Here is a 194,966-nt window from a genome sequence, read left to right as displayed (position 1 = left end):
GCATCGGCGTCAGAGTCTGCATCAGCATCAGCATCGGCGTCAGAGTCTGCATCAGCATCAGCATCGGCGTCAGAGTCTGCATCAGCATCAGCATCGGCGTCAGAGTCTGCATCAGCATCAGCATCGGCGTCAGAGTCTGCATCGGCATCTGCGTCTGAGTCGGCATCTGCGTCCGCATCTGCATCGGCATCTGCGTCGGCATCGGAATCAGCGTCAGCATCGGCATCGGCGTCAGAATCTGCGTCTGCATCTGAGTCGGAATCGGCATCAGCGTCGGCATCCGCATCCGCATCGGCATCAGCGTCGGCGTCCGCATCTGAGTCGGAATCAGCATCAGCATCTGCATCAGCGTCGGCGTCCGCATCTGCGTCAGCATCCGCATCGGCATCTGCGTCTGAATCTGCGTCTGCGTCTGCGTCCGCATCGGCGTCGGAATCAGCATCCGCATCAGAATCGGCATCAGCATCTGCGTCCGCATCAGAATCCGCGTCAGCATCGGAATCCGCGTCCGCGTCGGAATCTGCGTCGGCATCGGCATCGGCATCGGCATCTGCGTCAGAATCAGCATCAGCATCAGCATCTGCGTCGGAATCAGCATCCGCATCGGCGTCCGCGTCAGCATCTGAGTCGGAATCTGCATCGGCATCCGCGTCCGCATCTGCGTCGGCATCAGCATCAGAGTCGGCATCGGCATCAGCGTCCGCATCCGCATCCGCGTCTGCGTCGGCATCTGAATCGGCATCGGCATCAGCGTCCGCGTCGGCGTCAGAGTCTGCATCCGCGTCTGAATCTGCGTCAGAATCAGCATCTGCGTCGGCGTCCGCATCAGAATCAGCATCAGCGTCCGCATCTGAGTCGGAATCTGCATCTGCATCTGCGTCTGAATCTGAGTCCGCGTCGGCATCCGCATCGGCGTCGGAATCCGCGTCCGCATCGGCGTCAGAATCTGCGTCTGCGTCGGAATCTGCGTCAGAATCGGCATCGGCATCCGCGTCTGAATCAGCATCTGAATCGGCGTCCGCGTCTGAATCTGCGTCTGCGTCCGCGTCGGCGTCAGAATCAGCATCTGTGTCCGCATCAGAATCCGCATCTGCATCGGCGTCGGAATCAGCATCGGCATCCGCATCTGAGTCGGCATCTGAATCGGAATCTGCGTCAGCGTCGGCATCAGAGTCTGCATCGGCGTCAGAATCAGCATCTGCGTCTGCATCAGCGTCAGAGTCAGCATCAGTGTCGGCATCGGCATCGGCATCTGCGTCGGCATCCGCGTCAGAATCAGCGTCTGCATCTGAATCGGCATCTGAATCGGCATCGGCATCAGCATCCGCGTCCGCGTCGGAATCTGCATCAGCATCAGCATCGGCGTCAGAGTCTGCATCGGCATCTGCGTCTGAGTCGGCATCTGCGTCCGCATCTGCATCGGCATCTGCGTCGGCATCGGAATCAGCGTCAGCATCGGCATCGGCGTCAGAATCTGCGTCTGCATCTGAGTCGGAATCGGCATCAGCGTCGGCATCCGCATCCGCATCGGCATCAGCGTCGGCGTCCGCATCTGAGTCGGAATCAGCATCAGCATCTGCATCCGCGTCAGAATCAGCGTCTGCATCTGAATCGGCATCGGCATCAGCATCCGCGTCCGCGTCGGAATCTGCGTCGGCATCGGCATCAGAATCTGCATCCGCGTCCGCATCAGCGTCGGCGTCCGCATCAGAATCCGCGTCAGAATCAGCATCCGCGTCGGCGTCTGCATCGGCATCAGCGTCTGAATCTGCGTCAGAATCGGCATCCGCGTCAGAATCAGCATCTGAGTCGGCATCCGCATCAGCGTCGGCGTCGGAATCTGCGTCAGCATCGGCGTCAGAATCTGCATCTGCGTCAGAATCTGCGTCTGCGTCAGAATCTGCGTCTGCGTCTGCGTCTGCGTCCGCGTCTGCATCTGCATCTGCGTCCGCGTCTGCATCTGCATCTGCGTCTGCGTCCGCGTCTGCATCTGCATCGGCGTCGGCGTCCGCATCGGCATCTGCGTCTGAATCAGCGTCCGCGTCCGCATCTGCGTCGGCATCCGCGTCGGCGTCTGCATCGGCATCCGCGTCAGCATCGGCATCCGCGTCAGAATCAGCATCTGCGTCTGAATCTGCGTCTGCGTCCGCGTCTGCATCGGCATCGGAATCAGCATCCCCATCCCCATCATCCAGCAGCGTTAGATCTTCTGGCGGCGTACCATCAGGAAAATCAAGGCCGACGGTGGGGTAACCGGCGGAGGGATCGATGATCTCAGCGGTAAGATCGAGGACGACATGCGTATGGGATCCGCCGCCGCTTCCGCCGGTGAGGGGAGTATTATTATCTGTTTGTGGACCTGCGGCAGGGGCGTCGAGTGTTTGTGTCGGGTCCTGACCGTCGGCAATGGCCTGCTGGAGAGCGGCGATGTCTGTTTGCTGATCGGTGACAGAGTGGGTGGAAACGGCTTGACCATCCCAGGTGGTGTCGCGACCGAGATCGAGGGTTTTGCCTCCGTCCAGAGTAATGCTGACGGCACCAGATACGCCTGTTTGTACCTGTTCACCCTCAATAAGGCGATCGCCTTCGACCAGTAAACGTCTGCTCCCGTCGGGAGCAACTGCGAATACTTGTCCGATTACGGATTTGATGATCCCCGCCACACCGCTCATGTCACTTTCCTCTATAACTTGCCGTTCACCAATCATTCCGTTTGGATTTTGAGCATACAATACCAAAAGGTCACTAATTAAGCATGGCTAATATCTTATGTTATTCAAAAAAAGTAACACTTCTATAACGTGATTTTTTTGATTCAGGTAAAGTTTTTGTTAAGTTGTTAACTTGATGGGGTAAATCAGGAGTTGTAGACTGAGGGTATTGTAAATTTTTGTTGGCAGGCTAAGAAAGCGCTGATGAGAAATACGCCTTTTTAACCTGCTAAAGATAATAAGAATGTAGTAGTGCTAAATTAATCCTTCATCGTCATCGGCGATCAATCCTTCGAGACCGCTTAATGTTCGACGCGCCTGCGCCCGGCTTATGAGCTTCGTTTGTGCGGCTGGTGGCAGGTCGGTAATGCTGATGACGCCTTTACTCATCAGCACTTCGATCAGGTCTTCCAGTACGCGGACCATCTCAAGATCGCTTTGCTGCAACTGTAATAACGTCGCCGCTCTGGCTTCCTGCTTTTTGTACCACTGGCCGAGCTCAGAGGTGAGATCGGCGCTCTGTTCAGTCATCCCGGTAAATGGTTCATCCTCAACCCGGATAACACGACCTCCGGTGTCACGCTCGATATAGTGCATGATCAATCTCCTTGATTAGCGGGTTAAGGTGCTGACATCGGCAAAGTAGCGGCCCATAGCACCGTAGAGACCTATTTTCTCCAGCACAGCGAGTTCGCCCTCCGTCTCAACCCGCTCGGCAATCAGCGGCAGGTTAATTTGCCGGGTGGCCCAATAAATAGCTTCAATAAAAAGCTTTTTATCCGCTTCGGTATCTATATTACGGATATAGCTGCCGTCCACTTTGATCCACGCCAGTCCCCATTGCGGCAGGTTGCCGACAAGGTGAAAGCGTCCACCAAAGTGCTGAAGACCCAGGCGACAGCCGGTCTCGCGCAGCTTTTTCATCAGGATGCTGACGCGCTCGGGATCCGGCAGTTCGTTCTCATCCAGCTCGAGCGTCAGGCGAGCGGCGAGATGCGGTGCCTGTTTGAGAGGGTGTAGCAGGGCGTTCAGGCTCGCGTCGTCCGCCACGCTTTCACCGCTGATGCTCAGCGCCAGACGATCGTCGTTTTTCTCCATCACACGCAGCGTCTGCTTCAGCATAACCAGATCCATGCGACGGCCCAGCGCTAAACGGTGGATCCACGGCATAAACCGGCCCGCTGCGATTATCTCGCCATCCGGCGTTTTGATGCGGGCGAGGATCTTGTGATGGATAGCGATGTGCTGATGGTTGCACTCATAAACCGGCTGGGCAAACAGTTCGAACGACTCGTTTTGCAGCACCGATGTCAGACGGGTGTGCCAGACATGGTGATCGTCTTCCGGCTCCGCGTCGGCTTTCGCCAGCGGATTGCCACTGTGGGTGGCAAAGTAACGCATCTCGGTCTCGGCCATCGCCAGCGCCTGATCGGCCTGAGAAAGCACGGCCTGCGGGGTATCGCCATAGTGAAAAGGCACCTGGGCAAAATGCGCAACAGGTGTGACGTCACTCATTCCCGTTTCATGCAGCGCCTTAAGCTGGGTGCTAAGCATGTTGACCAGCGTCTCCATCTCCTGCGGCAAAATACCCGGCACGATAAGGGCGAATTCACCGCCCCGCACGCGGGCCAGCAGGCTGCCAGCGTGGAAAAAACGCTGCTGGATCTCCATCAGGAGATGGGCAATAGCCTGTAAAAGCGCATCGGTCCTGGCACCGCCTGTTCGCTGGTTGAGACCCGCCAGATCCTGAACACGCAGCAGGATCAGGTGCCCGGAGGCTTTCTCCTCATCGCTCAACCGTGACTGTAAGTGGATGTCAAAGGCCCGGCGGTTGCTGACGCCGGTGAGCGGATCGTGGTACGCCTCCTGGCGCAGGGTCTCCGTGCGCTGCGCCTGCTCGCGGAAAAGCGCCTGAAGCTGAGTGACCATCATGTTCATGGCGTCGACCACCCGACGCAGCTCGGGCGTTTTGGGCAGTGCCGACAGGTTGAGAAACTCCCGGCGGCTGATGGCAATCGCCTGTTCGACGATGTAGTTCAGCGGGCGCAGGCGACGACGCAGCAACAGGATCATGCCCAGTACGCACAGCGTGCTACAGCCGACCAGCCACAGAAAGCTGGCGATGGTGCTGTTCCACAGGCGCGCCAGCGCAAACATCGGGTGGCTGACCACTTCAACGCGTGCCGCCTGGGTCCAGCCGCGCATCACAATGGCGTCGCCCATTCCCGGATTCAGCGCCACCAGCTTCACAAACCACTGGGGTACGCTGGCGCTCTGCGGTGTGTCGCTGCGCTCGATAATCGCTTTGCCGGTTTTAACGTCGATGACCCGGATACTGTAAAAGTAGCCGCTGTCAAAAATAGAGTTGACCATCAGTTCGGTCATGGTCGGATCGTCGATATGCGTAGTTAACGACAATCCCAGCGCGGTGGCGGCATCCTGTGCATGTGCGCTGAGCTGGTTACGATATTGATCGCGCGAACTCTCCAGCGTCACCACAAAGTTGCCGCAGAAAAGAATAAACGTAAACAGACATATACCAATTAGTAGCTGTTTATAAAGGGACATGGCTACTTCCTATTCATTAAGTTCAAATCCTTCTGCACGCATTCTGGTGAGAAGATCCTGCCAGCGGGAAAGGCGTTTGCTGTCACCCACACGTTTATTTCCTCCGGCCTGCGGAAGCCATAATCCTTCACCGTTAAAAGCATATACGGGAAGCAGATCGGTTCGCTGAGTGGCGGGTAAAATAGCCGTTTTCAGGTTATCAAGAACAAGAGGGATCGCATCCGGCGTGGAATACCAGGTGACGACCATATGCGCCTGATTTAGCGTTAACGCTTTAACATAAGTAATACGTAGCTGGTTAGCAGGAACCCCCATTTCACGTAATGTGAAATACTTCGCGATCGCGTAGTCCTCGCAATCTCCTGCGCCTTTGCGTAAAAACTCAATGGGTGTGGCCCAATAATCCTGTTGATGCCAGACTACACTATCATCGCGAAAATCCATCCGCGAATTAAAGAACTGATTAACCAGCGTTAATTTCTGCTGCACGCTGGCAGGCGGCGGATTTTTTAGCAGCGCGGCCCATTCATTAATACGCTGCTGCGCCGCCGGAGACGCCGGGCCGTAAAGATCGCGAGTGCGAAGCGTAATAGCATTGAAATCCCATCCTGCGCCAAGCCCACACGAAACGACAAGCAGCGCCACTACCCAGAACGATAACCATCGTTGCCGGAAAGGGGCAGGCTGAATACCACGGCATCGGTTCATCGATCTTTTTCTGGGCAGGCGAGTCAGCGAGTATAGTCTGGCTCTGCCGCTTCGTTCAATGTCGGTGAACCGCTGCGGTGATAGTTGTGATACGCCACGTAGCCGGAAAGGTAATGTTCGACATCGTCTATTCTGACGCGATAGCTATGGTGACGAATAAAAAAACTGCCGACGATGCGTGACGGATTTTTAAAAAACATTGCCAGTTCCGGCCAGAAAAAACCGTTTGCCAGATAGCGCGCGCGTATTTCCAGTGCCTCATAAAACGCTGTTAACGGAAAACCCTTCAGTAAATGCTTATGCTCTGAATCCGCCAGACGCGTAAGCATCCGCGAGGCCGCCATCATTAATTCCAGCAAGGTGGGATAGGTGGTAATACGGTGGCGTACAAAATCGAGATGATCGCGGACGTTATCCAGGCCGAACTGGTAATAGCGTTCCAGCGGACGATAAAGCGTCAGTTCGTTAATGCAATAGCTCAGCCAGTGATCGTGCGCCTGCCAGTGCTTCTGCCCGATAAAATAATCCACCGCCCGCTCTACCATCGCCAACCAGCGAGGTTGCCGGGTCAATCCGTATAGGCGCATTAAGGCAAAGGCGGCTTCACCGTCGTAATAGATAATACGGTGTTCCGCTTTGACAGACAGATCGGCAGCATGCAGGACGTGAACAAAACCGCCGGTCTGGGAATTTTGCATCGCGGCAATGCCGTTTGCCAGCCGGTGCATCTGTGCCAGAAAACGGGTGTCGCCGGTTAAATCGGTATACTTGGTCATCGCCAGAATCGTTACCGCATTGCCGCCCAATTTAATTTCATCGCCGGTATCAATCAGAAATTCCGCCTCGCTGCCGTTTGGCAGGGTATATGTCTTAATAAGCTGTGTGGAGAGATCGTCCAGCGCCCGGATGATGGCGGCAAGATGCGCGGGATCGCGCGTTTCTTCCCAGCCTTCCAGCAGCGCATACGTCGAACTGGCATGGCGCAACGTGTTGTAGGTGGGAATGGGACGATCGAAGCAGGGAAACCAGCCGTAATCGTAGCGTCCTGATTGTTTAACCTGCCTTGCCAGATAGTCGGTGCTGCTGTGGATCATCTGCTCCAGCGCCTTCTCCTGCCAGTCGGGAAGCTGGCGATAGCCGGAGTTTTTACCTGATGATTCAATGGGATAGTTTTCCTGGCCGTCAGTGAATACCGCCCGGGTGGTAAAGCGCCAGAGTAGCTGGTCAGCTTCTACAGGCCAGTGCAGTTCGTGATTAAACCGACGACGTGAGAAGGAGGCCAGATTGACGGCGTTTGGCGTTGCGACGCCTTCTGTTCCCTGATACATCAGCGCCCCGGCGGCGATTTCCTGCTCAAGAATGGCGTGGGTAAAAGACGGATCAAAACTTAACCCAAAACGAAAGTAATTGCGTTTCGTTTTGCTGAGTTTGTATTGTAACGTCTCCCAACGCAGCGCCTCAATGCTATTAACGCAATCCACTCGCAGCCAGACAGGCTCGTTTGTCTGCCGTTGCTGCCAACGCTGAAGCGCCTGCGCGCCGTTCTGCCAGGCTAAATCAAAGTTTGCACCCTGCGCGATATGCGTATGCGCACGCGCTTTGCCATCGCTGACGCTGAAAAAAATAACCTGCGCCGGGTAAGGGGCGGACAGCGCCGCAACATCCAGTTTTTCAGCGGCTGGGCGAATGCGCGCCAATAAATCACTCAGTGACATTTTAACTCCTGGCATTCCGTGCAAGAACCTTTGATTTTGCCGGAAGTTATAACACAGATTAATATATTGAAATATGACTGCCCGCAATATCCGGCGATGTCAGGCTCTCGCCAGCGCAGAGGGAAGCGGTTATTCTGTCAGGTATTATTCATTATATTAATATATTAACGTTGCTACGCCGGGACGTGAGTAAAGAGGATTTGCCGTGGGCGAACACGCTATATCGGGTAAAGCAGCGATCGTTTCTGCATTCTGGACAGCCAATGAAGTTGCGCTGGCGACCTCAGGGACCTGGGTACGTCATCCTCCCGAAGGCTGGGCGGCAACCGGAGTTTCTATTTTTGCACCCGCGATCCTGCCTGGTAATATGGCTATGGTCCGTTCAGCCACGGATAATTGCGGCATGCTGGCAAGCGTGGTCGCCAGGATGGCCACGCCACCATCCTGCATTATCACCACCGATCCGCAGTCCATTGCCATGGAAAATATCCCACTGCTTCAGGTTGCTGACGGTACGGAAGCCCTGCTGGCGATGGGCCGCTATGCGCGTAACAAGATGAGCGGTAATGTAATTGGCGTTACTGGCAGCGCGGGCAAAACGACCACGGTGGCCATGCTGGCCGCCGCGCTGTCGGCGTGGGGGGCGGTGGGGCAAAGTCGGCTTACGGCTAATCTCCCACGCGGCGTCGCCTGGAACCTGGCGTCTATTCCATGGGATACACCGAATGTGGTCATCGAGATGGCCATTGGCCGCATGGGCGTCAGCTCGCGTATGGCGCAGCCAAAAGTGGCGATCTTCACGAATATTCAGCCAGCGCACCTTGGAGAAAAACACACGTTGCGGGATGTGGCCCTAACCAAGAGCGCCATATTCCAGGGCATGACAGCAGGTGATATCGCCATTCTGAACCGCGATATGGCGGAGTGGGAAACGGTCCTTGAGAAGGCGTTAAGCCGCAAGCTTAGGGTGTTAACCTACGGTTATCATCCTGAGAGCGACAGCCGGTTACTTCATTATGATGCTGCGGGAAATCAGGTGGCGGCACAGATTAACGGACAAACGTTAAATTATTCATTGTCCGCAGCCGGACAGCATATGGCTATAAATAGCCTTGCAGCGCTCACCGCCGTTGCGGCACTGAATTATCCTCTGGAACCCGCGATTGAAAAAATAATCTCTTTTATGCCGCTGGCCGGACGGGGAAGGGAAGTTACAGCTGAAATCGGCGGTTGTGTTTTCACCATAATTGATGATGCCTATAATGCCAATCCCGGTTCAATGCAGGCCGCGCTGGAGAACTTGAGTGAAAAGCCGCTGGCAGGCCGCAGGATAGCGATACTGGGTGAGATGGCAGATCTGGGTATGAACGCGGTGAGTTATCATACCGGGCTTGCGGAGAGGGTTAACCACAGTAATATCGATCGTGTTTATCTCATCGGCGAACATTACGTGGAATGCTGGCAGGCGCTCGATGAAAATAAAAAAGGACGCTTTTTTTCGACTGTCGATGAAATAAAAGCGGCGTTATTAACTCTGATCCAGCCGGGTGATACCGTATTGTTTAAAGGTTCGCACAGTGCGAATACGCATCAATTAGTGGAATGGATGATGGCGAGAAATGAGAAATGCTGACCAATAATAAACCGGACGTATAGTCCGGTTTATTATGACGATTATTGTTTTGCGAAACCCGAAAACTCCTGCTTTGCCTTCTCAAGCTGTTGCTGGAACTGCGGATTAGAGTGAAGTGTCGCCACAATCGCCGAACCGACAATACGTGCCGCATCAACATCACTTTGCCAGTGATAACCGCAGATCACCCGGCTCTGCCCTAACTCATAACCGCGCTTCAAAATCTTGTCCTGATCGGGCGGATTAATTTCCGTCAACACCAGCGCCGTTGCCCAGCCAATCGACGTATGTCCGGAGGGATAAGAGCCGTTAGTTGACAATTTTTCCTGATCTTTAGTATTACAGGTCGGGACACCATAAAAAGCGAACGGCCTGATACGCATATATTTTTCTTTCGCGCCACGGGTCGCCAGATCGCCCGCATCTTCAATCATATTGGTTAATAGCTTATAGATCTCCGGTGAGTCTTTTTGGGTAATGGGATGCCCAAACGCTTCCGAAAACGCATTTGCCACGCCGCCGGCAGCAAGATCGGCATCCGCCGCTGCCTGCTTACCGCGCTCGGTATTACGCAGCAGACGACCTTTTTCATACATCGCCTGATCGTTCAGAAACTGAATACTGCCCGCTTCCGGCGGCGGCGGTAAAAGTGCCAGGCTATTAATCGCCTGATCGTTTTTCAAATAATATAAGTCAGGTTTGGTGGTAACATCGTCGCCCGGTGAGGATAATGCGAAAACGTTAAAAGATAATAACGAAAGTCCCAGTGGTAATAATAATTTTTTCATAATAGCCCTTTGCATTTTGTCGTTTTATCAGCTGGTCTAGTGTAGCTTTTTTGACAAAATGAGCTGTGACTATGGTCTCACTTGAAACAAAACTGTAACAATAAGGCAAAGATAGCAAGCTTATTATTTTATATTGATGAACTTGCGCCGGACCTTCGCCCTTATTTGCGATAAGAAATTAATTGAGGTAACCACGGGATATATTTGTGCTGCCTGAATAAGCATCTTCTTTTCTGCAAGAGGGATGCCGGGCGTTAGCGCCCGGCGAAAGGTTAACTCACGCCGCCACCCAGCGATTGCCAGAGGGTGATGCGGTTCTCCAGATCGGTCTGTTGCAGGGAGATAAGCGTTGTTTGCGCTGACCATAAAGTCCGCTGAGCAGTCAGTACCGAAAGATAATCGCCGACGCCAGCCTGATAGCTTTTCGTAGCGATATCCAGCGCTTTTTGTTCGGCGGCGACGTATTGCTCCTGCGCATCCAGTTCTTCGTCCAGGGTTTCCCGCCGGGCCAGCGCATCGGCCACATCCTTAAAGGCGCTCTGAACCGATTTCTCGTAGGTAGCAATTAGCCCTTTTTTCTCCGCTTCGGCATAGCGCAGCTGCGCCAGATTGCTGCCGCCGGTGAAGAGGGGCAGGCTCACCGAGGGTGCAAACGACCAGACCTGCATACCGTGGCTGAACAACGATGAAAGCGAATCGCTACCGACGCCCGCGCTGGCGGTAAGTGAGATTGTCGGGAAGAAATTTGCCCGCGCGGCACCGATATTGGCGTTAGCGCTTTTAAGATTATGTTCTGCTTCCTGGATGTCCGGACGGCGCAGCAGTACCGAGGAGGAGACGCCAGCCGGGACCAGATTTATGCTGTTGCTGCCGAGACTTTCCAGCGTGCCGGGCAGCAGGCTGTCAGGAACGGTATCGCCTGCCAGCAGGTTCAGGGCATTTTTATCCTGAGCCACTGCGGTGCGGTAGCTGGCGACGCTGGCGCGCGCCTGCTGGTAAACGCTCTCCGCACTGCTTAAATCGCCCGCCGAGGCGGTACCGACCGCCATCTGCCGGGCGACGATCTTACGTGAGTTATCCGCGCTGTTCATCGTCTCCTGCGCCAGCGCAAGATTGCTGTTGTCCGCCGCCAGGGCGACCCAGGCGGTGGTCAGATCGGCAATCATCGTCAGACGGGTATTCTGCGCGGTGTATTCGCTGGCAAGCCAGGTTTCCCGCGCAGCCCGCGACAGGCTCTGATTACGGCCAAACAGATCCAGCTCAAAGCTGGAAACCGCGCCATCGGCTTGCGCCGAAGACGTGATGCCGCTGGCGATGGTTTTACTGCGCGTATGGCTCAGCTCTGCATCAACCGTCGGAAATAACGACGCGCGGGTTTCGCCGTATTGCGCGCGTGCGGCTTCAATATCGGCAATGGCTTTTTGTACGTCGCGGTTGCTGGTCAGCGCGATGCTGACCACTTTTTTCAGGCGGGCATCATTTACCGCCTGTTGCCACTGGCTAATGACGGTCGTTGCCTCGCCGTGGGCTCCCGGCAACGAGGCGGGAACCGGTGCGGCCGGGCGTTCATAATGCGGATCGAGAGAGACACAACCCGCGGTCAGGAGCGCGACAAATAATACGGTAAAACGAAACATAATTTACTCCTGAGGAGGCCGCTGGCGGGTGAAGAGACGCCTCACCAGAACAAAAAACAGAGGAACAAAGAACACCGCCAGCAGCGTCGCCGTCAGGGTACCGCCGATAATCCCGGTACCGATAGCCACGCGGCTGTTCGCGCCAGCCCCGGTGGCGATCGCCAGCGGCAGTACCCCGGCGATAAATGCCAGTGAGGTCATCACAATAGGACGCAAACGGGTTTGCGCCGCCCGCAACGCGGCGCGTGAAAGCGAATAGCCCTCATCAACCGCCGCTTCGGCGAATTCGACGATCAGAATAGCGTTCTTCGAAGACAGGCCGATGGTGGTGAGCAACGCCACCTGGAAATAGACATCGTTACTCAGATCACGCATCCATGCGGCGACGGCCGCGCCGAGCAGCCCCAGCGGGATCACCATGATGACCGAGAACGGCACGGCCCAGCTCTCATAGAGCGCCGCGAGACACAGGAACACGACCAGTATGGAGATGGCGTACAGACTCATCGCCTGGCCGCTGGCCAGCTTCTCCTGTAACGACAAGCCGCTCCATGCCCAGGTGGAACCTGCGGGCAGACTGTCGGCCAGCGCCTCCATCTTATCCATTGCTGAGCCGGAACTGGCACCGCTGGCATTCTCCCCCTGGATTTCAAAGGCGGCGGAGCCGTTATAGCGGATCAGGCTTTCCGGACCGTATTCCCAGTGGGTAGTGGCGAAGGCGGAGAAGGGCGTCATACTGTCGTCGCTGCCGCGCACATACCATTTGCCCAGATCTGACGGTGCGGAGCGGGAATCACTGTCGCCCTGAATATAGACTTTTTTCACCCGTCCACGGTCGATGAAGTCGTTAACGTAGGTGCCGCCCCAGGCGCTGGAGAGGGTGTCGGTTACGTCGCTCAGCGATAGCCCCAGCGAAACCGCCTTGTTATTGTCGATATCCACCTGTAACTGCGGCATCTGCGGCAGATCGTTGGCGCGTACCGATTGCAGTTCCGAACTTTTGTTGGCGGCCTCAAGCAACTGGCTGCGTAATTTCATCAGGCTGTCACGGTCGGTCGCACCGCTGGCCATTAGCTCGAACGTGAAGCCGTTGCTTTGTCCGAGACCCTGTATGGCGGGCGGCGTCATGGCGTAAAGCGAGGCGTCGCGAATACTGCCCAGTTCGCTGGTGGCGCGTTGGGCAATCGCCTGAGCGGTATTCTCATCCCCTTCGCGTTGCGACCAGTTTTTCAGCACCACAAAGGCCATGCCCGCGTTTTGTCCGCTACCGCTGAAGCTGAAGCCGTTGACCGTAAAGATCACGTCGGTATTGGCTTTCTCTTTGGTCAGGAACCAGTCGGTGACCTGGCGGCTCACTTCCGCGGTACGTACCGCGGTGGCACCCGCCGGCAGGGTATACTGAACCATTACATCGCCCTGATCCTCTACCGGCAGGAAGCTGCCCGGCAGTTTCCACATCGCCAGCGCCATTGCGCCGCAGAGCAGAAGAAAGACCGCCATCATCGCCGCCGAACGACGCAGACCGCGCAGGACGCCATGTTGATAGCCATTTTCGGTCCGACCCCACAGGCGGTTAAACGCGCCGAAAAAGCCTTTAGTATGGGGACTCGAGTGGCTCAGCAGCGAGCCGCACAGCGCAGGCGTCAGAGTCAGCGCCACGACGACGGACAGCATCATGGCGGAGATAATCGTCACGGAGAACTGGCGATAAATCACCCCGGTTGATCCGCCGAAGAAGGCCATTGGCAGGAACACCGCCGACAGCACCAGCGCGATGGCGATCAGCGCGCCGGAGATTTCACCCATCGATTTCTCCGTGGCTTCGCGGGCAGGCAGCCCTTCGTCGCGCATAATACGCTCGACGTTTTCTACCACGACAATCGCGTCATCCACCAGCAGGCCGATCGCCAGCACCATCGCAAACAACGTCAGGGTATTGATGGAGTAGCCGAACAGGGCCAGCACGCCGAAAGTACCGAGCAGCACTACCGGTACCGCCACCGCCGGGATCAGCGTGGCCCGCAGGTTTTGCAGGAACAGATACATTACGCAAATCACCAGGATGATGGCTTCAAACAGCGTCTGAATGACATCTTCCACCGAGATTTTAATAAACTCGGTATTGTCCTTGGGATAGGCGACGGCATAGCCCTGCGGCATCTGCCGCTGGAACTCGGTAACCTTGTTTTTCACCAGCGTAGCGGTATCCAGCGCATTGGCACCGGGTGAAAGCATGACCGCCACGCCCGCTGACGGGTGACCGTTCAGTTTTGCGCTCGAACTGTAATCTTCACTGCCAACTTCAACACGCGCGACGTCTCTGAGGCGGACCACGGAACCGTCCGACTTGCTCTTGACGATGATGTTCCGGAACTCATCGGCATTTTGCAGGCGCGACTGCGCGCGAACGGTCGCAGTCAGTTGCTGAGAACTGGAGGAGGGTAGCGCGCCGATTTTACCGGCGGAGACCTGAACGTTCTGCGCCTCAAGCGCCGTTTCTATATCGGAGGGCATCAGCGCATAGGACGCCAGCCGGGTCGGGTCCATCCAGATACGCATTGCGTATTCCGAACCGAATACTTGCAGGCTGCCGACGCCTTCAACGCGCGCCAGCGGATCCTGCACGTTACTGACCAGCCAGTCAGCGATATCGGAACTGGTGGCTTTGTCGCTCTGGTCGTAGACCGCCGCAATCAGCAGGAAGTTGCTTTGCGATTTAACCACCGTGACGCCGGACTGCTGAACGGCGCTGGGCAGACGTGATTCCGCCTGCTGCACCTTATTCTGCACCTGGACCTGGGCAGTGTCCGGGTCGGTGCCCTGCTCGAAGGTAACGGTAATATCCACCGTCCCGTCGGAACTGCTGGTCGAATTGAAGTAGAGCAGGTTATCCAGCCCGGTAAGCTGTTGTTCGATCACCTGGGTGACGCTGCTTTCCAGGGTGTCAGCAGAAGCACCGGTATAGGTCGCGGAGATCTTTACCGCTGGCGGCGCGACGTCAGGATACTGGGCGACCGGCAAGGTATTTATCGCCAGAACCCCGGCGAGCATAATCAAAATCGCGATAACCCAGGCGAAGACCGGGCGTCGCACAAAGAAGCTGGAGAACATCAGGCTTTGCCTCCGCTGTTTTTCACTTCAACGGCGTTGACCTGCTGCCCGGCCGTGACTTTGCCGGTGCCTTCGACAATCAGTTTATCGCCGCTTTTCAGCCCGTTAATCACCAGCCACTTATCATCATACGTCTCACCGGTTTCCACCGTACGCTGTTCTACTTTATTGTCCGCGTTGACGACCAGAACGGTGGCATCGCCTTTCGCATCGCGGGTAATACCCTGCTGTGGTGCGAGGATGGCGTCGTTCATGATCCCTTCATCAATGCGGGCGCGAACGAACATGCCCGGCAACAGAACATGCTGCGGATTAGGGAAGACGGCGCGCAGCGTGACCGAACCGGTAGACTCATCCACCGCCACTTCGGTCAGCGCCAGGCGTCCCTTTTCGCTATAGGTGCTGCCGTCTTCCAGAATCAGCGAGGCGTTGAGGGTATCGCTGCTGCTGGCGAGACGTTGCTTGCGCAGATGCAGGAGATCGACGCTGGATCGGGTTAGATCGACATTCATGCTGTCAAGCCCGCGGATCGTGGCCAGCGCGGTGTCCTGATCGGCGGAAACCAGCGCGCCAGGAGTCACGGAGGAGATGCCGATGCGCCCGGCGATCGGCGCAGTGACGGTAGTCCAGTTGAGATTAATGCGTGCGCTCTCCAGCGCCGCCTTTTTCGACGCCACGCTGGCTTTGTCCTGCTCGCAGGTCGATTGCGCGTCGTCCGCATCCTGACGCGATACGCCGTTGTCTTTTACCAGCGCCGCGTAGCGCCGGGCTTTCTGGCAGTCGGACACGACCAGCGACTGAGCCTGCGTCAGGGCCGCGGCGGCTTCGTTGTAAGCCGCGCGATAGCTCGACGGATCAATCTGGTACAGTGGTTGTCCGGCCTTAACCTCGTCGCCTTCGGTGAATAACCGCTTCTGGATAATGCCGCCGACCTGCGGACGCACTTCGGCGCTAAGCGCGGCCGTGGTGCGCCCGGTCAGTTCGCTGACTACGTGAACGGCCTGACCCTTCAGGGTAACGATGCCGACTTCCGGGGTTGACGGCGTCTGGGCCGTTGTCTGGGCGTCATTACATCCGCTAAGAAGAAATAATGCCGCGACTGCGATGGGGGAGAAGGTAGACTTCATTCTGTATTCTCTGGATAAGCGACGTCAGCGTAGCGGCATCTGAGAGGAGAGGGCTTCTCCGTTCCGACGTCCGGCGTTGACAAAAAAAAGCGCATTTACGAAAGCGAAGGCGGGAAATACCCGTGATGCTATCCTGTCGCGTTTTTTTAAATCGTAATGACGCTACTCATAAAAGTTTCTGATTATTATTGCCGCTGCCTGGCGACGTAATTTCAAAAGTAAGTAGAATTTTTAAAGGATTATTTAGGTAAATTTTTAAGGAGTAAAAATGGAGGAATTAAGGATTTTTTATGAAGAGGGGGTATATATGAGGGGTTGAGCGTTGAATAGAATATTTCGATTGGAATAATCTTAAATTAAAAAATATTTAGCTTGTTGGCTGGTTGTCACGCCTGCTGTGGAGGGGCTTGTCAGGCGCGGCGCGGGGGCAAAGCGGCTAACAGCACGCTATGTTGTTAAGAATGGCATAAGCAAAATAATTGGGAAAACTATTTATTGCGGCAGTGTATTATAAAACAGTTCAATAGTTAACAGAGATAGTTATTCGGGGTTTTATATTAATGTCTACGTGGCAAGCGTTGTATGCTATCCAGCGTTTAGGCGTATCGGATTAATAGTGGAAAACGTCGCTGGCCGAAGAGAGAAAGGTTACTCGCTGAAGAGTCAGGTGTCGTGCCTGAAAAAATCTGGCCTTCGCGCTATGGTCTGTCAGAGAAGGAATAAACATCCGGATTGCCGTTTCCCCATAAGCAAAAAACTAGCCCGTAGGCTGGTTTTTCTGGAATAAGTGGTGCCGGACTCGGAATCATATCCACGATTAATATGCTGTTTGTTATTGGTTTTGTTGGTATTTCTCGTAAACAGCGCCCCACGAAGGCACCTGTAAAAAATCACTTTGGTTTTGTGAGGGTTATCACGAAGAATCGATGTTTAAGGGGAGGGGCTTCGTTATGTGTGGAGTAAGGTCCACACATAACGGTATGAGGTCCACATATAGCGGATAGAACTCCACACATAACGATTCGAGGTCCACATATAACGGCGTGAAAAACATACCCTCCTCGCTCGTAGAGTGTTGATCTGTCGCCCCTGCATTGAGCTTTAAGTTGATATGTCGGATTAGGTACTTTTGAGATAACGTTTTGCGCAATAATTCATTATTATATGAATTATAATGATATTTTAATAAATTCTTGAGATGTCGCCATGAGGTAGTTGAGATAACCAGATATCACGGCTCAATTCAATTACTTTGAACCCCCTGCTTTTACTCCCCTTAGGTCGATGTGCTGACGGAGCTGGAGTTACTCCAGCACTTGCGGCTGGCAACCGGTGTCCACTCTATCCTGTTTGCGCAGTCAAAGGCCGTTTTCCATACGACAGTACAATTTATGCCAGCATTTATCCAATTGCGGCGCTGGCATAACGGAGATAAGCCGAATAACGATCAGTTTGTGCCTGTAGTATCACTTCTGTGTGAATTATAGTAATCAACAAATGGGCGGGCGCTGGTTATTTCCCACCAACCGTAAATAGTCATTGACAGTAATAAGAAAGAAACCACGGCACCGATACCTAAACCGATAGCATCGCGCAACATGGAAAGTGTTATTTCAGAATTTCCAATGGCGTTATATATAACGTTTATATCGTTTGCTACCCACTTAGTGCAAAGTAGAAATGTAATAGTAAAAAATATATCAATAACGAGTAATGAAAGTTTTGCTACCCATCCGGTCTGAGAAGTCATTTCAGCCATCCCATCATCTTTAAACAGCACAACTGATTGAATACGATTAATGCTTTTGTACATCCAGATGGTTGCCAATGGATAGCGAGTATTCATCATTAAAAGAATTTCATGATATTTGGCATAACGGTGTCGTGTTGCAAGAGCAAAATAATATTCGACAAGCCGGGGATCGTGGTTTGGCTGAGAAAATGTGAGTAGAAATTTCTCCAGCGCTTCGTTTTCTGATTTTTTGTTAAAAAAGTTAGATGAAATTAATGATAGTAATGTATTGATGAACTCACCCATATAACCTCCATGTATGTATTAAACATCAAATGATGTTCTGGACCTGACGTACAATTTCAGTGCTACGGCTATATAGCCTGTAGTCAGGTTATGTTAACACAGCTTGGCTACCGGATAACCAGCAGATGCGGTATGATATAGCCGAACATTTTTCAGCCAGAGGAACCTCTATGCCTTTGCAAATAAAAGACATTATAGATCTGCAAACCCTTGTCGAGTCGGAACAGGTAGAGTTCAAGCTGGCAGGGGGGAAAGACGGCAAAGGCGAATTACCGAAAGACTTCTGGCCCACTTATTCCGCAATGGCGAATGGTCGGGGTGGTTGGGTAGTTCTCGGTGTAAAAGAACAGGCTGGAAAATTTACACCAGTTGGTATTGCTGATCCCGAAAAGATTAAGACCGATCTGTTTAATCAGTTAAACGATCGCGATCGGGTCAGTGCGAATGTGCTGAGATCAGAAAACGATGTGCAACAGGTCTCTTTGCAGGGAACGGACGTTCTGGCGATCCATATTCCACAGGCGATGCGCAAACAAAAGCCGGTTCACCTGAAAAAGTCCCCATTTGGTAACACCTATCAACGTTTGCACGAAGGCGATCGCGTTTGTGATGATATGACCGTCAAACGGATGCTTGCAGAGCAGATCTACGACAGCCGCGATAATGAAGTGCTTTCCGAACACTATACCTTTCAGGACGATATCGATCTGGACAGCCTGAAAGTCTATCGCAATCTGCTATCGGCAAATAACCCGCAGCATCCTTATCTGGCCTGTGAGCCGTTTGAACTATTTAAAATGCTTGGTGGATGGCGTAAAGACAGGGAAACCGGAAAAGAGGGCATAACGCTGGCTGGTGTTCTCATGTTTGGTAAATGGGATGCGATTATTGCCGCAGCGCCCAACTACATGGTGGACTATCAGGAACGCCCCGAGGCTAAAACGGAGCTGCGTTGGGTGGATCGGGTGTGTCCGGACGGGACATGGTCAGGGAACCTGTTTGATTTTTATCGCAAGGTATACCAAAAGCTGGTCGCCGACCTGAAAGTCCCGTTTACCCTTGAAGAGGGTCAGCGCAGAACGGATACGCCAGTACATATCGCGCTGCGTGAAGCGTTGGTTAATACGCTGGTCCACGCTGATTTTTCTGACCGTGTTTCTATTTTGATCGTCAAACGTCCCGATATGTTTGGCTTTCGCAATCCCGGCATGATGCGTCTGCCGCTGGAAGATGTGATTGCGGGTGGCGTCAGTGATTGCCGCAATAGGTTACTGCACCAGATGTTTTTGCTGATTGGTTTAGGTGAACGTGCAGGTTCAGGAATGCCGAAGATTTTTAGCGGCTGGCGAATGACCAACTGGCGTATGCCGAGACTGAGAGAAAATCCCTTCCCGGCGCAGACAATATTGGAGCTACCAACCGCTAGCCTGATCCCGCAGCATGTTCTGGATGACCTGCATCGGCGATTTGGTGAGACCTTCGATCTGCTTGATGATTTTGAACAGGTGATTGTTGCAACGGCGGCGATTGAAGGCTGGGTCAACCATGAACGCGCCTGCCAGTTAACAACACGGCACTCCCGCGAAGTCACGCTGACGCTTCCCCGACTGGAAAGTAAAGGTTTTCTGGTCGCAGGGGGGGAGCAGAAAAGCAAATATTACACCCTGCCCGGCGTATCGGTCATGACACCGGATGAGGTTTTCTCGTTAGGTGCGGTTGTGAGTTCCACACATAACGAAGGGGACTCCACATATAACGAGCAGAGGTCCACACATAACGAGGGGAGCTCCACATATAACGCGCAGGGGTCCACACATAACGAGAGGGACTCCACATATAACGAGCTAGGGTCCACACATAACGAAGAGAGCTCCACATATAACGCCGAGGATGATCAACCCGCATCCCGGGATGAGTATGGGCGTTTGCTTAACCGCTTTATCGATAGGCCCTATATTGATGATGTCGACAATCTCACCGAAGCTTTCCGGGATTCGTTGTTTACTTTAGCAGCAGTTCCGCGTGAAAGGCTGCGTCTGGGAGATAAAGAGCTGATGAAGAGTGTGATCCTGAATGTGTGTCAGGGGCAGTATATTTCTGTTGCTGCGCTGGGGCAGATCCTTAGTCGTAACCCTAATGCGCTGCGTCAGCAGTACTTGAAACCGCTGGTGGAGCAAGGGGAACTGAAGCTGGCGTTTCCGCAATATAAGAATGACCCGAAGCAGGGGTATAGTGCAGCTTGAATCTATATGCTCAAGCCTGATGGGTAAGGTGTGATGAAATGAGTGTTTATTTAAGACGTGATACTCTAGATTTGATTTTGAATTCGAAATTTGAGCTTCATTGCTTATCTGTGAAAATTTGGCAAGATCTTCCTGATGGAGTTGAACTTTCCGGACATGGTGTTATTAAGCAGAATAAGTACGGGACTTTATATCTGGAGTTTATTTGTATAAATACTAAATATACGATGAAAGGAGATTTAGTTACAAAATATCCCAGAGATCGCCTTGACCTTTCGCAGAAGCTATTAGGTGAATTTATTTCATTAAACGGAACAAGGTTTACCTCTGAAGGTTTCTCCATAGAAGTAAGTGCTTTTAATCGTGAATCGCCTCATATACTTCATACTCAACTACATTCCATTACATTTGTAGAAGACAGATTGGCTGATTCACGTGAAAATTATTTATATTATGAATTTGCAGAATCGTTGTATATACCTGCTAATGTATCAAATAGCAGAACATCAACTTCCACTAAATCTGAGAGCCATTGCTGGAATGAAACGCTTATCGAATTAAATGATTTTAAAATAAGGATCAACGATGAGAAAAATTATCGTATGGTTAGAGTAGATGGAAATTTTGAACCAGATGACCTATATGATTGTATAAATTTTTATATTGGCTTTTCGGGAGGGGTTTTACCGCAACCATATGTGGTGATAAAACATATAGATGATAAGATAATCTCAGTGATTAAGAGCATTAACAACCAAAATACATATAAACGTTCTTCAAATCCGATTCCAGAAAAAATTGTAATAAGTGGAGATAAAAAAGCAGAATCTAAGCATAGCTATGAGTTCTTTAGGAAAATATATGAAATCCATCAAGTGAAGCGTAACTATTTTATTAGTATTTATGGTCAATGGATACAGGTGTGGCATGGATTTCAAACGAAAAATTCAATAGCGGAACTAGTGCTTTCTGTCGCAATTGAAGGAATGCTAAATGACATTTATATTCCTGTATTTAAAAGAAACAGAATAGATCCTCTATTGATTTCTGATATTGATAAAATAAAATCCATTATTAAAGATATGAATATATCAGAAAGCCATAAACAACGATTAATAGGCAGTGCTTCATATTGGAAAAATATTACGGTATCTAAAGCTCTTGATATTTTAACCAACGAAGGAGTGATCGGTGAAAATGATAAGAAAATTTGGTCTGAGCTGCGAAATGAAGCTGCTCACCCTCAGGTGAAAAACATTGGTATATTCCAGCAGCAAACAAAACGGGATAAAATGCTGCAATGTCTTAATCTGTTTCATAAGCTAGTATTAAACGTAGTTGAATATACTGGGCCTGTTTATATATTTTCTATGGATAGAGATACGCCTGTAGAACTGATACAGTATCAAGATGTTTTATCTGATTAACGTAGTGGCAGGATGTCAGGATCCTGATTTTGCGAGGAGAGTTCCAGTTTTATACCCCGTCTTTTTTCGACATCTAAAACTCCTTGCTGCTGTTAATCAATCGCGGTATCTTTTACAGGCACCTGCAAATTCAGGTGCCGGGTTTAGCAGCCTGACAATCAGTGCGGACAGCCGCCGTTTTCCGTAGTGCGGTTTTTTTACGTCCGTAACCGCCCCGTATTATGGTGGGGCGTAACGGGGGAGCGTTCGCGCTCGCCGGTTTCACTGATGCCGGTCTGCTAACCCTGTTACGTCTCACCACCCCGTTTAGCAGCGGTCTGGTGAGGTTTGCAAAACCTAATCAGTGAGGCTGCCACTATGGCTACTACCCCAATCCAGACACACCCGTTACTTTCCGTTCCCTTCAACGCCGCTACGGACTTCACCGTCCTTGCCAGCCATTGCGAAAACTTCGCCGAAACCCTGATTGAAAACGACGACCCCACGCTGAAAATGGCGCTCTGCGGCAGACTCAACGCCGCTCTGACGCTGCTTCAGCCTACGCTGTTAGAACCTGTCCCACCCCATCTTGTTGAAAGCCTGACCGTCGATACCCTTCCGGCGAATTCCCCCGAGTTTGGGCCTGAATGCACCGAGCTTTGTCACTACTGCCTTGCCCTGACGCAGACGCTGGCGGGGCAGGGGTTTTCTTCCGAAACGGAGAAACAGCTTAGCTGGCTGCTGTACGACCTGATCAACTACTTCGCTGCGGAAATGAAAGCCCCGCGCTGGCTGCGTACCGCCGACGGCGTAAAGTTTATTGATGAGGTAGAGGTCAAAGCATGATGCGATCTGACTGGTATTCCGCCGACATTATTGCGGCGCTGAAAAAGCAGGGAGCATCGCTATCCGACGTTCCCCGCAACTCAGGGCGGGCGTCTTCTACATTGGCCGAAGGGAGAAAAGTTAATCGCTGGAAAGTCAGGTGTGGTACCTAAAAAAGTCTGGTCTTCACGCTAAGGTCTGTCAGAGAAGGCATAAACATCCGGATTGCCGTTTCCCCAAAAGCAAAAAACCAGCCCGCAGGCTGGTTTTTCTGGAATAGTGGTGCCCGGACTCGGAATCGAACCAAGGACACGGGGATTTTCAATCCCCTGCTCTACCGACTGAGCTATCCGGGCAACGGGGCGCATTAAACCGTAATCCCCGATTCGCGTCAATGAAATTTCGCTAAATCTCGTTTGTTTGCTTAACTTTGCGGCAAAAAGCCGCTTACGTCAGCGCACCACCCTGACGGCACTGGGCAAAACGCAGCACATCTTCTGCCAGACGCTGAGCGGTGTCGACATCGGTCTGGCTGCGATTCACCAGCATACGACTCAGGCAGCCTTCGAGAATCAGTTCCATTTGCTTCGCCACCATCGCCGGATCGTCCACTTCCAGCTGCGTTAATAGCTCGTGGCTGAAGTCATGCGCCGCCTGCTTTTGCTGATCGGCCAGTTGGTGAATCGGGTGACCCGGATCCGGGTAAAAGGTACAGGCGGCGATAAACAGGCAGCCTGGATAGCGATGATTGCTCACGCATTCGGTCAGCGCGCCGTAGCGGGCCAGCAGTTTTTGTTCGGTGGTTAGCTCATCATTATGCATAAGCTGCCTGCGCCAGGCGTCAACCTGCTGGCTGAGATAGCGTAATACGTCGTAGAGCAATGCTTCCCGGTCAGGCCAGAATCGCTGTAACTCTTCCAGTGGATAATCAAGGCGCTCGGCAACCATCTCAAGCGTGGTGCTGGCTATCCCTCTTATCTCAAGTAATTTAAGGGCTTCTCCCAGGACGTCTTCACGTTGCACGATGTTCTCCTCCATTTTGTCCCCTGAAGTGTCGTTTACCGGGGCAGATTCTGCAAATGCGTATAAAAGGCCGACGCGTCCATAAAACCGGTTACCCGACTTTCAGGATGCTCAGTACCTTCGGCGTCGAAAAACAAAATTGTCGGTAATCCCAGTACGTTAAGGCGTTTTAACAGGGCAATATCTGCGGCACTATTGGCCGTCACGTTAGCTTGTATTAATACGCTATGGCTTAACGCCTGGCGCACCTGCGGATCGTTAAAGGTGTATTTTTCGAACTCTTTACAGGCGACGCACCAGTCAGCATAGAGATCCAGCATCACTGGCTTGCCCTGTGCCTCTGCCAGCGCCCGGTCCAGCTCATCTACACTGGCGATACGGGTAAAGTTCAGATGCGCCTGCTCAGTCGCGGCGGGTGCGCCAAAGGCCCAGTCCTGTAGCGGGCGAGCGCAGATCAACGCTGCGCCGAGAAAAATAATTTGTATCACGCGCATCCATGAACGTTGCGCCTTCAGGCTGGTAATGAAGGCCCAGCCGAAGAAGGCCACGCCGAGCAGCGCCCACAGGCGTAATCCCCAGACATCGCCAATGATCCGCTCCAGCAAAAAGACGGGTAGTGCGAGGATAATAAAACCAAACGCGGTTTTAACCTGCTCCATCCACGGTCCGCTTTTCGGCAGCAGGCGGTTGCCGAAGACGGTTACTACGATCAGCGGTAGTCCCATACCCAGCGCGTACAGATACAGCGTGCCACCGCCGAGCCACAGGTTACCGCTCTGGGCGATGTAGAGCAGAATAGCGCTAAGCGGTGCGGTGGTGCAGGGGGAACAGATCAGTCCGGCAATCGCGCCCATGGCAAATACGCCGCCGGGAGAACCCCCTCGCTGACGGTTGCTCATCAGCGTCAGACGCGTCTGGAGCGAAGAGGGGAGTTGCAGGGTGAACAGGCCGAACATGGAGAGCGCGAGCAGAGTGAAGACGATCGACAGGCCGATCAGGACATACGGGTGCTGAAGTGCCGCCTGAAATTGCAGGCCCGCTGCCGCGACGACCAGGCCGAGCGCGGTATAGGTGAGCGCCATTCCCTGAACGTAAATAAAGGCCAGCAGCAGGGCGCGGGAGGTAGAAAGCCGTTGCTGACCGCCGAGGACGATGCCGGAGATCAGCGGGTACATTGGCAGAACGCAGGGGGTAAAGGCGATGCCGATGCCGATCAACAGTGCCCACAGGGCGGTGAAGGGGAGGTCAGTGCTTTTCTGCGGCGAGGAAGCGGCACCGGCGTCGTTGCTCCCCCTCACCCCGGCATCTGGAGTAATGGATCCTGACTGTCCTCTCTCCTCAGAGAGAGGACGCACCTCGCTCACCGGCACCACTCTGGTCTCCGGTGGATAGCAGAACCCCGCAGCGGCGCAGCCCTGGTACGTCACCGTCAGCGTCGCGCCTTTCCCGGCGGAACGAATCGTCACCGGGACCGACAGTTGTTGGCGGTAAATCTCACTTTTACCAAAAAACTCATCCTCATGACTTTCGCCTGAGGGAAGGGCGAGCGGTGCCACGTCCGCCTGCGCAGCGGTAACGTTAATCTGCTGGCGATAGAGGTAATAGCCCTCTTTCACCTGCCAGTTAAGCGTAAGTTTGTGCTGATGCTGCTGAAAATCAAAGGCAAAAGCCTGGTCAACCGGAACGAAGTTTGAACGCCCGGGGGCGTCAAAAAGACCGGCAAAAGCGGATGTGCTGCACAGCAGCAGGATCAGCGTAAGGATGCGTTGAGCCATGAGAGATAATCACTGTCTCCGTGAAGAACGGGTAAAACCAGAAGTTCGGGGGTCTGATACGGGTGATGCGCTTTCAGGCAATCCAGCAGCGCCTGTTGATGGGCCGGAGAGGTTTTGAGCACCATCTGTACCTCATACTCCTGCTCTAGCTTACCCTCCCAGTAATACAGCGACGTCGCGCCGGGAAGGAGCGTAACGCAGGCGGCGAGTTTATCGCCCAGTGCTTTTGCGGCTAAATCCTGGGCGGTGGCTTCATCCGGGGCGGTACAGAGTACGATAACGGCGTCGGGCGTGGTCATCATCAACCTCGTATCAGGGAAAAGAGGCACTATACCACGGCGGGAGAAAAGGGTTTATCGCGCGGGCCATCCGATGGCCCGCGTTTAACAACATTTACAACAGAATGCCGCCAATAATGAATCCCAGGATCACGCACAGCGTGATGGCGATAACGCCGGGGATTAAAAATGCGTGGTTAAAGACGTATTTGCCGATGCGCGTCGAGCCGGTATCGTCCATCTCTACCGCGGCCAGCAGAGTTGGATAGGTGGGCAGCACAAACAGGGCGGAGACCGCCGCAAACGAGGCAATAGCGGTCAGCGGGCTGACGCCGAGCAGCAGCGCAGCAGGCATCAGCGCTTTAGTGGTCGCCGCCTGCGAGTACAACAGCGTGGCGGCAAAAAACAGCACCACTGCCAGCAGCCACGGATAACTGTTCAGCAGATCGCCCGCAACCGCCTGGATATCGCTAATATGATGCTTAACGAAGGTGTCGCCCAGCCACGCCACGCCGAGCACGCAGATACAGGCACTCATGCCAGATTTAAAGGTCCCGGCGTTAAGGATCTCCCCGGTATCGACTTTGCAGCTCAGGCAAATCAGCGTCGCAATGGTCAGCATAAAGACCACAATCGCTTCGTTACGCGGCAGGATCGGATTGGCAATAAGCCCCACCGTCGGGCTGATGGCGGTGGCGTACAGCATCACCGCAATAATGCCGATCAAAAACAGCATCACGGAACGTTTGGCGTGCGGCTTGAGTGTGAAAACCTGGCTGCCGCGCAGTTTGATTTCGCCTTTCGCCAGCCGCTCCTGATACACCGGATCGTCTTTCAGCTCGGCACCGAGGAAGTTACATACGATGGCGGTGAGCATCACGGCGATTAGCGTGACCGGGATACAGATCGCCAGCAGCGTCAGGTAGCTGACGCCCAGCGGCTCCAGAATACCGGCGAAGAATACCACCGCGGCGGAGATAGGCGAGGCGGTAATGGCGATCTGCGAGGCGACGACGGCGATAGACAGCGGGCGCGAAGGGCGGATACCCTGTTCTTTCGCGACCTCGGTGATCACAGGTAATGTGGAGAACGCGGTATGCCCGGTCCCCGCCAGGATGGTCATAAACCACGTTACCAGTGGGGCAAGGAAGGTGATGTACTTCGGATGCCGCCGCAGCATACGCTCTGCCAGGCTAACCAGAAAATCCATCCCGCCAGCGACCTGCATCGCCGCAATCGCCGCGATCACCGCCATAATGATTTCAATCACATCGAACGGGATCGCGCCGGGGGTAATTTGAAAAAAAAGCGTCAGGACGAGGACGCCCAGTCCGCCAGCAAATCCAATGCCGATGCCGCCGAGGCGCGCACCGAGATAAATTGCCAGCAGGACGATAACGAGTTCTGCACCAAACATATATGCCTTCTCTGTTTTTAATAAGTTGATATTAAATTGTTGTAATTAGGTAAACGCAAGCAACAAAAAAGGCACGTCATCACTGACGTGCCTTCATGGTGAGCCAAAAACTGTTACTGTTCGCTTTCATCAGTATAACGTTTTGCTTTATAGGCCGGATGCATCAGGTTCTGAGCAGAGAAGATATCGTCCAGCTCAGCCTCAGTAAGCAGCCCGCGCTCCAGGACCACTTCACGCACGCTCTTACCCGTTTCAGCGCAAATTTTACCGACGATGTCGCCGTTATGGTGGCCGATGTACGGGTTCAGATAGGTGACAATCCCGATGGAGTTGTAGACATAGCTTTCGCAGACGGCTTTGTTGGCCGTAATACCGTTGATGCATTTTTCCAGCAGGTTGTAGCAGGCATTGGTGAGGACGTGAATGGATTCAAACATCGCCTGCCCAATCACCGGCTCCATCACGTTCAGCTGGAGCTGACCGGCTTCTGAGGCCATGGTCACGGTGGTGTCGTTGCCGATCACTTTAAAACAGACCTGGTTAACCACTTCCGGCACGACCGGGTTCACTTTTGCCGGCATGATGGACGAGCCAGCCTGCAACTCTGGCAGGTTGATTTCGTTCAGCCCGGCACGCGGACCGGAAGAGAGCAGGCGCAGGTCGTTACAGATTTTCGACATCTTCACGGCCAGGCGTTTCAGCGAGCTGTGAACCATCACGTAAGCACCACAGTCGGAGGTCGCTTCGATCAGGTCTTCGGCAGGGATCACCGGCAGGTTGCTGACTTCAGCCAGCTTCTGCACCGCCAGCGCCTGATAACCGTCCGGGGTGTTCAGACGCGTACCGATGGCGGTTGCGCCAAGATTCACTTCCAGCAGAAGTTCAGCGGTGCGCAGCAGGTTTTTCGTCTCTTCATTGAGCAGGACGTTAAAGGCATGGAATTCCTGGCCGAGGGTCATCGGCACCGCGTCCTGAAGCTGGGTACGGCCCATTTTCAGCACGTCCTGGAACTCAACGGCTTTCTTCTCAAAACCTTCACCAAGCTGATGAATGGCGTCGATCAGTTTGACGATAGAGGCATAAACCGCAATGCGAAAACCGGTCGGGTAAGCATCGTTAGTCGACTGGCATTTATTAACGTGGTCGTTAGGATTGAGGAATTGGTACTCACCTTTTTGATGGCCCATCAGCTCCAGGCCAATGTTCGCCAGCACCTCGTTAGTATTCATGTTGACGGAGGTTCCTGCACCGCCCTGATAGACGTCAACCGGGAACTGATCCATGCATTTGCCATTGTTAAGAACTTCATCACAGGCGGCGATAATGGCGTTTGCCACATTTTTCGGGATGGTCTGTAGCTCTTTATTGGCCAGAGCCGCTGCTTTCTTCACCATCACCATACCGCGTACAAATTCAGGGATATCGCTGATTTTGCTGTTACTGATGTAGAAGTTTTCAATCGCTCTCAGAGTGTGAACGCCATAGTAGGCATCCGCTGGTACTTCCCTGGTGCCCAACAGGTCTTCTTCGATACGAATGTTGTTTAACATGTAAGCCTTCTCTTTCAAGCTGCCAATGATTACACCAAATACGCAGTATTTATGTGGGTATGCGTATTTTCTGACCGACGATTATCTCCTGAATCGGCCCGGTGCCCACGATCATATGCTGATAATAGCGAATTGCAGTAATCTGGATCACTTAATATGCGCGAGATCGCAAGATAATTATTGATGTGTGAAATGTGTCACTCCCTGAAGGGAGGTGACAGAAAATAGCCGGGCAATTTGGTTGAACTTTGGTGATTCGCCTCCATCTCATAAGGATGCGTTTTGCAAACCCATTTTGGCAGAGGCTGACTTGCCGCTGCCCACCACAGGAGAAGCCAGTGCGCTGGATACCTTTACTTGCTGTTTTTCTTTACGTTTATATCGAGATTTCGATTTTCATTCAGGTCGCTCACGTCATGGGCGTGCTGTTAACATTGCTGCTGGTGATTTTCACCTCGTTTATTGGCATGTCGCTAGTGCGTAATCAGGGGTTCAAGAACTTCCTGCTGATGCAACAGAAGATGGCGGCGGGTGAAAGCCCGGCCAGTGAAATGATTAAAAGCGCTTCGCTGATCATCTCCGGCCTGCTGCTGGTGCTGCCGGGCTTCTTCACCGACCTGTTAGGGCTACTGCTGTTGTTACCGCCGGTGCAAAAGCATCTGACCCTGAAGCTGATGCCGCATCTGCGTTTTTCCCGCACGCCGGGTGGTGGTTTCAGCGCCGGAACCGGCGGGGGCAATACGTTTGACGGGGAATATCAGCGTAAAGATGACGAGCGCGATCGGATTGAGCATAAAGACGACCGCTAACGAAGTTAACAGGCCAGCGATATCGCTGGCCTGTTAAACGATTATGACGACACCACAATGGCGCGTTTTGGCAAAAACAACCATAGCGCGGCCAGCACGATAATGGCATACAGGCTTTTCCATCCCACCATCGTCAGTAGCAGCAGGCACAGCAGGCTGCCGATCACCGCCAGCGCCCGATAACGTCCTTTCAGCAAACGGCAACCCGCCAGCATGCACAGCAGATAAATGATGATAAAGATACCGTTGGCATAGACGATCAGCGCATCCAGATTAATCTCCAGCCCGTAAATTGCGATGGTGCAGATGACGCAGCACCCCAGCACGGCATTGAGCGCGTTGATCGGCAGCTGTTTTTTTGACAGACGGGCAAGCGGGCTTTGCGGTTTATACAGCGCCTGCGACCAGACCAGCCGCGCGAAGCTCTGAATGTAAATATTCAGGCTGGCGAAGCAGGCCAGATAGCCAATAATGCAGGCCACCCATTGTGCCTTAACGCCAAAAAGCTGTACTACGATGGCGGGCAGCGAGGCGGCGGCAGCGCGATCTTCGCCGTAAGCGTTAAAGTGCAGGACCACCACGGTACAGGCCCAGTAGACCGTCCCGGCCAGCAGTAATCCGATCATCAGCGCCCGCGGGAAATCGCGTTCCGGGTGTTTGAATTCTGAAGCCAGATGGGCAAAAGCTTCCAGCCCGACAAAGCACCAGAACATTACGGCCAGGGCAGAAAACAGCGCCGGAGCCTGAATGTCCTTCGGGGCAGGAAAGGGGATTTGTACCAGGGGAATGTCGCCAAACCACCAGATAGCCACTATCAGCGCGACGATCAGCAGCGCCACCAGGCTTTGCAAATTGGCGCTGGAGCCTGCGCCACGCGTGCCGATAAACCAGATGAGTGCGAGGGTGATCAGTTCGGCGATAAGCAATTGCCAGCCGTACCAGCCAAACATTGCCTGCCAGAACCCGGCGGCGATATGTAGCGCAGCGGGGAGTCCTACCGGAATAACCGACAAAAATAGCCAGCCGGTAACGCGTTCAAGACGCGGACCAAACGCCATGCCGACAAAATGTGCCACGCCGCCTGCGCTGGGGAAATGCCGCCCCAGAATGGCGAAGACGATGGCAATCGGAAAGACCAGCACAATCAGAACGGGCCAGGCCCATAAACTGTTATCTCCCGCGACCAGAGCCGCCAGCGCCGGAACGGCAAAAACGCCGGTTCCCAGCAATGATGTGGAAAGTAACCCCACGCCCTGAGCCAGCCCCAGCTCCTGTTTTAATCCAGACATCAACCTGTTCTCAATTAACAATTTACGCGTGACTGATGGTATCACACTCCGTCTGGCGCGCCCCGGCGTCGCAATACGAAGCGATTAATCGCCGGGAATAAATTTTTTTTTCGTCTTCCCCCTTGAAGGGGCAAAAAGCGACCCCCATCTCTCAGGCACCAGTCGGAGAAGCCTGTGGCTCTCTGACGTCATCCATAACTGATAAAGACTTTCTCAAAGGAGAGCTATCAATGAGTATTCGTCCGCTACATGATCGTGTGATCGTCAAACGCAAAGAAGTTGAATCCAAATCGGCTGGCGGTATCGTTCTGACCGGTTCTGCAGCAGGCAAATCAACTCGTGGCGAAATCATCGCTGTCGGTAAAGGCCGCATCCTGGAAAACGGTAATGTGCAGCCGCTGGACGTTAAAGTGGGCGACATCGTGATTTTTAACGATGGCTACGGTGTGAAATCCGAGAAGATCGACAATGAAGAAGTGTTGATCATGTCCGAAAGCGACATCCTGGCAATTGTTGAAGCGTAATTCGCGAACGACACTGAACATACGAATTTAAGGGAAAGAAAAAATGGCAGCTAAAGACGTAAAATTCGGTAACGACGCTCGTGTGAAAATGCTGCGCGGCGTAAACGTACTGGCAGATGCAGTGAAAGTTACCCTCGGTCCGAAAGGCCGTAACGTAGTTCTGGATAAATCTTTCGGTGCACCGACCATCACCAAAGATGGCGTGTCCGTAGCACGTGAAATCGAGCTGGAAGACAAGTTCGAAAACATGGGCGCGCAGATGGTGAAAGAAGTTGCCTCTAAAGCGAACGACGCTGCGGGCGACGGTACTACCACCGCGACCGTACTGGCGCAGTCCATCATCACTGAAGGTCTGAAAGCCGTGGCTGCGGGTATGAACCCGATGGATCTGAAACGTGGTATCGATAAAGCGGTCACTGCTGCGGTTGAAGAACTGAAAGCGCTGTCTGTACCGTGCTCTGACTCCCGAGCTATCGCGCAGGTAGGTACTATCTCCGCTAACTCCGACGAAACCGTTGGTAAGCTGATCGCGGAAGCGATGGACAAAGTCGGTAAAGAAGGCGTGATCACCGTTGAAGACGGTACCGGTCTGCAGGACGAACTGGACGTGGTTGAAGGTATGCAGTTTGACCGTGGCTACCTGTCTCCTTACTTCATCAACAAGCCGGAAACTGGCGCAGTAGAACTGGAAAGCCCGTTCATCCTGCTGGCTGATAAAAAAATCTCCAACATCCGCGAAATGCTGCCGGTTCTGGAAGCCGTGGCCAAAGCAGGCAAACCGCTGCTGATCATCGCTGAAGACGTTGAAGGCGAAGCGCTGGCGACCCTGGTGGTTAACACCATGCGCGGCATCGTGAAAGTGGCTGCGGTTAAAGCACCGGGCTTCGGCGACCGCCGTAAAGCGATGTTGCAGGATATTGCAACCCTGACCGGCGGTACCGTTATCTCTGAAGAGATCGGTATGGAGCTGGAAAAAGCCACCCTGGAAGACCTGGGCCAGGCGAAACGCGTTGTCATCAACAAAGACACCACCACCATCATCGATGGCGTGGGTGAAGAAGCGGCAATCCAGGGTCGTGTGACTCAGATCCGCCAGCAGATCGAAGAAGCGACTTCCGACTACGACCGTGAAAAATTGCAGGAGCGCGTAGCGAAACTGGCAGGCGGCGTGGCCGTGATCAAAGTCGGTGCTGCGACCGAAGTTGAAATGAAAGAGAAGAAAGCCCGCGTTGAAGATGCCCTGCACGCGACCCGTGCTGCGGTAGAAGAAGGCGTGGTTGCTGGTGGTGGTGTTGCGCTGATCCGCGTAGCCTCCAAACTGGGCGAACTGCGTGGTCAGAACGAAGATCAGAACGTGGGTATTAAAGTTGCGCTGCGCGCGATGGAATCCCCGCTGCGTCAGATCGTACTGAACTGCGGTGAAGAGCCGTCAGTGGTCGCTAACACCGTGAAAGCGGGCGACGGTAACTACGGTTACAACGCGGCGACCGAAGAATACGGCAACATGATCGACATGGGTATCCTGGATCCGACCAAAGTGACCCGTTCTGCTCTGCAATACGCGGCATCTGTGGCCGGTCTGATGATCACCACCGAGTGCATGGTAACCGACCTGCCGAAAAGCGATGCGCCTGACTTAGGTGCTGCTGGTGGTATGGGCGGCATGGGTGGTATGGGCGGCATGATGTAATTGCCCTGCACCTCGCAGAAATGAATAAACCCCCGGCCAGAAATGTCCGGGGGTTTTTCTTTTGGTCATCTTTTTAGTATAACATTTACACACGGACAGGTTTGTCCCGCTAATTGATAACGAGGAATAACATGCGCGTAAAAGTCTCAGCAGGGATCGTGGGTGTAGCGTTACTGCTGGCAGGTTGTAGCGCCAGCAACGATCTGACCGCCGGTGGGCAGAACGTTCGCTTTGTTGAAGATAAGCCGGGTGCGGAGTGCCAGCTGGTTGGTACCGCGACGGGCAAACAAAGTAACTGGCTGTCTGGTCAGCACGGCGAAGAGGGCGGTTCAATGCGCGGCGCGGCAAACGCACTGCGTAATGAAGCGGCACAGATGGGCGGCAACGTGATTTATGGGGTGAGCAGCCCAACGCAGGGAATGTTGTCGAGCTTTGTACCGACCGCCAGCGAAATGCAGGGCCAGGTCTATAAGTGCCCGCACTGATTGCCGTTATGCTATGCCCCCACGAGTGGGGGCATGTTACGGTATCAGGCGGAGACTTTCTGCTTAATGCTCATGCGTAGCTGATACAGCGCGCGCATACACTGCTCTTGTGAGAGCGGATGCGCGTTATTCGTCGTGATGGTTCTGACGAATACCTGGCAGGGTTTGTCTTTCAGCTTGCTCAGACGGCGGCTGTAAGCCAACAGGCGACGTGAGATGGCTTCGGCCTGTTTAGTTTCTGATTTACTGCGCGTTTTGACTACCGTGCCGCACTGCTGTTGTTTACCTTCTTCATCGGTATACTGATAAATCATTGCCAGGTAGTGATTGAAAAGCTGTAATTTCCATTCAGGCTGCTGATAGGTGTCATATTCCAGACTCCCATTCTCCAGGCAGTCGACATCATATAACGGCAGGAAGTCGAGCAGAGAGGACAGACGCAGCGACAGCTCGCGCATTTTTGCATTATTTATTGCATGAATAATTGCCTGCACGATTAAGGTAATTTGCAGCTCGTTAATTTCGACGTCCAGTATATCGCCGCCGTGCAGGCTCAATTTGAAAAGTAAATTTTCGCCTTTATTGTCGCAAAGCTCCAGGTTGTCCACGCGCTGCGAAACATCAGCATCGCGCAGCTCCTCTACGGTGAGCGTCGGAATACTGGCATGCATCTTTTTGATAACGGCATCACGGGCTTTAGCCATTGTCAGCCGCTGTTCTTCTGGCATCTGGCTGTGCTGCCAGAGGCGATGTTCCAGCGCGATAAGCAGATCTCTGAGCACCAGAGCGGGAAGAAAGAGCGTGGTTTCTTTATTTCTTGGCTGTTTAATTTTAAACGCCAGCGCCACAAAGGTATCACCCTGACGGATAACTCCGGTATTCATTCCTTTAATATTTATCGCCATTGCGGTTCTCCCTAACCATTTATATAGAAAATAGTTAAAAGTTATTAATAATTAAATTATATATTTAAGGTCAGTATTATGGGGTGTTATTTTAAAGCACTGAGACAAGAATACAATGACCAATTGTGCTCAGACTGACCCGATAGTCAGCCTGAATACATTGGTTATATAATTAAATAAAGAAGATTTATTTCTGTCGCAAATGTAAATCAATTGGCGTTTTGCTGGGCTCGCCGCCAATTTCACGCGCCAGTTTCGGTACCATATAACCGGAAACCAGCGTCAGCAGCTCACGCATGATCGTTCGTGCTTCCTCGTCGCTTACCAGAAAATGCGCCGCGCCCTGAACTTTATCCAGCACGTGAAGATAGTAGGGCATCACGCCAGCATCAAACAGCGCATTGCTTAACGCGGCGAGGGTCTTCGCATTGTCGTTGACATCGCGCAGCAGGACGCTCTGATTCAGCAGCGTGACGCCTGCCTGACGCAGCGTCGCCATTGCCGTGTGAAAATCCGCGTCAATCTCGTTAGCATGATTAATATGGTTAACCAGCAGGATTTGCAACGATGAACGGGCAAAACGTGCTGCCAGGGTATCGGTGATGCGAGCAGGGATCACAATGGGCAAACGGCTGTGGATGCGCAGACGTTTAATGTGCGGGATGGCCTCGAGGGCAGCAAGCAGCCAGTCCAGCTCGTGATCTTTCGCCATCAGCGGATCGCCGCCGGAGAAAATAATCTCGTCCAGCTCAGGATGCGCGGCAATGTAGTCCAGCGCGGTTTGCCAGTTGCGCTTGTTCCCCTGATTATCGGCATAAGGGAAGTGGCGACGGAAGCAGTAGCGACAATTAACCGCACAGCCACCTTTTACCAGCAGCAGCGCGCGATTCTGGTACTTGTGCAGCAATCCGGGCACGACGCTATGCTGCTCATCCAGCGGATCGGCGCTAAAACCAGGCGTGACGATAAACTCGTCCTGCGAGGTAAGTACTTGACGCAGCAACGGATCGTGCGGGGCGCCTTTCTGCATACGCGCCGCAAACGCGCGGGGCACGCGCAGGGCAAACAGGCGTTTCGCCTCGATTCCTGCGAGCAGGGCATCATCAGCGTCTATATTCAGAAGACGCAGAAGTTCATCGGGATTGGTAATAACATCGGCAAGTTGCGTTAACCAATCTTCTCGGGACGGGGTATTTAGGGTTACAATATGCGCCATTTTGTGGCTTAGCTACCATTTAACAATTTCAGAGGGCCTTATGGCGACTTACTATAGCAACGATTTTCGTGCTGGTCTTAAAATCATGTTGGACGGCGAACCTTATGCGGTCGAAGCCAGCGAATTCGTTAAACCAGGTAAAGGTCAGGCGTTCGCACGCGTTAAGATGCGTCGTCTGCTGACCGGTACCCGCGTAGAGAAAACTTTCAAGTCTACCGATTCTGCTGAAGGCGCTGACGTTATCGATATGAACCTGACTTACCTGTACAACGACGGTGAGTTCTGGCACTTCATGAATAACGAAACCTTCGAACAGCTTTCTGCTGACGCAAAAGCTATTGGCGACAGCGAAAAATGGCTGCTGGACCAGGCTGAATGCATCGTGACCCTGTGGAACGGCCAGCCGATCTCTGTAACCCCGCCGAATTTCGTTGAACTGGAAATCGTTGAAACCGATCCGGGTCTGAAAGGCGACACCGCCGGTACTGGCGGTAAACCCGCTAAACTGTCTACCGGTGCCGTGGTGAAAGTGCCGCTGTTCGTCCAGACGGGCGAAGTGATCAAAGTGGATACCCGCTCTGGTGAATACGTCTCCCGCGTAAAATAATGCGCGTTGTGCCTGCGGGCGTCGGAGGATTTTTGACGTAAGCAGGCATAGTTCTGGCGCGGCATCATGCTGCGTCAGCTTGTTTACCCGCCTCTTTTGCCTGTCTGTCGCTTCGCTTCTTCAAAGACTCTTAAAAATTTCTTTCTGGCCGCCATTTCTCAGGATTTTGTCTATGCTTAAGTTGCTATACACAAATAACACTGGTGAATAAAGGAAGAAACTATGTTTAAGAAAACAATTGCTGCGATCTTTTCAGTGCTGGTGCTTTCTTCAGTATTAACCGCCTGTAACACCACCCGTGGGGTAGGCGAAGATATTTCTGACGGTGGCAGCGCAATCTCTGGCGCAGCAACCAAAGCTCAGCAGTAAGGTTATTCAGCGATAAAACGCCATACGGTACGGCTTTTTAGTCGTACCGTTATGACGTGCTTTCAATTATTCTTTCGCCAGGCGATAAGAAAGGTGAAAATCGATTATCCATCCGCAGCTTAAGACGAATATTCCGTTTATAGGTATATACCGTTTTCCCACTAATACTGAGCATTCCGGCAATAAGCGGATTGCTGACGCCTTCCAGCCATAGCGACAACACCTTCTCTTCCTGACGCGTTAATAACGGACTGATGGTATGGGTGTAGTTCAGCCACGGCCGCGAGCTTAATGCCGACCCAATCATATTGGTAATGTGCTGCAACTGGGTTTTCTTCGACAGCGTTACCAGCACTGCCGCGTGATGGGTATAATTCCGTGTGGGCCGGTACTGGAGCAAGATCACCTGACTACGCTCTCCGCAGGCGGCGAAGATTGAGGTAATCAACTGGGTCTGCGAAGGATCGTCCTGAAAACCGCTTAAATCTGCGATAACAACACTGGGCTGCCAGTGTTCGATATGCTCTCTTGCTAAAAGAAGACTATTCAGACTGGTCACCATAACTGGCGAGGTAAACGTATGTCCCTGGGTCAGCCATTTCTCAAGCCCGTGGCGGCTAAACTGGCAGCGGTCAATGATCAGAATTTTATACATAGGGGTTTCATAATTAAAAGAGCACGACACCTGAGTATCGCAACGGCAATGACGTCATCATAATAAAGAGTAAAAAAGATAAAGGTGGGATTTACGCTGCGAAATAGACGTATTTCTGACAATAACGCGCCGAATAACACTTAAGTTAAATTATTGAGTTTTTATTCCGGGCAGGTAAAATAACCTCTTCAAACAGCCTGGCGGGACGACCCGTCAGCGCTTTCAACAATGGGGACGGCCCCGAACTGGAGCCAATATGTCCTGGTTAATTCTTGTTATTGCTGGTCTTCTTGAAGTGGTTTGGGCGATTGGGCTGAAATATACCCATGGTTTCAGCCGCCTTATGCCGAGCGTAATTACCCTTGTTGCCATGTTTTTCAGTTTTGCGCTTCTGGCATGGGCCATGAAAACGCTTCCGGTCGGTACCGCTTATGCGGTGTGGACGGGGATCGGCGCCGTCGGCGCGGCCATCACCGGTATCGTACTGTTTGGTGAGTCAGCAAACCCGGCGCGTATCTTAAGCCTTGCGCTGATTGTCGCCGGGATTATTGGTCTGAAACTCAGCACGCCTTAATGGGGCTGATCGACCCAGATTAGCTTCTCAACCGCAAAACCCTGCCGGGTCGCGGTGTCCAGCATCTGCTGTTTCATTTCTTTAGAGATGGTCGGTGTCCTGGAGAGGATCCACAGATAATCGCGATCCGGCCCGCATACCAGCGCGTGTTTGTACTCTTTATCCAGCGCGATAATATTGTAGCCGCCGTAGAACGGGCCGAAGAACGAGACCTTCAGCGCGGCCCGGCTCGGATCGCCCGTAAAATAGGCTTTCCCTACCGATTGCTGCCACATCCCCCGATCCGGATTATAACCGCGGTTAATGACCCGCAGACCGCCGTCGTCGCGCAGGCTGTACGTCGCCGTAACCCGCTCTAATCCGCGTTCAAAACGGTGATCGAAACGGGCGATTTCATACCAGGTGCCAAGATAGCGCTGGGTGTTGAAATTAGTAATGACGGTGACGCCCGCAGGAGGCGTTGGGGAACTACAGGCAACCAGCAAAAACGCAGCGGTAGCAGTGGCGACAACAGGCAGCAAACGCATGGTATTTTCCTTGCAGGTTTTTAAGCTAAGTGTAGAACCAGGCGGGAAAAATTGCTGTGCGGGAAAATAAAAATTGCCCTCTCATTTTTAATGAGAGGGCATACGGATCACATAAAAATGACGCCAACCAGCGTCACGATGGTCAGGATAGCGGCCAGACCATAAAAGACCCACTTGCCGTTAGGAACATGGATTTTCAGGTCGTGCATCATATGGTGAATACGATGCAGGCCACACCACAGCGGCAGAGCGATCATCAGAAAGATAAACGCCCGTCCGATCAGGCTGTGGGCAAAAGCCAGCACCCGGTCGTAGCCGAGAGCATCGTCAGGATAAAGGCCCAGCGGGAGCAGAAAGCCAACCAACAGTATGATGACGGGCGCGACGATGGCACACCACATACCGCCCGCGCCAAAGAGTCCCCAGAATACCGGTTCGTCAGAACGTTTTGGATTGGAATTAATCATCGGAGTCTCCTTACCAGAACAGGGCAACGGCTAAAATAACGACAGTGACAATCATCGTCACCACCCACAGTCCGGCGATCACCGGCGCTGGCCCTAATTTTTCATCTTTCACAATGATATTGGTGGCTTTCGGTGCCAGCTCAAACCAGGTTTTGGTATGAAGCAAGGCTGCTGCAAGTGCAATAACGTTAAGAATGATGATGACTGGATTTTGCAGAAACCCCACAAACCCGGCCCAGTGTTCCGGCCCGTGCTTCAGTGCAAACAGCCCGTAGATCAGCTCAATGCTGAACCAGACCGCCATGATCGCCGTTCCTTCACGCAGCATATAGAAGCGATAAAACGGCAGGCTTTTCCACCAGTTCGTCGGCATTGGCCGCACGTAGGCTTTGCGTTTAGTCGTCATAGTGCACTCCTTAGCGTGGTTTCAGGGTGGCGATAAGAAAGTCTTTCGAGCTTTCAACTTTACCCTGCTGAATGGCGGCAGCCGGATCGACATGTTTCGGGCAGACTTCCGAACAATAGCCCACAAACGTACAGGTCCAGACGCCGTTCTGGCCGTTAAGCTGCGCCATACGCTCTTTTTTACCGTGATCGCGACTGTCTGCGTTATAGCGATGCGCGAGGGTAATCGCTGCCGGGCCGATGAACTCCGGATTTAGCCCGAACTGCGGACAGGCGGCGTAGCACAGGCCACAGTTGATGCAGCCGGAGAACTGGTGATACTTCGCCATCTGCGCCGGGGTCTGTTTGTTGGGACCCTGATCCGGCGTGCGGGGGTTGCCGATAATATAGGGCTTGATAGCCTCCAGGCTTTCGATAAAGTGCGTCATATCGACCACCAGATCGCGCTCGATGGGGAAGTTGCCCAGCGCTTCCACTTTCAGGCCGTGGGTGTAATCGCGCATAAAGGTCTTACAGGCCAGCTTCGGCACCTTGTTGACCATCATGCCGCAGGAGCCGCAGATCGCCATTCGGCAGGACCAGCGGTAGCTCAGGTCGGGCGCAAGGTTATCTTTGATATAGCCCAATGCATCCAGCAATGAGGTCTGCTCATCATAAGGCACGTCGTAGAAAGCACTGTGGGGCGCAGTATCCGTTTCCGGGTTATAGCGCACCACCTCAACTTTCATTGTTTGCATCTCAGCCATGCGTGGTCTCCTTCTTCTCGGCGGCTTCCGCTTCTGCACCGTAAACCCGTTTTGCCGGCGGCAGAGTGGTGATCTTCACATCGCTATAGTCCAGGCGAGTGGTGCCGTCCGCGTCGCGGAAGGCGAGGGTATGCTTGAGGAAATTCACGTCATCACGCTCGGTACAGCCTTCATCCAAACGCTGATGCGCCCCGCGCGACTCTTTACGGGCAATGGCCGAGTGCGCCATACATTCCGCCACGTTCAGGCCGTGCCCCAGCTCAATGGTGTAGAGCAGGTCGGTATTGAACACGCTGGAGGTATCTGTAATGCGCACCCGTTTAAAGCGCTCCTGAAGTTCCGCCAGCTTGTCGACGGTTTTCTGCATCAGCTCCGGCGTGCGATAGATGCCGCAGCCTTCCTCCATCGACATTCCCATCTCATCGCGAATTTTCGCCCAGTTTTCCGTACCTTGCTGATTAACCAGATTTTTCAGACGCTGCTCAACATCGGCGGCCTGCGCATCAAGCGCACCATCACGGGCCGCACCGACTGACGCCGCACGCGCCATCGCCTGCTCGCCCGCCAGTTTGCCAAACACCACCAGCTCCGCCAGCGAGTTGGAGCCGAGGCGGTTAGCGCCGTGCAGACCGACAGAAGAACATTCACCGACGGCAAACAGGCCCTGAATGCGGGTTTCACAGTGCTGATCGGTTTCGATGCCACCCATGGTGTAATGCGCGGTAGGGCGTACCGGGATCGGGTCTTTCACCGGATCGACGCCAACATAGGCTTTTGCCAGTTCGCAGATAAACGGCAGACGTTCGAGAATTTTCTTCTCGCCGAGGTGGCGCAGGTCGAGATAGACCACGTCGCCGCGCGGCGTCGCGATAGTGTTACCTTTACGCCATTCGTGCCAGAACGCCTGGGAGACTTTGTCGCGCGGGCCCAGCTCCATATATTTGTTTTTCGGCTCGCCGAGCGGGGTTTCCGGCCCCATGCCGTAATCCTGAAGATAGCGATAGCCGTCTTTATTGACCAGAATACCCCCTTCGCCACGGCAACCTTCGGTCATTAAGATCCCGGAACCCGGCAGGCCGGTCGGGTGATACTGGACGAATTCCATATCCCGCAGCGGGACGCCGTGCGCCAGCGCCATGCCCATGCCGTCACCGGTCACGATCCCGCCGTTGGTGTTGTAGCGGTAGACGCGGCCCGCGCCGCCGGTCGCCATCACCACGGCGTTGGCACGAATTTGTACCAGTGAGCCTTCCATCATGTTCATCGCCACCAGGCCGCGTGCCTGTCCGTCGTCGACCAGAATGTCGAGGACGAAATGCTCATCAAAACGCTGGATTTGGGGGAATTGCAGGGAGGTCTGGAAGAGGGTATGCAGCATATGGAAGCCGGTTTTATCGGCGGCAAACCAGGTACGCTCAATTTTCATGCCGCCAAAGCGTCGGACGTTGACGCTACCGTCAGGCCGACGACTCCACGGGCAGCCCCACTGCTCAAGCTGGGTCATTTCCGTCGGGCAATGATGCACGAAGTAGTCCACCACATCCTGCTCGCACAGCCAGTCGCCACCGGCCACGGTGTCGTGGAAATGGTACTCAAAGCTGTCATGATCCTGTGTGACCGCAGCCGACCCCCCTTCGGCGGCAACGGTGTGGCTACGCATGGGATAGACTTTTGAGATCAGTGCGATTTTAGCGTCAGGCCTGGCCTGTGCTGCGGCGATAGCAGCACGTAATCCCGCACCGCCCGCGCCTACAATGGCAATATCGGCTTGAAAAGTATGCACGACGTTCCTCCAGATTATTGTTATTTCGCCGCGCGCCCGACGGGCGGCAGCAAAAACGTATCCACTGCTCCTTTATAGGTAAAGCAGTATACCCGTGGCGAAAGAGGGGAAATTTGACGCGTTCGATTTTTTTGCGGTTCTTTATGATGATTTATCACTATTCCTGATGAATTTATCGCTTTAGTTCTCTCTATGAATTATTCGTGTTGTTGGCCGGGCGATGCGCTGTACAAAATTTGTCTCCGGGGGGAGGAACGAGTAGACTTCGTGCCCTTAGCAAAAAACGGAGACAAAACCATGAGCGAGACGGCAACCTGGCAGCCGAGCGCATCCATTCCTAACCTGTTGAAACGTGCAAAAATTATGACCGAAATCCGTCGTTTTTTTGCCGACCGGGGCGTACTGGAGGTGGAAACGCCCTGCATGAGCCAGGCGACGGTAACAGACGTTCACCTGTTCCCGTTTGAAACCCGTTTCGTCGGTCCTGGCCACTCTCAGGGGATGAATCTGTATCTGATGACCAGCCCGGAATACCATATGAAGCGCCTGCTTGCCGCGGGCTGCGGGCCGGTATATCAGCTTTGTCGCAGTTTCCGTAATGAAGAGATGGGACGTCACCATAATCCTGAGTTCACCATGCTGGAATGGTATCGTCCGCACTATGATATGTACCGCCTGATGAATGAGGTCGATGACCTCCTGCAACAGGTGCTCGAGTGTCCGGCAGCAGAAACGCTCTCCTATCAGCAGGCGTTTCAGCGCCATCTGGAAATCGATCCGCTTTCCGCCGATAAAACGCAGCTGCGTCAGGTGGCGGCGAAACTCGATCTCAGCAATATCGCCGATACCGAAGAGGATCGCGACACGCTCCTGCAACTGCTTTTTGCAATGGGCGTTGAGCCGCATATCGGGAAAGAGCGTCCGGCGTTCGTGTATCACTTCCCTGCAAGCCAGGCGTCGCTGGCGCAAATCAGCACTGAAGATCACCGCGTGGCAGAGCGTTTTGAGGTCTATTTCAAAGGGCTTGAGCTGGCGAACGGCTTCCATGAACTGACCGATGCACGTGAGCAGCAGCAGCGTTTTGAGCAGGATAACCGTAAGCGCGCAGCGCGCGGTCTGCCGCAGCAGCCGATTGACGTCAATTTGCTGGAAGCGCTAAAAGCGGGATTACCCGACTGCTCCGGCGTGGCATTAGGTGTGGATCGCCTGGTGATGCTGGCGCTGGGCGCGGAGACCCTTGCCGACGTGCTGGCCTTCAGCGTTGACAGAGCCTGATCTCTCGCACTCGTATCTAGCATGGAAATAAAAATTTCCAGTGCTAAAAACTGCCATTATCCGTTTACATGGGGCATCTTTCTGGTTTGCCCCATAAAGTCACAATAATCGTCCGGTCTTCTGCTACCATCCGCCGCTGCTACACACCCTTATGGATGGTTTTATGACTCACACAATAAAAAAGATGAGCCTGATCGGGCTTATCCTGATGATATTTACGTCCGTTTTTGGCTTTGCTAATAGCCCGTCGGCCTTTTTCCTGATGGGTTATAGCGCGACGCCGTTTTATATCTTTTCCGCGCTGTTTTTCTTTATCCCGTTTGCGCTGATGATGGCCGAAATGGGATCGGCGTATCGCAAAGAAGAGGGCGGGATTTACTCCTGGATGAATAACAGCGTCGGACCGCGCTATGCGTTTATCGGCACCTTTATGTGGTTTTCATCCTACGTTGTCTGGATGGTCAGTACCGCCGCCAAAGTATGGGTGCCTTTTTCCACCTTTCTTTTTGGCGCGGACAGAACGCAGGTCTGGTCTTTTGCTGGCCTGAGTTCCACCCAGGTCGTGGGGCTGCTGGCGGTACTGTGGATGCTGGTGGTGACGCTGGTGGCCTCGAAAGGGATTAACAAAATAGCGCGTATTACGGCGGTGGGCGGCATTGCCGTGATGTGTCTTAATCTGGTGCTCCTGCTGGCGAGCCTCGCTATCCTTTGCTTAAACGGCGGCCAGTTCGCCCAGCCGGTCGATTTCGCTACCTCGCCGAATCCCGGCTATCAGTCGGGGCTGGCCATGCTCTCTTTCGTTGTTTTTGCCATCTTTGCGTTTGGCGGCATTGAGGCCGTCGGCGGGCTGGTCGATAAAACGGAAAAGCCGGAAAAGAACTTTGCCAGAGGCATTGTTTTTGCCGCCATCGTCATTTCTGTCGGCTACTCGCTGGCGATCTTCCTGTGGGGCGTTAGTACTAACTGGCAGCAGGTGCTCAGTGACGGCAGCACTAACCTCGGCAACATCACCTACGTTCTGATGAAAAGCCTCGGCGTGACGTTAGGCCAGGCGATGCACTTATCGGCGGAAAACGCGCTGGTTATGGGCACCTGGTTTGCCAGAATTACCGGCCTGTCGATGTTCCTGGCCTATACCGGCGCATTCTTTACGCTGAGCTATTCGCCGCTGAAAGCGATTATTCAGGGCACGCCAAAAGCGCTGTGGCCGGCATCAATGACGCGCCTCAATCAAAATGGCATGCCGACGGTTGCGATGTGGATGCAGTGCGCGCTGGTAAGTCTGTTCATCCTGCTGGTCTCTTTTGGCGGCGATACGGCCTCGGCGTTTTATAACAAGCTTACGCTGATGGCGAACGTTTCCATGACGCTGCCGTATCTGTTCCTCGCGCTGGCCTTTCCCTTCTTTAAGGCTCGCCGGGACCTGGATCGCCCGTTCGTAATTTTTAAGAACCGGATGAGTACCTTTCTGGCAACGTCTATTGTGGTGTTAACCGTCTCCTTCGCCAATATCTTTACTGTTGTTCAGCCGGTCATTGAGGCTAACGACTGGAGCAGCGCGCTGTGGATGGTCGGTGGGCCGATCTTCTTCTCGCTGCTGGCGATGGGGATTTATGAGAATTACCGTTGCCGTACAACCCCGCTTGCGGTGGAGCGCGGATAATTCATTCTCTTACAGGGAGGCTTTGCAAGCCTCCCTCCTGTAATTACACGCTCCCCGCCGGACGCGTCCCTTTACCCGCCGACGTCAGCGTGCGTCCGGTTTGTCGACCGGAAAGCGTCTCCAGCCGCATCTGGAACGGCGGGAACGGCATCTCAATCCCGTGCTCGCGGAAGCCCGCCAGAATCAACTGGTGGATTTCATGACGCAGCGGCATCCGGTGGCCCATTTCAGCGGCATAAATACGCAGCTCGAAGATTTGAATACCCTGCTGAAGATCGACCAGGAATATCTCAGGCGGTGGGGTATCCAATACCAGCGAACAGCGCTGTGCCGCGGTCAGCAGGATTTGCGTCACCTCTTCGCTATTTGCGTCTGACGGAGCCGGAATGGTCAGCACCACGCGGGTCACGGAGTCCGACAGCGACCAGTTGATAAACTGCTCGGTGATAAACGCCTTGTTTGGCACGATGATCTCCTTGCGGTCCCAGTCGCTGATCGTCGTTGCGCGGGTGTTGATTTTGGTCACGCTACCGGTCAGGTCGCGGATGGTCACCGTATCGCCGATGCGGATCGGCTTCTCGAACAGGATAATCAGGCCGGAAATAAAGTTGGCGAAAATCTCCTGTAAACCAAAACCGAGACCCAGACCTAACGCGGCAACCAGCCATTGCAGCTTCGACCACTCAATGCCGATCATTGAGAAGCCCACCAGACCACCCACCAGCATTAACAGATATTTGGTGATGGTAGTGATGGCATAGCCGGTTCCCGGCGCAAGTTCCAGATGCTGAAGCAGCGCCAGCTCCAGCAGGGCGGGCAGGTTGCGCACCAGTTGGGTGGTGATGATAAACACCAGAATGGCGATCAGCACCGCGCCGAGGGTGATAGGCTCAATGCTCTCCACGCCCTGAAGCGTGGAAGTGACGTCCCACAGCGTAATGTTTTCCAGGAAGCCAAACGCCGAGTGGATTTCTGACCACAGCACAATCACGGAGAGCAGCGCAATCAGCATCAGAATCGAGCGTACCAGACGCAGCGACTGGGTACTGATGGCATCCAGATCCAGCTCGCTTTCGTCGATCTCTACCGCGCCTTCCAGGCTGGTGGCGTGCGGCGTCTCCTCTTCACCACGCGCACGCTGCGCCAGGATCTCGGCGCGGCGATGGCGGGCGCGGTCGAAGGCCAGTCGGCGGCGCTGGATCAGCATCCAGCGGCGGATGATATGGTAAATCACCAGCAGCAGGAACCAGATGGCGACCGAGGTTTCCAGTCGCGCCAGCAGCGCCTGCGCCGTGGCGAGATAGCCCACCGCCGCCGCCAGAATGGCGATCAGCGGCGCACCCATCATCAGGTTCCACAGCATGCTGTTGACCATATTGTCGCCGTTGCCCTCTTTATCGAGGTACAGCGGAATCCCCGCGCGTTTCAGGCTAAGCGTGACAATCGCCAGCGCGCCACAGATCAGGATAAAGCACAGCCGTCCCAGCGAGGCGGAGAACTCCCGATCGTTGAGATTATCGAACATGATCAGCGCCATAATCAGCGGCACAATCAGCCCGATACTCATCAGGTAATAGCGCATCGCCCGCGCCACGCGGTTACGCGGCCAGCCAAAGTGCGCCACAAACAGACCGGTCGGACGGGCAAAGGTCGCGCAAATCATCACCACCCACAGCAGCGGCACCGTGGCGGTCACACCGTTACCGATGGCGACCGCCAGCGGATAAGGCCAGGCCTCGCGCAAGCCATAGCCCAGCGTTGCCCACAGCACCGGCAGCGGGGAGGCCACCAGTATCGACCAGAATACCGTGCGCAGGGTCAGCCAGAAGTGATCCTGCGTCACCTTGCCAACGCGTGAAGAGGAGCGTTCGAGGAAACGGGTAAAATGCCGCCGTGAGTAAATGCTGAAGCCGACGAGCACCAGCGCGCCAAACAGCGGCAGCAGCGTCTCTTTACTGGTCAACATCATGATGCTGGCTTTGCCCAACTGGCTGACCGTATCCAGCGAGATGAGGCGGCGCAAATCCTGCACGACCTCAATAGGCCAGGAGATGGTTAGAGGATTGACGTCTGAGGTCCAGAACAGATAGCGGTGGGTGGCTTCGTTGACCTCTTTCAGCGCATCTTCAAGCTGGCTATTGGTAACTTTCAGCTTGGTGAGCTCCAGAATCAGCGTATCGCCGCCCTGTAATAGCGAAGAGAGCAGTTCACGCTGGGTGCGCAACTGCGCCTCCAGGATCCGGTTTTGTTCGGCGCTCAGCGGCTGGCCGTCTGCCTGGTGCATCTGGCGAAGCTGGGCCTGCTTGTTCAGCAGATCCTCATAGCGCATCCGGTGGACGCGTAGCTGAGCCATTTCAGTATCAAGCTGCTGTGGTTTCGGCATCTCCGGCAGACGGGCGACCTGGGCGCGCAGGGCATCGCCCAGCATATTGGACATCCCCAGCCACTGCGCCTGCTCGCGCAAGGTATTCAGCGCCTGACGCACCTGAAGCGTCTGGTTAGTCGCCTGACGCTGCTGCGAGGCAACTAAATCCATTCGCTGTGCCTGCTGGTTCAGCGCCTGCGACAGCTCACGGTTGACGGCGAACTGCTTAACGATATCCGGCGGCAGGTTGGCGCTGTTTTCCGCCAGCAGTTCGGTACTTTCCAGCGCTTTTTCGGCCTCGCGCTGGCGCTGGCTATTTACCTGGTTGCGCAGCGTCTGCAAGTACGTATCTAACTGCTGGCTCTGTTTTTGCGCCAGCTCAGAGCGCAGACGCGAAAGCTCCTGGCGGTTATTGGCGGAAAGCTGGGCCAGTTCCAGTTCATCGACCAGCGCCTTGAGTCTGGCGGATTCCGCCTGCGCGGCGAGGCTTTGCGCCTGGGTTAGCGCGGCGTTGCCATTCTGCGTGCCAGCGCGGCGTTCGACCTCGTTTAACTGGCGACGGGCGTCGGTCTGCTGCTGAGGAAGCTGGTTCAGGGAGTCGGCGATTTCACGTGCGCGCTCCTGCTCCTGCTGTGCCTCGCGGCTTTTATCCAGAAGCTGACTACTGACCTGAAGAATTTCCTGATTCAGCGCGTCGGTGGACATCCCGGCGGGCACGTCGCGCGGTTCGTCACGCAGGCTGTTAAGCTGGGCGCGCAGGGTTTGTGAGAGTTTGGGGAAGTTATCAATAACCTGTTGATACTGCTGCGCGCGCTCAAGCGAGCCTTTCCGCTCTTCAAGCGCGTTAAGTGCGGACTGGAGCGCCTCAACGGCTTCAGGCTGGGCGGGTTTCGCCGCCTTTGCCTGCTCCAGCTCCTGGGTTATCTGTTTAGCGTCGGGGGCCGTCGCCGCGTACGCCCCCATACTGAGGCACCAGGCCATCAGAAAAGTGATAATCAGGCGCACGGAAAACCCTTTACGTTGAATTAAATATCGTCTCGCTTGTCGTCAACCAGCGGGCTGGCGTCCAGCTCGGCGTTGACTTCTTCTTCCGACAGCGGGGCAGGTTCAGGCTGGACCTGCGCTTCCGTAGAGACCGCCAGCGGTTGTCCGATTTTGGTCACTGACAGACTGTGCAATGTTTCAACCAGGTTAACTTTACCCGGCGCAAATAGGTTAATCACTGTTGAACCGAGCTTAAAGCGGCCCATCTCCTGACCTTTCAGCAGCGCCACGGAACCGTCGCTTTCACCCTCCGGCCAGGTCCAGCGCTTGATAATGCCTTCGCGTGGCGGCGTGATGGTCCCAGCCCAGACGGTTTCAATGCTACCAACAATAGTCGCGCCCACCAGAATTTGCACCATCGGGCCGAATTCGGTATCGAAAAGGCAGATAACGCGCTCATTTCGGGCAAAAAGGTTAGGCACGTTTTGCGCGGTAAGATGGTTAACGGAGAACAGATCGCCCGGCACGTAAATCATCTCCCGCAGGATACCGTTACACGGCATATGAACGCGGTGATAGTCGCGCGGCGAGAGATAGGTGGTGACGAACGAGCCGTTACGGAACTGGTCAGCCAATTGGTAATTGCCTGCCAGAAGGGCTTCCAGCGAATAGTTATGCCCTTTGGCCTGCAAGATTTTGTCGTTTTCGATGTTACCTAGCTGGCTGATCACGCCATCGGCTGGCATTACCAGCACGTTAGGATCGGTATTCAGCGGACGAACTTCATCGCGCAGCGGGCGCACGAAGAAATCATTAAACGAACGATAGCTGGCGGTATCGGGCTTCTGCGCCTCTTTCATATCGACTTTGTAATATTTGACGAACAGATCGATAACCAGTTTGGTCAGCCAGCCAGCGCGTTTACTCGCGCCCCAGCCCGCCAGGCGAGTGAGCCACAGTTTCGGCAGAATGTATTGCAGCGAAAGTTTAAGATCGTTTAACACGATAGCCTCCAGGCCTTTGTTTTGTCGTTCCTGTACCCGCAGGGTATGCGGGTCCATGAAAAAAGGGGACGATTTTAGCGATGCTAAGCATAAATGTCAGTTATCGGTTTCAGAAAAGTTTTTACGCGTCTTTACCTGCGACATGCTTTCCAGAATGCGGTGATAATTGTCAAAACGGCTCTGCGCAATTTCCCCTTTCTCTACCGCTTCGCGAATGGCGCAGCCGGGATCGGTATCATGTTTACAGTCGCGATATTTGCACAGGCCTAAATAGTCGTGGAATTCGACAAAACCCTGAGTGATTTGTTCTGGCTCCAGATGCCAGAGGCCGAACTCGCGCACGCCGGGAGAGTCGATTACATCGCCGCCGTGCGGGAAGTGGTACAGGCGCGCCGCCGTGGTGGTGTGCTGGCCCAGGCCGGAGTTGTCGGAAACGTCGTTAGTCAGGATCTCAACCGGTAACCCTAACAGCGCGTTCAACAGGCTGGATTTGCCCACGCCAGATTGCCCGGCAAAGATGCTGATACGATCGGTCAGCGCCTCTTCCAGCGGTTTCAGCCCGTCCTGGGTATAGCTGGAGACCATCAGCACGCGATAGCCAATATGGCGGTAGATATCCATCTGTTCGTTCACAAAACGCATGCCGTCGTCATCCAGCAAGTCGATTTTGTTGAGGACGATGATCGGCTCAACTTCCAGCGTTTCACAGGCGACAAGATAGCGATCGATAATGTTGACTGATAATTCCGGCAGGATCGCCGAGACGATAACAATCTGGTCAATGTTGGCGGCAATTGGTTTCACGCCATCGTAAAAGTCCGGGCGCGTCAGAACCGAGGTACGCTCATGCACCGCTTCCACGATGCCTTTGACGTTGACGCCTTCCGCCGCCGCTTTTCCCGGACGCCAGACGACGCGGTCTCCGGTCACCAGCGAGCGAATGGTGCGGCGAATATTGCAGCGGTGGGTTTCACCGTCGGCAGATTCAACATCTACGTGCATGCCAAAGCGGCTGATGACGATGCCTTCCGCAGGCTCGCCAAACAGATTGTCATCATAATCAGGCTTCTCCGCAGTCGTGGTAAGTCGGCGCTGATGATTCGCTTTTACGCGGCGCTGCTGACCTTTGGAGAGTTTATTTTTACTCAATCGTACTGACTCCTGGTCGCCCGTCAGGGGCAAAACCTCTATGATACATGCTATCGATTAAGATTGCCGACCCGTCATCCGTCATAACGTTAACGAGTCTCGAATATAAAATTATGGGTGGAAAATAGCATGAGTGCAGATGAAAACAACCTGATTTGGATCGATCTGGAAATGACCGGGCTGGATCCCGAGCGCGATCGCATCATTGAAATTGCCACCCTGGTGACCGATGCGAATTTAAACATCCTCGCGGAAGGCCCGACGATTGCGGTGCATCAGTCCGACGCACAGCTGGCATTGATGGATGACTGGAATGTGCGCACCCATACCGGCAGTGGGCTGGTTGAACGGGTCAAAGCCAGCCAGTTCGACGACCGCGCAGCAGAGCTTGCCACGATTGCATTTTTACAGCAGTGGGTTCCGGCAGGCAAATCGCCGATTTGCGGTAACAGCATCGGTCAGGATCGCCGTTTTCTGTTTAAGTATATGCCAGCGCTGGAGGCGTATTTCCACTACCGCTATCTGGATGTCAGCACCCTGAAAGAACTGGCCCGTCGCTGGAAGCCGGAAATTCTGCCGGGCTTTACCAAGCAGGGTACTCATCAGGCGATGGATGATATCCGCGAATCCGTGGCCGAACTGGCGTATTACCGCGAGCATTTTATTCAGTTATAAGCATTGAACGGCTCTGTATAGCCCGACGCGCTTGCGAAGGGCGAAATTTGACGCTAAATTGTACGCCTTGCTGATAAAAGCAGCACTCAGGCAGGAAAGTTGAAAAATTGCAGTTCGGGGGCTTGCAGCATAAAGGATTTCTCGTATAATGCGCCTCCCGTACCGATGCAGAATTTGCAACGTTACACAGAGCGGGAATAGCTCAGTTGGTAGAGCACGACCTTGCCAAGGTCGGGGTCGCGAGTTCGAGTCTCGTTTCCCGCTCCAAATTTGATACCATCCTAATCACAGGATCTCGAGTTGCAACAAGGCAGCAACTGAACGAATCCTTAGGAGCTTACAAAAGTAAGTGACTAAGGTGAGTGAAGGCAGCCAACGCAGTGGCAGCTTGAAAGACGAAGATTAAGCGGGAATAGCTCAGTTGGTAGAGCACGACCTTGCCAAGGTCGGGGTCGCGAGTTCGAGTCTCGTTTCCCGCTCCAAAATTTGAAGATTTACACCACCCAAGCGGGAATAGCTCAGTTGGTAGAGCACGACCTTGCCAAGGTCGGGGTCGCGAGTTCGAGTCTCGTTTCCCGCTCCAAATTTCACCTTAAGAACAAATTATCCACAGCGGCAAGGCCCGTTGAATGGGGTATTTGTCACTTCTGACAAACTTCTGTAAACAGACTTATCCACAGGTTACGACAGCCGTCGGTTTGCCGATAAATGTTCAAAATGTAAATTATTTCTTGATAACTCAATGAAATATATAAATAAAATAATATTTCAAAATGTTAATTAGATCGCTTGACGAATTTTTGCGTGTTGAATACCAATGGGTTTTTAATTTTATACACACGCTGTGAATGAATCAGGCGTCGCGCGGCAGTCCTTTTTCAACCACCCGTACCAGCCGCTGTTTTTTCGGCAACTGCACTTCCACTACGCCGGCATTTCGCTTCTCGATTTGCTGCGTAATCGCCCATTCTATGTGTTCGTCGAGAAGTGGGTGCTCACCCCGGCGCGATTCCAGTGCCTGAATATTGGCTTCATCCCACGGTGCGTTTCCCAGTGCGACGGCAATATTTCGCAGCCAGCGCAGATGGCCGATACGGCGAATTGCCGATCCTTCGGTGACTTTCAGAAACCACGCCTCGCTCCAGGCAAACAGTTCGATCAGCTCCGGCGCGTGCAGCGATTTGCGCGGGCTGAAATCCTCTTCTTCGGTAAGCTGCGAATAGCGGTTCCACGGACAGATCAGCTGACAGTCATCGCAGCCGTAGATCCGGTTGCCCATCAGCGGACGGAATTCTTCAGGAATAGCGCCTTCCAGTTCAATCGTCAGATAGGAGATACAGCGCCGGGCGTCTACGGTATAGGGTTCAACAATCGCCCCGGTAGGGCAGATCGTCATGCAGGCGACGCAGCGCCCGCAGCCTTCTTCAACAGGGCTATCGACAGGAAGCGGTAAGTCGATTAACAGTTCGCCGAGAAAGAAGAACGATCCGGCATCGCGGCTAAGGATAAGTGAGTGCTTACCTGTCCAGCCCAGCCCGGCTTTTTCCGCCAGCGGACGCTCAAGCAGAGGCGCAGAATCGACAAAAGGTCTAAAATTCAGCGACGCGCACTGTTCCTGAATTTTCTCCCCAAGCTTTTTTAAGCGATTGCGCAGCAGCTTATGGTAGTCGCGCCCCAGCGCGTAGCGGCTGACGTAGCCAAGAGAGGGATTTTTCAGCGTGCGGGCGAAAGCAGCGTTGGCGGGCAGATAGTTCATGCGCACGCTGATGACGCGAAGCGTACCGGGTAAAAGCTCATGCGGACGGGCGCGCATCATGCCGTGACGCGCCATCCACTCCATTTCGCCGTGGTACTGCTTATCGAGCCACGCCTGTAGTTTCGGCTCGCTGGCGCTCAGGTCGGTATCGGCAATACCTACCTGCTGGAACCCGAGTTCAGTGCCCCATTGTTTAATATTTTGCGCTAACTGATTGAGATCGAGGGGCTGAGACATGACGGACCATAAGATGAATACAAACCGCGCAAGTATACCACACACTGTCTGGCCTGCGCAGGCGTTGCCGCACCTTGAACAGGAGGCGGCGGACGCATTAGGGATTACGTTATACGAGTTGATGCAACGTGCGGGTCTGGCGGCCTTTACGCTGGCGCGGGAGACGTATCCGGCTTCCCGCCACTGGCTGATTCTTTGCGGTGCTGGCAATAACGGCGGCGATGGCTACGTGGTGGCGAGACTGGCGCAGGCGGCGGGCATTCAGGTCAGCCTGATTGCGCTGGAGAGCGAGAAGCCGCTGCCGGAAGAGGCGGAAAGCGCGCGTAATGCCTGGCTTAACGCCGCCGGTACGATCCATGCGCCGGATGTCGCCTGGCCGGAAGGCGTTGATGTCATCATCGATGGCCTGTTGGGAACCGGACTGCGCAGCGCGCCGCGCGAGGCGATTGCCGCGCTGATTGACCATGCCAATAACCATCCGGCACCCGTGGTGGCGCTGGATATTCCCTCCGGGCTGCTGGCCCAGACGGGCGCGACGCCGGGCGCGGTCATTAACGCGGCCCTCACCATCACTTTTATTGCGCTTAAGCCCGGTCTGCTGACCGGCAAAGCCCGCGATGTCGTAGGGTGTCTGCATCATCATGCGCTGGGCCTGGAAGGCTGGCTGGCCAGTCAGGAAGCGCCCTATAACCGCTTTGACGGCGCGCAGCTGGCCGACTGGCTCAAACCGCGCCGTCCGACCTCCAATAAAGGCGATCACGGCAAGCTGCTGATTGTCGGCGGCGACCACGGTACGGCAGGGGCGATCCGTATGACCGGCGAGGCGGCGCTAAGGGCCGGAGCCGGGCTGGTACGCATCTTAACCCGTAGCGATAACATTGTTCCCATCCTCGCCGCGCGGCCAGAGTTGATGGTCCAGGAACTGACGCCGGAAGCGCTTGACGATAATCTTGAATGGGCAGATGTCGTGGTCATTGGTCCGGGCCTCGGACAGCAAAAATGGGGCAAACAGGCGCTGCATAAAGTTGAGAATTTTCGCAAACCGATGCTGTGGGATGCGGATGCGTTGAACCTGCTGGCAATCAACCCCGATACACGTCACAATCGCCTGTTGACCCCGCATCCCGGCGAGGCTGCCCGCTTATTAAACACCAGCGTGGCAGAAATTGAGAGCGATCGCTTACTTTCTGCGCAGCGTCTGGTAAAACAGTATGGCGGCACGGTGGTTTTGAAAGGAGCGGGGACGGTGATCGCCAGCCATGAAGGTTCGCTGGGCATTGCGGATGCTGGCAACGCCGGCATGGCGAGCGGCGGAATGGGAGACGTGCTGTCCGGTATTATCGGCGCACTGCTAGCCCAACAATTGCCGCTGTATGAGGCCGCCTGCGCGGGGTGCGTGGCGCACGGTGTCGCGGCTGACAAACTGGCGGCGCGCCACGGTACGCGTGGCATGCTGGCTACCGATCTTTTTTCCACGCTTATGCGTGTTGTTAACCCGGATGTGATTGACCCTGAACATGATTAATCGAGTGATTCCTTTACCCGACGAACAAGCGACACTGGACCTTGGCGACCGTATTGCTAAGGCCTGCGATGGCGCAACGGTGATTTATTTGTACGGCGACCTGGGCGCGGGCAAAACGACCTTCAGCCGCGGTTTTTTACAGGCGCTGGGCCATCGCGGCAATGTGAAAAGCCCGACCTACACGCTGGTGGAACCGTATACGCTCGACGCATTGATGGTGTATCACTTCGATTTATATCGCCTTGCCGACCCGGAAGAGCTGGAGTTTATGGGCATCCGTGACTATTTTACCGACGAGGCAATTTGTCTGGTGGAGTGGCCGCAACAGGGAACGGGCGTTCTGCCTGAACCGGATATAGAAATACACCTGGAATATCAGGCGCAGGGTCGTGAGGCGCGTATTGTGGCGGTCTCCGCATCAGGTAATTCGCTGCTGGCGCGTGTAGCCGGTTAACCTTAAGGGTGACGGGATGATGTATCGTATGCATAAGTGGTTGGTAGCACTGTTGGTTGTGCTGTGCGCGCAGGCCGGAGCGGCAAGCTTGTCCGATATCCAGGTCTCTAATGGCGATAGCCAGGCCCGTATTACCTTTAGTTTTATCGGCGATCCCGAATACGCTTTTTCACAGCAGGGCAATCGCACGGTGGCGCTGGATATCAAGCAAACCGGGGTGATCCAGGGGCTTCCGCTTCAGTTCAGCGGCGACAATCTGGTGAAAGCGATCCGTTCCGGCACGCCGAAAGATAACCAGTCGCTGCGGCTGGTGGTCGATCTCACGCAAAACGGCAAAACGCGCGCGGTGAAGCAGCAAAACGGCGGTAATTATACCGTTGTCTTTACCATCAACGCCGATGCGCCGCCGCCCCCGCCGCCAGTCGTGACGCAACCACGCGTTGCGCCACCGGTCGTCGCGCAAACCCAACCAGTCCAAACCGCGCGGCCAGTGCAACCCACCCAGCCGGCGAAAAACCCGTTCAAAGCGGACAATGACCGCATCACCAGCGTCACTAACAGTAATACCGTGACGCGGCCTGCGATGCGCACGCGTACAGCCTCAGGCGATAAAGTGATTATTGCGATTGATGCCGGACACGGCGGCCAGGATCCGGGCGCGATTGGTCCTGGCGGTACGCGTGAGAAAAACGTCACCATCGCTATCGCGCGTAAACTGCGCACGCTGCTCAACAACGATCCGATGTTCAAAGCGGTGATGACCCGCGACGGCGATTACTTTATCTCGGTGATGGGCCGTTCAGACGTGGCGCGTCAGCAGAATGCTAACTTCCTGGTGTCGATTCACGCCGATGCCGCGCCAAACCGCGACGCCACCGGCGCATCGGTGTGGGTGCTGTCGAACCGTCGCGCCAATAGCGAAATGGCAAGCTGGCTGGAACAGCACGAGAAGCAGTCTGAACTGCTTGGCGGCGCGGGCGATGTACTTGCTAACAGCCAGTCCGATCCCTACCTGAGCCAGGCGGTGCTGGATTTACAATTCGGCCATTCGCAGCGCGTCGGGTATGATGTTGCCACCAATATGCTGAGCCAGCTCCAGCGCATCGGTTCGCTGCACAAGCGGCGACCTGAGCACGCCAGCCTTGGCGTATTGCGCTCGCCGGATATTCCTTCCGTGCTGGTGGAAACCGGATTTATCAGCAACAACGGTGAGGAACGGCTGCTCGGCAGCGATGATTATCAGCAGCAACTCGCCAATGCAATCTATGAAGGGCTGCGTAACTACTTCCAGGCGCATCCACTCCAGCCGGGTCCGCAGAGTGGCTCAGGCCAGGTGGCCAGCGCGTCATCCCCTGCCGGGATGCTGCTTAACTAAGGAGATTTCATGCCGATTCAGGTTCTGCCGCCGCAGCTTGCAAACCAGATTGCCGCCGGTGAGGTGGTTGAACGCCCTGCATCGGTGGTGAAAGAGCTGGTAGAGAACAGTATCGATGCGGGTGCCACCCGCATCGATATTGATATCGAGCGCGGCGGCGCAAAGTTAATCCGTATCCGTGATAACGGCTGCGGTATCAAAAAAGACGAACTGGCGCTGGCACTCGCCCGCCACGCCACCAGTAAGATCACCACCCTTGACGATCTGGAAGCGATTATCAGCCTCGGCTTTCGCGGCGAGGCGCTGGCGAGTATCAGTTCCGTTTCGCGTCTGACCCTGACCTCACGCACGGCGGAGCAGCAGGAAGCCTGGCAGGCCTACGCGGAAGGGCGGGATATGGAGGTGACGGTCAAGCCCGCCGCTCATCCAGTGGGGACGACGCTGGAAGTGCTGGATCTGTTCTATAACACGCCCGCCAGGCGCAAGTTCATGCGCACCGAGAAAACCGAATTTAACCATATTGATGAGATTATTCGCCGCATCGCGCTGGCGCGTTTTGACGTCACCATTAACCTCAATCACAACGGTAAATTGGTGCGCCAGTACCGGGCCGTACAGCCGAATACACCGAGAGAGCGGCGGATGGGCGCGATTTGCGGGACCGCATTTCTCGAACAGGCGCTGGCGATTGAGTGGCAGCACGGTGATCTGACGCTGCGCGGCTGGGTGGCAAATCCGCAGGGCACCACGGCGGCGCTGGCGGAGACGCAATACAGCTACGTTAACGGGCGTATGATGCGCGATCGTCTGATTAATCATGCGATTCGTCAGGCCTGCGAGGATAAGCTGGGTATCGATCAACAGCCCGCCTTTGTGCTGTATCTCGAAATCGATCCGCATCAGGTGGACGTTAACGTGCATCCTGCCAAGCATGAGGTGCGTTTCCACCAGTCACGGCTGGTCCACGATTTTATTTACCAGGGTGTGCTGAGCGTCTTACAGCAAAGCCACGATACTCCGCTGCCGCTGGCAGATGAAAATACCCCTGCGCCGCGTCACGTACCGGAAAACCGCATCGCTGCCGGTCGCAATCAATTTGCCGAGCCCGCTCCGGCGCGTGAAGCTCCCGTCGCGCGATCTTCTGCTCCTTCAGGCAATGGCGGCGGCGCAAGCTGGCCTAATGCACAGCCGGGATACCAGAAAAAGCAGGGGACGCTCTACCGGGAGCTGCTGCAAACGCCAGGTACTCCACGCGAGGTCCGCGAGCCGCAACCCGCCGCGCCAGTGCTGGAAGGCCATAGCCAAAGCTTCGGCCGGGTGTTAACCATCCTGCATACTGAATATGCCCTGATGGAGCGGGAAGGGAAGCTCTGTTTGCTCTCGCTGCCAGTGGCAGAGCGCTGGCTAAGGCAAGCGCAGTTAACGCCGGGCAAAAACGAGATTTGCGCCCAGCCGCTGCTGATCCCGCTGCGTCTGAAAGTATCTGCACCTGAGATGACGGCGCTGACGGCAGCGCAGCAGTCGCTGGCGACATTGGGTATTGAATTTCAATCGGATGCGCAATATGTGACAATTCGCGCCGTGCCTTTACCCTTACGGCAACAAAATTTACAAAACTTGATTTCTGAACTGATAGGCTACCTGGCGCAGCATACGACACACCATGTGGACGATATCGCCCTGTGGCTTGCGCGTAACCTGGCCAGCGAACATAGCCAGTGGAATATGGCGCAGGCTATCTCGGTGCTGGCAGACGTCGAACGTCTCTGCCCCCATTTGGTGATGTCGCCGCCGGGCGGATTATTACAACCTGTAGAGATAGATACGGCGATGAACGCCCTGAAAGATGAGTAACGTGAGACAAGCAGAACTGCCGCAGGCAATTTTTTTAATGGGGCCAACGGCTTCCGGTAAGACCGCACTAGCAATTGAGTTACGTAAAGTTTTGCCAGTAGAGTTGATAAGCGTCGACTCCGCCCTTATTTATCAGGGAATGGATATCGGGACGGCGAAACCGAGCGAAGAAGAGCGTCGCGCTGCGCCGCACCGTTTATTAGATATTCTCGATCCTGCCCAGGCGTACTCCGCAGCCGATTTTCGCCGCGATGCGCTAAAAGAGATGGCAGAGATCACCGCAGCGGGCCGTATTCCGCTACTGGTTGGTGGTACCATGTTGTATTTTAAGGCCTTACTGGAAGGGTTATCACCGCTGCCTTCAGCGGACCCGAGCGTCAGGGCAAAGATTGAACAGCAGGCCGCAGAGCAGGGATGGGACGCGTTACATCGGCAGCTCCAGACAATAGATCCGGTTTCGGCCACGCGTATTCATCCAAATGATCCGCAAAGACTTTCCCGGGCACTGGAAGTTTTTTTCATTTCGGGTAAAACTTTAACGGAACTGACGCAAACGTCAGGAGAGGCTCTGCCTTACAAAGTGCATCAGTTTGCCATCGCTCCGGCGAGCCGCGAACTGCTCCATCAGCGCATTGAGCAGCGTTTTCATCAGATGTTGGCTTCAGATTTTGAAGCAGAAGTGCGAGCGCTTTTTGCTCGTGGAGATTTGCATACGGACATGCCTTCCATTCGTTGTGTGGGATATCGCCAGATGTGGTCATACCTTGAAGGTGAAATATCATACGATGAAATGGTTTATCGAGGTGTTTGCGCCACGAGACAGTTAGCAAAACGCCAGGTCACCTGGCTGCGTGGCTGGGAAGGGGTTCACTGGCTGGATAGTGAAGAACCGGAACAGGCACGTAACAAGGTGTTGCAGGTTGTTGGTGCTAACGCTCATTGAATGTGTACAATTGAGTCTTATCGTGCGCAATTTGCAGAATCGTAAGGTTCTACGTACAAAACAAGCATACATATAAGGAAAAGAGAGAATGGCTAAGGGGCAATCTTTACAAGACCCGTTCCTGAACGCATTACGTCGCGAACGCGTTCCGGTTTCTATTTATTTGGTGAATGGTATTAAGCTGCAAGGTCAAATCGAATCTTTCGATCAGTTCGTGATTCTGCTGAAAAACACGGTTAGCCAGATGGTGTATAAGCACGCTATCTCTACCGTGGTTCCGTCCCGTCCGGTATCGCATCACAGCAACAATGCTGCGGGCGGCACTGGCAGCAACTATCATCACGGTAGTAACGCGCAGGGTTCTTCTGCGTCCCAGCAAGACGGCGACGATAACGAGTAAGTTATTCGCTGTTTTTCCAGGCAGGGGAGCTTGTTTTTTCAGGTTCCCCGCTGGTTATTAATGAGGGTTTACGCTTGTTTGACCGTTATGATGCCGGTGAGCAGGCGGTACTGGTACACATCTATTTTTCGCAAGACAAGGATATGGAAGACCTACAGGAGTTTGAATCTCTGGTCTCTTCCGCCGGTGTCGATGCAACTCAGGTGATTACCGGTAGCCGTAAAGCACCGCACCCCAAGTATTATGTTGGTGAAGGTAAAGCAGTTGAAATTGCGGAAGCCGTAAAAGCGACTGGCGCGTCAGTCGTGCTGTTTGATCACGCCTTGAGTCCGGCCCAGGAACGTAACCTGGAACGCTTATGCGAATGCCGGGTTATCGACCGTACCGGTCTTATCTTAGATATTTTTGCCCAGCGCGCCCGTACCCACGAGGGTAAATTACAGGTCGAGTTGGCACAGTTGCGTCATATGGCAACCCGCCTGGTGCGTGGCTGGACGCACCTTGAAAGACAAAAAGGCGGTATTGGTTTGCGTGGCCCGGGGGAAACCCAGCTCGAAACCGACCGCCGTTTACTGCGCGACCGGATTATCCAAATCCAGTCACGGCTTGGCAAAGTGGAAAAACAGCGTGAGCAAGGGCGTCAATCGCGCATTAAAGCCGATATTCCGACCGTTTCATTAGTAGGTTACACCAACGCCGGAAAATCGACGCTGTTTAATCAGATCACGGAATCACAGGTATACGCGGCAGATCAGCTCTTCGCCACCCTCGACCCAACGCTGCGCCGTATCGACGTCGTGGATGTTGGCGAAACCGTGCTGGCGGACACCGTTGGATTTATCCGCCACCTGCCACACGATCTGGTTGCGGCGTTTAAAGCGACGCTGCTGGAAACGCGTCAGGCGACGCTGCTGCTGCACATTATTGATGCCGCCGACGTTCGCGTGCAGGAAAACATAGACGCGGTGAATACCGTGCTCGATGAGATTGACGCGCATGAAATTCCCACCCTGCTGGTGATGAATAAAATCGATATGCTGGAAGATTTCGAGCCGCGTATCGATCGCGATGAAGAGAATAAACCGGTCCGGGTCTGGCTCTCTGCACAGACCGGAGCGGGTGTACCGCTGCTTTTCGAGGCTTTGACTGAACGGCTTTCCGGCGAAATAGCGCAGCATACGTTGCGTCTACCTCCGCAGGAAGGGCGTCTGAGAAGCCGGTTTTATCAGCTTCAGGCAATAGAAAAAGAGTGGCTTGAGGACGACGGCAGTATCAGTCTGCAAATTCGCCTGCCCATTGTTGACTGGCGTCGACTCTGTAAACAAGAACCTGCTCTGGTTGAATATATTATTTAACCCGGCCGAAGTTATTTTCCCTCTTTTAGAGGATGCCCGGAACGTGCAGCACAGATGCGACGGGTATATCACCGCATAACAAATATGGAGTACAGACATGGCGTGGAACCAGCCCGGTAATAACGGACAAGACCGCGATCCCTGGGGAAGTAATAAACCTGGCGGCAACCCCGGTGGAAATGGAAACAAAGGTGGTCGTGAACAGGGACCGCCCGATCTGGACGATATCTTTCGCAAGCTGAGTAAGAAACTCGGCGGCTTCGGCGGTGGCGGTAAAGGAACCGGCGGCAATGCGCCGCAGGGACCTCGCGCTCAAATGGGCGGCCGCATTGTCGGTATCGTTGTCGCGGCAGTGGTTATTATCTGGGCGGCCAGTGGTTTCTATACCATTAAAGAAGCGGAACGCGGCGTGGTAACGCGCTTTGGTAAATTCAGCCACCTGGTTGAACCGGGTCTGAACTGGAAGCCAACCTTTATTGACGACGTCACCGCCGTCAACGTAGAGGCCGTGCGTGAACTGGCGGCGTCCGGCGTCATGCTGACCTCAGACGAAAACGTGGTGCGCGTTGAGATGAACGTGCAGTACCGCATCACCGATCCGCGTCGTTATCTGTTCAGCGTCACCAGTGCTGATGACAGCCTGCGTCAGGCCACGGACAGTGCGTTACGCGGTGTGATCGGTAAATACACTATGGACCGTATTCTGACCGAAGGTCGTACCGTGATTCGTAGCGATACCCAGCGCGAGCTGGAGGAGACCATTCGTCCGTACAATATGGGTATTACTCTGCTGGACGTTAACTTCCAGGCCGCACGTCCGCCGGAAGCCGTTCAGGCGGCGTTTGACGATGCGATCTCCGCCCGTGAAAACGAGCAGCAGTCCATTCGTGAAGCAGAAGCGTACAGCAACGAAGTGCAGCCGCGTGCTAACGGGTCAGCACAGCGTATTCTGGAAGAAGCCCGCGCGTACAAAACGCGGACGGTGTTAGAAGCGCAGGGTGAAGTCGCACGCTTTGCCAAGATGCTGCCGGAATATAAAGCCGCGCCGGAAATCACCCGCGAGCGTCTGTATATCGAAACCATGGAAAAAGTCCTTAGCCATACCCGCAAAGTACTGGTTAACGACAAGGGCGGTAACCTGATGGTTCTGCCGCTGGATCAAATGCTCAAAGGCAACAGCGCGTCTTCCGCAAAGAGCGATCGCAGTGGCGCAGATAACGTTCTGCGTCTGCCACCTGCGGCCTCAGGCAGCAATAGCGGTGCCAATAAACCATCGTCTGCCGAACAGGACGATATCATGGATCAACGCCGCGTGAATGCGCAGCGTAATGACTACCAGCGTCAGGGGGAATAACGATGCGTAAGTCTGTTATTGCGATTATCATCATCGTGCTGGTAGTGCTTTATACCTCATTGTTTGTGGTGAAAGAAGGCGAGCGTGGGATCACCATGCGCTTCGGTAAAGTACTGCGTGACGACGATAACAAACCGCTGATCTTCGAACCGGGCCTGCACTTTAAGGTTCCGTTTATCGAATCAGTGAAAACACTCGATGCCCGAATTCAGACCATGGATAACCAGGCCGATCGCTTTGTTACCAAAGAGAAAAAAGACCTGATCGTTGACTCCTATATCAAATGGCGTATCAGCGACTTCAGCCGCTACTACCTGGCAACCGGTGGTGGCGACGTTTCTCAGGCCGAAGTGCTGCTGAAACGTAAGTTCTCTGACCGTCTGCGTTCTGAAATTGGTCGTCTGGATGTGAAAGACATCGTTACCGACTCCCGTGGTCGCCTGACGCTGGAAGTCCGCGAAGCCCTGAACTCAGGCTCTGCCGGTACGGAAGACGAAGTGGCTACGCCGGGCGCAGATAACGAAATCGCCAAGGCAGCCGAGCGCGTTGCGGCGGAAACCAACGGTAAAGTCCCGGTGGTGAATCCGAACAGTATGGCGGCGCTGGGTATTGAAGTGGTTGACGTGCGAATCAAGCAAATCAACCTGCCGACCGAAGTCTCCGAAGCGATTTACAACCGTATGCGCGCCGAGCGTGAAGCGGTCGCGCGTCGTCACCGTTCACAGGGTGAAGAAGAGAAAGAGAAAATCCAGGCCGCAGCGGATTACGAAGTCACCAAAACGCTGGCAGAAGCCGAGCGTCAGGGCCGCATTATGCGCGGTGAAGGCGATGCAGAAGCCGCTAAGCTGTTTGCTGATGCCTTCAGCCAGGACCCGGATTTCTACGCCTTTATTCGTAGCCTGCGCGCTTACGAGAAGAGCTTCGAAAGCAATCAGGACGTGATGGTGATGAGTCCGGACAGCGATTTCTTCCGCTATATGAAGACGCCGACTAACGCGACGCGTTAATGAGTAAAAAACGCTGACCCATCATCGGGGTCAGCGTTTCCCTTCTGTTTATCCGCAACGCTCACACACCGTCACCCTCTCCACCATTCGCAAACGCTTGATGACCGATCAAAAATGTAGTCCAAATGGGGCTGATAATGGCTAAAGCACTGACTAAAAAACAACAGGCGCTTTTTGAGCAACTGGATAAAGAGACGCTCCTCGACATTGTGCAGCAGATCGTTGCTACGGACGCGAAAACGAAAAGGTGGCTTGTTGATGGCTGGTTGTCCACTCCTGATGAGGTGATCAAACGGCTCAACGCGGCCTGGTCCCGACAGGTAAAGAGCAGCCGTTACTATGATTACTACGCTGCCGATACGTTTTTTACTGCCCTGATCCGCAATATTGCACAACCGCTGGCGCAACAAACGGCCCATGCGCCCGCGCAGGTAGAGGCGCTGGCGGCAAAAATACTGCTGGATTTTGAGCGCCTGACCGCCCGTATTGATACCTCCAGCGGTAGCTGGCAGGATTTTACTGCAATCGTGTTTGCGACCTGGATACAGGCGCTGGCGGCGCAAAAGCATCGGACGCCGGAAGATATTGCGCAGGCGATTTTCCTCGTCGCCGGGGAATCCGACTGGTTTGATATCAGTGAGTTACTCAAATGGCGTAGCGCGTTGGGCAGCGAGGTACTGCGCATTCTGGCGCAACGCTTTATGCTGGCGGACAATGCTAATAACGCCATGCGTTTACTGCTGGCCGTGCGCGATGTGGATGCCGCGCTGGCGCTCTTTTCATCAGTACCGACGCTTAACAACGATAACGCGCTGGAGCTTGCCCGCCTGTTAATTGATGAGTTGCGAGCGCCAGAAGCCATCACGTTATTGCGTAGCCTGGAGAAACAGATCCCTGCGAAGTCTGCATGGTTTGTGGGCTGGGGCGAGCAGATGATCGCCGCATTGCTGGAGGAAGGGCAGCGTGAGCAGGCCAGAGACATCGCCCTTAATGGATTTTCCCGCTCCGCTAAACCCACGTTCTGGCAATTGTATCTACAGGCTGGCGGCGATGAAGCGAATGACTTTCCTCTGTTTTTGAATATGGCGAGCAAAAACGGCAATGAAGAAGCCATCGTTTTTCTCGAGGCCGTGCAGAACTATGGGTTACTGAGCGATATCGTTACGGGGCAGTCTCCCGTGGGTATCACAATTTATCTGCCGGACGACATTGTTGGTTCTTTCTGGCGCACGCTCTCTTCCAAGTTATTCAAACATGGCTATGCACAGGCAGCGGTGGTGCTCCGTCGCCGTTTGGCGGAGAATGCCATTGATCGCGCCACCAGTCAGTACTATACCTATGCCGCCAGTGACGCCAAAAAGGCGATTGATTATTGTGCCGAACTGGAGTCGTTAACCGGTTTTATGAATTCCCGGAGCTGGCTACAGGCGTTATATAAAGCGCATTCTCGCAAATATTCATTGTGGGATAGTATGCAGGAAAAGATTGCCGGGCTGACGGTCAATAAACAAGGACTGTACTGGCAGCCAGTAGCGTAACGAGACATGGCATCACTAACGCCGCAGCAAATTGACCACCTTGATACATTGGATCACGACACGCTGCTGGCAGACCGCCGTGCTGCGCCTGATTGAGCCGCACGTTTATTTCTGGCGTCTTTATCTACAGGCTGGCGGCGATGCTGTGTTGTCACCTGGCTTCAGGCGATGTATATGAGATATCGACGTAAATATTCGTTGTGGAATATTATGCAGCAAAACGTGCCGGGCTTAAGTATCAGTAAAGGCGTCGGGCCAGTCTGGAAAAAACAAGGATAACGACAGTGAACTCCACCATCTTACTGGCCCTCGCGCTGGTTTTAGTCCTCGAAGGCCTGGGGCCGATGCTCTACCCGCGCGCCTGGCGCAAAATGATCGCCGCCATGACCCAGCTACCGGACACTATTTTACGACGTTTTGGCGGTGGACTTGTGGTTGCTGGCTTTGTGATCTACTACATGTTGACGAAAACGATTGGCTGATCAAAAAGTGGTCGGATTTGCCGTTTTTCGGTTGCAAAAAGTGCTGATCAACGCCAAAAGCGGTGGTAGAATCCATTTTTAAGCAATCGGTGATTTTAAAATGGGTAACAACGTCGTCGTACTGGGCACCCAATGGGGTGACGAAGGTAAAGGGAAGATCGTCGATCTTCTGACTGAACGGGCTAAATATGTGGTGCGCTATCAGGGCGGTCACAACGCAGGCCATACTCTCGTAATCAACGGTGAAAAAACCGTTCTCCATCTTATTCCATCAGGCATTCTCCGCGATAACGTCACCAGCATCATCGGTAACGGCGTTGTGCTGTCGCCTGCTGCACTGATGAAAGAGATGAAAGAACTGGAAGACCGTGGTATCCCGGTTCGTGAGCGTCTGTTGCTCTCTGAAGCCTGCCCGCTGATCCTCGATTATCACGTCGCGCTGGACGTGGCGCGTGAAAAAGCGCGCGGCGCGAAAGCCATCGGTACGACCGGTCGCGGCATCGGCCCGGCTTACGAAGATAAAGTAGCCCGTCGCGGCCTGCGCGTTGGCGACCTGTTCGACAAAGCGACCTTCGCCGACAAACTGAAAGAAGTGATGGAATATCATAACTTCCAGCTGGTGAACTTCTACAAAGTTGACGCCGTTGACTACCAGAAAGTGCTGGACGATGTGATGGCAATTGCCGACATCCTCACCGCGATGGTGGTTGATGTTTCCGATCTGCTGGATCAGGCTCGTCAGCGCGGCGACTTCGTCATGTTCGAAGGCGCGCAGGGTACGCTGCTGGATATCGACCACGGTACCTATCCGTATGTGACCTCGTCGAACACCACCGCGGGTGGCGTGGCGACCGGTTCCGGCCTGGGTCCGCGTTATGTTGATTACGTGCTCGGCATCATTAAGGCGTACTCCACTCGCGTGGGTGCCGGTCCGTTCCCGACCGAACTGTTTGATGATACCGGCGAGTTTCTGTGCAAACAGGGTAACGAATATGGTGCCACTACCGGCCGTCGTCGTCGTACCGGCTGGCTGGATGCGGTTGCGGTAAAACGTGCGGTGCAGATCAACTCCCTGTCCGGCTTCTGCCTGACCAAACTGGACGTGCTGGACGGCCTGAAAGAGGTGAAAATCTGCGTCGGATACCGTATGCCGGATGGACGTGAAGTCACCGTTACGCCGCTGGCTGCCGACAACTGGGAAGGTATCGAGCCGATTTACGAAACCCTGCCGGGCTGGTCTGAGTCTACTTTTGGCGTTAAAACCCGTGACGGCCTGCCGCAGACGGCGCTGGACTACATCAAGCGTATCGAAGAACTGACCGGCGTTCCGGTTGATATCATCTCTACCGGTCCGGATCGTACCGAGACCATGATCCTGCGCGATCCGTTCGACGCATAATCATTATTGATGACTGGCCTGCGACGAAACGCGCAGGCCAGATAAGCAAAGCCCGCCCTGAACTTCTGCTTTTTATCTCCCCGAACAAATAAATTAGCGGCCTGACGGTTGGCTGGTTTATCATCACTGTAATAAATATCCGCGTTTCCCCTGTTTTGAGGTTGATGTGCAGTTAACGAGTTTTACCGATTACGGATTGCGTGCGCTAATCTATATGGCATCGCTGCCAGCCGGGCGAATGACCAGTATCTCCGAGGTTACCGAGGTTTATGGCGTATCCCGTAATCATATGGTCAAAATAATCAATCAGCTTAGTCGTGCAGGCTATGTCGCCGCCGTGCGGGGAAAAAACGGCGGGATCCGGCTGGGGAAACCGGCCGAAACTATTCGTATTGGTGATGTCGTGCGTGAACTGGAGCCGCTGTCGCTGGTGAACTGTAACAGCGCATTTTGCCACATTACCCCAGCCTGTCGTCTGAAGCAGGCGCTTTCACAGGCCGTGCAGAGTTTCCTCAGGGAACTGGATAACCTCACGCTGGCCGATTTGGTTGAAGAAAATCAACCGCTTTATAAATTATTACTGGTGGAGTAACGATTATTACCATCAGCGCTGACAACGGAGGAACCGCTATGTCACAAGATCCTTTCCTGAACCGCGAAGCAGAAAAATACGCGAACCCTATCCCGAGCCGGGAATTTATCCTCGAACATTTAACCAAACGTGAAAAACCGGCCAACCGCGAAGAGCTGGCGGTTGAACTCAATATTGAAGGCGAAGAGCAGACCGAAGCCCTGCGTCGCCGCCTGCGCGCGATGGAGCGCGACGGACAACTGGTCTTTACTCGCCGTCAGTGCTACGCCCTGCCGGAACGTCTCGACCTGCTTAAAGGCGTGGTGATTGGTCATCGCGACGGCTTCGGCTTCCTGCGCGTTGAAGGGCGCAAAGACGATCTCTACCTCTCCAGCGAGCAGATGAAAACCTGCATCCACGGCGATCAGGTCCTGGCGCAGCCGCTGGGTGCTGACCGCAAAGGCCGCCGCGAAGCGCGTATTGTGCGCGTGCTGGTGCCGAAAACCAGCCAGATTGTCGGTCGCTACTTTACCGACGCGGGCGTCGGCTTTGTGGTGCCGGACGACAGCCGCCTGAGCTTCGATATCCTGATCCCGCCGGAAGAGGTGATGGGCGCACGCATGGGCTTCGTGGTGGTGGTCGAACTGACCCAGCGCCCGACCCGTCGCACCAAAGCCGTGGGTAAAATCGTCGAAGTCCTCGGCGATAACATGGGCACCGGTATGGCGGTCGATATGGCGCTGCGTACCCATGAAATCCCGTACATCTGGCCGCAGGCCGTTGAAGAGCAGATCGCTCACCTGAAAGAGCAGGTGCCGGAAGAGGCCAAAGTGGGCCGCGTCGATCTGCGCAACCTGCCGCTGGTGACTATTGATGGCGAAGACGCCCGCGACTTTGACGACGCGGTGTACTGCGAGAAAAAACGCGGCGGCGGCTGGCGTCTGTGGGTGGCGATTGCCGACGTAAGCTATTATGTTCGTCCGCCAACCCCGCTCGATCAGGAAGCGCGTAATCGCGGCACCTCCGTTTACTTCCCGTCGCAGGTCGTCCCGATGCTGCCGGAAGTGCTCTCTAACGGCCTGTGTTCGCTGAACCCGCAGGTTGACCGCCTGTGTATGGTCTGTGAGATGACCATCTCCTCGAAAGGTCGCCTGACCGGATTTAAATTCTACGAAGCGGTGATGAGCTCCCATGCGCGCCTGACTTACACCAAAGTCTGGCATATGTTGCAGGGCGACCAGGATCTGCGTGAGCAGTATGCGCCGCTGGTCAAACACATCGAAGAGTTGCACAACCTCTACAAAGTACTGGATGTCGCTCGCGAAGAGCGCGGTGGGATTTCGTTTGAAAGTGAAGAAGCGAAGTTTATCTTTAACGCCGAACGCCGTATTGAACGTATCGAGCAGACGCAGCGCAATGACGCGCACAAGCTGATCGAAGAGTGCATGATCCTGGCAAACATCTCGGCGGCGCGGTTCGTTGAGAAAGCCAAAGAGCCTGCGCTGTTCCGTATTCACGATAAGCCAACCAACGAGGCGATCACCTCTTTCCGTTCCGTGCTGGCGGAACTGGGGCTGGAACTGCCGGGCGGCAACAAGCCGGAGCCGCGCGATTATGCGGAGCTATTGACGTCAATTGCCGACCGTCCCGATGCAGAAATGCTGCAAACCATGCTGCTGCGCTCGATGAAACAGGCGATTTACGATCCGGAAAACCGTGGTCACTTTGGCCTGGCGTTATCGTCATATGCCCACTTTACCTCGCCAATTCGCCGTTACCCGGACCTGTCGCTGCACCGCGCCATTAAGTATCTGCTGGCGAAAGAGCAGGGCCACGAAGGGAACAGCACCGAGACCGGCGGCTACCACTATTCCATGGAAGAGATGCTGCAACTGGGCCAGCATTGCTCCCTGACCGAGCGCCGCGCCGATGAAGCGACTCGTGACGTCTCTGACTGGCTGAAGTGCGACTTTATGCTGGACCAGGTGGGTAACGTCTTCAAAGGCGTCATTGCCAGCGTCACCGGTTTTGGCTTCTTTGTCCGTCTTAGCGATCTGTTCATCGACGGCCTGGTTCACGTCTCCTCGCTGGATAACGACTACTACCGTTTCGACCAGGTCGGGCAGCGCCTGATTGGTGAATCCGGTGGCCAGACGTACCGTCTTGGCGACCGCGTGGAAGTGCGCGTCGAAGCGGTCAATATGGACGAACGTAAGATCGACTTCTCGCTGATCTCCAGCGAACGTGCGCCGCGTAATGAAGGCAAAACCGCACGCGAAAAAGCCAGAAAAGGCGCACCCGCTAAAAGTTCTGGCAAGCGTCGCCAGGCCGGCAAAAAAGTCAATTTCGAGCCGGACAGCGCGTTCCGTGGTGGGAAGAGTAAAACCAAACCGAAAGCGGAAAACGCAGGCGAAAGCAAAGGCGTGAAGAAGGCGAAAAAACCGTCGGCGAAGACGCAAAAAATCGCGGCGGCCACCAAAGCCAAACGTGCGGCGAAAAAGAAGGTCGCTGAGTAACCTGCTTAATAACCCTCTTCCAGTGAAGAGGGTTAAATCGTGTGCAATACAGGCTAACAGGGGAAACGGCGGGATTGGGTTCCCGGAGGGAGGCCCAACCCGGCGGTCGCCCCGATGACCACGGACGGTTTATCACCCACTTCACTCTCTTCCAGCAAAGCGGATTATTCTTTTTTGATTGAAGCTATTCCATTCCGCCATAAATAATCGCTTACTTCCCGCCGCCTCCGCCCTTATCTCAATTCCGGCAATCGATATTTTTAATTGTTGATTAGCCGCTGAAACCAGATGTGTATAGTGAATCTCACGTTATTCGTTGACCCGATGAAAAAGTGCGGGCGTTAAATAGAATGTGATTTACAAGGAGCTATTATGCATCTGGCCCGATTTCCGCGCCTTTCCCTCGGTCATTTCCCGACACCTTTAGAGCCTCTCGATAATTTAAGCAAATTATTGGGTGGCCCGAAAATATGGATTAAACGCGACGACGCGACTGGCCTTGCCACCGGCGGTAATAAAACCCGCAAACTGGAATTTTTGCTGGCGGATGCGCTGCAAAAAAAAGCCGACATTATTATTACCCAGGGTGCGACGCAATCTAACCACGTGCGCCAGACCATCGCCGGGGCGGCGAAGCTGGGGCTGAAGGCGAAAGTACTGCTGGAAAAACGCGTGACGGACTTTGGTGAGGATTATCAGCGCTCCGGCAACGTCCAGCTGGATCTTTTACTGGGCGGAGACATTGTCGCCCATCTGCCGGGCGGCACCGATATGCAGCAGGCGATGGAAGACTATGCCGCCGAACTGCGCGAGCAGGGGCACAACCCCTATGTCATTCCCGGCGGCGGTTCCAACGCCATCGGCGCACTCGGCTACGCCGCCTGCGCAGAAGAGCTGCTGTACCAATCCTCGCAGCTACGTCTGCGTATCGATCACGTGGTCCATGCGACCGGCAGTACCGGCACACAGGCCGGGCTGGTCGCGGGATTCACCGCCACCAACAGTCATATTCCGGTTCTCGGCATCAGCGTGCGTGCGCCGAAAGCGAAACAGGAAGAGAACGTCTGGAATCTGGCGTCGCGCACCCGCGAATTGTTGGGCGTGCAAGGCGATCTTTCCCGCGAAACGGTAGTGGCGAACAGCGATTACGTTGGCGACGGTTACGGCCTGCCAACCGAAAGCATGCTGGAAGCGCTGCGTCTGCTGGCGCAGCACGAAGGCATCCTGCTCGATCCGGTTTACTCCGGCAAAGGCATGGCGGGCCTGATTGACCTGATCCGCAAAGGCCATTTCCGCAAAGATGACAACGTCGTCTTTATCCATACCGGCGGTTCGGCAGGCCTGTTTGGCTATCGCCAGGTATTTGAACGATGAGTCAGCCGTTTCTGCTCGGCGTGCTGGGCGGCATGGGGCCGCTGGCCACCGTTGACTTTCTGTCTACGCTGCTGGCCGTAACGCCCGCCGCCAGTGACCAGCAGCAGATCCCGACGGTGGTCTGGAACGTGCCGCAAATCGCCGATCGACAGAAAGCGCTGGCAGGCAGCGGCCCATCGCCGTTGCCGCAGCTATTAACCGGAATCGCCAGGCTGAACCAGGCAGGCGCGACCCATATTGTCATCCCCTGCAATACCGCCCATCACTGGTATTCTGCGCTAAGCGACGTCAGCCGCGCGCCGTTGTTGCATATCGTGGAAGCGACTATCGCCGCCGTGGTGGAAGCCAGCCCTGCCTCGCAGCGAATCGGCATCATTGCTACCAAAGGTACGCTGGACGCCGGATGGTTTCAGCGCGGCCTGCAACAGCACGGCATCACGCCGATTGTGCCTGATGACGCTGAGCTGGAGACATGGTTTGTTCCCGGCTGCTATGCGGTCAAACGCGGCGATCTGGCTGAAGGCGGCGCGGCTTTTCTGCATCAGGCGAAAGCACTGTTTGAGCGCGGGGCGGAAAAGCTGATCCTCGCCTGCACTGAAGTGCCCGTGGCGCTACGGGCGGTGAATGCGCCTTTCTTACCGCTGACGTTCGATCCCGCTCAGGCGCTGGCAGAGCGATGTTCGAAAATATGGCAGGACTACCGCACCACTTATTTAACGTAACTGAATACATCTCAAAGGATAAAAAATGAAAAAAAGTCTCTGCTTATTAATTGCAGCGGGTGGATTATGGGCCAGCGCCAGCTTTGCACAAACCCCGCCGGAAGTTCGGGTGGCCTACAGCGGCGGCTCGCAGGTATTAATGCTGGCAAAAGCTGACGGCTCGCTGGATAAAGCGCTAAACAGCAAAGTGAAATGGGTACAATTTGCTTCCGGCGCGGACGCATTAAGTTATTTCGCCAGTAATGCCATTGATATTGCTAATTTCGGCTCCAGTCCGGCAACCGCTGGCATTGTGCGTAAATTGCCGGTGGAAATTATTGGGGTGTCCGGCGTGATTGCCAGTTACGAGCGGTTAATTGGCAAAGACGGCATCAATAATATTAAAGATATCGAAGGTAAACGCGTGGCTTATCCGCCAAATTCCACCGCGCAATATGCGCTGGAAGCGGCGATCAGCGTCAATAAACTCGACCGTAGTAAAATCACCCTGCTGCCGCTGCGTCCGGCGGAAATGGTTGCCGCCTGGAAGCGTGGCGATATTGATGCAGGTTACGTCTGGGCACCCTTTGCTCAGGAGCTGGAAACCTCCGGCGGCCATCAGGTCTTCGCCACCAAAGATCTGCAAAAAGACGGCTACCTGATTTACAACAACTACGTGGTGCGCAAAGCCTTTGCCGAGCAGTATCCGGAAACGGTCAGCGCCTTCCTGCGCGTCCATCAGCAAAAAGTGGACGAATTTAAAAAAGATCCTGAGCGTGCGGCAGCCGTTGTGGCGAAAGAAGTGGGCGCGCCGGTCACCACTGCCGCCAATACGCTGGGTGGGCTGGAGTACCCGACTCTGAGCGAGCAGGGCACCGCAGCCTGGCTGGGCAACGGCACGCAGACTACGGATAGCGGGATTGGCAAAGCGCTGACCAAAACCTCCAGCTTCCTCGCGGGCATCGGTGAAATTCGCAAACGCGATATCCCGGCCAACTGGGACACCGCCATCAACTCGCGTTACATCCGGGAAGCGGCAGCAAAATGAGATTAGGTCAGCATGTCGCTATCAGCGTGGTGTCGGTAGCGATCTTTTTTAGCCTCTGGCAGATAGCCGCGACCCGGCAGTGGGTTGACCCGCTGCTGCTGCCGTCGCTGACGGATATTGGCCTAACCGCTGAAGAACTGCTGGCGGACGGTTACCGTCAGGTACCGTTATGGGAGCACATTGCCGTCAGCCTGGCGCGCGCGCTCAGCGCCTTTGCGGTGGCGATTGTTATCGGCATTCCGCTGGGGCTGCTGATGGGAATGTCCGACGGCCTGTCCGCCGTCCTCAATCCCTTCGTGCAGTTCCTGCGTCCGCTGCCGAAAATCGCGCTGATCCCGCTGGCGGTGGTCTGGCTGGGTATCGGCGAAGCGTCGAAATTCTTCCTGATCTTCATCGCCACTTTCTTAAGCGTAGTGGTGGGTGCCAGCGCGGCGGTAGAACGTATTGGTCGTTCACGAATTCGGGTGGCACAAACGCTGGGCGCGACGCGGCGGCAGATCTTCCTGCGCGTGGTGCTGCCGGATGCGTTGCCGGAATTGTTCACTACCGTCCGGTTGTCGATCGGTATTGGCTGGACGTCATTGATTGCCGCTGAAATGGTCGCCGCCAGTTCCGGGCTGGGCTGGATGGTGATCAACGCCAGCTCTTATCTGCGTACCGATATTGTCATGCTCGGTATTTTGCTGCTCGGCGGTATTGGCTATCTGCTGGATTTATTGCTTCTGGGGCTGCAACGGTTGTTTGTACCCTGGGCGGGGAAAGAGTGATGACGAGTCAAATCGCGCTGGAAAAGGTGTCGCTGACCTTTGCGGCAAAGCCGCAGCCGCTGAACGTGCTGGAGGACGTCTCGCTGACGCTGACGAAAGGGGAATTTGTGGTGTTGCTGGGGCCGTCGGGCTGCGGGAAATCCACCATTCTCAACCTGGTCGCCGGGTTTACGCGCCCGGACAGTGGAAAGGTGCTGGCAGGAGGGAAGCCGGTACAGCGACCGGGGCCGAACCGGGGAATGATTTTCCAGCAGCCGAACCTGTTTCCGTGGCTGTCGGTGCTGGATAACGTCACCTTCGGCCCGCGGCTGGGTCGCTATAACAAAGATGAAGTGAATGCCCTGGCGCTGGACTGGCTGGCGCGCGTGGGACTGAAAGGCTTTGAAAACCATGCGCCGTGGCAGCTCTCCGGTGGCATGAAACAGCGGGTGGCGCTGGCCCGCGCCTGGCTTCCCGGACCGGAAGTGCTGCTGCTGGACGAGCCTTTCGGCGCACTGGATGCGCAAACGCGCCTGATGATGCAGGAGTTGCTGTACAAGGCGTGGCTTGATACCGACACCACGCTGCTGTTCGTCACGCATGACGTGGACGAGGCGCTATACCTCGCCGATCGCATTCTGATCATGTCAGCGCGTCCAGGCAAAATCGTCGAGGAGATTGCCCTGCCGTTTGGGCGCGAGCGCGATATTGAAACCTTTGCGGAGCACCCGCAGTACGGCGAGATCAAACATCACGTCCTGCACCGCGTCCGTCAGGAGGCAAAACGTCATCTGAGTTAATCCGTCAATCAACTGTTATACCTGAGGTGGAAGCAATGAGCACAAGCGAATTACAGGCCCGTCTGGACCAGAGTATTGATCAACACCGCGACGACTATATTGCGATTTCGAAAGATATCCATGCGCATCCGGAAACCGGGAATAACGAATATTACGCCAACGAGGTATTAACGGCGCTATTAAGGAAACACGGATTCACCGTCACCTCCAACGTCGCCGGGCACGAAACCGCTTTTTATGCTGTAAAAGAGAGTGCGAAACCGGGGCCGACCATCGCCTATCTGGCGGAGTATGACGCGCTGATCGACATCGGTCACGCCTGTGGTCATAACATTATCGGCGTTACCAGCATTGCTGCGGCGATTGCGCTGAGTGAGACGCTGGATCAGACCGGCGGCAAGGTAGTGGTGCTCGGCACGCCTGCCGAAGAGGGCGGGCTGCGCGGCAAGGGCGGTATTAACGGTAACGTCAAAGCGCGCTTTGTGGAGCATGGTTTTCTGGAGGATGTTGATGTGGCGCTGATGGTCCATCCGTCCGGAAAAACGCGGCTCACCGGCCCGTCGCTTGCCAATAACCACCTCTATTTTCATTTCTACGGCAAGCCCTCACACGCGGGCAGTTCGCCGCACAAAGGCGTTAACGCGCTGGATGCGCTGGTGCTGCTGTACAACGGCATTAGCGTGCTGCGCCAGCAACTTCCTGACGGTGTGCGGGTTCACGGCATTATCACTAACGGCGGACAGGCACCGAACGTGATCCCGGAATATGCCTCAGGACATTTTTACATTCGTGCCGCCACCCGCGAGCAGGTTATTGAACTGGAACCACGTATTCGCGCCATTGCCGAAGGTGCCGCGCTGGCGACCGGCACCACGGTAAAAATCGAACATCAGGTTGGCCCGCGCGATTTTCGTATTAACCATGCGCTTAACGCGGTGCTGCTGGACGAGTTCACCGCTGCCGGGGAGCACGTCGATCTGAAGGAGAAAGAGGGGCTGGGGTCGACCGACGCGGGCGATATCAGCCATGCGGTGCCGACCGGCCATCCTTACATCAAAATCGGTCCTGACGATTTGATTGGTCATACCGTGGCGTTTCGCGAGGCGGCCAACTCCGCCAAAGGCTATGAAGCGCTGATTACCGGCGCGCAGGTGCTGGCGCGAACCGGACTGCGTCTGCTGACCGAGCCTGCGCTATTGCAGGATGTGAAAGACGAATTTGCCGGACGTAAGACGGCAACGCAGGCTGCATAACCCCTGACCGGAGCACAATGATAATGAAAATGCTGTTTTCTGCCGCCGCGCTGATGCTGGCGGCGGCTTTACCCTGGGAAACCGCGCAGGCGGCAAATGTAGATCGCAATGCGACGCTGAATATCGCCTATGGCAACCGTCCCGGCACGCTGGACCCGTATCTCACCACCAATAATGCGACCTCGGATGTGGATCGGCATATTTTCGAAACCCTGTTCACCATCAATGCCAAATTTGAACCGGTGCCGGAGCTGGTGCAGAGCTACACCCTGAGTGACGATCGTAAAACCTATACTTTCGTGCTGCGCGACGGCATTCACTTCCACGACGGGCAGTTATTGACCGCAGACGACGTGGTGGCTTCCATGAATCGTTGGCTGGCGACCTCAACGCAGGGGAAAGCCAACTTGCCCGGCGTACAGTTTGTTAAAGTGGATGACAAAACGGTGAGTCTGACGCTGCCCGCCCCGTCGTTAATCACCCTGAACGTGCTGGCAGATGTGAAAAACATCGCTGCGATTATGCCGAAACGCATTATCGACGCGGCGAACAGCAGCAAGAAACCGGTAACGGAACTGATCGGCACCGGCCCTTATAAGCTGGCGGAGTTTAAGCAGGGCGATTACCTGCACCTGACCCGCTTTGACCAGTATGTCTCGCGCAGCGAACCGGCGAGCGGGCTTGCCGGACAGAAAAAAGCAGACGTTAAGGATATCTGGTTCCGCTATATCACCGACGAATCTACCCGTCTGGCGGGGGCGATGACCGGCGAATACGATCTCGTTTTTCAGTTGCCGAAAGACAACATTGAAACGCTGCAAAGCGCGCCGGATATTTCGCTCTTCCAGCCGCAGAGTGGCGGATCGCTGATCACCTATCTGTTCAATAAGCATCAGGGGCCATTCGCCAACGTTAAACTGCGTCAGGCGTTTAACCTCGCACTGGATGTGCATCAGACGCTGCTGGCGGGCTACAGCGATCCGCGCTTCTTCAAAGAAGATCCGTCGCTGGGCTTCCCTGATCAGGTGGACTGGTATAGCGAAGCGGGCAAGCCGTACTGGAATCAGCACAAGCTGGACGAGGCGCGCAAGCTGGTGCAGGAATCGGGCTACAAGGGCGAAGAGGTGGTGATTATCGCCACCAAAGAGTATGCCGAACTGTATAACCTGGCGATTGTTGCCCAACAGGTGCTGAAGCAGATTGGCGTCAAGTCGCGCCTCGACGTTTACGACTGGCCGACCGTGCTGCAACGCCGGCAGGACCCGAAAAACTTCGATCTCTGCGCGCTGGAGTTCTCCATGCGTCAGGTGCTGCATCAGTATCCGTTCCTCGACTCGCGCGCGAAATTCCCCGGTCTGAGCAACAGTCCGGAAATCGATGCCACCCTGGATGCCATCAAACAAGCTCCGTCGCTGAAAGAGGCGAAAGGGCTGGTGGATCAGCTTAACGTCCAGCTCTGGCAGTATCTGCCGGTGATTGTGCTGGGACGCACCGCCCCGGACGTCGTGGCAATTAAAAGCAACGTGAAGGGGTATCAGGATCTGATTGGTCCGGTACTGTGGAACGTTAGCGTCAGCAAGCCCTGACCGGAGCACACGATGAAAGGGTTCCTTTTTCACCGTCTGCTGGCGCTGCTGCCGGTGCTTTTTGTGGTCTCGGTAGTCGTTTTTTGCCTGGTGCATCTGGCACCGGGCGATCCGGTCATGGTGATCCTCGGCAACGATGCCAGCCCCGGCGATATTGCCGCGCTGCGTCAGCAGATGGGGCTGGATAAACCCATCATGGTGCAGTTTCTTCACTGGTTCGGCGCGGTGCTGCGGGGCGACCTCGGCCACTCGCTGTTTCTGGATACCAGCGTGATGGGATTATTTTTGCAGCATCTCACGCCAACCCTGGCACTGGCGCTTTACGCACAGCTTATTGCCCTGACGCTGGGGCTGACAGGCGGCGTGGTCAGCGCCTGGCAGCACGGCAGATTAACGGACAGAGTAATTCGCGCGCTGGCGACGCTCGGCATGTCGGTGCCGGGCTTCCTGCTGGGACTGTTTTTGATTTTTGGCTTCGCGGTACAGCTGCGCTGGTTTCCGGTGGTTGGCTATCGCTCCACCAATGACGATCTGTTGCTCAACCTCTGGTATCTCACGTTGCCTGCCATCGCACTGGGTTTTCGCATCGCCGCGCTGATCGCCCGGATGACGCGGGCGGTGATGCTGGATGTATTGCAGGAAAATTTTATTAATACCGCCCGTGCGAAAGGTGTCCCTGAACGGCTGGTGCTGTTGCGCCATACGCTGAAGAATGCGCTGATCCCGATCTTAACTATCTGCGGTGAGTCGTTCGCCGGGCTGGTCACCGGCACTATCGTTATCGAAAGCGTGTTTGGCATCCCCGGCGTTGGATCGCTGATTGTCGATTCGATCGAGCGGCGTGACGTCACCGTGATTCAGGGTGTGGTGCTGATGATTACCGTTTGCTATGTGCTGATTAATCTGGCGGTGGATCTGCTGAGTTATTTCGCCGATCCACGCCTGTCCGTTGAGGGGGAGGAACAGTGATGTCCTCACGTAATCATACGCTGTGGATCTGGCCGATCCTGCTGGCGGCAATTGTTATCCTGTCGTTTTTTGCCAGCGCGATAAGCTCATGGGACCCCTACGATATCGATCCGCTGAGCCGTCTGAAACCGCCGGATGCTACCCACTGGTTCGGCACCGATAATTTTGGTCGCGACCTCTTTGTGCGCGTGGCGCTGGCGGTGCGGGTTTCGCTCTCCGTTGGCGCGGCGGTGGCAGTTATTTCCGGCGTGGTGGGCATGGCTATTGGCCTGCTCTGCGCCTGGTATCGTCCGGTCGATCGCATTTTAATGCGGGTGTGTGACGGGTTGTTTGCCTTTCCTTCACTGCTGCTGGCGATCGCCATCGTCGGCGTGCTGGGGCCGAAAATCTCCAACGTGGTGCTGGCGCTGTCGCTGGTCTATGTGCCCTGCATCGCCAGGGTGATCCGCGGCGCGGCAATGGTGATCAAAGAGAAAAATTTTATTGAGGCGCTGCGGGCGCAGGGCGCATCGGCTTCGCGCATTATCTGGCTTCACCTGCTGCCGAATGTCATTTCACCGTTTATCGTCCAGGTGAGCTGGGTGTTCTCGGTGGCAATACTTACCGAGGCGGCGCTAAGCTTCCTCGGCTCCGGCGTGCCTGCGCCGATGCCAAGTCTGGGCAATCTGTTGCTGGAAGGGAAAGCGGTTATTTTCACCGCGTGGTGGATGACCTTTTTCCCCGGCATCGCCATTGTGCTGCTGATCCTGGCGCTCAATATCATCGGCGACGATCTGCGCGACAGCGCCGATCCGGGGCTAAAACCATTGCCACGCCGCATACTGCGCCGCTTAAAACGAGGAGAACAGCATGGCTGAGACGCTGCTCCAGGTTGAAGATTTACGGGTCAATTTCGCTACCCGGCACGGCGTAGTCGCGCCAGTGCGTGGGGTCTCATTTCAGGTGAATGCCCATGAAACGCTGGGTATTATCGGCGAATCCGGCTGCGGCAAAAGCGTCACCGCGCAGGCGCTGATGGGGCTGCTATCGCCGCGTACCAGTCGTGTCGATGGCGCGATTACCCTGGCGGGGCGACCGCTGCATTCACTGTCATTAAAAGCACGCAGACGACTGAGCGGGCAGGAGATGGCGATGATCTTCCAGGACCCGCTCTCCAGCCTGAATCCGGTGCTGACCATTGGTTTTCAGATCGATGAAAGCCTGCGGCTGCATACCGCGCTTAATCGCGCAGAGCGACGGGAGAAGATCCTCGCCCTGTTACAGCAGGTTGGCATAAACGATCCTGAACGCTGCGCCAGCGCCTGGCCGCATGAACTTTCTGGCGGGATGCGTCAGCGGGTGATGATCGCTATAGCGATCGCCAGCTCGCCCGCGTTATTGATCGCCGATGAACCAACGACGGCGCTGGATGCGACGATCCAGGCGCAAATTCTCGATCTGCTGGATGAGATCAAACGGCAAACCGGGATGGGGATCGTCTTTATCACCCACGATCTCAGCGTTGTTGCCCGGCTATGTCAGCGAGTCGTGGTGCTGTATGCCGGAGAAGTGGTTGAAGAAACCGATGTGCTGACGCTGTTTGCTAATCCACGGCATCCTTACACCCGTGCGCTGCTCGCCGCGCGTCCTTCGGCGGACAGCCAGCCGAAAACCGCGCTGCGGGAAATCCCCGGCCAGGTGCCCTCGCTGCATAAGCCGCCGTCAGGCTGCGCTTTTGCCGACCGCTGTCCGCTGGCGCAGCCGCGTTGCCGGGCGCAGGGTCCGGCGTTACGGCCATTCGATACCCCCGCTCATCAGGTACGCTGCTGGCGGGCCGATGAAACCGGAGCATTACTGTCATGAATACACCGCTATTAACCGTGCGCAATCTGTCAAAAACTTTTCAGCGCCGTGGACAGAAGGTGCTGGCGGTGGATGACGTCAGCTTTAGCCTCCAGCCGGGGGAAACCTGGGCGCTGGTGGGCGAGTCCGGCAGCGGGAAAAGCACGACCGGACGGCTGTTGCTTGGCCTGACGCCAGCTTCCGGCGGCGAGGTGATATTTGAAGGCGTCTCGCTGCTCTCGCAGCGCGCCGCGCAATGGCGCAGCGTGCGCAAAGATATGCAGATGATTTTTCAGGACCCGCTTTCCTCGCTCGATCCTAAACGGACCGTCGGCTACAGCCTGGAAGAGCCGCTGATTATCCACGGCATCAAAAACCGTCAGCGGGCGGTGGCGGAAATGTTGACGCAGGTCGGGCTGAATGCGGAGGATGCCAGGCGCTATCCGCATGAATTCTCCGGCGGCCAGCGGCAGCGTATCGGCATTGCACGGGCGCTGATCCTCAAGCCGAAGCTTATTGTTTGTGACGAACCGGTCTCCGCGCTCGATGTATCAATACAATCGCAGATCCTCAACTTACTGATGGCGTTGCAGCGGGAGTACGGACTGGCCTACCTGTTTATTTCTCACGATCTGAACGTGGTGCGCCACATCGCCGATCGCGTCGGCGTCATGCATCGCGGTAAAATCGTCGAGCAGGGCGACAGTGAGCAGATTTTCGCTCGTCCCACCCATCCCTATACACGTTATTTGCTCGATGCGATCCTGCCCGCGCATCCGCCGGGAATGGATGCCGCCCGCCTCGCCGTCAACGGTTAACACCCGGAGGGAGTCGACCTGCGGGCGATGTCGGTTATAATGGGCGAGTAATCACCCGATAACCCGGCGCAACCCGCCTAAAATGAGTACCTTTGATGAGTGAAATGATTTACGGCATCCACGCGGTGCAGGCACTGCTGGAGCGCGCACCGGAGCGTTTTCAGGACGTTTTTATTCTGAAAGGACGTGAAGATAAACGTCTGCTGCCGCTTATTCACGCGCTGGAAGCCCAGGGCGTAGTGATCCAACTGGCGAACCGTCAGTATCTGGATGAGAAAAGCGAAGGTGCGGTGCATCAGGGGATCATTGCGCGCGTGAAGCCGGGCCGTCAGTATCAGGAGAACGATCTGCCGGATCTGATCGCCTCGCTCGATCAGCCTTTCTTTTTGATCCTCGACGGCGTTACCGATCCGCACAATCTCGGAGCCTGCCTGCGCAGCGCCGATGCGGCGGGCGTTCACGCGGTGATCGTTCCGCGCGATCGCTCGGCCCAGCTTAACGCCACGGCGAAAAAAGTGGCCTGCGGTGCGGCAGAGAATGTGCCGTTGATCCGCGTGACCAACCTGGCGCGTACCATGCGTCTGTTGCAGGAAGAGAATATCTGGATCGTCGGCACCGCGGGCGAAGCAGACCATACGCTTTATCAAAGTAAAATGACCGGCCCGATGGCGCTGGTGATGGGCGCGGAAGGCGAAGGTATGCGCCGTTTGACCCGCGAGCATTGCGATGAGTTAATCAGCATCCCGATGGCGGGCAGCGTTTCATCGCTCAACGTATCGGTTGCAACCGGCATTTGCCTGTTCGAAGCGGTACGTCAGCGCGGTTAATGGCGGGGCGCTGGCGGGCGGTAACCTGCCCGGTGGCGCTGCGCTTACCGGGCCTACGATCGGGCTCCTGTTCTGCTCCCCGTACGCCGATTTACACGCACAAATCTTTCGCCCGTAGGCCGGGTAAGACGAAGCCGCCACCCGGCAGGTTTGCGCGTATGACGCTCCCGCGCAGCGCAACGGCTAACCACACCGTCATCCTTTTTCTGTGACCTTTCTCCCACGCCCGTCCTCCCTGGCTGTCCATAATTATCTCCATTATGTCTGAAGGAGGAGGATGTTATGTCCTGGCAAACGCATACCGTTTTTAATCAACCAGTTCCCCTTAATAACAGCAACTTATTCCTCTCCGATGCGGCGCTCCGTGAAGCCGTGGTGCGGGAGGGTGCTGGATGGGACTGCGACCTTCTTGCCAGCCTTGGCCAGCAGCTCGGTACTGCTGAATCGCTGGAGCTGGGACGTCTGGCGAACCATAACCCGCCGGAGCTATTGCGCTATGATCAGACCGGTGCGCGGCTGGATGACGTGCGTTTTCATCCGGCGTGGCATATCCTGATGCAGGGGCTGTGCGCCAATCGCACGCACAATTTGCCGTGGCAGCCCGAGGCGCGCAGCGGATCGTTCGTGGCGCGGTCAGCGCGATTTATGCTGCATGCGCAGGTGGAAGCGGGGACGCTGTGCCCCGTTACCATGACCTTCGCCGCCACGCCGTTGTTGCTACAAACCCTGCCACCGCTCTTTAAGGAGTGGTTATCGCCGCTGCTCAGCGATCGCTACGATCCGCACGTGCTGCCAGGCAGCCAGAAGCGCGGGCTGCTTATCGGCATGGGCATGACCGAAAAACAGGGCGGTTCCGATGTGCTCAGCAATACCACGCGAGCCGAGCCGCTGGATGACGGTTCCTGGCGGCTGGTGGGGCATAAATGGTTTTTCTCGGTGCCGCAAAGCGACGCACATCTGGTGCTGGCGCAGGCGAAAGGCGGCCTTTCCTGCTTTTTTGTCCCGCGTTTTCTCCCGGACGGCCAGCGTAACGCCATCCGCCTTGAGCGCCTGAAAGACAAACTTGGCAACCGCTCTAACGCCAGTAGCGAAGCGGAGTTTCTGGACGCCGCGGGCTGGTTGATTGGTGAAGAGGGCGAGGGCGTGCGGCAGATCCTGAAAATGGGTGGCCTGACGCGGTTTGACTGCGCGCTGGCAAGCCACGGCATGATGCGGCGCGCGCTCTCGGTAGCGCTGTATCACGCGCATCAGCGGCAGGCATTTGGTAAGAGTTTGATCGACCAGCCGATCATGCGTCAGGTACTGAGCCGGATGGCGCTACAGCTTGAAGGTCAGACTGCAATGATGTTTCGTCTGGCGCGCGCCTGGGACCATCGGCATAGCGCAGAAGAAACGCTGTGGGCGCGGCTGTTTACGCCGGCGGCCAAGTTTACAATCTGCAAAGCGGGGATCCCGTTTGTCGCGGAAGCGATGGAGGTGCTAGGTGGCGTCGGCTACTGCGAGGAGAGCGAATTACCCCGACTCTACCGCGAAATGCCGGTCAACAGCATCTGGGAAGGTTCCGGGAATATTATGTGCCTGGACGTCCTGCGCGTGCTGGCAAAACAGCCGGGCGCGATGGATCTGCTGGATGAGGAGTACGCGGCGGTAAAAGGGCAGGATCGGCATTTCGACCGCGCCTGGCGGCAGCTTCAGCAGCGGTTACGCAGGCCGCTGGAGGCGCAGGGGCGAGAAATCACGCAGCAGTTATCTTTACTGGCAACGGGAGCGCAGCTTCTGCAATATGCCTCGCCGCCGTTAGCGCAGGCGTGGTGCCAGATGATGCTGGACACCCGCGGTAGCGCCCTGCTTAGCGAACAGGTGCAGGACGACGTACTGCTGCGAGCGACGGGCGGCACGATTTAACGCCGGAGCAGGGCATCGAATTGCGCCTGGCTGCCCTGAAACACGTTCAGATCGACAACGGTATTAATGCCCTGAACATGGCCGCGATTAGCATACTGCCAGAAGGTCCATTGCCGGTCGTAAGGCAGCGACGGCTGTCGCCAGATATCGCGTATCCATAGCGGATGCGCCAGGAAATCCTGCTGCAAATAGTCGTCATAAAATTCGCGCGTCGCGTAGAGGATCGCTTTCTGCTGATAGACCTGCTCCAGTTTAGCGGTCATGACGCGTAGCGCGGCGCTGACCTGCTCGCGATCCTGCGGCGTGCAGTTTGCGCCATATTCAAGGTCGATCACGGGCGGCAGCGCGTTTTTAGCCACAGGAACCGTGGCAATAAAATTTTGCGCCTGCTGTTCGCCGGAGGTACAGAGGGAGAAAAAGTGATAAGCGCCGGTTACCAGACCGCTGGCGCGGGCGTTTTGCCAGTTTTGCTGAAAGGTGGGGTCGCGAAACGAGCTGCCTTCAGTCGCTTTAATAAAAACAAACTGAATCTCGCGCGGATTTATTTGTGCCCAGTCAATAAGGTTCTGATGATGCGAAACATCAATGCCCTGAACGGGCCACTGCTGGCGAGAGGGATAATTAAAACGCAGCCAGCCTTCGTAGAAAGCCGTTTTGATAAGCCATCCGCAGGCGATAAATAATAAAAGCGCTGCCAGCCCGCGTCCATAGCGGTTCATAAACTCTCACATCCATTGTGTTATTTTGCTTTTTATACTCTGTCATTCCTCAGGCGTAAAGAATCGCCTGCACGCGCCAGTTGTCCGGATTCTGCTCTTCATACATCTGGACAATGCGATACCATGATGCGCCCTGCTCGTCTGCTTTACGCGCGACCACGCGTTCGACATCCTGCGGGTTGCCGGTAATATTATTGACCGAAATCAGGCCAATTTCGTTGAGGCCGGTAACGCAATCCGCACTGGCAAATTCAGCCGACTGCGCCGACGCGCCCGCAAATTTCAATGAGGGCAAAGCAAACGTTCTTTTCATTCTTCGCTCCTTTTCACTACCCCAACGTTTAGCGATGCGCTCCGTCGCGGGTGTTTATCCTGTTATCCAGTGTGAACATCATTTTGCACAGGAATTCGTGAATGGACGCAAAGCAGTGTAAATATCAATAAAGAGTCATAACCCCTTATTTACGATAAAGAATTGCCTGCGAATACCACTGGGCCGGGAAGATAGTGTCATCGACCATAATAATCACGTAGTAATCCGCTTTGGCGGCAACCGCTTTAGCTCTTATCGCATCTTCTGCATCCATTGGCGAACCATAAATCATTACGCTAACCGTACCCATCCGCTGCAATCCTTGCGTCTGGTTACGCTGGATCTCCTGGGGAGAATCGGTCACCGGTGGCGGCGCTTTGGGAGTTCCTTCCAGCACGCTACAACCGCTCAACAACGTAATCAGTATTAACGGAGCAATACGGCGCATAATTTTCATAACTCTTCTCCTGATAGCCCTAGTGTAGTGGGAATTGCCCTTGCATTTAGGGGAATGTTCCCAATTTGTTACCCCTGCCGCTATTTTCGAATGAAAATAGTTGAAAAATGTAAGCCACTTCTCAACATTCTGGCGCAGGCGTTTGTTTCTGCGCCTTGCTTATCAGGCGGGTGCATGGCATACCAGCATAAAAGAGGAGTAAATCTATGATTGAACTCGACGTGCGCACGCTGGCCGATATTGAAATATTACATACTTTTCCTGCGGGTAAAGGAGATCAGCCTTTGCCCTGTATTGTGTTTTATCACGGCTTTACGTCGTCGAAACTGGTTTATAGCTATTTTGCCGTGGCGCTGGCGCAGGCCGGATTCCGGGTGGTAATGCCGGATGCCAGTGAACACGGGGCGCGTTATCACGGGGATGAGCAGGGGAGAATGACTCATTTCTGGCAAATTTTGCAGCAAAACTTCCATGAATTCAGCGCGCTTCGCGAAGCAATAGTGCAACAGGGCTGGGTCGACGGGCAGCGGCTGGCGGTGGCGGGCGCGTCAATGGGCGGGATGACGGCGCTGGGACTGATGACACAGCATCCGGATATTGCGTGCGTTGCCAGCCTGATGGGGTCTGGTTATTTTACCCAACTCTCCTGCACGCTGTTTCCGCCGCAGGAAGCCGATTTTGCAGCGCAGCAGGACACGCTGGCCCGCTGGGACGTGACGCAGCAACTGGCCACGCTTGCCGACCGGCCTTTGCTGCTCTGGCACGGCGATGCAGACGATGTTGTCCCGCCGATAGAAACGCGGCGTTTACAGCAGGCGCTGGTGGACGCCGGGCTGGATCAACATCTGACCTGTCAGTGGCAGGCCGGCGTGCGTCACCGGATCACGCCGGAAGCGCTGTCCTGTACGGTCGATTTTTTCCGGCGTCATCTTTAAACGCGGGTTACTTTGACGCCCTGAGCTTCCAGCTTTTTGAGGATCTCCGGGTCGGCATTTTTACCGGTGATCACCTGGTCAATTTGCGCGGCCTGGCTGAACAGCATCCCCGCGCGTTCACCCACTTTGCTGCTATCCACCACCACCACCAGTTTGCCCACCACGTTAAGCATCTTCTGCTCGGCCATCGCGGTCAGCATATCGGTCTTATACAGCCCTTCAGCCGTCAGACCTTTACCGCTGGTAAACATCCAGTGCCCGGCATACAGACTGTTTTCATTATCCTGCGGGCTGAGCGTAATCGAGTGGCTCTTATTGTACTGGCCGCCCATGATAATGACGCTCTCATGCTCCTGATCGATAAGATAGTTAGCCAGCGGCAGATAGTTGGTAATGATCTGCACCGGTTTACCGCACATTTCGTGCCCGAGCAAAAAGGCCGTCGACCCGCAGTTAATCACCACGCTTTCGCCAGGGTTCACCAGTTGCGCTGCCGCTCTGGCGATACGCACTTTTTCGTCGTGATTCTGCGCCTGGTGAATGTTTCTTGGCGACCAGCGTGGCCGCTGTTGGCTAATGGCTTCGGCACCGTTACGGACTTTTTTTAATTTGCCGCTCTCGTCGAGCTTGTTGATATCCCGCCGCGCGGTTGCCGGAGAGATCCCAAGCCGGGCGATGACCTGTTCTACCGTTACGAAGCCAGACTGCGCCAACTGATCCAGTAAAATTTGATGTCTTTGCGCTTCCGTCATGAGCTATTCCGATTAAAAATGATGGGTAAAGATAATATTTGAAATAGCCTGAAATTGCTAAGCATAAGTTGAGATGGAGATTTATAAAGACGCTGCACCCGGCAGCGTCTTTGCGGACCCTTTACAGGAATGATTTGAACGGTAAATCAGGCTCAATAGTAAAGCAGTCATCGAAGCCGCGCGGATAGTGATACTCAAAGTTGTCCTTATCCAGCGGCCAGGTAAATTTGCCGCCCACCTGCCAGATAAACGGTTTAAAGCCGTATTTCAGACGATCTTTTTTCATCTCCCACAGCACGCGCAGCTCCTGCGGATCGGCCTGGAAGTTTGACCAGATATCATGGTGGAACGGAATGACCACTTTGGCGTTCAGCGCTTCCGCCATACGCAACATATCGACGCTGGTCATTTTGTCGGTAATACCGCGCGGGTTCTCGCCGTAAGAGCCGAGCGCGACGTCGATCTGATGCTCGTTGCCGTGCTTCGCGTAGTAGTTGGAGTAGTGGGAATCCCCGCTATGGTACAGCGAGCCGCCCGACGTCTTGAACAGGTAGTTTACCGCGCGCTGATCCATGCCATCTGGCAGCACGCCCGCTGCGCTTTGATCGGCTGGCAGGGTGATTAACGCCGTGCGATCGAATGCATCAAGCGCATGGATCTCGGTATCTTTGATTTTCACCACGTCGCCGGGTTTCATCACAATGCAGCGCGCTTTCGGCACGCCCCAGCCGATCCACAGATCCACACATGTTTGCGGTCCAATGAACGGCACGTCATCCGCGCAGTTCTGCATCACAGCCGCCGCGACGTTCACATCAATGTGATCGTTATGATCGTGGGTGGACAGTACCGCGTCGATCTGGCGGATAGCGAATGGATCGAGCACGAACGGGGTGGTGCGCAGGTTCGGCTGAAGCTTCTGGACGCCCGCCATACGCTGCATCTGATGGCCTTTTTTCATCAGCGGATTGCCGTGACTCTGTTTGCCGGTGCCGCACCAGAAGTCGACGCAGATATTCGCGCCGCCTTCAGACTTCAGCCAGATACCGGTACAACCCAGCCACCACATAGCAAAGGTCCCCGGCGCAACCTGCTCCTGTTCAATTTCTTCGTTCAGCCAGCAGCCCCATTCCGGGAAGGTGCTGAGGATCCATGATTCACGGGTAATGGTTGTCACTTTACTCATTGTACCGCTCCTGTTTTCATATTAAATCATAATGTGATTAGTTTTGATTTATAATGACATCGTTAGATCACCTTTGCAATGCAAAAATTTCTCATGGCGGCGCATTTTTGCCGTGAAAGCACATTGTTAAAAGGATGTTTCATCTGTGGATTGATTTTATTTTATTGTTTAATTTATTGATTTTATTGCAATTTAAAATTGTCATCTATAAATCTTACAAAGAGAAAGGAAATAAAGTGCGGGATGCGTCACAAATAATCAAAGACAATCTTTTTGTGATTACTTTTGATTGTTAGAGTGGCTGCACATTATGCACCACGTCGACAACGCGTTGTGCCCGCACTTTTGGAGAGCGTTATGGAGATCCTCTACAACATCTTTACCGTCTTCTTTAATCAGGTGATGACCAATGCGCCGCTATTACTGGGTATTGTCACTTGCCTGGGTTACATCCTGCTGCGCAAAAGCGTCAGCGTGATTATTAAAGGCACCATCAAAACGATTATCGGTTTTATGCTGTTGCAGGCGGGGTCCGGCATCCTGACCAGCACTTTCAAGCCCGTTGTCGAGAAGATGTCTAAGGTTTACGGCATTAACGGTGCGATTTCTGATACCTACGCTTCAATGATGGCAACCATCGAACGCATGGGCGATGCCTATAGCTGGGTGGGGTATGCGGTGCTGCTGGCTCTGGCGCTGAATATTGGCTACGTGCTGTTGCGCCGGATCACTGGCATCCGCACCATCATGCTGACCGGGCACATCATGTTCCAGCAGGCCGGGCTGATTGCGGTGTTCTTCTATATTGCTGGCTACTCCATGTGGACCACCATCATCTGCACCGCGGTGCTGGTGTCGCTGTACTGGGGCATCACCTCCAATATGATGTACAAACCGACCCAGGACGTGACTGACGGCTGCGGTTTCTCCATCGGCCACCAGCAGCAGTTCGCCTCGTGGATTGCGTATAAAGTGGCTCCGTATCTGGGCAAAAAAGAGGAGAGCGTTGAGGATCTTAAGCTGCCTGGCTGGCTGAACATCTTTCACGACAACATTGTCTCTACTGCCATTGTGATGACAATTTTCTTCGGCGCAATTCTGCTCTCCTTTGGGATCGACGTTGTTCAGGCGATGGCGGGTAAAACCCACTGGACTATCTACATCCTGCAAACCGGTTTCTCCTTTGCGGTGGCGATATTCATCATCACCCAGGGCGTGCGTATGTTCGTCGCCGAACTGTCAGAAGCATTTAATGGTATTTCTCAGCGCCTGATCCCCGGCGCGGTGCTGGCGATTGATTGCGCCGCGATTTATAGCTTTGCGCCAAACGCGGTGGTGTGGGGCTTTATGTGGGGCACCATCGGCCAGCTGATTGCCGTGGGTATTCTGGTCGGCTGCGGTTCCTCAATCCTGATTATTCCCGGCTTTATCCCGATGTTCTTCTCTAACGCCACCATCGGTGTGTTCGCTAACCACTTTGGCGGCTGGCGCGCGGCACTCAAGATTTGCCTTGTCATGGGCATGATTGAAATCTTCGGCTGCGTGTGGGCAGTAAAACTGACCGGCATGAGCGCCTGGATGGGCATGGCGGACTGGTCGATTCTGGCACCGCCGATGATGCAGGGCTTCGCCTCTGTTGGCATCGTATTTATGGCCGTCATTATTGCGATTGCGCTGGCTTATATGGTCTTCGCAGGGCGCGAACTGCGCGCTGAAGAAGACGCTGAAAAACAACTGGCAGAAACCTCTGCTCAATAAGGAGTTTGATTATGACCGTACGTATCCTGGCTGTGTGTGGTAACGGGCAAGGCAGTTCTATGATCATGAAAATGAAGGTGGACCAGTTTCTGACCCAGTCGAAAATTGACCATACCGTCAACAGCTGCGCCGTCGGCGAATACAAAAGCGAATTGAACGGCGCGGACATCATCATCGCCTCCACGCATATCGCCGGGGAAATTACCGTCACGGGTAATAAATATGTGGTGGGGGTACGCAATATGCTGTCGCCTGCGGATTTCGGCCCGAAACTGCTGGAAGTGATCAAAGAGCATTTCCCGCAGGACGTGAAGTAAGGACGCGCCATGAAATTACGTGATTCGCTGGCAGAAAATAATTCCATCCTTCTCCAGGCCGAGGCCAGTACCTGGCAGGAGGCGGTGAAGCTCAGTGTCGATCTGCTGGTGAAGGCAGATGTGGTTGAGCCGCGTTATTACCAGGCCATTCTTGACGGCGTAGCGCAGCACGGCCCGTATTTCGTCATCGCGCCGGGGCTGGCCATGCCGCACGGCCGACCGGAGGAGGGCGTCAAAAAAACCGGCTTTGCGCTGGTGACGCTGAAAAAACCGCTGGTGTTTAACCACGAAGACAACGACCCGGTCGATATCCTGATCACCATGGCGGCGGTAGATGCCAACACGCATCAGGAGGTGGGGATTATGCAAATCGTTAATCTCTTTGAAGACGAAGCCAACTTCGACCGTTTACGCGCCTGCCGCACCGCGCAGGACGTCCTTGATTTAATCGACCGCACTAATGCGGTAACCGCTTAAGAGGGAATTGAAATGTCACTACCTATGTTGCAGGTTGCGCTGGATAACCAGACCATGTCTTCCGCCTATGAAACGACCCGCCTGATTGCGGAAGAGGTGGATATCATCGAAGTCGGCACCATTCTTTGCGTCGGTGAAGGTGTGCGCGCCGTTCGCGATCTGAAGGCGCTCTATCCGCATAAAATCGTGCTGGCGGATGCCAAAATCGCCGACGCGGGCAAGATCCTCTCCCGGATGTGTTTTGAAGCTAACGCCGACTGGGTAACGGTAATTTGCTGTGCCGATATCAATACCGCCAAAGGGGCGCTGGACGTGGCGAAAGAGTTCAACGGCGACGTGCAAATCGAACTGACCGGCTACTGGACCTGGGAACAGGCGCAGCAATGGCGCGACGCGGGCATTCAGCAGGTGGTCTATCATCGCAGCCGCGACGCGCAGGCCGCAGGCGTGGCGTGGGGCGAGGCGGATATCACCGCCATTAAACGTCTCTCTGAGATGGGCTTCAAAGTGACCGTTACCGGTGGCCTGGCGCTGGAAGATCTGCCGCTGTTTAAAGGCATCCCGATCCATGTCTTTATCGCCGGTCGCAGCATCCGCGACGCCGCCGATCCGGTAGAAGCGGCACGTCAGTTCAAACGTTCCATCGCCCAGCTATGGGGTTAAGGAGCGGCTATGCTGTCGAAACAGATCCCGCTTGGCATTTATGAAAAAGCGCTCCCCGCCGGAGAGTGCTGGCTGGAACGCTTGCGGCTGGCGAAAACGCTGGATTTCGATTTTGTTGAGATGTCCGTCGACGAAACCGACGAGCGCCTTTCTCGTCTCGACTGGACCCGCGAGCAGCGCCTGGCGCTGGTGAGTGCGATTGCGGAAACCGGCGTACGCGTTCCTTCCATGTGCCTGAGCGCTCATCGCCGCTTCCCGCTGGGCAGCGAAGATGATGCGGTGCGGACGCAGGGGCTGGAGATTATGCGTAAAGCCATTCAGTTTGCGCAGGATGTCGGCATTCGCGTCATTCAGCTTGCCGGATACGACGTCTACTATCAGGAGGCCAATGACGAAACGCGCCGCCGTTTTCGCGACGGCCTGAAAGAGAGCGTTGAGATGGCGAGTCGCGCGCAGGTGACGCTGGCGATGGAGATCATGGATTACCCGCTGATGAACTCGATCAGCAAGGCGCTGGGCTATGCGCACTATCTCAATAATCCGTGGTTCCAGCTTTATCCGGATATCGGCAATCTGTCGGCGTGGGATAACGACGTGCAGATGGAATTGCAGGCCGGGATGGGACATATCGTGGCGGTGCATGTGAAGGACACGAAACCTGGTGTGTTCAAGAACGTGCCGTTTGGTGAAGGCATTGTCGATTTCGAACGTTGCTTTGAGACGCTGAAAGAGACGGGCTATCGCGGGCCGTACCTGATTGAGATGTGGAGCGAAACCGCTGACGATCCGGCGCGGGAAGTGGCGAAAGCCCGCGACTGGGTGAAAGCGCGGATGGCCAGCGCCGGTTTAGTGGAGGCAGCCTGATGCAAACGCTAAAACAGCAGGTATTTGAAGCCAACATGGATCTGCCGCGCTACGGTCTGGTCACTTTTACCTGGGGTAACGTCAGCGCGATTGACCGTGACCGTGGCCTTATCGTCATTAAGCCCAGCGGCGTAGCGTATGAAACCATGAAGGCGGAAGACATGGTGGTGGTGGATCTCGACGGGAACGTGGTGGAGGGACACTGGCGTCCCTCCTCGGATACCGCGACCCATCTGGAACTGTACCGCCGTTATCCGTCGCTCGGCGGCGTCGTGCATACCCATTCGACGCACGCGACAGCATGGGCGCAGGCAGGGCTGGCGATCCCGGCGCTCGGCACCACGCACGCGGATTACTTCTTTGGCGATATCCCCTGTACGCGAGCCCTGAGTGAAGACGAGGTACAGGGTGAGTACGAACTCAATACCGGCAAAGTGATTGTGGAAACGCTGGGTACGCGCGAACCGCTGCATACGCCGGGAATAGTGGTCTATCAACACGGTCCGTTTGCCTGGGGTAAAGATGCGCACGATGCGGTGCATAACGCGGTCGTCATGGAAGAGGTGGCGCGGATGGCGTGGATTGCGCGGGGTATCAATCCGCAGCTTAACCCCATTGACAGCTACCTGATGAACAAACATTTCATGCGCAAGCATGGTCCGAACGCCTATTACGGGCAGAAGTAATCAAGCGCTCCGGAGTCGTTCACATTCCTGGAATGTAACTGGTCAGGCTCCGGAGCCTTCCTTTGTTTGATGTAAACTGCCCGTCCCTTCAGCGTTGTCGAATTAAAGTGCGTAATGCGCTTGAGTTTAGGCAGGGACGCAAGTACTATTACGCGTCATTTTTCAGCCGACCTTTAACACGTTCCTTGCCTCCATGGGCCTCGGCTGACCCAGACAGGAGGCTGAATAATCCGTAAGGAGCAATTCGATGCGTCATTACGAAATCGTTTTTATGGTCCATCCTGACCAGAGCGAACAGGTTCCGGGTATGATCGAACGCTACACTGGTGCAATCACTGCGGCAGAAGGCACGATTCATCGTCTGGAAGACTGGGGCCGCCGTCAGCTGGCTTACCCGATCAACAAACTGCACAAAGCACACTACGTTCTGCTGAACGTTGAAGCGCCGCAGGAAGTTATCGATGAGCTGGAAACAAACTTCCGCTTCAACGACGCCGTTATCCGTAGCATGGTAATGCGTACTAAGCACGCGGTTACCGAAGCATCTCCGATGGTTAAAGCGAAAGACGAGCGCCGTGAGCGTCGCGATGATTTCGCTAACGAAACCGCAGATGATGCAGATGCTGGGGATTCTGAAGAGTAATTTCTGATGACCAACCGTCTGGCGCTCTCCGGCACCGTGTGCAGGATGCCCCTTCGAAAGGTCAGCCCATCAGGAATTCCTCATTGCCAGTTCGTGCTTGAGCATCGTTCTGTGCAGGAGGAAGCCGGGTTTCACCGGCAGGCGTGGTGCCAAATGCCCGTTATTATTAGCGGACACGAAAACCAGGCCATTACTCACAGTATAACGGTCGGCAGTCGCATAACCGTTCAGGGGTTCATCTCTTGCCACAAGGCAAAGAACGGCCTGAGCAAAATGGTTTTGCATGCCGAGCAGATTGAATTGATAGATTCTGGAGACTAGCCATATGGCACGTTATTTCCGTCGTCGCAAGTTCTGCCGTTTCACCGCGGAAGGCGTTCAAGAGATCGACTATAAAGATATCGCTACGCTGAAAAACTACATCACCGAAAGCGGTAAAATTGTCCCGAGCCGTATCACCGGTACTCGTGCAAAATACCAGCGTCAGCTGGCTCGCTGCATCAAGCGCGCTCGCTACCTGTCCCTGCTGCCGTATACCGATCGTCATCAGTAATCGGCCGCTGTCTATTAACGACTTTAAGAGGATAAGGTAATGCAAGTTATTCTGCTTGATAAAGTAGCAAACCTGGGTAGCCTGGGTGATCAGGTTAACGTTAAAGCGGGCTATGCTCGTAACTTCCTGGTACCACAGGGTAAAGCTGTTCCTGCTACCAAGAAAAACGTTGAGTTTTTCGAAGGCCGTCGCGCTGAACTGGAAGCCAAACTGGCTGACGTTCTGGCTGCTGCCAATGCACGCGCTGAGAAAATCAACGCACTGGAAACCGTTACTATCGCGTCTAAATCTGGCGACGAAGGTAAACTGTTCGGTTCCATCGGTACTCGCGACATCGCTGACGCTGTAACCGCAGCTGGCGTTGACGTAGCTAAGAGCGAAGTTCGTCTGCCGAACGGCGTTCTGCGTACCACTGGCGAGCACGAAGTGAACTTCCAGGTTCACAGCGAAGTGTTTGCTAAGCTGACTGTAAACGTAGTTGCAGAATAAGTTTTTATTCTGAAACACGCGTAAAAACGCCGACCCCCGGGTCGGCGTTTTGCTTTTCTGATTACTGCGCGCGAATAAAATTGCCGTCTGGCTGGCGGGTAAACAGCGCCTGCTTCCCGTCCCCCATATCAATCGTCAGGCCGGTCACTACGCCGCTGGCATTCTGACGAATCTTCACCATCTGACCTGATTGCAGCGTGCTTAACGGCTTGCCTGCGCCTTCCACCCTTGCCATCGCATACACATCCGTTGCCGGAAGATTATGGTCGCGGAACACCTGCGCCAGCGTTTTACCCGATTCTACACGGTAAGCACGCCACTGCTGATCTATACCCGGCGTAGGTTGCTGCTGTTCAGGTGGCGGGGTCTGCACCTGCGCCTGGTCGTCCGGCTGCTCCTGCACTGGCTCTGGCGCGACGGGCGCAACCGCACCCGGATCGTTAGACGGCGTGACGAGTTGAGTTTGCATCGGTTGCTGCTGCTGGGGTGGCGGCTGGATATCCAGTTGAGCATCCCGTACCACGGGCTGCGTCGTGCTGTCGTCGCCAGACGGAAGCAGGAAGCCGATGACGACCAGCACGGCGGCAATAATAATCCCCCGACGGTGCATCGGCGGAAGCGGATCCATGAGGCGAAAGTGATCCGGTGCATGCCAGATCCTCGCCAGGGTAGATTTTACGTCAACGCGCCCGGGCATGGCTTTCCTCCTGCTCCGCATATTTTAGTCCTGTACCATCAGTATAGTTGGCTAACTGCCTGATGTACGCAGCAAAGAAGGATTATGCGACATCAGAATAGGAAAACGCTTACCCACACATTGTTTCTGTTTCGCGGCGATTTGTCATCATTCCTGCGACAAAGTTTTACCCGATGCGACGTGGCTGCTATGCTGCCCGCTACTTAAATTGTATGAAAAGGAAAGACGATGACGACCCCAACGTTTGACACCATCGAAGCGCAGGCAAGTTACGGTATCGGTTTGCAGGTAGGCCAGCAGCTGAGCGAATCCGGCCTGGAAGGACTGTTACCGGAAGCGCTGGTTGCGGGTATCGCAGATGCGCTGGAAGGTAAACACCCGGCCGTGCCGGTCGATGTTGTGCATCGTGCGCTGCGTGAAATTCATGAGCGTGCAGACGCGGTACGTCGCGAGCGTTTTCAGTCAATGGCGGCAGACGGCGTTAAGTACCTGGAAGAAAACGGCGCGCGCGAAGGCGTTAACAGCACCGAATCCGGCCTCCAGTTCCGCGTGATCACCCAGGGCGAAGGCGCGATCCCGGCGCGTACCGACCGTGTGCGCGTACACTACACCGGTAAACTGATCGACGGTTCCGTATTCGACAGCTCCGTCGCCCGTGGCGAACCGGCAGAATTTCCGGTTAACGGTGTGATCCCCGGCTGGATTGAAGCCCTGACCCTGATGCCGGTCGGCTCCAAATGGGAACTGACCATTCCGCAGAACCTGGCCTACGGCGAGCGCGGCGCTGGCGCATCCATTCCGCCATTCAGCACCCTGGTGTTTGAAGTCGAACTGCTGGAAATTCTGTAAGGTCGATTCGCCTCCTCTTTCAGTGAAGGGGGAGGCGCTAACAGCGCAAGATGCTTAAATCAGAAAGATACTGGTGTTTTATCTTGCAAATACATTCATCAGGTGTATTTTTGTGAGCTGTTTATCACTATCTCAGTGATATAACACTCACTTTAAACATAAATTTAACATTAACGCCATTTCCAGGTATTCATCCCTCCGATTCTTCCCTACTATCGATGGATCCCTTAGCGGGAACGTCAAATAAGACACATTAAAGGCCATCAGAGCCAGAACAACACAGACAGGTACACAGGAAGATAATCACATGGTAGATCAGATAAAAGCCGTGGCCGACGAACAGGCATCCGGCGAGCAGTCTCTGCGGCGTAATCTCACGAATCGACATATCCAGCTTATCGCCATCGGCGGCGCGATTGGTACCGGCCTGTTTATGGGGTCGGGGAAAACCATCAGTCTCGCCGGACCGTCGATCATTTTTGTTTATATGATCATCGGCTTTATGCTCTTTTTCGTTATGCGGGCAATGGGCGAGCTGCTGCTGTCGAATCTCGAATATAAATCCTTCAGCGACTTTGCGGCGGACCTGCTCGGCCCGTGGGCCGGCTATTTTACCGGCTGGACCTACTGGTTCTGCTGGGTCGTCACCGGGATGGCGGACGTCGTGGCGATCACCGCCTACGCCCAGTTCTGGTTCCCCGGACTGTCGGAGTGGGTAGCCTCGCTGGCCGTGGTTCTGCTGCTGCTGGGGCTGAACCTTGCCACCGTAAAAATGTTCGGCGAGATGGAGTTCTGGTTTGCGATGATTAAAATCGTCGCTATCGTGGCGCTGATTATTGTCGGTCTGGTAATGGTGCTGATGCACTTCCAGTCGCCGACCGGCGTTGAAGCGTCCTTTACCCATCTGTGGGATAACGGCGGCTGGTTCCCGAAAGGGATTAGCGGCTTCTTTGCCGGATTCCAGATTGCGGTCTTTGCCTTCGTCGGGATTGAACTGGTCGGCACCACGGCAGCGGAAACCAAAGATCCGGAGAAATCTCTGCCGCGCGCGATCAACTCGATTCCGCTGCGCATCATCATGTTCTACGTGCTGGCGCTGATTGTGATTATGTCCGTCACGCCGTGGAACTCGGTCGTACCGAATAAGAGTCCGTTCGTGGAACTGTTCGTGCTGGTGGGTCTGCCTGCGGCGGCGAGCATCATCAACTTTGTGGTGCTGACCTCGGCGGCCTCGTCGGCGAACAGCGGCGTGTTCTCCACCAGCCGTATGCTGTTCGGACTGGCGCAGGACGGCGTGGCACCGAAAAGCTTTGGTAAGCTGTCAAAACGCGCGGTTCCGGCCACCGGTCTGACCTTCTCCTGCATCTGCCTGCTGGGCGGGGTGGTGCTGATTTATGTGAAGCCGGATGTGATTACCGCCTTTACGCTGGTGACGACGGTGTCGGCAATCCTCTTTATGTTCGTCTGGACCATCATCATGTGCTCGTATCTGGTCTATCGCAAAAAGCGTCCGCATCTGCACGAGCAGTCGAAGTTTAAAATGCCGCTTGGCAAGCTGATGTGCTGGGTATGCATGGCCTTCTTTGTGTTTGTGCTGGTATTGCTGACGCTGGAAGCCGATACCCGTGAGGCGCTGCTGGTTACCCCGCTGTGGTTCGTGGTGCTGGGGGTATTCTGGCTGCTGATAGGCAAAAAGCGGCTGGCGAACTTGCGCAAGTAAGTACTCCTGACCCTTAATGCAATAAAAAAGGCCGCTTATCGGGCGGCCATTAATAAGGTGCTCTCGGGCACCTTTTTTATTCGCCCGCCAGCGCGCGCGGGAACAGCACGTTATTTTCGAGGCTGATGTGCTCCATCAGATCGTCGATCATTTCGTTAATGCCTTTATACATCGCCTTCCAGGTGGTGCAGGCTTCCGGCGGCGGCGTCACGTTCTGGGTGACATGTTTGATTACCTCAACCAGCTCACCCGCGTCATCATGCTCGCTTTCCATCACGTTAATCGGACCTGCGGCCTGGCGGCCCATACCCTGTTTGATCATCGGGAACAGGATCTGCTCTTCTTTCATCATATGGCTGGACAGCTCTTCATGCAGGGCGGTCAGGTATTTGGTCAGGCCGCGCGGCACGTTCGGTTTATCCGCATGAACGCGTTCCACTTTGGTGGCCTGAAGGATCAGTTCAGGAAGCTGCTCACGGTGTCTGTCGTGATAGCGCACGATAATGTGATCGATGATTTCCGCCAGCGGGACGACGCGCCAGTCTTTCTCAATGGGAAGTTCGGCCAGTTTTGCCAGTTCGGCTTCGATAACCGCGACATCCAGCTCCTTGCGTAATGCCGCGCGTGCCAGCGTCTGTTTACCGCCGCAGCAGTAGTCCATATCGTATTTGCGAAACAGCGCGGAGGCGCGCGGAATAGAGAGCGCCAGCTCACCTAAAGCCTGGTCACGGTAGGTCATAGCAGTTACCTCATCATCAAAAATATAAGATGCATTTTAAATGCATCTTTAAAGATAAGGAATACTCCTTTGGGATAGTGAGCTAGTTTATTTCGTCGCTCAGGCGCTGGAGGGAGGGTTTCTCTGGCTTTGCGCGCACCGCCAGCACCACGCCGATCGCCAGCAGAATGATACCGCTGAAGGTCAGGAGCGGCGGCAGACTCTGACGCAGCAGGAAGGTATAGAGCAGCCCCGCCAGCGTTTCGAAGACGATCAGCGGGCCGACAATCACCGTCGGCAGCCGCTGGCTGGCAACGTTCCAGCACAGCGCGCCGACCCATGAGCAGAGGATGGCGATGGCGATCATCAGCGTGATAAAGACCGCCGGACGCGGACCGAAGGGCAGGGCGAAGGCATCTGCCTGACCACTCAACCACAGGCAGGCAGCGATATAGCCGGCCAGTGAGACCGGCAGCGTCACCAGCGCTTGCGCGGTGGCCCACATCATCGGGTTTTTATCCGGGTTCTCCCGCAGCCAGCGCGCATTGCGCAGCGCGTACCATGCCCAGCAGACGACGGCGATCAGTGCGAGGCCGATACCCGAGGCATAACGTCCCCAGCTAAAACCGGGCAGGCCGTGACGCAGTTCAGCAATGTTGACGCACGTCAGGCCGACGGCGATGCACGCCAGCGCCGGAGCCAGTTTTATCCAGGGCAATTTCCCGTCGCGCTGGCTATAAAGCAGGTTGGCAAACACCGGGATCACCACCGGCAGCGTGCCAATGATCATTGTTGAAATCGGCGCGCCGGTGCGCTGGATCGCACTGGCAAGGCAGGCATAGTAGATCAGGTTGCCCATCAGGGTCAGCGCCAGCGCGGTGAGCCAGTCGCGACGGTTAAGCTGTTTTAACCTGGCGCGTCCCAGCCAGGCCAGCGGCAGAGCAATCAGCCCCAGCGCCAGATAGCGTCCCATCGACTGCAATACCGCTGGGTACTCCGGCACGATCAGCGGCCCGACAAAAATTAATCCCCACATCAGTCCTGCCAGTAAGGCATACAGCACGCCGCTAATCATCATCGCTCCTGTTTCTCAATGAAGGGCAAGTGTAGACGCCAGGCGCATTGGAATATTGTACGAGATTGCGCATCAGCGCCGGGCAACCTGTTTTTGGTAGCGTACCGGCGTGATGCCGTAGCGGTGGGTAAAGGCGCGAGTCAAATGCGACTGGTCGGTGAGTCCGGTCGCCGCCGCGACCTGCGCGGCGGGCATGCCGTGGGTAAGAAAGTTTTTAGCCCGCCACAGGCGGATCGCCATCAGCATCTGGTGCGGCGTCACGTGAAAGTGCGCTTTGAACTGGCGCTGAAAATGATATGGGCTAAGCGCCACGACGTGCGCCAGTTCATCCAGCGTTATCGTGCGCATATAGTTATCGTGCAGATATTCCCGCGCACGCTCAAAGCGGTGATTGCCTTCGTGGACTACGGGCGAATGACGGGCATAAGGGCGGAAGGTATCGATCAGATCCAGAAGCTGTCCTTTCTGCGCCAGCGGATCGTCGGTCTGCCATAGGCCGTGTATTAAGGCGCAGATCTGGCGGGAGCGTAATGGATCGAGGCGCGTCACCTCATCAAACCACCAGTGACGGATGCCGGTTACCTCTTCAAGCAGGTCAGGATCGAGATACACCATCCGGTAGCGCCAGCCGTCGGCGGTTTCCGCTTCGCCGGTATGCAGCTCATCCGGATTCATGGTGACGACGGCGTTCACGGGCGCAACGTGCTGCGTACCGCGATAGCGAAAACGCTCCGCGCCGGATTCAATCGCGCCGATACCAAAGGCTTCGTGAGTATGAGGTTCAAAGGCGTAGCGTGAGATATGGGCGTGATAAAGCTCGACGCCGGGCACTTGCGCCAGATGGCGAAAGCGGGCGCGGTCTTTTTCATCGCTGAACTGTTCGGGTACACCTTGCACGAGGTTACTCCACGCGGACCATTTCTCTATTATCGAAGATGGTCCGCGCGGTGGCTACAAAAATTAACCCGTTTGTAACATTTACAGGATCGCTTTGACGCTCTCTGCCAGCGGCGTGGTCGGACGGCCAATGAGCTTGCTCAGGGTATGGCTGTCATCAAACAGCCCGCCTTTTGATGCGCCCACATCAGAATCCGCCAGCATGTCCGCCAGCGCGGCAGGCAGGCCCACGCCTTTCAGCGCGGCGGCAAAATCCGCTTCGCTGAGGTTCTGATACGCCACCTTTTTACCGCTCTGCTTGCTCAGCTCTGCCGAAAGCTGGCTCAGAGTCCAGGCCTCATCGCCTGCCAGTTCATAAACCTTACCGGCATGACCATCTTCGCTGATGACACGGGCGGCAGCGGCGGCATAGTCAGCGCGGGTGGCAGCGGCAATTTTGCCTTCCCCTGCGGCACCGATAAACACGCCGTGCTCCAGCGCGGCCGGAGCGCTGGCCAGATAATTTTCGCTATACCAGCCGTTACGCAGCAGTGCATAAGGAATGCCGGACGCGGCCAGCGCTTTTTCGGTGGCGACGTGCTCAACGTGCAGCCCGAGCGGGGATTTGTCGGCATGCAGCAGGCTGGTGTAAGCAATAAATTTAACCCCGGCGGCAGCGGCGGCGTTAATCACGTTCTGATGCTGAGTGGCGCGCTGGCCCACTTCGCTGGAAGAGATTAACAGTAGTTTCTCAACGCCGCTCAGGGCGGCAGTAAGGGCGGCTTCATTGTTGTAATCCGCCTGGCGGACAACCACGCCCTGCTGCTGGAGCGCGTCGGCTTTTGCCGGATTACGCACAATCGCCACCAGCTGGCTGGCCGGGACGGTTTTCAACAGGTCGTTAATCACGAGCTGGCCAAGATGACCAGTAGCACCGGTAATTGCAATCATGAGATCTTCCTTCTGTTTTGCCTTGTGTTGGATCACGCTAACACTTAAACTTACTTTTAGTAAGTACGCACAAAAAGGTTAGTATGAAGATGGCAAATTTGACTCTCAGCGAACAACTGCGCAACGGCAATTTATTTGCGGAGCATTGTCCGTCCCGCGATGTGCTTAAACACGTCACCAGCCGCTGGGGCGTGTTGATTCTGGTGGCGCTGCGCGATGGCACCCATCGGTTCAGTGACCTGCGCCGTAAGATGGGCGGCGTCAGCGAAAAAATGCTGGCGCAGTCGTTACAGGCGCTGGAGATGGACGGCTTCGTGAACCGGGTGTCATACCCGGTTGTCCCGCCGCACGTTGAATATAGTCTGACGGCGTTGGGCGAACAGGTGAGTGAAAAGGTGGCGGCATTGGCGGACTGGATCGAACTGAACCTGCCGGAAGTGCTGGCTACACGTGATGAACGCGCGGCGTAACGACGTCAGGCGAAGCCGGCAACGGGCGGCAGACAGTGCGTTACCTGCCCGGTGGCGCTGCGCTTACCGGGCCTACGGGCGGAACGGCGTAGGGATTCCCACGCAGGGAATGGTGTGTGATGCTTCTGTAGGCTGGGTAAGGCGAAGCCGCCACCCGGCATGTAAGGCTCAGGAGCCGCGATAGACTCCTGAGTCCGCCCTCTACTTGCTTAAATCCAGCTGATAAATTGCGAAACCAATATCATCGGTCGCCACCTGATGCATTGGATACTGGGCCTTCTCTTTAATAAACGCCGCCGCTTTCTCTGATGGCGAGGTTTCAAAGCGAATATCCAGCGTTGTATCACTGTGGATCGGTGCCAGACGCCAGTTATTATCCGCTGCCGGGTGGATCTCTCCGGCACGTTTCGACTCCGCACCAATCCATGCCGCCAGCACCGCGCGGTTTTCATCCGGAGAGGCAAACGCGATATGCTCGTCGCCCGTACCGGCAAACTTGCCGCCGTAAGCGCGGTAATTGTTGGTCGCCACCAGGAAAGTGGCGTCTGGATCGATGGGCTTGCCGTTATAGGTCAGATCCTTGATACGTTCCGCCTGCGGGTTCACGCTCTGGCACTCGCCGTCGTAGCGGGCAGGCTGGGTTACATCAATCTGATAATTCACGCCGTCAATAACGTCGAAATTGTAGGTGCGGAAATCGTCCCAGTTAATCAGCGCCTGCGGCTTGCTGCTGTGCGGATCGATTTGATTAAACTGCCCGGCTGAACACTCCAGCCACTCCTTCACCTCTTTACCGCTGGCTTTGACCACCACCAGCGTGTTCGGATAGAGGTAAAGATCGGCCGCGTTACGGAAGGTCAACTGCCCCTTTTCCACTTCGACATAGCTCGCCGGATCGTTTTTACGTCCGCCCGCCTTAAACGGTGCGGCAGCAGAAAGCACCGGCAGCTTCGCCAGATCTGGATCGCCCTGAATAAAATGCTCAACGTAGGCTTTTTGCGCGTTGTTCACCACCTGAACGGTCGGGTCGTCCTGTACCAGCGACAAATAACTGTACATGTTGTCGGCGGATTTTCCGATCGGCTGGCTGACAAACTCGCGTGTGGCATCGTGATCGGCTTTCAACACCTCGACCAGTTTTGCATCTTCTGCGGCCAGCGATTTTTTCGCCGCCACGTCGTAAATCGGCCGCGCTTCCGCTTTCGCCTGGCTAACCTGCCATTTTCCGCTGTTGTTATTTACTACCAGATCCACTACCCCTAAGTGATCGCCCCACATGCCCGGCATTACCGCCGGAACGCCGTTAAGCGTGCCTTTTTGCAGATCGACGCCTTTAATCGCGGCAAAATCCTTCGACGGGAAGACCGCGTGGGCGTGGCCGAACATAATGGCATCCACGCCGGGCACCTCGCTGAGGTAATAGACGGAGTTCTCCGCCATCGCCTGATACGGGTCGGCGGACAAACCGGAGTGAGCAATCACTACCACAATATCAGCGCCTTTCTCACGCATTTCCGGCACGTATTTGCGTACGGTTTCAGTAATATCATTCACCGTCACCTTGCCGGACAGATTGGCTTTATCCCAGGTCATGATCTGTGGCGGCACCACACCGATGTAGCCAATGTGCAGCGCGTGCGTTTTGCCCTCCTGATCCTTAACCTGCGTCTCTTTAATCAGGTAGGGCGTAAACAGCGGCTGTTGCGTTTTAACGTCAATGACGTTGGCATTCACATAAGGGAATTTCGCCCCAGCCAGCGCGGTTTGCAGATAGTCGAGACCGTAATTAAATTCGTGATTGCCGAGGTTGCCCACCGCGTAATCCAGCGTGTTGAACGCTTTATAGACCGGGTGAATATCACCCTTTTTCAATCCTTTCGCTGCGGCATAGTCGCCCAGCGGGCTGCCCTGAATGATGTCGCCGTTGTCCACCAGCACGCTATTGGTCGCTTCGCTGCGGGCGGCATTTATCAGCGTCGCCGTGCGGACCAGTCCGAATTTTTCCGTCGGGGTATCTTTGTAGTAATCAAAGTCCATCATATTGCTATGCAAATCAGTGGTTTCCAGGATGCGGAGATCCACTGTTGCTGCATTCACGCTCGCCGCAATCAACGTAGCCAGGAGCGTTACACTAAACTTAATCATCAGAGCCATCCTTTTTGATCTGAGGCACAAAAGAAAATGTATATACATTTTGTTGCTGACAGAAGTGTGAATCTTGCCATGTATTTCGATAACAAAAATGTAACTGTTATCACAGATGGCGAATTATTTTCGGATAGGGTATAAATAAAACAATGAGTTAATACCACTATCGTATGAGAGAGGTGGAAAATGCTACAACAAATATGCGAGCTTGCCCGGCATGCAGGTGATGCCATCATGCAGGTTTATGACGGCGTTAAACCGATAGAAGTGACCAGCAAGCAGGATGATTCTCCGGTAACGGCGGCGGACATTGCGGCGCATAACGTAATTATTGAGGGGCTGAAAACGCTGACGCCGGATATCCCGGTCCTGTCGGAAGAAGATCCGCCTTCATGGGATGAGCGTCAGCACTGGCAGCGTTTCTGGCTGGTTGACCCGCTGGACGGCACCAAAGAGTTTATCAAGCGCAACGGTGAGTTTACCGTCAATATTGCGCTGATTGAGCAGGGCAAACCGGTTCTGGGCGTGGTGTATGCGCCGGTGCCTAAAGTGATGTACAGCGCCGCTGAAGGTAAAGCATGGAAAGAGGAGTGCGGCGTACGTAATCAAATCCAGGTGCGCGATGCGCGTCCGCCGCTGGTGGTGATCAGCCGCTCGCACTCTAACGATGCCGAATTACAGGAATATCTTCAGCAACTGGGTGAACATCAGACAACTTCAATCGGTTCCTCGCTGAAGTTTTGCCTGGTAGCTGAAGGGCAGGCGCAGCTTTATCCACGTTTCGGGCCAACCAATGCCTGGGATACCGCCGCAGGCCATGCGGTCGCGGTTGCCGCCGGGGCGCACGTTCACGACTGGCAGGGAAGGACTCTCGACTATACGCCGCGTGAATCCTTCCTCAATCCTGGTTTCCGCGTTTCTATTTACTGAGCAACTGACGCAGCAGGCTCACCACCTGCTGCACTTCCTGCTGGGTCAGTGCGCCATCTTTCGCCCAGCGAACGCGGCCTTCTTTATCCAGCACTACCACCGCAGATCCTTTCTCTTCCAGCTGCCAGGCCTGGCGAGCGGCTCCATCGCTGTCGACAATAAACTGCGACCACGGGTAGAGCTTTTTATTGCTCTCAATGCTGCTACGCACAAACATGGCCGAGCCGGGGATGGCATCATCGGTATTGATGATGGTGGTGGTCTGGTATTTATCATGCGGGAAATTCGCCGCTTTGATCGCTTCAACCAGATTGGCATTTTTCTCTTTCGCCGAGGTGCGGCCCGCGATGTGTTGCAGCAGCCGCACTTTTCCGGCGAGCTGCGAGCTATTCCAGTTTTTATAGCTAAACTTGTCGTTACTCAGGATGAGTTCGCCACGGTCGGCGATGCCAACGGGCGGTACGCGCTGGTTGTCTTTAAAGTTATGAGCAGATGCCATCATCGGCAGTATCAGGCATAAAGAGGCCATCAGCGTTCGTAAAGTCATGGTGCTTCCTTTTTTGTACAGGTGATCCGACCACTTGCGGCGGAATGTTAATAATATGTGCTATTTTTAACCTTTTCCCGCAAGCAGGGTGCCAATTTGCGGTAGAGCGCACATATTCGAAAAAAAATGAAGGCTTATACTGCCTTTGTCCGATGTCTGAAAAGAAAATTCTGATTAATTGTAATCAAACGGTAAATAAACTTATGCATGCTGGGTCTCCCGGTGGTTCTGGTCTATAGTCATAGGGCATTAAATTTGCGTCTTAACCAGTTGGGCCAAATGTGGCACCACAAGGGCGTAATCTTCAGCAGGAGTTAAAAGAATGAAAATTTTCCAACGCTACAACCCGCGTCAGGTGGCGAAGTACGTGAAGATCCTGTTCCGTGGACGGTTGTACATCAAGGACGTAGGCGCTTTTGAGTTTGATAAGGGTAAGATCCTTATCCCCAAAGTGAAGGACAAGCAGCATTTGTCTGTGATGTCTGAAGTCAATCGTCAGGTTTTGCATCTGCAAACTGAGATGGCGTAATCAACGTGCTATGCAGTAAAAAATATAAGCAGTAAATAAAAACGGCCCCAGAAGGGGCCGTTGATGTTTCTGAGAAACCTGTTTTGCTATTGTACGTGCCGTTTTGCCGGGTGGCGGCTTCGCCTTACCCGGCCTACAAAATCATCAATAACAGCAGGTTGCTCACAATTGTAGGCCTGTGCAAGCGAAGCGCCGCCAGGCATAATTCCACGGTATTACGCTGCGCCTTTCTCTTCGGCGTCCGGCAGTTTCGGGGTCAGGACCGTCGGCCTACTGTCGATGCGCGTCACCAGCAACTGATCGATACGGTAGTTGTCGATATCCACCACCTCAAACTTAAAGCCGGAGAATTTAACCGAGTCGGTGCGCTTGGGGATCTTACGCAGCATGTACATCATAAAACCGCCGATGGTTTCATAGTTGCCGGACTGCGGGAAATCGTCGATATCCAGCGCCCGCATCACGTCATCGATCGGCGTACCGCCGTCAATCAGCCACGAGTTTTCATCGCGAGCGACAATCTGCTCTTCCATCCCCTGACCGATCAGATCGCCCATTAACGTGGTCATCACATCATTCAGGGTGATGATACCTACCACCAGCGCGTATTCGTTCATGATGACCGCAAAGTCTTCACCCGCCGTTTTGAAACTTTCCAGCGCTTCGGAGAGCGTCAGGGTATCCGGCACAATCAGCGTATTGCGGATTTGTAAGCCGCTGCTCAGCGCCAGGCTTTGATTGGCCAGCACGCGGTTGAGCAGGTCTTTTGAATCGACATAGCCGATGATATGGTCAATATCTTCTTTACAGACCAGGAACTTAGAGTGTGGATGTTCCGAGACTTTCTTCTTCAGGCTCTCTTCATCTTCATGCAGATCGAACCACACAACATTTTCACGAGAGGTCATCGATGAGGGAACAGTACGTGACTCCAGTTCAAACACGTTCTCAATCAGTTCATGTTCCTGTTTACGCAGCACGCCCGCCAGCGCACCCGCCTCGACGACCGCATAGATGTCATCAGAGGTGATGTCATCTTTACGTACCATCGGCAGTTTGAACAGACGGAAAATGTTGTTTGCCATGCCGTTAAAGAACCACACCAGCGGCGTGAAGATAAACAGGCAGAAGCGCATCGGGTTGATGATGCGCAAAGCCACAGCTTCAGGCGAAATCATACCGATGCGTTTCGGGGTCAGGTCGGCGAACAGAATGAACATGCCGGTGACAAGGGAGAAGGAGATGATAAAGCTTAGCTGCTCGGCCATTTCCGGGGTGACAAAGCGGACCAGAACGTTGTAAAACGCCGGTGAAAACGCGGCATCGCCGACGATACCACCGAGAATGGCCACGGCGTTAAGGCCAATTTGTACCACGGTAAAGAAGGTGCCAGGGTTCTCCTGCATTTTCAAAATGCGTTGAGCGTTGATGTTGCCGTCATCGGCAAGGAGTTTGAGTTTTATCTTTCGTGAGGCGGCAAGCGAGATCTCAGACAACGAGAAGAATGCACTCACGGCTATCAGGCAAAGTATTACTAAAATACTGTTTAACATATCTTATCCAGCCATAGGCCAGATCCTCGGAAGGGAAGTTTGAATGACACGATAAGCCGATCCGAAGGCACTGGATCGGCAATTTCCCCGCTAGTATAGCGTAAGGGAGGGGAGGGCTGCCAGAGGGGGAAAACGCCCCGACATCGTTGTCAGGGCGGTTAACGTGGGGTTTTCCGTATTATTCGAGCGCGGACAGAGTCGTTTTTCCGCTAAACTGGCGGCTGGCTTCCCCGCCCCAGACCTTGTCGTACTCATAACCGGTAAGCAGTTTGATCACCTGCCGGGTCTCGCCGTCACAGTCGCGATAGTCACCGCCGAGCTTACGCCGGGCGATCTCTTTGATCAGCAGTTTGTGCGTTTCACGGGTGAGTTTGAATTTGTAAGTGGTATAAAAACTTACTGCCAGCAGCGCGGCGGTGGCAAAAATCATCAGACCAATAATCGCGTGCAGAGCGCTTTCCGGCTGCATACCGCTGCCTTTTACAAAACCGGCTTCCTGCAACACAATGCCGATAATAAGGATTGCCAGTGCCACCGTACTTTTTCGTGTCAACACCATCACGCCCGCGAAAATACCTTCCCGCCGCTGTTGGGTGACCATTTCATCAATATCCGGGATAAAGCTGTAAATATTCCATGGGATATAATAGAGCCCGGCTCTGGCGACACCCAGCACGATAAACACGCCGGAAAGCAGCAGGGTGGGAACGCTAATTTTGGTCAGATACACGGTAAATAAAAATGCCAGCACAAAGAAGATGCAGCCATAGGCAAGGCGCAGTGCACCGGACGGCGTGACATTAAAGCGGTTAAGTAATTGCATAAATCCGAAGGTGCCCGGTACTGAGGCGAAGGCGGCAATACTTAACCAGCCGGAAACGGCAGAGGCATCCTGGTTCAGACAGTACACCACATAATAGGTAAATACTGAGCCGAAAACGTCCATCGCGGTGAACGAGAAAATATAAATAATAATATGCAGGCGGAAGGCGCGGATGCGGAACGATGACAGTAGATCCAGTACCAGATATTTCAGGTGATTAAGCAGGCCGCTACTGCGGTTAACCTCCGGCTGAAAATGTCCCTCTTCCTGAACATCTTTGGCTTCCCAGGTACACCACCATGTAGAGAACACCGCCACGCAGAAGATGACAGAAAAGAGCAGGCCGGTCAGCGTATAGGTGAACGAGTTATCTTTGCCGGTAAACTGCATAATCAGGCCCGGCACCGATACCGCCAGAAAACCGCCCAGTTGCGAGCAGATCATGCGCACGCCGGAAAGACGGCTGCGCTCGTTATAGCGGTTGGTCATCTCTGCGGCCAGGGTTTCCCACGGCACAAGTACCATTGCTGATAACAGTTCGATAGAGAGATAGGTTCCCAGATAATACCAGTAACCCATATCCGTGACCCATAATAAGGCATAGAGGAACATTAACGGGGAGCTGAGCAGCAGAAAAAACCGACGTCTGCCGAATTTTCTGCCAAGCCAGGTATTGCCAAAGTTATCGGTAATATAGCCCATGATTGGGCTGAGTATCGCATCAATAACCCTGGCAATAGCGAATATCGACCCGGCTTCCAGAACCGATAATCCGCAATAGGTAGTGTAGAAAAACAGAAGCCATGTTCCAATAATAGCGAAGGCACCTCCGCCAAATAAATCCGTCACGCCGTAGCCGATAGCCACGCCATAACCGACTCTTCTTTCAGTTGGTTTAACCATTTTTTTATTTCCAGATTGATGTAGGGTTTATAGCGCCCGGCCAGAGACAGGGCACGCTTTAACACTGGAATTGATGATATTAATAATTAATGTTAATCCATTGCCTTAATTGTGAAGAGCGATATATTGCCTCCACGATATGTATGGATTTTGCTGCCTGATTAATATTGATATAGTCACTATCTCCTCCATGCTGAATAGCCTGATAAAAGTGTTCTATTGCTTTTTGATGGCCAATTCCCCAGTAATTTTTGCCGTTGCCCGTGGGCGGATTATCATTGGCAAGAGAGATTCGCTCATTGCCAGAAATCTGCCACAGCGTGTTATCGCGAAGCTGTAACAGACCTTTTTCACAATGAATTACCAGCAGCAACGGGGAATCCGTGGTGTGGTTATTGGTGGCCCAGAATAAACCGCGTGCGCCGTTATGCAGAACTAAGGTCGCCATCGCGCTGTCTTCGGTTTCGATAGTACCGGCCAGCGGACCGCTATCGACCACGCCCTTAACGCTATCAACGCCATCAGCAAACCACTGCATCAGATCCAGCGTATGAATCGCCTGATTGATCAGCAGACTCCCGCCTTCGGTGGCAAAGCGTCCGCGCCACGGGCTTTCGGTGTAGTAACCTCCCGAGCGCGACCAGGTCAGCGCCGCTTTGATGCTGAGCATTTTCCCCAGCACGTTTGATGCCAGCACAGCACGGATCGCCCGGCTGGTAGGGTTGTAACGGTTCTGATAGCACACGCCCAGCATGCCCGACGCGTGATTAGCTGCTTCGGCAATGTCAGCCACTTCCAGACTGTTCATTCCCACCGGCTTCTCGCTGAAAACGGCTTTTCCTGCGGCCAGCGCGTCGAGGATCATGGTTTTATGCAGATAATGCGGGGTACAGATATGCACTACCTCAATGCGTTGATCCTGCAACATCTCCCGGTAGTCATGATAAAAATCACAGCCATAGGCCGCCGCCAGGGCTTGCCCCTTCACGATATCGGTGTCCACGATGGCGTGCAGATGCGCGCCCGGCGTCTGCCGCAGTGCTTCAACGTGACAGATATGAATGGCACCACAGCCGATAATCGCCGCGTTTATCGCCCTCATGGTTGACTCCTTAGCGGCCCGCGTTGGCCAGCATCTGCGCTTTGACGCACAGTTCGGCGGCTTTAAAGGTGTGCGCCTGGCTCATGGCGTTTTCTGTACGGTTGAGGCAGTCCTTAATCAGTTCACCGAAGAACGGGAAGCCGACCTTACCCGCGACCGGATAGCGGAATTCGCCCTCTTTATTGACCAGATACACGACGTCCTGCTCACCGCGCGTGATGTCGACGTATTTGCGGATCTCAATGTAGCCTTCAGTACCCAGCAGCGTCAGACGCCCATCACCCCAGCTCGACAGTCCATCCGGCGTGAACCAGTCACAGCGAAAATAGCCCGTCGCGCCGTTGTCGCCCGCCAGCATTGCGTCGCCGAAATCCTCGAACTGCGGATACTGCAGATGGTTGATGTTGCGCACCTGGCTTGCCACTATTCGTGCGTCGCTATTGCCGGTATAAAACAGGAATTGCTCGATCTGGTGGCTGCCGATATCGCAGAGGATGCCGCCAAAAAAGGCTTTCTCGTAAAACCAGTCGGGGCGTCCCTGGCCTTCACGATGCGGACCGGTGCCAAGCGTCTGAATCACCTGGCCTATAGCACCCTCCTGCACCAGTTGCCCGGCAAAGACCGCGCTCTCAACGTGCAGACGTTCGCTGTAGTAAACCGCATATTTACGCCCGGTTTCGGCAACTTTACGTTTTGCTGCGTCCAGTTGAGCCAGCGTGGTCAGCGGGGCCTTATCGGTAAAATAATCTTTTCCGGCATCCATGACTTTCAGGCCCAGTGCACAGCGCTGCGACGGGATCGCCGCGCCAGCCACTAACTGCACGCTGCTGTCGTTAAGAATGGTATCCAGCGAGTCGGCAATGTTTACCTGCGGATACTGACGAACAAAGGCATCGACTTTGGCCGGGTCCGGATCGTAGACCCACTTCAGCGTCGCGCCCGCTTCGATAAGCCCGTTGCACATCCCGTAGATATGGCCGTGATCCAGCGCGGCGGCGGCAATAATAAACGCGCCTGCTTCTACCACCGGCTGTGGTTTACCCTTCGGGGCGTAATTCATTCCATCATTGAGGCTCATTTTCGTGCTCCTGTATCGAGGTCTTTACCCAGCGGAATAGCGCCGACTTCGCTGAAGTTTTCTACCGAGGCGGCTTTTTCATAAAAATGGGGTGCCAGCGAGAGGAGGCCGCCGGTCTGGTAATAGGGATCGTCAGTGCTAATGGGCAGCGACACGATCTGGCGCGTGATCGACGATTTATAAATAGCGGTAATGATTTCCAGCGAGCGCTTGCCCTGGACGCCATCAATCAGCGGGGGGATATCCTGGCTGATGGCGCTGAGCAGGTTATCGATTTGCCCGCTATGTAGCGTCCACGTCAGCGCTGGCGTGGTGTGAAACAGATCGTTGAGGCGGCCTTCACGCTGAACATCATGCTCAGGCTGTGGGAAACCGTTGTCGGCAGAAACGCTGGCCCAGACGTCCCACGGCGCTGAGATGCGGGCTTTGTCGCCCTGAATGACGATTTTCTGATCTTCACCGTGGTGCACCACCGAGGCGGTAAGTTGAGTCAGCGCGCCGCTGGGGTAGCGGAAAATGGCGGCGGAGAGATCTTCCACTTCAGCATTATCGTGCGCGACGTTAGTCATCATCGCCACCACTTCTGACGGGAAGCCCAGCATCCACTGAATCGCATCGATATGGTGAACGGCGTGATTCAGCGTACAGCCGCCGCCTTCTTTTTCCCACGTGCCGCGCCACCACAGATCGTAATAGCAGTGGCCACGCCACCAGAACGAATCTACCTGCGCATGGCAGATGTTGCCAATCTCACCGGAATCCACGGCTTTTTTCAGCCGCCAGAAGGCATCGGTAAACCGGTTTTGCGCGATGATGGAGAGAACTTTGCCGCTTCGTTGTTGTGCCGCGATCATCGCGTCGCACTCCTGAAGCGAGACCGCCATCGGCTTTTCACACAGCACATGTTTCCCGGCGTCCAGCGCGTGAATGGCGATCTCCGCATGGACGTAAGGGGGCGTGCAGACGTCAACAATATCTACCTGCGCTTCGACGTCCAGCATCGCTTCATGGCTGCTGTACACGGTCGCCTCGGTTAATCCGTAACGCTGCTTTTTCTCCTCGGCTTTTTCCGGGTAGATATCAACCAGCGCGACGATCCGGCAGCGGTCGGCAAACTGTAAATAGCTCTGGATATGGTTGTGGGAAATATTGCCGGTGCCCACAATGGCGACGTTCAACATGCGATTTTCTCCTGATTTACCAGCTGCCGGAGGCATCCAGCGTGCGATTTTCGGATGTTTTTTCAACGGACGTAGCGATACGCTCCTGCAACAGCGTCAGGTAGCGAGCTTCATCAATCGGCAGATCGACCCAGTCATCCAGCCAGGTGGAGAGATGCATGGCGTTAGAGAGCGTCAGGCCGTTGATCCCCTCCTGACCGGGCGCGATAAGCGGTGTTCCGCGCAGCACGGCGGCGGTAAAGTTGGCGGTAATGACATGATGTTCGCTGCATTCCGCTGCGGTTGGAATAGTGACTTCCCAGCACTCCGGCTCGCCAAAACCATTCTGCCAGCGGGCGTTAAAGTCGGTTTCAGACTCGCGCAGCCGCCAGAAACGCAGCCTGCCTTCTTCCACGACGATCTTGCCGCGATCGCCAGCGATCTCCAGACGATTAGTGCCCGGCGCTTCGGCGGTGGTGGTAATAAATACGCCCGTCGCGCCGTTGGCATATTCGGCGTAGGCGGTGACCTCATTTTCAACTTCGATCTGCCGGTGTTTGCCGAACTGGCAAAAAGCACGAATGCGAACCGGCATGCCGACCAGCCACTGCCATAAGTCGAGCTGATGCGGATCCTGATTGAGCAGCACGCCGCCGCCTTCACCCTTCCATGTCGCACGCCAGCCGCCGGAGTTGTAGTAGCTCTGTGAACGATACCAGTTGGTGATGATCCAGTTGGAGCGGCGGATCTCGCCGAGTTCGCCGCTATCAATCAGATCTTTCACTTTCTGATAAAGCGGATTGGGGCGCTGGTTGTACATGATGCCGAACACCACATCGCTGTGCCGGGCGAAGTCGTTCATCTCACGTACCTGCGCGGTATAGACGCCCGCCGGTTTTTCGCACAGCGTATGAATGCCGTGGCGCATCGCCAGCATGGAGAGTTCCGGGTGCGCGTAATGCGGGGTGGCGACGATAACGGCATCAATTAGCCCGCTTTTTAGCATTGATTCGGCATCGCTAAAAAGCGTGACGTTTTCACCCACTAACTGACGTATGGCCTCATGTTTTGTCGGATCGTTGTCACATACTGCGGTCAGGCGGGCTTCGGGCACCGTACCTGCCAGTAAGTAACGGGTATGGACGGTACCAATGTTGCCCACGCCGATAATACCGAAACGAACGCTTTTCATGTCACATCCTGCATCGCTGAAATTAACAATCTCTGGAAAATAGAAAAGTGCATCGGCGAGGACAATGACAATTTGTGAGAATGCTCGCAGGGATGAGACAAATTTGTCCTTTGCGTGGTGAAAGCGCTTTAAAATCATGCGATTGTTTCTGCGAAATTTTGCAGATATTGATTGCGAGCGAGGTCACATTATGGCTGGCAGGCTAAAAATGAATCAAATTGCGGCGGCAACCGGCTACTCCATCAGTACGGTTTCGCGGGTGTTAAATGGCAAATCATATACCAGCGATAGTGCGCGCGAAGCGATTGTTCAGTGTGCCCGTGACCTGGGCGTTCTGGATGAGCTGACAACCGGCCGGTTATATGTGAAAAGCATCGCCGTCTTCGCCCCGCAGCGAACGTTTAACGCGCGCGGCGATATTTTTTATCTTGAGGTGACGAAGGGGATTGCTGAGGCGACGGCCGCCCAGAATGTGCATTTGAGTTATTACGGACTGGAAGAGCAGCGCCCGGACCTGAAACTGTTTCTTGAACAAGCCAGTAATAAGGATATTGACGCCATTATTATTATTGGCACTGATGATACGACGATTTTCAAACTGGCGGCCACGTTGAACAAACCCTGCGTGCTGATTAACTCTATCGACCGCGAGATGGCGCTGGACTGTGTTTCTCCCGATCATCGGGCGATTGGTTTTAGCGCAGCACGCTATCTGTTTGAACGTGGCTATCGGCAGATCCTCTCGGTAACCTGCCTGCGCCGGGAAACATTGCATATGCGTCTGGAGGGGATTAAAGAGGCCTACCGTTATTTTCGTCAGGCGTTCGATCCGCAACGCGATTTAGCGATCACGGAGACGTTTGCGCCGCACGAAGCCGAAGAAGCAATAAATACCTGGCTGGATTCCCACCCCAGGGAGCACTGGCCGGAGGCTATCTTATGTGGCAGCGTGGAGATGGCAGGCGGCGTGACGCGTGCGCTGGAACGGCATAATTTACAGGTCCCGGAGCAGGTGTCGTTGATGCTGACGGACTTTGCCTGGCATCTGGAAAAAAAAATGGGCCGATCGTTGACGGGCATCGCCGTTCCCTGTCGCGAGCTGGGCATGGAAGCGGTTCATCTGTTACAAAATCGGCTCAATCGTCCTCAGGCCGCAGTATTTAATTTGTTGTTACAGGGGAAAGTAGCGGAATATGGCACCGTATTGAACGCGACCCGTTTTGCCGCACGGGCAGAGCAAGTTATGCCTTCTGATCACTGAGGCGTTTTTATAAGCGGGTTGGAGGAAGGTGTGGCAGCCTGTCCCGGTGGCCTTCCTCATTTTAAATCATATTTGTTCTCACTTTTATCATAATAATAAAATCAACTCTCATCGGATTAAATATAATTAAAGCCCAGTATTAATATTAAATCAAAGAAACTCATCTTGCTGATAATAGCAGTGCATTTTTCTTTCCTGTTGTTTATAAATGAAAGTGGCTGGATGCATAACGTATTCATTTCTTGACGTTAATTATTTTATAAAGGATAAAAAATGCAATTAGACGCTACACTTAATTTTAGTAATGATACCTGGTATCCTACGCTTGATATCAGCGGATTCAAGGCCGTTTCTGCTGAGGGTATCAATATAAAAGAAAAAATGGTTCTGACGTTTAGCGCGCCGGGGAAAATTACCGAGGGCGATATTAACGTTTCGACTAACCCGTGGATCGCATTAAAAACTCAGATTGAATCCAGCGAAATTTCCACTGGAATTTACGATATCAAATTAACCATTACGGCTGCCGATGGTAGCGCCATTGGCAATGCTATTTCGCAAATCCATATGGGCGTTAATGTCTCTTCCGATACCGCCCCGAAATGGGAAACGTTCCGCAATACTTTCACCTTCGCGGCGGATGAAGAACCCCAGGTGGATGGCGAACTGGTGGTTAACTGTGCCGCGTTTCCTGCCGGGCTTGAAGACACGGGGCTTCAACTGGTGCTGGTACGCGGTGAAAAAAGCGAAGTGCTGCATCCTGAAGCGGGTGCGACCTCTTTCGCCATCTCTGCCGGTACTTACAGCGCCTCGGTGGCCGAACTGCGCACAGCGGATGGCACGGTGCGGGCAGCGGTGGTATTAAGCGCCGCTGAACTGACCATTGCTAAAGGCCAGCGTACCCCGCTGGATATTACTTTCGCGCCGGCGCAGCGTAGCACCACGCTGGAAATTGCCGTGGATTTACCCGCGGCTCACGCCTTGCATAATGAAGATCTGAGCGTGGTTTATCTGGAAAATGGCGTCGAAAAACAGCGCTATATCATGCGAGCCGGGCAGAAACAGCGTCTGGAGCAATTGCCGATTAATGGCCATTACAGCGTGCGTATTGACGATGTGAAGCTGAACAATATCCACTATACCGTTGATGCCATGAACGGCGCGCTGGACAACCGGTTCCATGCGCTTACCGTCACCAGCGCGCAGATCCGCCAGAGTGATGACGCTCAGGCTGGCTCAGCAAAACTGACCATCAATGTTAACGCCGAGAAAACCGTTGCTGCCGCTTTTGATCTGCGTCTGGTCGACGCCGCACGTCAGTATCACTTTACCGACCTGCCGATGCAAACGGGCAGCCACGCGCCGTCCGCACTGCTGGCGCAGGGCGTTTATCAGATTGCTTCCGGCACCCTGATCCATGACGGCATTGTGCATTATATTGACGTCGCACCACAGGTACTGCGCGTCGAAAGTAACGCGTCGCAGACGTTAACCGTGACCATCACCGAAGGCGCAAACCTGCGCGTGAAAGGGTTCCCTGACTATCTGAGTTTTGGCGGCTGTGCCGATATGTCACCGTCCAACGTCGACGATCTGGCTGAAGCACGCATCGCCTCCGTATTCAAATATTCCGGCGATGATGGTATGGGCGATGCTTCTGGCTATCTGGATCCGGCCAAAGAACCCACGCCGAAAATCATTGAAATGGCGCGTAATGTTTCCGCTAAAACCGGGGAAAGCGTGCTGCCGGTGATGGTGTCCTACACCTGTAACCTGTCGCTGGGTGACGTTGAGACTATCATTGATGATCCGGTTCGCCACGAGTTCAGCTTCGCTAACTTCATTCAGGCGCTGAAAATGGCGCAGGCCATGAAAGATGACGAGCATCCGGTCCCGGCGGGCTTTATCGTCAACCCTGACTATCTCGGCGAATGCCAGAAGTACGGTTTCTCCCCGGATTATCCGATTCCGGTCCGTCAGCCGCTGTCTAAAGCGATGGCGCATCACGGCGTTAATGTTGCTATCCCGGCGGGCATTACCGATACGCTGAAAGGCTACATTAAAGGTGTGAACTGGCTGGTCCGCGTGGTCGCGCCGGATGTGGTACTCGGCTGGCAGATCAACCTGTGGAGCGTCGGTGGTTCGCAGTGGGTCTACAACGATTTCACTTACGATGATGTGTTTGATCCGATTGATGGCACTAAAAAGCGCATGACTATCAATCCTGCGCTGGCGGGCAAACTCTCCGCCGAGTATGCGCTGCTGGTCGGGATCTTTGAAGAAACCGAATATACCGGCGCTAATGGCGTCTCTGCTGTCGCTAAAGGCGCGGATTTTATGGCGGTTGACCGCTATGAAGCCGATGACTTTACCGCACGCGCTTACAAAAATGGCTACTGCTACTCTCCGTTCGAGTGGGATCGTACCTTTGATTACTGCGCGTCACTGAGCCGTCACTTACGTCAACCGGTCCTGCCGTGGCAGATGCCGGCAAGCCGTCTGGCCAGCGTGAGCGAAGACGTGGGCGAACTGGAAGAGCAGTTCTGGGGCACCGGCGGCAGCTATCTGATGGGCCATCCGGAAATCGGCAGTTCAGTGGCAGCAATTAACCCACGCCTGCTGAATATCGAATTCCTGGATGTTCATACCAGCATGATGGGCCGCAACCCGCAGGAGCTGTTCAGCCGCCATGAGTGGGATTTCTCCGCGCCGAAATATCAGGATTTCCCGTCGCGCGGTATTTTCCATGTCCAGGTCGGTGGTGGTGCTACCACTGGCGTCGTAAGCGCAGTCAACCGCAACAGCAGCCGCTGGATGCGCGCAAAGCTGAAAGCTTATCGTGATGCGCCAGTGAAGTTCGGGAAGTAATTTGTTTTGATGTATTGTTACCCGCCGGAGGGCGGGTAACGCTTTTCAGAATCTTATGCCTGCGGCGGCAAACACACCCCAATTCCACCAATCCCACAATACCCGTACGGATTCTTATGCAGATACTGCTGATGATCGTCTTCCGCGTAGTAGAACGGCGTGGCGGTTTTAATCTCGGTAGTCACATGGCGCTCGTCACCCGCGGCCTGCATTGCCGCCTGAAAACGCTCAAGGCTGGCGTGAGCGGCGGCATCCTGCTCCGGCGTTAACGGATAGATCGCGGAACGATACTGCGTGCCATGGTCGTTGCCCTGGCGCATCCCCTGGGCCGGGTCGTGATTTTCCCAGAACACCTGCAACAGCTGTTCATAGCTGATGACGTTCGGATCGTACACTACGCGCACCGCTTCAGCGTGGCCGGTCTCCCCGGAACACACTTCGCGATAGGTCGGGTTAGGTGTATAGCCGCCACAATAGCCCGCCGCCGTGCTGTAAACGCCGGGCAGCACCCAAAACAGGCGTTCAACGCCCCAGAAGCAGCCCATCGCAAAAATGGCGATCTCCATGCCGTCCGGCACGTTGGTCATTGAGTGTTGATTGACCGCGTGAAGCGTTGCAACCGGCATAGGCGTATTGCGTCCGGGCAGCGCATCGGCCTGAGAAACAAACTCTTTTTTGTCGAATAAACTCATGATGCTGTTCTCCCGAAACAGAAATTGTCGTTAGGGTTGTAACGAGGCGTGTCTTTTAACACAATAAATATGCTGAATCAGACTAGATTTAAACATAAGAAATATTTGGGGTGTTGTCTGTTTTTCAAGTCCTCTTGTTAGGACTTTGTTACGATATGGGCGGTAGTTCGTTTCCAGTAGGGGTGGAGACAAGGATATTCAGGAGAAAATGTGCCACAGATCCGCCAGTTATGTTGGACCAGTTTACTGCTGCTTAGCGGCGCGGCCAGCGCCGCTAATGTCCGTTTGCAGGTAGAAGGGCTGACAGGCCAGCTACAAAAAAACGTTCGTGCCCAGCTTTCCACTATCGAGAGTGATGAAGTGACGCCTGACCAGCGCTTTCGCGCACGCGTGGATGACGCCATCCGCGAAGGGTTAAAGGCACTGGGCTACTACGAACCGACCATTGATTTTGAATTGCGTCCGCCGCCGGAGAAAGGACGGCAGGTGCTGATTGCCCGCGTCTCGGCTGGCGAGCCGGTGCGCATTGGCGGCACGAATGTGATCCTGCGCGGCGGCGCGCGGACCGATCAGGATTATCTCGATCTCCTCAATAAGCGCCCGGCCACCGGGACCGTGCTCAATCACGGCGATTACGAACGTTTTAAAAAAGGGCTGACCAGCGTCTCGCTGCATAAAGGCTACTTCGACAGCGAGTTCAAAAAAAGCCAGCTGGGTGTTGCGCTCGACCGTCATCAGGCTTTCTGGGATATCGATTACGACAGCGGCGAACGCTACCGTTTTGGTGCGGTGACCTTTGAAAACTCGCAAATCCGCGATGAGTATTTACAGAATCTGGTGCCGTTTAAAGAGGGTGATTACTACCAGTCGAAGGATCTGGCGGAACTCAACCGGCGGCTCTCGGCAACCGGCTGGTTTAACTCGGTGATTGTCGCCCCGGAGTTCGATAAAGCGCGTAAAACGAAGGTGCTGCCGTTGCACGGCGTCGTCTCCCCGCGCGTGGAAAATACCATTGAAACCGGAGTCGGCTACTCCACCGACGTTGGGCCGCGGGTAAAAGCGACGTGGAAAAAGCCGTGGATGAACTCGTACGGTCACAGCCTGACCACCAGCGCCAGTATCTCCGCGCCGGAACAGGTGCTGGATTTCAGCTATAAAGTGCCGCTGCTGAAAAACCCGCTGGAGCAATATTATCTGGTACAGGGCGGGGTAAAGCGTACCGACCTGAACGATACCGAAGCCGATTCCACTACCCTGGCGCTGTCGCGCTACTGGGATCTGTCGAGCGGCTGGCAGCGCGCCATTAACCTGCGCTGGAGCCTCGACCACTTTACCCAGGGTAATGAAACCCATACCACCATGCTGCTCTATCCGGGCGTGATGATCAGCCGGACCCGCTCGCGCGGCGGCCTGATGCCGACGTGGGGCGATTCCCAGCGTTACTCCATCGACTACTCCAACACGGCGTGGGGATCGGATGTCGATTTCTCGGTCTTCCAGGCGCAGAACGTCTGGATCCGCTCGCTGTATGATAAGCATCGCTTTGTGGTGCGCGGCAATCTGGGTTGGATCGAAACCGGCGATTTCGATCGCGTGCCGCCGGATTTGCGCTTCTTCGCCGGGGGCGATCGCAGTATCCGTGGCTATAAGTACAAGTCAATCTCGCCGGAAGACAGCGACGGCAAACTGAAAGGTGCCTCAAAACTCGCCACCGGATCGCTGGAGTACCAGTACAACGTGACCGGCAAATGGTGGGGCGCGGTCTTCGTCGACAGCGGCGAGGCGGTGAGCGATATCCGCAAGAGCGACTTTAAAACCGGCTCCGGCGTCGGCGTGCGCTGGCAGTCGCCGGTCGGGCCGGTGAAGCTCGATTTTGCCGTGCCGGTGGGCGATAAAGATAAGCACGACTTACAGTTTTACATCGGTCTGGGGCCAGAATTATGAGTTTATGGAAGAAAATAAGCCTCGGCGTGTTGATTTTTATCCTGCTGCTGCTGGGGACCGTGGCGTTTCTGGTGGGGACGAAAAGTGGTCTGCATCTGGTTTTCAGCGCGGCTAACCGCTGGGTGCCGGGGCTGCAAATCGGCCAGGTCACAGGCGGCTGGCGCGATTTAACGCTGAAAAATATCCGCTATGACCAGCCCGGCGTGGCGGTGAATGCCGGGCAGGTGCATCTCTCTGTCAGTCTCGCCTGCCTGAAACAGAGCAGTCTGTGCGTAAACGATATTGCGCTTTCGGATATCAACGTGACGGTGGACACCAAAAAAATGCCGCCTGCCGCGCAGAAGGAAGAAGAGGACAACGGTCCGCTCGATCTCTCCACGCCGTATCCCATCTCGCTGAGCCGCATCGCCCTGAACAACGTCAATATTAAAATCGACGACACCACGGTCTCGGTGATGAGTTTCTCGTCAGGGCTGGAGTGGCAGGATAAAAATCTGACCGTGAAGCCAACCTCGTTGCAGGGAGTGCTGATTGCGCTGCCGAAAGTGGCAAAAGTCGCCCAGGAACAGGTAGTTGAACCGAAAATCGAACACCCTGACCCTGACGAAAAGCCGCTGGGCGAAACGCTGAAAGATCTCTTCTCGAAACCGGTGCTGCCGGAGATGACCGATGTTCATCTGCCGCTGAATCTGAATATCGAAGAGTTTCGCGGCGAACAGCTGCGTCTGACCGGCGATACCGACATTACCGTGCGCACAATGCTGCTCAAGGTCAGCAGTATCGACGGCAATACAAAGCTGGATGTGCTGGATATTGATTCTAACCAGGGCACGGTAAACGCGACCGGCACCGCGCGGCTGGCCGATAACTGGCCGCTCGATATTACCCTGAATAGCACGCTGAACGTCGACCCGCTGAAGGGCGAAAAGGTGAAGATTAAGGTCGGCGGCGCGCTGCGTGAACAGCTTGAGCTTGGCGTCAACCTCTCCGGCCCGGTCGATATGGTGCTGCGCGGGCAAACACGCCTGGCAGAGCCCGGCCTGCCGCTAAATCTTGATATTACCAGCCAGCAGCTTTATTACCCGTTTACCGGCGAGAAACAGTATCAGGCCGATAATCTGAAACTCAAACTAACCGGCAAAGCCACCGACTATACGCTATCGTTCCGCACGTCGGTGAAAGGTCAGGAGCTGCCCCCGGCTACGATCACCCTCGACGCGAAAGGCAACGAGCAGCAGATTAATCTCGACAAGCTCACCGTCGCCGCACTACAGGGCACAACCGAGCTGAAGGCGCTGCTTGACTGGCAGCAGGCGATCAGCTGGCGCGGCGAGCTGGCGCTGAAAGGGATTAACACCGCGAAGGAATTCCCGGACTGGCCGTCGAAGCTGGATGGTCTGATTAAAACGCGCGGCAGCCTGTACGGCGGCAGCTGGCAGATGGACGTGCCGGAGATGAAAATCACCGGCAACGTGAAGCAGAATAAGGTGCTGGTCGAAGGGGCAGTCAAAGGAAACAGCTATCTGCAATGGACGATCCCAAAACTGCATCTGGCGCTGGGCCGTAATAGCGCGGACGTTAAAGGTGAACTGGGCGTCAAAGATCTCAATCTGGATGCCACCATTGACGCGCCGGGACTGGATAACGCGCTGCCGGGTCTGGGCGGCACCGCTAAAGGCTTACTGAAAGTCCGCGGCACCGTTGAGGCCCCGCAGCTGCTGGCGGATATTACCGCGCGCGGCCTGCGCTGGCAGGAGCTTTCCGTGGCGCAGGCGCGTATCGAAGGGGATATCAAATCCACCGACCAGATCGCCGGGACCATGAACGTGCGCATTGAACGTATCGTCCAGGGCGATCTGAACGTTCGATTGCTGACGCTGGAGGCGAAGGGCAGTGAGAAACAGCACCAGCTTCAGCTACGCATGCAGGGCGATCCGGTATCCGGCCAGTTGGATCTGGCGGGCAGTTTCGATCGTCAGGCGCAGCGCTGGAAGGGCACGTTAAGCAATACACGCTTCCAGACGCCGGTCGGCCCGTGGGCGCAGAACCGCGCCATCGCGCTGGATTACCGTAATCAGGAGCAGAAAATCAGTATCGGGCCGCACTGCTGGACTAACCCGAACGCTGAGCTGTGCGTGCCACAAACCATTGATGCGGGGGCGGAAGGCCGCGCGGTCGTTAATCTCAACCGCTTCGATCTGGCGATGCTGAAGCCGTTTATGCCGGACACCACCCAGGCCAGCGGGATCTTTAGTGGGAAGGCCGACGTCAGTTGGGACACCACCAAAGAGGGATTGCCGCAGGGTCAGGTATCGCTGTCCGGGCGCAATGTGAAAGTGACGCAGATGGTCAACGACGCGCCGCTGCCGGTGGCCTTTAGCACGCTGAATCTTAACGCCGAACTGCGCAATAACCGCGCGCAGCTGGAGTGGCTGATGCGCCTGACCAATAACGGCCAGTTCGACGGGCAGGTGCAGATCAGCGACCCGCAGGGACAGCGTAATCTTGGCGGTAATGTGAATATTCGCAACTTCTCGCTGGCGATGGTGAATGCGATTTTCTCCCGCGGCGAGAAAGCGGCGGGGACGCTCAACGCCAACCTGCGGCTGGCAGGCAATGCGCAAAGCCCGCAACTCTTCGGTCAGATGCAGCTTAACGGCGCGGAACTTGACGCTAACTTTATGCCGTTCGATATGCAGCCGAGTCAGCTGGCGATGAACTTTAACGGCATGAGTTCGACGCTTCAGGGCGTGGTACGCACCCGCCAGGGCGAAATTGCCCTGAACGGCGACGCGGACTGGAGCCAGATCGACAACTGGCGCGCGCGTATTGCGGCCAAAGGCAGCCGCGTTCGCATCACTGTGCCGCCGATGGTGCGCCTGGACGTGTCGCCGGATATCGTCTTCACCGCCACGCCGCAGCTGTTTACCCTCGACGGCAGCGCCGACGTGCCGTGGGCGCGGATCGTAGTTCATGAGTTGCCGGAGAGTGCGGTAGGTGTCTCCAGCGATGAAGTGATGCTGAAAAACGATCTTCAACCGGAGGAGCCGAAAACGGCGGCCATCCCGATCAATAGCAACCTGGTGGTCCATGTAGGCAATAACGTTCGCCTGGATGCGTTTGGCCTGAAAGCCAGGCTGACCGGCGATTTGAAAGTCGCTCAGGATAAGCAGGGGCTGGGCCTGAACGGACAGATTAATATTCCGGAAGGGCGTTTCCACGCTTACGGGCAGGATCTGATTGTGCGTAAGGGGGAACTGCTGTTCTCCGGCCCGCCGGATCAGCCGCTGCTGAATATCGAGGCCATCCGTAACCCTGAATCGACGGAAAACGACGTAATTGCTGGCGTGCGCGTCACCGGCACCGCCGACGAACCGAAAGCCGAGGTGTTCTCGGATCCGGCGATGTCGCAGCAGGAAGCGCTCTCCTATCTGCTTCGTGGTCAGGGACTGGACAGCGAACAGAGCGACAGCGACGCGATGACCTCAATGTTAGTTGGGCTGGGGGTTGCACAAAGTGGGCAGGTTGTGGGTAAAATCGGGGAGACATTTGGCGTAAGCAATCTGGCGCTGGATACCCAGGGGGTAGGCGACTCCTCCCAGGTGGTGGTCAGCGGTTATGTGCTGCCGGGTCTACAGGTGAAATATGGTGTAGGTATTTTTGACTCGCTGGCGACTCTCACGTTACGCTATCGGTTGATGCCTAAGCTATATCTTGAAGCGGTGTCTGGCATAGATCAGGCACTGGACCTGCTCTATCAGTTTGAGTTTTAGCAATGCGAATATTTGTCTACGGCAGTTTACGAAGTAAGCAAGGCAACAGCCACTGGATGACCAACGCTCAGTGGCTGGGCGATCACAGCATCGATAATTACCAATTGTACAGCCTGGGCCACTATCCAGGCGCGGTGCCCGGCGAAGGCACGGTCCTTGGGGAAGTTTATCGTATCGATGCTGCAACGCTTGCCGAACTGGATGCGCTACGCACAAAGGGCGGCGAATACGCACGTCAGTTGATCCAGACGCCTTACGGGAGCGCATGGATGTATGTCTATCAGCGGCCTACGGAAGGCTTAACGCGGATAGACAGCGGTGACTGGTTAGACAGACACCAGGACTAACCCTCGCGCCGCCTTCGGGCGGCGTTATTTTTTACGCTTCTCTGCGATTCTCACCCACATTTTTTAACCAATCTTCAACCTGTTGCTCAAAATTCGGTATGATTGAGCCATGCTGGGGTGAAGGAACCTTTTATGAAACAAATCCGTTTACTGGCGCAGTATTACGTCGACCTGATGATGAAGTTAGGGCTGGTGCGATTCTCTCTGCTGCTGGCACTGGCGCTGGTGGTACTGGCTATCGCCGTGCAGATGGCGGTCACTATGGTGTTGCGCGGGCAGGTCGAGAGTATTGATGTCATCCGCTCTATCTTTTTTGGTCTGCTCATCACGCCGTGGGCGGTCTATTTTTTATCGGTGGTCGTTGAGCAACTGGAAGAGTCGCGGCAACGTCTCTCCCGGCTGGTGCAAAAACTGGAGGTGATGCGCGAGCGCGACCTCAAACTAAACGTCCAGATGAAAGACAACATCGCTCAGCTTAATCAGGAGATTGCCGATCGCGAAAAGGCGGAGGCCGAGCGCCATGCAACCTTTGAACAGCTTAAAATCGAAATGAAAGAGCGTGAAGCGACGCAAATTCAGCTTGAACAGCAGTCAAGTTTCCTGCGCTCCTTTCTCGATGCCTCCCCCGATCTGGTATTCTACCGTAATGAGGATAAAGAGTTTTCCGGCTGTAACCGCGCGATGGAGCTGTTAACCGGGAAAAGCGAAAAACAGCTCATCACGCTTAAGCCCCAGGATGTTTACCCGGCCGATACGGCGGAGAAAGTGCTTGAAACCGATGAAAAAGTTTTCCGTCATAACGTCTCGCTGACCTATGAGCAGTGGCTGAGCTATCCCGATGGTCGCCGGGCCTGTTTCGAGATCCGCAAAGTGCCCTATTACGATCGGGTCGGCAAACGGCATGGCCTGATGGGATTTGGCCGAGACATTACCGAGCGTAAGCGCTATCAGGATGCGCTGGAGCGCGCCAGTCGCGATAAGACCACCTTTATCTCCACCATCAGCCATGAACTGCGTACGCCGCTCAATGGCATTGTGGGGCTGAGCCGTATTCTGCTGGATACCGATCTGACCAGCGAACAGGAAAAATACCTCAAGACTATTCACGTTTCCGCGGTCACGTTGGGAAATATCTTCAACGATATTATCGACATGGACAAAATTGAGCGGCGCAACGTGAAGCTCGATATTCAGCCGGTGGACTTTACCGGTTTCCTTGCCGATCTGGAGAACCTCTCCGGCCTCCAGGCGCACCAGAAAGGGCTGCGCTTCGTGATGGAGCCAACCCTGCCGCTGCCGCATAAAGTGACCACCGACGGTACGCGGCTGCGCCAGATCCTGTGGAACCTGATCAGCAATGCGGTCAAATTTACTCAGCAGGGGCAGGTGACGGTGCGTGTGCGCTACGATGCGGGCTCCACGCTTCATTTCGAGGTCGAGGATTCCGGCATCGGTATTCCGCAGGAGGAGCTGGATAAGATTTTTGCCATGTATTATCAGGTGAAAGGCAGCAATGGCGGTAAACCGGCAACCGGCACCGGTATTGGTCTGGCGGTATCACGGCGGCTGGCGAAAAATATGGGCGGCGATATCACCGTCGCCAGCCAGCCGGGTAAAGGTTCGGTGTTTACCCTGACGGTGAACGCGCCAGCGGTAGCGGAAGAGGTCGAAGATGCGTTTGACGATGACGACCTGCCGCTGCCTGCCCTGCACGTGCTGTTGGTCGAAGACATTGAACTGAACGTCATCGTCGCGCGGTCGGTGCTGGAAAAACTCGGTAACAGCGTGGATGTCGCCATGACCGGGACGGCGGCGCTGGAGATGTTTAAACCGGATGAGTACGACCTGGTGCTGCTGGATATCCAGCTTCCGGATATGACCGGACTGGATATCTCACGTCAGCTTACCCAGCGCTATCATCGTGACGAACTGCCGCCGCTGGTGGCGTTAACCGCCAATGTCCTGAAAGATAAACAAGAATATTTTGATGCCGGGATGGACGATGTGCTGAGCAAACCGCTGGCAGTTCCGGCATTAACTGCCATGATTAAAAAGTTCTGGGACACCGCTGACCACGAGGAGAAAACAGTGACTTCCACGGATAATGGTAAAACGCAAAATCTGTTAGATACCGAGATGCTGGAGCAGTACATCGAGCTGGTCGGGCCGAAGCTCATCACCGACGGCCTCGCTGTTTTTGAAAAAATGATGCCGGGCTATCTTAGCGTGCTGGAGTCGAATCTGACCGCGCGCGACCAAAAAGGGATTGCGGAAGAAGGGCATAAAATTAAAGGCGCGGCGGGCTCCATCGGCCTGCGTCACCTGCAACAGCTGGGACAGCAGATCCAGTCTTCCGATCTTCCGGCGTGGTGGGATAACGTTGGGGAATGGATTGAAGAGATGAAGCAGGACTGGCAGCACGATGTCGGCGTCTTAAAGGCCTGGGTAGCCGAACGCGGATAAAAAATGACCCCGGCCTGGCCGGGGTGCGCTAATACTGCGCCAACACCAGGGAAATCGTGGCTGCGCCTGTTTAATTAGCGTTCTTACACCAGGCACAGCAGACAAACTTGGGCCGCACGCTCATTAAGATAGCAAATAATAAATTATTTGTTACATGAATCAGTTAAATATGTGAAGCACAGCGGTTAAATCATATCTTCTAATGAGATCTAATCGGTTGCAAAAAGGAATAGCACGATGAAAAAAATAGGCGTGGTTCTGAGTGGATGCGGCGTTTACGACGGAACAGAAATCCATGAAGCGGTGATTGCCCTGCTGGCGATCGCCCGTAACGGCGCGCAGGCGGTCTGCTTTGCGCCGGACAAAAACCAGTCTGAGGTGATCAATCATCTTACCGGCGAAGCGATGGCGGAAAGCCGCAACGTGTTAATTGAGGCGGCACGTATTGCCAGAGGCGATGTGCAGCCGCTGGCGCTGGCGCAGGCGGCGGAACTGGATGCGTTAATCGTCCCCGGTGGGTTTGGCGCAGCGAAAAATCTGAGCAATTTTGCCGCTCAGGGCGCGGCGTGCCAGGTTGATCACGACCTGCAAGCGCTGGCGCAGGAGATGCATCGTGCCGGTAAGCCACTGGGTTTTATCTGCATTGCGCCTGCCATGCTGCCGAAAATTCTCGCTATTCCGCTGCGCCTCACCATCGGTACCGACATTGATACCGCTGAAGTGCTGGAAGAGATGGGCGCGGAACATGTGCCGTGCCCGGTGGACGACATCGTGGTGGATGAAGAGAACAAAGTTGTCACTACGCCCGCTTACATGCTGGCGGAAAATATTGCCGAGGCGGCCGCGGGCATTGAAAAACTGGTCACGCGCGTGCTGGTTCTGACGGAATGAGAAAAGGGCGTTCCTCGCTGTTTGTGTGGCTTCGTCGTATTGTGATACGCACGATGCTGGCCCTCGCCCTTTTCTGGGGCGGGGGTATTGCCCTGTTCAGCATCGTCCCGGTGCCGTTTTCTGCCGTGATGGCTGAGCGCCAAATCGGTGCCTGGCTGACGGGCGATTTCGGCTATCTGGCTCACTCAGACTGGGTGGATATGGATGACATCTCGCCCTTTATGGGGCTGGCGGTGATTGCGGCGGAAGATCAGACCTTCCCCCGGCACTGGGGCTTTGATGTCGCCGCGATTGAAAAAGCGCTGAGCCACAATCAGCGACACGAAACGCGCATCCGCGGCGCATCAACGCTCTCGCAGCAGACGGCGAAAAATCTGTTTCTGTGGGATGGCCGAAGCTGGCTGCGTAAAGGACTGGAAGCGGGGCTGACGGTGGGCATTGAGACGGTGTGGAGTAAAAAAAGGATCCTGACGGTGTACCTCAACGTAGCTGAATTTGGCTCCGGGGTTTTTGGCGTGGAAGCCGCGGCGCAGCATTATTTCCACAAGCCCGCGAGCAAATTAACAATGTCCGAAGCCGCGCTGCTGGCAGCCGTTCTGCCTAACCCGATCCGCTTTAAAGCCGATGCGCCCTCAGGCTACGTGCGCAGCCGTCAGGCGTGGATTTTGCGCCAGATGCGCCAGCTGGGCGGCGAATCGTTTATGGTTCAAAACAGACTGCACTAAGCCTGACGCGAGGTTAGCGTAACAGGCATACTGCCTTTCTGGCTTTCATCACCGGACCCCAGTGCTGCGACCAGCGCGGGCTGCTGCATAAAACGCGCCCACAGCCGCGCCTGTTTGCGGTGGCAGAACCAGGCAGACCAGCTGGCCAGCGGAATCAACGTGCTTTCACCGATATTGTCACAGACCACCGGGACTATTTCCGACTCGCTGATCCGACGGCAGAGAATATTTTGCGGTTTCAGGGTCATGGTAACGATGTGATTATCATGCAGATAACGCTTTAGCGTTTTTAATGCTTCACGCAGCAGGGCTGCATCGTGCTGATAGCGGCACTGGTCGGCAAATTCTTTCAGCGTCACAGAGGGTTTGCCGTCGAAATCCGTGATGATGTCATAGACATATCCCGTACCCAGGTCGGTCTCTACCGTTCCGTAATACTGCGGAATGCCGCTCCAGTCCTTGAGATAGCGTGAAAGATGTGCGTAGTAGCGCAGCTCACGCTTAATTTCTTTAAGACCGCTCTGGTCAGCGTTATAGATAATTTTAATGCAGCGTTGAGCATTTTCCGGGTGCGTATAGCACTGGCGGTGCCGTCCGGTTCCCAGCGGGATTTGGTCAGATAAGTAAATCATAAAGCCGTCCTGAAAATATTTGCTCACTCCTCATTAGTATGAATGAGGGACTTAAATGGAACCTCAACGGGCAAGTTAAGGTTTTCTTAAGGTTCACTCCGAACGTAAAAAGAGCACGGAATGTACAAATTAGGGTTGATGTGGCTTAACGGTCTTTTAACACTGATCGGCGTTCATTTTGTCAATCAAACTTGACAAGTGGCTCATAAGGCTTTCAAAGTCGCTTTCCGCAGAGGATTCTGATAATTTTCTGTAAACTAGGGAGCTTGCTTTTAACTCATCCGAATAAGCATCGTTACTGGCGAGATAATGTTTTGCGTCGTCTCTCATTTTTTTTGTCATGCTACGAGACGAGGCGATAAAAAGAGTAATATCAGAGGTGCAGGTGTTACTGCTTACCGACTTAATTTTGTCATAGCCTTTCATTAAATCGGCCAGAGTATTGGTATTGGCATCAATTCGGGCGAGCGTGTCGTTGTCAACCTGATCGAGCTGGTCTCCCATATCATGAGAAATTATTTTCTCATAGTAGATAACGCCATTGCGGAAATAGGCGAGAGAATTTTTTTCAGCAGACTCAAATTGCGCTTTCACCAACTGATTATCATGCTGTGTCATTTCATCTTCAAATGCATTTTCTGCTTTAATAACCTCCTCTATTTGTGCAATAAGTCGCGGCCCTTTTTGTTTGAATAGATCACCTTTATCGATAAGGTATTCTTTAGTGTTTGCGTACAGCGACAGTTCATCATTAAGAGGTTGTAGCGTTTTCAACTGTTGTAAATACGTCGCAGCAGCGTTATCAAGCTTTGGCAGGCTGGCGTTAATGGCTACTGCTTTTTCCAGTCGTTCAATTTTTCCGGATATAGGATCTTCGCTGAGAGTAGAATAGTTATCTAATGGTTTATCTTTTTTGATGTAGTCTGCCATGAATTGTTTTTGCTTCAGTAATTGATTGGCAAAATCCTCACCATAAGGCAGGTTGGCATATGACTGATAATTAGAAACATCAACATAGGCGTTATATTTAAGGATTTCCTGTGCTTTATTATGCTCGGTCAGGTTAGCTGGCGTTTCAACGCTGTTCTCGCTCACGCCTTTTTTATCATCACAGCCCGCTATCAGCGTCATGCCTGATAAAATAGCGAAAAAGAAAATCTTTTTATAATCCATGTTTATACATCCCTGTATATTAATAAGCTTACTTTATAACTTAATTATTAATATAGTATGGGAATCGATAAACGATTGCTACAGGGGAGGGGAGGAAAGGGCGCGATAACTATGGAAAAGTCCGGAAAAAGAAACTCATAAATAGATATGGCGAGGAATAAAACGCGATTGATTAAATCTGGTAATATATTGCCGTCCCTGGTGGCGGGACAGGCAATTAATCTTCGTCAAAACCCGAATTAAACAGCGCGATAACTGCCGCCAGCGCTTCCACTTCCTGCGGACCGGTGGCTTCAATCTCGATCTGGCGACCTTTGGCGGAATCCAGCATCAGCAACGCAATGACGCTATTGGCCTCCGCCTCGGTACCCTCATCATTACGCAGCAGCACTTCCGCGTCAAAACCCTGCATCAGCTCAAAAAGCTTCATGGCCGGGCGGGCGTGCATACCCAGCTTGTTGGTGACTTCAACAATCTGTTTGACGGTCATTTGCGTTTTTCCAGCGTGCGGTGACGGGACTGTACGTTTTTGCCGCGTGAGCGGAAATAGTCGGCCAGCTGCTCGGCAATATAAACTGAACGATGTTTACCGCCGGTACAGCCAATCGCCACGGTCAGGTAGCTGCGATTGTTGGTTTCCAGCATCGGCAGCCACAGTTCAAGGTAGCTTCGCGTCTGGTAGATAAAGTTATGCACTTCGGTGTGTCGGTCGAGGAACGCCGCTACGGGTTTATCGAGGCCGGTCATCGGACGCAGCTTCGGGTCCCAGTGCGGGTTTGGCAGAAAACGCACGTCGAACACGTAGTCGGCATCAATCGGGATGCCGTGCTTGAAGCCGAAAGACTCAAACACCATCGTCAGTTCGCGTTCACGTTTGCCGAGCAGCCGGGTACGCAGCATTTCCGCCAGCTCGTGCACCGACATCTCTGAAGTGTCGACAATCAGATCGGCGCGCGAACGCAGCGGTTCCAGCAGATCGCTCTCCTGATCGATAGCGCTCTCCAGCGACAGGTTTTTGCTGGAAAGCGGATGCAGACGACGGGTGTCGCTGTAGCGACGGATCAGCGTGTTGCGATCGGCATCAAGGAACAGAAGCTGCGGTGAAAACGCCTCTGGCAGATTTTGCATTGCCTGCTCAAAAATTTCCGGCGATTCCGGCATATTACGCACGTCGATGCTGACGGCAGCGGACGTTTGACGGTCAACCAGACTTTTCGCCAGTTCAGGCAACAGCACCACGGGCAAGTTATCGACGCAGTAAAAGCCCATATCTTCCAGCGCCCGCAGGGCAACGGATTTTCCCGAGCCTGAGCGACCGCTGACGATCATCAGTACCATGTACCGTTTCTCCTCAGTACAGCAAAGGGTAAAGCAAGATCCCTGCTACACATCATCACTGTTTTCAGTTTCGGTGATGATTTGATACAGCTCTTCATCACTTTGCGCCGCGCGAAGGCGGCGGCAAATGGTTTTATCCGCCAGCCGTTTTGCCACCAGCGAGAGGGTATGCAAATGCGTCTTCGTCTGGTCGGCAGGCACCAGCAGAGCGAACAGCAGATCCACCGGCTGATTATCGATAGCGTCGAAGGCAATTGGCGTTTCCAGTTGTACGAAGACGCCCACCGCGCGCAGCGTGTCCTCTTCCAGCTTGCCGTGTGGGATCGCGAGGCCGTTACCGATGCCGGTACTCCCCATCTTTTCACGGGTGAGGATCGCCTCGAAGACCACCTGCGGTGGCAGGCTAAGCTGCTTTGCTGCCAGCTCACTGATAATTTCCAGCGCACGTTTTTTGCTCTGGCAATGAACGTTACTGCGGGTACATTCCTGGTTAAGGACAGTGCTTAGTTGTAGAGCTGAATCATTATTTATCATAATTTCACCTAAGCGTCGCCTGACGCACTACGTGACATCAGGCGAGCACCGGGACAATCAGTGTTGTTTCAGTTTATCTTTATGTTTGGTTAGCTGTCGCGCCAGTTTATCAATTAAACCGTCGATAGCCGCGTACATATCCTGCCCTTCCGCACTGGCATGAATTTCCCCCCCGTTGACATGCAGGGTGGCATCCGAAATGTGAGTCACTTTCTCCACTTTTAACACAATGTAGACCTGATTGATGCGGTCAAAATACTGCTCCAGCTTAGCAAATTTCGTGCTGACAAAATCGCGGAGTGCGTCAGTAATCTCGACATTGTGTCCAGTGATGTTGAGCTGCATAGTGTCTTCCTTATCGGTTGGGTCACACCAGCTGTTTACGCTGGTTAGACGGCGGAATGGATAAAGACTCTCGATACTTCGCAACGGTGCGGCGTGCCACCATAATCCCCTGATCCGACAGCATGGTCGTTAGCTTGCTGTCGCTCAGCGGTTTGGCGGGATTTTCCGCAGCGATCAACTTTTTCACCAGCGCGCGGATCGCCGTCGACGAGGCTTCGCCGCCGCCTTCGGTATTCACATGGCTGGAGAAAAAATATTTCAGTTCAAAAATGCCTCGCGGACTGTGCAGATACTTCTGGGTGGTCACGCGGGAAATAGTGGATTCATGCATCTCGACGGCCTGGGCGATATCGGCCAGCACCATCGGTTTCATATACTCTTCGCCCTGTTCAAAGAACGCCTGCTGCTGTTCGACGATACAGCGGCTGACGCGCAGCAGGGTGTCGTTGCGGCTCTCCAGGCTTTTAATCAGCCATTTCGCTTCCTGAAGATTGCTGCGAATGTACTGGTTATCCGCATCGTTACGAGTGCTGCCGCCCATCGCCGCGTAGTGCTGATTAATTTGCAAACGCGGAATGCTGTCGGAATTCAGTTCGACCACCCAGTGACCGCTGACTTTGCGCACCAGCACGTCCGGAATGACATATTCCGGCTCGCCGGTCTGGATCGACTGACCCGGACGCGGATCCAGCGACTGAATAAGATTCACCGCCTCTTTCAGCACCTCTTCCTTCAGGCGAGTGACGCGCATCAGGGTGCGAAAATCATGGTTGGCGAGCAGATCAAGATGGTTGCTGATAATCAGCTGCGCTTCGGCGATCCAGGGGGTCGTTTTGGCAAACTGCGAGAGCTGGATCAGCAGGCAGTCGCGCAGATCTTTCGCGGCAACGCCGACCGGATCGAACCGCTGCACACGCTTTAGCACGGCTTCCACTTCGTCCAGCCCGATATCGCCATCGCCCATGCTTTCGAGGATGTCTTCAACGGAGATGGTCAGATAACCGGTGTCGTCAACCGCATCGACAATCGAGGTCGCAATGGCGCGATCGGTGTCGGAGAACGGCGTCAGCTCGACCTGCCACATCAGATAGTCCTGAAGAGACTGGGTGGTTTCGCCCTGATAAACGGGCAGTTCGTCATCCTGATAGTCCACGCCATTACCGGAAGGGGTGCCGGCGGTGTAGATTTCGTCCCAGCTGGCGTCCAGAGGAAGCTCCTCCGGCATATCTTTTTGTTCCAGCGCGTCAACGCTGTCCAGCGATTCGTTGTCCGGGGATTCTTTGGCGTCTATCTCATCGTGAAGATCGGTTTGCTCAAGCAGTGGATTACTTTCCAGTGCCTGTTGGAGTTCTTGCTGTAATTCCAGCGTCGACAGTTGCAGCAGGCGGATGGCCTGTTGCAGCTGCGGCGTCATCGCAAGCTGTTGACTAAACCTTAATTGCAAACCTTGCTTCATATTCAGAGCGATTTTCTCCCGAGTTGAGATCACTGACTTTTTACACTCCACCCTTCAGGCCGCGCCGTGAATGATGAAGTGTCTACACCGTATCAGAGTCTGAAGTCTTCCCCAAGATATACGCGCTTAACTTGTTCGTCTTTAAGGATTTCGTCTGGCGTACCGTGGGCGATCAGATGGCCCTGACTCACGATATACGCTCGTTCACAGACGGCTAACGTTTCACGCACGTTGTGATCGGTGATTAGAACGCCGAGGCCGCTGTCGCGCAGATGCTCGATAATGCGTTTGATATCAATAACGGAAATCGGGTCAACGCCCGCAAAGGGTTCATCCAGCAGGATAAATTTAGGATTCGCTGCCAGCGCACGGGCGATTTCCACGCGGCGACGTTCACCACCGGAAAGGGCCTGGCCGAGGCTGTCACGCAGATGCTCGATATGAAACTCTTCCATCAGCTCGTTCGCGCGGTCTTCCCGCTGTTCTGAGGTCAGATCGTCGCGAATTTGCAGGACGGCCATCAGGTTATCAAACACGCTGAGGCGGCGGAAAATAGACGCTTCCTGCGGCAAATAACCGATGCCACGGCGCGCACGGGCATGAAGCGGCAGCAGGCTAATGTCTTCATCGTCGATAATGATATTGCCCGCATCGCGCGAGACAATGCCCACGACCATATAGAACGTGGTGGTTTTACCCGCACCGTTAGGGCCAAGTAACCCGACAATCTCGCCGGATTTCACGGTCAGACTAACGTCTTCCACTACCCGGCGGCCTTTATAGGCCTTCGCAAGGTTCTTTGCAGTTAATGTTGCCATATTGGATTAGTTACTCTTTTTCTGAGCCGGGGCCTGATTGTTGCTTTTATCTTGCAGTTGCGACGGTACCAGCACGGTGGTGACGCGTTTGCCTTTTTCGCTAAACGCCTGCATTTTCTGCTCTTTCACCAGATAGGTAATTTTGTCGCCTTTAATATTGCTGTCGACCTGCTCAAGGAACGCGTTGCCGGTGAGAACCACGAAATCATTTTGCAGCTCGTAGTGCATCTGCGACGCGCGGCCTTTAACCGGTTTGCCGTTGTCCTGCATTTGGTAGAAGGTTGCCGGATTACCGTAGCCGTCGATCACTTCTTTGCCTTTCTCGCCGCCAGGACGGGTGACAACCACTTTTTCGGCGTTAAGTTTGATCGTCCCCTGAGTAACGATGACGTTACCGGTGAAGGTGACGATATTGCCCTGCATATCCAGCGACTGCTGATCGGACTCAATATGAATGGGCTGATCGGTATCGCCCGTTTTCGCCAGCGCGGGAAGACTGGCGGCCAGAAGCGCACTGGTCAGTACAAGCTTAAGGCTGAGTTTGTGTGTTTTGAATTTCATATGAGGTTCTAACCTTTTCAATCAGCTCGGCGGTTTTGTTGCGTAAATTTCCGCGCATTTTCAGGCCGCTGGAATTAAATGTCGTACCGTATAACGTCACTAAATCATCAGAGGTCACGTCCTGCGTGATTAGGTTGATTTTAGCGTTATCCGTCGTAATTTTGCGCAGTTGAGCGTCCGGTGTCAGGGCGTTTACCTCAACGTGGCCGTAAAGATACAGCATCCGGTCATTAGTCAGCTTCGCTTTATCCGCTTTAATAGACCAGGTTTCGGTTTTGTTTGCGTCATACGTCGTCAGCAGCGGCTGCGTAAACCAGGTAATGGCCTGGTCGGAAAAATACTCCACGTGCTGCGCGATGAGATGATAATTAAGCGCGCCTTCCGGGCTGTATACCACGGTATCGGTATGCTCACTCCGGTAGGTTGGGTCATTTGACGACACCACGCTTTCTCCGGTGTCATCTTTGCTCACCAGATTCACGCCGATTAAAATCAGTGCGATCAGCGACAGCAGAATGATAACCCAACGTCTGGTTTTACTCATATCGATTGCCCTTTGGCTTCATCAAGCTTGCCCTGCGCCAATAGTAGCAAATCGCAGACCTCGCGTACCGCTCCGCGTCCACCGTTAATGCGCGTGATATAATCCGCCCGCGGGATCAACAACGGGTGGGCATCCGCCACGGCAACGCTCAGCCCAATTTCGGCCATCACTGGCCAGTCGATCAGATCGTCGCCCACATAGGCGACCTGATCCGGCGACAGCGCCAGTTTTTCCAGTAGTTCGCGATAGGCCAGTAGTTTATCCGACTGCCCCTGATAAAGATGCGTAATGCCGAGCGTGGCGCAACGGTCTTCTACCAGTTTAGCTTTTCGTCCGGTAATAATGGCAACATCGATACCGGAGGTGAGGGCGCAGCGTATGCCGTAGCCGTCACGCACGTTAAACGCCTTTAACTCTTCGCCATTATTGCCCATATAGATCAGCCCGTCGGAAAGCACGCCGTCCACATCAAGGATCAGCAGGCGGATTTTTTTCGCCTGCTCCAGCATCTGTGAACTCACCGGCCCATAGCAGGTTGCCACAGAGGCACCAGCATTACTCATTCTTTTATCCTTTATTACACTACGCCTGCGCGCAGCAGATCATGCATATGTATCACACCCAGCAACTGCTCGCCATCGGCAACCATGACGCAGGTGATGTGGCGGGACTGCATCAGGTTCAGCGCATCCACCGCCAGTGTGCCTGGGCGAATACGGATACCGCCCGGCGTCATCACATCGGTAATGTTCAGGCTACGTAAGTCTGCACCATTATCAAAAATACGGCGCAGGTCGCCATCGGTAAAGATGCCTTCGATTTTCATATCATCGCCGCAAATGACCGTCATGCCGAGGTTTTTACGCGTAATCTCCAGCAACGCATCGCGCAGGGAGGCGGATTTCGCCACGCGCGGGATCTCGTTGCCAGTGTGCATTATGTCGTTCACCCGCAGCAGCAGTTTGCGACCCAGCGCGCCGCCAGGATGGGAAAGCGCAAAGTCTTCGGCGGTAAAACCACGTGCTTTCAGTAACGCAACGGCCAGCGCATCGCCCATGACCAGTGCGGCGGTCGTGCTGCTGGTCGGCGCAAGACCCAGCGGGCAGGCCTCACGCGGTACTTTGACGCACAGATGGATATCCGCGGCACGACCCATGCTGCTTTCCGGACGGCTGGTCATGCAGATTAACGGCACGCGCAGACGTTTGAGCACCGGGATCAGCGCCAGGATCTCGTTCGACTCGCCGGAGTTTGACAGGGCAATGACGATATCCTGTGGTGTCACCATACCTAAATCACCGTGCGCCGCTTCCCCCGGATGAACAAAGAATGATGAGGTGCCGGTGCTGGCGAACGTTGCCGCCATCTTCCTGCCAATATGGCCGGATTTACCCATGCCCATCACCACGACTTTGCCCGTACAGTGAAAAATGCGCTCGCAGGCCCGACTGAAATCCTGATTAATGAAGCGATCAAGTTCGGTCAGGGCTTCGCGTTCAATCTCCAGCACCTCTTTACCGACCTGCTGAAAGTCAAATCCCGGCGGTAACGCTAATTGCGACATAGTACGTGTCCGTTTTAATCCATAAAAATCGGCGGCGGCCATACAGCAAGCTGACCATGGAGTAAAATCCGCCCGTTAAAAGGCTTTGCCTGTCTGTCATTTTCCCAGCAGACGGGCGATTTTAACAACGAATAGTAGAGTACAGCCAGCCCCGGCATAAAAATGCCGTCTATTCTGAAGGGATTGCTGCCATCATTTGCCGTCTTTGTCCGCAAACATACGATTAACAGTAGCGGCAATTTGTGTCGCAGGATATCAGAATGCACGGTAAATAGGTGGAGTAAAGCGCTGACAACGGGGCGGTTAATGACAAGGAGTAAACCGATTCTTAACGGCGGTGATGTGAAAAGCATCATATTGGTTTTCTTCAGGTATAATCTCCGGCTTGCTGCATTAAACCGAGGCGGCATGAAAAAATGGAAAGGTTTAGCGGTTTTGACGTTATGTGCCGTCAACGTAAAACGCATATCAGCTTTCACGCCTTCAGCAGGTAAGATTCTGTAAAAATGCTGGGGTTGCGGTTTTATTAAGCTTCATGCTTCCTCCGGGAGGTCTAATGAAAGGAACAATCGATGAGTCAGACTATGGCGAATCTGGTCGACATCAAGGGCGTGAGCTTTTCACGTAGCAACCGCCTGATTTTCGACAATATCTCGCTGTCGGTGCCTCGCGGGAAGATTACTGCGATCATGGGACCGTCAGGGATCGGCAAGACGACGCTGTTAAGGCTGATCGGCGGCCAGATCCCCCCTGATTCCGGGGAGATCCTCTTTGACGGCGAAAATGTGCCGGATATGTCACGTTCTCGTCTTTATACCGTGCGTAAGCGCATGAGTATGCTGTTTCAGTCTGGCGCACTGTTTACTGACATGAACGTATTCGATAATGTCGCCTATCCGCTGCGCGAACATACGCATTTGCCCGCATCCTTGCTGAAAAGCACGGTGATGATGAAGCTTGAGGCTGTGGGATTACGCGGAGCGGCTAAACTGATGCCATCAGAACTCTCGGGCGGTATGGCTCGCCGTGCGGCGCTGGCCCGTGCGATTGCGCTGGAGCCGGACCTGATCATGTTCGATGAGCCCTTTGTCGGCCAGGATCCTATTACCATGGGCGTACTGGTGGAGTTGATTTCTGAACTTAATAGCTCGCTTGGCATTACCTGCATCGTTGTCTCACACGATGTGCCGGAAGTGTTGAGCATTGCTGATGATGCCTGGATCGTGGCGGATAAAAAGATCGTTGCTCACGGTAGCCCGCAGGCGCTACAGGATAACGCTGACCCCAGAGTGCGACAATTTCTGGACGGTATCGCAGACGGCCCGGTGCCGTTCCGCTATCCCGCAGGCGACTATCACCACGATTTACTCGGCACAGGGAGTTAAGCTACTCATGCTGTTAAATGCACTGGCTGCGCTCGGACATCGCGGTATCAGGACGATATCCACCTTCGGGCGCGCCGGGTTAATGTTATTTAATGCTCTGGTTGGCAAGCCAGAGTTCCGCAAACATGCGCCGTTGTTGGTGCGCCAGCTTTATAACGTTGGCGTACTGTCGATGGTGATTATTCTGGTTTCTGGTGTCTTTATCGGTATGGTGCTGGGGCTTCAGGGGTATCTGGTGCTCACCACCTACGGCGCGGAAACCAGCCTTGGGATGCTGGTGGCGCTGTCGCTGCTACGCGAACTGGGGCCGGTGGTTGCTGCGCTGCTGTTTGCCGGTCGCGCAGGCTCCGCGCTGACGGCGGAAATTGGCCTGATGCGTGCTACCGAACAGCTCTCCAGCCTTGAGATGATGGCGGTCGATCCGCTGCGCCGGGTGATCTCGCCGCGCTTCTGGGCCGGGGTGATCTCGCTGCCGCTGCTGACCATTATTTTTGTCGCGGTGGGCATCTGGGGCGGATCGCTGGTCGGCGTAAGCTGGAAGGGCATTGACGCCGGGTTTTTCTGGTCAGCTATGCATGACGCCGTCGACCTGCGTCTCGATCTGATCAACTGCCTGATTAAAAGCGTCGTGTTCGCTATTACGGTTACATGGATTGCGTTATTTAACGGTTATGACGCCATCCCTACTTCCGCCGGGATAAGCCGGGCAACGACGCGTACTGTTGTTCATGCTTCGCTGGCCGTTCTTGGTCTGGATTTTGTGCTGACTGCACTGATGTTTGGGAATTGAGTTCATGCAAACGAAAAAGAGTGAAATCTGGGTTGGTATCTTTTTGCTGGTTGCGCTGCTGGCGGGGCTGTTTATTTGCCTGAAGGCGGCAAACGTCACCTCGCTGCGTACCGAACCCACTTATCGCGTATACGCTACCTTCGATAACATCGGTGGTCTGAAAGCCAGTTCGCCGGTACGTATCGGCGGCGTAGTGATTGGCCGCGTGGCGGACATCACCCTCGATCCAAAAACGTATCTGCCGCGCGTCGCGCTGGATATTGAAGATCGTTACAACGAGATCCCGGATACCAGCTCGCTGGCTATCCGCACTTCCGGCCTGTTGGGTGAGCAGTACCTGGCGCTGAACGTGGGTTTTGAAGACCCGGAGCTGGGAACGTCTATGCTTAAAGAAGGAAGCACGATTCAGGATACGAAGTCCGCGATGGTGCTGGAAGATCTGATCGGACAATTTCTTTACAACAGCAAAGGCAGTGACAATCAGAATACCACCGATGCACCGGCAGCAACTGACGGCCATACTGATGCCGCTGCCCCCGCAGGTACGACGAATTAATTTCAGGAGAAGCGAGACATGTTCAAACGTTTATTAATGGTCGCAATGCTGGTTATTGCGCCGCTTACGGCAGCCACCGCCGCCGATCAGTCGAATCCTTATAAATTGATGGGCCAGGCCGCGCAAAAAACTTTTGACCGCCTGAAAAATGAGCAGCCTAAAATCCGCTCGAACCCGGACTACCTGCGCGATGTCGTCGATCAGGAACTGCTGCCTTATGTGCAGGTAAAATATGCCGGTGCGCTGGTGCTGGGCCGCTACTACAAAGACGCGACGCCTGCGCAGCGCGAGGCCTATTTTGCCGCGTTCCGTGAGTATCTGAAGCAGGCTTACGGTCAGGCGCTGGCGATGTATCACGGCCAGTCTTATCAAATCGCGCCGGAACAGCCGCTGGGCGATGCGACGATCGTGCCAATCCGCGTGACCATTGTCGATCCGAACGGCCGTCCGCCGGTACGTCTGGATTTCCAGTGGCGTAAAAACTCCCAGACCGGAAACTGGCAGGCGTATGACATGATTGCTGAAGGCGTTAGCATGATCACCACCAAACAAAACGAGTGGAGCGATCTGCTGCGCACGAAAGGTATTGATGGTCTGACTGCCCAACTTCAGTCGATTTCTCGTCAGAAAATTACTCTGGATGAGAAGAAATAATGACGCAGGTACTCAGCTGGACACGGGACGGTGACAGGCTGGCGTTAGTGGGTGAACTGGATCAGGACGTGCTTAATCCGCTGTGGGATGCGCGCGAGGAGGCGATGCGCGGCGTTACGCGCATCGACCTGAGCCAGATTTCCCGCGTTGATACCGGTGGACTGGCGCTGCTCATCCACCTGGTTGCTCTGGCGAAACGGCAGGGCAACACTGTTTCACTCGACGGCGTTAACGAGAAGGTTTATACCCTGGCACAGCTTTATAATCTGCCGGATGATGTTCTGCCTCGTTAGCATTATCAGTCCGTTAAATCCGATAGCCTCGCCTGTTTTACCTGCGAGGCTTTTTGCTATTTAAGACAGCGCCACTTTGCTCTAAGATGTTGGGCTGTTTTACTACCAGATGATACTAGAGCCCATGGAAAATCATGAAATTCAGACCGTGCTGATGAACGCACTCTCTCTTACAGAAGTCCACGTTTCCGGCGATGGCAGCCACTTTCAGGTGATTGCCGTGGGTGAGCTTTTTGACGGCATGAGCCGGGTTAAGAAGCAACAAACGATTTACGCGCCGCTGATGGAATATATTGCGGATAACCGCATCCATGCGCTGTCGATCAAAGCGTATACGCCGCAAGAATGGGCGCGCGATCGCAAACTAAACGGTTTTTAAGCTGCGGGCGAAAGCCCGTAGTGACACAAATTGCTGACAGCGCTCCCTGCTGGCCGGTCACCGGGCTTACATCATCTTTGATATCCAGGCCGGGTAAGCGCAGCGCCAACCGGCAAAAAGCATAGCGGTGTTACCAGCCTTATCAACGAATTTAAAAGAGACACGATCAATGGATAAATTTCGAGTTCAGGGGCCTACCCGGCTTCAGGGCGAGGTCACCATTTCCGGTGCCAAAAATGCGGCTCTGCCGATCCTCTTCGCCGCACTGCTGGCAGAAGATCCGGTTGAGATCCAGAACGTACCGAAGCTGAAAGATGTCGATACCTCAATGAAGCTGCTCAGCCAGCTGGGGGCAAAAGTGGAGCGTAACGGCTCCGTGCATATTGATGCGGGTGACGTCAATGTTTTCTGTGCGCCTTACGATCTGGTGAAAACCATGCGTGCCTCCATCTGGGCGCTGGGTCCGCTGGTAGCACGTTTTGGTCAGGGCCAGGTGTCTTTGCCGGGTGGCTGCACCATCGGGGCTCGTCCGGTCGATTTGCACATTACCGGCCTGGAGCAACTGGGCGCGACCATCAAGCTGGAAGAGGGCTATGTGAAGGCTTCCGTTGAGGGTCGCCTGAAAGGCGCGCACATCGTTATGGACAAAGTGAGCGTCGGCGCGACCGTGACCATTATGTCGGCGGCTACGCTGGCAGAAGGCACGACGGTGATTGAAAACGCCGCGCGCGAGCCGGAAATTGTTGATACCGCCAACTTCCTTAACACCCTGGGCGCGAAAATTACCGGTCAGGGCACCGATCGTATCACCATTGAAGGGGTAGCACGCCTCGGTGGCGGCGTGTATCGCGTTCTGCCGGACCGTATCGAAACCGGGACCTTCCTGGTGGCGGCGGCGATTTCCGGCGGCAAAATCGTTTGTCGTGGCGCGCAACCAGCAACCCTTGATGCGGTGCTGGCGAAACTGCGTGAAGCGGGGGCGGATATCGAAACCGGCGAAGACTGGATTAGCCTGGATATGCACGGTCAGCGCCCGAAAGGGGTTAACGTGCGTACCGCGCCGCATCCGGGTTTCCCGACCGACATGCAGGCACAGTTTACGCTGCTGAACCTGGTGGCTGAAGGCACTGGCGTGATCACAGAAACGGTCTTCGAAAACCGCTTTATGCACATTCCGGAACTGATCCGTATGGGCGCGCGGGCGGAAATCGAGAGCAATACCGCCATTTGTCATGGCGTGGCGCAGCTTTCCGGTGCGCAGGTGATGGCGACCGATCTGCGTGCCTCCGCAAGCCTGGTACTGGCGGGGTGTATTGCTGAAGGCACAACGGTTGTCGATCGTATTTATCATATCGATCGTGGCTATGAGTGCATTGAAGACAAATTGCGCGCGCTGGGCGCGAAGATTGAACGAGTGAAGGGCGAGTAATTCGCGACATCCTGCGCAGCCCCTGCGGGGGCTGCGGCAAGATTACTTTTTGCGCCTTGGTCGACGCATCAGGGTGGTTCTGTCGATAAACGCGTGCGTAACGGGATCGTGATAGCGGGAAGGCCATACCACCCACGGCTCTGTGCCCAGCGCTTTAGCGATAAGCAGTTCTCCCTTCGGCCATGGCCTCGCCAGCGTATTGGCCAGCGTGGAAGAGCTCAGTCCGTTTTCACGCGATACCGCCGCCATTGATGTCCCTCTTTTGTGCAGTCCGGCGATGATGTCTGCCGGATGCCAGTCAATGAACTTCTCCATAATATCTCCCTGTGAATGTCGTCTAAGCATCAACACGATCAGCGACAGGGCTACTATAACTTCAGGTAAGGTAAAGTTCTAAAAAGTTCGAGTAAATAACTTTGAATTCAGAATATATTTAGATTTCAGGCAGGAATTGGGGGTTTTAAGACTTTACTGGAATTTTCCCGCGCTTTTGCGCGGGAGGGATTAATGGTCGCGTTGAACAGCCATGTGCGCGAGAGCAATCAGCGCTTCACGCCACGGATTATCAGGAATGACCTGGAGGGCCGTAATGGCTTTATCCGCTTCTTCTTCCGCACGCTGACGCGTCCACTCCAGCGATCCGCAGGCCGCCATCGTTTCCAGCACCGGCTCAAGCAGATGACGACCGTTACCCTGTTCAATGGCTGAACGGATCATCGCTGCCTGCTCAGCGTTACCATGTTGCATTGCATGTAGCAGTGGCAGCGTAGGTTTACCTTCGTTGAGATCGTCGCCAACATTTTTCCCCAGCGTCTCGCCATCGGCGCTGTAATCCAGCAGATCGTCAATCAACTGGAAGGCCGTGCCGAGATAGCGGCCATAATCCTGCAATGCACGCTCTTCTTCTGGCGTACAACCGGCCAGAATACCGGAGCATTGCGATGCTGCTTCAAACAGGCGAGCCGTTTTGCTGTAGATCACGCGCATATAATTTTCTTCGGTGATGTCCGGATCGTTGACGTTCATCAGTTGCAGGACTTCACCTTCGGCGATGACGTTAACCGCTTCGGACATGATATCCAGCACTTTCAGCGAGCCGAGGCGGGTCATCATCTGGAAGGCGCGGGTATAGATAAAATCGCCGACCAGCACGCTGGCAGCGTTACCGAACGCGGCGTTGGCTGTCGCTTTGCCACGGCGCATGTCGGATTCATCCACCACATCGTCATGAAGCAGGGTCGCGGTGTGGATAAACTCGATTAATGCCGCGACCGTGATGTGGGCATCGCCCTGATAGCCCACGGCGCGCGCGGCCAGGACAGCAATCATCGGACGGATACGTTTTCCGCCGCCGCTGACGATGTAATGTCCCAACTGGTTAATCAGCAGTACGTCTGAGGTGAGCTGCTCAAGAATGGTTGCATTGACACCCGCCATATCCTGCGCGGTTAACTCATTGATTTTATCTAAATTCATCGCAAAAGCCGGGCTTAATGTCCTGTTTACCACATGTCAAAATGGGATAACAAAGGTTTAATGATGGAATAGTAGTGTGGATTGTACTGTAAAAATGCGCCAGATAAACGTTGTCGTGATGGTTGTGTTTTTTTTCTGCATGGAGTGATGATCGTACTTGTCAAAGGCTCGCGTTTTGCGTAATATTCGCGCCCTATTGTGAATATTTATAGCGCACTCTGTATCACACAAAGAGGTGCGCGAAAGCGGAGTTTTTTATGTACGCGGTTTTCCAAAGTGGTGGTAAACAACACCGAGTAAGCGAAGGTCAAACCATTCGCCTGGAAAAGCTGGACATCGCAACTGGCGAAGCTGTTGAGTTCGCTGAAGTTCTGATGATCGCAAACGGTGAAGATGTCAAAATCGGCGTTCCTTTCGTTGATGGCGGCGTAATCAAAGCTGAAGTTGTTGCTCACGGTCGTGGCGAGAAAGTTAAAATCGTTAAGTTTCGTCGTCGTAAACACTATCGTAAGCAGCAGGGCCATCGTCAGTGGTTCACTGATGTGAAAATTACTGGCATCAGCGCCTAAGACCTGAGGAGAGATTTAAATGGCACATAAAAAGGCTGGCGGCTCGACTCGTAACGGTCGCGATTCAGAAGCTAAACGTCTGGGCGTAAAACGCTTTGGCGGCGAAGCAGTTCTGGCAGGTAGCATCATCGTTCGTCAACGTGGTACTAAATTCCACGCTGGCACCAACGTTGGTTGCGGCCGTGACCACACTCTGTTTGCTAAAGCAGACGGTAAAGTGAAATTTGAAGTTAAAGGCCCGAAAAACCGTAAGTACATCAGCATCGTTGCTGAGTAAGTTTCTCGTGGTCCGGTAACGGATTAAAGCCCCGCAACGTGTTGCGGGGCTTTTTACATTCGACGGCCGGTAAATATGCTCGTGAAGCCGCATCAGCGGAAAACGAGCCATTGCAGGGAAAACGGGCATGAAGCAACAGGCAGGCATTGGTATTGTTCTGGCGCTCACCACAGCCATGTGTTGGGGAGCGTTACCGATAGCAATGAAGCAGGTGCTGGAAGTGATGGAACCGCCCACCGTGGTGTTTTATCGCTTTTTGATGGCGGCGATTGGGCTGGGCATCATTCTGGCCTGTAAGGGACGATTGCCTTCTGTGCAGTTATTCCGTAAACCACGCTGGCTGCTACTGCTGATTATCGCGACCTGTGGGTTGGCGGGTAATTTCATCCTGTTCAGTTCTTCCCTGCAATATTTAAGTCCGACCGCCTCACAGGTGATCGGCCAGCTTTCTCCCGTCGGTATGATGGTCGCCAGCGTGGTGGTCCTGAAAGAGAAAATGCGTGGCACCCAGGTTTTTGGCGCAATTATGCTGCTAAGCGGGCTGGGCATGTTTTTTAATACCAGCCTGGTAGAAATCTTTACCCGTCTGACGGACTACACCTGGGGCGTCATTTTCGGCGTGGCGGCGGCCTCGGTATGGGTCACTTATGGCGTGGCACAGAAAGTGTTATTACGTCGCCTGGCATCACCGCAGATCCTGCTTTTATTGTACATTTTGTGTACAATGGTGCTATTGCCGTTGGCGAAGCCTGGGGTGATAACGCAATTAAGCCACTGGCAACTGCTGTGTCTGCTCTTTTGCGGGCTTAACACCCTGGTGGGCTATGGCGCGCTTGCAGAAGCCATGGCGCGCTGGCAGGCGGCACAGGTTAGCGCATTGATTACCCTGACGCCGTTATTTACCCTGTTATTTTCAGATTTATTATCACTGGCCTGGCCCGATTTCTTCGCCAGACCGATGTTAAACCTTTTAGGTTATCTCGGTGCGTTTGTCGTGGTTGCGGGCGCGATGTATTCCGCCATTGGTCATCGTCTGTGGGGGCGGTGGCGTAAGCGTGATTATCCCGCTCAGGCGAATGATTTACGGAGAGTAAAATGAAGTTTGTTGATGAAGCATCAATCCTGGTAGTTGCAGGTGACGGCGGCAATGGTTGCGTGAGCTTCCGCCGCGAAAAATATATTCCCAGAGGCGGCCCGGACGGCGGTGACGGCGGTGACGGCGGTGATGTCTGGCTGGAAGCGGACGAAAACCTTAACACGCTGATCGACTACCGTTTTGAAAAGTCTTTTCGCGCGGAGCGTGGCGAGAATGGTCAGAGCCGCGACTGTACCGGTAAACGGGGCAAAGACGTCTCGATTAAAGTGCCGGTAGGGACCCGTGTTATCGATCAGGGTACCGGCGAGACAATGGGCGATATGACCAAACATGGTCAGCGTCTGATGGTCGCCAAAGGCGGCTGGCACGGTCTCGGCAACACCCGTTTTAAATCCTCGGTCAACCGTACGCCACGTCAGAAAACCATGGGCACGCCGGGCGACAAGCGTGATTTACAGCTGGAATTGATGCTGCTGGCGGATGTCGGCATGCTGGGTATGCCGAACGCCGGTAAATCGACCTTTATTCGCGCGGTCTCCGCAGCGAAGCCGAAAGCCGCGGATTATCCGTTTACCACGCTGGTGCCAAGTCTCGGTGTGGTCCGTATGGACACGGAAAAGAGCTTTGTGGTTGCTGATATCCCAGGGCTTATCGAAGGCGCGGCGGAAGGTGCCGGTCTGGGTATTCGCTTCCTGAAGCACCTTGAGCGTTGCCGCGTGCTGTTACATCTCATCGATATCGATCCGATTGATGGTTCCGATCCGGTGGAGAACGCCCGCATCATTATCGGCGAGCTGGAAAAATACAGCGAAAGCCTGGCCTCTAAACCACGCTGGCTGGTGTTTAACAAAATTGACCTGCTGGATAAAGCGGAAGCCGAAGAGAAGGCGAAAGCGATCGCTGAGGCGCTGGGCTGGGAAGATAAATTCTATCTCATCTCCGCTGCCAGCCAGACCGGTGTGAAAGATCTCTGCTGGGATGTGATGACCTTCATCATCGAAAATCCGATTACGCAGGCGCAGGAAGAGAAGCAGCCGGAAAAAGTCGAGTTCATGTGGGACGACTACCACCGCCAGCAGCTTGAAGAAGCCGCCGTTGAGGACGATGACGAAGAGTGGGATGACGACTGGGACGAAGACGACGAAGAGGGCGTTGAGTTCATCTATAAGCGTTAAGACCGCTATCCCCGGTGGCGCTTCGCTTACCGGGGCTACAGTCTGACAACACCTTACCCATGCCTGATAAGCGCAGCGCCATCAGGCATGCTCCCACTTATCCGGCTTAGTTATTCTGGTAAATATCCTTATACAACCGGCTCTCAAACCGCACCAGCGGGATGCGACGATTGCGTTGATCTGAAGGCTCTACCGCATAGCCTGAAAGATACTGCACGAACGCCATACGCTGTCCGCTGGCCGTAGTAATAAAGCCCGCCAGGTTATACACCCCCTGCAACGATCCTGTCTTTGCCGAGACCTTACCATCGACGCCTGCCTGATGCAGACCGGCACGGTACTGAAGCGATCCGTCATAACCCGCCAGCGGAAGCATCGAAATATAATTCAGCTCGGTATCGTGCTGGGCGATGTATTGCAGCACCTGGATCATGGTGGCAGGAGCGAGCAGGTTATGACGCGACAGGCCAGATCCGTCGGCAATGATCGTGTTGCCAATATCGACGCCTACCTGCTGGCGCAGGATCTGCCGTACCGCATCGGATCCTGCACGCCATGTGCCCGGCACATTGAAGCGCGAATGACCAATCATGCGGAACACCGTATCCGCAATCATGTTGTCCGACTTTTTCAGCATAATCTTAAGCAGATCATGCAACGGTGCCGACTGTTTACTGGCAATCACCGTCCCTGGTTCATTGACCTGGGTCTGACGCAGCAAATTCCCGCTATAGGTGATCCCGGCCTGCTTCAGCTCGTCTCTGAGGATGGCACCGGCATAGCTTGCGCCGTCCTGAATCGCAAACGCCAGCGGTAGCGGCTCGGCACGCTGCGGCAGACAGCCGGTCAGCGTGAAGCGGTTTAATTCGCCTGGCACGACATCCAGCTCGCAATACTGGGCGTCAGCAGAGCCGCGCGCCAGAGTGCGTACCTGACTAAACATGGTCACCGGATAGAACGAGGCGACGCGAATAAATGCCATATCACCCGCTTTTTGGCCGCTATAAAGCGACACGGAGAAGCAGTTCCGATCAACGATAGCGGCGGCAGGCGGCGCGCTAAAGCACTGCGTCATATCGTTCCACGGCCAGCCTGGTGCTTTATCATGGCTGGCAAAAATTGAGGTGTCGATCAGGACATTGCCCTCAATTTTCTGCACGCCAGACTTTTTCAGAACGGCGACCATATTGCGCAGATCCTGACGCTTCAGGGTGGGATCTGCGCCGAAACGCGCGATCAGGTCACCTTTCAATACGCCGTTATCTACGTTACCCTTGCTCTCAAGCGTGGTGGTAAAACGAAAGTCTGGCCCCAGCTGTATCAGGGCTGCCAGAGCCGTAATCACCTTCTGGGTACTGGCTGGCAGCGCCATCTGTTGCCCGTGATAGTCGATCTCTGGCGTCGAGGCTCCGACTTTTTGTACCATAAGCGCCAGGTTAGCACCTGCCGGGAGCTGGTTTACATACTCCTCGACATTCGCCGCCTGAACGCAGAACGCTATACTGGTAGTCAATCCGATGATAAATCTGGAAAATCGCATAATCTCGCGCTAACAACCTGGAAACAAGCCGTCATACTACGGTGCAACACCCTGCAAAGTAAACGATGACCCATAGTGAACTTCAGGGTAAAATGACTATCAAATTGAAAATTGCTGCTGACCTGGGACTTTGCTTCCGGGTCAGTTTTCTTTTGCTTCTGTTCTGGTGCTTTATGGCCGGACAAGTGGGGGCGGCGGTTTGCGGTCTCCTGAAGGAACGATGAAGAGGTATAATAATGCAAGCTATTCCGATGACCTTACGAGGTGCAGAAAAACTGCGTGAAGAACTGGATTTTCTGAAATCTGTTCGCCGTCCTGAGATTATCGCGGCGATTGCCGACGCGCGTGAACACGGCGATTTGAAAGAGAACGCAGAATATCACGCCGCGCGCGAGCAGCAGGGCTTTTGCGAAGGCCGCATCAAAGATATCGAAGCTAAGCTGTCTAATGCGCAGATTATCGATATTACTAAAATTCCTAACAATGGCCGCGTGATCTTTGGGGCCACAGTGACGGTTCTGAACCTCGATAGCGATGAAGAACTGACTTACCGTATTGTGGGCGATGACGAAGCCGATTTTAAGCAAAATCTGATTTCTGTGAATTCGCCAATTGCCCGTGGTCTGGTGGGTAAAGAGCAGGATGATGTTGTGGTCATCCGCACGCCGGGTGGCGAAGTGGAATTCGAAATTCTCAAAGTAGAATATCTTTAAACGCGGCATAGCGTCTGGATGTTGACGTATTGTAAAGATAAGAAAAAGGCCGCATAGCGGCCTTTTATCAACGTGAAGAGCATGGCATTTTGCTCGTCTACCCGTTAAATCCCTCGTTTTACACAGAAATCGTGTCTAAATCAGGATACTATTAACGAGGCAGCGAGATTTTACGCTCTGCGGTCGGGCGATAGAGTACCAGCGTTTTACCGATGACCTGTACATTACAGGCACGGGTTTCGCGCACGATAGCGTCCACGATCAGGTTTTTCGTTTCGCGATCTTCCGATGCGATCTTCACCTTAATCAGTTCGTGGTGCTCTAACGCTTGTTCAATCTCGGCCAGTACCCCTTCGGTCAAACCATTGTTGCCAAGCTGAACGACGGGCTTGAGCGGATGCGCCAGACCTTTGAGGTGCTGTTTTTGTTTAGTACTAAGATTCATCGTATATTTTTACTTACGTTGGGATTGAAAACGGGTCATTCTACCGCCATCTCCCATATATCGCCAAATTGCAGCGTAGAAATTTACGCTTCAGGCTACGATGAGCTCTCCCAACGGGAATGTTAAATGACAGGTAAAAAGCGTTCTGCCAGTTCGAGTCGCTGGCTTCATGAACACTTTAGCGATAAATATGTTCAACAGGCACAGAAAAAGGGGTTACGTTCCCGTGCCTGGTTTAAACTTGATGAAATACAGCAAAGTGACAAACTTTTTAAGCCGGGAATGACGGTAGTCGATCTCGGTGCTGCCCCAGGTGGCTGGTCACAGTATGTGGTCACCCAGATTGGTGGCAAGGGCCGCATCATCGCGTGCGATCTTTTACCTATGGATCCTATCGTTGGTGTGGACTTCCTTCAGGGCGATTTTCGTGATGAACTCGTGGTGAAGGCGTTACTGGAACGTGTCGGTGACGAAAAGGTTCAGGTAGTCATGTCCGATATGGCACCAAACATGAGCGGGACACCTGCTGTAGATATTCCGCGCTCAATGTATCTGGTGGAACTGGCGTTACAGATGTGTCGTGACGTCTTAGCGCCGGGCGGTGGTTTTGTAGTGAAGGTATTTCAGGGCGAAGGTTTCGATGAGTATCTTCGGGAAATTCGTTCTCTGTTTACGAAAGTAAAAGTTCGTAAGCCGGACTCTTCGCGGGCACGTTCACGTGAAGTGTACATTGTAGCGACCGGGCGAAAGTGATAGCTGGTTGATTTCAGGCGAAAGTTTGAAAGACGCTGGATATAGAGTATCCTGACGCTGTTTTTAACACAGTTGTAATAAGAGGTTAATCCCTTGAGTGACATGGCGAAAAACCTAATTCTCTGGCTGGTCATTGCCGTTGTGCTGATGTCAGTATTCCAGAGCTTTGGGCCCAGCGAGTCTAACGGACATAAGGTGGATTACTCTACCTTCCTGCAAGAGGTCAACCAGGACCAGGTTCGCGAAGCTCGTATAAACGGACGTGAAATCAACGTTACCAAGAAAGATAGTAACCGTTATACGACCTACATTCCGGTTAACGATCCTAAACTGCTTGATAACCTGCTGACCAAAAACGTGAAAGTGGTTGGTGAACCGCCTGAAGAGCCGAGCCTGCTGGCTTCTATCTTCATCTCCTGGTTCCCGATGCTTCTGCTGATTGGGGTCTGGATCTTCTTCATGCGTCAGATGCAGGGCGGCGGTGGCAAAGGTGCCATGTCGTTCGGTAAGAGCAAAGCGCGCATGCTGACGGAAGATCAGATCAAAACCACTTTTGCTGACGTCGCAGGTTGTGATGAAGCGAAAGAAGAGGTGGCTGAGCTGGTTGAATACCTGCGCGAGCCGAGCCGCTTTCAGAAACTGGGCGGTAAAATCCCGAAAGGCGTCCTGATGGTCGGCCCTCCGGGTACCGGTAAAACCCTGCTGGCGAAAGCTATCGCGGGTGAAGCGAAGGTGCCGTTCTTTACCATTTCCGGTTCTGACTTCGTGGAAATGTTCGTCGGTGTTGGTGCATCTCGTGTGCGTGACATGTTCGAACAGGCCAAGAAAGCGGCACCGTGCATTATCTTCATCGATGAAATCGATGCCGTGGGTCGCCAGCGTGGTGCGGGCCTGGGTGGCGGTCACGATGAACGTGAACAGACGCTGAACCAGATGCTGGTTGAGATGGATGGTTTCGAAGGTAACGAAGGTATCATCGTTATCGCCGCGACTAACCGTCCGGACGTACTGGACCCTGCGCTGCTGCGTCCGGGTCGTTTCGACCGTCAGGTTGTAGTGGGTCTGCCGGATGTCCGTGGTCGTGAGCAGATCCTGAAAGTGCATATGCGTCGCGTGCCGCTGTCCCCGGACATCGATGCGGCAATCATTGCGCGCGGTACGCCGGGCTTCTCCGGTGCGGATCTGGCAAACCTGGTGAACGAAGCGGCACTGTTTGCTGCTCGCGGCAACAAGCGCGTCGTTTCCATGGTTGAGTTCGAAAAAGCGAAAGACAAAATCATGATGGGTGCGGAACGTCGCTCCATGGTGATGACGGAAGCGCAGAAAGAATCCACCGCGTATCACGAAGCGGGCCATGCGATTATCGGTCGCCTGGTGCCGGAACACGATCCGGTGCACAAAGTGACGATTATCCCGCGCGGCCGTGCGCTGGGCGTGACCTTCTTCCTGCCGGAAGGCGACGCGATTAGCGCCAGCCGTCAGAAGCTGGAAAGTCAGATCTCAACGTTGTACGGCGGTCGTCTGGCGGAAGAGATTATTTACGGCGTTGAACATGTTTCTACCGGTGCGTCGAACGATATTAAAGTCGCGACTAACCTGGCACGTAACATGGTTACCCAGTGGGGCTTCTCTGAGAAGCTGGGTCCGTTGTTATACGCAGAAGAAGAAGGTGAAGTCTTCCTTGGCCGTAGCGTTGCGAAAGCGAAGCATATGTCTGATGAAACCGCGCGTATTATCGATCAGGAAGTAAAACTGCTGATTGAACGTAATTACGACCGCGCTCGCCGGCTTCTGAATGACAACATGGACATCCTGCATTCGATGAAAGATGCGCTCATGAAATATGAGACCATCGATGCACCGCAGATTGACGACCTGATGGCGCGCCGCGATGTGCGTCCGCCAGCAGGCTGGGAAGATGCCGGTAGCTCCAGTAATTCTGATAACAATGGTACGCCTCGTGCGCCGCGTCCGGTGGATGAACCTCGCACACCGAACCCGGGTAACACCATGTAAGAATACCTGGGAGACAAATACGTCGCCCACTGTAGTACTCTAAAGCCCCGGAGCATCGCTCCGGGGCTTTTTCTTTTCAGCAAGCAGACAAACAATAACAGGAGTTTTCATGAAACTCGTTGCGCAAGGCTCGACGCTCGATCTGGCCTGGCCTCATGTGATGGGCATTCTTAACGTTACGCCTGACTCTTTCTCTGATGGCGGCACGCATAATTCGCTGATTGACGCGGTCAAACATGCCAATCTGATGATTAACGCCGGGGCCACGATCATTGATGTTGGCGGAGAGTCAACGCGACCCGGTGCGGCGGACGTGAGCGTCGAGGAAGAACTCACCCGGGTGATCCCGGTCGTGGAGGCGCTCGCGCAGCGTTTCGAAGTGTGGATTTCGGTAGATACCTCTAAACCGGAAGTGATCCGCGAAGCGGCGAGAGTGGGCGCTCACATCATTAACGACATCCGCTCCCTGAGCGAACCGGGGGCGCTGGAAGCGGCGGCGGAAACCGGTCTGCCGGTTTGTCTGATGCATATGCAGGGCCAACCAAAAACCATGCAGAATGCGCCGCATTACGAGGATGTTTTCGCTGAGGTCAATCGCTACTTTGTTGAGCATATCGCCCGCTGTGAAGCCGCCGGGATCGCAAAAGAGAAATTGTTGCTCGACCCGGGCTTCGGTTTCGGTAAAAATCTCACACACAATTACACTCTTCTTGCACGTTTATCTGAACTGCATCATTTTGGTCTGCCGCTGTTAGTCGGTATGTCGCGTAAATCGATGGTAGGCCAGCTCCTTAATGCTGGCCCTTCTGAGCGACTGAGCGGTAGTCTGGCCTGTGCAGTCATTGCTGCAATGCAAGGGGCACAAATTATCCGCGTACATGATGTAAAAGAGACCGTTGACGCGATGCGTGTAGTGGAAGCGACATTATCAGCTAAGGAAAACAGACGTTATGAGTGAACGTAAATATTTTGGTACCGATGGGATCCGTGGTCGTGTAGGCGACGCGCCAATCACGCCTGATTTTGTGCTTAAGCTGGGCTGGGCCGCGGGCAAAGTGCTGGCGCGCCACGGTTCGCGTAAAATCATCATCGGTAAAGATACCCGTATTTCTGGCTATATGCTGGAGTCGGCGCTGGAAGCGGGGCTTGCCGCCGCAGGACTTTCCGCCTCGTTCACCGGACCTATGCCAACGCCTGCTGTCGCCTACCTGACGCGCACCTTCCGTGCTGAAGCTGGTATCGTTATCTCTGCGTCCCATAACCCTTATTACGATAACGGGATCAAATTTTTCTCCATCGACGGCACCAAACTGCCGGATGAAGTCGAAGAAGCTATCGAAGCAGAAATGGAGAAAGAGATCACCTGTGTGGACTCGGCTGAACTGGGTAAAGCCAGCCGCATCGTGGATGCTGCCGGGCGCTATATCGAGTTTTGCAAAGGGACTTTCCCGAACGAACTGAGCCTCAATGAATTAAAAATTGTCGTCGACTGTGCCAACGGCGCAACCTATCACATTGCGCCGAACGTTTTCCGCGAGCTGGGCGCAAAAGTGATCGCCATGGGGTGTGAGCCGGATGGCGTGAACATCAATGAAAAAGTGGGTGCCACCGATGTTCGCTCGTTGCAGGCACGCGTGCTGGCCGAAAAGGCGCATCTCGGTATCGCCTTTGATGGCGACGGCGACCGCGTCATTATGGTTGACCATGAAGGTAATCGCGTTGATGGCGACCAGATTATGTACATCATCGCCCGTGAAGCGCTGCGTCAGGGCCAGCTTCGCGGCGGTGCCGTCGGGACACTGATGAGTAACATGGGCCTGGAACTGGCGCTTAAGCAGCTTGGCATTCCTTTCACCCGCGCGAAAGTGGGCGACCGCTATGTGCTGGAGAAAATGCAGGAAAAAGGCTGGCGTATTGGCGCGGAAAACTCCGGCCACGTTATTCTGCTGGATAAAACCACCACCGGCGACGGCATCGTGGCCGGGCTACAGGTCGTGGCGGCGATGGTCCGTAATCATATGAGCCTGCACGATTTGTGTAGCGGCATGAAAATGTTCCCGCAAATTCTGGTTAACGTCCGTTTTACCGCTGGTGCCAGCGATCCGCTTGAGCATGAGACGGTGAAGGCAGCGCTGGCTGAGGTCGAGGCGACGCTGGGCAATCGTGGACGCGTACTGCTGCGTAAATCGGGCACTGAACCTCTTATCCGCGTGATGGTGGAAGGGGAGAACGAAGCGCAGGTTACCGAGTTTGCCAATCGTATTGCGGATGCGGTTAAAGCGGTCTGACAGGTGTTAAGTACCTGAGAAGGCGGTGGTTGCCGCCTTTTTAGGCAAAGCAAAGCCACTTTTGCTGTTTTTTTCCGCATTCGATACAATGCGTTGAAATTGCCCTTGCGAAGGTCATTCGCTTTGGTTAGTATTCACACCCGCTTCAGTGGGAAAGCGTAACGCCTCCCGCGATATTGGTCGAAGCAATTGGTATGCGGCAACTCCGCAAGGAACAGGTTAATTATGTACGAAGCTCTTTTGGTAGTTTTCCTTATTGTGGCAATCGGCCTTGTGGGTCTGGTTATGCTACAGCAGGGTAAAGGCGCTGATATGGGAGCCTCCTTTGGAGCAGGCGCTTCTGGTACGCTGTTTGGTTCAGGTGGTTCTGGTAACTTCATGACCCGCATGACGGCTGTCCTGGCAACGTTGTTCTTCATCATTAGTCTGGTGCTTGGCAATATCAACAGCAACAAGGCCAATAAAGGAAGCGAGTGGGAAAACCTGAATGCGCCGGCGAAAACCGAGCAAACTCAGCCAGCTGCTCCGGCTCAGCCGACCAGCGATATCCCGCAGTAAGTATTTCAGTACCGAGGTGGTGGAATTGGTAGACACGCTACCTTGAGGTGGTAGTGCCCTAACGGGCTTGTGGGTTCGAGTCCCATCCTCGGTACCAAATTCCGAAAGAAAGACGCTGAAAAGCGTCTTTTTTTTCGTCTGAATCTGGAAAGATTGTGGCTGTTAGATAAGGCATGCAGACAGCCATAAAAAAAGCCGCTTTCGCGGCTTTTTCATTTTATCCGGGAGTTTACTTCCCTTTATTTTCCAGATTCTCCACCTGAGGTACGCCGCTGGTAGACGATGCGGAGAGCAACCCTGACTGGGCATAACCGAACAGCTTCTCACGAGTATCGGTGATGTCCAGGTTACGCATGGTCAACTGGCCAATACGGTCATCAGGTGAGAAGACGGAATCGCCTTTTTCCATGGTCAGACGCTCTGCTTTATAGGTCAGATTGTCCGAAACCGTGTTCAGAATGGAGTAGTCGTTACCGCGACGCAGTTCCAGGGTTACTTCACCAGTGATCTGGCTGGCAACCCAGCGTTGCAGGGCATCACGCAGCATCAGCGCCTGCGAGTCGAACCAGCGGCCCTGATACAGCAGACGACCCAACTGGCGACCATGCGCGTGGTACTGCTCGATGGTATCTTCGTTATGAATACCGGTCAGCAGACGCTCATAGGCGATATGCAGCAGCGCCATCCCCGGGGCTTCATAGATCCCACGGCTTTTTGCTTCAATGATACGGTTTTCAATCTGATCGCTCATGCCCAGACCGTGACGACCGCCGATGCGATTCGCTTCCATCATCAGTTCAACATCGTCAGTAAAGGTTTTGCCGTTCAGTGCCACCGGGTGACCATGTTCGAAACGTACCGTCACTTCTTCCGCCGGAATTTTGACGTTCTCATCCCAGAACTTCACGCCCATGATGGGGTTAACGATTTTCACGCTGGAGTTAAGGAATTCGAGGTCTTTCGCTTCGTGCGTCGCACCCAGCATATTGGAGTCAGTGGAATAGGCTTTTTCGACCGACATTTTATAGTCAAAGCCGCAGGCAATCATAAATTCAGACATCTCCTGACGTCCGCCCAGCTCATCAATGAAGTCGGTATCCAGCCACGGCTTATAGATTTTCAGCTCAGCGTTGGTCAGCAGGCCATAACGGTAAAAACGTTCGATGTCGTTACCTTTATAGGTGCTGCCGTCGCCCCAGATATTCACGCCATCCTCTTTCATTGCTGCAACCAGCATCGTACCGGTGACAGCCCGGCCCAGCGGGGTGGTATTGAAATAGGTCAGGCCGCCAGTCGTGTTATGAAATGCACCACACTGAATGGCGGCGATACCTTCGGCAACCAGCTGTTTACGGCAGTCGATCAGGCGAGCGTTTTCTGCACCATATTCTTTCGCGCGGCGAGGAATTGCATCATAATCCTCTTCGTCCGGCTGACCCAGGTTCGCCGTATAGGCATAAGGGACCGCCCCTTTTTGTCGCATCCACAGCAGTGCTGCGCTGGTGTCCAGACCGCCAGAAAAAGCGATACCAATACGTTGACCTGCCGGAAGATGTTTGAGAATCGTCGTCATAAAATAAACCCTGCCTGGTAGACTATGGAGAAATCATCTCTGATGCTGAATGCATGTTTATGCAAAATAAATGAGTTTTCATTTAAACACCTTTTGCCGCATATCGAAAGTGATTCATGAAGATTTCACTAAAAAATCCTGCACAAACATCTTTACTCTATGCATAGTCTGCGCGTTTTTATGCCAGGTAAAAAGCACGGGCAACGGACAGCGGGCGCGCCTTGACACAAACCGCTATTTTTCCCTATAATACAGACCGATTTTACGTCCCGTCTTCGGTACCAAATCCCAGCATTATTTGCATTTTCTACTCAAAACGCGTAGAATTTGCCACGTTTCAGGCGCGGGGTGGAGCAGCCTGGTAGCTCGTCGGGCTCATAACCCGAAGGTCGTCGGTTCAAATCCGGCCCCCGCAACCACTTTCCCTTAGAGTTCTTTTTCAAATAGTCTGTGAAGACGTTGGCCTTCGTAGCTGAATTTGAAAAAAATTCTTTCGGAAGGTTCTCCAGGCCGCAGTTGCGGCTATAGGGTTCAGTTATCTAAAGCCCCGATTTATCGGGGTTTTTTGTTATCTGACTACAGAATAACTGGGCTTTACGCCCTTTTTTTATGTCTTGGGGGTGGGCTTGTCCACATTAGAGCAAAAATTAACAGAGATGATTACAGCACCGGTTGAAGCATTGGGCTTTGAGCTGGTCGGCATCGAATTTATTCGCGGTCGCACATCGACACTGCGCATCTATATTGATAGTGAAGATGGCATCAATGTTGATGATTGTGCTGATGTGAGCCATCAAGTGAGCGCCGTAATGGACGTTGAAGATCCCATTACCGTGGCCTACAACCTGGAAGTCTCCTCACCTGGCCTCGATCGTCCTATGTTCACCGCTGAACACTATACGCGTTTCCTGGGTGACGAGGTGGCGCTGGTCCTGCGAATGGCGGTACAGAACCGTCGTAAGTGGCAGGGCATTATCAAAGCGGTAGACGGTGAGATGATCACGGTTACGGTTGACGGCAAAGATGAAGTGTTCGCGCTGAGTAACATCCAGAAGGCGAACCTGGTTCCCCACTTTTAACAGTCTGGATTGAGGTGAAAGGCCCCGATGAATAAAGAAATTTTGGCTGTTGTTGAAGCCGTTTCCAACGAAAAATCGCTGCCACGCGAGAAAATTTTCGAAGCGCTGGAGAGTGCACTGGCAACGGCAACAAAGAAAAAATATGAACAAGAGATCGATGTTCGTGTAGAAATCGATCGTAAAAGCGGTGATTTTGACACCTTCCGTCGTTGGGTTATCGTTGAAGAAGTGACCCAGCCGACCAAAGAAATCACCCTGGAAGCGGCGCGTTTTGAAGACGAAAGCCTGAACGTGGGGGAATACGTTGAAGATCAGATCGAATCTGTCACCTTTGACCGTATTACGACCCAGACCGCTAAACAGGTTATCGTGCAAAAAGTACGTGAAGCTGAACGCGCGATGGTTGTCGATCAGTTCCGCGAACACGAAGGTGAAATCATCACTGGCGTGGTGAAGAAAGTAAACCGCGACAACATCTCTTTAGATCTTGGTAGTAATGCTGAAGCCGTGATCATGCGTGAAGACATGCTGCCGCGTGAAAACTTCCGCCCCGGCGACCGTATTCGTGGCGTACTGTATTCCGTACGTCCGGAAGCGCGCGGCGCGCAGCTGTTTGTGACACGTTCTAAGCCGGAAATGCTGATTGAGCTCTTCCGCATCGAAGTGCCAGAAATTGGCGAAGAAGTTATCGAGATCAAAGCAGCGGCTCGCGATCCGGGTTCACGTGCGAAAATCGCGGTGAAAACCAATGATAAGCGTATCGACCCGGTCGGTGCCTGCGTAGGTATGCGCGGTGCCCGTGTTCAGGCGGTATCTACCGAGCTGGGCGGTGAGCGTATTGATATCGTCCTGTGGGATGATAATCCGGCGCAGTTCGTTATTAATGCCATGGCTCCGGCAGACGTGGCTTCTATCGTTGTGGATGAAGATAAACACACGATGGATATCGCGGTTGAAGCGGGTAATTTGGCGCAGGCGATTGGCCGTAACGGTCAGAACGTGCGTCTGGCCTCGCAGCTCAGCGGTTGGGAACTCAACGTGATGACCGTTGATGACCTCCAGGCGAAGCATCAGGCTGAAACCTATGCCGCGATTGAAACCTTTACCAGACACCTCGACATTGACGAAGAGTTTGCCACCGTTCTGGTTGAAGAAGGTTTCTCAACGCTGGAAGAACTGGCCTACGTGCCAATGAAAGAACTGCTGGAAATTGACGGCCTTGATGAATCGACCGTTGAAGCACTGCGTGAGCGTGCTAAAACCGCACTGGCCACTCTGGCACAGGCTCAGGAAGACAGCCTTGGTGATAACAAACCGGCTGACGACTTGCTGAATCTGGAAGGACTGGATCGCGCAATGGCCTTCAAACTGGCTGCCCGTGGTGTTTGTACGCTGGAAGATCTCGCCGATCAGGGCATTGATGATCTGGCTGATATCGAAGGTCTGTCCGACGAGAAAGCCGGTGAGCTGATTATGGCTGCCCGTAATATTTGCTGGTTCGGTGACGAAGCGTAATAAACTGTAGCAGGAAGGAACAGCATGACAGATGTAACTTTAAAAGCGCTGGCCGCAGATAAACAGATTTCCGTGGATCGCCTGGTACAGCAATTCGCTGATGCAGGCATCCGCAAATCTGTTGACGATTCTGTGTCCGCACAAGAAAGACAAACCTTACAGGCCCACCTGAACCGTGATCAGGGTGCAGGCCCGGACAAGTTGACATTACAGCGTAAAACGCGCAGTACTTTAAACATTCCCGGTACCGGTGGGAAAAGCAAATCGGTACAAATCGAAGTCCGCAAGAAGCGCACCTTTGTGAAACGTGACCCGCAAGAGGCAGAACGTCTCGCGGCGGAAGAGCAGGCGCAGCGTGAAGCGGAAGAGCAAGCCCGTCGTGAGGCTGAAGAAGCAGCCAAACGCGAGGCGCAATTGAAAGCTGAGCGCGAGGCCGCAGAACAAGCTAAGCGTGAAGCCGCTGACAAAGCGAAACGTGAAGCTGCGGAAAAAGACAAAGTGAGCAATCAACAAGACGATATGACTAAAACTGCCCAGGCTGAGAAAGCCCGCCGTGAGAACGAAGCTGCGGAACTGAAGCGTAAAGCTGAAGAAGAAGCGCGTCGTAAGCTGGAAGAGGAAGCGCGTCGCGTAGCTGAAGAAGCTCGTCGTATGGCTGAAGAAAACGAGAAAAACGGTGTTCAGGTAACTGAAGTTCCTGAGGACTCCAGCGACTATCACGTCACTACGTCTCAGCATGCTCGTCAGGCTGAAGATGACAATGACCGTGAAGTTGAAGGTGGCCGTAGCCGCACGCGTACGGCGAAAGCCGCGCGCCCGGCTAAAAAAGGCAACAAGCATGCCGAATCTAAAGCCGATCGTGAAGAAGCGCGTGCAGCGGTTCGTGGTGGTAAAGGCGGCAAGCGTAAAGGGTCTTCTTTACAGCAGGGCTTCCAGAAACCGGCTCAGGCTGTTAACCGTGACGTTGTGATTGGTGAAACCATCACCGTTGGCGATCTGGCAAACAAAATGGCGGTCAAAGGCTCTCAGGTCATCAAAGCGATGATGAAACTGGGTGCAATGGCAACCATTAACCAGGTCATCGACCAGGAGACCGCACAGCTGGTTGCCGAAGAGATGGGCCACAAAGTTATCCTGCGTCGTGAAAACGAGCTGGAAGAAGCAGTAATGAGCGACCGTGACACTGGCGCTGCGGCTGAACCGCGCGCACCGGTTGTGACCATCATGGGTCACGTTGACCACGGTAAAACCTCTCTGCTGGACTACATTCGTTCAACGAAAGTGGCTTCTGGCGAAGCGGGCGGCATTACCCAGCATATCGGTGCTTATCACGTTGAAACTGAAAACGGGATGATCACCTTCCTGGATACCCCGGGCCACGCCGCGTTTACCTCCATGCGTGCTCGTGGTGCGCAGGCGACGGATATCGTCGTTCTGGTGGTTGCAGCAGACGACGGCGTGATGCCGCAGACCATTGAAGCTATCCAGCATGCGAAAGCAGCGCAGGTGCCGCTGGTGGTTGCGGTGAACAAAATCGATAAGCCCGAAGCCGATATGGATCGCGTTAAGAACGAACTGTCTCAGTACGGCGTTATGCCGGAAGAGTGGGGCGGCGAAGCGCAGTTCATCCCTGTTTCTGCGAAAGCGGGTACCGGTATTGATGACCTGCTGAACGCTATCCTGCTTCAGGCTGAAGTTCTGGAACTGAAAGCCATTCGCAATGGTATGGCGAGCGGCGCGGTCATCGAATCCTTCCTGGATAAAGGACGTGGTCCGGTTGCGACCGTTCTGGTTCGCGAAGGCACCCTGAACAAGGGCGATATCGTGCTGTGTGGCTTCGAGTACGGTCGCGTTCGTGCGATGCGTAACGAGCTGGGTCAGGAAGTGCTGGAAGCGGGTCCGTCCATTCCGGTGGAAATCCTCGGTCTGTCCGGTGTTCCGGCAGCGGGTGATGAAGTAACGGTCGTTCGTGACGAGAAGAAAGCGCGTGAAGTGGCGCTGTATCGTCAGGGCAAATTCCGTGAAGTTAAACTGGCTCGTCAGCAGAAATCGAAACTGGAGAACATGTTCGCCAACATGACCGAAGGCGAAGTTCACGAAGTGAACATCGTGCTGAAGGCTGACGTACAGGGTTCTGTGGAAGCGATCTCCGACTCCTTACTGAAACTGTCCACCGACGAAGTGAAAGTAAGAATCATCGGTTCCGGCGTAGGTGGTATCACCGAAACCGACGCGACCCTGGCTGCGGCATCCAACGCCATCCTGGTTGGCTTCAACGTTCGTGCCGATGCTTCTGCACGTAAAGTGATTGAATCTGAAAGCCTGGATCTGCGTTACTACTCCGTCATCTATAATCTGATCGACGAAGTGAAAGCGGCAATGAGCGGTATGCTGTCTCCGGAACTGAAACAGCAGATCATCGGTCTGGCTGAAGTGCGCGATGTGTTCAAATCACCGAAATTCGGTGCAATCGCGGGCTGTATGGTTACCGAAGGTACTATCAAACGTCACAACCCGATCCGCGTTCTGCGCGACAACGTGGTTATCTATGAAGGCGAGCTGGAATCCCTGCGCCGCTTCAAAGATGACGTTAACGAAGTCCGTAACGGTATGGAATGTGGTATCGGCGTTAAGAACTACAACGACGTTCGCGTTGGCGATATGATCGAAGTGTTCGAGATTATCGAGATCCAACGTACCATCGCATAATCTTCGTTATGCCCGGTGGCACTGCGTTTACCGGGCCTACGATACTTAGAAGATTGTTTTGCGTAGGCCGGGTAAGCGAAGCGCCACCCGGCCATAATTTCAAAAGGGGCTGATAGCCCCTTTTTTGTCTGGAGAATTTATTATGGCGAAAGAATTCGGTCGCCCGCAGCGCGTATCTCAGGAGATGCAAAAAGAAATTGCCATCATCCTGCAACGCGAAATCAAAGACCCGCGTTTGGGCATGATGACCACCGTATCCGGCGTCGAAATGTCCCGTGACCTGGCCTATGCCAAAGTGTTTGTGACTTTCCTGAACGACAAAGATGAAGCCGCGATTAAAGCGGGCATCAAAGCGTTGCAGGAGGCCTCTGGTTTCATCCGTTCTCTGCTGGGTAAAGCGATGCGCCTGCGTATCGTGCCGGAACTGACCTTCTTCTACGATAACTCGCTGGTTGAAGGGATGCGCATGTCCAACCTGGTGACCAGCGTGGTGAAACATGACGATGAGCGTCGTGTGAACCCGGACGACAGCAAGGAGGACTAATGAGTCGTCCTCGTCGTCGTGGTCGTGATATCCACGGTGTACTGCTGCTCGATAAACCGCAGGGCATGTCCAGTAACGATGTGCTGCAAAAGGTAAAGCGGATTTATAACGCCAACCGGGCCGGGCATACCGGCGCGCTCGATCCGCTGGCCACTGGTATGCTGCCGATTTGCCTCGGCGAAGCGACCAAGTTTTCTCAGTACCTGCTCGACTCCGACAAGCGCTATCGCGTCATTGCTCGCCTGGGTCAGCGCACCGACACCTCTGACGCTGACGGTCAGATCGTGCAGGAGCGCCCGGTTACGTTTAGTGCGTCAGAGCTTGAAGCCGCGCTGGACACCTTTCGGGGTGATATCCAGCAGGTGCCGTCGATGTATTCGGCGCTGAAATATCAGGGGCGGAAACTGTACGAATATGCGCGTGAAGGTATTGAAGTTCCGCGTGAAGCGCGCCCAATCACGGTTTATGAGCTACAGTTCATTCGCCATGAAGGTAATGAGCTTGAACTGGAAGTTCACTGCTCAAAAGGGACGTACATCCGCACTATCATTGACGATCTCGGTGAAAAGCTGGGCTGCGGCGCGCACGTTATCTTCCTGCGTCGACTGGCGGTCAGCAAGTATCCGGTAGAACGGATGGTGACGCTCGAACACCTGCGTGAACTGGTCGAGCAGGCTGAACAGCAAGCCATCCCGGCGGCCGATCTGCTGGATCCGCTGTTGATGCCGATGGATAGTCCGGCTTCGGACTTTCCTTTGGTCAATATTCCTGCCGTTGTCGCAGGCTATTTTAAGCAGGGGCAACCCGTGCGCGCTTCTGGCGCACCGCTAAATGGTCTCGTACGCGTGACGGAAGGTGATGACGCCCGGTTTATCGGGATGGGCGAAATTGATGATGAAGGTCGCGTTGCGCCTCGTCGTCTGGTTGTAGAGTATCCGGCATAATGCCGCTCCGTCTTGCGATAACAAGGCGCTGCGAGTAGAATATTGCCGCTTAATGTCCGGTAAATTGTTTAACAAGATAGCGGGCATTGACTATGGGGTTGCTGAATTAGAGATTGGCACCCTTTCATTCTTTTTAAATCTGGAGTTCTATAATGTCTCTAAGCGTTGAAGCTAAAGCACAAATCGTTTCTGAGTTTGGTCGTGGTACTAACGACAGCGGTTCTACCGAAGTTCAGGTTGCCCTGCTGACTGCACAGATTAACCACCTGCAAGGTCACTTTGCAGAACACAAAAAAGATCACCACAGCCGTCGTGGTCTGCTGCGTATGGTTTCTCAGCGTCGTAAACTGCTCGACTACCTGAAACGTAAAGATGTTGCACGCTATACCGCGCTGATCGAGCGTCTGGGCCTGCGTCGCTAAGTCTTGCGAGTTTCAGAAAAGGGGCCTTCAGGGCCCCTTTTTTCAACCGGACCGCAGCAATTCGCTGGAAACTAATGTATTGTTGCTATGAATGATCTTCCGTCGCAGAGGTTCGCGCGGCTAATGAGAGGCTTTACCCGAAGAGCGGGTTAGGGTTGTCATTAGTCGCGAGGATGCGCAGAAGATCGGATGTTAACGACAGCATACCGTGGGTGTGCTGCCACTTATTAAGAAAGGATATTATTTTGCTGAATCCGATCGTTCGTAAATTCCAGTACGGTCAACATACCGTTACGCTGGAAACCGGGATGATGGCGCGTCAGGCCACTGCTGCCGTTATGGTTAGCATGGATGACACCGCAGTATTCGTGACCGTAGTAGGGCAGAAAAAAGCCAAAGCGGGCCAGGACTTCTTCCCATTAACGGTTAACTATCAGGAGCGTACTTACGCTGCTGGTCGTATCCCGGGCAGCTTCTTCCGTCGTGAAGGCCGTCCGAGCGAAGGCGAAACCCTGATTGCGCGTCTGATTGACCGCCCGGTTCGTCCGCTGTTCCCGGAAGGCTTCGTTAACGAAGTTCAGGTTATTGCTACTGTCGTTTCCGTTAACCCGCAGGTTAACCCGGATATCGTGGCGATGATCGGTGCTTCCGCCGCGCTGTCTCTGTCTGGTATTCCGTTTAACGGCCCAATCGGCGCAGCACGTGTGGGTTATATCAATGACCAGTACGTACTGAACCCGACTCAGGATGAACTGAAAGAAAGCAAACTGGATCTGGTGGTAGCGGGTACTGAAGCTGCCGTACTGATGGTTGAATCTGAAGCTGAACTGCTGAGCGAAGATCAGATGCTGGGTGCCGTGGTCTTTGGTCACGAGCAGCAGCAGGTTGTTATTCAGGCGATCAACGATCTGGTGAAAGAAGCCGGTAAACCGCGTTGGGACTGGCAGCCAGAAGCTGTTGATGCTGCGCTGAACGCCCGTGTTGCCGCCCTGGCGGAATCTCGCCTGAGCGACGCTTACCGTATCACCGACAAACAGGAACGTTATGCTCAGGTTGATGCTATCAAATCTGAAGTTATCGCCAGCCTGGTTGCCGAAGATGACGCCCTGGACGCTAACGATCTGGGCGACATCCTGCACGCTATCGAGAAAAACGTCGTTCGTAGCCGCGTACTGGCAGGCGAGCCGCGTATCGACGGTCGTGAAAAAGACATGATCCGTGGTCTGGACGTGCGCACCGGCGTACTGCCGCGTACTCACGGCTCCGCACTGTTCACCCGTGGCGAAACGCAGGCGCTGGTTACCGCAACCCTGGGTACCGCACGTGACGCGCAGAACCTCGACGAACTGATGGGCGAGCGCACCGACAGCTTCCTGTTCCACTACAACTTCCCTCCGTACTCCGTGGGCGAAACCGGTATGGTTGGCTCGCCGAAGCGTCGTGAAATTGGTCACGGTCGTCTGGCGAAACGCGGCGTGCTGGCAGTGATGCCAGAAGCAGACAAATTTCCGTACACCGTGCGTGTGGTGTCTGAAATCACCGAATCCAACGGTTCCTCTTCCATGGCTTCCGTGTGCGGTGCTTCCCTGGCGCTGATGGACGCAGGCGTGCCGATTAAAGCGGCCGTTGCGGGTATCGCGATGGGTCTGGTGAAAGAAGGCGACAACTTTGTTGTTCTCTCTGACATCCTGGGCGATGAAGATCACCTCGGCGATATGGACTTCAAAGTAGCGGGTTCCCGCGAAGGTATCTCTGCGTTGCAGATGGATATCAAAATTGAAGGTATCACCAAAGAGATTATGCAGGTGGCGTTGAACCAGGCTAAAGGTGCACGTCTGCACATCCTGGGCGTGATGGAACAGGCGATCAACGCACCGCGTGGCGACATTTCTCAGTTTGCTCCGCGTATCCACACTATCAAGATTAGCCCGGACAAGATCAAAGACGTTATCGGTAAAGGCGGTTCTGTTATCCGTGCTCTGACCGAAGAAACCGGCACCACCATCGAAATCGAAGATGACGGCACCGTGAAAATCGCGGCGACCGACGGTGAAAAAGCGAAATTCGCTATTCGTCGTATCGAAGAGATCACCGCAGAAATCGAAGTGGGCCGTATCTATAACGGTAAAGTAACCCGCATCGTTGACTTCGGTGCCTTTGTTGCCATCGGTGGCGGTAAAGAAGGTCTGGTTCACATCTCTCAGATCGCCGACAAGCGCGTTGAGAAAGTGACCGACTATCTGCAAATGAACCAAGAAGTCCCGGTGAAAGTTCTGGAAGTTGACCGCCAGGGCCGTATCCGTCTGAGCATCAAAGAAGCAACTGAGCAGTCTCAGCCTGCGAATGCACCGGAAGCTCCGGCTGCTGAACAAGGCGAGTAAGGTTGCCATTGCCCTCTGCTACGGCAGAGGGCTAATTCGTTGGCTGGACGCCTTGTTTGCCACTGGGGAACGGGACGTTCATCCTTTTGTTGTCTTCGGGAGTGGGAAATGAAGCCTTTTTTGCGCTGGTGTTTCGTGGCAACAGCTCTTACGCTTGCTGGATGCAACAGTTCCAACTGGCGTAAAAGTGAAGTCCTCGCAGTACCATTGCAACCGACTTTACAGCAGGAAGTGATTCTGGCACGCATGGAACAAATTCTTGCCAGTCGGGCTTTAACCGATGACGAACGCGCACAGCTTTTATATGAGCGCGGAGTGTTGTATGATAGTCTCGGTCTGAGGGCCTTAGCGCGAAATGATTTTTCACAAGCGCTGGCAATCCGACCAGATATGCCTGAAGTATTCAATTACTTAGGCATATATTTAACGCAGGCGGGCAGTTATGATGCCGCCTATGAAGCGTTTGATTCTGTACTTGAGCTTGATCCAACTTACAATTACGCGTACTTGAATCGCGGTATCGCCCTGTATTACGGCGGTCGCGACAAGTTAGCGCAAGATGATCTGCTGGCGTTTTATCAAGACGATCCCAATGATCCTTTCCGCAGTCTGTGGCTTTATCTTGTTGAGCAGAAGCTTGATGAGAAGCAGGCAAAAGAAGCGTTGAAGCAACGCTTTGAGAAATCGGATAAAGAACAATGGGGATGGAACATTGTCGAGTTCTACCTGGGCGACATTAACGAATCCGCGTTAATGGGACGACTCAAGGCGGACGCAACGGATAACACCTCGCTCGCTGAGCATCTCAGTGAAACCAACTTCTATTTAGGTAAGTATTACCTAAGTCTTGGGGACAAGGACAGCGCTACGGCACTGTTCAAACTGGCGGTGGCTAACAACGTTCATAACTTTGTTGAGCACCGATACGCATTGTTGGAATTATCGCTCCTGGGCCAGGAGCAAGATGACCTGGCAGAATCGGACCAGCAATAGCTGACGAACATACATTAGCCCGAATTTTTTGATTGCCATCACCTTTACGGGTGAGGGCGTTGTTGTTCGTTAATACACCTACTTTGAGCCGGTTCACACTTTTCAATGAAAATTGCAGATCAATTTCATGATGAGTTATGTAGACTGGCCGCCATTAATATCGAGGCACTTGTACTACATGGCTGAATTCGAAACCAATTTTGCAGATCTGGGCCTGAAGGCTCCTATCCTTGAAGCCCTTACCGATCTGGGTTACGAAAAACCATCTCCAATTCAGTTGGAGTGCATCCCGCACCTGCTGAATGGTCGCGACGTTCTGGGTATGGCCCAGACGGGTAGCGGTAAAACCGCAGCGTTCTCTTTACCGCTGCTCAACAATCTTGATTCCGATCTGAAAGCACCTCAGATTCTGGTGCTGGCACCGACCCGCGAACTGGCGGTTCAGGTTGCTGAAGCAATGACGGATTTCTCTAAACACATGCACGGCGTGAACGTGGTAGCCCTTTACGGCGGCCAGCGTTATGACGTGCAGCTGCGCGCCCTGCGTCAGGGACCACAGATCGTCGTCGGTACGCCGGGCCGTCTGCTGGACCACCTGAAACGCGGTACGCTGAACCTGTCCAACCTGAGTGGACTGGTACTGGACGAAGCCGATGAAATGCTGCGTATGGGCTTCATCGAAGACGTTGAAACCATCATGGCGCAGATCCCGGCTGACCATCAGACCGCGCTGTTCTCCGCGACCATGCCGGAAGCGATTCGTCGCATTACCCGCCGCTTTATGAACGAGCCGCAGGAAGTGCGCATTCAGTCCAGCGTAACCACTCGCCCGGACATCAGCCAGAGCTACTGGACGGTGTACGGCATGCGTAAAAACGAAGCGCTGGTGCGTTTCCTGGAAGCGGAAGATTTTGATGCGGCGATTATCTTCGTGCGTACCAAAAACGCGACCCTGGAAGTGGCTGAAGCGCTGGAGCGTAGCGGCTATAACAGCGCCGCGCTGAACGGTGACATGAACCAGGCGCTGCGTGAGCAGACTCTGGAGCGTCTGAAAGACGGTCGTCTGGATATCCTGATCGCCACCGACGTTGCGGCCCGTGGCCTGGACGTTGAGCGTATCAGCCTGGTCGTTAACTACGACATCCCGATGGACTCTGAGTCTTATGTTCACCGTATCGGCCGTACCGGTCGTGCGGGTCGTGCTGGCCGCGCATTGCTGTTCGTTGAGAACCGCGAGCGTCGTCTGCTGCGCAACATTGAACGCACCATGAAGCTGACTATTCCGGAAGTGGAACTGCCGAACGCAGAACTGCTGGGTAAACGCCGTCTGGAAAAATTTGCTGCTAAAGTTCAGCAGCAGCTGGAAAGCAGCGATCTGGATCTTTACCGTGGACTGCTGGCGAAAATCCAGCCGACCGCAGAAGGCGAAGAGCTGGACATCGAAACGCTGGCTGCCGCGCTGCTGAAAATGGCGCAGGGCGAACGTTCTCTGATCGTACCGCCTGATGCACCGATGCGTCCTAAGCGTGAATTCCGTGACCGTGACGACCGCGCGCCGCGCAGCGATCGTAACGATCGTGGCCCGCGTGGCGACCGTCCGGAACGTGGTGGTGAAGACCGTCCGCGTCGCGAACGTCGTGACGTTGGCGATATGCAGCTGTACCGCATTGAAGTGGGCCGTGATGATGGCGTTGAAGTTCGTCATATCGTTGGCGCTATTGCTAACGAAGGCGATATCAGCAGCCGTTACATCGGTAACATCAAGCTGTTTGCGTCTCACTCCACCATCGAACTGCCGAAAGGCATGCCGGGTGAAGTGCTGCAACACTTTACGCGTACTCGCATTCTGAACAAGCCGATGAACATGCAGCTGCTGGGCGATGCTCAGCCGCATACCGGTGGCGAACGTCGTGGCGGTGGTCGTGGCTTTGGCGGCGAGCGTCGTGAAGGTGGCCGTAGCTTCGGTGGTGAACGTCGTGAAGGCGCTGCCCGTCCGGAAGGTCGTCGTTTCAGCGGCGAACGTCGTGAAGGTCAGGGTCGTGCGCCGCGTCGCGATGATTCTGCACCGCGTCGTGACGACTCCTCCAGCCGTCGCCGTTTCGGTGGTGATGCGTAATTTACGCTAGCATCGTAAAGTAATCTGTACAGCCCCGGTCTCAACCACCGGGGCTTTTTTTATTCCATTTGTACTCATGTACTGGTACAGTGCAACACGCTTCACCAGGAGAAGTGATTTTTACCGGAGAAAAAACCAGATGGCTACGCTTACGACCACACAAACCTCAACCTCGCTGCTCAGCGGCGTGGTGATTATCGGCGGCACGATTATTGGTGCAGGCATGTTCTCTTTGCCGGTGGTGATGTCCGGCGCGTGGTTCTTCTGGTCGCTGGCGGCGCTGGTCTTTACCTGGTTTTGTATGCTGCATTCCGGTCTGATGATCCTTGAGGCGAACCTGAACTACCGCATTGGTTCCAGCTTCGATACCATCACCAAAGATTTACTCGGCAGGGGCTGGAATGCGGTGAACGGTGTTTCTATTGCCTTCGTGCTGTACATTCTGACCTACGCCTATATTTCCGCCAGCGGCTCGATCCTGCATCATACTTTTGCTGAGATGTCGCTGAACGTGCCGGCGCGCGTGGCGGGCTTTGCCTTCGCCCTGCTGGTGGCGTTTGTGGTATGGCTGAGTACCAAAGCGGTCAGCCGGATGACGGCGATTGTGCTGGGGGCGAAGGTGATTACTTTCTTCCTGACCTTCGGTAGTCTGCTGGGGCATGTCACGCCGACGACGCTGTTTAACGTGACCGAAAGTCACGCCTCCTATACGCCGTATCTGCTGATGACGCTGCCGTTTTGTCTGGCCTCCTTTGGCTATCACGGTAACGTGCCAAGCCTGATGAAATACTACGGCAAGGACCCGCGCACCATTATCCGCTGCCTGGTCTACGGTACCCTGCTGGCGCTGGGCCTCTATATCGTCTGGCTGCTGGGAACGATGGGCAACATCCCGCGTCCGGAATTTATCGGCATCGCGCAAAAGGGCGGCAATATTGATGTCCTGGTTCAGTCGCTGAGCGGCGTGCTGAACAGCCGCAGCCTGGATCTGCTGCTGGTGATTTTTTCCAACTTTGCGGTCGCCAGTTCCTTCCTCGGCGTAACCCTGGGACTGTTTGACTATCTGGCGGATCTGTTTGGCTTTGACGACTCGGCCAGCGGACGCTTTAAAACCGCGCTGCTGACCTTTATCCCGCCGGTGATTGGCGGGCTGCTGTGGCCGAACGGTTTCCTGTACGCCATCGGCTATGCCGGACTGGCGGCAACCATCTGGGCGGCGATCGTCCCGGCACTGCTGGCGCGCGCCTCGCGTCAACGCTTTGGTAGCCCCAAATTTCGCGTCTGGGGTGGCAAGCCGATGATTGCGTTGATTCTGCTTTTCGGCGTTGGTAACGCGCTGGTGCATATTCTGTCGAGCTTTAATTTATTGCCGGTGTACCAGTAGTAAACAACAGTAAAGGGGCGTCGTGCCCCTTTACTGTTGTCGGCCCGGGAAACATCGTGCCGCCGGGCAACATGTGCCTTACCCCAACAAGTCTTCCTTCACTTCCATTGCCAGATCAAACGAATGCAGACGCGCCTGATGATCGAAAATCTGGCCGTTGACCATAATCTCATCCGCGTCGGTTTCGCGCAGAATCGATTGCAGACCGTGACGGACTTTCGCTTTATCGCCCACCAGCGACATACTCAGCGCCTGCTGCACGCCGTATTGCTCGGACGGCGACCAGAAGGTGTCCATGTTCTCAATCGGCGGCGGAAGCTGGCCGGTCTCCCCGCGACGCAGTTTAACGAATGCCTGCTGCATTGAGGTAAACAGGAATTCGGCATCGCGATTGCTGTCAGCGGTGACGATATTAATGCACACCATCGCGTAGGGTTTCTCCAGCCGCGCGGAGGGCTTGAAATTGGTGCGATAGAGATGCAGCGCCTGGAATAGCATATCCGGCGCAAAGTGGGAGGCAAAGGCAAACGGCAGGCCAAGCTGGGCAGCAAGCTGGGCGCTATACAGGCTGGAGCCTAACAGCCACACCGGGATTTTCTCGCCGTAGCCCGGAACCGGACGTACCTGCGGGTGAGGGTCGCGGGCGTCAAACCACTCCACCAGCTCGTTAACATCGCGCGGGAAGTTATCGATATCGCCGCTCATATGGCGACGCAGGGCGCGCATGGTCGGTTGATCGCTACCCGGTGCCCGGCCAAGACCTAAATCAATACGTCCCGGATAGAGCGTATTCAGCGTGCCGAACTGTTCGGCGATCACCAGCGGGGAGTGATTTGGCAGCATCACGCCGCCGGAGCCAAGATGTAATGTGGTGGTATTGGCCGCCAGATAGCCAATCAATACCGAGGTCGCCGCGCTGGCGATCCCGGTCATATTGTGGTGTTCCGCCAGCCAGTAGCGGTGATAGCCACGCTTCTCCGCCAGCTGTGCCAGCGCCAGTGAATGCGAGAAGGCTTCTCTGGCCGAGGAGCCTTGCGGGATCGGTGCGAGATCCAGCACCGAAAAGGGGATCTGTTTATCAGTCATAACGGCTCACTTTGTTACCGGTTAATCTTTTAATACTGCATTAAGATTTCATTATAGTTGTTAACAAAGTGAGCTTTTTTACGCTTGCAGCTCCAGGCCAGCCAGTCGTTTCCAGTAACCATTGCAATCGCTATGTGGCGCAAGTGCAAGCGGTGCCTCACCCGTTTCATTAGCCCGGAAGGCGTCCAGCATGGCAAATGTCTCCGTGCCCAGCGGTGACAGACGGACCATATCCACCAGACCTTTCATCGACGTCAGTTCATTGCCGAGGTTATACACATAGCCGCTCATGGTCTGAATGCCGTTGAGCACGAAGACCTGCTGATTTTCCTGCGACAGCACGCTGCGCCCGTTAGGGTACTTAATGCAGCAGGTTTCACACTCATCTTTCGGGCGGTCTTCCGAACGGGCGGTGAAGCAGCGCGCGGAATAGGCCAGCGGCAGATGGCCATAGCTAAGGACTTCAACCTCAAACTGCTGGCGAATGCCCAGATCGTCGCACTGGGTGAGCAGGTTAATCAGCCAGTCGCGGGAGAGTTCCACCGGCATACACCAGCGCACCATGCCCTGTTTCAGTAGCAGGTTCAGCGTTACCGCGTTATAGCAATTGAGCGCGTGCCCGGCGACGAACGGTAGCTTACGTTCGGCGCACAGATTCACCACGCCCAGGTCGCTGGCTTCCAGCAAAAACTCGCCGTTGTCGACGTAACGCTTCAACTCGCCCAGTTCTGACGATGCCTGCACCAGCGCCAGCGTGGATATCACCACTTGTTTGCCGCTGCCCGCCAGCGTCTTCGCCATCTCCAGCCAGTCACCGACTTTAGTGGCCCGGCGTTTGCTGCATACTGCTTCACCGAGGTAGATGGTATCGGCGCTGCTGCTGGCGGCCTGCTGGTAAAAATCTTCCAGCGTCTCTTTTGACCAGTAATAGAGGACGGGTCCGAGTGAGTATTTCATATGATTTCCTACTGCCATTTACGGTGATACGCGCCGAGGGTGGTCTGCGTGCCTTCGGACATCGCGCCCAGCGTCTCCATCCATGCGCGTTGCGGGGCATAATCCTGCGGCGAGGCTATGCAGCGATCGATAGCCTGCCGCCAGACTTTTGTCACCTGGCTGACGTAAGCCGGGCTGCGCTGGCGTCCTTCGATTTTCACCGAGGCGATATTCGCGCCCAGCAATTCCGGCAGCAGTTCCAGCGTGTTGAGGCTGGTCGGCTCCTCCAGCGCGTGATAGCGCTCGCCATCGACCAGATAGCGACCTTTACACAAGGTTGGATAGCCCGCGTTTTCTCCGTCCTGATAACGGTCGATCAGCACTTCATTCAGGCGCGACTCCAGCCCCTGCGGGGTTTGCTGCCAGCGGACAAAGCGCGCGGGAGAGCACGCCCCAACGGTATTCGGCGACTCGCCGGTCAGGTAAGAGGAGAGGTAGCATCGACCCTCCGCCATAATGCACAGGCTGCCGAAAGCAAACACCTCCAGCGGAACCGGCGTCACGCGGGCTAACTGCTTCACCTGATGAATGGAAAGTACGCGCGGCAGCACCACGCGGGCCACGTCAAAATGGCGATGATAGAAACGGATTGCCTCTTCATTAGTGGCCGATGCCTGGACTGAGACGTGGCGCTCAATATGCGGATAGCGTTCAGCGGCATACTCAAGCATCGCCAGATCGGCGAGGATCAGCGCGTCAGCCCCTAGCTGGGCCGCCATATCCACCGCACGTTGCCAGCGGGCATAGCCGTCCGGGTGAGCAAAAGTGTTAATAGCGATGTGCAACTTGCGGCGATGTTGGTGTACGAAGCTTACGGCTTCCTGTAATTTTTTCTCGGTAAAGTTAAGCCCGGCAAAGTGACGGGCATTGGTATCATCTTTTAGCCCGATATAGACCGCGTCAGCGCCGTTTTCGATAGCCGCCTTAAGCGCCGGGAGATTACCGGCAGGACAGAGGAGCTCCATAAAATTTCCTGAACGTTGCACCCCTTGCGGGTCGCAAATTGTTAACGAACTGGAATTTTAGTTAACCTGACCGCGACAATTTTTGATTTGAGGCAGTTAATCGCGTATTGATGATGCCAATAATAACGTCTTCATAACGTAATTGTTGATTTACGCCGCCATGTCGTTTATCTGATATGGCAGAATGATGGAATTATTGGATTGAGGGAGTAAAGCTCGTGTTGGATAAACTGCGTTCACGCCTGGTTCACCTTGGCCCGTCTTTGATGAGTGTGCCAGTAAAACTGACGCCCTTTGCCCTTAAGCGTCAGGTGCTGGAACAGGTGCTACGCTGGCAATTTCATCAGGCGCTGGCGGATGGGGAGCTGGAGTTCCTTGAGGGCCGCTGGCTGAGTATTGAGGTGCGCGACATCGGCCTCAGATGGTACACCTCCGTTGACCACGGGCGTCTGATTGTCAGTGAAACGGCTGAAGCCGATGTCAGCTTCAGCGCCGATGCCAGCGATTTGCTGATGATCGCCGCGCGTCGTCAGGACCCCGATACGCTTTTCTTCCAGCGCCGTCTGGTCATTGAAGGCGATACCGAGCTGGGGCTGTATGTGAAGAACCTGATGGACGCCATCGAACTGGAGCAGATGCCAAAGGCATTGCGCACGATGCTGCTGCAACTGGCGGACTTTGTTGAGGCGGGGCTGAAAACGCCGCCGGAAATCCCAAACAGATCGGTAGGTGAACCATGCTGATTCGCGTTGAAATTCCCATTGATGCGCCGGGCATCGATGCCCTGTTACGTCGCGCTTTCGCAAGCGATGCTGAAGCCAGGCTGATTCACGATTTACGTGAAGACGGTCTTCTCACCCTGGGTCTGGTCGCTACTGACGACGAAGGGCAGGTGGTTGGCTATGTGGCGTTCAGTCCGGTCGACGTCGAAGGCGAAGATTTGCAGTGGGTAGGGCTGGCACCGTTGGCCGTCGATGAAAACTACCGTGGGCAGGGGCTGGCGCGTCAGCTGGTTTACGAGGGACTCGATTCCCTGAATGAATTTGGCTACGCCGCCGTAGTGACGCTGGGCGATCCGGCATTTTACAGTCGCCTGGGGTTTGAATCCGCGTCGCAGTACGATTTACGCTGCCGCTGGCCTGGCAGTGAAGATGCGTTTCAGGTACACCGCCTCGCCGATAACGCGCTGGAGAATGCGCATGGGCTGGTTGAGTATCACGAGCACTTTAATCGTTTTTGATCAGGCTGGTTAGCAGAATATCTCCGGCGACGAGGCGTTCTTTCTGGCGCTTCGTAAGCTGTTTTATCCGGTATTCCAGGCGTAGTGCCAGCGACCGTTCACCCACCTCTTCAGAAAACGCCAGCGTTAATTCACCTTTTCCGCGCAGGGCTTTTGCGCCTTTCCCGGTTTGATGCTGCACAAAGCGACGCGCGACATCGGTGGTGATGCCGGTGTACAGCGCATTCTTTTGCGTTCGGATGAGATACAGATACCAGCACACGGTGTCATGTCAGTATGTTAAGGTGAACGCACCATAACATAAGGGAGAGCCAGGATGGAAACGCTTGCTGCTATTAGCCGCTGGATTGCCAGACAGCATGTTATTACCTGGTGCGTGGCTCGCGACGGCGAGCTGTGGTGCGCCAATGCGTTCTACATTTATGACGCGCAAGATGTTGCTTTCTATGTGCTAAGCGAAGATAACACCCGCCACGCGCAAATGAGCGGACCTCGCGCTCCTGTCGCCGGCACCATTAATGGGCAACCGAAAACCGTGGCGCTGATCCGTGGCGTGCAGTTTAAAGGTGAGATTCGCCGTCTGGAGGGGAAGGAAAGCGAGGCCATACGCGCCCGCTATAACCATCGCTTTCCGGTGGCCAGAGTGTTATCTGCACCCGTCTGGGAAATCCGCCCTGACGAGCTAAAGTTCACCGACAACACGCTGGGCTTTGGTAAAAAACACTACTGGCTACGCGACTCAGGCCCCGAGCAGACGTAATGCTTCCCGGTTGAAGGCAGGCAAATCATCCGGTGTGCGGCTGGTGACCAGCTGATCTTTGTCCACCACCACTTCCTGATCGAAGAATTCGGCTCCGGCGTTTTTCACATCAATCACGATGGGCTTAACGGCGGTGAGCTTGCGGCCACGTACCACTTCGGCGCTGATCAGTAGCTGCGGGCCGTGACAAATGGCGAACACCGGTTTGCCGCTGTTGATGAACTCGCGGGTGAAGGTGACAAAGCGGTCGTCGCCGCGCAGAGAATCCGGTGAATGCCCGCCGGGCAGCAGCAACGCATCAAACTCTTCCGGGCTGACATCATCGATGCTTTTGTCGATCTTCACACTGGCTTCGCCCTGTTTACCTTTTACGGTTTTACCGGCTTCTTTCTCAATGGTGATAACCTCATGCCCGGCCTTTTTGTAGGCCTCTGCCGGAGAGGTAAATTCTGAATCTTCAAACTCGTCGGTGATCAAGACCGCTATTTTCTTGCCCATACTTCCTCCGTTGTCTGGTTTCAGATCATTTCTCTGAAAATGGTAAATACTTACCGTAGACAGTTAAGTGTGGTGCAGACGCGCGAGATTGCAACACGGACAAATCCGCATATCGGAAGGAGAGCGTAATGAGTCAGGTTTTACTCACCGGTGCGACCGGGCTGGTCGGCGATCATCTGCTGCGCATGTTACTCCAGGAGCCACGCATTGACGGCATCGCTGCGCCGACGCGACGCCCGCTGAAGGATATCTCCGGCGTCTTCAATCCTGTCGATCCGCAGTTGACCGATGCGCTGGCGCAGGTGACAACGTCGGTGGATATCGTTTTCTGCTGCCTCGGAACCACCCGGCGGGAAGCTGGCTCGAAAGAGGCTTTCATTCATGCGGATTATACGCTGGTGGTGGATACCGCACTGACAGGGCAACGTCTGGGGGCAACGCATATGCTGGTGGTCAGCGCTATGGGAGCCAATGCCAGCTCACCTTTTTTCTATAATCGGGTAAAGGGCAAGATGGAAGAAGCGTTGATGGCCCAGCACTGGCCGCGGCTGACCATCGCCCGTCCCTCCATGCTGCTGGGCGATCGTGAAAAACACCGGACGAATGAATCGCTGCTGGCCCCGATCTTTAAACTGCTGCCGGGTAACCTGAAATCGATCAATGCACGGGATGTAGCACGGGCTCTACTTATCAACGCGCTGGCAGATGAGGAGGAATCGGTAACGATTCTTTCATCGTCTGCGTTACGAGAAATTGCGGCGCGTAATAACGATTAATAATTTCCATAAATATTTCGACCAGCGTACTATGCCCCGGCTTATCTAAAACCATAAATTTTCCCGGGGAATGTTATGACTGGTCAGTCTTCATCTCAATCGGCTCTGTCACGTCAGTGGTGGAAGCCTGCGCTTTTTTTTCTCGTTGTTATTGTTGGTCTCTGGTATGTGAAATGGCAGCCTTATTACGGTAAAGCATTCACTGCCGCCGAAACTCACAGTATCGGTAAATCAATCCTTGCTCAGGCCGATTCCAGCCCGCTTCAGGCGGCGTGGGATTATGCGCTGGTCTATTTTCTCGCGGTATGGAAAGCCGCCGTACTCGGTGTGATCCTCGGATCGCTGGTACAGGTGCTGATCCCGCGTAACTGGCTGCTGCGCACCCTGGGCCAGCCTCGCTTTCAGGGAACGTTGCTGGGGACGATTTTTTCGCTGCCCGGCATGATGTGCTCCTGCTGCGCGGCACCGGTGGCTGTCGGGCTGCGCCGTCAGCAGGTGTCGATGGGCGGCGCACTGGCATTCTGGATGGGTAATCCGCTGTTGAACCCGGCCACGCTGGTGTTTATGGGATTTGTGCTCGGCTGGCAGTTCGCGCTGGTGCGTCTGGTTGCCGGGCTGGCGATGGTGCTGATTGTCGCCACGCTGGTGCAGCGTCTGGTGAAAGATACGGCGCAAACCACCACGGTCACCATCCCGGATGCCACCGTGGAGGGAAGTTTCTTTTCCCGCTGGGGACGGGCGCTATGGACGCTGTTCTGGAATACCATCCCGGTTTATATTCTGGCGGTGCTGGTACTGGGCGCGGCCCGCGTGTGGCTATTTCCGCATGCCGATGGCGTGGTGGGGAATACCCTCTTCTGGGTCGCGGCGATGGCAATTGCGGGCTGTCTGTTTGTGATCCCGACTGCCGCTGAAATCCCGATTGTGCAGACCATGATGCTGGCCGGTATGGGCACGGCTCCCGCGCTGGCGTTGTTGATGACGCTACCGGCAGTCAGCCTGCCATCGCTGGTGATGCTGCGTAAAGCGTTTCCGGCAAAGGCGCTGTGGCTAACCGGAGGGCTGGTGGCCGTGGGCGGCGCGATTGTTGGTGGTATTGCGCTGTTATAAGGCCATGCCGGATGACCTGTCGCCGCTACGGCATCGTTGTCATGCCGGGTGGCGGCTTCGCCTTACCCGGCCTACGGGCTGGTGCTGTTTGTAGGCCCGGTAAGCGCAGCGCCACCGGGCAAGGTGGCACGGCGTCAGCGCCTGAATGGTCGCGTTACCGGGTGGCGGCTTCGCCTTACCCGGCCTACGGTCTGGTGCTGTTCGTAGGCCCGGTAAGCGCAGCGCCACCGGGCAAAGTGGCACGGCGTCTGCGCCTGAATGGTCGCGTTGCCGTGTGGCGGCTTCGCCTTACCCGGCCTACGGTCTGGTACTGTTTGTAGGCCCGGTAAGCGCAGCGCCACCGGGCAAAGTGGCACGGCGTCTGCGCCTGAATGGTCGCGTTGCCGGGTGGCGGCTTCGCCTTACCCGGCCTACGGTCTGGTGCTGTTCGTAGGCCCGGTAAGCGCAGCGCCACCGGGCATGAGGGGTACGGCCTCACAACGAGGCTGCCTGTTACTTAATAAACGTAAACGCGGTTGTGACGTGTTTCACGCCGCTCACCCGGCTGGCCATATCCGCTGCGGCTTTCGCTTCGGCATCCGTCACCAGCCCCATCAGGAACACTTCGCCGTTTTCGGTCGTGACCTTCACGTTAGAGGATTTCACCTGATCGCTCGCCAGCAGCTGAGAGCGGACCTTGGTGGTGATCCACGTATCGTTAGACGCGGTCCCTAAACCAATCGGGCTGCCCTGGCGGATCTCGTTAAACACTTCCGTTGCACCGTCCACGCCCATCGCGATCTGCTTCGCGCGCGAGGAGAGGTCGCTATTCGGTGCCTGGCCGACCAGCAGAACCTTGCCCTGATACGCCGTGACGTTAATGCGCGCCTCTTTTTTGATTTGCGCGTCTTTAGCCAGCGCGCTGTTGACGCGGAGTTCCAGCGTTCCATCGTCTACCTGAGTGCCCACGGTGCGAGGATCGGTTGCCGCTTTGGTTCCCACGGCGGCCGTGCCGACAACCGCCGCAGCTACGCACCCCTGCAAAAGCAGCGCGGAAATAAGGACTGCGAGGGGCGAAAATGCCTTCATGTGTACTCCTTAATCGTCCTGGTGAGGAAATAGCGTATTATCAATCAGATCGCATAAACAGTTGACCGTTAACATGTGCATCTCATGAATGCGCGCGCTGCGGTGAGAAGGGATGCGGATTTCAACGTCCTGCGGTCCCAGCAGCCCGGCCAGTTCGCCGCCGTCGTAGCCGGTCAGGGCAACGATAGTCATATCGCGCGTGACCGCCGCTTCCACCGCTTTCACAATATCGCGGCTATTGCCGCGCGTTGAAATAGCCAGCAACACATCTCCGGCATGGCCCAACGCCCGAACCTGCTTGGCGTAGATCTCATCATGCAAACGGTCGTTAGCAATCGCGGTTAAGACCACGTTATCGGTATTAAGTGCCATTGCGGGTAAACCTGGACGTTCAGTCTCGAAACGGTTGATCATGCTGGCAGCAAAATGCTGTGCGTTGGCGGCGGAGGTTCCATTACCACAGCAGAGAATTTTGTTGCCGTTAAGCAGCGACTGCACCAGCGTCATGGCCGCGCGGGAAATGGCATCAGGCAGCGCTTCCGCCGCGGCAATTTGAGTCTGAATGCTTTCAGTGAAGCACACTTTAATTCGTTCGAGCACAGTATCCCTTAACTATCAGGTTTATTCGCCAAAGGCGTTTTTTAGCCATTCAATGTGGCTGCCGTCGCAGGCTACCACATCAAACCGGCAATCCACAGTATCAAAACTCCCATTCTGACGGGCGAGCCACCAGCGGGCAGTCTGTAATAATTTGTGTTGCTTACTTCTGCTCACGCTGGCGGCCGCACCACCGTAAAAGGTGCTGCGGCGATAACGGACCTCAATAAAGACTGTCACCGTCCCGTCACGCATGATCAAATCAATCTCACCGCCGCGCATCCTTACGTTGGCGGCGATAAAACGCAGTCCTTTGCCTTCAAGCCAGCGACGCGCTTTTTGCTCCCACGCGTCGCCAATTTGCTTACGGGTTAATTCGCCGGAACAATCTGTCCCTGTTGGTATTTGAGCCATGATAACTTCCTGTTAATCACACAATCGCTGCTGGCGGTCAGATCGCCGGTGTTGCCGCTGAGTTCAAAACCCTGGACCTGACGCATCTGCGAGAAATTATTCGCCAGCGACCAGGCGTCTGCGCCCATCGCATACAGACGCGCCAGCGAGTAGTCGTTATGTACCGCCGCCAGCGCCTGTCGCATCAATTCCGGATTACTGCCCGCCAGCATCGGGATTTCACTGTATTGCAGACCTTCCATTTCCAGACGGAAATCCGCGCCTGCGGTGCCCTGCGCGCTACGCGAACTGGCGTACAGCGTAACCCCGCTCTGGCTACCGTTGCGCATGGCGATCATCGGTTTGATGAAGCCAATTTCTTCCGGCGTTGCCAGAATATAAGCGGCATCCACGCGACCACCGGAGATTTCTGCATCCGTTGGCGGTGCCGGGATAGTCAATCCGGCAACCGTCACGCTCTGCTGCGGCTGACTGGCGCTCACCGGGCTACCGGTTAAGGCAATGCCGGAACCGCCGACGGATGCACGCAGTTCGGAAGCAGAACCAAATTTCTGCTCCAGCACCGTGCCGCCGCCCTGTTTCTGCCACTCGTCAGCAAACGCATTGGCCACCCGATCGCCCAGCCCGCTGCGCGGGATCAGCACCAGTGGAGCCTGTTTGCCCTGCTGGTGGATAAAGCGTGCGGCATCGCGCGCTTCGTCTTCTGGAGAGAGCGCGAAATAACAGATATTAGGGCGATTTTCCACCGCTTCCGGCTGGTTAAGCGCCAGTACATTCAGGGACGTATTGCTCTTCACCAGTTCATCGACGTTGTTCTTCAGCAACGGTCCCACCACGATGCTGGCACCATCCTGCTGGACCTGCGCCAGGATCTGACTTAAGGGCTGAGAAGAGGTGTCGTAGATTTTCAGTTCGGCAGAGGGATTGGCCGATGTGGCGGCAACGGCCGTGGTTTGTGGTGCCGGGGTCGGTTGGACTGGCGCAGGAGCCTGATCCGGCGTGGCTGCCTGAGTTTCGGCAGGCGTCGCGCTTTGCGTTGCCGGAGCCTGAACTGGTGCTGCCGCCTCGTTGCCCGGAGCCTGTACCGGCGTTGCCGCTTCATTCCCCGGAGCTTCAACCGGTGCCTGCTGTGCCGTTGTCAGATCGTTAACTTCCGCCTGTGACGGGCTGATGACGCCGTTATCCGCCGAGGCCGCCTGCGCGACCTGTTGCGGCACCGCGCTTCCATCAACCTGGGGCGCGCCGTTTTTCGCGGCTTCAAACCCTTGCTGTATAGTACGGCCATAAATAGCCGCCTGGCCGTTTAATGGCAGCAGCAGTGCAATCCGGTTGGTGGACGCGGGTTTAAAATTCTGCACATTCACCAGCTGGGAAGGTAGCATTTTCGCCCCCGGATTTTGCGGGTAGCGTTTCTGCCAGTCGGCAATCCCGGCCTTCATCATGTCCGGATCGTTGCGGTTATCAAACCAGACGCGCTGCAAGTCCAGCCAGCCCTGTAACACGTTTTCGTTAGCATTGATGACCAGCGCCTGCGCCTGCTCCGGCGTCATGGCGGAGAGCGCCTGCCAGGTAGCGTCGATATTGGCCTGCTTCTCTTTTGCCGCCAGCAGCGGCTCCTGGGCAATCAGCGAACGCAGCAGTTCCAGAGAGGGGCGTCCCTGAAGACTGGTGATAGCGGCCTGCCAGAAGCGGATCTGTTGATTTTTGTCTAAATCCCCTGGATTTATTTTCCCCATCAACGCCTGCGCGCCGGGATAATCCTGCTGCGCTACCTTCAGTTCCGCTGCCAGTAACGCCTGCTCCCGACGCTGCGCATCGCTTAATTGCGACGGTAACTGATTGAGAAGTTCCATCGCCTGCTGACTCTTACCTTCCTTCAGCAGGGCACGAATGGCGAGTAATTGCCAGTTGGTCTTGCTATTATCTGAGCTTTGCTGCATCTGCTGTAGGTAATAGCCGGAATCAGCCTGCGCCGTCCCCTCAAGATGGGCCGTGCTCTGATCGGACGTTTGAGTGCCACAACCAGCGAAAATCAGGGCTGCCAGAATGACCGGCAGGCCGCGAGCGGCTTTCGAACGAAGAAGCGTTGACAGTACCATACTGTATCCAGTGATATTTTTATTCGATGCTCAATATTAAATCGGCAATACGGACTAAACAATGAAACAACACCAATCGGCGGATAATTCTCACGGTCAGCTCTACATTGTACCGACTCCCATCGGTAATTTAGCTGATATCACGCAACGTGCGCTCGCCGTATTGCAGGATGTTGACCTGATTGCAGCGGAAGATACGCGCCATACCGGCTTGCTGCTTCAGCATTTTGCCATTAACGCCCGTCTGTTTGCACTGCACGATCACAACGAGCAGCAAAAAGCTGAAACGCTGGTGGCGAAGCTGAAAGAAGGGCAGAACATCGCGCTGGTGTCGGATGCCGGTACGCCGCTGATTAACGATCCGGGCTATCACCTTGTGCGTACCTGCCGCGAAGCGGGCATTCGCGTCGTCCCGCTGCCCGGTCCGTGTGCCGCCATCGCCGCGTTGAGCGCGGCGGGGCTGCCGTCCGATCGCTTCTGCTACGAAGGGTTTCTGCCCGCCAAATCAAAAGGCCGTCGCGATGCGCTGAAAGCGCTGGAAGAAGAGCCGCGCACGCTGATTTTTTATGAGTCCACTCACCGTCTTCTGGATAGCCTGGAGGATATCGTCGCCGTGCTGGGCGAATCTCGCTATGTGGTGCTGGCGCGCGAGCTGACCAAAACCTGGGAGTCCATTTACGGCGCGCCCGTTGGCGAACTGCTGGCATGGGTGAAAGAGGATGAAAACCGGCGTAAAGGCGAGATGGTGCTGATTGTCGAAGGCCATAAAGCGCAGGAGGAGAGTCTGCCTGCTGATGCGCTACGAACCCTGGCGCTATTACAGGCAGAGTTGCCGCTCAAAAAAGCGGCTGCCCTCGCCGCGGAGATCCACGGCGTGAAGAAAAACGCGCTGTATAAATATGCGCTGGCGCAGCAGGAATAATATTCACCCCGGGGGCCTGCACGCTATTTTACCTCAATGGTAATCGTTGCTTTGCCGTGAAATTTCCCGGGTTGCAGTTTTCCGCCGACCAGATTGATGGGATAAGCGTGCATTTTTGTACTACCTCGCCCGGAAGGATCCACAGAAATGGATCCTTTATTGAAAGGGATGTTGATATTCCCCTCAGAGGTATTATTCATGCGGATGCCCACATCCGGCACGTTATCGCTGCTCCGACGGGCGACCAGTACATACTGGCTGGCAACATCCTCACCTTCTATGATCATTTCCATATTGTTCTTTATCTTTGAGGTATCCCCACAGTCGTAAGTAATATCGAAAGTAACAGGGGTATAACCCTCAGGCATTTCATTCTTCGTGGTAAAACGGCCTGCGTTTATGAAACCAAGGTCGACCTGAATGGCATCCCCCTGGTTAATCTTACAGTCTTGCGGCACGGTGATGCTTCCCTGAATGTGTAACTCGGCGATATCCTCCAGCGCGTTGATATTCGGAGCCGATGACGAGTTGCTCCATCCCGCCTGGATGGAGGCGATATGCGTATCAGGGATCACCAACTCACCCAGAAAGGGTTTCGTGACATAGAGCGTCAGCGTGGTATTAGCGCCAATAGTGACGGGGGCGGCATGTGTTTCTGGTGGATCATCACGGCAAACGCTGCCCCTGGTATTACCCACCTTATAGGAGCCGCTTTCCTTGATAATTTTATTATTCAACGGGGTGACAGCCGTTGCGCCAGGGATATCATTCACTTCGGTTTTAATATCAAGGTGATCATTAAGCTGATAGTAACCGGATAGCTTACCTGTCTTCACCAGAGCGCTAACCACGTTATAGTAAATATTCACCGTGCTATTGGCTGCACAACCGCACTCTATCTGATAAGCGTTACCCACAAGCGGAGCGGGGATTTCCTGGGTCGAGCCGGTGACGTTTTGTTCTTGCGGCCAGTCGTTGCTGGCGTCGCCGATAAAACGACCCTCGGCCTCGCATGTGCCAGTGACGGCGTAGGCGGGGGCAAGGGACAGTAGAGAGATGATGGCCACAGCAGCGGGTGAGATAATGCTTTTCATAATGGTAGTCCTTAACGACATTGCGCCGATCCGCTGAGTACCGAGGCCTGGCGCCCCTCGCTTTCCGGCAGGCTGAAGGTGAACTGGCACTGTTGATCTGTCTGGCTTCCCCAACGCACTAACCAGGTCTGTGGACGATCGTTAACGCCCGTGACGTACAGCACGCCACCGTCATCAACAATGCTTTGCTGGCGCTGAGCGTCATTTGTCGCGATGGCGCCAAACGGCAGCGGCTTGCCGCGACCGTCGGTCAGTTTTATCAATACCCGATAGCCACTTTGAGCGTTGAAACGCGCGGTGACCGCCGCCCCCTGGTCAGGCACTACGGTTTGTACGGTTTCCGCCACGTCTACGTTATCCGGCATCAGCGTGGTATCCAGCATGATGCGGTTTTCCTGATAAACGGTCAGATAAGGAATGATCGCATAGCCAAAGTAATCGGTAGCAATACCTGGGTAATTTTTCACTTTCACACCCGATGCACCATTCGCATCAATGAGGGCGAAAGCATTGCCCAGTGGTTGGGAGAGGGTGACACCGTGCGCGTGAGTAACAATACCGCCAGATAATCCGTAGCTGAGCTGCCGGTTATGAGAGCTGTAATCATAACCAGCATTGATTGTTCCATAGGCGGAGCGATAGCTACCATAAAGGCTGCTGCCAGTGTAATCGCTGTCTTCACTCTGACGCTGTTTGAGGCTGTAACTCAAACGACGATCATCCAGCAGGGATCCGTTAATACCGACTTCATGCTGGGTGGATTCCTCTTTCTGATGGGTGACCCGCCAGGTCGCCTGTGCATGAGAAAGCCAGCGATCCAGCGGGATACTAATGCTAAGCGATAAGGTCCGATCGCTGTCCCGGTCAGCATAGTCGGTAAATTGGCCGCTCAGGTTATAGCCGATTCCCCAGGCATTACCGTTGAGCCCGACAGACAGATTTCGGTCTTTTTGGTCTTTATCCCAGTATTCCTGCTGAGAACCCGAGGTATAGAAACTGATACCGTTGAACAGATCCTGATTCAAACTAAACTGGGTCTCACTACGCTGACGATCGCTGCTATTGAGGTGTCGTTGGTTCGCGTCAGAAAAAGTGAAGTAGCCGCTGCTGGTATAACGGTAATAACTTAACGACAGGCTGGTGCCGGTCTCCGCGATATCTTTAATATACTGGGTGCGCCAGGCATAGCCGTCATCGCTATCGCCGTTGTCAAACTGCGTGTTTGCCTGGCTAATATCCATCGATAGCGACCCTAAAATGCCCAGCGTGCTACCTATACCGACTCCGAGAGCGCGATAGTCTTCTGAGGCGGTCAGGCCGCCATACAGCGTAATGGTATTGTTCAGGCCATAGCTGGCGGTACTTTCAAGAAACTCGGGCTCTTTACTGTCATCTGCGCTTGCTGCCCGAAAACGGCCTACCGTAGCACTGTATTTGATATGTCCCGGTCGCTGCATCATTGGCAGGGAAGAGAAGGGTTGGACAAAATGACGGATCGTGCCATCAGACTCTTCAATCGTAACATCTAAATCGCCGCTAAAAGACGAGGGGTACAGATCGTTAATCTCGAACGCACCCGCCGGCACATTACTTTGATAAATGGTATAGCCGTTTTGTTGAACCGTCACGATGGCGCTGGAGTTAGCAATACCGCGAATGGTGGGCGCAAACCCACGCTGACTGTTAGGCAGCATGCTTTCGTCTGAGTATAGTCTCGCACCGGTAAACTGGTGGCTGGAGAATACAGAACCGTCCGTTACGCTTTCACCAATAATGAGCTGTGATTTTAGACTTTTGATATCGCGTTGTAGCCAACTGTTGATACTGTCCCAGTGTGAACGCGTGCTGTCGTGTGACCAGGTAGAATAGTTACGTAGCCGCCAGGGACCAATATTGGCACCGTTCTGCATATTGAGGTATTGACGTTCATTATGATCGCCACTGTCATAACGGCTCTGCGAACCCGTAAACGTATAGTTCGTAAAAAGAACGGGGGTGCCGCTATCCCAGCGGGAGGGATCCACATAACCTCTTGCATCACGATACAATGCGATCTGCGGCACGCTCATATTCAAGCGCCCATGGTTGATGTCAACGTCAGCGCTGATACCCGGAATAACGCTTGCCAGATCGGTAACCTTTTTTTGCTCGTCCTGATCTGCCAGCTGTGGGTATTCATCAATCTTAAAGCCCAGTTCACGTAACTGCCCGATGGTCAGGAGGGGAGTCAGTCGATGATTATCGTTAGCCACAAATGTGATTTTTCGTTGTACCGTTTTCTTTTTATTAATATAGATATCAACAATGTATTCGCCGGGAAGTTGGGCGTTTTCCCGTGAAAAGCTGGAAAGATCTACCGCCTGCTGACCACTTTTACTGGTTTCCAGTAACGTAGGGTCGAAGTAGTAATCATCTGCCCAGGCCGTACCCACTGTCAGGCATCCACCGTAAATCGTGAGTTGCAAAGCGCAGGTGATCAAAAATGCCAGGCGTTTTATCGCAGGTATTGGGAGGCTTTCTTTTGCCGTATTGTTCTTCATTTATTCCCTGAATAATTATTATGTTGCTTAAATTTAATAATATTTATAACAGTAGCGCCCGGGACTACTGGAGCCTGAAAGTCTCCGTTTCGCTTTGTCCGCCAAAGTCATTAATGGCTGCCCACTTCACGGTATTTTCTGTAGTAGCAGGTAAAGGAAGCTGTATATGTTGACCAGGGGCAATATAATCAATTTTATCCGTCAGATCGGTACGACCCAGAGATAAGCCCGCAAATACGACGTAATAATGCGATGGGTTATATACATCCAATGAATTATTGATGCGTTGGTATTTAATAGATTTATAGGCATCGAAAGCCCTTCCCTTCAAGCCGGCGGGACGATAAAAAAGCTTGAGCCGGGTTTTAAATACCAGCGTTAATATATTGTTTTTATCTATGTCCGCTTTGTTTTGTGCGGGAATCGCTCTTACATTGATGATAAAGAGCGATTCCTTATCCTGCGGCAGCGATCCTTCAGATTTAATAATTCGCAAGGATGAATCCTCACCTGCATCAAGACGAAATAATGGTGGTGTAATGATGAAAGGCCCGCGTGATTCTCCTTCGGCATTATCTACCCAGGACTGCAACAAATACGGCATTTTCTCACTATGATTAGCAATAGGGAGGGCCGCTTCCTTTTTCGTGGCATCATAAATGACGCGTGTTCTTTCAAGAACGATCCCTCCCGCGATGCTCTGATAACTCCAGCTGCTCAGTAGTAGCGTCAGTGCACAGGCTACTCTTTTTTTCATTTTGTCATCCCTAACCGTCACAGAAAGCTCTCTTTTCCCCTCTGCCGAAGGGAAAAGAGAGAGGAATTACGTATTAACGATAATCGATAGTTACGTCAACAGAGGCGTTAGCTTCCCCTGGTGTGATGGATGACGCTGCTACAGTAGAGACATAATAGGCCTGTAACCCTACAGTAGCCTTGCCATCCTCATCAGGGGTAAAGCTGATTTTTGGCGATGTTAGCTTATTCAGTGCCATCTGAGCGCCATCGCTGGCTCTGTCGATACGAATACCAACCCCTGTGGCTGCGGTTTCCATACCGGTGACAGCCACCAGTTCATTATTCGCGCCTGTCGTGCCGCCGCTACGGGTTTCCAGCCAAACCTGGAAGGAGTTATCCGTGTTACCGTCGAGGTGAGCCCATGGTTCTGTTGGGCAGTTTTTTAAAGGGATATCAACAGGAATGGCGGGTGAGCGATCGCCAATGCTTTTAAATTGGTTAGCGGCGTAGTGTCCTAATTCGACATTAATGACGTCGCTATTTTCGAATTCGCAGGTGCTATTTAAAATCTCACCGGTAAATTCAATCGTGCCATCGGTCGCCATTGCATTCCCGGCTGCGAGTGATAACAGGCCGGCAGCTACACATTTTGTAAAATTGTTCATAACATTTCCTTATCTTAATTAATGAGCTTATACAGCTTAAATACATTCAACACTTTAATAACTTTGATGGTATCAAATCGTACCCTGTAGCTTTGCTAATGCAATATTGGTGGGGGATTTTTCAGAATAAATTTATGCGAGAGAGCAAACACCCGTGCAGAAATAAGACGCGCGCGTTTCCGTGGCGTAAAACAGGATTTATTAATAATTTTGGTGAATATATTGCAGGGCGAGAGGGAAAAACCTGTGCCCGATGCTTATATGATCGGGCAATTATTTTAGACGATTTTTAACTCAACGCCGGTTTTCTCTACGGCTTTTCTATTTTCCTCGCTAATACTTGCATCTGTAATAACGCAGTTAATTTTTTCCATGGGGAGAACCTGGTTAAAACCGCGACGGTTAAACTTGGTGGCATCAAGTACCGCGACGACCTTATGCGCGGCGGCAGCCATGACGCCGCTGATGGAGTAACCTTCATTAAACGTCGTGATCCCGTTAGTGGCATCTATGCCGTCTGCGCCCACAAACATCAGATCGGCGCTAATTCCCTGTAGCGAACGCTCCGCGATGGTGCCATGCATGGAATGGGTTTTATGGCGCACGGTGCCGCCGCATACCACCAGGGTAATGTCTTTATTGTCTGAGAGGGTAAACGCCGCAGGCAGATTATTGGTAATCACGGTGATATTGGTATTTTTTGCCAGCGCTTCTGCCACCAGTAACGTCGTGCTTCCGCTATCAAGGAGAACGGTCATGCCTTCTTCAATCATGGCGGCAGCGGCCTGGGCAATGCGCTTTTTCGGATCGCTGGCGAGCTGATAACGCTCCTCCAGAACCACTTCCTGATTGTCGTTTTCGATTAAGTTAGTACCGGGCCTGGCCGCGCCGCCGTGGAAGCGCGTGACTAAGCCTTTATCTTCCAGTAAACGCAGATCGGCGCGGATAGTGACTTCAGAAATGCCAAAGGTATTCGAAAGATCCAAAACCAGTACGCTGCCTTGCGAATTAACCAGATCGACGATTTTATTCCTTCGCTCAAATGAGTTCATGTTAATTTGCCTGATGATTAGCTGACTTTAGTTTAATCGAAGGGTAGTGAAAGGTGAACGCCAATCTTCGAAAGTAAGTGTGAGCCAGCTCAGGTTGCTGGCTCGTATAGGTTAAGCGAGCTTGAGGATAATCTTGCCCTGCATTGGCGCACCATTGAGCGCCTGGACTTCTTTGGCGAAACTTTCTGCATTTCCAGTGTGGGCTATCAACGGCTTCAACTGGAGTCTTTTTTCGCTCAGCAGCCGCGCCGCCGTTGCCCACTCTTCGCCAGGCCACGGACCGGAGTAGTTCATCCAGCTTCCCAGCACCGACAGCTCTTTGCGCAGGATCTGCCCGAAGACCGCGGAGGTCAGGGTCAGATCGTGATGCAGCGTGCCGACCAGCGCCAGCTGCGCGCGCGGTCCGGCGATTTCGATAGCCAGCGAAACGGTTTGCGGCGTACCCGCGGTCTCCAGCACCAACTGGTCAAACTGAATCTCCGTCAGCGCCGTGTGGATCTCCTGTCCGCTCATTTCCCGGCTGTTGAATACGTGGGTCGCACCCAGCTCTTTTGCCAGCGCCAGCTTCTGCGGATTGATATCGATCGCCGTTACGCTTTTTGCGCCAAGTTCGCGTGCGCACTGGAGCGCCAGCAGACCAATCGTTCCGGCACCGACAATAATGACGTTTTTCCCTTCGCAGCCCTGCGCCAGATGAAAGGCGTGCAGCCCCACGGTGATAGGCTCGATAAACGCGCCATCGTCAATCGGCATAGCGGCAGGCAGGCGGAACAGGTTGGCGCGTTTTACTACCACATATTCAGCGTTACCGCCCTCGCTGCGCGATCCGACAAACTGATACTGCTTGCAGAGCGAAAAATACTCCCGCTGGCACTGAGGACAGTGAAAGCAGGGCAGCAGCGGGACGCAGGCCACCGCGTCGCCCGGCGCAAGGTCGGTAATATTTGCGCCGCAGGATTCAACATAGCCGCTAAATTCATGGCCCAGCGTAATAGGATAATAGTGCGCCCCCTGGGCGAAAATACGCGGAATGTCTGAACCGCACAAACCTGAACTGACGACCTTCACCAGTACGTCATCATCGGTTTCTAATTTTGGCATGGGGCGTTCTTCAACGCGCACGTCTCCCTCAGCGTGGATCACCACTGATTTCATAAGATCCTCCAGAAATGTAAAGGGGAGCGAAGGCTCCCCATAAGATTAAGAAGCGGTCTGGCTCTGTTGCGCGATAGCGGCTGCTTTTTCTGCCGCGGCGAAGTTGCGCGCTCTGCGCCAGGTGAGCAGGACGCCCAGTACATAAATGATGGCAATCACGGCGAAGCCCAGTATGTTCTGCCAGGTGAAAAGCTGGATCAGCAGCCAGGTAATCGGTGAACCGCCCTGGTCCATTGACGCCACCATGCCGCCAGCTTTCAGCGCGCCTGCGTTGGCGGCAAGCTGAGTATGCAGGCCGATAGTCTGCGTTGCGATCCACAGAGTAATGCCCATAATAATGACTCCGGAGATCAGCGTGCGGAACAGGTTGCCCTGATGCACCGCCACCGCCATCGCCACGAAGAAGCCGATAGTTGCCAGGTCACCGAACGGCAGTACCTGGTTACCCGGCACCACGACGGCCACCAGGATGGTTAACGGGATAAAGATCAGGCTGGCGGAAACCACAGAGGTATGGCCGAGCAGCAGTGCCGGGTCCAGACCTATCAGAAACTCCTGACTACCAAATTTCGCCTGTAGACGTTTGCGCGCCTGTTTTGCGATAGGCGTCAGACCATCCATAATCGGTTTGATCACGCGCGGCATTAACAGCATGACCGCCGCGGTTTTCACCGCCAGTTGCAGCACGGCCTTCACGTCGTAACCCGCCAGCAGACCGATCACAATCCCCATAATGAAGCCAACGGTCACCGGCTCGCCAAAAGGACCGAAGCGTTTTTGCACGTCGTCAGCACTGAAGTGAATACGGTTCAGGCCTGGGATTTTGTCGATGATAAGGTCAACCAGCACCGCGATCGGGCCAAGGTAGGCCGAGCTACCGTGCGGAATAGCGATCCCCTCCAGGCCAAAGTAATCCCGCGTGTCTTTGGCAAACCAGTCGCCCAGCTTGTAAACAAACGCCGCGTGAACCACTACGCCCAGAATGCCAATCCAGTACGATCCCGTTGCCAGGTGCAGCATTGCGCCCGTAAAGGTCATGTGCCAGATATTCCAGATATCGACGTTCACGACGCGGGTCATACGGGTGACCAGCATCAGGATGTTGACGCTAATGGCAACAGGTATCGCCACCAGAGCAATTTGTGACGCCCAGGTCATCGGAGACGATCCCGGCCAGCCAATATCAACGACGTGCAGGTTGATCTGGAACTGCTCCGCCATCGCTTTCGCAGCGGGTCCGATGGAGTCGAGCATCAGACCGATAACCAGCCCGATCCCGACGAAGCCAATCCCGATATGCAAACCGCCCTTAAAACAGTCCCCAAGCTTCATTCCCAGCAGTTTTGAGAAAATGATGATCACAATCGGCAGCATCACCGTTGGACCTAAGTCGAGGATATAACGCATTATTTCGCTAAACATAACGTTACCCCACGAGGATGCTCAGGATTTTCTGTTGCAGCGCTTCAATCCCGACGCCAGAGATGAAAGGCATTCCGTGGACCACCGGGATGTCGCCGAAAGTGCGGTCTACTTTGGCCGTAGTACAGATGAGATCGGCACCGTCCATATAGGTTTCAATCTCATTGACGCGGCATTGCACCAGGTCGAGCGTGATATTGTTCGCTTCGCACAGTTCTTTAATTTCTTCTGCTGCCATTGTTGAGGTCGCAACCGCACCGCCACAGGCCACAATAACTTTACGTTTCATAGGGTATTCCTTTTATTATCAGTATGTTGTTAAACCTGAGCGCACGGCTCAGACTCCAGGATCGTTTTCCGAAACAGCGTGGCTAAGTCGTCATCGGATGCTGCCAGCAACGCGTCCAGCGTATTCGGATTTTGTAGCTCACTAAATAACCGACGCAGCAGCTTCAACTGCGCGGTTGGGTTTTCAACAATCAGCGCGATAATCAGAGAGACGGCAATTTCTCCATCGTCATCCGCGCGTTGAAAAAGCACCGGGTTATCCGGCCGAATCAGATAAATGGCGGGCGATTTCGCATGTACCGCCTCGCAATGCGGGATCGCAACGGCATGATTTTCCAGGGCGATGCCGGTCGGGAAATTGGCTTCCCGCTCGATCAGCGCCTGTGGGTACGTTTCATGCACGACTCCCTTCGCAAGCATCTCTTCCCCAATATGTTCCAGCGCCTGTTGGCAGGAGCTGAAATGAATACCGGTGCGAACAAACAATTGGCTCATAAATCCTCTTTATGACGGTCAGGCTACTTCAGAAGAACAACCGTAACGGTAAGCACGCAGGACATCCTGGATCTTATCGAGGATAAGATCGTGCGGCGTCGCGGTAAGTTCGCTCATTGCCAGGCGTTCAAATTGCACCGGCATATACTGGCTGATAAGTCCCAGCGGCAGGGTGGTGGCGCTGAGGTTTGCCACTAACTTTTCTACACTCTGGCGAATACGCGGATGCGGCCAGTAGTAACGAATGCGGTCGGAAAGGCTGAAGTGAATATCGACCATCGCCTGACTCCAGGTCGGGCGATAGTACTTTTTCCAGTAGCCCGGCTCGTTCAGCATGACTTCATCTATAACGTCCAGTACCTGACTGCGATTTTCCGGCGCGATAAGTTCGTTTTCCATCTGCGCCAGCGCAAAGATCGCTTCGCGCAGGGCGAACGTCAGCGCCGGACCCACTTTGAGAATGGCGAAATGGTCACGTACCAGCGCACGATAGGCGTAGCGGGTCTGGTAATCCGTTGAGTGCGCTTCGTATACCATCGGCGTGTCTTTAATCCAGCGAGACAGCGCCTGCGCACCCTGCGGCTGATAATGGATAATCTGGGTATGGTCGAACTCGACGCCGGGCTGAACCACGATAGCAATCACGCGATTAAGAGCCTCATCCAGCCCCAGCGCGCGAAATGCCACCTGATGAGTTTCCAGCGTGCGGGCGGCATCTTCCGCACGGGTAACGTGTACTGTACCGATGGTACTTGCTTCACCGCCAGGCACAGGCACTTCAGTACCAATCACGTAAGTCAGATGACGTTTCTGCTCTGCCGTTGCGGTTTGTTCAGCGACCTGGCAAAGCTGCGCGGCGCGTTCTGCGACCACTACCGGGTCCAGCGGCAACGGGTCGTCAGCACAGGACATTGACGCATCCAGATGGATTTTACTGAACCCTGCCGCCACGTAAGCGCGGATCAGTTCGAGTGATTTTTCCATCGCTGAGGCGGCATTTTCGTTTTGCCAGCAGTTCGGGCCGAGGTGATCGCCGCCGAGGATAATACGTTCATGCGGAAAACCAACTTCATCCGCGATCTTATAAACAAAATCCCGAAAATCCGCGGGTTGCATGCCCGTATAGCCGCCGAACTGATTGACCTGATTGGACGTCGCTTCGATTAACACTTTATTTTGCGTCTGTAAGTCAAAGCGCAGCGCGGCTTCAATGACCAGCGGATGCGCAGAGCAAACGGAACAGATACCGGTATGCTTACCCGCTTTATGGTCAGAAATAATTGCTTTCATTTTGATCTCCGTTTACTTATTTTTTATCTTCATAATCTTTTGAATTTGAGGCAAAGAGAAAGTGCAGCATTCGTGATCGCGGTCGAAAAAAATGTCTGTAACTGCGCTTTGCCGTGGCGATCACAGCTTTCCTTCGCAACCGCAGTCGGCAATCACTTTCTTCAGCACCTCTTTCATGGCGGCTTTGGCCGGAACCATGTAATGCCGTGGATCGCTGGCGTCCGGATGGGCAAGGAAGTACGCTTTGAG

186 protein-coding genes, 6 tRNA genes and 3 pseudogenes (1 of these 195 running past the window's edge) are annotated in these 194,966 nt (G+C 54.4%); 107 read left to right on the top strand and 88 right to left on the bottom strand.

Annotated elements, in window-relative coordinates:
- The 6 genes and pseudogenes from INT84_RS13475 to INT84_RS13450 all read right to left on the bottom strand — a co-directional run.
- Positions 1–2,176, bottom strand: a pseudogene (locus INT84_RS13475) (hypothetical protein); the annotation flags it as partial.
- A 124-nt stretch (positions 2,177–2,300) separates the two neighbouring features.
- A pseudogene (locus tag INT84_RS24435) lies at positions 2,301–2,672 on the bottom strand (retention module-containing protein); the annotation flags it as partial.
- A 294-nt stretch (positions 2,673–2,966) separates the two neighbouring features.
- Positions 2,967–3,308: a tryptophan synthase subunit beta gene (locus INT84_RS13465; RefSeq protein WP_194207186.1), complete on the bottom strand. Its 342-nt coding sequence runs from the start codon at positions 3,306–3,308 to the stop codon at positions 2,967–2,969.
- A gap of 15 nt (positions 3,309–3,323) precedes the next feature.
- A complete protein-coding gene (lapD, locus tag INT84_RS13460; RefSeq protein ID WP_194207185.1) occupies positions 3,324–5,279 on the bottom strand; it encodes a cyclic di-GMP receptor LapD in 1,956 nt (651 codons plus the stop codon).
- A 9-nt stretch (positions 5,280–5,288) separates the two neighbouring features.
- On the bottom strand, positions 5,289–5,987 hold the full coding sequence (gene lapG, locus INT84_RS13455) for a cysteine protease LapG (RefSeq protein ID WP_194207184.1): 699 nt from the start codon (positions 5,985–5,987) through the stop codon (positions 5,289–5,291).
- A gap of 23 nt (positions 5,988–6,010) precedes the next feature.
- Positions 6,011–7,702: a Mur ligase gene (locus tag INT84_RS13450; RefSeq protein WP_194207183.1), complete on the bottom strand. Its 1,692-nt coding sequence runs from the start codon at positions 7,700–7,702 to the stop codon at positions 6,011–6,013.
- A 205-nt stretch (positions 7,703–7,907) separates the two neighbouring features.
- On the opposite strand from INT84_RS13450, the gene murF reads away from it, so the two are divergent.
- Entirely contained in the window at positions 7,908–9,335 is a 1,428-nt protein-coding gene (gene murF / locus INT84_RS13445) for a UDP-N-acetylmuramoyl-tripeptide--D-alanyl-D-alanine ligase (protein ID WP_194207182.1), read from the top strand.
- Positions 9,336–9,376: 41 nt separating this feature from the next.
- Here the strand turns inward: murF and phoC are convergent, their stop codons facing one another.
- The 4 genes from phoC to INT84_RS13425 all read right to left on the bottom strand — a co-directional run bounded on the left by phoC (position 9,377) and on the right by INT84_RS13425 (position 15,998).
- Complete coding sequence (gene phoC / locus INT84_RS13440) at positions 9,377–10,123, bottom strand: acid phosphatase PhoC (protein WP_176919211.1); 747 nt, start codon at positions 10,121–10,123, stop codon at positions 9,377–9,379.
- A gap of 272 nt (positions 10,124–10,395) precedes the next feature.
- Positions 10,396–11,760 (bottom strand): efflux transporter outer membrane subunit, encoded by a 1,365-nt coding sequence (locus INT84_RS13435; protein WP_194207181.1) that lies wholly within the window; start codon positions 11,758–11,760, stop codon positions 10,396–10,398.
- A gap of 3 nt (positions 11,761–11,763) precedes the next feature.
- A complete protein-coding gene (locus INT84_RS13430; RefSeq protein WP_194207180.1) occupies positions 11,764–14,871 on the bottom strand; it encodes an efflux RND transporter permease subunit in 3,108 nt (1,035 codons plus the stop codon).
- Entirely contained in the window at positions 14,871–15,998 is a 1,128-nt protein-coding gene (locus INT84_RS13425) for an efflux RND transporter periplasmic adaptor subunit (protein WP_194207179.1), read from the bottom strand. The genes INT84_RS13430 and INT84_RS13425 overlap by 1 nt, the downstream gene beginning before the upstream one ends.
- Before the next feature lie 609 nt (positions 15,999–16,607).
- Between INT84_RS13425 and INT84_RS13420 the strand changes: the two genes are divergently transcribed.
- A complete protein-coding gene (locus INT84_RS13420) occupies positions 16,608–16,721 on the top strand; it encodes a helix-turn-helix domain-containing protein (protein WP_194207294.1) in 114 nt (37 codons plus the stop codon).
- Positions 16,722–17,445: 724 nt separating this feature from the next.
- Here the strand turns inward: INT84_RS13420 and INT84_RS13415 are convergent.
- Positions 17,446–18,036: a hypothetical protein gene (locus INT84_RS13415; protein ID WP_194207178.1), complete on the bottom strand. Its 591-nt coding sequence runs from the start codon at positions 18,034–18,036 to the stop codon at positions 17,446–17,448.
- A gap of 170 nt (positions 18,037–18,206) precedes the next feature.
- Between INT84_RS13415 and INT84_RS13410 the strand changes: the two genes are divergently transcribed.
- The 4 genes and pseudogenes from INT84_RS13410 (at position 18,207) to INT84_RS13395 (ending at position 22,705) form a co-directional block, all read left to right on the top strand.
- Positions 18,207–20,279 carry an RNA-binding domain-containing protein gene (locus INT84_RS13410; RefSeq protein WP_194207177.1) on the top strand — a complete coding sequence of 691 codons (2,073 nt, stop codon included), beginning with the start codon at positions 18,207–18,209 and terminating at the stop codon, positions 20,277–20,279.
- Positions 20,280–20,317: 38 nt separating this feature from the next.
- Complete coding sequence (locus INT84_RS13405) at positions 20,318–21,706, top strand: hypothetical protein (protein ID WP_194207176.1); 1,389 nt, start codon at positions 20,318–20,320, stop codon at positions 21,704–21,706.
- 357 nt (positions 21,707–22,063) lie between these two features.
- Positions 22,064–22,531 carry a hypothetical protein gene (locus tag INT84_RS13400; protein WP_194207175.1) on the top strand — a complete coding sequence of 156 codons (468 nt, stop codon included), beginning with the start codon at positions 22,064–22,066 and terminating at the stop codon, positions 22,529–22,531.
- A pseudogene (locus INT84_RS13395) lies at positions 22,528–22,705 on the top strand (helix-turn-helix domain-containing protein). The gene INT84_RS13400 and the pseudogene INT84_RS13395 overlap by 4 nt, the downstream one beginning before the upstream one ends.
- An 85-nt stretch (positions 22,706–22,790) precedes the next feature.
- Here INT84_RS13395 and INT84_RS13390 read toward each other — a convergent pair.
- The 6 genes from INT84_RS13390 to aspA all read right to left on the bottom strand — a co-directional run bounded on the left by INT84_RS13390 (position 22,791) and on the right by aspA (position 28,553).
- A tRNA-Phe gene (locus INT84_RS13390) sits at positions 22,791–22,866 on the bottom strand.
- 91 nt (positions 22,867–22,957) lie between these two features.
- Positions 22,958–23,533, bottom strand: a complete 576-nt coding sequence (locus INT84_RS13385) for a transcriptional regulator (RefSeq protein WP_176919279.1) — start codon at positions 23,531–23,533, stop codon at positions 22,958–22,960.
- A 35-nt stretch (positions 23,534–23,568) separates the two neighbouring features.
- The gene (locus INT84_RS13380) at positions 23,569–25,308 is read right to left on the bottom strand and encodes a protein-disulfide reductase DsbD (RefSeq protein WP_194207174.1); all 1,740 of its coding nucleotides are present in this window, start codon (positions 25,306–25,308) and stop codon (positions 23,569–23,571) included.
- Complete coding sequence (gene cutA / locus INT84_RS13375) at positions 25,284–25,607, bottom strand: divalent cation tolerance protein CutA (RefSeq protein ID WP_176919280.1); 324 nt, start codon at positions 25,605–25,607, stop codon at positions 25,284–25,286. The genes INT84_RS13380 and cutA overlap by 25 nt, the downstream gene beginning before the upstream one ends.
- Before the next feature lie 94 nt (positions 25,608–25,701).
- Positions 25,702–27,003, bottom strand: a complete 1,302-nt coding sequence (locus INT84_RS13370; protein WP_194207173.1) for an anaerobic C4-dicarboxylate transporter — start codon at positions 27,001–27,003, stop codon at positions 25,702–25,704.
- Positions 27,004–27,116: 113 nt separating this feature from the next.
- Positions 27,117–28,553, bottom strand: a complete 1,437-nt coding sequence (aspA, locus tag INT84_RS13365; RefSeq protein WP_176919219.1) for an aspartate ammonia-lyase — start codon at positions 28,551–28,553, stop codon at positions 27,117–27,119.
- A gap of 338 nt (positions 28,554–28,891) precedes the next feature.
- Here aspA and INT84_RS13360 point away from each other — a divergent pair, with 338 nt between their 5' ends.
- A complete protein-coding gene (locus tag INT84_RS13360) occupies positions 28,892–29,362 on the top strand; it encodes an FxsA family protein (RefSeq protein WP_194207172.1) in 471 nt (156 codons plus the stop codon).
- A gap of 41 nt (positions 29,363–29,403) precedes the next feature.
- Here the strand turns inward: INT84_RS13360 and yjeH are convergent, their stop codons facing one another.
- Positions 29,404–30,651, bottom strand: coding sequence for an L-methionine/branched-chain amino acid transporter (yjeH, locus tag INT84_RS13355; protein ID WP_194207171.1), 1,248 nt, complete (start codon positions 30,649–30,651; stop codon positions 29,404–29,406).
- Positions 30,652–30,881: 230 nt separating this feature from the next.
- Here yjeH and INT84_RS13350 point away from each other — a divergent pair, with 230 nt between their 5' ends.
- The 3 genes from INT84_RS13350 (at position 30,882) to INT84_RS13340 (ending at position 33,350) form a co-directional block, all read left to right on the top strand.
- The gene (locus tag INT84_RS13350; RefSeq protein WP_043081801.1) at positions 30,882–31,175 is read left to right on the top strand and encodes a co-chaperone GroES; all 294 of its coding nucleotides are present in this window, start codon (positions 30,882–30,884) and stop codon (positions 31,173–31,175) included.
- Between the two features lie 43 nt (positions 31,176–31,218).
- Positions 31,219–32,865 (top strand): chaperonin GroEL, encoded by a 1,647-nt coding sequence (gene groL / locus INT84_RS13345; RefSeq protein ID WP_176919222.1) that lies wholly within the window; start codon positions 31,219–31,221, stop codon positions 32,863–32,865.
- A gap of 131 nt (positions 32,866–32,996) precedes the next feature.
- Positions 32,997–33,350: a DUF4156 domain-containing protein gene (locus INT84_RS13340; protein ID WP_194207170.1), complete on the top strand. Its 354-nt coding sequence runs from the start codon at positions 32,997–32,999 to the stop codon at positions 33,348–33,350.
- Between the two features lie 44 nt (positions 33,351–33,394).
- Here INT84_RS13340 and yjeJ read toward each other — a convergent pair whose 3' ends face one another.
- Together yjeJ and epmB are read right to left on the bottom strand one after the other, a co-directional pair.
- Positions 33,395–34,255, bottom strand: a complete 861-nt coding sequence (yjeJ, locus tag INT84_RS13335; protein ID WP_194207169.1) for a YjeJ family protein — start codon at positions 34,253–34,255, stop codon at positions 33,395–33,397.
- 187 nt (positions 34,256–34,442) lie between these two features.
- Positions 34,443–35,471, bottom strand: a complete 1,029-nt coding sequence (gene epmB / locus INT84_RS13330) for an EF-P beta-lysylation protein EpmB (RefSeq protein WP_194207168.1) — start codon at positions 35,469–35,471, stop codon at positions 34,443–34,445.
- A 40-nt stretch (positions 35,472–35,511) separates the two neighbouring features.
- On the opposite strand from epmB, the gene efp reads away from it, so the two are divergent.
- Positions 35,512–36,078: an elongation factor P gene (gene efp / locus INT84_RS13325; protein WP_176919226.1), complete on the top strand. Its 567-nt coding sequence runs from the start codon at positions 35,512–35,514 to the stop codon at positions 36,076–36,078.
- 222 nt (positions 36,079–36,300) lie between these two features.
- Positions 36,301–36,447: a lipoprotein toxin entericidin B gene (ecnB, locus tag INT84_RS13320; RefSeq protein ID WP_049839023.1), complete on the top strand. Its 147-nt coding sequence runs from the start codon at positions 36,301–36,303 to the stop codon at positions 36,445–36,447.
- 49 nt (positions 36,448–36,496) lie between these two features.
- Here ecnB and INT84_RS13315 read toward each other — a convergent pair whose 3' ends face one another.
- Positions 36,497–37,102 carry a response regulator transcription factor gene (locus INT84_RS13315; protein ID WP_194207167.1) on the bottom strand — a complete coding sequence of 202 codons (606 nt, stop codon included), beginning with the start codon at positions 37,100–37,102 and terminating at the stop codon, positions 36,497–36,499.
- A gap of 256 nt (positions 37,103–37,358) precedes the next feature.
- Here INT84_RS13315 and sugE point away from each other — a divergent pair, with 256 nt between their 5' ends.
- Positions 37,359–37,676 carry a quaternary ammonium compound efflux SMR transporter SugE gene (gene sugE, locus INT84_RS13310; RefSeq protein ID WP_194207166.1) on the top strand — a complete coding sequence of 106 codons (318 nt, stop codon included), beginning with the start codon at positions 37,359–37,361 and terminating at the stop codon, positions 37,674–37,676.
- Here sugE and INT84_RS13305 read toward each other — a convergent pair.
- The 5 genes from INT84_RS13305 to frdA form a co-directional block, all read right to left on the bottom strand.
- Entirely contained in the window at positions 37,673–38,203 is a 531-nt protein-coding gene (locus INT84_RS13305) for a lipocalin family protein (RefSeq protein WP_194207165.1), read from the bottom strand. The genes sugE and INT84_RS13305 overlap by 4 nt on opposite strands.
- A 107-nt stretch (positions 38,204–38,310) precedes the next feature.
- Positions 38,311–38,670 (bottom strand): fumarate reductase subunit FrdD, encoded by a 360-nt coding sequence (gene frdD, locus INT84_RS13300; RefSeq protein ID WP_194207164.1) that lies wholly within the window; start codon positions 38,668–38,670, stop codon positions 38,311–38,313.
- A 10-nt stretch (positions 38,671–38,680) separates the two neighbouring features.
- Positions 38,681–39,076 (bottom strand): fumarate reductase subunit FrdC, encoded by a 396-nt coding sequence (gene frdC / locus INT84_RS13295; protein WP_194207163.1) that lies wholly within the window; start codon positions 39,074–39,076, stop codon positions 38,681–38,683.
- Between the two features lie 10 nt (positions 39,077–39,086).
- On the bottom strand, positions 39,087–39,821 hold the full coding sequence (locus tag INT84_RS13290) for a succinate dehydrogenase/fumarate reductase iron-sulfur subunit (RefSeq protein WP_194207162.1): 735 nt from the start codon (positions 39,819–39,821) through the stop codon (positions 39,087–39,089).
- Entirely contained in the window at positions 39,814–41,604 is a 1,791-nt protein-coding gene (gene frdA, locus INT84_RS13285) for a fumarate reductase (quinol) flavoprotein subunit (RefSeq protein ID WP_194207161.1), read from the bottom strand. Before frdA ends, INT84_RS13290 begins: the two co-directional genes overlap by 8 nt.
- Positions 41,605–41,901: 297 nt before the next feature.
- Here frdA and epmA point away from each other — a divergent pair, with 297 nt between their 5' ends.
- Positions 41,902–42,879: an elongation factor P--(R)-beta-lysine ligase gene (gene epmA, locus INT84_RS13280; RefSeq protein ID WP_194207160.1), complete on the top strand. Its 978-nt coding sequence runs from the start codon at positions 41,902–41,904 to the stop codon at positions 42,877–42,879.
- A gap of 163 nt (positions 42,880–43,042) precedes the next feature.
- A complete protein-coding gene (gene yjeM, locus INT84_RS13275) occupies positions 43,043–44,542 on the top strand; it encodes a glutamate/gamma-aminobutyrate family transporter YjeM (protein ID WP_194207159.1) in 1,500 nt (499 codons plus the stop codon).
- A gap of 43 nt (positions 44,543–44,585) precedes the next feature.
- Here the strand turns inward: yjeM and mscM are convergent, their stop codons facing one another.
- From mscM to rsgA, 3 genes are all read right to left on the bottom strand, one after another.
- The gene (gene mscM, locus INT84_RS13270; RefSeq protein ID WP_194207158.1) at positions 44,586–47,912 is read right to left on the bottom strand and encodes a miniconductance mechanosensitive channel MscM; all 3,327 of its coding nucleotides are present in this window, start codon (positions 47,910–47,912) and stop codon (positions 44,586–44,588) included.
- A gap of 20 nt (positions 47,913–47,932) precedes the next feature.
- Positions 47,933–48,895: an archaetidylserine decarboxylase gene (gene asd, locus INT84_RS13265; RefSeq protein ID WP_194207157.1), complete on the bottom strand. Its 963-nt coding sequence runs from the start codon at positions 48,893–48,895 to the stop codon at positions 47,933–47,935.
- Between the two features lie 96 nt (positions 48,896–48,991).
- A complete protein-coding gene (gene rsgA / locus INT84_RS13260; protein ID WP_176919238.1) occupies positions 48,992–50,044 on the bottom strand; it encodes a small ribosomal subunit biogenesis GTPase RsgA in 1,053 nt (350 codons plus the stop codon).
- A gap of 129 nt (positions 50,045–50,173) precedes the next feature.
- On the opposite strand from rsgA, the gene orn reads away from it, so the two are divergent.
- The 4 genes from orn to INT84_RS13240 all read left to right on the top strand — a co-directional run bounded on the left by orn (position 50,174) and on the right by INT84_RS13240 (position 51,302).
- Positions 50,174–50,719 (top strand): oligoribonuclease, encoded by a 546-nt coding sequence (orn, locus tag INT84_RS13255; protein ID WP_176919239.1) that lies wholly within the window; start codon positions 50,174–50,176, stop codon positions 50,717–50,719.
- Between the two features lie 191 nt (positions 50,720–50,910).
- A tRNA-Gly gene (locus INT84_RS13250) sits at positions 50,911–50,986 on the top strand.
- A gap of 139 nt (positions 50,987–51,125) precedes the next feature.
- Positions 51,126–51,201 (top strand) — tRNA-Gly (locus INT84_RS13245).
- 25 nt (positions 51,202–51,226) lie between these two features.
- A tRNA-Gly gene (locus INT84_RS13240) sits at positions 51,227–51,302 on the top strand.
- Positions 51,303–51,572: 270 nt separating this feature from the next.
- Here INT84_RS13240 and queG read toward each other — a convergent pair.
- The gene (gene queG, locus INT84_RS13235) at positions 51,573–52,712 is read right to left on the bottom strand and encodes a tRNA epoxyqueuosine(34) reductase QueG (protein WP_194207156.1); all 1,140 of its coding nucleotides are present in this window, start codon (positions 52,710–52,712) and stop codon (positions 51,573–51,575) included.
- On the opposite strand from queG, the gene nnr reads away from it, so the two are divergent.
- The 26 genes from nnr (at position 52,711) to rlmB (ending at position 81,428) form a co-directional block, all read left to right on the top strand.
- Positions 52,711–54,237, top strand: a complete 1,527-nt coding sequence (nnr, locus tag INT84_RS13230; protein ID WP_194207155.1) for a bifunctional ADP-dependent NAD(P)H-hydrate dehydratase/NAD(P)H-hydrate epimerase — start codon at positions 52,711–52,713, stop codon at positions 54,235–54,237. The genes queG and nnr overlap by 2 nt on opposite strands.
- Positions 54,230–54,691: a tRNA (adenosine(37)-N6)-threonylcarbamoyltransferase complex ATPase subunit type 1 TsaE gene (gene tsaE / locus INT84_RS13225; protein WP_194207154.1), complete on the top strand. Its 462-nt coding sequence runs from the start codon at positions 54,230–54,232 to the stop codon at positions 54,689–54,691. Before nnr ends, tsaE begins: the two co-directional genes overlap by 8 nt.
- Positions 54,692–54,707: 16 nt before the next feature.
- Positions 54,708–56,066, top strand: a complete 1,359-nt coding sequence (amiB, locus tag INT84_RS13220; RefSeq protein WP_176919243.1) for an N-acetylmuramoyl-L-alanine amidase AmiB — start codon at positions 54,708–54,710, stop codon at positions 56,064–56,066.
- Between the two features lie 9 nt (positions 56,067–56,075).
- Positions 56,076–57,920, top strand: a complete 1,845-nt coding sequence (gene mutL, locus INT84_RS13215) for a DNA mismatch repair endonuclease MutL (protein WP_194207153.1) — start codon at positions 56,076–56,078, stop codon at positions 57,918–57,920.
- Positions 57,913–58,863 (top strand): tRNA (adenosine(37)-N6)-dimethylallyltransferase MiaA, encoded by a 951-nt coding sequence (gene miaA, locus INT84_RS13210; protein ID WP_176919245.1) that lies wholly within the window; start codon positions 57,913–57,915, stop codon positions 58,861–58,863. The genes mutL and miaA overlap by 8 nt, the downstream gene beginning before the upstream one ends.
- Positions 58,864–58,951: 88 nt before the next feature.
- The gene (gene hfq / locus INT84_RS13205) at positions 58,952–59,263 is read left to right on the top strand and encodes an RNA chaperone Hfq (protein ID WP_176919246.1); all 312 of its coding nucleotides are present in this window, start codon (positions 58,952–58,954) and stop codon (positions 59,261–59,263) included.
- Between the two features lie 74 nt (positions 59,264–59,337).
- Positions 59,338–60,618 carry a ribosome rescue GTPase HflX gene (gene hflX, locus INT84_RS13200; protein WP_176919247.1) on the top strand — a complete coding sequence of 427 codons (1,281 nt, stop codon included), beginning with the start codon at positions 59,338–59,340 and terminating at the stop codon, positions 60,616–60,618.
- 97 nt (positions 60,619–60,715) lie between these two features.
- Positions 60,716–61,972 (top strand): FtsH protease activity modulator HflK, encoded by a 1,257-nt coding sequence (gene hflK, locus INT84_RS13195; protein WP_194207152.1) that lies wholly within the window; start codon positions 60,716–60,718, stop codon positions 61,970–61,972.
- A gap of 2 nt (positions 61,973–61,974) precedes the next feature.
- Positions 61,975–62,979 carry a protease modulator HflC gene (hflC, locus tag INT84_RS13190; protein WP_176919249.1) on the top strand — a complete coding sequence of 335 codons (1,005 nt, stop codon included), beginning with the start codon at positions 61,975–61,977 and terminating at the stop codon, positions 62,977–62,979.
- Positions 62,980–63,116: 137 nt separating this feature from the next.
- Entirely contained in the window at positions 63,117–64,517 is a 1,401-nt protein-coding gene (locus INT84_RS13185) for a DUF6880 family protein (RefSeq protein WP_194207151.1), read from the top strand.
- A 284-nt stretch (positions 64,518–64,801) separates the two neighbouring features.
- Positions 64,802–64,999: a DUF2065 domain-containing protein gene (locus INT84_RS13180; protein ID WP_176919251.1), complete on the top strand. Its 198-nt coding sequence runs from the start codon at positions 64,802–64,804 to the stop codon at positions 64,997–64,999.
- Positions 65,000–65,099: 100 nt separating this feature from the next.
- On the top strand, positions 65,100–66,398 hold the full coding sequence (locus tag INT84_RS13175) for an adenylosuccinate synthase (RefSeq protein ID WP_103678514.1): 1,299 nt from the start codon (positions 65,100–65,102) through the stop codon (positions 66,396–66,398).
- A 166-nt stretch (positions 66,399–66,564) separates the two neighbouring features.
- The gene (gene nsrR, locus INT84_RS13170; RefSeq protein WP_194207150.1) at positions 66,565–66,990 is read left to right on the top strand and encodes a nitric oxide-sensing transcriptional repressor NsrR; all 426 of its coding nucleotides are present in this window, start codon (positions 66,565–66,567) and stop codon (positions 66,988–66,990) included.
- Between the two features lie 38 nt (positions 66,991–67,028).
- Positions 67,029–69,485, top strand: coding sequence for a ribonuclease R (rnr, locus tag INT84_RS13165; RefSeq protein ID WP_194207149.1), 2,457 nt, complete (start codon positions 67,029–67,031; stop codon positions 69,483–69,485).
- 372 nt (positions 69,486–69,857) lie between these two features.
- Positions 69,858–70,859: a D-cysteine desulfhydrase gene (locus tag INT84_RS13160; RefSeq protein WP_194207148.1), complete on the top strand. Its 1,002-nt coding sequence runs from the start codon at positions 69,858–69,860 to the stop codon at positions 70,857–70,859.
- Positions 70,856–71,581, top strand: coding sequence for an aspartate/glutamate racemase family protein (locus INT84_RS13155; protein WP_194207147.1), 726 nt, complete (start codon positions 70,856–70,858; stop codon positions 71,579–71,581). Before INT84_RS13160 ends, INT84_RS13155 begins: the two co-directional genes overlap by 4 nt.
- Positions 71,582–71,606: 25 nt before the next feature.
- Positions 71,607–72,608, top strand: coding sequence for a glycine betaine ABC transporter substrate-binding protein (locus INT84_RS13150; protein WP_194207146.1), 1,002 nt, complete (start codon positions 71,607–71,609; stop codon positions 72,606–72,608).
- Positions 72,605–73,375, top strand: a complete 771-nt coding sequence (locus INT84_RS13145; RefSeq protein WP_103678521.1) for an ABC transporter permease — start codon at positions 72,605–72,607, stop codon at positions 73,373–73,375. The genes INT84_RS13150 and INT84_RS13145 overlap by 4 nt, the downstream gene beginning before the upstream one ends.
- Positions 73,375–74,154: an ABC transporter ATP-binding protein gene (locus INT84_RS13140; protein ID WP_194207145.1), complete on the top strand. Its 780-nt coding sequence runs from the start codon at positions 73,375–73,377 to the stop codon at positions 74,152–74,154. Before INT84_RS13145 ends, INT84_RS13140 begins: the two co-directional genes overlap by 1 nt.
- Before the next feature lie 35 nt (positions 74,155–74,189).
- The gene (locus tag INT84_RS13135; RefSeq protein WP_194207144.1) at positions 74,190–75,407 is read left to right on the top strand and encodes a M20 family metallopeptidase; all 1,218 of its coding nucleotides are present in this window, start codon (positions 74,190–74,192) and stop codon (positions 75,405–75,407) included.
- 23 nt (positions 75,408–75,430) lie between these two features.
- Complete coding sequence (locus INT84_RS13130) at positions 75,431–76,993, top strand: ABC transporter substrate-binding protein (RefSeq protein ID WP_194207143.1); 1,563 nt, start codon at positions 75,431–75,433, stop codon at positions 76,991–76,993.
- A 12-nt stretch (positions 76,994–77,005) separates the two neighbouring features.
- Positions 77,006–77,962, top strand: coding sequence for an ABC transporter permease (locus INT84_RS13125; RefSeq protein ID WP_194207142.1), 957 nt, complete (start codon positions 77,006–77,008; stop codon positions 77,960–77,962).
- Entirely contained in the window at positions 77,962–78,819 is an 858-nt protein-coding gene (locus INT84_RS13120) for an ABC transporter permease (RefSeq protein WP_194207141.1), read from the top strand. Before INT84_RS13125 ends, INT84_RS13120 begins: the two co-directional genes overlap by 1 nt.
- Positions 78,812–79,804: an ABC transporter ATP-binding protein gene (locus tag INT84_RS13115; RefSeq protein WP_194207140.1), complete on the top strand. Its 993-nt coding sequence runs from the start codon at positions 78,812–78,814 to the stop codon at positions 79,802–79,804. The genes INT84_RS13120 and INT84_RS13115 overlap by 8 nt, the downstream gene beginning before the upstream one ends.
- Complete coding sequence (locus INT84_RS13110; RefSeq protein ID WP_194207139.1) at positions 79,801–80,601, top strand: ABC transporter ATP-binding protein; 801 nt, start codon at positions 79,801–79,803, stop codon at positions 80,599–80,601. Before INT84_RS13115 ends, INT84_RS13110 begins: the two co-directional genes overlap by 4 nt.
- A 95-nt stretch (positions 80,602–80,696) precedes the next feature.
- Positions 80,697–81,428, top strand: a complete 732-nt coding sequence (gene rlmB / locus INT84_RS13105) for a 23S rRNA (guanosine(2251)-2'-O)-methyltransferase RlmB (protein ID WP_194207138.1) — start codon at positions 80,697–80,699, stop codon at positions 81,426–81,428.
- 91 nt (positions 81,429–81,519) lie between these two features.
- On the opposite strand, the gene INT84_RS13100 is transcribed toward rlmB, so the two are convergent.
- Positions 81,520–81,675, bottom strand: coding sequence for a hypothetical protein (locus tag INT84_RS13100; protein ID WP_194207137.1), 156 nt, complete (start codon positions 81,673–81,675; stop codon positions 81,520–81,522).
- Positions 81,676–81,710: 35 nt separating this feature from the next.
- Between INT84_RS13100 and INT84_RS13095 the strand changes: the two genes are divergently transcribed.
- Entirely contained in the window at positions 81,711–83,333 is a 1,623-nt protein-coding gene (locus INT84_RS13095; protein WP_194207136.1) for an isovaleryl-CoA dehydrogenase, read from the top strand.
- Here INT84_RS13095 and INT84_RS13090 read toward each other — a convergent pair.
- The 3 genes from INT84_RS13090 to bsmA all read right to left on the bottom strand — a co-directional run bounded on the left by INT84_RS13090 (position 83,330) and on the right by bsmA (position 84,822).
- Positions 83,330–84,052, bottom strand: coding sequence for a GH25 family lysozyme (locus INT84_RS13090; RefSeq protein WP_194207135.1), 723 nt, complete (start codon positions 84,050–84,052; stop codon positions 83,330–83,332). The genes INT84_RS13095 and INT84_RS13090 overlap by 4 nt on opposite strands.
- Positions 84,053–84,101: 49 nt before the next feature.
- Positions 84,102–84,365 carry a DUF1471 family protease activator YjfN gene (gene yjfN / locus INT84_RS13085; protein ID WP_176919268.1) on the bottom strand — a complete coding sequence of 88 codons (264 nt, stop codon included), beginning with the start codon at positions 84,363–84,365 and terminating at the stop codon, positions 84,102–84,104.
- A gap of 145 nt (positions 84,366–84,510) precedes the next feature.
- Positions 84,511–84,822 (bottom strand): biofilm peroxide resistance protein BsmA, encoded by a 312-nt coding sequence (bsmA, locus tag INT84_RS13080; protein ID WP_176919269.1) that lies wholly within the window; start codon positions 84,820–84,822, stop codon positions 84,511–84,513.
- Positions 84,823–85,028: 206 nt separating this feature from the next.
- On the opposite strand from bsmA, the gene yjfP reads away from it, so the two are divergent.
- Positions 85,029–85,757, top strand: coding sequence for an esterase (yjfP, locus tag INT84_RS13075; RefSeq protein ID WP_194207134.1), 729 nt, complete (start codon positions 85,029–85,031; stop codon positions 85,755–85,757).
- On the opposite strand, the gene ulaR is transcribed toward yjfP, so the two are convergent.
- Together ulaR and ulaG are read right to left on the bottom strand one after the other, a co-directional pair.
- Positions 85,754–86,509: an HTH-type transcriptional regulator UlaR gene (gene ulaR, locus INT84_RS13070; RefSeq protein WP_176919271.1), complete on the bottom strand. Its 756-nt coding sequence runs from the start codon at positions 86,507–86,509 to the stop codon at positions 85,754–85,756. The genes yjfP and ulaR overlap by 4 nt on opposite strands.
- Before the next feature lie 121 nt (positions 86,510–86,630).
- Positions 86,631–87,695, bottom strand: coding sequence for an L-ascorbate 6-phosphate lactonase (gene ulaG, locus INT84_RS13065; RefSeq protein WP_194207133.1), 1,065 nt, complete (start codon positions 87,693–87,695; stop codon positions 86,631–86,633).
- Positions 87,696–88,052: 357 nt separating this feature from the next.
- Here ulaG and ulaA point away from each other — a divergent pair, with 357 nt between their 5' ends.
- The 10 genes from ulaA to rplI all read left to right on the top strand — a co-directional run bounded on the left by ulaA (position 88,053) and on the right by rplI (position 94,145).
- The gene (ulaA, locus tag INT84_RS13060; RefSeq protein WP_194207132.1) at positions 88,053–89,453 is read left to right on the top strand and encodes a PTS ascorbate transporter subunit IIC; all 1,401 of its coding nucleotides are present in this window, start codon (positions 88,053–88,055) and stop codon (positions 89,451–89,453) included.
- Positions 89,454–89,464: 11 nt separating this feature from the next.
- The gene (ulaB, locus tag INT84_RS13055; RefSeq protein ID WP_176919274.1) at positions 89,465–89,770 is read left to right on the top strand and encodes a PTS ascorbate transporter subunit IIB; all 306 of its coding nucleotides are present in this window, start codon (positions 89,465–89,467) and stop codon (positions 89,768–89,770) included.
- Positions 89,771–89,779: 9 nt separating this feature from the next.
- Entirely contained in the window at positions 89,780–90,247 is a 468-nt protein-coding gene (gene ulaC / locus INT84_RS13050) for a PTS ascorbate transporter subunit IIA (protein ID WP_176919275.1), read from the top strand.
- A 12-nt stretch (positions 90,248–90,259) separates the two neighbouring features.
- Positions 90,260–90,910: a 3-keto-L-gulonate-6-phosphate decarboxylase UlaD gene (ulaD, locus tag INT84_RS13045; RefSeq protein ID WP_176919276.1), complete on the top strand. Its 651-nt coding sequence runs from the start codon at positions 90,260–90,262 to the stop codon at positions 90,908–90,910.
- A 9-nt stretch (positions 90,911–90,919) separates the two neighbouring features.
- The gene (locus tag INT84_RS13040; protein WP_194207131.1) at positions 90,920–91,774 is read left to right on the top strand and encodes an L-ribulose-5-phosphate 3-epimerase; all 855 of its coding nucleotides are present in this window, start codon (positions 90,920–90,922) and stop codon (positions 91,772–91,774) included.
- On the top strand, positions 91,774–92,460 hold the full coding sequence (locus INT84_RS13035; protein WP_194207130.1) for an L-ribulose-5-phosphate 4-epimerase: 687 nt from the start codon (positions 91,774–91,776) through the stop codon (positions 92,458–92,460). The genes INT84_RS13040 and INT84_RS13035 overlap by 1 nt, the downstream gene beginning before the upstream one ends.
- Before the next feature lie 247 nt (positions 92,461–92,707).
- Positions 92,708–93,103 (top strand): 30S ribosomal protein S6, encoded by a 396-nt coding sequence (rpsF, locus tag INT84_RS13030; protein ID WP_006686337.1) that lies wholly within the window; start codon positions 92,708–92,710, stop codon positions 93,101–93,103.
- 6 nt (positions 93,104–93,109) lie between these two features.
- Complete coding sequence (priB, locus tag INT84_RS13025; protein ID WP_176919497.1) at positions 93,110–93,424, top strand: primosomal replication protein N; 315 nt, start codon at positions 93,110–93,112, stop codon at positions 93,422–93,424.
- A 4-nt stretch (positions 93,425–93,428) separates the two neighbouring features.
- Positions 93,429–93,656, top strand: a complete 228-nt coding sequence (gene rpsR, locus INT84_RS13020) for a 30S ribosomal protein S18 (protein ID WP_176919496.1) — start codon at positions 93,429–93,431, stop codon at positions 93,654–93,656.
- 39 nt (positions 93,657–93,695) lie between these two features.
- The gene (rplI, locus tag INT84_RS13015) at positions 93,696–94,145 is read left to right on the top strand and encodes a 50S ribosomal protein L9 (RefSeq protein ID WP_176919495.1); all 450 of its coding nucleotides are present in this window, start codon (positions 93,696–93,698) and stop codon (positions 94,143–94,145) included.
- 61 nt (positions 94,146–94,206) lie between these two features.
- Here the strand turns inward: rplI and INT84_RS13010 are convergent, their stop codons facing one another.
- A complete protein-coding gene (locus tag INT84_RS13010; protein WP_176919494.1) occupies positions 94,207–94,842 on the bottom strand; it encodes a LysM-like peptidoglycan-binding domain-containing protein in 636 nt (211 codons plus the stop codon).
- Positions 94,843–95,070: 228 nt separating this feature from the next.
- Here INT84_RS13010 and fklB point away from each other — a divergent pair, with 228 nt between their 5' ends.
- Together fklB and cycA are read left to right on the top strand one after the other, a co-directional pair.
- On the top strand, positions 95,071–95,691 hold the full coding sequence (gene fklB / locus INT84_RS13005) for an FKBP-type peptidyl-prolyl cis-trans isomerase (protein WP_194207129.1): 621 nt from the start codon (positions 95,071–95,073) through the stop codon (positions 95,689–95,691).
- Positions 95,692–95,998: 307 nt separating this feature from the next.
- Entirely contained in the window at positions 95,999–97,411 is a 1,413-nt protein-coding gene (gene cycA, locus INT84_RS13000) for a D-serine/D-alanine/glycine transporter (RefSeq protein WP_194207128.1), read from the top strand.
- A 76-nt stretch (positions 97,412–97,487) separates the two neighbouring features.
- Here the strand turns inward: cycA and ytfE are convergent, their stop codons facing one another.
- The 4 genes from ytfE to INT84_RS12980 form a co-directional block, all read right to left on the bottom strand.
- Positions 97,488–98,150 carry an iron-sulfur cluster repair protein YtfE gene (gene ytfE, locus INT84_RS12995; RefSeq protein ID WP_194207127.1) on the bottom strand — a complete coding sequence of 221 codons (663 nt, stop codon included), beginning with the start codon at positions 98,148–98,150 and terminating at the stop codon, positions 97,488–97,490.
- Between the two features lie 82 nt (positions 98,151–98,232).
- Complete coding sequence (locus INT84_RS12990; RefSeq protein ID WP_194207293.1) at positions 98,233–99,204, bottom strand: DMT family transporter; 972 nt, start codon at positions 99,202–99,204, stop codon at positions 98,233–98,235.
- A 72-nt stretch (positions 99,205–99,276) separates the two neighbouring features.
- Positions 99,277–100,101 carry an AraC family transcriptional regulator gene (locus INT84_RS12985; protein WP_194207126.1) on the bottom strand — a complete coding sequence of 275 codons (825 nt, stop codon included), beginning with the start codon at positions 100,099–100,101 and terminating at the stop codon, positions 99,277–99,279.
- Between the two features lie 81 nt (positions 100,102–100,182).
- Positions 100,183–101,031 carry an SDR family oxidoreductase gene (locus tag INT84_RS12980; protein WP_194207125.1) on the bottom strand — a complete coding sequence of 283 codons (849 nt, stop codon included), beginning with the start codon at positions 101,029–101,031 and terminating at the stop codon, positions 100,183–100,185.
- Positions 101,032–101,120: 89 nt separating this feature from the next.
- On the opposite strand from INT84_RS12980, the gene INT84_RS12975 reads away from it, so the two are divergent.
- Entirely contained in the window at positions 101,121–101,501 is a 381-nt protein-coding gene (locus INT84_RS12975) for a helix-turn-helix domain-containing protein (RefSeq protein WP_194207124.1), read from the top strand.
- Between the two features lie 201 nt (positions 101,502–101,702).
- Here the strand turns inward: INT84_RS12975 and INT84_RS12970 are convergent, their stop codons facing one another.
- A complete protein-coding gene (locus INT84_RS12970; protein ID WP_194207123.1) occupies positions 101,703–103,646 on the bottom strand; it encodes a bifunctional 2',3'-cyclic-nucleotide 2'-phosphodiesterase/3'-nucleotidase in 1,944 nt (647 codons plus the stop codon).
- A gap of 189 nt (positions 103,647–103,835) precedes the next feature.
- Between INT84_RS12970 and cysQ the strand changes: the two genes are divergently transcribed.
- On the top strand, positions 103,836–104,579 hold the full coding sequence (gene cysQ, locus INT84_RS12965; RefSeq protein ID WP_194207122.1) for a 3'(2'),5'-bisphosphate nucleotidase CysQ: 744 nt from the start codon (positions 103,836–103,838) through the stop codon (positions 104,577–104,579).
- On the opposite strand, the gene INT84_RS12960 is transcribed toward cysQ, so the two are convergent.
- Positions 104,569–105,126, bottom strand: coding sequence for a YtfJ family protein (locus tag INT84_RS12960; RefSeq protein ID WP_194207121.1), 558 nt, complete (start codon positions 105,124–105,126; stop codon positions 104,569–104,571). The two genes, cysQ and INT84_RS12960, sit on opposite strands and share 11 nt — an antisense overlap.
- Positions 105,127–105,448: 322 nt before the next feature.
- Here INT84_RS12960 and INT84_RS12955 point away from each other — a divergent pair, with 322 nt between their 5' ends.
- The gene (locus INT84_RS12955; RefSeq protein WP_049838959.1) at positions 105,449–105,655 is read left to right on the top strand and encodes a DUF1107 domain-containing protein; all 207 of its coding nucleotides are present in this window, start codon (positions 105,449–105,451) and stop codon (positions 105,653–105,655) included.
- A 215-nt stretch (positions 105,656–105,870) separates the two neighbouring features.
- Here INT84_RS12955 and INT84_RS12950 read toward each other — a convergent pair whose 3' ends face one another.
- The 6 genes from INT84_RS12950 to INT84_RS12925 all read right to left on the bottom strand — a co-directional run bounded on the left by INT84_RS12950 (position 105,871) and on the right by INT84_RS12925 (position 113,466).
- On the bottom strand, positions 105,871–107,208 hold the full coding sequence (locus INT84_RS12950; protein WP_194207120.1) for a hemolysin family protein: 1,338 nt from the start codon (positions 107,206–107,208) through the stop codon (positions 105,871–105,873).
- A gap of 178 nt (positions 107,209–107,386) precedes the next feature.
- Entirely contained in the window at positions 107,387–108,934 is a 1,548-nt protein-coding gene (locus tag INT84_RS12945) for an MFS transporter (RefSeq protein ID WP_194207119.1), read from the bottom strand.
- Between the two features lie 79 nt (positions 108,935–109,013).
- Positions 109,014–110,036 (bottom strand): Gfo/Idh/MocA family protein, encoded by a 1,023-nt coding sequence (locus tag INT84_RS12940; RefSeq protein ID WP_194207118.1) that lies wholly within the window; start codon positions 110,034–110,036, stop codon positions 109,014–109,016.
- 10 nt (positions 110,037–110,046) lie between these two features.
- On the bottom strand, positions 110,047–111,114 hold the full coding sequence (locus INT84_RS12935; RefSeq protein WP_194207117.1) for a Gfo/Idh/MocA family protein: 1,068 nt from the start codon (positions 111,112–111,114) through the stop codon (positions 110,047–110,049).
- Complete coding sequence (locus INT84_RS12930; protein WP_194207116.1) at positions 111,111–112,295, bottom strand: Gfo/Idh/MocA family protein; 1,185 nt, start codon at positions 112,293–112,295, stop codon at positions 111,111–111,113. The genes INT84_RS12935 and INT84_RS12930 overlap by 4 nt, the downstream gene beginning before the upstream one ends.
- A 16-nt stretch (positions 112,296–112,311) precedes the next feature.
- Positions 112,312–113,466, bottom strand: coding sequence for a Gfo/Idh/MocA family protein (locus INT84_RS12925; protein ID WP_194207115.1), 1,155 nt, complete (start codon positions 113,464–113,466; stop codon positions 112,312–112,314).
- A 190-nt stretch (positions 113,467–113,656) separates the two neighbouring features.
- Between INT84_RS12925 and INT84_RS12920 the strand changes: the two genes are divergently transcribed.
- Positions 113,657–114,727 carry a LacI family DNA-binding transcriptional regulator gene (locus INT84_RS12920; RefSeq protein ID WP_194207114.1) on the top strand — a complete coding sequence of 357 codons (1,071 nt, stop codon included), beginning with the start codon at positions 113,657–113,659 and terminating at the stop codon, positions 114,725–114,727.
- 273 nt (positions 114,728–115,000) lie between these two features.
- Complete coding sequence (locus INT84_RS12915) at positions 115,001–117,595, top strand: hypothetical protein (protein WP_194207113.1); 2,595 nt, start codon at positions 115,001–115,003, stop codon at positions 117,593–117,595.
- A 53-nt stretch (positions 117,596–117,648) separates the two neighbouring features.
- Here the strand turns inward: INT84_RS12915 and msrA are convergent, their stop codons facing one another.
- Positions 117,649–118,287 carry a peptide-methionine (S)-S-oxide reductase MsrA gene (gene msrA / locus INT84_RS12910; RefSeq protein ID WP_194207112.1) on the bottom strand — a complete coding sequence of 213 codons (639 nt, stop codon included), beginning with the start codon at positions 118,285–118,287 and terminating at the stop codon, positions 117,649–117,651.
- 210 nt (positions 118,288–118,497) lie between these two features.
- Here msrA and tamA point away from each other — a divergent pair, with 210 nt between their 5' ends.
- From tamA to mtgA, 6 genes are all read left to right on the top strand, one after another.
- A complete protein-coding gene (gene tamA, locus INT84_RS12905; RefSeq protein WP_194207111.1) occupies positions 118,498–120,231 on the top strand; it encodes an autotransporter assembly complex protein TamA in 1,734 nt (577 codons plus the stop codon).
- Complete coding sequence (gene tamB / locus INT84_RS12900) at positions 120,228–124,004, top strand: autotransporter assembly complex protein TamB (protein WP_194207110.1); 3,777 nt, start codon at positions 120,228–120,230, stop codon at positions 124,002–124,004. The genes tamA and tamB overlap by 4 nt, the downstream gene beginning before the upstream one ends.
- A gap of 2 nt (positions 124,005–124,006) precedes the next feature.
- The gene (locus INT84_RS12895) at positions 124,007–124,351 is read left to right on the top strand and encodes a gamma-glutamylcyclotransferase (protein ID WP_194207109.1); all 345 of its coding nucleotides are present in this window, start codon (positions 124,007–124,009) and stop codon (positions 124,349–124,351) included.
- A gap of 132 nt (positions 124,352–124,483) precedes the next feature.
- Positions 124,484–126,814: an aerobic respiration two-component sensor histidine kinase ArcB gene (gene arcB / locus INT84_RS12890; protein WP_194207108.1), complete on the top strand. Its 2,331-nt coding sequence runs from the start codon at positions 124,484–124,486 to the stop codon at positions 126,812–126,814.
- Between the two features lie 237 nt (positions 126,815–127,051).
- Positions 127,052–127,705 carry an isoprenoid biosynthesis glyoxalase ElbB gene (gene elbB / locus INT84_RS12885; protein WP_194207107.1) on the top strand — a complete coding sequence of 218 codons (654 nt, stop codon included), beginning with the start codon at positions 127,052–127,054 and terminating at the stop codon, positions 127,703–127,705.
- Complete coding sequence (gene mtgA, locus INT84_RS12880; RefSeq protein ID WP_194207106.1) at positions 127,702–128,430, top strand: monofunctional biosynthetic peptidoglycan transglycosylase; 729 nt, start codon at positions 127,702–127,704, stop codon at positions 128,428–128,430. Before elbB ends, mtgA begins: the two co-directional genes overlap by 4 nt.
- Here mtgA and yrbL read toward each other — a convergent pair.
- The 13 genes from yrbL to INT84_RS12815 form a co-directional block, all read right to left on the bottom strand.
- The gene (yrbL, locus tag INT84_RS12875; RefSeq protein ID WP_194207105.1) at positions 128,427–129,062 is read right to left on the bottom strand and encodes a PhoP regulatory network protein YrbL; all 636 of its coding nucleotides are present in this window, start codon (positions 129,060–129,062) and stop codon (positions 128,427–128,429) included. The two genes, mtgA and yrbL, sit on opposite strands and share 4 nt — an antisense overlap.
- Positions 129,063–129,218: 156 nt before the next feature.
- Positions 129,219–130,235 carry a DUF3829 domain-containing protein gene (locus tag INT84_RS12870; protein WP_194207104.1) on the bottom strand — a complete coding sequence of 339 codons (1,017 nt, stop codon included), beginning with the start codon at positions 130,233–130,235 and terminating at the stop codon, positions 129,219–129,221.
- Positions 130,236–130,452: 217 nt separating this feature from the next.
- Positions 130,453–130,725, bottom strand: coding sequence for a PTS phosphocarrier protein NPr (gene npr / locus INT84_RS12865; protein WP_194207103.1), 273 nt, complete (start codon positions 130,723–130,725; stop codon positions 130,453–130,455).
- Positions 130,722–131,573, bottom strand: a complete 852-nt coding sequence (rapZ, locus tag INT84_RS12860) for an RNase adapter RapZ (RefSeq protein WP_176918070.1) — start codon at positions 131,571–131,573, stop codon at positions 130,722–130,724. Before rapZ ends, npr begins: the two co-directional genes overlap by 4 nt.
- Before the next feature lie 45 nt (positions 131,574–131,618).
- The gene (ptsN, locus tag INT84_RS12855) at positions 131,619–132,107 is read right to left on the bottom strand and encodes a PTS IIA-like nitrogen regulatory protein PtsN (protein ID WP_194207102.1); all 489 of its coding nucleotides are present in this window, start codon (positions 132,105–132,107) and stop codon (positions 131,619–131,621) included.
- Between the two features lie 57 nt (positions 132,108–132,164).
- Complete coding sequence (gene hpf, locus INT84_RS12850) at positions 132,165–132,452, bottom strand: ribosome hibernation promoting factor (RefSeq protein ID WP_176918068.1); 288 nt, start codon at positions 132,450–132,452, stop codon at positions 132,165–132,167.
- A 22-nt stretch (positions 132,453–132,474) separates the two neighbouring features.
- On the bottom strand, positions 132,475–133,908 hold the full coding sequence (gene rpoN, locus INT84_RS12845) for an RNA polymerase factor sigma-54 (RefSeq protein WP_194207101.1): 1,434 nt from the start codon (positions 133,906–133,908) through the stop codon (positions 132,475–132,477).
- 92 nt (positions 133,909–134,000) lie between these two features.
- Entirely contained in the window at positions 134,001–134,726 is a 726-nt protein-coding gene (lptB, locus tag INT84_RS12840; protein ID WP_103676736.1) for an LPS export ABC transporter ATP-binding protein, read from the bottom strand.
- A 6-nt stretch (positions 134,727–134,732) separates the two neighbouring features.
- On the bottom strand, positions 134,733–135,287 hold the full coding sequence (gene lptA / locus INT84_RS12835; protein WP_176918066.1) for a lipopolysaccharide ABC transporter substrate-binding protein LptA: 555 nt from the start codon (positions 135,285–135,287) through the stop codon (positions 134,733–134,735).
- Positions 135,256–135,831, bottom strand: coding sequence for an LPS export ABC transporter periplasmic protein LptC (gene lptC / locus INT84_RS12830; protein ID WP_194207100.1), 576 nt, complete (start codon positions 135,829–135,831; stop codon positions 135,256–135,258). Before lptC ends, lptA begins: the two co-directional genes overlap by 32 nt.
- Positions 135,828–136,394: a 3-deoxy-manno-octulosonate-8-phosphatase KdsC gene (gene kdsC, locus INT84_RS12825; RefSeq protein ID WP_176918064.1), complete on the bottom strand. Its 567-nt coding sequence runs from the start codon at positions 136,392–136,394 to the stop codon at positions 135,828–135,830. Before kdsC ends, lptC begins: the two co-directional genes overlap by 4 nt.
- Positions 136,395–136,408: 14 nt before the next feature.
- Positions 136,409–137,395 carry an arabinose-5-phosphate isomerase KdsD gene (gene kdsD, locus INT84_RS12820; protein ID WP_194207099.1) on the bottom strand — a complete coding sequence of 329 codons (987 nt, stop codon included), beginning with the start codon at positions 137,393–137,395 and terminating at the stop codon, positions 136,409–136,411.
- A 14-nt stretch (positions 137,396–137,409) separates the two neighbouring features.
- On the bottom strand, positions 137,410–137,862 hold the full coding sequence (locus INT84_RS12815) for a hypothetical protein (protein WP_194207098.1): 453 nt from the start codon (positions 137,860–137,862) through the stop codon (positions 137,410–137,412).
- A 105-nt stretch (positions 137,863–137,967) separates the two neighbouring features.
- On the opposite strand from INT84_RS12815, the gene mlaF reads away from it, so the two are divergent.
- The 7 genes from mlaF to murA all read left to right on the top strand — a co-directional run bounded on the left by mlaF (position 137,968) and on the right by murA (position 142,881).
- Positions 137,968–138,780, top strand: coding sequence for a phospholipid ABC transporter ATP-binding protein MlaF (mlaF, locus tag INT84_RS12810; protein WP_194207097.1), 813 nt, complete (start codon positions 137,968–137,970; stop codon positions 138,778–138,780).
- Positions 138,781–138,787: 7 nt separating this feature from the next.
- The gene (gene mlaE / locus INT84_RS12805; RefSeq protein WP_194207096.1) at positions 138,788–139,570 is read left to right on the top strand and encodes a lipid asymmetry maintenance ABC transporter permease subunit MlaE; all 783 of its coding nucleotides are present in this window, start codon (positions 138,788–138,790) and stop codon (positions 139,568–139,570) included.
- Positions 139,571–139,574: 4 nt separating this feature from the next.
- Positions 139,575–140,126, top strand: coding sequence for an outer membrane lipid asymmetry maintenance protein MlaD (gene mlaD / locus INT84_RS12800; RefSeq protein WP_176918060.1), 552 nt, complete (start codon positions 139,575–139,577; stop codon positions 140,124–140,126).
- A gap of 18 nt (positions 140,127–140,144) precedes the next feature.
- The gene (mlaC, locus tag INT84_RS12795) at positions 140,145–140,780 is read left to right on the top strand and encodes a phospholipid-binding protein MlaC (RefSeq protein ID WP_176918059.1); all 636 of its coding nucleotides are present in this window, start codon (positions 140,145–140,147) and stop codon (positions 140,778–140,780) included.
- Entirely contained in the window at positions 140,780–141,073 is a 294-nt protein-coding gene (gene mlaB, locus INT84_RS12790) for a lipid asymmetry maintenance protein MlaB (RefSeq protein ID WP_194207095.1), read from the top strand. Before mlaC ends, mlaB begins: the two co-directional genes overlap by 1 nt.
- A 124-nt stretch (positions 141,074–141,197) precedes the next feature.
- Positions 141,198–141,452 carry a BolA family iron metabolism protein IbaG gene (gene ibaG, locus INT84_RS12785; protein ID WP_103676726.1) on the top strand — a complete coding sequence of 85 codons (255 nt, stop codon included), beginning with the start codon at positions 141,198–141,200 and terminating at the stop codon, positions 141,450–141,452.
- Positions 141,453–141,621: 169 nt separating this feature from the next.
- Complete coding sequence (gene murA, locus INT84_RS12780; RefSeq protein WP_194207094.1) at positions 141,622–142,881, top strand: UDP-N-acetylglucosamine 1-carboxyvinyltransferase; 1,260 nt, start codon at positions 141,622–141,624, stop codon at positions 142,879–142,881.
- 42 nt (positions 142,882–142,923) lie between these two features.
- On the opposite strand, the gene sfsB is transcribed toward murA, so the two are convergent.
- Both sfsB and ispB read right to left on the bottom strand, forming a co-directional pair.
- Positions 142,924–143,199, bottom strand: a complete 276-nt coding sequence (gene sfsB, locus INT84_RS12775) for a DNA-binding transcriptional regulator SfsB (RefSeq protein WP_176918086.1) — start codon at positions 143,197–143,199, stop codon at positions 142,924–142,926.
- Positions 143,200–143,385: 186 nt separating this feature from the next.
- On the bottom strand, positions 143,386–144,357 hold the full coding sequence (ispB, locus tag INT84_RS12770; RefSeq protein WP_194207093.1) for an octaprenyl diphosphate synthase: 972 nt from the start codon (positions 144,355–144,357) through the stop codon (positions 143,386–143,388).
- Positions 144,358–144,614: 257 nt separating this feature from the next.
- On the opposite strand from ispB, the gene rplU reads away from it, so the two are divergent.
- The 4 genes from rplU (at position 144,615) to cgtA (ending at position 147,474) form a co-directional block, all read left to right on the top strand.
- Positions 144,615–144,926, top strand: a complete 312-nt coding sequence (gene rplU, locus INT84_RS12765) for a 50S ribosomal protein L21 (RefSeq protein ID WP_176918055.1) — start codon at positions 144,615–144,617, stop codon at positions 144,924–144,926.
- Positions 144,927–144,945: 19 nt separating this feature from the next.
- Positions 144,946–145,203, top strand: coding sequence for a 50S ribosomal protein L27 (gene rpmA / locus INT84_RS12760; RefSeq protein WP_000940593.1), 258 nt, complete (start codon positions 144,946–144,948; stop codon positions 145,201–145,203).
- Positions 145,204–145,330: 127 nt separating this feature from the next.
- Complete coding sequence (locus INT84_RS12755) at positions 145,331–146,302, top strand: DMT family transporter (protein ID WP_194207092.1); 972 nt, start codon at positions 145,331–145,333, stop codon at positions 146,300–146,302.
- The gene (cgtA, locus tag INT84_RS12750) at positions 146,299–147,474 is read left to right on the top strand and encodes an Obg family GTPase CgtA (protein WP_194207091.1); all 1,176 of its coding nucleotides are present in this window, start codon (positions 146,299–146,301) and stop codon (positions 147,472–147,474) included. Before INT84_RS12755 ends, cgtA begins: the two co-directional genes overlap by 4 nt.
- A 106-nt stretch (positions 147,475–147,580) precedes the next feature.
- On the opposite strand, the gene dacB is transcribed toward cgtA, so the two are convergent.
- Positions 147,581–149,014, bottom strand: a complete 1,434-nt coding sequence (dacB, locus tag INT84_RS12745; protein ID WP_194207090.1) for a serine-type D-Ala-D-Ala carboxypeptidase — start codon at positions 149,012–149,014, stop codon at positions 147,581–147,583.
- Positions 149,015–149,250: 236 nt separating this feature from the next.
- Between dacB and greA the strand changes: the two genes are divergently transcribed.
- On the top strand, positions 149,251–149,727 hold the full coding sequence (greA, locus tag INT84_RS12740; RefSeq protein WP_194207089.1) for a transcription elongation factor GreA: 477 nt from the start codon (positions 149,251–149,253) through the stop codon (positions 149,725–149,727).
- Positions 149,728–149,878: 151 nt separating this feature from the next.
- Here greA and yhbY read toward each other — a convergent pair whose 3' ends face one another.
- Entirely contained in the window at positions 149,879–150,172 is a 294-nt protein-coding gene (gene yhbY, locus INT84_RS12735) for a ribosome assembly RNA-binding protein YhbY (RefSeq protein ID WP_103676718.1), read from the bottom strand.
- A 126-nt stretch (positions 150,173–150,298) separates the two neighbouring features.
- Here yhbY and rlmE point away from each other — a divergent pair, with 126 nt between their 5' ends.
- The 6 genes from rlmE to INT84_RS12705 all read left to right on the top strand — a co-directional run bounded on the left by rlmE (position 150,299) and on the right by INT84_RS12705 (position 155,884).
- Entirely contained in the window at positions 150,299–150,925 is a 627-nt protein-coding gene (gene rlmE / locus INT84_RS12730) for a 23S rRNA (uridine(2552)-2'-O)-methyltransferase RlmE (RefSeq protein WP_176918049.1), read from the top strand.
- A 102-nt stretch (positions 150,926–151,027) separates the two neighbouring features.
- Complete coding sequence (gene ftsH, locus INT84_RS12725; RefSeq protein WP_194207088.1) at positions 151,028–152,941, top strand: ATP-dependent zinc metalloprotease FtsH; 1,914 nt, start codon at positions 151,028–151,030, stop codon at positions 152,939–152,941.
- Between the two features lie 109 nt (positions 152,942–153,050).
- Positions 153,051–153,899, top strand: coding sequence for a dihydropteroate synthase (gene folP, locus INT84_RS12720; protein WP_176918047.1), 849 nt, complete (start codon positions 153,051–153,053; stop codon positions 153,897–153,899).
- Complete coding sequence (gene glmM / locus INT84_RS12715; protein ID WP_194207087.1) at positions 153,892–155,229, top strand: phosphoglucosamine mutase; 1,338 nt, start codon at positions 153,892–153,894, stop codon at positions 155,227–155,229. The genes folP and glmM overlap by 8 nt, the downstream gene beginning before the upstream one ends.
- Positions 155,230–155,454: 225 nt before the next feature.
- On the top strand, positions 155,455–155,787 hold the full coding sequence (gene secG, locus INT84_RS12710) for a preprotein translocase subunit SecG (protein ID WP_049838900.1): 333 nt from the start codon (positions 155,455–155,457) through the stop codon (positions 155,785–155,787).
- Positions 155,788–155,797: 10 nt separating this feature from the next.
- A tRNA-Leu gene (locus tag INT84_RS12705) sits at positions 155,798–155,884 on the top strand.
- Positions 155,885–156,016: 132 nt separating this feature from the next.
- Here the strand turns inward: INT84_RS12705 and argG are convergent.
- Positions 156,017–157,360 (bottom strand): argininosuccinate synthase, encoded by a 1,344-nt coding sequence (gene argG, locus INT84_RS12700; protein ID WP_194207086.1) that lies wholly within the window; start codon positions 157,358–157,360, stop codon positions 156,017–156,019.
- A gap of 342 nt (positions 157,361–157,702) precedes the next feature.
- Between argG and INT84_RS12695 the strand changes: the two genes are divergently transcribed.
- The 12 genes from INT84_RS12695 to mtr all read left to right on the top strand — a co-directional run bounded on the left by INT84_RS12695 (position 157,703) and on the right by mtr (position 171,447).
- Positions 157,703–157,779 (top strand) — tRNA-Met (locus INT84_RS12695).
- A gap of 207 nt (positions 157,780–157,986) precedes the next feature.
- Entirely contained in the window at positions 157,987–158,439 is a 453-nt protein-coding gene (gene rimP / locus INT84_RS12690; protein WP_194207085.1) for a ribosome maturation factor RimP, read from the top strand.
- A gap of 27 nt (positions 158,440–158,466) precedes the next feature.
- Positions 158,467–159,954: a transcription termination factor NusA gene (gene nusA / locus INT84_RS12685; protein WP_176920757.1), complete on the top strand. Its 1,488-nt coding sequence runs from the start codon at positions 158,467–158,469 to the stop codon at positions 159,952–159,954.
- Between the two features lie 24 nt (positions 159,955–159,978).
- A complete protein-coding gene (gene infB / locus INT84_RS12680) occupies positions 159,979–162,663 on the top strand; it encodes a translation initiation factor IF-2 (RefSeq protein ID WP_194207084.1) in 2,685 nt (894 codons plus the stop codon).
- A 142-nt stretch (positions 162,664–162,805) separates the two neighbouring features.
- The gene (gene rbfA, locus INT84_RS12675) at positions 162,806–163,207 is read left to right on the top strand and encodes a 30S ribosome-binding factor RbfA (protein WP_176920759.1); all 402 of its coding nucleotides are present in this window, start codon (positions 162,806–162,808) and stop codon (positions 163,205–163,207) included.
- Positions 163,207–164,151, top strand: a complete 945-nt coding sequence (truB, locus tag INT84_RS12670) for a tRNA pseudouridine(55) synthase TruB (protein WP_194207083.1) — start codon at positions 163,207–163,209, stop codon at positions 164,149–164,151. Before rbfA ends, truB begins: the two co-directional genes overlap by 1 nt.
- 152 nt (positions 164,152–164,303) lie before the next feature.
- Positions 164,304–164,573, top strand: coding sequence for a 30S ribosomal protein S15 (rpsO, locus tag INT84_RS12665; RefSeq protein ID WP_176920761.1), 270 nt, complete (start codon positions 164,304–164,306; stop codon positions 164,571–164,573).
- Between the two features lie 245 nt (positions 164,574–164,818).
- A complete protein-coding gene (pnp, locus tag INT84_RS12660) occupies positions 164,819–166,954 on the top strand; it encodes a polyribonucleotide nucleotidyltransferase (RefSeq protein ID WP_194207082.1) in 2,136 nt (711 codons plus the stop codon).
- 108 nt (positions 166,955–167,062) lie between these two features.
- Positions 167,063–167,947 carry a lipoprotein NlpI gene (nlpI, locus tag INT84_RS12655; RefSeq protein ID WP_194207081.1) on the top strand — a complete coding sequence of 295 codons (885 nt, stop codon included), beginning with the start codon at positions 167,063–167,065 and terminating at the stop codon, positions 167,945–167,947.
- A gap of 105 nt (positions 167,948–168,052) precedes the next feature.
- Entirely contained in the window at positions 168,053–168,133 is an 81-nt protein-coding gene (yrbN, locus tag INT84_RS12650; protein WP_100249910.1) for a protein YrbN, read from the top strand.
- The gene (locus INT84_RS12645) at positions 168,126–170,063 is read left to right on the top strand and encodes a DEAD/DEAH family ATP-dependent RNA helicase (RefSeq protein WP_194207080.1); all 1,938 of its coding nucleotides are present in this window, start codon (positions 168,126–168,128) and stop codon (positions 170,061–170,063) included. Before yrbN ends, INT84_RS12645 begins: the two co-directional genes overlap by 8 nt.
- 139 nt (positions 170,064–170,202) lie before the next feature.
- On the top strand, positions 170,203–171,447 hold the full coding sequence (gene mtr / locus INT84_RS12640; protein WP_194207079.1) for a tryptophan permease: 1,245 nt from the start codon (positions 170,203–170,205) through the stop codon (positions 171,445–171,447).
- Between the two features lie 78 nt (positions 171,448–171,525).
- Here mtr and INT84_RS12635 read toward each other — a convergent pair whose 3' ends face one another.
- From INT84_RS12635 to INT84_RS12625, 3 genes are all read right to left on the bottom strand, one after another.
- Positions 171,526–172,533 carry a luciferase-like monooxygenase gene (locus tag INT84_RS12635; RefSeq protein WP_194207078.1) on the bottom strand — a complete coding sequence of 336 codons (1,008 nt, stop codon included), beginning with the start codon at positions 172,531–172,533 and terminating at the stop codon, positions 171,526–171,528.
- Between the two features lie 78 nt (positions 172,534–172,611).
- On the bottom strand, positions 172,612–173,490 hold the full coding sequence (locus INT84_RS12630; protein ID WP_194207077.1) for a U32 family peptidase: 879 nt from the start codon (positions 173,488–173,490) through the stop codon (positions 172,612–172,614).
- An 8-nt stretch (positions 173,491–173,498) separates the two neighbouring features.
- A complete protein-coding gene (locus INT84_RS12625; protein ID WP_194207076.1) occupies positions 173,499–174,494 on the bottom strand; it encodes a peptidase U32 family protein in 996 nt (331 codons plus the stop codon).
- A 218-nt stretch (positions 174,495–174,712) separates the two neighbouring features.
- Between INT84_RS12625 and INT84_RS12620 the strand changes: the two genes are divergently transcribed.
- Positions 174,713–175,237 carry an SCP2 domain-containing protein gene (locus INT84_RS12620; RefSeq protein WP_194207075.1) on the top strand — a complete coding sequence of 175 codons (525 nt, stop codon included), beginning with the start codon at positions 174,713–174,715 and terminating at the stop codon, positions 175,235–175,237.
- A complete protein-coding gene (locus INT84_RS12615) occupies positions 175,231–175,734 on the top strand; it encodes a GNAT family N-acetyltransferase (RefSeq protein WP_194207074.1) in 504 nt (167 codons plus the stop codon). The genes INT84_RS12620 and INT84_RS12615 overlap by 7 nt, the downstream gene beginning before the upstream one ends.
- Here INT84_RS12615 and INT84_RS12610 read toward each other — a convergent pair.
- On the bottom strand, positions 175,721–175,996 hold the full coding sequence (locus INT84_RS12610) for a GIY-YIG nuclease family protein (protein ID WP_194207073.1): 276 nt from the start codon (positions 175,994–175,996) through the stop codon (positions 175,721–175,723). The genes INT84_RS12615 and INT84_RS12610 overlap by 14 nt on opposite strands.
- 54 nt (positions 175,997–176,050) lie before the next feature.
- On the opposite strand from INT84_RS12610, the gene INT84_RS12605 reads away from it, so the two are divergent.
- Positions 176,051–176,494, top strand: coding sequence for a YhbP family protein (locus tag INT84_RS12605; protein WP_194207072.1), 444 nt, complete (start codon positions 176,051–176,053; stop codon positions 176,492–176,494).
- On the opposite strand, the gene INT84_RS12600 is transcribed toward INT84_RS12605, so the two are convergent.
- Complete coding sequence (locus INT84_RS12600) at positions 176,474–176,992, bottom strand: type 1 glutamine amidotransferase domain-containing protein (protein WP_194207071.1); 519 nt, start codon at positions 176,990–176,992, stop codon at positions 176,474–176,476. The two genes, INT84_RS12605 and INT84_RS12600, sit on opposite strands and share 21 nt — an antisense overlap.
- Before the next feature lie 128 nt (positions 176,993–177,120).
- On the opposite strand from INT84_RS12600, the gene INT84_RS12595 reads away from it, so the two are divergent.
- From INT84_RS12595 to INT84_RS12585, 3 genes are all read left to right on the top strand, one after another.
- Complete coding sequence (locus INT84_RS12595) at positions 177,121–177,768, top strand: NAD(P)H-binding protein (RefSeq protein ID WP_194207070.1); 648 nt, start codon at positions 177,121–177,123, stop codon at positions 177,766–177,768.
- Positions 177,769–177,843: 75 nt separating this feature from the next.
- Positions 177,844–178,878, top strand: coding sequence for a permease (locus INT84_RS12590; RefSeq protein WP_194207069.1), 1,035 nt, complete (start codon positions 177,844–177,846; stop codon positions 178,876–178,878).
- A gap of 11 nt (positions 178,879–178,889) precedes the next feature.
- Positions 178,890–179,198, top strand: a complete 309-nt coding sequence (locus INT84_RS12585) for a hypothetical protein (RefSeq protein ID WP_194207068.1) — start codon at positions 178,890–178,892, stop codon at positions 179,196–179,198.
- A 172-nt stretch (positions 179,199–179,370) separates the two neighbouring features.
- On the opposite strand, the gene dolP is transcribed toward INT84_RS12585, so the two are convergent.
- Genes dolP through INT84_RS12565 form a run of 4 tightly spaced genes read right to left on the bottom strand, consistent with a single transcriptional unit; the run spans position 179,371 to position 183,056 of the window.
- On the bottom strand, positions 179,371–179,946 hold the full coding sequence (dolP, locus tag INT84_RS12580) for a division/outer membrane stress-associated lipid-binding lipoprotein (RefSeq protein ID WP_176919818.1): 576 nt from the start codon (positions 179,944–179,946) through the stop codon (positions 179,371–179,373).
- Positions 179,947–179,955: 9 nt separating this feature from the next.
- Positions 179,956–180,546 carry a DnaA initiator-associating protein DiaA gene (gene diaA, locus INT84_RS12575; RefSeq protein ID WP_103676689.1) on the bottom strand — a complete coding sequence of 197 codons (591 nt, stop codon included), beginning with the start codon at positions 180,544–180,546 and terminating at the stop codon, positions 179,956–179,958.
- Between the two features lie 21 nt (positions 180,547–180,567).
- Positions 180,568–180,957, bottom strand: coding sequence for a YraN family protein (locus tag INT84_RS12570; RefSeq protein ID WP_194207067.1), 390 nt, complete (start codon positions 180,955–180,957; stop codon positions 180,568–180,570).
- Positions 180,915–183,056, bottom strand: coding sequence for a penicillin-binding protein activator (locus INT84_RS12565; protein WP_194207066.1), 2,142 nt, complete (start codon positions 183,054–183,056; stop codon positions 180,915–180,917). Before INT84_RS12565 ends, INT84_RS12570 begins: the two co-directional genes overlap by 43 nt.
- Positions 183,057–183,117: 61 nt before the next feature.
- Here INT84_RS12565 and rsmI point away from each other — a divergent pair, with 61 nt between their 5' ends.
- On the top strand, positions 183,118–183,978 hold the full coding sequence (gene rsmI, locus INT84_RS12560) for a 16S rRNA (cytidine(1402)-2'-O)-methyltransferase (protein ID WP_194207065.1): 861 nt from the start codon (positions 183,118–183,120) through the stop codon (positions 183,976–183,978).
- Positions 183,979–184,001: 23 nt separating this feature from the next.
- Here the strand turns inward: rsmI and INT84_RS12555 are convergent, their stop codons facing one another.
- The 11 genes from INT84_RS12555 to INT84_RS12505 all read right to left on the bottom strand — a co-directional run.
- Positions 184,002–185,072 carry a fimbrial protein gene (locus INT84_RS12555; RefSeq protein WP_228066213.1) on the bottom strand — a complete coding sequence of 357 codons (1,071 nt, stop codon included), beginning with the start codon at positions 185,070–185,072 and terminating at the stop codon, positions 184,002–184,004.
- Between the two features lie 11 nt (positions 185,073–185,083).
- Positions 185,084–187,612 carry a fimbria/pilus outer membrane usher protein gene (locus INT84_RS12550; RefSeq protein WP_194207063.1) on the bottom strand — a complete coding sequence of 843 codons (2,529 nt, stop codon included), beginning with the start codon at positions 187,610–187,612 and terminating at the stop codon, positions 185,084–185,086.
- A gap of 64 nt (positions 187,613–187,676) precedes the next feature.
- The gene (locus INT84_RS12545; protein ID WP_194207062.1) at positions 187,677–188,369 is read right to left on the bottom strand and encodes a molecular chaperone; all 693 of its coding nucleotides are present in this window, start codon (positions 188,367–188,369) and stop codon (positions 187,677–187,679) included.
- Between the two features lie 73 nt (positions 188,370–188,442).
- Entirely contained in the window at positions 188,443–189,015 is a 573-nt protein-coding gene (locus INT84_RS12540; RefSeq protein ID WP_194207061.1) for a fimbrial protein, read from the bottom strand.
- 278 nt (positions 189,016–189,293) lie between these two features.
- Complete coding sequence (locus tag INT84_RS12535; RefSeq protein WP_194207060.1) at positions 189,294–190,067, bottom strand: DeoR/GlpR family DNA-binding transcription regulator; 774 nt, start codon at positions 190,065–190,067, stop codon at positions 189,294–189,296.
- Positions 190,068–190,178: 111 nt separating this feature from the next.
- Positions 190,179–191,222 (bottom strand): galactitol-1-phosphate 5-dehydrogenase, encoded by a 1,044-nt coding sequence (gatD, locus tag INT84_RS12530; protein WP_194207059.1) that lies wholly within the window; start codon positions 191,220–191,222, stop codon positions 190,179–190,181.
- 45 nt (positions 191,223–191,267) lie between these two features.
- A complete protein-coding gene (locus tag INT84_RS12525) occupies positions 191,268–192,644 on the bottom strand; it encodes a galactitol-specific PTS transporter subunit IIC (protein WP_194207058.1) in 1,377 nt (458 codons plus the stop codon).
- A gap of 4 nt (positions 192,645–192,648) precedes the next feature.
- Positions 192,649–192,933, bottom strand: a complete 285-nt coding sequence (gatB, locus tag INT84_RS12520; protein WP_176919829.1) for a PTS galactitol transporter subunit IIB — start codon at positions 192,931–192,933, stop codon at positions 192,649–192,651.
- Between the two features lie 29 nt (positions 192,934–192,962).
- The gene (gene gatA / locus INT84_RS12515) at positions 192,963–193,427 is read right to left on the bottom strand and encodes a PTS galactitol transporter subunit IIA (RefSeq protein WP_194207057.1); all 465 of its coding nucleotides are present in this window, start codon (positions 193,425–193,427) and stop codon (positions 192,963–192,965) included.
- A gap of 18 nt (positions 193,428–193,445) precedes the next feature.
- A complete protein-coding gene (gene gatZ / locus INT84_RS12510; protein ID WP_194207056.1) occupies positions 193,446–194,717 on the bottom strand; it encodes a tagatose-bisphosphate aldolase subunit GatZ in 1,272 nt (423 codons plus the stop codon).
- Between the two features lie 120 nt (positions 194,718–194,837).
- On the bottom strand, positions 194,838–194,966 hold the end of the coding sequence (locus tag INT84_RS12505; RefSeq protein WP_194207055.1) for a tagatose bisphosphate family class II aldolase. 726 nt of this gene lie beyond the right edge of the window; 129 of the gene's 855 nt are visible here — the last part of the coding sequence; the start codon falls outside the window, past its right edge — the gene reads right to left on this strand; it ends in the stop codon at positions 194,838–194,840.

The sequence above is a fragment of the Superficieibacter sp. 1612_C1 genome, from assembly GCF_015234305.1.
GTDB lineage: Bacteria > Pseudomonadota > Gammaproteobacteria > Enterobacterales > Enterobacteriaceae > Superficieibacter.
The sequence above is the reverse complement of the archived record's forward strand: the minus strand, read 5'-3'. Positions and strand labels throughout refer to the sequence as shown.

Bases quoted from the DNA above. Each gene is read 5' to 3' on its own strand.
- kdsD (WP_194207099.1), bottom strand. From the start codon at position 137,395: ATGTCGCAATTAGCGTTACCGCCGGGATTTGACTTTCAGCAGGTCGGT.
- INT84_RS12950 (WP_194207120.1), bottom strand. From the start codon at position 107,208: ATGTTAAACAGTATTTTAGTAATACTTTGCCTGATAGCCGTGAGTGCA.
- INT84_RS12990 (WP_194207293.1), bottom strand. From the start codon at position 99,204: ATGATTAGCGGCGTGCTGTATGCCTTACTGGCAGGACTGATGTGGGGA.
- INT84_RS13095 (WP_194207136.1), top strand. From the start codon at position 81,711: ATGTCCTGGCAAACGCATACCGTTTTTAATCAACCAGTTCCCCTTAAT.
- arcB (WP_194207108.1), top strand. From the start codon at position 124,484: ATGAAACAAATCCGTTTACTGGCGCAGTATTACGTCGACCTGATGATG.
- INT84_RS13290 (WP_194207162.1), bottom strand. From the start codon at position 39,821: ATGGCTGAGATGCAAACAATGAAAGTTGAGGTGGTGCGCTATAACCCG.
- INT84_RS13340 (WP_194207170.1), top strand. From the start codon at position 32,997: ATGCGCGTAAAAGTCTCAGCAGGGATCGTGGGTGTAGCGTTACTGCTG.
- mtr (WP_194207079.1), top strand. From the start codon at position 170,203: ATGGCTACGCTTACGACCACACAAACCTCAACCTCGCTGCTCAGCGGC.
- elbB (WP_194207107.1), top strand. From the start codon at position 127,052: ATGAAAAAAATAGGCGTGGTTCTGAGTGGATGCGGCGTTTACGACGGA.
- ulaD (WP_176919276.1), top strand. From the start codon at position 90,260: ATGTCACTACCTATGTTGCAGGTTGCGCTGGATAACCAGACCATGTCT.
- lptB (WP_103676736.1), bottom strand. From the start codon at position 134,726: ATGGCAACATTAACTGCAAAGAACCTTGCGAAGGCCTATAAAGGCCGC.
- ftsH (WP_194207088.1), top strand. From the start codon at position 151,028: ATGGCGAAAAACCTAATTCTCTGGCTGGTCATTGCCGTTGTGCTGATG.
- gatB (WP_176919829.1), bottom strand. From the start codon at position 192,933: ATGAAACGTAAAGTTATTGTGGCCTGTGGCGGTGCGGTTGCGACCTCA.
- INT84_RS12925 (WP_194207115.1), bottom strand. From the start codon at position 113,466: ATGAAAAGCGTTCGTTTCGGTATTATCGGCGTGGGCAACATTGGTACC.
- ulaC (WP_176919275.1), top strand. From the start codon at position 89,780: ATGAAATTACGTGATTCGCTGGCAGAAAATAATTCCATCCTTCTCCAG.
- INT84_RS13010 (WP_176919494.1), bottom strand. From the start codon at position 94,842: ATGCCCGGGCGCGTTGACGTAAAATCTACCCTGGCGAGGATCTGGCAT.
- hflC (WP_176919249.1), top strand. From the start codon at position 61,975: ATGCGTAAGTCTGTTATTGCGATTATCATCATCGTGCTGGTAGTGCTT.
- hpf (WP_176918068.1), bottom strand. From the start codon at position 132,452: ATGCAGCTCAACATCACTGGACACAATGTCGAGATTACTGACGCACTC.
- mlaB (WP_194207095.1), top strand. From the start codon at position 140,780: ATGACGCAGGTACTCAGCTGGACACGGGACGGTGACAGGCTGGCGTTA.
- INT84_RS13175 (WP_103678514.1), top strand. From the start codon at position 65,100: ATGGGTAACAACGTCGTCGTACTGGGCACCCAATGGGGTGACGAAGGT.
- yjeM (WP_194207159.1), top strand. From the start codon at position 43,043: ATGACTCACACAATAAAAAAGATGAGCCTGATCGGGCTTATCCTGATG.
- INT84_RS13035 (WP_194207130.1), top strand. From the start codon at position 91,774: ATGCAAACGCTAAAACAGCAGGTATTTGAAGCCAACATGGATCTGCCG.
- INT84_RS12590 (WP_194207069.1), top strand. From the start codon at position 177,844: ATGACTGGTCAGTCTTCATCTCAATCGGCTCTGTCACGTCAGTGGTGG.
- INT84_RS13370 (WP_194207173.1), bottom strand. From the start codon at position 27,003: ATGTTTGGTGCAGAACTCGTTATCGTCCTGCTGGCAATTTATCTCGGT.
- INT84_RS13305 (WP_194207165.1), bottom strand. From the start codon at position 38,203: ATGCGTTTGCTGCCTGTTGTCGCCACTGCTACCGCTGCGTTTTTGCTG.
- greA (WP_194207089.1), top strand. From the start codon at position 149,251: ATGCAAGCTATTCCGATGACCTTACGAGGTGCAGAAAAACTGCGTGAA.
- lptA (WP_176918066.1), bottom strand. From the start codon at position 135,287: ATGAAATTCAAAACACACAAACTCAGCCTTAAGCTTGTACTGACCAGT.
- mlaE (WP_194207096.1), top strand. From the start codon at position 138,788: ATGCTGTTAAATGCACTGGCTGCGCTCGGACATCGCGGTATCAGGACG.
- INT84_RS12960 (WP_194207121.1), bottom strand. From the start codon at position 105,126: ATGACTTTACGAACGCTGATGGCCTCTTTATGCCTGATACTGCCGATG.
- ibaG (WP_103676726.1), top strand. From the start codon at position 141,198: ATGGAAAATCATGAAATTCAGACCGTGCTGATGAACGCACTCTCTCTT.
- ecnB (WP_049839023.1), top strand. From the start codon at position 36,301: ATGTTTAAGAAAACAATTGCTGCGATCTTTTCAGTGCTGGTGCTTTCT.
- aspA (WP_176919219.1), bottom strand. From the start codon at position 28,553: ATGTTAAACAACATTCGTATCGAAGAAGACCTGTTGGGCACCAGGGAA.
- rsmI (WP_194207065.1), top strand. From the start codon at position 183,118: ATGAAACAACACCAATCGGCGGATAATTCTCACGGTCAGCTCTACATT.
- amiB (WP_176919243.1), top strand. From the start codon at position 54,708: ATGATGTATCGTATGCATAAGTGGTTGGTAGCACTGTTGGTTGTGCTG.
- tsaE (WP_194207154.1), top strand. From the start codon at position 54,230: ATGATTAATCGAGTGATTCCTTTACCCGACGAACAAGCGACACTGGAC.
- infB (WP_194207084.1), top strand. From the start codon at position 159,979: ATGACAGATGTAACTTTAAAAGCGCTGGCCGCAGATAAACAGATTTCC.
- folP (WP_176918047.1), top strand. From the start codon at position 153,051: ATGAAACTCGTTGCGCAAGGCTCGACGCTCGATCTGGCCTGGCCTCAT.
- rplU (WP_176918055.1), top strand. From the start codon at position 144,615: ATGTACGCGGTTTTCCAAAGTGGTGGTAAACAACACCGAGTAAGCGAA.
- INT84_RS12930 (WP_194207116.1), bottom strand. From the start codon at position 112,295: ATGTTGAACGTCGCCATTGTGGGCACCGGCAATATTTCCCACAACCAT.
- hfq (WP_176919246.1), top strand. From the start codon at position 58,952: ATGGCTAAGGGGCAATCTTTACAAGACCCGTTCCTGAACGCATTACGT.
- npr (WP_194207103.1), bottom strand. From the start codon at position 130,725: ATGACCGTCAAACAGATTGTTGAAGTCACCAACAAGCTGGGTATGCAC.
- dolP (WP_176919818.1), bottom strand. From the start codon at position 179,946: ATGAAGGCATTTTCGCCCCTCGCAGTCCTTATTTCCGCGCTGCTTTTG.
- INT84_RS13430 (WP_194207180.1), bottom strand. From the start codon at position 14,871: ATGTTCTCCAGCTTCTTTGTGCGACGCCCGGTCTTCGCCTGGGTTATC.
- INT84_RS12630 (WP_194207077.1), bottom strand. From the start codon at position 173,490: ATGAAATACTCACTCGGACCCGTCCTCTATTACTGGTCAAAAGAGACG.
- INT84_RS12615 (WP_194207074.1), top strand. From the start codon at position 175,231: ATGCTGATTCGCGTTGAAATTCCCATTGATGCGCCGGGCATCGATGCC.
- ulaR (WP_176919271.1), bottom strand. From the start codon at position 86,509: ATGACGGAAGCGCAAAGACATCAAATTTTACTGGATCAGTTGGCGCAG.
- INT84_RS13405 (WP_194207176.1), top strand. From the start codon at position 20,318: ATGAGTGTTTATTTAAGACGTGATACTCTAGATTTGATTTTGAATTCG.
- yrbL (WP_194207105.1), bottom strand. From the start codon at position 129,062: ATGATTTACTTATCTGACCAAATCCCGCTGGGAACCGGACGGCACCGC.
- INT84_RS13465 (WP_194207186.1), bottom strand. From the start codon at position 3,308: ATGCACTATATCGAGCGTGACACCGGAGGTCGTGTTATCCGGGTTGAG.
- INT84_RS12625 (WP_194207076.1), bottom strand. From the start codon at position 174,494: ATGGAGCTCCTCTGTCCTGCCGGTAATCTCCCGGCGCTTAAGGCGGCT.
- rlmE (WP_176918049.1), top strand. From the start codon at position 150,299: ATGACAGGTAAAAAGCGTTCTGCCAGTTCGAGTCGCTGGCTTCATGAA.
- INT84_RS12550 (WP_194207063.1), bottom strand. From the start codon at position 187,612: ATGAAGAACAATACGGCAAAAGAAAGCCTCCCAATACCTGCGATAAAA.
- yjfN (WP_176919268.1), bottom strand. From the start codon at position 84,365: ATGAAAAGAACGTTTGCTTTGCCCTCATTGAAATTTGCGGGCGCGTCG.
- rpsF (WP_006686337.1), top strand. From the start codon at position 92,708: ATGCGTCATTACGAAATCGTTTTTATGGTCCATCCTGACCAGAGCGAA.
- INT84_RS12915 (WP_194207113.1), top strand. From the start codon at position 115,001: ATGCAATTAGACGCTACACTTAATTTTAGTAATGATACCTGGTATCCT.
- rnr (WP_194207149.1), top strand. From the start codon at position 67,029: ATGTCACAAGATCCTTTCCTGAACCGCGAAGCAGAAAAATACGCGAAC.
- INT84_RS13125 (WP_194207142.1), top strand. From the start codon at position 77,006: ATGAAAGGGTTCCTTTTTCACCGTCTGCTGGCGCTGCTGCCGGTGCTT.
- INT84_RS12920 (WP_194207114.1), top strand. From the start codon at position 113,657: ATGGCTGGCAGGCTAAAAATGAATCAAATTGCGGCGGCAACCGGCTAC.
- bsmA (WP_176919269.1), bottom strand. From the start codon at position 84,822: ATGAAAATTATGCGCCGTATTGCTCCGTTAATACTGATTACGTTGTTG.
- epmA (WP_194207160.1), top strand. From the start codon at position 41,902: ATGAGCGAGACGGCAACCTGGCAGCCGAGCGCATCCATTCCTAACCTG.
- INT84_RS12600 (WP_194207071.1), bottom strand. From the start codon at position 176,992: ATGGGCAAGAAAATAGCGGTCTTGATCACCGACGAGTTTGAAGATTCA.
- INT84_RS13185 (WP_194207151.1), top strand. From the start codon at position 63,117: ATGGCTAAAGCACTGACTAAAAAACAACAGGCGCTTTTTGAGCAACTG.
- rpsO (WP_176920761.1), top strand. From the start codon at position 164,304: ATGTCTCTAAGCGTTGAAGCTAAAGCACAAATCGTTTCTGAGTTTGGT.
- ispB (WP_194207093.1), bottom strand. From the start codon at position 144,357: ATGAATTTAGATAAAATCAATGAGTTAACCGCGCAGGATATGGCGGGT.
- INT84_RS12605 (WP_194207072.1), top strand. From the start codon at position 176,051: ATGGAAACGCTTGCTGCTATTAGCCGCTGGATTGCCAGACAGCATGTT.
- frdD (WP_194207164.1), bottom strand. From the start codon at position 38,670: ATGATTAATTCCAATCCAAAACGTTCTGACGAACCGGTATTCTGGGGA.
- rplI (WP_176919495.1), top strand. From the start codon at position 93,696: ATGCAAGTTATTCTGCTTGATAAAGTAGCAAACCTGGGTAGCCTGGGT.
- INT84_RS13100 (WP_194207137.1), bottom strand. From the start codon at position 81,675: ATGGACAGCCAGGGAGGACGGGCGTGGGAGAAAGGTCACAGAAAAAGG.
- nusA (WP_176920757.1), top strand. From the start codon at position 158,467: ATGAATAAAGAAATTTTGGCTGTTGTTGAAGCCGTTTCCAACGAAAAA.
- ytfE (WP_194207127.1), bottom strand. From the start codon at position 98,150: ATGACCTACCGTGACCAGGCTTTAGGTGAGCTGGCGCTCTCTATTCCG.
- msrA (WP_194207112.1), bottom strand. From the start codon at position 118,287: ATGAGTTTATTCGACAAAAAAGAGTTTGTTTCTCAGGCCGATGCGCTG.
- INT84_RS12525 (WP_194207058.1), bottom strand. From the start codon at position 192,644: ATGTTTAGCGAAATAATGCGTTATATCCTCGACTTAGGTCCAACGGTG.
- fklB (WP_194207129.1), top strand. From the start codon at position 95,071: ATGACGACCCCAACGTTTGACACCATCGAAGCGCAGGCAAGTTACGGT.
- cutA (WP_176919280.1), bottom strand. From the start codon at position 25,607: ATGACCACGCCCGACGCCGTTATCGTACTCTGTACCGCCCCGGATGAA.
- yjeH (WP_194207171.1), bottom strand. From the start codon at position 30,651: ATGTCTGGATTAAAACAGGAGCTGGGGCTGGCTCAGGGCGTGGGGTTA.
- epmB (WP_194207168.1), bottom strand. From the start codon at position 35,471: ATGGCGCATATTGTAACCCTAAATACCCCGTCCCGAGAAGATTGGTTA.
- ulaG (WP_194207133.1), bottom strand. From the start codon at position 87,695: ATGAGTAAAGTGACAACCATTACCCGTGAATCATGGATCCTCAGCACC.
- glmM (WP_194207087.1), top strand. From the start codon at position 153,892: ATGAGTGAACGTAAATATTTTGGTACCGATGGGATCCGTGGTCGTGTA.
- INT84_RS12870 (WP_194207104.1), bottom strand. From the start codon at position 130,235: ATGGATTATAAAAAGATTTTCTTTTTCGCTATTTTATCAGGCATGACG.
- INT84_RS12540 (WP_194207061.1), bottom strand. From the start codon at position 189,015: ATGAACAATTTTACAAAATGTGTAGCTGCCGGCCTGTTATCACTCGCA.
- queG (WP_194207156.1), bottom strand. From the start codon at position 52,712: ATGTCTCAGCCCCTCGATCTCAATCAGTTAGCGCAAAATATTAAACAA.
- miaA (WP_176919245.1), top strand. From the start codon at position 57,913: ATGAGTAACGTGAGACAAGCAGAACTGCCGCAGGCAATTTTTTTAATG.
- INT84_RS12565 (WP_194207066.1), bottom strand. From the start codon at position 183,056: ATGGTACTGTCAACGCTTCTTCGTTCGAAAGCCGCTCGCGGCCTGCCG.
- sugE (WP_194207166.1), top strand. From the start codon at position 37,359: ATGTCCTGGTTAATTCTTGTTATTGCTGGTCTTCTTGAAGTGGTTTGG.
- INT84_RS13135 (WP_194207144.1), top strand. From the start codon at position 74,190: ATGAGCACAAGCGAATTACAGGCCCGTCTGGACCAGAGTATTGATCAA.
- gatA (WP_194207057.1), bottom strand. From the start codon at position 193,427: ATGAGCCAATTGTTTGTTCGCACCGGTATTCATTTCAGCTCCTGCCAA.
- mlaD (WP_176918060.1), top strand. From the start codon at position 139,575: ATGCAAACGAAAAAGAGTGAAATCTGGGTTGGTATCTTTTTGCTGGTT.
- truB (WP_194207083.1), top strand. From the start codon at position 163,207: ATGAGTCGTCCTCGTCGTCGTGGTCGTGATATCCACGGTGTACTGCTG.
- INT84_RS13110 (WP_194207139.1), top strand. From the start codon at position 79,801: ATGAATACACCGCTATTAACCGTGCGCAATCTGTCAAAAACTTTTCAG.
- hflK (WP_194207152.1), top strand. From the start codon at position 60,716: ATGGCGTGGAACCAGCCCGGTAATAACGGACAAGACCGCGATCCCTGG.
- INT84_RS13145 (WP_103678521.1), top strand. From the start codon at position 72,605: ATGAGATTAGGTCAGCATGTCGCTATCAGCGTGGTGTCGGTAGCGATC.
- INT84_RS13435 (WP_194207181.1), bottom strand. From the start codon at position 11,760: ATGTTTCGTTTTACCGTATTATTTGTCGCGCTCCTGACCGCGGGTTGT.
- INT84_RS12940 (WP_194207118.1), bottom strand. From the start codon at position 110,036: ATGAGGGCGATAAACGCGGCGATTATCGGCTGTGGTGCCATTCATATC.
- INT84_RS12755 (WP_194207092.1), top strand. From the start codon at position 145,331: ATGAAGCAACAGGCAGGCATTGGTATTGTTCTGGCGCTCACCACAGCC.
- INT84_RS12545 (WP_194207062.1), bottom strand. From the start codon at position 188,369: ATGAAAAAAAGAGTAGCCTGTGCACTGACGCTACTACTGAGCAGCTGG.
- gatZ (WP_194207056.1), bottom strand. From the start codon at position 194,717: ATGAAAGCAATTATTTCTGACCATAAAGCGGGTAAGCATACCGGTATC.
- INT84_RS13130 (WP_194207143.1), top strand. From the start codon at position 75,431: ATGAAAATGCTGTTTTCTGCCGCCGCGCTGATGCTGGCGGCGGCTTTA.
- INT84_RS13160 (WP_194207148.1), top strand. From the start codon at position 69,858: ATGCATCTGGCCCGATTTCCGCGCCTTTCCCTCGGTCATTTCCCGACA.
- rlmB (WP_194207138.1), top strand. From the start codon at position 80,697: ATGAGTGAAATGATTTACGGCATCCACGCGGTGCAGGCACTGCTGGAG.
- INT84_RS13120 (WP_194207141.1), top strand. From the start codon at position 77,962: ATGTCCTCACGTAATCATACGCTGTGGATCTGGCCGATCCTGCTGGCG.
- INT84_RS13380 (WP_194207174.1), bottom strand. From the start codon at position 25,308: ATGGCTCAACGCATCCTTACGCTGATCCTGCTGCTGTGCAGCACATCC.
- INT84_RS12975 (WP_194207124.1), top strand. From the start codon at position 101,121: ATGGCAAATTTGACTCTCAGCGAACAACTGCGCAACGGCAATTTATTT.
- INT84_RS13400 (WP_194207175.1), top strand. From the start codon at position 22,064: ATGGCTACTACCCCAATCCAGACACACCCGTTACTTTCCGTTCCCTTC.
- rpsR (WP_176919496.1), top strand. From the start codon at position 93,429: ATGGCACGTTATTTCCGTCGTCGCAAGTTCTGCCGTTTCACCGCGGAA.
- lapG (WP_194207184.1), bottom strand. From the start codon at position 5,987: ATGAACCGATGCCGTGGTATTCAGCCTGCCCCTTTCCGGCAACGATGG.
- rpoN (WP_194207101.1), bottom strand. From the start codon at position 133,908: ATGAAGCAAGGTTTGCAATTAAGGTTTAGTCAACAGCTTGCGATGACG.
- phoC (WP_176919211.1), bottom strand. From the start codon at position 10,123: ATGAAAAAATTATTATTACCACTGGGACTTTCGTTATTATCTTTTAAC.
- yjeJ (WP_194207169.1), bottom strand. From the start codon at position 34,255: ATGGCGATAAATATTAAAGGAATGAATACCGGAGTTATCCGTCAGGGT.
- INT84_RS12535 (WP_194207060.1), bottom strand. From the start codon at position 190,067: ATGAACTCATTTGAGCGAAGGAATAAAATCGTCGATCTGGTTAATTCG.
- frdC (WP_194207163.1), bottom strand. From the start codon at position 39,076: ATGACGACTAAACGCAAAGCCTACGTGCGGCCAATGCCGACGAACTGG.
- secG (WP_049838900.1), top strand. From the start codon at position 155,455: ATGTACGAAGCTCTTTTGGTAGTTTTCCTTATTGTGGCAATCGGCCTT.
- INT84_RS13090 (WP_194207135.1), bottom strand. From the start codon at position 84,052: ATGAACCGCTATGGACGCGGGCTGGCAGCGCTTTTATTATTTATCGCC.
- orn (WP_176919239.1), top strand. From the start codon at position 50,174: ATGAGTGCAGATGAAAACAACCTGATTTGGATCGATCTGGAAATGACC.
- ulaB (WP_176919274.1), top strand. From the start codon at position 89,465: ATGACCGTACGTATCCTGGCTGTGTGTGGTAACGGGCAAGGCAGTTCT.
- mlaC (WP_176918059.1), top strand. From the start codon at position 140,145: ATGTTCAAACGTTTATTAATGGTCGCAATGCTGGTTATTGCGCCGCTT.
- INT84_RS13150 (WP_194207146.1), top strand. From the start codon at position 71,607: ATGAAAAAAAGTCTCTGCTTATTAATTGCAGCGGGTGGATTATGGGCC.
- INT84_RS12555 (WP_228066213.1), bottom strand. From the start codon at position 185,072: ATGAAAAGCATTATCTCACCCGCTGCTGTGGCCATCATCTCTCTACTG.
- argG (WP_194207086.1), bottom strand. From the start codon at position 157,360: ATGACGACGATTCTCAAACATCTTCCGGCAGGTCAACGTATTGGTATC.
- INT84_RS12945 (WP_194207119.1), bottom strand. From the start codon at position 108,934: ATGGTTAAACCAACTGAAAGAAGAGTCGGTTATGGCGTGGCTATCGGC.
- INT84_RS13140 (WP_194207145.1), top strand. From the start codon at position 73,375: ATGACGAGTCAAATCGCGCTGGAAAAGGTGTCGCTGACCTTTGCGGCA.
- murA (WP_194207094.1), top strand. From the start codon at position 141,622: ATGGATAAATTTCGAGTTCAGGGGCCTACCCGGCTTCAGGGCGAGGTC.
- priB (WP_176919497.1), top strand. From the start codon at position 93,110: ATGACCAACCGTCTGGCGCTCTCCGGCACCGTGTGCAGGATGCCCCTT.
- INT84_RS12635 (WP_194207078.1), bottom strand. From the start codon at position 172,533: ATGACTGATAAACAGATCCCCTTTTCGGTGCTGGATCTCGCACCGATC.
- INT84_RS13415 (WP_194207178.1), bottom strand. From the start codon at position 18,036: ATGGGTGAGTTCATCAATACATTACTATCATTAATTTCATCTAACTTT.
- cycA (WP_194207128.1), top strand. From the start codon at position 95,999: ATGGTAGATCAGATAAAAGCCGTGGCCGACGAACAGGCATCCGGCGAG.
- mutL (WP_194207153.1), top strand. From the start codon at position 56,076: ATGCCGATTCAGGTTCTGCCGCCGCAGCTTGCAAACCAGATTGCCGCC.
- dacB (WP_194207090.1), bottom strand. From the start codon at position 149,014: ATGCGATTTTCCAGATTTATCATCGGATTGACTACCAGTATAGCGTTC.
- cysQ (WP_194207122.1), top strand. From the start codon at position 103,836: ATGCTACAACAAATATGCGAGCTTGCCCGGCATGCAGGTGATGCCATC.
- INT84_RS12570 (WP_194207067.1), bottom strand. From the start codon at position 180,957: ATGGCTCAAATACCAACAGGGACAGATTGTTCCGGCGAATTAACCCGT.
- mlaF (WP_194207097.1), top strand. From the start codon at position 137,968: ATGAGTCAGACTATGGCGAATCTGGTCGACATCAAGGGCGTGAGCTTT.
- lapD (WP_194207185.1), bottom strand. From the start codon at position 5,279: ATGTCCCTTTATAAACAGCTACTAATTGGTATATGTCTGTTTACGTTT.
- INT84_RS12645 (WP_194207080.1), top strand. From the start codon at position 168,126: ATGGCTGAATTCGAAACCAATTTTGCAGATCTGGGCCTGAAGGCTCCT.
- rapZ (WP_176918070.1), bottom strand. From the start codon at position 131,573: ATGGTACTGATGATCGTCAGCGGTCGCTCAGGCTCGGGAAAATCCGTT.
- INT84_RS12595 (WP_194207070.1), top strand. From the start codon at position 177,121: ATGAGTCAGGTTTTACTCACCGGTGCGACCGGGCTGGTCGGCGATCAT.
- INT84_RS12980 (WP_194207125.1), bottom strand. From the start codon at position 101,031: ATGATTGCAATTACCGGTGCTACTGGTCATCTTGGCCAGCTCGTGATT.
- INT84_RS13425 (WP_194207179.1), bottom strand. From the start codon at position 15,998: ATGAAGTCTACCTTCTCCCCCATCGCAGTCGCGGCATTATTTCTTCTT.
- mtgA (WP_194207106.1), top strand. From the start codon at position 127,702: ATGAGAAAAGGGCGTTCCTCGCTGTTTGTGTGGCTTCGTCGTATTGTG.
- rpmA (WP_000940593.1), top strand. From the start codon at position 144,946: ATGGCACATAAAAAGGCTGGCGGCTCGACTCGTAACGGTCGCGATTCA.
- efp (WP_176919226.1), top strand. From the start codon at position 35,512: ATGGCGACTTACTATAGCAACGATTTTCGTGCTGGTCTTAAAATCATG.
- ulaA (WP_194207132.1), top strand. From the start codon at position 88,053: ATGGAGATCCTCTACAACATCTTTACCGTCTTCTTTAATCAGGTGATG.
- cgtA (WP_194207091.1), top strand. From the start codon at position 146,299: ATGAAGTTTGTTGATGAAGCATCAATCCTGGTAGTTGCAGGTGACGGC.
- INT84_RS13315 (WP_194207167.1), bottom strand. From the start codon at position 37,102: ATGTATAAAATTCTGATCATTGACCGCTGCCAGTTTAGCCGCCACGGG.
- yjfP (WP_194207134.1), top strand. From the start codon at position 85,029: ATGATTGAACTCGACGTGCGCACGCTGGCCGATATTGAAATATTACAT.
- INT84_RS12895 (WP_194207109.1), top strand. From the start codon at position 124,007: ATGCGAATATTTGTCTACGGCAGTTTACGAAGTAAGCAAGGCAACAGC.
- INT84_RS12955 (WP_049838959.1), top strand. From the start codon at position 105,449: ATGAAAATTTTCCAACGCTACAACCCGCGTCAGGTGGCGAAGTACGTG.
- lptC (WP_194207100.1), bottom strand. From the start codon at position 135,831: ATGAGTAAAACCAGACGTTGGGTTATCATTCTGCTGTCGCTGATCGCA.
- nlpI (WP_194207081.1), top strand. From the start codon at position 167,063: ATGAAGCCTTTTTTGCGCTGGTGTTTCGTGGCAACAGCTCTTACGCTT.
- INT84_RS12935 (WP_194207117.1), bottom strand. From the start codon at position 111,114: ATGAGCCTCAATGATGGAATGAATTACGCCCCGAAGGGTAAACCACAG.
- tamB (WP_194207110.1), top strand. From the start codon at position 120,228: ATGAGTTTATGGAAGAAAATAAGCCTCGGCGTGTTGATTTTTATCCTG.
- INT84_RS12585 (WP_194207068.1), top strand. From the start codon at position 178,890: ATGACCTGTCGCCGCTACGGCATCGTTGTCATGCCGGGTGGCGGCTTC.
- INT84_RS13410 (WP_194207177.1), top strand. From the start codon at position 18,207: ATGCCTTTGCAAATAAAAGACATTATAGATCTGCAAACCCTTGTCGAG.
- INT84_RS13115 (WP_194207140.1), top strand. From the start codon at position 78,812: ATGGCTGAGACGCTGCTCCAGGTTGAAGATTTACGGGTCAATTTCGCT.
- yhbY (WP_103676718.1), bottom strand. From the start codon at position 150,172: ATGAATCTTAGTACTAAACAAAAACAGCACCTCAAAGGTCTGGCGCAT.
- INT84_RS12970 (WP_194207123.1), bottom strand. From the start codon at position 103,646: ATGATTAAGTTTAGTGTAACGCTCCTGGCTACGTTGATTGCGGCGAGC.
- yrbN (WP_100249910.1), top strand. From the start codon at position 168,053: ATGAAAATTGCAGATCAATTTCATGATGAGTTATGTAGACTGGCCGCC.
- INT84_RS12815 (WP_194207098.1), bottom strand. From the start codon at position 137,862: ATGCGTTTTACGTTGACGGCACATAACGTCAAAACCGCTAAACCTTTC.
- nnr (WP_194207155.1), top strand. From the start codon at position 52,711: ATGACGGACCATAAGATGAATACAAACCGCGCAAGTATACCACACACT.
- INT84_RS13350 (WP_043081801.1), top strand. From the start codon at position 30,882: ATGAGTATTCGTCCGCTACATGATCGTGTGATCGTCAAACGCAAAGAA.
- kdsC (WP_176918064.1), bottom strand. From the start codon at position 136,394: ATGAGTAATGCTGGTGCCTCTGTGGCAACCTGCTATGGGCCGGTGAGT.
- rbfA (WP_176920759.1), top strand. From the start codon at position 162,806: ATGGCGAAAGAATTCGGTCGCCCGCAGCGCGTATCTCAGGAGATGCAA.
- INT84_RS13155 (WP_194207147.1), top strand. From the start codon at position 70,856: ATGAGTCAGCCGTTTCTGCTCGGCGTGCTGGGCGGCATGGGGCCGCTG.
- groL (WP_176919222.1), top strand. From the start codon at position 31,219: ATGGCAGCTAAAGACGTAAAATTCGGTAACGACGCTCGTGTGAAAATG.
- gatD (WP_194207059.1), bottom strand. From the start codon at position 191,222: ATGAAATCAGTGGTGATCCACGCTGAGGGAGACGTGCGCGTTGAAGAA.
- INT84_RS13040 (WP_194207131.1), top strand. From the start codon at position 90,920: ATGCTGTCGAAACAGATCCCGCTTGGCATTTATGAAAAAGCGCTCCCC.
- ptsN (WP_194207102.1), bottom strand. From the start codon at position 132,107: ATGATAAATAATGATTCAGCTCTACAACTAAGCACTGTCCTTAACCAG.
- INT84_RS13450 (WP_194207183.1), bottom strand. From the start codon at position 7,702: ATGTCACTGAGTGATTTATTGGCGCGCATTCGCCCAGCCGCTGAAAAA.